Origin of the sequence: Undibacterium sp. Ji42W (assembly GCF_049340405.1) — a bacterium.
GTDB lineage: Bacteria > Pseudomonadota > Gammaproteobacteria > Burkholderiales > Burkholderiaceae_D > Undibacterium.
In genome coordinates this window covers 115344-346029 of the sequence record NZ_JBMPOV010000004.1, presented here as the reverse complement: position 1 = coordinate 346029, position 230686 = coordinate 115344, and the positions used below count along the sequence as shown (strand labels likewise).

General features: G+C 48.9%; 213 protein-coding genes (1 of these 213 running past the window's edge). 134 read left to right on the top strand and 79 right to left on the bottom strand.

The genetic code is table 11. The annotated features are described in order from the left end of the window. Nucleotides 1-100: 100 nt before the first annotated feature. Complete coding sequence (locus ACO0LG_RS10910) at nucleotides 101-331, bottom strand: hypothetical protein (protein WP_423026185.1); 231 nt, start codon at nucleotides 329-331, stop codon at nucleotides 101-103. 53 nt (nucleotides 332-384) lie between these two features. Between ACO0LG_RS10910 and ACO0LG_RS10905 the strand changes: the two genes are divergently transcribed. Continuing rightward, entirely contained in the window at nucleotides 385-567 is a 183-nt protein-coding gene (locus ACO0LG_RS10905) for a hypothetical protein (protein ID WP_423026183.1), read from the top strand. Nucleotides 568-659: 92 nt separating this feature from the next. On the opposite strand, the gene ACO0LG_RS10900 is transcribed toward ACO0LG_RS10905, so the two are convergent. The 3 genes from ACO0LG_RS10900 to ACO0LG_RS10890 form a co-directional block, all read right to left on the bottom strand. After that, nucleotides 660-1019 (bottom strand): DUF2243 domain-containing protein, encoded by a 360-nt coding sequence (locus ACO0LG_RS10900; protein ID WP_423026181.1) that lies wholly within the window; start codon nucleotides 1017-1019, stop codon nucleotides 660-662. A 72-nt stretch (nucleotides 1020-1091) separates the two neighbouring features. Next, nucleotides 1092-1217: a hypothetical protein gene (locus tag ACO0LG_RS10895; protein ID WP_423026179.1), complete on the bottom strand. Its 126-nt coding sequence runs from the start codon at nucleotides 1215-1217 to the stop codon at nucleotides 1092-1094. Nucleotides 1218-1336: 119 nt separating this feature from the next. Continuing rightward, on the bottom strand, nucleotides 1337-1699 hold the full coding sequence (locus tag ACO0LG_RS10890) for a hypothetical protein (RefSeq protein ID WP_422980361.1): 363 nt from the start codon (nucleotides 1697-1699) through the stop codon (nucleotides 1337-1339). 683 nt (nucleotides 1700-2382) lie between these two features. Here ACO0LG_RS10890 and dksA point away from each other — a divergent pair. Both dksA and ACO0LG_RS10880 read left to right on the top strand, forming a co-directional pair. Next, nucleotides 2383-2850, top strand: a complete 468-nt coding sequence (dksA, locus tag ACO0LG_RS10885; RefSeq protein ID WP_423026572.1) for an RNA polymerase-binding protein DksA — start codon at nucleotides 2383-2385, stop codon at nucleotides 2848-2850. Between the two features lie 61 nt (nucleotides 2851-2911). Next, the gene (locus ACO0LG_RS10880; protein WP_422949696.1) at nucleotides 2912-3178 is read left to right on the top strand and encodes a GlsB/YeaQ/YmgE family stress response membrane protein; all 267 of its coding nucleotides are present in this window, start codon (nucleotides 2912-2914) and stop codon (nucleotides 3176-3178) included. A gap of 94 nt (nucleotides 3179-3272) precedes the next feature. On the opposite strand, the gene ACO0LG_RS10875 is transcribed toward ACO0LG_RS10880, so the two are convergent. Next, on the bottom strand, nucleotides 3273-4259 hold the full coding sequence (locus tag ACO0LG_RS10875; protein WP_423026176.1) for a lipase family protein: 987 nt from the start codon (nucleotides 4257-4259) through the stop codon (nucleotides 3273-3275). A gap of 349 nt (nucleotides 4260-4608) precedes the next feature. On the opposite strand from ACO0LG_RS10875, the gene ACO0LG_RS10870 reads away from it, so the two are divergent. Then, complete coding sequence (locus ACO0LG_RS10870) at nucleotides 4609-6342, top strand: patatin-like phospholipase family protein (protein ID WP_423026174.1); 1734 nt, start codon at nucleotides 4609-4611, stop codon at nucleotides 6340-6342. A gap of 89 nt (nucleotides 6343-6431) precedes the next feature. Here ACO0LG_RS10870 and ACO0LG_RS10865 read toward each other — a convergent pair whose 3' ends face one another. Together ACO0LG_RS10865 and ACO0LG_RS10860 are read right to left on the bottom strand one after the other, a co-directional pair. After that, on the bottom strand, nucleotides 6432-6665 hold the full coding sequence (locus ACO0LG_RS10865) for a hypothetical protein (RefSeq protein WP_232063347.1): 234 nt from the start codon (nucleotides 6663-6665) through the stop codon (nucleotides 6432-6434). 307 nt (nucleotides 6666-6972) lie between these two features. Continuing rightward, entirely contained in the window at nucleotides 6973-7266 is a 294-nt protein-coding gene (locus ACO0LG_RS10860; protein WP_423026172.1) for a hypothetical protein, read from the bottom strand. Nucleotides 7267-7487: 221 nt separating this feature from the next. Between ACO0LG_RS10860 and ACO0LG_RS10855 the strand changes: the two genes are divergently transcribed. After that, the gene (locus ACO0LG_RS10855) at nucleotides 7488-7793 is read left to right on the top strand and encodes a helix-turn-helix domain-containing protein (protein WP_423026170.1); all 306 of its coding nucleotides are present in this window, start codon (nucleotides 7488-7490) and stop codon (nucleotides 7791-7793) included. 218 nt (nucleotides 7794-8011) lie between these two features. On the opposite strand, the gene ACO0LG_RS10850 is transcribed toward ACO0LG_RS10855, so the two are convergent. After that, the gene (locus tag ACO0LG_RS10850; RefSeq protein WP_423026168.1) at nucleotides 8012-9067 is read right to left on the bottom strand and encodes an AraC family transcriptional regulator ligand-binding domain-containing protein; all 1056 of its coding nucleotides are present in this window, start codon (nucleotides 9065-9067) and stop codon (nucleotides 8012-8014) included. Nucleotides 9068-9179: 112 nt separating this feature from the next. Between ACO0LG_RS10850 and ACO0LG_RS10845 the strand changes: the two genes are divergently transcribed. From ACO0LG_RS10845 to ACO0LG_RS10800, 10 genes are all read left to right on the top strand, one after another. Continuing rightward, nucleotides 9180-10790: an FAD-binding oxidoreductase gene (locus ACO0LG_RS10845; protein WP_423026166.1), complete on the top strand. Its 1611-nt coding sequence runs from the start codon at nucleotides 9180-9182 to the stop codon at nucleotides 10788-10790. After that, the gene (locus ACO0LG_RS10840) at nucleotides 10787-12409 is read left to right on the top strand and encodes a glycerol-3-phosphate dehydrogenase/oxidase (protein WP_423026164.1); all 1623 of its coding nucleotides are present in this window, start codon (nucleotides 10787-10789) and stop codon (nucleotides 12407-12409) included. Before ACO0LG_RS10845 ends, ACO0LG_RS10840 begins: the two co-directional genes overlap by 4 nt. 11 nt (nucleotides 12410-12420) lie before the next feature. Further along, on the top strand, nucleotides 12421-13983 hold the full coding sequence (locus ACO0LG_RS10835) for an FGGY-family carbohydrate kinase (RefSeq protein WP_423026162.1): 1563 nt from the start codon (nucleotides 12421-12423) through the stop codon (nucleotides 13981-13983). 38 nt (nucleotides 13984-14021) lie between these two features. After that, complete coding sequence (locus tag ACO0LG_RS10830) at nucleotides 14022-14735, top strand: alpha/beta fold hydrolase (RefSeq protein WP_423026160.1); 714 nt, start codon at nucleotides 14022-14024, stop codon at nucleotides 14733-14735. A gap of 215 nt (nucleotides 14736-14950) precedes the next feature. After that, nucleotides 14951-16204: an urea ABC transporter substrate-binding protein gene (urtA, locus tag ACO0LG_RS10825; protein ID WP_423026158.1), complete on the top strand. Its 1254-nt coding sequence runs from the start codon at nucleotides 14951-14953 to the stop codon at nucleotides 16202-16204. An 88-nt stretch (nucleotides 16205-16292) separates the two neighbouring features. Then, nucleotides 16293-17891 carry an urea ABC transporter permease subunit UrtB gene (gene urtB, locus ACO0LG_RS10820; RefSeq protein WP_423026156.1) on the top strand — a complete coding sequence of 533 codons (1599 nt, stop codon included), beginning with the start codon at nucleotides 16293-16295 and terminating at the stop codon, nucleotides 17889-17891. Continuing rightward, a complete protein-coding gene (gene urtC / locus ACO0LG_RS10815; RefSeq protein WP_423026154.1) occupies nucleotides 17888-19003 on the top strand; it encodes an urea ABC transporter permease subunit UrtC in 1116 nt (371 codons plus the stop codon). The genes urtB and urtC overlap by 4 nt, the downstream gene beginning before the upstream one ends. 11 nt (nucleotides 19004-19014) lie before the next feature. Beyond that, on the top strand, nucleotides 19015-19857 hold the full coding sequence (urtD, locus tag ACO0LG_RS10810; protein ID WP_423026570.1) for an urea ABC transporter ATP-binding protein UrtD: 843 nt from the start codon (nucleotides 19015-19017) through the stop codon (nucleotides 19855-19857). A gap of 12 nt (nucleotides 19858-19869) precedes the next feature. Further along, on the top strand, nucleotides 19870-20568 hold the full coding sequence (urtE, locus tag ACO0LG_RS10805) for an urea ABC transporter ATP-binding subunit UrtE (RefSeq protein WP_423026152.1): 699 nt from the start codon (nucleotides 19870-19872) through the stop codon (nucleotides 20566-20568). A gap of 28 nt (nucleotides 20569-20596) precedes the next feature. Then, nucleotides 20597-21475, top strand: a complete 879-nt coding sequence (locus tag ACO0LG_RS10800; RefSeq protein ID WP_423026150.1) for an urease accessory protein UreD — start codon at nucleotides 20597-20599, stop codon at nucleotides 21473-21475. On the opposite strand, the gene ACO0LG_RS10795 is transcribed toward ACO0LG_RS10800, so the two are convergent. Beyond that, complete coding sequence (locus ACO0LG_RS10795) at nucleotides 21419-22483, bottom strand: SDR family NAD(P)-dependent oxidoreductase (protein ID WP_423026148.1); 1065 nt, start codon at nucleotides 22481-22483, stop codon at nucleotides 21419-21421. The two genes, ACO0LG_RS10800 and ACO0LG_RS10795, sit on opposite strands and share 57 nt — an antisense overlap. A 97-nt stretch (nucleotides 22484-22580) precedes the next feature. Here ACO0LG_RS10795 and ACO0LG_RS10790 point away from each other — a divergent pair, with 97 nt between their 5' ends. Beyond that, entirely contained in the window at nucleotides 22581-23477 is an 897-nt protein-coding gene (locus ACO0LG_RS10790; RefSeq protein ID WP_423026146.1) for a LysR family transcriptional regulator, read from the top strand. Nucleotides 23478-23482: 5 nt separating this feature from the next. On the opposite strand, the gene ACO0LG_RS10785 is transcribed toward ACO0LG_RS10790, so the two are convergent. The 5 genes from ACO0LG_RS10785 to ACO0LG_RS10765 form a co-directional block, all read right to left on the bottom strand. Then, on the bottom strand, nucleotides 23483-24427 hold the full coding sequence (locus ACO0LG_RS10785; protein ID WP_423026144.1) for a VTT domain-containing protein: 945 nt from the start codon (nucleotides 24425-24427) through the stop codon (nucleotides 23483-23485). Between the two features lie 169 nt (nucleotides 24428-24596). After that, a complete protein-coding gene (locus ACO0LG_RS10780; RefSeq protein ID WP_423026142.1) occupies nucleotides 24597-25670 on the bottom strand; it encodes a threonine ammonia-lyase in 1074 nt (357 codons plus the stop codon). Nucleotides 25671-26061: 391 nt separating this feature from the next. Continuing rightward, nucleotides 26062-27297 carry a hypothetical protein gene (locus tag ACO0LG_RS10775; protein WP_423026140.1) on the bottom strand — a complete coding sequence of 412 codons (1236 nt, stop codon included), beginning with the start codon at nucleotides 27295-27297 and terminating at the stop codon, nucleotides 26062-26064. A gap of 81 nt (nucleotides 27298-27378) precedes the next feature. Continuing rightward, the gene (locus ACO0LG_RS10770) at nucleotides 27379-27876 is read right to left on the bottom strand and encodes a hypothetical protein (RefSeq protein ID WP_423026138.1); all 498 of its coding nucleotides are present in this window, start codon (nucleotides 27874-27876) and stop codon (nucleotides 27379-27381) included. A gap of 8 nt (nucleotides 27877-27884) precedes the next feature. After that, nucleotides 27885-28499, bottom strand: a complete 615-nt coding sequence (locus ACO0LG_RS10765; protein ID WP_423026136.1) for an RNA polymerase sigma factor — start codon at nucleotides 28497-28499, stop codon at nucleotides 27885-27887. A gap of 398 nt (nucleotides 28500-28897) precedes the next feature. Here ACO0LG_RS10765 and ACO0LG_RS10760 point away from each other — a divergent pair, with 398 nt between their 5' ends. The 14 genes from ACO0LG_RS10760 (at nucleotide 28898) to ACO0LG_RS10695 (ending at nucleotide 40748) form a co-directional block, all read left to right on the top strand. Next, nucleotides 28898-29200, top strand: a complete 303-nt coding sequence (locus ACO0LG_RS10760; protein WP_423026134.1) for an urease subunit gamma — start codon at nucleotides 28898-28900, stop codon at nucleotides 29198-29200. Between the two features lie 9 nt (nucleotides 29201-29209). After that, entirely contained in the window at nucleotides 29210-29515 is a 306-nt protein-coding gene (locus tag ACO0LG_RS10755) for an urease subunit beta (RefSeq protein WP_423026132.1), read from the top strand. After that, nucleotides 29512-31209, top strand: a complete 1698-nt coding sequence (gene ureC, locus ACO0LG_RS10750; RefSeq protein WP_423026130.1) for an urease subunit alpha — start codon at nucleotides 29512-29514, stop codon at nucleotides 31207-31209. The genes ACO0LG_RS10755 and ureC overlap by 4 nt, the downstream gene beginning before the upstream one ends. A gap of 3 nt (nucleotides 31210-31212) precedes the next feature. Continuing rightward, complete coding sequence (gene ureE / locus ACO0LG_RS10745) at nucleotides 31213-31731, top strand: urease accessory protein UreE (protein WP_423026128.1); 519 nt, start codon at nucleotides 31213-31215, stop codon at nucleotides 31729-31731. A 2-nt stretch (nucleotides 31732-31733) separates the two neighbouring features. After that, the gene (locus ACO0LG_RS10740) at nucleotides 31734-32414 is read left to right on the top strand and encodes an urease accessory protein UreF (protein WP_423026126.1); all 681 of its coding nucleotides are present in this window, start codon (nucleotides 31734-31736) and stop codon (nucleotides 32412-32414) included. A gap of 23 nt (nucleotides 32415-32437) precedes the next feature. Further along, nucleotides 32438-33082 carry an urease accessory protein UreG gene (gene ureG, locus ACO0LG_RS10735; protein ID WP_423026124.1) on the top strand — a complete coding sequence of 215 codons (645 nt, stop codon included), beginning with the start codon at nucleotides 32438-32440 and terminating at the stop codon, nucleotides 33080-33082. 26 nt (nucleotides 33083-33108) lie between these two features. Further along, the gene (locus tag ACO0LG_RS10730) at nucleotides 33109-33711 is read left to right on the top strand and encodes a HupE/UreJ family protein (RefSeq protein ID WP_423026122.1); all 603 of its coding nucleotides are present in this window, start codon (nucleotides 33109-33111) and stop codon (nucleotides 33709-33711) included. A 324-nt stretch (nucleotides 33712-34035) separates the two neighbouring features. Beyond that, nucleotides 34036-34932 carry a dihydrodipicolinate synthase family protein gene (locus ACO0LG_RS10725; RefSeq protein ID WP_423026120.1) on the top strand — a complete coding sequence of 299 codons (897 nt, stop codon included), beginning with the start codon at nucleotides 34036-34038 and terminating at the stop codon, nucleotides 34930-34932. Nucleotides 34933-34972: 40 nt separating this feature from the next. Then, complete coding sequence (locus tag ACO0LG_RS10720; RefSeq protein ID WP_423026118.1) at nucleotides 34973-36100, top strand: NAD(P)/FAD-dependent oxidoreductase; 1128 nt, start codon at nucleotides 34973-34975, stop codon at nucleotides 36098-36100. After that, nucleotides 36093-36377, top strand: a complete 285-nt coding sequence (locus ACO0LG_RS10715; RefSeq protein WP_423026116.1) for a 2Fe-2S iron-sulfur cluster-binding protein — start codon at nucleotides 36093-36095, stop codon at nucleotides 36375-36377. The genes ACO0LG_RS10720 and ACO0LG_RS10715 overlap by 8 nt, the downstream gene beginning before the upstream one ends. A 2-nt stretch (nucleotides 36378-36379) precedes the next feature. Next, on the top strand, nucleotides 36380-37672 hold the full coding sequence (locus ACO0LG_RS10710; protein ID WP_423026114.1) for an FAD-dependent oxidoreductase: 1293 nt from the start codon (nucleotides 36380-36382) through the stop codon (nucleotides 37670-37672). 38 nt (nucleotides 37673-37710) lie between these two features. Continuing rightward, nucleotides 37711-39141, top strand: coding sequence for an aldehyde dehydrogenase family protein (locus ACO0LG_RS10705; protein ID WP_423026112.1), 1431 nt, complete (start codon nucleotides 37711-37713; stop codon nucleotides 39139-39141). Between the two features lie 226 nt (nucleotides 39142-39367). Then, entirely contained in the window at nucleotides 39368-39721 is a 354-nt protein-coding gene (locus ACO0LG_RS10700) for a hypothetical protein (protein WP_423026110.1), read from the top strand. 112 nt (nucleotides 39722-39833) lie between these two features. Further along, the gene (locus ACO0LG_RS10695) at nucleotides 39834-40748 is read left to right on the top strand and encodes a hypothetical protein (RefSeq protein WP_423026108.1); all 915 of its coding nucleotides are present in this window, start codon (nucleotides 39834-39836) and stop codon (nucleotides 40746-40748) included. 7 nt (nucleotides 40749-40755) lie between these two features. On the opposite strand, the gene ACO0LG_RS10690 is transcribed toward ACO0LG_RS10695, so the two are convergent. After that, nucleotides 40756-41418: a TetR/AcrR family transcriptional regulator gene (locus tag ACO0LG_RS10690; RefSeq protein ID WP_423026106.1), complete on the bottom strand. Its 663-nt coding sequence runs from the start codon at nucleotides 41416-41418 to the stop codon at nucleotides 40756-40758. Between the two features lie 142 nt (nucleotides 41419-41560). On the opposite strand from ACO0LG_RS10690, the gene ACO0LG_RS10685 reads away from it, so the two are divergent. Together ACO0LG_RS10685 and ACO0LG_RS10680 are read left to right on the top strand one after the other, a co-directional pair. Further along, nucleotides 41561-42703, top strand: a complete 1143-nt coding sequence (locus tag ACO0LG_RS10685) for an acyl-CoA dehydrogenase family protein (protein WP_423026104.1) — start codon at nucleotides 41561-41563, stop codon at nucleotides 42701-42703. Nucleotides 42704-42727: 24 nt separating this feature from the next. Then, nucleotides 42728-43879, top strand: coding sequence for a CaiB/BaiF CoA transferase family protein (locus ACO0LG_RS10680; protein ID WP_423026102.1), 1152 nt, complete (start codon nucleotides 42728-42730; stop codon nucleotides 43877-43879). Nucleotides 43880-43890: 11 nt separating this feature from the next. Here the strand turns inward: ACO0LG_RS10680 and ACO0LG_RS10675 are convergent, their stop codons facing one another. Next, nucleotides 43891-47781: an ATP-binding protein gene (locus tag ACO0LG_RS10675; RefSeq protein ID WP_423026100.1), complete on the bottom strand. Its 3891-nt coding sequence runs from the start codon at nucleotides 47779-47781 to the stop codon at nucleotides 43891-43893. Between the two features lie 286 nt (nucleotides 47782-48067). On the opposite strand from ACO0LG_RS10675, the gene ACO0LG_RS10670 reads away from it, so the two are divergent. The 5 genes from ACO0LG_RS10670 (at nucleotide 48068) to ACO0LG_RS10650 (ending at nucleotide 54324) form a co-directional block, all read left to right on the top strand. Further along, a complete protein-coding gene (locus ACO0LG_RS10670; RefSeq protein ID WP_423026098.1) occupies nucleotides 48068-51340 on the top strand; it encodes an amidohydrolase family protein in 3273 nt (1090 codons plus the stop codon). 250 nt (nucleotides 51341-51590) lie between these two features. Next, the gene (locus ACO0LG_RS10665) at nucleotides 51591-52784 is read left to right on the top strand and encodes an aromatic amino acid transaminase (protein ID WP_423026096.1); all 1194 of its coding nucleotides are present in this window, start codon (nucleotides 51591-51593) and stop codon (nucleotides 52782-52784) included. Between the two features lie 59 nt (nucleotides 52785-52843). After that, a complete protein-coding gene (locus ACO0LG_RS10660) occupies nucleotides 52844-53320 on the top strand; it encodes a hypothetical protein (RefSeq protein ID WP_423026094.1) in 477 nt (158 codons plus the stop codon). A 124-nt stretch (nucleotides 53321-53444) separates the two neighbouring features. Continuing rightward, complete coding sequence (locus ACO0LG_RS10655; RefSeq protein ID WP_423026092.1) at nucleotides 53445-53960, top strand: hypothetical protein; 516 nt, start codon at nucleotides 53445-53447, stop codon at nucleotides 53958-53960. A 16-nt stretch (nucleotides 53961-53976) separates the two neighbouring features. Continuing rightward, nucleotides 53977-54324, top strand: coding sequence for a hypothetical protein (locus ACO0LG_RS10650; RefSeq protein ID WP_423026091.1), 348 nt, complete (start codon nucleotides 53977-53979; stop codon nucleotides 54322-54324). 31 nt (nucleotides 54325-54355) lie between these two features. Here the strand turns inward: ACO0LG_RS10650 and ACO0LG_RS10645 are convergent, their stop codons facing one another. From ACO0LG_RS10645 to ACO0LG_RS10615, 7 genes are all read right to left on the bottom strand, one after another. Beyond that, nucleotides 54356-54907, bottom strand: coding sequence for a redoxin domain-containing protein (locus ACO0LG_RS10645; RefSeq protein WP_423026089.1), 552 nt, complete (start codon nucleotides 54905-54907; stop codon nucleotides 54356-54358). 74 nt (nucleotides 54908-54981) lie between these two features. Continuing rightward, nucleotides 54982-55533 (bottom strand): carboxymuconolactone decarboxylase family protein, encoded by a 552-nt coding sequence (locus ACO0LG_RS10640; RefSeq protein WP_423026087.1) that lies wholly within the window; start codon nucleotides 55531-55533, stop codon nucleotides 54982-54984. Nucleotides 55534-55563: 30 nt separating this feature from the next. Further along, nucleotides 55564-56334, bottom strand: coding sequence for a hypothetical protein (locus ACO0LG_RS10635; RefSeq protein WP_423026085.1), 771 nt, complete (start codon nucleotides 56332-56334; stop codon nucleotides 55564-55566). A 204-nt stretch (nucleotides 56335-56538) separates the two neighbouring features. Further along, nucleotides 56539-57198, bottom strand: coding sequence for a MarR family winged helix-turn-helix transcriptional regulator (locus ACO0LG_RS10630; protein ID WP_423026083.1), 660 nt, complete (start codon nucleotides 57196-57198; stop codon nucleotides 56539-56541). A gap of 142 nt (nucleotides 57199-57340) precedes the next feature. Then, nucleotides 57341-58186, bottom strand: coding sequence for a glutamate racemase (gene murI / locus ACO0LG_RS10625; protein WP_423026081.1), 846 nt, complete (start codon nucleotides 58184-58186; stop codon nucleotides 57341-57343). Nucleotides 58187-58219: 33 nt separating this feature from the next. After that, complete coding sequence (locus ACO0LG_RS10620; protein WP_423026079.1) at nucleotides 58220-59743, bottom strand: fumarate hydratase; 1524 nt, start codon at nucleotides 59741-59743, stop codon at nucleotides 58220-58222. A gap of 62 nt (nucleotides 59744-59805) precedes the next feature. After that, on the bottom strand, nucleotides 59806-60405 hold the full coding sequence (locus ACO0LG_RS10615; protein ID WP_423026077.1) for a TIGR00645 family protein: 600 nt from the start codon (nucleotides 60403-60405) through the stop codon (nucleotides 59806-59808). A gap of 301 nt (nucleotides 60406-60706) precedes the next feature. Between ACO0LG_RS10615 and acs the strand changes: the two genes are divergently transcribed. Next, complete coding sequence (gene acs, locus ACO0LG_RS10610; protein ID WP_423026075.1) at nucleotides 60707-62701, top strand: acetate--CoA ligase; 1995 nt, start codon at nucleotides 60707-60709, stop codon at nucleotides 62699-62701. An 88-nt stretch (nucleotides 62702-62789) separates the two neighbouring features. Here acs and ACO0LG_RS10605 read toward each other — a convergent pair whose 3' ends face one another. Then, nucleotides 62790-63653: an AAA family ATPase gene (locus ACO0LG_RS10605; protein ID WP_423026073.1), complete on the bottom strand. Its 864-nt coding sequence runs from the start codon at nucleotides 63651-63653 to the stop codon at nucleotides 62790-62792. A gap of 271 nt (nucleotides 63654-63924) precedes the next feature. Here ACO0LG_RS10605 and ACO0LG_RS10600 point away from each other — a divergent pair, with 271 nt between their 5' ends. The 3 genes from ACO0LG_RS10600 to ACO0LG_RS10590 all read left to right on the top strand — a co-directional run bounded on the left by ACO0LG_RS10600 (nucleotide 63925) and on the right by ACO0LG_RS10590 (nucleotide 65044). After that, nucleotides 63925-64248: a c-type cytochrome gene (locus ACO0LG_RS10600; RefSeq protein WP_423026071.1), complete on the top strand. Its 324-nt coding sequence runs from the start codon at nucleotides 63925-63927 to the stop codon at nucleotides 64246-64248. A 16-nt stretch (nucleotides 64249-64264) separates the two neighbouring features. Next, nucleotides 64265-64612, top strand: coding sequence for a c-type cytochrome (locus tag ACO0LG_RS10595; RefSeq protein ID WP_423026069.1), 348 nt, complete (start codon nucleotides 64265-64267; stop codon nucleotides 64610-64612). Between the two features lie 174 nt (nucleotides 64613-64786). Beyond that, on the top strand, nucleotides 64787-65044 hold the full coding sequence (locus tag ACO0LG_RS10590; protein ID WP_423026067.1) for a hypothetical protein: 258 nt from the start codon (nucleotides 64787-64789) through the stop codon (nucleotides 65042-65044). 303 nt (nucleotides 65045-65347) lie between these two features. Here ACO0LG_RS10590 and ACO0LG_RS10585 read toward each other — a convergent pair whose 3' ends face one another. Continuing rightward, entirely contained in the window at nucleotides 65348-66484 is a 1137-nt protein-coding gene (locus ACO0LG_RS10585; protein ID WP_423026065.1) for a JmjC domain-containing protein, read from the bottom strand. 78 nt (nucleotides 66485-66562) lie between these two features. Between ACO0LG_RS10585 and ACO0LG_RS10580 the strand changes: the two genes are divergently transcribed. Next, nucleotides 66563-67126, top strand: a complete 564-nt coding sequence (locus ACO0LG_RS10580) for an FKBP-type peptidyl-prolyl cis-trans isomerase (protein WP_423026063.1) — start codon at nucleotides 66563-66565, stop codon at nucleotides 67124-67126. A gap of 66 nt (nucleotides 67127-67192) precedes the next feature. On the opposite strand, the gene mutS is transcribed toward ACO0LG_RS10580, so the two are convergent. Further along, nucleotides 67193-69823, bottom strand: a complete 2631-nt coding sequence (gene mutS / locus ACO0LG_RS10575; RefSeq protein WP_423026061.1) for a DNA mismatch repair protein MutS — start codon at nucleotides 69821-69823, stop codon at nucleotides 67193-67195. A 267-nt stretch (nucleotides 69824-70090) separates the two neighbouring features. On the opposite strand from mutS, the gene ACO0LG_RS10570 reads away from it, so the two are divergent. Then, on the top strand, nucleotides 70091-70213 hold the full coding sequence (locus ACO0LG_RS10570; protein WP_423026059.1) for a hypothetical protein: 123 nt from the start codon (nucleotides 70091-70093) through the stop codon (nucleotides 70211-70213). Nucleotides 70214-70285: 72 nt separating this feature from the next. Here ACO0LG_RS10570 and ACO0LG_RS10565 read toward each other — a convergent pair whose 3' ends face one another. Beyond that, the gene (locus tag ACO0LG_RS10565; protein WP_423026057.1) at nucleotides 70286-71641 is read right to left on the bottom strand and encodes a DEAD/DEAH box helicase; all 1356 of its coding nucleotides are present in this window, start codon (nucleotides 71639-71641) and stop codon (nucleotides 70286-70288) included. An 89-nt stretch (nucleotides 71642-71730) separates the two neighbouring features. After that, entirely contained in the window at nucleotides 71731-72522 is a 792-nt protein-coding gene (locus ACO0LG_RS10560; RefSeq protein ID WP_423026568.1) for an inositol monophosphatase family protein, read from the bottom strand. Between the two features lie 225 nt (nucleotides 72523-72747). On the opposite strand from ACO0LG_RS10560, the gene ACO0LG_RS10555 reads away from it, so the two are divergent. The 3 genes from ACO0LG_RS10555 to ACO0LG_RS10545 all read left to right on the top strand — a co-directional run bounded on the left by ACO0LG_RS10555 (nucleotide 72748) and on the right by ACO0LG_RS10545 (nucleotide 76570). Continuing rightward, a complete protein-coding gene (locus tag ACO0LG_RS10555; protein WP_423026055.1) occupies nucleotides 72748-73506 on the top strand; it encodes an RNA methyltransferase in 759 nt (252 codons plus the stop codon). 519 nt (nucleotides 73507-74025) lie between these two features. After that, nucleotides 74026-75822 carry a type IV pilus assembly protein FimV gene (locus tag ACO0LG_RS10550; RefSeq protein ID WP_423026053.1) on the top strand — a complete coding sequence of 599 codons (1797 nt, stop codon included), beginning with the start codon at nucleotides 74026-74028 and terminating at the stop codon, nucleotides 75820-75822. A gap of 100 nt (nucleotides 75823-75922) precedes the next feature. Beyond that, nucleotides 75923-76570 carry a glutathione S-transferase gene (locus ACO0LG_RS10545; protein ID WP_423026051.1) on the top strand — a complete coding sequence of 216 codons (648 nt, stop codon included), beginning with the start codon at nucleotides 75923-75925 and terminating at the stop codon, nucleotides 76568-76570. 46 nt (nucleotides 76571-76616) lie between these two features. Here ACO0LG_RS10545 and ACO0LG_RS10540 read toward each other — a convergent pair whose 3' ends face one another. After that, on the bottom strand, nucleotides 76617-77417 hold the full coding sequence (locus ACO0LG_RS10540) for a PP2C family protein-serine/threonine phosphatase (protein ID WP_162041240.1): 801 nt from the start codon (nucleotides 77415-77417) through the stop codon (nucleotides 76617-76619). 84 nt (nucleotides 77418-77501) lie between these two features. Between ACO0LG_RS10540 and ACO0LG_RS10535 the strand changes: the two genes are divergently transcribed. Next, nucleotides 77502-77702, top strand: a complete 201-nt coding sequence (locus ACO0LG_RS10535) for a YdcH family protein (RefSeq protein WP_162041241.1) — start codon at nucleotides 77502-77504, stop codon at nucleotides 77700-77702. 44 nt (nucleotides 77703-77746) lie between these two features. Beyond that, on the top strand, nucleotides 77747-79738 hold the full coding sequence (locus ACO0LG_RS10530; RefSeq protein ID WP_423026566.1) for an ATP-dependent DNA helicase: 1992 nt from the start codon (nucleotides 77747-77749) through the stop codon (nucleotides 79736-79738). Between the two features lie 5 nt (nucleotides 79739-79743). Here the strand turns inward: ACO0LG_RS10530 and ACO0LG_RS10525 are convergent, their stop codons facing one another. Together ACO0LG_RS10525 and ACO0LG_RS10520 are read right to left on the bottom strand one after the other, a co-directional pair. After that, nucleotides 79744-81702 carry an ATP-binding protein gene (locus ACO0LG_RS10525; protein WP_423026048.1) on the bottom strand — a complete coding sequence of 653 codons (1959 nt, stop codon included), beginning with the start codon at nucleotides 81700-81702 and terminating at the stop codon, nucleotides 79744-79746. Nucleotides 81703-81765: 63 nt separating this feature from the next. Then, nucleotides 81766-82461: a response regulator gene (locus tag ACO0LG_RS10520; protein WP_423026046.1), complete on the bottom strand. Its 696-nt coding sequence runs from the start codon at nucleotides 82459-82461 to the stop codon at nucleotides 81766-81768. A gap of 230 nt (nucleotides 82462-82691) precedes the next feature. Here ACO0LG_RS10520 and ACO0LG_RS10515 point away from each other — a divergent pair, with 230 nt between their 5' ends. Continuing rightward, a complete protein-coding gene (locus ACO0LG_RS10515) occupies nucleotides 82692-84815 on the top strand; it encodes a hypothetical protein (RefSeq protein WP_423026044.1) in 2124 nt (707 codons plus the stop codon). Nucleotides 84816-84939: 124 nt separating this feature from the next. Here ACO0LG_RS10515 and ACO0LG_RS10510 read toward each other — a convergent pair whose 3' ends face one another. The 6 genes from ACO0LG_RS10510 to ACO0LG_RS10485 form a co-directional block, all read right to left on the bottom strand. Then, on the bottom strand, nucleotides 84940-86970 hold the full coding sequence (locus ACO0LG_RS10510; RefSeq protein ID WP_423026564.1) for a M13 family metallopeptidase: 2031 nt from the start codon (nucleotides 86968-86970) through the stop codon (nucleotides 84940-84942). A gap of 191 nt (nucleotides 86971-87161) precedes the next feature. After that, a complete protein-coding gene (locus tag ACO0LG_RS10505) occupies nucleotides 87162-88145 on the bottom strand; it encodes a peptide ABC transporter ATP-binding protein (protein WP_423026042.1) in 984 nt (327 codons plus the stop codon). Further along, nucleotides 88145-89161 carry an oligopeptide/dipeptide ABC transporter ATP-binding protein gene (locus ACO0LG_RS10500; protein WP_423026040.1) on the bottom strand — a complete coding sequence of 339 codons (1017 nt, stop codon included), beginning with the start codon at nucleotides 89159-89161 and terminating at the stop codon, nucleotides 88145-88147. The genes ACO0LG_RS10505 and ACO0LG_RS10500 overlap by 1 nt, the downstream gene beginning before the upstream one ends. 13 nt (nucleotides 89162-89174) lie before the next feature. Then, nucleotides 89175-90110, bottom strand: a complete 936-nt coding sequence (locus ACO0LG_RS10495) for an ABC transporter permease subunit (RefSeq protein ID WP_423026038.1) — start codon at nucleotides 90108-90110, stop codon at nucleotides 89175-89177. A 48-nt stretch (nucleotides 90111-90158) separates the two neighbouring features. Continuing rightward, nucleotides 90159-91163 (bottom strand): ABC transporter permease subunit, encoded by a 1005-nt coding sequence (locus ACO0LG_RS10490; RefSeq protein WP_423026036.1) that lies wholly within the window; start codon nucleotides 91161-91163, stop codon nucleotides 90159-90161. Nucleotides 91164-91286: 123 nt separating this feature from the next. After that, nucleotides 91287-92906, bottom strand: coding sequence for an ABC transporter substrate-binding protein (locus tag ACO0LG_RS10485; RefSeq protein WP_423026034.1), 1620 nt, complete (start codon nucleotides 92904-92906; stop codon nucleotides 91287-91289). A gap of 339 nt (nucleotides 92907-93245) precedes the next feature. Here ACO0LG_RS10485 and ACO0LG_RS10480 point away from each other — a divergent pair, with 339 nt between their 5' ends. Continuing rightward, on the top strand, nucleotides 93246-93953 hold the full coding sequence (locus ACO0LG_RS10480) for an alpha/beta family hydrolase (protein ID WP_423026032.1): 708 nt from the start codon (nucleotides 93246-93248) through the stop codon (nucleotides 93951-93953). A gap of 25 nt (nucleotides 93954-93978) precedes the next feature. On the opposite strand, the gene recJ is transcribed toward ACO0LG_RS10480, so the two are convergent. Both recJ and ACO0LG_RS10470 read right to left on the bottom strand, forming a co-directional pair. Beyond that, nucleotides 93979-95667 carry a single-stranded-DNA-specific exonuclease RecJ gene (gene recJ, locus ACO0LG_RS10475; protein WP_423026030.1) on the bottom strand — a complete coding sequence of 563 codons (1689 nt, stop codon included), beginning with the start codon at nucleotides 95665-95667 and terminating at the stop codon, nucleotides 93979-93981. Beyond that, a complete protein-coding gene (locus ACO0LG_RS10470) occupies nucleotides 95664-96644 on the bottom strand; it encodes a hypothetical protein (RefSeq protein ID WP_423026028.1) in 981 nt (326 codons plus the stop codon). The genes recJ and ACO0LG_RS10470 overlap by 4 nt, the downstream gene beginning before the upstream one ends. 71 nt (nucleotides 96645-96715) lie before the next feature. Here ACO0LG_RS10470 and ACO0LG_RS10465 point away from each other — a divergent pair, with 71 nt between their 5' ends. From ACO0LG_RS10465 to ACO0LG_RS10445, 5 genes are all read left to right on the top strand, one after another. Next, nucleotides 96716-97981, top strand: a complete 1266-nt coding sequence (locus ACO0LG_RS10465; protein ID WP_423026562.1) for a lipoprotein-releasing ABC transporter permease subunit — start codon at nucleotides 96716-96718, stop codon at nucleotides 97979-97981. Continuing rightward, complete coding sequence (gene lolD, locus ACO0LG_RS10460) at nucleotides 97974-98711, top strand: lipoprotein-releasing ABC transporter ATP-binding protein LolD (RefSeq protein ID WP_423026026.1); 738 nt, start codon at nucleotides 97974-97976, stop codon at nucleotides 98709-98711. The genes ACO0LG_RS10465 and lolD overlap by 8 nt, the downstream gene beginning before the upstream one ends. Before the next feature lie 7 nt (nucleotides 98712-98718). Then, nucleotides 98719-100134: a hypothetical protein gene (locus tag ACO0LG_RS10455; protein WP_423026024.1), complete on the top strand. Its 1416-nt coding sequence runs from the start codon at nucleotides 98719-98721 to the stop codon at nucleotides 100132-100134. Between the two features lie 2 nt (nucleotides 100135-100136). Continuing rightward, on the top strand, nucleotides 100137-100868 hold the full coding sequence (locus ACO0LG_RS10450) for a polysaccharide deacetylase family protein (protein ID WP_423026022.1): 732 nt from the start codon (nucleotides 100137-100139) through the stop codon (nucleotides 100866-100868). A gap of 90 nt (nucleotides 100869-100958) precedes the next feature. Beyond that, nucleotides 100959-102845 carry an MFS transporter gene (locus ACO0LG_RS10445; protein WP_423026020.1) on the top strand — a complete coding sequence of 629 codons (1887 nt, stop codon included), beginning with the start codon at nucleotides 100959-100961 and terminating at the stop codon, nucleotides 102843-102845. Nucleotides 102846-102973: 128 nt separating this feature from the next. Here the strand turns inward: ACO0LG_RS10445 and ACO0LG_RS10440 are convergent, their stop codons facing one another. From ACO0LG_RS10440 to bla, 11 genes are all read right to left on the bottom strand, one after another. Beyond that, nucleotides 102974-104689 (bottom strand): PhoH family protein, encoded by a 1716-nt coding sequence (locus ACO0LG_RS10440; RefSeq protein WP_423026018.1) that lies wholly within the window; start codon nucleotides 104687-104689, stop codon nucleotides 102974-102976. Nucleotides 104690-104805: 116 nt separating this feature from the next. Then, nucleotides 104806-105288, bottom strand: a complete 483-nt coding sequence (locus ACO0LG_RS10435; RefSeq protein ID WP_423026016.1) for a peroxiredoxin — start codon at nucleotides 105286-105288, stop codon at nucleotides 104806-104808. Nucleotides 105289-105324: 36 nt separating this feature from the next. Then, nucleotides 105325-106260, bottom strand: coding sequence for a polysaccharide deacetylase family protein (locus tag ACO0LG_RS10430; protein ID WP_423026014.1), 936 nt, complete (start codon nucleotides 106258-106260; stop codon nucleotides 105325-105327). Nucleotides 106261-106271: 11 nt separating this feature from the next. Beyond that, nucleotides 106272-107312: a bifunctional UDP-4-keto-pentose/UDP-xylose synthase gene (locus ACO0LG_RS10425; RefSeq protein WP_423026012.1), complete on the bottom strand. Its 1041-nt coding sequence runs from the start codon at nucleotides 107310-107312 to the stop codon at nucleotides 106272-106274. A gap of 58 nt (nucleotides 107313-107370) precedes the next feature. Further along, on the bottom strand, nucleotides 107371-108309 hold the full coding sequence (locus ACO0LG_RS10420) for a formyltransferase (RefSeq protein WP_423026010.1): 939 nt from the start codon (nucleotides 108307-108309) through the stop codon (nucleotides 107371-107373). A gap of 10 nt (nucleotides 108310-108319) precedes the next feature. Continuing rightward, on the bottom strand, nucleotides 108320-109285 hold the full coding sequence (locus ACO0LG_RS10415) for a glycosyltransferase (protein WP_423026008.1): 966 nt from the start codon (nucleotides 109283-109285) through the stop codon (nucleotides 108320-108322). A 19-nt stretch (nucleotides 109286-109304) separates the two neighbouring features. Then, the gene (locus ACO0LG_RS10410; protein ID WP_423026006.1) at nucleotides 109305-110432 is read right to left on the bottom strand and encodes a DegT/DnrJ/EryC1/StrS family aminotransferase; all 1128 of its coding nucleotides are present in this window, start codon (nucleotides 110430-110432) and stop codon (nucleotides 109305-109307) included. 64 nt (nucleotides 110433-110496) lie between these two features. Further along, nucleotides 110497-110868, bottom strand: a complete 372-nt coding sequence (locus ACO0LG_RS10405) for an EamA family transporter (protein WP_162041263.1) — start codon at nucleotides 110866-110868, stop codon at nucleotides 110497-110499. A 6-nt stretch (nucleotides 110869-110874) separates the two neighbouring features. Beyond that, entirely contained in the window at nucleotides 110875-112566 is a 1692-nt protein-coding gene (locus ACO0LG_RS10400; RefSeq protein ID WP_423026004.1) for a glycosyltransferase family 39 protein, read from the bottom strand. Further along, nucleotides 112563-112940: an Mth938-like domain-containing protein gene (locus ACO0LG_RS10395; RefSeq protein WP_423026002.1), complete on the bottom strand. Its 378-nt coding sequence runs from the start codon at nucleotides 112938-112940 to the stop codon at nucleotides 112563-112565. Before ACO0LG_RS10395 ends, ACO0LG_RS10400 begins: the two co-directional genes overlap by 4 nt. Nucleotides 112941-113025: 85 nt before the next feature. Further along, nucleotides 113026-113937, bottom strand: a complete 912-nt coding sequence (gene bla / locus ACO0LG_RS10390; RefSeq protein WP_423026000.1) for a class A beta-lactamase — start codon at nucleotides 113935-113937, stop codon at nucleotides 113026-113028. 365 nt (nucleotides 113938-114302) lie between these two features. Here bla and ACO0LG_RS10385 point away from each other — a divergent pair, with 365 nt between their 5' ends. From ACO0LG_RS10385 to ACO0LG_RS10375, 3 genes are all read left to right on the top strand, one after another. Beyond that, nucleotides 114303-115532, top strand: coding sequence for a pyridoxal phosphate-dependent aminotransferase (locus ACO0LG_RS10385; protein ID WP_423025998.1), 1230 nt, complete (start codon nucleotides 114303-114305; stop codon nucleotides 115530-115532). Between the two features lie 135 nt (nucleotides 115533-115667). Further along, nucleotides 115668-116978 carry a homoserine dehydrogenase gene (locus ACO0LG_RS10380; RefSeq protein WP_423004750.1) on the top strand — a complete coding sequence of 437 codons (1311 nt, stop codon included), beginning with the start codon at nucleotides 115668-115670 and terminating at the stop codon, nucleotides 116976-116978. A gap of 98 nt (nucleotides 116979-117076) precedes the next feature. Continuing rightward, complete coding sequence (locus ACO0LG_RS10375) at nucleotides 117077-118318, top strand: MFS transporter (RefSeq protein WP_423025995.1); 1242 nt, start codon at nucleotides 117077-117079, stop codon at nucleotides 118316-118318. Between the two features lie 36 nt (nucleotides 118319-118354). Here the strand turns inward: ACO0LG_RS10375 and ACO0LG_RS10370 are convergent, their stop codons facing one another. The 3 genes from ACO0LG_RS10370 to ACO0LG_RS10360 are packed head-to-tail and all read right to left on the bottom strand — an operon-like array spanning nucleotide 118355 to nucleotide 120449. Next, the gene (locus tag ACO0LG_RS10370; RefSeq protein ID WP_423025993.1) at nucleotides 118355-119101 is read right to left on the bottom strand and encodes an NRDE family protein; all 747 of its coding nucleotides are present in this window, start codon (nucleotides 119099-119101) and stop codon (nucleotides 118355-118357) included. After that, nucleotides 119092-119379, bottom strand: a complete 288-nt coding sequence (locus tag ACO0LG_RS10365; protein WP_423025991.1) for a DUF4936 family protein — start codon at nucleotides 119377-119379, stop codon at nucleotides 119092-119094. Before ACO0LG_RS10365 ends, ACO0LG_RS10370 begins: the two co-directional genes overlap by 10 nt. 29 nt (nucleotides 119380-119408) lie before the next feature. Next, complete coding sequence (locus tag ACO0LG_RS10360; RefSeq protein WP_423025989.1) at nucleotides 119409-120449, bottom strand: YgfZ/GcvT domain-containing protein; 1041 nt, start codon at nucleotides 120447-120449, stop codon at nucleotides 119409-119411. A gap of 140 nt (nucleotides 120450-120589) precedes the next feature. Between ACO0LG_RS10360 and mltG the strand changes: the two genes are divergently transcribed. From mltG to ACO0LG_RS10300, 12 genes are all read left to right on the top strand, one after another. After that, nucleotides 120590-121576, top strand: a complete 987-nt coding sequence (gene mltG / locus ACO0LG_RS10355; RefSeq protein ID WP_423025987.1) for an endolytic transglycosylase MltG — start codon at nucleotides 120590-120592, stop codon at nucleotides 121574-121576. Between the two features lie 34 nt (nucleotides 121577-121610). Next, nucleotides 121611-122258 (top strand): dTMP kinase, encoded by a 648-nt coding sequence (gene tmk, locus ACO0LG_RS10350; RefSeq protein ID WP_423025985.1) that lies wholly within the window; start codon nucleotides 121611-121613, stop codon nucleotides 122256-122258. Then, nucleotides 122255-123295 (top strand): DNA polymerase III subunit delta', encoded by a 1041-nt coding sequence (gene holB / locus ACO0LG_RS10345; protein ID WP_423025983.1) that lies wholly within the window; start codon nucleotides 122255-122257, stop codon nucleotides 123293-123295. Before tmk ends, holB begins: the two co-directional genes overlap by 4 nt. Nucleotides 123296-123319: 24 nt before the next feature. Further along, a complete protein-coding gene (locus ACO0LG_RS10340; RefSeq protein ID WP_162041274.1) occupies nucleotides 123320-123709 on the top strand; it encodes a PilZ domain-containing protein in 390 nt (129 codons plus the stop codon). 4 nt (nucleotides 123710-123713) lie between these two features. Continuing rightward, on the top strand, nucleotides 123714-124217 hold the full coding sequence (locus ACO0LG_RS10335) for a GNAT family N-acetyltransferase (protein ID WP_423025980.1): 504 nt from the start codon (nucleotides 123714-123716) through the stop codon (nucleotides 124215-124217). Nucleotides 124218-124307: 90 nt separating this feature from the next. Beyond that, nucleotides 124308-125213, top strand: coding sequence for a 23S rRNA (adenine(2030)-N(6))-methyltransferase RlmJ (locus tag ACO0LG_RS10330; protein ID WP_423025978.1), 906 nt, complete (start codon nucleotides 124308-124310; stop codon nucleotides 125211-125213). A 264-nt stretch (nucleotides 125214-125477) separates the two neighbouring features. Further along, nucleotides 125478-127130, top strand: coding sequence for a 3-(methylthio)propionyl-CoA ligase (locus tag ACO0LG_RS10325; protein WP_423025976.1), 1653 nt, complete (start codon nucleotides 125478-125480; stop codon nucleotides 127128-127130). Between the two features lie 103 nt (nucleotides 127131-127233). After that, complete coding sequence (locus ACO0LG_RS10320) at nucleotides 127234-128469, top strand: branched-chain amino acid ABC transporter substrate-binding protein (protein ID WP_423025974.1); 1236 nt, start codon at nucleotides 127234-127236, stop codon at nucleotides 128467-128469. Between the two features lie 94 nt (nucleotides 128470-128563). After that, nucleotides 128564-129511 (top strand): branched-chain amino acid ABC transporter permease, encoded by a 948-nt coding sequence (locus tag ACO0LG_RS10315; RefSeq protein ID WP_422949794.1) that lies wholly within the window; start codon nucleotides 128564-128566, stop codon nucleotides 129509-129511. 3 nt (nucleotides 129512-129514) lie between these two features. Beyond that, complete coding sequence (locus tag ACO0LG_RS10310; RefSeq protein ID WP_423025971.1) at nucleotides 129515-130801, top strand: branched-chain amino acid ABC transporter permease; 1287 nt, start codon at nucleotides 129515-129517, stop codon at nucleotides 130799-130801. Further along, entirely contained in the window at nucleotides 130798-131562 is a 765-nt protein-coding gene (locus ACO0LG_RS10305; RefSeq protein ID WP_423025969.1) for an ABC transporter ATP-binding protein, read from the top strand. The genes ACO0LG_RS10310 and ACO0LG_RS10305 overlap by 4 nt, the downstream gene beginning before the upstream one ends. Then, the gene (locus tag ACO0LG_RS10300) at nucleotides 131559-132269 is read left to right on the top strand and encodes an ABC transporter ATP-binding protein (protein WP_423025967.1); all 711 of its coding nucleotides are present in this window, start codon (nucleotides 131559-131561) and stop codon (nucleotides 132267-132269) included. The genes ACO0LG_RS10305 and ACO0LG_RS10300 overlap by 4 nt, the downstream gene beginning before the upstream one ends. A gap of 78 nt (nucleotides 132270-132347) precedes the next feature. On the opposite strand, the gene ACO0LG_RS10295 is transcribed toward ACO0LG_RS10300, so the two are convergent. Continuing rightward, nucleotides 132348-133823, bottom strand: coding sequence for a diguanylate cyclase (locus tag ACO0LG_RS10295; protein WP_423025965.1), 1476 nt, complete (start codon nucleotides 133821-133823; stop codon nucleotides 132348-132350). 328 nt (nucleotides 133824-134151) lie between these two features. On the opposite strand from ACO0LG_RS10295, the gene ACO0LG_RS10290 reads away from it, so the two are divergent. Next, entirely contained in the window at nucleotides 134152-136230 is a 2079-nt protein-coding gene (locus tag ACO0LG_RS10290; protein ID WP_423025963.1) for a 3-hydroxyacyl-CoA dehydrogenase NAD-binding domain-containing protein, read from the top strand. Nucleotides 136231-136470: 240 nt separating this feature from the next. Further along, nucleotides 136471-138072 (top strand): ABC-F family ATPase, encoded by a 1602-nt coding sequence (locus ACO0LG_RS10285; RefSeq protein ID WP_423025961.1) that lies wholly within the window; start codon nucleotides 136471-136473, stop codon nucleotides 138070-138072. A gap of 106 nt (nucleotides 138073-138178) precedes the next feature. Here the strand turns inward: ACO0LG_RS10285 and ACO0LG_RS10280 are convergent, their stop codons facing one another. The 4 genes from ACO0LG_RS10280 to ACO0LG_RS10265 form a co-directional block, all read right to left on the bottom strand. Next, nucleotides 138179-138733, bottom strand: a complete 555-nt coding sequence (locus ACO0LG_RS10280) for a hypothetical protein (RefSeq protein WP_423025959.1) — start codon at nucleotides 138731-138733, stop codon at nucleotides 138179-138181. 115 nt (nucleotides 138734-138848) lie between these two features. Next, nucleotides 138849-139112 carry a hypothetical protein gene (locus tag ACO0LG_RS10275; RefSeq protein WP_423025957.1) on the bottom strand — a complete coding sequence of 88 codons (264 nt, stop codon included), beginning with the start codon at nucleotides 139110-139112 and terminating at the stop codon, nucleotides 138849-138851. Between the two features lie 3 nt (nucleotides 139113-139115). Further along, nucleotides 139116-141005 (bottom strand): ferrous iron transporter B, encoded by a 1890-nt coding sequence (gene feoB, locus ACO0LG_RS10270; protein ID WP_423025955.1) that lies wholly within the window; start codon nucleotides 141003-141005, stop codon nucleotides 139116-139118. Beyond that, the gene (locus ACO0LG_RS10265) at nucleotides 141005-141316 is read right to left on the bottom strand and encodes a FeoA family protein (protein ID WP_423025953.1); all 312 of its coding nucleotides are present in this window, start codon (nucleotides 141314-141316) and stop codon (nucleotides 141005-141007) included. The genes feoB and ACO0LG_RS10265 overlap by 1 nt, the downstream gene beginning before the upstream one ends. A gap of 261 nt (nucleotides 141317-141577) precedes the next feature. Between ACO0LG_RS10265 and ACO0LG_RS10260 the strand changes: the two genes are divergently transcribed. Then, complete coding sequence (locus tag ACO0LG_RS10260; protein ID WP_423025951.1) at nucleotides 141578-142537, top strand: bifunctional helix-turn-helix transcriptional regulator/GNAT family N-acetyltransferase; 960 nt, start codon at nucleotides 141578-141580, stop codon at nucleotides 142535-142537. Nucleotides 142538-142596: 59 nt separating this feature from the next. Here the strand turns inward: ACO0LG_RS10260 and ACO0LG_RS10255 are convergent, their stop codons facing one another. Next, nucleotides 142597-143085 (bottom strand): DUF1579 domain-containing protein, encoded by a 489-nt coding sequence (locus ACO0LG_RS10255; RefSeq protein WP_423025949.1) that lies wholly within the window; start codon nucleotides 143083-143085, stop codon nucleotides 142597-142599. 100 nt (nucleotides 143086-143185) lie between these two features. On the opposite strand from ACO0LG_RS10255, the gene ACO0LG_RS10250 reads away from it, so the two are divergent. The 13 genes from ACO0LG_RS10250 to ACO0LG_RS10190 all read left to right on the top strand — a co-directional run bounded on the left by ACO0LG_RS10250 (nucleotide 143186) and on the right by ACO0LG_RS10190 (nucleotide 158879). Beyond that, the gene (locus ACO0LG_RS10250) at nucleotides 143186-144145 is read left to right on the top strand and encodes a helix-turn-helix transcriptional regulator (RefSeq protein WP_423025947.1); all 960 of its coding nucleotides are present in this window, start codon (nucleotides 143186-143188) and stop codon (nucleotides 144143-144145) included. A 158-nt stretch (nucleotides 144146-144303) separates the two neighbouring features. Beyond that, a complete protein-coding gene (locus tag ACO0LG_RS10245) occupies nucleotides 144304-144549 on the top strand; it encodes a hypothetical protein (protein WP_423025945.1) in 246 nt (81 codons plus the stop codon). A gap of 450 nt (nucleotides 144550-144999) precedes the next feature. After that, a complete protein-coding gene (locus ACO0LG_RS10240; RefSeq protein ID WP_423025943.1) occupies nucleotides 145000-145233 on the top strand; it encodes a hypothetical protein in 234 nt (77 codons plus the stop codon). Between the two features lie 170 nt (nucleotides 145234-145403). Further along, on the top strand, nucleotides 145404-145964 hold the full coding sequence (locus ACO0LG_RS10235; RefSeq protein WP_423025941.1) for an HNH endonuclease: 561 nt from the start codon (nucleotides 145404-145406) through the stop codon (nucleotides 145962-145964). Nucleotides 145965-146201: 237 nt separating this feature from the next. Further along, complete coding sequence (hmpA, locus tag ACO0LG_RS10230) at nucleotides 146202-147419, top strand: NO-inducible flavohemoprotein (RefSeq protein ID WP_423025939.1); 1218 nt, start codon at nucleotides 146202-146204, stop codon at nucleotides 147417-147419. A gap of 117 nt (nucleotides 147420-147536) precedes the next feature. After that, a complete protein-coding gene (locus tag ACO0LG_RS10225; RefSeq protein WP_423025937.1) occupies nucleotides 147537-148004 on the top strand; it encodes an RrF2 family transcriptional regulator in 468 nt (155 codons plus the stop codon). A gap of 252 nt (nucleotides 148005-148256) precedes the next feature. Next, nucleotides 148257-149888 (top strand): response regulator, encoded by a 1632-nt coding sequence (locus ACO0LG_RS10220; protein ID WP_423025935.1) that lies wholly within the window; start codon nucleotides 148257-148259, stop codon nucleotides 149886-149888. 66 nt (nucleotides 149889-149954) lie between these two features. Continuing rightward, complete coding sequence (locus tag ACO0LG_RS10215; RefSeq protein ID WP_423025933.1) at nucleotides 149955-150650, top strand: methyltransferase; 696 nt, start codon at nucleotides 149955-149957, stop codon at nucleotides 150648-150650. Beyond that, a complete protein-coding gene (locus ACO0LG_RS10210) occupies nucleotides 150650-151888 on the top strand; it encodes a sulfotransferase (RefSeq protein ID WP_423025931.1) in 1239 nt (412 codons plus the stop codon). Before ACO0LG_RS10215 ends, ACO0LG_RS10210 begins: the two co-directional genes overlap by 1 nt. Then, nucleotides 151885-152700 carry an arginase family protein gene (locus ACO0LG_RS10205; protein ID WP_423025929.1) on the top strand — a complete coding sequence of 272 codons (816 nt, stop codon included), beginning with the start codon at nucleotides 151885-151887 and terminating at the stop codon, nucleotides 152698-152700. The genes ACO0LG_RS10210 and ACO0LG_RS10205 overlap by 4 nt, the downstream gene beginning before the upstream one ends. Before the next feature lie 151 nt (nucleotides 152701-152851). After that, on the top strand, nucleotides 152852-153892 hold the full coding sequence (locus tag ACO0LG_RS10200; protein ID WP_423025927.1) for an ABC transporter substrate-binding protein: 1041 nt from the start codon (nucleotides 152852-152854) through the stop codon (nucleotides 153890-153892). A gap of 66 nt (nucleotides 153893-153958) precedes the next feature. After that, complete coding sequence (locus ACO0LG_RS10195; RefSeq protein ID WP_423026560.1) at nucleotides 153959-156424, top strand: response regulator; 2466 nt, start codon at nucleotides 153959-153961, stop codon at nucleotides 156422-156424. A gap of 292 nt (nucleotides 156425-156716) precedes the next feature. Beyond that, complete coding sequence (locus ACO0LG_RS10190; RefSeq protein WP_423025925.1) at nucleotides 156717-158879, top strand: S46 family peptidase; 2163 nt, start codon at nucleotides 156717-156719, stop codon at nucleotides 158877-158879. A 66-nt stretch (nucleotides 158880-158945) separates the two neighbouring features. On the opposite strand, the gene ACO0LG_RS10185 is transcribed toward ACO0LG_RS10190, so the two are convergent. From ACO0LG_RS10185 to ACO0LG_RS10175, 3 genes are all read right to left on the bottom strand, one after another. Further along, nucleotides 158946-159335, bottom strand: a complete 390-nt coding sequence (locus ACO0LG_RS10185) for a nuclear transport factor 2 family protein (RefSeq protein ID WP_423025923.1) — start codon at nucleotides 159333-159335, stop codon at nucleotides 158946-158948. A gap of 67 nt (nucleotides 159336-159402) precedes the next feature. After that, a complete protein-coding gene (locus ACO0LG_RS10180) occupies nucleotides 159403-161163 on the bottom strand; it encodes an AAA family ATPase (RefSeq protein ID WP_423025921.1) in 1761 nt (586 codons plus the stop codon). Nucleotides 161164-161570: 407 nt separating this feature from the next. Next, complete coding sequence (locus ACO0LG_RS10175) at nucleotides 161571-162773, bottom strand: hypothetical protein (RefSeq protein ID WP_423025919.1); 1203 nt, start codon at nucleotides 162771-162773, stop codon at nucleotides 161571-161573. Nucleotides 162774-163455: 682 nt separating this feature from the next. Between ACO0LG_RS10175 and gspK the strand changes: the two genes are divergently transcribed. The 10 genes from gspK to ACO0LG_RS10125 all read left to right on the top strand — a co-directional run bounded on the left by gspK (nucleotide 163456) and on the right by ACO0LG_RS10125 (nucleotide 177324). Next, nucleotides 163456-164505 (top strand): type II secretion system minor pseudopilin GspK, encoded by a 1050-nt coding sequence (gene gspK, locus ACO0LG_RS10170; RefSeq protein ID WP_423025917.1) that lies wholly within the window; start codon nucleotides 163456-163458, stop codon nucleotides 164503-164505. A 133-nt stretch (nucleotides 164506-164638) separates the two neighbouring features. After that, the gene (locus ACO0LG_RS10165) at nucleotides 164639-165487 is read left to right on the top strand and encodes a hypothetical protein (protein ID WP_423025915.1); all 849 of its coding nucleotides are present in this window, start codon (nucleotides 164639-164641) and stop codon (nucleotides 165485-165487) included. Between the two features lie 304 nt (nucleotides 165488-165791). Further along, nucleotides 165792-166778, top strand: a complete 987-nt coding sequence (locus ACO0LG_RS10160) for a LacI family DNA-binding transcriptional regulator (protein WP_423025913.1) — start codon at nucleotides 165792-165794, stop codon at nucleotides 166776-166778. Nucleotides 166779-166832: 54 nt separating this feature from the next. Further along, a complete protein-coding gene (locus ACO0LG_RS10155) occupies nucleotides 166833-169190 on the top strand; it encodes a GH92 family glycosyl hydrolase (RefSeq protein ID WP_423025911.1) in 2358 nt (785 codons plus the stop codon). A gap of 61 nt (nucleotides 169191-169251) precedes the next feature. Then, nucleotides 169252-171585, top strand: a complete 2334-nt coding sequence (locus ACO0LG_RS10150; RefSeq protein ID WP_423025909.1) for a GH92 family glycosyl hydrolase — start codon at nucleotides 169252-169254, stop codon at nucleotides 171583-171585. Between the two features lie 8 nt (nucleotides 171586-171593). Continuing rightward, on the top strand, nucleotides 171594-173027 hold the full coding sequence (locus ACO0LG_RS10145) for an MFS transporter (protein ID WP_423025907.1): 1434 nt from the start codon (nucleotides 171594-171596) through the stop codon (nucleotides 173025-173027). Nucleotides 173028-173048: 21 nt separating this feature from the next. Further along, entirely contained in the window at nucleotides 173049-174281 is a 1233-nt protein-coding gene (locus ACO0LG_RS10140) for an AGE family epimerase/isomerase (protein WP_423025905.1), read from the top strand. Next, nucleotides 174274-175191, top strand: a complete 918-nt coding sequence (locus tag ACO0LG_RS10135) for a carbohydrate kinase family protein (protein ID WP_423025903.1) — start codon at nucleotides 174274-174276, stop codon at nucleotides 175189-175191. Before ACO0LG_RS10140 ends, ACO0LG_RS10135 begins: the two co-directional genes overlap by 8 nt. Before the next feature lie 93 nt (nucleotides 175192-175284). Continuing rightward, the gene (locus tag ACO0LG_RS10130; protein ID WP_423025901.1) at nucleotides 175285-176568 is read left to right on the top strand and encodes a glycoside hydrolase family 47 protein; all 1284 of its coding nucleotides are present in this window, start codon (nucleotides 175285-175287) and stop codon (nucleotides 176566-176568) included. 264 nt (nucleotides 176569-176832) lie between these two features. Then, nucleotides 176833-177324, top strand: a complete 492-nt coding sequence (locus tag ACO0LG_RS10125) for a Fur family transcriptional regulator (RefSeq protein ID WP_423025899.1) — start codon at nucleotides 176833-176835, stop codon at nucleotides 177322-177324. Between the two features lie 248 nt (nucleotides 177325-177572). On the opposite strand, the gene ACO0LG_RS10120 is transcribed toward ACO0LG_RS10125, so the two are convergent. Both ACO0LG_RS10120 and ACO0LG_RS10115 read right to left on the bottom strand, forming a co-directional pair. After that, nucleotides 177573-177920 carry a hypothetical protein gene (locus ACO0LG_RS10120; protein WP_423025897.1) on the bottom strand — a complete coding sequence of 116 codons (348 nt, stop codon included), beginning with the start codon at nucleotides 177918-177920 and terminating at the stop codon, nucleotides 177573-177575. Between the two features lie 40 nt (nucleotides 177921-177960). Further along, on the bottom strand, nucleotides 177961-178941 hold the full coding sequence (locus ACO0LG_RS10115; protein ID WP_423025895.1) for a site-specific integrase: 981 nt from the start codon (nucleotides 178939-178941) through the stop codon (nucleotides 177961-177963). Nucleotides 178942-179146: 205 nt separating this feature from the next. Between ACO0LG_RS10115 and ACO0LG_RS10110 the strand changes: the two genes are divergently transcribed. Next, nucleotides 179147-180205 carry a DNA-binding protein gene (locus tag ACO0LG_RS10110; RefSeq protein WP_423025893.1) on the top strand — a complete coding sequence of 353 codons (1059 nt, stop codon included), beginning with the start codon at nucleotides 179147-179149 and terminating at the stop codon, nucleotides 180203-180205. A 600-nt stretch (nucleotides 180206-180805) separates the two neighbouring features. Continuing rightward, entirely contained in the window at nucleotides 180806-182773 is a 1968-nt protein-coding gene (locus ACO0LG_RS10105; RefSeq protein ID WP_423025891.1) for a PAS domain S-box protein, read from the top strand. Nucleotides 182774-183226: 453 nt separating this feature from the next. Here ACO0LG_RS10105 and ACO0LG_RS10100 read toward each other — a convergent pair whose 3' ends face one another. Beyond that, a complete protein-coding gene (locus tag ACO0LG_RS10100) occupies nucleotides 183227-183433 on the bottom strand; it encodes a hypothetical protein (protein WP_423025889.1) in 207 nt (68 codons plus the stop codon). A 487-nt stretch (nucleotides 183434-183920) separates the two neighbouring features. On the opposite strand from ACO0LG_RS10100, the gene ACO0LG_RS10095 reads away from it, so the two are divergent. From ACO0LG_RS10095 to ACO0LG_RS10085, 3 genes are all read left to right on the top strand, one after another. Beyond that, entirely contained in the window at nucleotides 183921-184334 is a 414-nt protein-coding gene (locus ACO0LG_RS10095; protein WP_423025887.1) for a BON domain-containing protein, read from the top strand. A gap of 126 nt (nucleotides 184335-184460) precedes the next feature. Next, the gene (locus tag ACO0LG_RS10090; protein WP_423025885.1) at nucleotides 184461-184979 is read left to right on the top strand and encodes a hypothetical protein; all 519 of its coding nucleotides are present in this window, start codon (nucleotides 184461-184463) and stop codon (nucleotides 184977-184979) included. A 109-nt stretch (nucleotides 184980-185088) separates the two neighbouring features. Beyond that, nucleotides 185089-187194, top strand: coding sequence for a catalase (locus tag ACO0LG_RS10085; RefSeq protein ID WP_423025883.1), 2106 nt, complete (start codon nucleotides 185089-185091; stop codon nucleotides 187192-187194). 91 nt (nucleotides 187195-187285) lie between these two features. Here the strand turns inward: ACO0LG_RS10085 and ACO0LG_RS10080 are convergent, their stop codons facing one another. Together ACO0LG_RS10080 and ACO0LG_RS10075 are read right to left on the bottom strand one after the other, a co-directional pair. Beyond that, entirely contained in the window at nucleotides 187286-188539 is a 1254-nt protein-coding gene (locus ACO0LG_RS10080) for an alpha/beta hydrolase family esterase (RefSeq protein WP_423025881.1), read from the bottom strand. A 50-nt stretch (nucleotides 188540-188589) separates the two neighbouring features. Then, nucleotides 188590-189003, bottom strand: coding sequence for a CopG family transcriptional regulator (locus ACO0LG_RS10075; RefSeq protein WP_423025879.1), 414 nt, complete (start codon nucleotides 189001-189003; stop codon nucleotides 188590-188592). Between the two features lie 323 nt (nucleotides 189004-189326). Between ACO0LG_RS10075 and ACO0LG_RS10070 the strand changes: the two genes are divergently transcribed. The 4 genes from ACO0LG_RS10070 (at nucleotide 189327) to ACO0LG_RS10055 (ending at nucleotide 194572) form a co-directional block, all read left to right on the top strand. Then, nucleotides 189327-189863: a hemerythrin domain-containing protein gene (locus ACO0LG_RS10070; protein WP_423025877.1), complete on the top strand. Its 537-nt coding sequence runs from the start codon at nucleotides 189327-189329 to the stop codon at nucleotides 189861-189863. A gap of 295 nt (nucleotides 189864-190158) precedes the next feature. Then, nucleotides 190159-191328 carry a mechanosensitive ion channel family protein gene (locus ACO0LG_RS10065; protein ID WP_423025875.1) on the top strand — a complete coding sequence of 390 codons (1170 nt, stop codon included), beginning with the start codon at nucleotides 190159-190161 and terminating at the stop codon, nucleotides 191326-191328. Nucleotides 191329-191593: 265 nt separating this feature from the next. Further along, on the top strand, nucleotides 191594-193963 hold the full coding sequence (locus ACO0LG_RS10060; protein WP_423025873.1) for an ATP-binding protein: 2370 nt from the start codon (nucleotides 191594-191596) through the stop codon (nucleotides 193961-193963). A gap of 192 nt (nucleotides 193964-194155) precedes the next feature. Next, nucleotides 194156-194572 carry a response regulator gene (locus ACO0LG_RS10055; RefSeq protein WP_423025871.1) on the top strand — a complete coding sequence of 139 codons (417 nt, stop codon included), beginning with the start codon at nucleotides 194156-194158 and terminating at the stop codon, nucleotides 194570-194572. A 577-nt stretch (nucleotides 194573-195149) separates the two neighbouring features. Here ACO0LG_RS10055 and ACO0LG_RS10050 read toward each other — a convergent pair. Next, entirely contained in the window at nucleotides 195150-196223 is a 1074-nt protein-coding gene (locus tag ACO0LG_RS10050) for a DNA topoisomerase IB (protein WP_423025869.1), read from the bottom strand. A 445-nt stretch (nucleotides 196224-196668) separates the two neighbouring features. Beyond that, nucleotides 196669-196875 carry a hypothetical protein gene (locus ACO0LG_RS10045; protein ID WP_423025867.1) on the bottom strand — a complete coding sequence of 69 codons (207 nt, stop codon included), beginning with the start codon at nucleotides 196873-196875 and terminating at the stop codon, nucleotides 196669-196671. 321 nt (nucleotides 196876-197196) lie between these two features. On the opposite strand from ACO0LG_RS10045, the gene ACO0LG_RS10040 reads away from it, so the two are divergent. The 3 genes from ACO0LG_RS10040 to ACO0LG_RS10030 all read left to right on the top strand — a co-directional run bounded on the left by ACO0LG_RS10040 (nucleotide 197197) and on the right by ACO0LG_RS10030 (nucleotide 199619). Then, nucleotides 197197-197529: a hypothetical protein gene (locus ACO0LG_RS10040; protein WP_423025865.1), complete on the top strand. Its 333-nt coding sequence runs from the start codon at nucleotides 197197-197199 to the stop codon at nucleotides 197527-197529. Between the two features lie 333 nt (nucleotides 197530-197862). After that, nucleotides 197863-198216, top strand: a complete 354-nt coding sequence (locus ACO0LG_RS10035) for a hypothetical protein (protein ID WP_423025863.1) — start codon at nucleotides 197863-197865, stop codon at nucleotides 198214-198216. Between the two features lie 914 nt (nucleotides 198217-199130). Then, on the top strand, nucleotides 199131-199619 hold the full coding sequence (locus ACO0LG_RS10030; RefSeq protein WP_423025861.1) for a hypothetical protein: 489 nt from the start codon (nucleotides 199131-199133) through the stop codon (nucleotides 199617-199619). Nucleotides 199620-199917: 298 nt separating this feature from the next. Here the strand turns inward: ACO0LG_RS10030 and ACO0LG_RS10025 are convergent, their stop codons facing one another. After that, nucleotides 199918-200217, bottom strand: coding sequence for a helix-turn-helix domain-containing protein (locus tag ACO0LG_RS10025; protein ID WP_423025859.1), 300 nt, complete (start codon nucleotides 200215-200217; stop codon nucleotides 199918-199920). Nucleotides 200218-200470: 253 nt separating this feature from the next. Between ACO0LG_RS10025 and ACO0LG_RS10020 the strand changes: the two genes are divergently transcribed. From ACO0LG_RS10020 to ACO0LG_RS09925, 20 genes are all read left to right on the top strand, one after another. Beyond that, nucleotides 200471-200680 (top strand): hypothetical protein, encoded by a 210-nt coding sequence (locus ACO0LG_RS10020; protein ID WP_423025857.1) that lies wholly within the window; start codon nucleotides 200471-200473, stop codon nucleotides 200678-200680. 378 nt (nucleotides 200681-201058) lie between these two features. After that, the gene (locus ACO0LG_RS10015; protein WP_423025855.1) at nucleotides 201059-201382 is read left to right on the top strand and encodes a hypothetical protein; all 324 of its coding nucleotides are present in this window, start codon (nucleotides 201059-201061) and stop codon (nucleotides 201380-201382) included. Beyond that, entirely contained in the window at nucleotides 201382-203025 is a 1644-nt protein-coding gene (locus tag ACO0LG_RS10010; protein ID WP_423025853.1) for a replication endonuclease, read from the top strand. The genes ACO0LG_RS10015 and ACO0LG_RS10010 overlap by 1 nt, the downstream gene beginning before the upstream one ends. Beyond that, a complete protein-coding gene (locus tag ACO0LG_RS10005; RefSeq protein ID WP_423025851.1) occupies nucleotides 203022-203597 on the top strand; it encodes a hypothetical protein in 576 nt (191 codons plus the stop codon). The genes ACO0LG_RS10010 and ACO0LG_RS10005 overlap by 4 nt, the downstream gene beginning before the upstream one ends. Before the next feature lie 133 nt (nucleotides 203598-203730). Further along, the gene (locus ACO0LG_RS10000; protein ID WP_423025849.1) at nucleotides 203731-204009 is read left to right on the top strand and encodes a hypothetical protein; all 279 of its coding nucleotides are present in this window, start codon (nucleotides 203731-203733) and stop codon (nucleotides 204007-204009) included. Nucleotides 204010-204103: 94 nt separating this feature from the next. Next, entirely contained in the window at nucleotides 204104-204424 is a 321-nt protein-coding gene (locus ACO0LG_RS09995; protein WP_423025847.1) for a hypothetical protein, read from the top strand. A gap of 9 nt (nucleotides 204425-204433) precedes the next feature. Beyond that, nucleotides 204434-204844 carry a hypothetical protein gene (locus ACO0LG_RS09990; RefSeq protein ID WP_423025846.1) on the top strand — a complete coding sequence of 137 codons (411 nt, stop codon included), beginning with the start codon at nucleotides 204434-204436 and terminating at the stop codon, nucleotides 204842-204844. Then, on the top strand, nucleotides 204831-205487 hold the full coding sequence (locus tag ACO0LG_RS09985) for a hypothetical protein (RefSeq protein ID WP_423025844.1): 657 nt from the start codon (nucleotides 204831-204833) through the stop codon (nucleotides 205485-205487). The genes ACO0LG_RS09990 and ACO0LG_RS09985 overlap by 14 nt, the downstream gene beginning before the upstream one ends. Before the next feature lie 462 nt (nucleotides 205488-205949). After that, a complete protein-coding gene (locus ACO0LG_RS09980) occupies nucleotides 205950-206804 on the top strand; it encodes a major capsid protein P2 (RefSeq protein WP_423025842.1) in 855 nt (284 codons plus the stop codon). A gap of 12 nt (nucleotides 206805-206816) precedes the next feature. Beyond that, nucleotides 206817-207104: a hypothetical protein gene (locus ACO0LG_RS09975; RefSeq protein ID WP_423025840.1), complete on the top strand. Its 288-nt coding sequence runs from the start codon at nucleotides 206817-206819 to the stop codon at nucleotides 207102-207104. Further along, on the top strand, nucleotides 207104-207382 hold the full coding sequence (locus ACO0LG_RS09970; protein ID WP_423025838.1) for a hypothetical protein: 279 nt from the start codon (nucleotides 207104-207106) through the stop codon (nucleotides 207380-207382). The genes ACO0LG_RS09975 and ACO0LG_RS09970 overlap by 1 nt, the downstream gene beginning before the upstream one ends. After that, on the top strand, nucleotides 207364-207738 hold the full coding sequence (locus ACO0LG_RS09965) for a hypothetical protein (protein WP_423025836.1): 375 nt from the start codon (nucleotides 207364-207366) through the stop codon (nucleotides 207736-207738). The genes ACO0LG_RS09970 and ACO0LG_RS09965 overlap by 19 nt, the downstream gene beginning before the upstream one ends. Continuing rightward, the gene (locus ACO0LG_RS09960; RefSeq protein WP_423025834.1) at nucleotides 207735-208502 is read left to right on the top strand and encodes a hypothetical protein; all 768 of its coding nucleotides are present in this window, start codon (nucleotides 207735-207737) and stop codon (nucleotides 208500-208502) included. The genes ACO0LG_RS09965 and ACO0LG_RS09960 overlap by 4 nt, the downstream gene beginning before the upstream one ends. Further along, a complete protein-coding gene (locus tag ACO0LG_RS09955) occupies nucleotides 208499-209191 on the top strand; it encodes a hypothetical protein (protein WP_423025832.1) in 693 nt (230 codons plus the stop codon). Before ACO0LG_RS09960 ends, ACO0LG_RS09955 begins: the two co-directional genes overlap by 4 nt. Further along, complete coding sequence (locus ACO0LG_RS09950) at nucleotides 209191-209796, top strand: lysozyme (RefSeq protein ID WP_423025830.1); 606 nt, start codon at nucleotides 209191-209193, stop codon at nucleotides 209794-209796. The genes ACO0LG_RS09955 and ACO0LG_RS09950 overlap by 1 nt, the downstream gene beginning before the upstream one ends. Further along, on the top strand, nucleotides 209793-210194 hold the full coding sequence (locus tag ACO0LG_RS09945) for a hypothetical protein (RefSeq protein ID WP_423025828.1): 402 nt from the start codon (nucleotides 209793-209795) through the stop codon (nucleotides 210192-210194). Before ACO0LG_RS09950 ends, ACO0LG_RS09945 begins: the two co-directional genes overlap by 4 nt. Further along, nucleotides 210194-210478 carry a hypothetical protein gene (locus tag ACO0LG_RS09940; protein ID WP_423025826.1) on the top strand — a complete coding sequence of 95 codons (285 nt, stop codon included), beginning with the start codon at nucleotides 210194-210196 and terminating at the stop codon, nucleotides 210476-210478. Before ACO0LG_RS09945 ends, ACO0LG_RS09940 begins: the two co-directional genes overlap by 1 nt. A 12-nt stretch (nucleotides 210479-210490) precedes the next feature. After that, nucleotides 210491-210664 carry a hypothetical protein gene (locus ACO0LG_RS09935; RefSeq protein WP_423025824.1) on the top strand — a complete coding sequence of 58 codons (174 nt, stop codon included), beginning with the start codon at nucleotides 210491-210493 and terminating at the stop codon, nucleotides 210662-210664. Further along, entirely contained in the window at nucleotides 210665-210799 is a 135-nt protein-coding gene (locus ACO0LG_RS09930; RefSeq protein ID WP_423025822.1) for a hypothetical protein, read from the top strand. A gap of 61 nt (nucleotides 210800-210860) precedes the next feature. Next, complete coding sequence (locus ACO0LG_RS09925; protein ID WP_423025820.1) at nucleotides 210861-211106, top strand: hypothetical protein; 246 nt, start codon at nucleotides 210861-210863, stop codon at nucleotides 211104-211106. Here the strand turns inward: ACO0LG_RS09925 and ACO0LG_RS09920 are convergent. Continuing rightward, complete coding sequence (locus tag ACO0LG_RS09920; RefSeq protein ID WP_423025818.1) at nucleotides 211099-211341, bottom strand: hypothetical protein; 243 nt, start codon at nucleotides 211339-211341, stop codon at nucleotides 211099-211101. The two genes, ACO0LG_RS09925 and ACO0LG_RS09920, sit on opposite strands and share 8 nt — an antisense overlap. Before the next feature lie 346 nt (nucleotides 211342-211687). On the opposite strand from ACO0LG_RS09920, the gene ACO0LG_RS09915 reads away from it, so the two are divergent. After that, nucleotides 211688-215737, top strand: a complete 4050-nt coding sequence (locus tag ACO0LG_RS09915) for a Pls/PosA family non-ribosomal peptide synthetase (RefSeq protein ID WP_423025816.1) — start codon at nucleotides 211688-211690, stop codon at nucleotides 215735-215737. 236 nt (nucleotides 215738-215973) lie between these two features. Then, entirely contained in the window at nucleotides 215974-217230 is a 1257-nt protein-coding gene (locus tag ACO0LG_RS09910) for an AI-2E family transporter (RefSeq protein ID WP_423025814.1), read from the top strand. Nucleotides 217231-217275: 45 nt separating this feature from the next. Here the strand turns inward: ACO0LG_RS09910 and ACO0LG_RS09905 are convergent, their stop codons facing one another. Continuing rightward, nucleotides 217276-217791, bottom strand: a complete 516-nt coding sequence (locus tag ACO0LG_RS09905; protein ID WP_423025812.1) for a winged helix-turn-helix transcriptional regulator — start codon at nucleotides 217789-217791, stop codon at nucleotides 217276-217278. A gap of 65 nt (nucleotides 217792-217856) precedes the next feature. Here ACO0LG_RS09905 and ACO0LG_RS09900 point away from each other — a divergent pair, with 65 nt between their 5' ends. Further along, nucleotides 217857-218345, top strand: a complete 489-nt coding sequence (locus ACO0LG_RS09900) for a nuclear transport factor 2 family protein (protein ID WP_423025810.1) — start codon at nucleotides 217857-217859, stop codon at nucleotides 218343-218345. A gap of 149 nt (nucleotides 218346-218494) precedes the next feature. Here ACO0LG_RS09900 and ACO0LG_RS09895 read toward each other — a convergent pair whose 3' ends face one another. After that, nucleotides 218495-218722, bottom strand: coding sequence for a hypothetical protein (locus ACO0LG_RS09895; RefSeq protein ID WP_423025808.1), 228 nt, complete (start codon nucleotides 218720-218722; stop codon nucleotides 218495-218497). 238 nt (nucleotides 218723-218960) lie between these two features. Here ACO0LG_RS09895 and imuA point away from each other — a divergent pair, with 238 nt between their 5' ends. The 3 genes from imuA to ACO0LG_RS09880 are packed head-to-tail and all read left to right on the top strand — an operon-like array spanning nucleotide 218961 to nucleotide 224328. After that, nucleotides 218961-219689: a translesion DNA synthesis-associated protein ImuA gene (gene imuA, locus ACO0LG_RS09890; protein WP_423025806.1), complete on the top strand. Its 729-nt coding sequence runs from the start codon at nucleotides 218961-218963 to the stop codon at nucleotides 219687-219689. Continuing rightward, entirely contained in the window at nucleotides 219634-221145 is a 1512-nt protein-coding gene (locus tag ACO0LG_RS09885; RefSeq protein ID WP_423025804.1) for a Y-family DNA polymerase, read from the top strand. Before imuA ends, ACO0LG_RS09885 begins: the two co-directional genes overlap by 56 nt. An 18-nt stretch (nucleotides 221146-221163) precedes the next feature. Then, nucleotides 221164-224328 carry an error-prone DNA polymerase gene (locus ACO0LG_RS09880; RefSeq protein WP_423025802.1) on the top strand — a complete coding sequence of 1055 codons (3165 nt, stop codon included), beginning with the start codon at nucleotides 221164-221166 and terminating at the stop codon, nucleotides 224326-224328. A gap of 38 nt (nucleotides 224329-224366) precedes the next feature. On the opposite strand, the gene ACO0LG_RS09875 is transcribed toward ACO0LG_RS09880, so the two are convergent. The 6 genes from ACO0LG_RS09875 to lpxA all read right to left on the bottom strand — a co-directional run. After that, on the bottom strand, nucleotides 224367-225668 hold the full coding sequence (locus ACO0LG_RS09875; RefSeq protein ID WP_423025800.1) for an AAA-associated domain-containing protein: 1302 nt from the start codon (nucleotides 225666-225668) through the stop codon (nucleotides 224367-224369). A gap of 42 nt (nucleotides 225669-225710) precedes the next feature. Then, nucleotides 225711-227444 carry an ABC transporter permease gene (locus ACO0LG_RS09870; protein ID WP_423025798.1) on the bottom strand — a complete coding sequence of 578 codons (1734 nt, stop codon included), beginning with the start codon at nucleotides 227442-227444 and terminating at the stop codon, nucleotides 225711-225713. Nucleotides 227445-227795: 351 nt separating this feature from the next. After that, entirely contained in the window at nucleotides 227796-228365 is a 570-nt protein-coding gene (locus tag ACO0LG_RS09865; protein WP_423025796.1) for an ankyrin repeat domain-containing protein, read from the bottom strand. 131 nt (nucleotides 228366-228496) lie between these two features. Continuing rightward, a complete protein-coding gene (locus tag ACO0LG_RS09860; protein WP_423025794.1) occupies nucleotides 228497-229276 on the bottom strand; it encodes a TatD family hydrolase in 780 nt (259 codons plus the stop codon). Between the two features lie 67 nt (nucleotides 229277-229343). Continuing rightward, the gene (gene lpxB, locus ACO0LG_RS09855) at nucleotides 229344-230504 is read right to left on the bottom strand and encodes a lipid-A-disaccharide synthase (RefSeq protein WP_423025792.1); all 1161 of its coding nucleotides are present in this window, start codon (nucleotides 230502-230504) and stop codon (nucleotides 229344-229346) included. Nucleotides 230505-230512: 8 nt separating this feature from the next. Next, nucleotides 230513-230686 carry the 3' end of an acyl-ACP--UDP-N-acetylglucosamine O-acyltransferase gene (gene lpxA / locus ACO0LG_RS09850; RefSeq protein ID WP_423025790.1) on the bottom strand. The gene runs 615 nt beyond the window's last position, so the window shows 174 of its 789 coding nt (coding positions 616-789); its start codon lies beyond the right edge, outside the window; its stop codon occupies nucleotides 230513-230515.

Below are 230686 nucleotides of genomic sequence, written 5' to 3'. Positions count from 1 at the left end.
CCTCCGCATTTTTTTGTCTCACCATGTGTCCGATCAAAATCTCCCGTTTCCAATCCATTGTCGATTTCCTAAAAAAATTTTGTCGGTTTATAGCTTATCATTATTGCTCTGACTCTTCTACTGGCCTTGCATCCTTTTCCTCCTGCCTTTTTCTTGTCTCCATCTCCAATTGTGTCGTAAATCCCTGCGCTGTGACGCTGTGCGTGGTTTTCACGATAATCCAATCTGTATTACCAATTGGCGCTTTTAAAGTCGGGATGATCACGCCCATTATGGGGATAATGTCTGGCCTGCCCAGGGCCAGATTAAAATTGTAGAGTGGCTTTACCACGTTCTATCCGGTTATTTTCTGCTTTTGCTGCTGCCGCTGCCTGGCTTGGATAAATGACGCAGGCGCTTGGGGTCGTCGTCTTCGCCTATCAGTTCGCTTTTCTCTTTCGCGTCGTTGGGGTCGCTGTACGCCTCGCGGCTGGCGTTGTGGTAGTGGGATTTGCCGCCATCGCGGCGCTCCAGGGTGATGGTGGGCAGTCTTCGCCTTTGCCAGTTGATTTAAAAATTGATGCCTGACTCATTAGTCTGGTCTTTGTGAACTATGGTTTTGCTTTGCAGGCTTTGGCTGACCTTGAGCGTTCAGTCATTTAAATAAACCGTCCAACTATTCAAGCAATTTGATTTTTCCGCGCTATATTCACGCCGAACAAATAAGTCATTTGTTTCATATCTTTTTGCTGGATCAGTCTTATCCCTATGGCCAGCATGATGATCCCGGTAACCAGGAAGCAGATGTCCCAATAAATTGAATGTGCGATAGCGACTGATCCTTCTGCATGGTGAGTGCTCAGTAGATAGTGGCCGATGACGCCTTCTATCATATTAAAAGCGCCCCAGCCAGTCAGCAGGCTTCCTTTCAATAATGGTGATGACGTTTGCAAGCTATATGTTCTGCTGGCCTGCCAAAACAGGATGAATGCAGTGATGAAGAAGACGTAGGTCAGGGTATATGCAAGGCTAGCTGTCATGCTGCCTGTGAAGTTGCTGACGGGGAGGTTTTTAATGGATGTGATGGGGTGCACATTGCTTGGTGTGTTGTGTCAGTAGAAGATGCGTGGGAGTATGACTGTGTCCACCAGGCCGCCAAGGCCTAAACCAAAGAATATGCCTGTTGCGGTAGGGAAGCTGCTTTCTTTATTGGTGAAAATATTCCTGGACGTAGTCATTTTTTTGCTTTTCTTAAAATTCAGATTGAGATATTGTCGGCAGAGTGAAGGGGACATGAAGGTGAGATTTTTTGCCCTTCCTTCACTTATTGCCGCGTTTTTATTTCCAAAGCTGCGCTTTAGAAATCTGACATGGATGATCTGGCCATATCATCAAAAATCATAGCGTCGGATAAACGCAGGTCGTCCTGATAGTCTTCGTCCATAAATACATACAGGTCGTCGTCATCAAATTCTTCTCTTGGTTTTTTCACTTCTTTGTTTGCCGCATTGCGAGTGAGGCTGGCTGTCAGTTTTGTGGAGCTCTCAAGAAAATCATGTTCTTCATCAGCAAATATGCCGTTTCTTTGGATGTCGTCATTGAACGATGACTGTGCCCTTTGCTTGGCAGCATCTTGAATGACAGCGTTGATGGTTGTATTCATGATGGACGCAAAGCGTTTGGAAGAGACTTGGTTGTTGCTGATGGAATTTGATGACATTACTTTCTCCTCAATAGATTCGACCCAAGGTCGCCAATTTGTCATGTTGATTTGACGCGGTGGTTTGAAATAACCAGTAGCGCCATCTTAAATAGATGCTTTATTGCTTTCAGTCAGTGGAGATGTAGGCGTTTTGTCAGACAACACGCAGTGCTGTGGGGCATCCATACTTACAAGGCGTATAACGCACGGTTTTTGACTTTGCCTGGCTGGCAAAAAATGTGTGTCCTTAGAGATCCATACTATTTAGTTCGCCTGATTCATTCGCGTACTGTACCGTGCGTCAGCGGGGTGGGGCAGCGTAAAAAACAGGATTTGGATCTGGTAACATTTAAGCATTTCCAAACTTGTGAGTGCTGACACGATTGCCAGCATGGACTGGTGTGGTCTGCACGTTGCGAGGCTATGCTTGTAGCACAGCAAGGTCGTCTTCATGATTGGCAGAACGGCTGTGCTATTCGATTTCTGAGTCAGCGTAGGAGCTGACTGACAAGTTTTGTGGCCTTGGTCTTGTAGATGTGGCGGGAATTGATTGGTATCTTGCCTTACATTTTAAATATTTCTGCAACAGCGAAGTAAAAACCCATGCAGTGGATCTGCTGGTTTCTTCTAAAGTTCTTTTGAGAAATATTTAAATGGACAATCGACCCATTACTTGATTCAGGAGTATCACGATGACAACCATGCAAACCAATACTGCATCTAAAAAAGCGGCAATCAAATCCAGTGCACTTGCTTCCAGGTCTAAGCTGACAGAAGAAAAAATTCTGCGCATGGGGGAGATGGAGTACATGAATGATGCGCAACTGGCGTTTTTTAAATCTCGCCTGGAGGAGATCGAATTGACCCTGGTTCAGAATGCCAATGAGACTACCATGCATCTGCAGGAAAACGACATCATTGCAGACCCTTTTGACCGTGCAACGATAGAAGAAGAGCATGCGCTGGAATTGCGTGCGCGTGACCGTGAAAGCAAGTTGCTCAAAAAGGTCAGGGCTGCCATCGCGCGTGTAGATGAAGGGGATTATGGCTGGTGTGAAGATTCTGGCGAGCCTATTGGTGTTGAGCGTTTGCTGGCTCGCCCTACGGCAACACTGTCGCTGGAGGCGCAGCAACGCCATGAGCAAAGGCAAAAATTATTTGGTCATTAATTTTTAATAATGACAATTTACCTGATAACAGGGCAGGATAACTAACTAACTCGGAGGGCATATGGAATTGATTTTTTGGATTTTTGTCGGTGGTATCGTCGGCTGGATTATTTTGACGACTTCGACGGGGGATCACCAGAATATTTATCTGAATGTGCTCGTTGGTATTGCGGGCGGTCTCATCATAGGCTGCCTGATGCCCTCATATTTAAATGTTGATACACCCTACAATAGTGGTTTTGATTTTCAGGCGCTGGGTAGTTTAATCGTTGGCGCACTGGCGATACTGAGTGTAGCCAGCCTTTTTATGCAGCGGAATTCGCGCTAAGGCCAGCAGCGCTTCTGAAGACTTTTCATCATAAAACAAGCCCTTGTTGATCAAGGGCTTGTTTGTTCTTGCTGCTCTGGCAGGCATCGTGCATTCACGAAGTTGTGCAACTGACCGGCGGTAATCCAAAGAAAGATAAATAATTGGCTTGCTCATGCTGTGCGGCCACCTGGTCAAACCATTGATCTATCAGAGCTTTGCTGGTATCGACAGAGTGCAGTGATTTTGAGGTGTTCAGCACGACACTGCCGCTGGCCTGATTGGTTTGGGTGTAATACGAGCCGTAACCAAGTTCGGAAGCGTCGATTGCATCGGCGATAAGGCCTATGCCTTCTTTGAGTGTGACGGTGATGTTGTGGTAAGTGGTTTCTATGCCACTAGCCTCTGGTGCTGGTGAATAAAGTAAGCCGGCAGAACGTAAATCGTCCGATGCCATGGGGGCGAGGTCTATTTCGTTATAGTAGCGCCATGAATTGGAGAAGCTTTTGTCGTAGGCATCTGCAAATGCCTGGTTGCCAGCAGTGGGAGCAGCAAAGGTGAATACGGGGAAAAGCTTGGGCGGGGTTATATTGTTTTGCTGGAATTGATACAACAGCCAGGGCGCAAAAACTGTCGTCAGGTTGCCGCCCAGGCTATGTCCAACCACGCCGATGGAAATGTCACTTCCGATGGCGTTTGCAGTAAGGTACTGGTAGATCGTTTGACCAGTCGCATCGACCAGCTGTGTCAGGTCATTGAGGCCATCTGACGAGCCCTGCGAGATCATGGGGTTGGCGTCGCTGCCTGGATATGTCCAGGCAGTTTGCTCAAATACATTTAAATCCTGATCGAACCAGTTGTCAAAAGCCTGCCAGCTAAAGTTGAGCAGCGAGCCACGTATACCCACCACATATTGCGAGCTGTCATTGTAGGCGACGAAGGCTATATTGCCGTTGATATCATTTTGCGCCACCCAGACTGCGCTCCAGCCATTACTCATGCTGTTTAACGTTGAGGCGGGATCAGGGCAATATGCTACAGCCGCCAGCGTCATTGCTAATCCTGGATTGGGGTCGGATGTATTGCCTATTGATGTGCTCATGCTGTTTTCCTCGTAGATGTGGGTTGGTATGCAGGAGGGGGCAGATTTGTCCAGGCCGGATCAATATGCGCATCGGGCAAATTAGTTTTAAATTCCGATTTGACAATGTAGCTTATTATGGTTAAAAAGACAAGTTCATTTTATAGATCTCGTGTCATATGTGCAGTGCAGCTTTAGTGATTTGCTGTATCTTGCTAGGAAGGCAGGGGTGGATTGCAGCGACTCTGTGAGATATTCTGGAACCTGTGCAATAATTAATAGTCTATCAAGTTTGCATTTGAATTTTCGTCGTCAATCTTTTTATATTGACCAGGGAATTCAAAGTTTCAAGGGAATCATGGAGTTTGAATTGTTGAATATTTCCCCGGTAAAAAATGCCATCATTGGCTCTTCCATCTGGGTGTCGATGCTTTTGTCAGGCTGTGCTTCTTTGCACCTCGATGAAAGAAATCCCCATATAAACGTCAAGGCTGCTATTGGTGACACCAGTGTTCCGCGGGCGCATTACGCGTCCAGGCTGGGATGTGCGACAAGTATTGCGGCTGAGAGTGATCCTTGCCCGCATCCTATGTTTGTGGGGGTAGCTATTTCCGGCGGTGGATTGCGGGCGGCAAATTTTGGTCTTGGGGTGATGTCGCAGTTACGTCATTTTGGTTTGTTTGATGAAGTTACGGCATTGTCATCGGTCTCTGGTGGCTCACTTGCAGCTGCTGCCGTTAGTCTGAAGCCATTGACCAGTGACGCGGATTTTGACGTGATGGCGTCCCAATTGCGCCGGGACTATTTGTCATCATGGGTATATCGTTCGGCCAATCCTATCAATTTTGTACCCACCCTGACATCCGGTAAGAATGCCACCCGTATCCTGGCAGATGTGTTTGACACGGGGATATACAAAGGTGCGGTCTATGGTGATTTAGGGGATCGCAAGCCGGGCAAGCCTTCGCTGTATATCAACAGCTCGCATGCACACCGGTTTGTCGGTGCAGATAGCTTGACGACCCGGGGGCTTAATTCTTCAGAAGCGAGTCTGCAGGGCTTTACTTTCACTGATGCGGCATTCAAGGAAATTGGTTCAGATTTAAGTCAATTGCGTTTGGCAGATGCAGTCGCTGCATCTGCTGCCTATCCTGGTTTGTTCGTACCTCTGGCATTAAAAAACTTTAATGCTGAGACTGATATTTATCATCAAGCCAGCCCCAAATTTTTGCATTTATATGATGCCGGCTCGTCTGATAATCTGGGTGTTGATGCCCTGGTCCGAGCTTATTCAGAAATTCTGGTGGGCACGCAGGATTTGTCTTGCTTGCTGATACTGGTAGATGCGCACGTCAATGACAGAGGGGACTTGAGTGGCTCATTGGCAGATACCAGGAGCAGCATGATAGATTATGTGATCAGCCCGTCTATCTATCGCGCATTTGATTCATTGCTGGAGCAACGCAGGGAATGGCAACTCGATATGTTGGGTGTGCCGTTGGCGTCTGACCAGTCATTCAGGTTCAATCCTAACGTCAATATCCCGTTAAAGAATTATGCATTTTCTGGAAAAGGAAATACTGTTGAGCGTGGGCGTCATTTTGCATTGAATGAATCCGCAGGCCGCTCTATCAATAATGCAAATTGTGCGGTTTGGCATATAGGTCTGGATCGTTTGCTGGAGTTGACAAAAAAGGGCAATCCGCGCAAGCGCAACGCATTTTTCCAGCAGGCTGCTGCCGATGAGTACAGGGATGATTCTTATCGGGATAACCAGCTCATCAGACTAGACCGCTTTGTCAATTCCATCCAAACAAATTACAAGCTTGCCTTGAACGGGCCAGGGCGTTGCGACGAGGTGCTGATACAAAATTCTCTTTTTGAAGCGGCAAGGGTGCTGATGACCACCGATACTGACTCCAGCACCAAGCTGGTGACATGGCTAAGAGAAAATCATCGCGAAAACCTGTCGCAGAACATCAGCGATGTGCTGGCATCAAAGACGATGCAGGACCAAAAGGAGGTAGTGCAGGTACCACGCTATTCAGTGCAAGAGCCAAATTCTTCACACCCGCTGGCGTCCTGGATCAATTGCATTAAGTAATTCGCTTTGCCAATAAAAAAGACCTGAGCTAGCTCAGGTCTTTGCATTTGCTGGTGTCATATTGATAGTGGCGTTGATATGTTTTTGTATCATGCCGCGATCTTGTGGTCGGCCCAGTGATAATCTATTGCCGCACTTGGCACACCGACAGAATTGGTATTTTCTGACGACATGCTGATGTGGCGTATATATTCTCCTGCGGCCTGTCTTTGTCTCAGATTGTCAGCAAATTTGAGGGCGGCAATCATGTCGCCGGTATCAAATTCCCTGCAGTGAGACATCTTAATTTGCTTGTGGATTTCTATCCAGAATACAGCAAACATGTTTACCTCCCTTCCTTAGAAATAAAAATAACGTCAAGCTGGTGGGGTTTCCCCTTTAAGCCCGGGCTTGTCCTTGCGATTCAGTAAGCGAGGAGAAGCTTGATTAAATGCATATTGTTACTAGCGGGCCTGTTATCAGTACCGGTGTTTCCGTGGCCTGACTGCTAACTACTGGCCACGACCGCTTGCGCGGGTTTTACTGCTGGGTCTGTGTTTTTTTTGATAAAAACAGCAGATGATTAAACAAAAAGCCCGGAGCTTTTCAGGGCATCCGGGCTTTTCAGCTTTAAGCAAGGAGGAGCGGGTTTTAATTTGCTCCTGCTACCTGAAGGGCTGGCCTTCGGATGCGGTGATACTGGTTAGGGTTAAACGTAAAATTAACTGGCTTGGACTGCTCGCTACGGGTAATCACATGCTTGGCGACTGTGCGAATAATGCTGTTGCTATCATCGCGTTTGGACGTTGTGCCAGACGCCGCCAGAGTTGTTAGTGCATCACGACCATTCAATCCCGCCACTGCCTTGGCCGACAATGCTGACAGCAAGCCTTGTGCGGTTAAGCACATGTCTTGTTGCATTTGTGGGAGCCAGGTAGATTTCACGTATCGTTCCTAAAGAAAAAATGTTTACAAGTCTTGCCAAATTCGATGAATTGATCTTGCCACAGCTTTTGGAAAAAATCCAGCATGGCGTGGAGAAAATTGAATGTTTCATGTTGTTTTTATGCGGTGACCGCAAAAATTGCTTATATCCTGTATCATCGCAGCCGTTGATTGAGGTTCAATCACGCTTATGACAAACCCAGTAACAATACTTTTTCCCCATGTCCGGACAAAAAATAAAAGCCGAGCTCAGAATCCGTGAGTTGATGGTTGAGCACAAGATTCGTTCGGTTTCTGCCTTGCACCGCCTGCTGATCGCAAGACGGGTGACCGTCTCGCATTCCCAATTATTACGTATCGTCGATAACAAGGCAGAGCACTGGAAGGTAGAGTTCATTGAAGCTTTTGCCGAACTATTTAATTGTTCGGTGCAAGACCTGTTCCGTTTTGAAAAACTCGCCGTCACGGAGGCTTCTGCTGATGCGCTTGCGCTGGATAAAGACGCGGGTGTCAGTGCTGGAGAATAAAATTGCAGGAGTTTGATGGAGCACAAAAAGTGTTTCATGCAGCCGTCATAATTTTGCGCTATAGTATATCTAGCTGCTGTACATACAACCGATATGTATGACGGTAGTGAGGTGCGCTTGGATTGCGTTCAAGCAGACAAGCCACCGTTCAGAATTCAAAAAAATGCGGTAGTCGTGGAAGCGACTACCGCATTTTTTATTTTCGATTTATTTTTAGCTTATTTCCGGCGCTGCTGCTTTTCTCTGTAGGCACCCGGGCTCACGCCAGTCCACTCCTTGAAGGCATGGTTGAAAGCACTTTGCTCCTGATAGCCTAGCAAGAAGGCGATATCAGCCAGGCTGAAACCTGTTTGCTGCAAATAATCGATGGCCATGCCTTTCCTGGTTTGATCCAGGATTTGCTGGAAGCTGATGCCTGCTTCACTTAATTTGCGCTGCAGCGTGCGCTGGCTTAGTAGTAGCTCTTGTGCGATCAAAGGCAATCTGGCCTGGTCTTGCGCCAATGTATTGCTGATAGCTGCTCTGACTTGGTCGACGATGCCACCATCTTGCTGGGCGTGCTGTTTTTGTTTGAGTAATTGTTCAGCATGATGTTGTAGTACCGGGTACATGCTAACATCGGCATTGGGTACTGGCCAGCTCAGCAAGGCTGTGGGGAAGCGGGCGCAATTGATGATGGCTTCAAAGTGCACCTCCTTGCCAAACAGGCGATGATGTTCGTTCAAATCCTCTGGAGCCGCATGCCTGAAGTAAACCGGTGCATCGGGCAGTGTAGTGCCAGCAAACCAGTTGCCAAACACGCGTATGCCTGCGAACACACTCTCTACCAGATGCCTGCTGGCTTGCGGATAGTGGCTATGCCACTGGTATTCGGACACCATATCATCAACTACCAGGGCCGACCGGCCAAGGTCATGCGCCAGGCCTTCATAGCGCATGGTTTGCTGGAAGGCTTGTTCAAAGTCACGGCAGCTCATGAGTATCATGCCATACACATTGTAGGTGCCAAGTTTGACTCTCTCTCCTACATGCAAGCCAAAGTGGGGGTCTTTGCTCAACGCTGCACCAGCATCAAGCAGGTGTATATAGTCCGTAGCAGCTATGCTTTCGTGCAGCCTGCTCAGGGCATCTTCAGCCATGCCAGCCATAGTCGCCAGCGTGCGCAAGTTCAAACCACGTTCATTCGCCAGTTCAAACAAAGGTTGCAGATAGGCGGCAGCAACCCGCCCAGTGCTGCGGTTAATCGCAACTGATCCTGCATGTGAATTTGGCATATTAAAACAAGAACCTTGTCATGAAAGCGCAATACCTGAAAGTGGCATTTGATTAAGCTACACGTCAATTGATGAGTATACCAAGCTCAGGCTAAATTCAGGGGTAGAAAAAATGCGGCGTTGGAATGGTTGGGGTGATGACAGTATTCATTATGCGATCAATGCAGATGCCTTGAGTTTTTTGCAGGCACGCATAGGTCAGGGCGCACCGCAGACAGATGCAGAACTGGATCAGGTTTGCCAGCAAGTTCCAGAGAGCCGTTTGCCAGCACATCCTCTGGTAGATGCAGAGGCACTGGGGCGTGTCAGGCATAGTCTGGGACAAAGCCTGCCAGACTGGCTCAAAATGCGCTTTGGCAAGATCAGCCATTTTCCTGACGGCGTGGCTTATCCTGAAAGTGCCGAGGATGTGCGCGGTTTGCTGGATTACGCCACATTGCACAATATTGCCTTGATACCTTATGGCGGTGGCACCAGCGTGGTCGGCCATCTGGCCGTCACTGAAAGTGCGCAGCCGGTCTTGTCTGTCGATATGTCACGCATGTCGCAATTGCTGAGTCTGGACAAGGAAGCCCAACTGGCGACCTTTGGGGCGGGAGTATTTGGCCCTGACCTGGAAGCGCAATTGCGTGCCCATGGCTATACGCTGGGGCATTTCCCACAATCTTTTGAATATTCTACGCTGGGTGGCTGGGTGGTTACCCGTTCATCTGGCCAGCAGTCATTACGCTATGGGCGTATAGAACAATTATTGGCCGGTGCCAAGGTAGAAACACCTGCCGGGCGGCTGGATATCCAGACCTTCCCAGCCTCCGCTGCCGGGCTGGACTTGCGGGAGATGCTGCTGGGTTCAGAAGGGCGCATGGGCATAGTAACTGAAGTGACCGTACGCATTACAGCTTTGCCGGCATGTGAAGAATTTCATGCCATATTCTTTCCTGATTGGGATGTGGCACAAACTGCCGTGAGAATTATTGCCCAGAGCAAGCCAGGTTTATCCATGTTGCGGCTCTCAAATGCCACTGAAACCCTGACCAGCCTGACATTGGCTGGCCACAAGAAGTTGATAGGTTTGCTGGAATCTTATCTGCGCCTGCGTGGCTGTGATGCAGGTAAATGCGTATTGCTCGTCGGCGCCAGTGGCGAGAAATCCCAGGTGCGCCATGCCATCAAATCTGCATTGAAGATTGCTCGCCAACACAAGGGCATACATATAGGTAAAACCATGGGTGAGAAATGGAAGCTGGGGCGTTTCAGAAATGTTTACTTGCGCAATAGTGCCTGGCAGCAGGGTTATGCGATAGATACCGTAGAAACTGCCTGTGATTGGCCCAAAGTAAAGACCATGATGTTGAGCATGGAGCAGGCGGGTCGCGATGCCATGGTAATAGAAAATGAACAAGTGCATGTTTATACACATTTGTCTCATTTGTATGGGCAGGGTGCGAGCGTGTATTCGACTTTTGTTTATCGCCTGACTGGCGATTACAAGCAAGACCATGCGCGCTGGCGCAGGCTCAAGTCTGCAGTCTCGGCCGCTATCTTCACCAATGGCGGCACCATAAGTCACCAGCACGGCGTCGGCAGTGACCATGCGTCTTATCTGGAAGCTGAAAAAGGTAGTCTGGGATTATCCGGCATGCGTCACTTGTTCAAACACTTCGACCCGCAGGGCATCATGAATCCGGGCAAGTTGTTGCCTGCAGAAGATGTAAAACAATGAGCTCGGTCAAATCACGGCCCCACTTATTCACGACGATAGCCGATCATGGGCAAGACTGGGACATCATTGTCATCGGTGGCGGAATTACTGGCGCAGGCATATTGCTGGAAGCTGCACGACGTGGCTTAAAGGTTTTATTGGTTGAGCAAAAAGATTTCGCATGGGGTACATCCAGCCGTTCATCCAAACTCGTGCATGGTGGCCTGCGTTATATCAAGGAAGGAAAAATCTCATTGACGCGGGATTCAGTACGTGAAAGGCAGCAATTGATACAGGCTGCGGCGGGCCTGGTAGAGTCGCAGAGTTTTGCATTTGCCGATTATCGCGGTCGCAAGCCCGGGCGCTGGATGTTTGCGATCGGCTTGGTCATCTATGACTTCCTGGCTGGTTTGCGTGGCAAGCATTATTTTTCGGCTCAAGATTTTCAAATGCTGGCACCGCATATTCCCGCTGCTGATTTGAAAGGCGGCTCCTGCTATATGGATGCCAAGACTGACGACGCTCGTTTGGTACTTCGGGTTTTGCAAGAGGCGCGTACTGCGGGCGCTACCGCGTTAAATTATCTTGCAGTAAAAAGTGTCTCGTATGAAAACGAGCAAGCCAATGGCGTAGTCTTGCAAGATGCAGTGAGCTTGCAGGAATACCAGGTCAAGGCCAAAGTCATCATCAATGCAACCGGAGCCTGGGCTGACGGTCTGCGTCAGCAGCAAGGGGCAAGTACAAGATTGCGTCCCCTGCGCGGCAGCCATTTGCTATTACCGGGCTGGCGCTTGCCAGTGGCGCAGGCAGTAAGCCTGATGCACCCCCGTGATGGCCGCCCTGTTTTTGTTTATCCCTGGGAAGGCGTCAGTCTGGTGGGGACGACAGATGTGGATCATAGCTCTGACATGCAACAAGAAACTGCCATCACTGCAGATGAAGTTGCTTATTTGATGGAAGCAATGGACTTCCAGTTCCCGCAATTACAACTTAAGCTCGATGACATCATCGCCAGCTATGCTGGTATACGGCCTGTAATTGATACTGGTAAGGCAGATCCCTCCAAGGAAGGACGTGATCATGCCATCTGGCTGGAAAAAGGTTTATTGACAGTCACAGGCGGCAAGTTGACGACTTTCAGGCTGATTGCAAAGGATGCGTTGAGGCATATTACGCATTTATTTCCTGGTTATCAATCTGATTTTAAAGCGATCAACTTGTTTACCAACCCATCAGATTTATCGAACGAAAAGCAATTGAGCCATACAAAAAAAACACGGTTGCAAGGCCATTATGGTGAATCCGCTGCTGAGATTGTACAGATCGCTCGAGACGGTGAACTGGATTACTTACCCGGCACGCTGACCATGTGGGTGGAATTACGCTGGGCCGCACGATATGAATCGGTAGTGCATCTGGAAGACTTGATGTTACGGAGAACCAGGCTAGGCTTATTGTTGCGCCAGGGTGGCCTGGCGTTGTTGCCACGCATTCGTTCCATCTGTCAGCCCGAACTGAAGTGGGATGACGAACGATGGGAAGATGAACAGTCTGCCTATCTGCAATTGTGGAGCAAGTATTATGCTTTGCCAGACAAGAGTAGTATTCCTGAATGGCGAAATCAGCTGCAGCCTAGATAAGATCAAAAATCATGTCCAAACAATATATCCTCTCCATAGACAACGGTACCCAAAGCGTCAGGGCTATTCTGTTTGATTTGCGTGGCAATATCGTTGCCAAATCCCAGGTGCATCTGGAAGCTTATTTTTCAGATCAACCTGGTTGGGCAGAACATCATCCTGAAGATTATTGGCAAGCCGTTTGCAGTGCATGTCAGCGTTTGTGGAATGAGCATGGAATTTCACCATCGACCGTACATGGTGTTGCAGTGACTACGCAGCGCGGCACCATGATTAATCTGGATACGCAAGGATTGCCTTTGCGCCCGGCAATTACCTGGCTGGATCAAAGGCGTACCGATATAGTCCCACCGGTTAATCCCTTGTGGATGACAGCCTTCAAGCTGGCAGGTGTTGCCAGCACCATTAATTTTTTTCGCGGTGAGGCAGAAACCAACTGGATCAAGGCACATCAACCGGATATCTGGGACAAGACGGATAAATACCTGATGTTGTCCGGCTATTTGAATTATCGCTTGTGCGGCAACTTCATCGATTCCATAGGTTCGCAAGTGGGTTATCTGCCTTTCGATTACAAGGGTTTGAAATGGGCAGGCAAGCTGGACTGGAAATGGCAGGCGCTGGCGGTAAAGGCAGAATCCTTACCTGAACTGGTGCCGCCGGGCACCGTGATGGGACATATCAATCAGGCGGCGGAAGCAGCGACTGGCATACTGGCTGGCACACCTTTGCTGGCTGCAGCGGCAGACAAGGCCTGCGAAGTGATCGGGGCTGGCTGTCAGCAACCTAATATCGGCTGTCTCAGTTACGGTACGACAGCCACCATCAATACCACCAGCAAAAAATATCTTGAAGTGACACCCTTCATACCGCCATATCCAGCGGCGATCCCCAATTCATATAGTACCGAGGTACAAATATTCCGTGGTTACTGGATGGTCAACTGGTTCAAGGAACAATTTGGTCATCATGAAAAACTCCAGGCGGCAGAGCAGGGTGTCTCGCCAGAGGCCTTGTTTGATGAACTGGTGAATGCCGTACCACCAGGCTCCATGGGGCTGATGCTGCAACCCTACTGGACGCCCGGTATCAAGGTGCCGGGTGCAGAAGCCAAAGGGGCCATCATCGGTTTTGGTGACGTGCACACGCGTGCACATATGTACCGCGCTATCCTGGAGGGCCTGGCTTATGCCTTGCGAGAAGGCAAGGAGCGCATAGAAAAGCGTAGCGGTGTAGCGATTACAGAATTGCGTATCTCAGGCGGCGGTTCGCAAAGTGACGCCGCCATGCAATTAACGGCCGATATCTTTGGCTTGCCTACTTCACGCCCGCATATCTACGAAACATCAGGCCTGGGTGCCGCAATTGATGCGGCAGTAGGCTTGGGCTTGCACCCCAGCTTTGATGTTGCCATCAAAGAGATGACACGTATAGGCAAAACCTTTGAGCCTATCGCTCATCATCACCAGATCTACAATGAGCTGTATCACCGCGTCTACCAAAAAATGTATGCCCGTCTCCAGCCCTTATATAAGGAGATACAGCAAATTACTGGATACCCAAAAATGCACTGATTCTGCATGGTGGTGTCTGCCCTGCTATGATTAGCAGCATGATGACTATCGTTCTTTTGCCTGGCATGGATGGCACGGACACTCTTTATGACCCTTTGCGCAAGGCCTCGGGTGGGTATTGTAAACTGATCGTTGCCAGTTATCCTGTTGATCAGGTGCTGGATTACGCAACTCTGGAAACAGTAGCGCGGTGTTACCTTCCTGTAGATGAAGACTACATCTTGCTGGGCGAATCCTTTTCTGGCCCCATCGCCATTTCCATTGCAGCCAGCCATCCTCCGGGCTTACTCGGTTTGATTCTTTGTGCCAGCTTTGCCTCTAATCCAAAACCCTGGCTTGCGCATTTCAGGCATGTCCTGCCTTACCTGCCATTGGCAGCGGCTCCAGCTGCAGCACTCAATTATTTTCTTTTGGGTAAATTCTCAACTCTGGAGCTACGTGAGTTATTGGTCAAGGCGCTGGCAACAGTTTTACCAAAGGTGCTGAAAGCGAGAATGCGTTGTGTGCTGTTGATCGATAACAGGCACAAGCTTGCCAGTATCAAAGTGCCTGTGCATTATCTGTATGCCAGGCAAGACAGGCTGGTCCCATTTTCTGCTTATACCGATATTTATGACTATCTGCCTGCGACACTACTGCATGAGTTTGATGCGCCGCATTTTTTATTACAGACGAAGGCTACAGAAGTAGCAGCCCTTATTGGAGACTTGTTGCCAACTTTGAAACGGCTAAATTTGCAGAACCAGGAATAAGGTCATTTGGTTTTAGTCTTTCTTTCTGCACAAATTAAGAGCAAGCATGCACTGGAATGTGGATTTTATTGCTGGCAGAATCTGCTGTCTGGTAATTTTCACCAAATTGGGTTTTATTCTGGTTTTGTTGCAATGCGGTAGTTGGCACGTTATCTGCTATTAGTGAATGGAAATTTGTTTTTTGTTCCATGACCTCATCACTATCAGGAGAAAACATGTCACGTCGTACTGTTTTGAAAGCAACTGCTGTCGCCGCAATGACCCTGGCCGCCTCCGGCTGGCTCACGCAGGCACAGGCTGCCGATACCATCAAGGTCGGCATTCTGCATTCCCTGTCTGGCACTATGGCAATCTCGGAGACATCTCTCAAAGATGTGGCCCTGATGACGATAGATGAAATCAATGCCAAGGGTGGTGTCATGGGTAAAAAGCTGGAAGCGGTGATTGTAGATCCTGCCTCCAACTGGCCGCTGTTTGCAGAAAAAGCTCGTCAGTTGGTGTCGCAAGACAAGGTATCTGTGGTGTTTGGTTGCTGGACATCGGTATCGCGCAAATCTGTACTGCCCGTTTTCAAGGAACTCAATAGCCTGCTGTTTTACCCAGTGCAGTATGAAGGTGAAGAGCTTGAGAAAAATGTTTTCTATACAGGTGCCGCACCTAACCAGCAAGCCATTCCTGCCACTGAATACCTGATGTCGAAAGAGGGCGGTGGTGCCAAGCGTTTTGTCTTGCTGGGTACTGACTATGTGTACCCACGTACCACCAACAAAATCCTGCGCGCATTCTTGCATAGCAAAGGTGTCAAGGAGACGGATATCGATGAGGTCTATACGCCATTCGGCCACTCTGATTACCAGACCATCGTTGCCAATATCAAGAAATTTGCAGCAGGTGGCAAGACTGCGGTTATCTCCACCATCAATGGTGACTCCAACGTTCCATTTTATAAGGAGCTTGGTAATGCTGGCCTGAAGGCTACGGATGTACCTGTCGTCGCATTTTCAGTCGGTGAAGAAGAATTGCGCGGTGTCGATACCAAGCCATTGGTGGGTCATCTGGCCGCCTGGAATTACTTCCAGTCTGTGAAAAATCCGGTGAATACCGAATTCATCAAGAAGTGGAAAGACTATGCTGCCGCCAAAAAACTGCCTAATGCAGCGACAGTTGTCACCAATGATCCTATGGAAGCAACTTATGTAGGCATGTATATGTGGAAACAGGCCGTTGAAAAAGCCAAGTCCACAGAGACGGACAAAGTCATCGCCGCCATGGGCGGGCAGACTTTCAAGGCACCCTCCGGTTTTGAATTGACGATGGATAAAACCAATCATCACCTGCACAAGCCAGTCATGATAGGCGAGATCAAGGCCGATGGTCAGTTCAGCGTCGTTTATAAAACCAAGACACCTATCCGTGCACAACCTTGGAGCCCTTACATCCCAGGTAATGAGGGCAAGCAGAAACTGTAATTTTAAGAAGTAACGCCAGTACTCAGGGTCCACATGATGATTGCCCTGAGTACTGTTCTGGATTTCCCCATCCCTGACCTGGTTGCTTATGATATTTCGTAAAGTATGCGCGAGCATAGTCATGTTCGTGTTCAGTCTGGCAGCGCACGCGGCTATCGATGGCAAGCTCTTGCAGGCACTGGCGGGTGAAGACCCTGATGCGCGCATTGTTGCGGTCAATTCCATCGCAGACTTGGGTAATGAAGAGGCGGTGGAAGTATTGACTGCACTGAAAAATGAAACTTTGTTTGCTAAGGACGTCGCAGTCTATTTGGTTGATGGTGAACAGGCAAAGGACCTCAGCACTGGAAAAATGCAAAAGCTGCCGGAGGATGCCGAGGCGATCACCATCAATAATCGCCTGCGTGCCGCGCTGGATAGCGCGCTGTCAGGCCTGAGATTATTTTCACCAGACAAAAATACCCGCCTCGTCGCCGCCACTGCGCTGGAAAAAGAAGCAACGCCAGAACAATTACCCTTGCTGAACAAAGCCTATCTGAAAGAAAACGATAGCGAAATCAAATCCCGTCTGCAAATGTTGATTGCCACTGCCAATTTGCAAGCTAGCGATCCAGTGGTGCGCAAGGCTGCCGTCAAGGCATTGCTGGACAGCCCCAACCCCAATTTAAAACCTGTGCTGCAAAAAATGCTGGCACAGAATCCCGATGGCAGTTACAACGAAGCCGATGCCAGCATACGCCTGGAGGCTGCCAATACCCTGAATGCTATCGATGGACGTCTGGCACGCATGGAATTTGTTGGCAACCTGTTTTATGGTGTCTCGCTGGGTAGCGTTCTGCTACTGGCTGCCCTGGGCCTGGCAATCACTTTTGGCCTGATGGGCATCATCAATATGGCCCATGGCGAATTGCTGATGATAGGTGCTTACACCACCTATGTCTGCCAGATGCTGTTCCGTAAATTCATGCCTGGCGCTGTCGATGCCTATTTATTGCTGGCTTTGCCTGCCGCCTTCCTGGTTTCTGCCGCGGTTGGTATTTTGCTGGAAAGAACGGTCATACGCTGGTTATATGGTCGCCCACTGGAGACCCTGTTATGCACCTGGGGGATCAGCCTGATCTTGATGCAGGCGGTGCGCTCTATCTTTGGTGCGCAAAATGTCGAGGTCGCTAATCCTTCCTGGATGTCTGGCGGTATCACGGTGCTGGGTTCGCTGGTGCTATCTTATAACCGCATCATCATTATCTTCTTTGCGCTGTTCGTGGTGCTGGCTGTCTGGCTGATCCTGAACAAGACACGCCTGGGCTTATTCGTGCGTGCCGTGACACAAAACCGGCGTATGGCTGATTGCGTAGGTGTGGCAACCGGCAAGATAGACATGCTGACTTTTGGCCTGGGTTCAGGCATTGCAGGTCTTGGTGGTGTGGCCTTGTCGCAGTTAGGTAATGTCGGCCCTGACCTGGGGCAAAACTATATCGTCGATTCTTTCATGGTCGTCGTACTGGGAGGAGTAGGGCAGTTGGCGGGCACCGTGATTGCAGCTTTTGGACTGGGTGAAGTGAATAAGTTCCTGGAGCCGGTGGCTGGCGCTGTCATGGCCAAGATCGTCATCCTGGTATTCATCATCATTTTCATACAACGCAGACCGCAAGGCTTGTTTGCGCTCAAAGGCAGGAGTGTGGAATGAGTGCGATTACGACTACAACGATTGCAACAGCAAAGGGTCTGTTTTCCACACCGGCATGGACAGGCATACTGGTGTGCGCAGTGATTGCAGTATTGCTGCCCATTCTTAATCTGAGCTTTCCTGCTGGCCATGTCTTGCATATTTCCAGCTACACGATTGCCCTGGTTGGCAAGTTCATGTGCTATGCCCTGGCTGCGCTGGCGCTTGACCTGGTCTGGGGTTATACCGGGATTCTATCCCTAGGGCATGGGGTATTCTTTGCACTGGGTGCTTATGCACATGGCATGTATCTGATGCGAGCGATTGGCCGTGATGGTGTCTATCAAAGCAATCTGCCTGACTTCATGGTTTTCCTGGACTGGAAAACCTATCCCTGGTATTGGGCGATGACAGACAGCTTCTGGTATTGCATGACGCTGGTGGTACTGGTGCCTGGGGTGCTGGCTTTTATCTTTGGTTTTTTTGCCTTTCGTTCCCGCATCAAGGGTGTGTATTTCTCCATCATCACCCAGGCCATGACGTTTGCCTTCATGCTGTTGTTTTTCCGTAATAACACGGGCTTTGGCGGCAATAATGGCTTTACTGATTTCAAGCGTATTCTGGGTTTTACCATCACCGCACCCGGCACCAAGGCAGCTTTGTACCTGATCACCTTGCTGTTTTTATTGTCCGCATTGTTCCTGTGCCGCTGGATAGTCACTTCCAAGTTGGGGCGCGTGCTGCAGGCTGTGCGTGATTCAGAATCACGGCTGATGTTCATCGGTTACAACCCCTTGTGGTTCAAGCTGTTTGTCTGGACCTTGTCCGCCATACTTTGCGGGATTGCCGGAGCCCTGTATGTGCCGCAGGTTGGCATCATCAACCCGTCGGAAATGTCGCCTGCCAATTCCATAGAAATGGTGATCTGGGCCGCAGTCGGCGGGCGCGGTACTTTGCTGGGGCCTATCATTGGTGCCTTTACCGTGAATGGTCTGAAGAGCTGGTTCACTGCGGCTTTCCCTGACCTGTGGCTGTATGCCTTGGGCTTGCTGTTCATCCTGGTAACCTTGTTCATGCAACAGGGTGTGCTGGGTCTGGTGAGTAAATTCAAAAAACAGCAGGAGTCCGCATGACTTCTTATATGATGAGTGGGGTTTTGCGGCCAGGACAGCAGTATGAGAGTGCTACCGGCGACCAGGGCGTATCTTATGGTCGCATCAAACCCGAAGGTGTGGATACCACCCATGGCGCTATCCTTTACCTGGAAGATATCGTAGTCTCATTTGATGGTTTTAAGGCCATCAATAATTTGAACCTGGATATCTCGGTGGGGGAGCTGCGTTGCATTATCGGCCCCAATGGAGCCGGTAAAACCACGATGATGGATGTGATCACCGGCAAGACCCGGCCCACATCTGGTACCGCGTTCTTTGGCCAGACAATGGACCTGACACGCATGAGCGAAGTGGATATCGCCCATGCTGGCATAGGTCGCAAGTTCCAGCGCCCAACGGTGTTTGAGCAGCACAGCGTATTCGAGAATCTTGAGCTGGCCATGAAAATGGACAAGCGCGTCAAGACCACCCTGTTTGCCCGCTTGAACAGCGAACAAAAAGACAAGATAGCCGCCATCCTGCAATTGATACGCCTGCATGGGCAAGAGAATAGACAGGCAGGCTTGTTATCGCACGGCCAAAAGCAGTGGCTGGAGATAGGCATGTTGCTGATGCAGGAACCACAACTGATTTTGCTCGATGAGCCTGTCGCTGGCATGTCAGATGCAGAGACTGCGCGCACTGCTGAATTACTCAATGAATTGCGTGGCAAGCATTCTATTATGGTAGTCGAGCATGATATGGGTTTCGTCACTGAAATTGCCCAGCAGGGAAAAGTCACGGTATTGCATGAGGGATCTGTACTTGCAGAAGGCACGATGGCGCAAGTGCAAGCCGATGAACGCGTGATTGAAGTCTATCTGGGACGCTAATGAAAGCCAAGCATGCTTGAAGTCAAACAACTACATCAGCATTACGGTTCCAGCCACACCTTGCGTGGCATTTCACTGTCACTGAAAAAAGGTGAATGCATGGCCTTGTTGGGCCGTAATGGCGTCGGCAAGACCAGTTTGCTGAAATGCCTGATGGGCGTTTTGCCCTTGACCGAAGGTACGGTCAGTTTTGATGGCCGCGACATCAATAAACTGTCCCCGCATGACAGAGCCAGGGCGGGGATAGCCTATGTGCCGCAAGGCCGGGAGATTTTTGCACGACTTACCGTCGAAGAAAACCTGCTTATGGGCATGGCCAGCCTGCCTGCACGCAAGGCAGGCAACATCAAGGATGAGGTATATCAGCTGTTCCCGGTATTGAAAGAAATGCTGCACAGGCGCGGAGGTGATTTGTCGGGTGGCCAGCAACAGCAACTCGCCATTGCCCGTGCCTTGCTGGCAGAACCCAAGCTTATCATCCTGGATGAACCTACAGAAGGCATACAGCCATCCATCATCAAGGACATAGGCCGTGTTATCCGCCTGTTGCGTGAACGGGGTGACATAGGTATTTTGCTATGCGAGCAGTATTTCGATTTCGCCCGTGAACTGGCTGATCATTTTGTCGTGCTGTCACGCGGTGAAGTGGTGGCCTATGGCGGCCAGGAATTGATGGATGGTGATGACGTCAAACGACATCTGGCGGTATAGTACAATCTTTACCTTTCGCTAGCTGAATATGGATGTCTGCAGTCCGGCACTACTTTCAAGTATCACAAAATCACACTGGCAAGCCAGCCTGCAACTGGGCTTTAGCAAGGATGGCGATGTTACGCGCTTGACAGAACGTAAGCACAATGGCCCCCTGCGTGTGCAAAAGCCTTTGTATCCTGAAAGGGATGCAGTCTGCCATGCCATCATCATCCATCCGCCGGGTGGGGTAGTCGGTGGCGACCAGTTAAAGGTCGATGTGAAGCTGGCTGCTGACACGCATGCGCTGGTAACCACACCAGGGGCAGCGAAATGGTATCGGAGTAATGGCTACATATCCGCACAACATATCAATCTGAAACTTGGTGCAGGTGCCAGGCTGGAATGGCTGCCGCAAGAAACCATTTTTTTTGACGATGCATGTGTAGACTTGCACCAAACCATACAGCTGGCAGCAGATGCCAGACTGATTGCTGCTGATATTTTCTGCTTTGGCCGTACCGCTTCTGGCGAAACATATAACAGCGGCAGGATCAAACAGCATTGCAGCATCTATCGTGAAGACAAGATGATCTGGCATGAGCAGGGCAGTTTGCAAGGTGGCAGCCCTGCCATGCAAAGTCCGCTGGGTTTGAATGGCAGATCAGTGTCGGCAATGGTACTGGCTTCTGGTGCCATGCTCTCTGGTGAACAATTGCAGGCTTTGCGCGAACAAACATCTGCTTTATTGTTTGAGCGTGAAGCGGACGCCCTGTGTGGCGTCACGCAAATGAAGTCTGTCATTGTTGCACGCTACCTGGGCAACTCCAGTGAAGTTGCCCGGCTTTGGATGCAACTTGTGTGGCAGCATTTACGCCCTGTCGTGATTGGGCGTGATGCTAAAATTCCGCGCATCTGGAATACTTGATTCGTAACCTGTATTACGCTTGATGCAGCCCAGGCCTGCCAGGCTGGAACGAACTGCCACATCCAACGGTGTGCGTGGTTCTTCACCCAAAAAGTCTACCAAAGCCTGGTTCGACATTTTGACTTCAGTGCGCCACAGGTAACGCATTTCCAGCATTTCCATCAAAGTTTGCTGGAAAGGTGACAGCAGAGTGAACACTGGCCATGGGAACCAGCTAGCCTTCAATGCAGGTTGGGCAGTGACGCGGCCAATTGAGGCAACCATTTGCTTGCCATCATGATCCCAATGGCCTTCCATATGGAAGCGGGCAAAATTACCAAGTTCGTTTTCACGCTCCATCAAGCGCACCATGGTTTCTGCCACGTCAGGCAAGTAAGCCCATTGATGGCCAATGCCAGCACTGCCAGGGTAGCGCACTACTCGCACTGGCTGGCCTGGTGTTACCAGCCCTTGTGAAAACCAGTTATTGGCTGCCTTGGGGCCAAAGAAATCACCTGCCCTGACGATGAGAGATTTAACGCCTTTGCTGACAGCCAGACGCAGACGGTGTTCCATCTCTACCCGGATTTTCCCCTTTTTTGTGATCGGGAACTGCGAAGCGTTTTCTGCAATGAGCGGGAAAGCATCGGGCCCAAAATTATAAACCGTGCCTGGTAGCAGTATGCGTGCACCACTGGCCTGGGCCGCTGCGATTGTGTTGTCTATCATAGGCAGTACCAGTTTTTCCCAGTTACGGTATCCAGGTGGGTTGACCGCGTGGACGATGACAGATTTTCCGGCTGCAGCCTGCACTACATCGTCTTGCGCCATGACATCACCTTTCATCCAGATATGCGCTGCTGTTTTATCTTTCACCTGATCAGGATTGCGATGCAGGGTAGTGACCTGCCAGCCGCGCTGCATCAGCAAGCGTGCCACTTCACCACCTATGCCACCAGTTGCACCTAATACCAGGGCTTGCTTATTGGCTTGTGCATTTACTTGATTGCTGGATGTTTGCTGATTCATTTCGTTACTCCTTAATGTTTGGTTGATGTAGCCATTGTGTATCGTTGCCAAGCTATATACAATTCTCTAAAACTGCATAGGTGATATACATTTCTGTATGGATGATAAGAATATCCACTGGGACTACTACCGCACTGCCCTGGCCGTGCTGGAAGAAGGCTCGCTATCTGGCGCTGCCCGTACCCTGGGCTTGACGCAGCCGACAGTAGGGCGGCATATCGAGGCACTGGAACAGGCCTTGGGGACGAGTCTGTTTGTACGTAATCAGTCCGGCCTGTCGCCCACCATTGCCGCGCTGGCCATGAAACCTTACGCAGAAACGTTGCGGGCAACCGAAAGCGCCTTGCTGCGCAGTGTGTCGGCAGAGGCGAACGAGGTAAGAGGCACGGTGCGCGTTACCGCATCAGAAGTCATGGGAGTCGAGATATTGCCAGGCATGCTGGCAGGCTTGCGGCAGGACCATCCAGAACTGAGCATAGAACTACAGATATCCAATCACACTCAAGATTTGCTCAAGCGTGATGCAGACATTGCCATACGTAATACCGAGCCCTTGCAGGATGCATTGATTGCGCGCCGTACAGGAATGATCAGCCTGGGCTTTTTTGCTCATGCCGATTATCTGACGCGCCACGGTATGCCCGCTGACATGGACGCCTTGAAAGACCATAGTCTTGTCGGTTTTGACCGGGAATTTCCCTATATCAGGGCTTTGCAAAAACGTTATCCGCAGATACAGCGCTCCGCCTTTGCCTTGCGTGCAGATAGTGATCTGGTGCAGTTTTCCGCCATACGTCAAGGCTATGGTATAGGCATTTGCCAGCTTGGCCTGGCCCGGCAGCACACTCATTTGCAACGTGTACTGGCAGACGAATTCCAAATCGATTTCCCAGTATGGGTAGTCATGCATGAAGACCTGCGGTCCAGTCAGCGTTACCGGACTACCTTTAATCATCTGGTCAAGGAACTGCAAGCCTTGTTGCAAAAGGCATGATTTGCTCAGGCTTTGACCAGCAAATGCGGGTGCTGGGCAGATAATTCCTGCCACGCATCAAAACCACCTGAAAATGGCCTGACATCCTTAAAGCCTAACTGCCTCAGGGTATGCGCAGCATGTACCGCGCCTGCATCACCAGGGCATGCGCATATGGTGATAATCATTTCATGATAAGGCCATTGTTTGGCAGCGCTGCCAACTTGCTTGACTTCGCTGACCATGGCGTGAGGTATAGTGCCGGTTTCTGCAATCAGCACCGGACTGCGCAAATCGATGATATGGGGCAGGGCGCTGGTTTTCATCGTCTCTGACATTTCGGTCGCACTGAAATGAGGGATGGACGCCAATTTTTCAAAGCGTTTCTTTTGCCAGAATTTCCAGGCCAGCCAGCTCAATACCAGGGCAATGAAAATTGCAGCAATACGTATGCCTTGCGCAGACAAAAATACCAGGCCAGCTTCAATTTGCGCCTGCAAGGCAAAGCCCGCCAGCAAAGCCAGCCCAGCCCACAAAGCGGCACCTGCTGCAGAAGCCAGCATGAAAGAAGTACGGGGCATACCCAAAGCACCGGCTACCGGTGGTGCCACGGTAGAAAAGCCGGGAATAAATTTACCCATCACCAGCGACCATACGCCCCAGCGCAGGAAACGTGCTTCTGTCTGGTTCACGCATGAGCCTGGATTAATCGACATCTTGCATAAAAACTTCAGCACGCTATAGCCAAATTTCTTGCCCGCCTGGTACCAAATCAGGTCAGCGATCAGTGAAGCTGCTACTGCTGCTGCCAACAAAACCAGCAATTGCCCTGATTGTGTGGCTTGGCTGGCATTGAACATCATGGTCGGTACCGCGGGCACCGGCAAGCCCAGTTGTTGCAGCAAGACGTTGACAAACACCATCAAACTATCATGTTGACGAAAAAAATCTGTCAGCCAGCCTTGTTGCATACTAGATCCGTTAGTAATCATGCGGTGAACAGGCATCTGGAACGGTGCAAATAAGAGCGCATACCCTTATGCCTGGGTGAACCCCTATTGTAGGGCATTGCGGGGTCTTGCATGTGATGCCTGTTGCAAACCAAGCAGCCATTGTCAAGCTAAATTCCAGAATTCCAGATCAGGCAGCCAAGCCATGTGCAGCAGATCCGGCTCTGGAAAGTAACTCTGCATATCTGGCAGGATCGACATTGGAGCCGCAGACAATCACAGCTACCCGTTTGCCAGCGAGTCTTTGACGCAAGGGGCCAAACAAGCCCGCTGTAGCAACCGCTGCGGCAGGTTCGGCCACCAGTTTGACGTCATGATATAAATCCGACATCGCTGTACAGATTTCATCATCACTGACCCTGACAATCTCATCCACGAAACGCTGGCATACTCTGAAACTATAATCCATTGCATAGGGCGCGCAGAGGCTGTCGGCTATGCTATCAACCTCCTTTAACTTCTCTGGCTGACCAGACTGGAAGCTTCGGTACATGGCATCTGCACCATAAGGCTCAACTCCATACACGGCACAACGTGGTGCCAGTTGTTTGACTGCAGAAGCAATGCCGCCACATAGACCGCCACCACCGATAGGCACGATCACTGCATCCAGTTGCACCACCTGCTGCATCAGTTCCAGCCCCACAGTTGCCGTGCCAAGTGCGGTCAGTGGCCCGTCATAAGGGTGGATCATGGTGCGCTGCTCTTCTTCAACGATGCGCTGTCCAAGTGCGAATGCCTTATGCATGTCCGCCTCCAGTATCACTTCTGCACCATCCTGCCGGCAAGCCTTGATACGGGTAGGACTGGCATGACGTGGTAGCACCACCTTGCAAGACACACCTGCCAGCTTGGCCGCATAGGCAACTGCCATTGCATGATTGCCAGCACTAACAGCAACCACGCCACGCTCACGCGCATCTGCACCCAGCGCAGATATGCAATTCAAAGCCCCGCGTAATTTGAACGTACCAGTTTTTTGGAATAACTCCAGTTTTAGCCAGACTTCAGTGTCAGGCTCCAGTTTGTCCAGGGCAGACCCGGTTTGCCAGCGCCAGACGGGGGTATGCAAAACCTGTTGCGACAACCTGGCAGCAGTCTTGCGAATATCTGTCAGCGAAGGATAAGGAAAACCTGCGCTCAATAAGGTGGATGACGAAGAGGCATGGGCGTGCACAGGCCTGTCTGTGGCGACATGGGACATAAAAACTCCAGAATAAAAATCAGCGAAAAAATGAGAGAGCGTGAGCGTAATAGTGATAGCAATCGCTCTCAAGACATCAGAATAGAATGAGCTGAAGGGCCGCCAGGCACCGGCATACACCGTAGCTTAACGACCCGGAATAATTCGAATAATGGAAATGTCGCAGATGGAAACAGCAGGCAGCGCAATCGCGTGCACGACAGCAGATGCGGCATCAATAGCGCATAAGTTCGTGTTCAGCAGGGGACGGGTGATTGCGTGCATGGAAAAACTATAACCAATCCCGGGCGCATTGGCAAGCAAACTTTAAAAAAGAGTGGCAGGGCAGGTCGGGAATCCTGTTCCTGTCCACTCACAAGCCCTGCAAAAACGGCCCGGCTGGCCAGAGGGATCAGGGTTTCTTTTCTTCGCGTTTTTCGATGACGATTTTTTGTGCGAGGTTGACGTTTCTGACGGTGTACCCTTCCGGAACAGTAAACAGATTTGCGGCCGGCTCTGCGCGTTTCAGGTTGGTCAGACGGTAGCTCCATTCACCGGTGCGTGGATCACTTTGCTTGATGAGAACGGTTAATTGCAAGTCGGAGGAGTACCAGGTTTCAGAGCTGACAGTAATCGGATTTTTATTGCCAATCTCTCCGGCAGGGATTTGATATGAGCGCATTTTTCCTTCTGCACGAACGCCATCGAATTCTTTCGTGCCCATATCTTTGGTGCTTGTTTTGTTACTCCAGCGAGTGTCCATGAACGCAGTCGGGAGCGGTGAGGTTTTTATGATGTTAATCAGATTGTCGGTTGCACTAATGTAAGCAGTATGAGGTCCTGGTACATAGCTGGCAGATTTTGCATTGATGACCTTGATTTCTTCTCGTGCTTCTTTGTTGCCTTCAGATTTATCATCAGTTTTCTTTTTCAATGTCTTGATAATGATTTCATCATCATTCGTTTGTAGATAAATCCGGCCTATATTTCCTTCCTGCTTCTCTTTTGTGGCGATGACTTTCCCGTCCGGTGTTTTGGCCAGCATCACTTTGGTGACGGTCTTTCTTTCAGGGATGACGATGTACCGTGAGTTCTCCACCGGATCAGTGATGAGAATTTGCGACAAGTTCCCTTTGCTGTCGCGGACTTCATAGCGAGTGCGGCCAGCGTTATCTCTATAAACCAAACTGGACGTTTTATTGCTGATCTGATTGCCGTCAGCCAGAGCTTGCGTTTTTTCGGTAATGATCTCTGCACTATATGCCGCATTTTTAATCGTGTTAGAGATTTGCATGTCCTGCATGCCTGAGAAAACGGCGTTCATGGCGTCGGTGGCATTTCTTGCTGCATTCATCGCATCTGCAATGGTTTTATTGACTGTGCCGGTCTCGGGCGAGTCAGCCAATGCAGTAAGTACTGGCATGGGGGGTATTGGTGGTATGGGTGTCATAGCAGGCATAGCAGGCATAGCAGGCATAGGTGGTAAAGGCGGCATGGGCGCAAGTGGAGCAGCTTGATGGATTTCAAGGTGCAGACGTGTTTGTTGTTCTTCTGGTGCAATTGGAACAGGATTGTCATTGATGGCATTTGCTTGTGCCACAGTCCATGAATAACTTAAAAAAACCAATATTGGAACTTTGATAGTCATGATGTTTCCTTCGTGTTCGTGGTTAAACGTGATTAAGAGAATCAATGCTGAAATTAAAAATTTTGCTTAAAAACAGATGCGTTAATTTTTGAGCAGGCGCATGGCCAAAGGTGAGCCTTCCGCATCCACCAGCATCTGTGCCCGCACCATCTCACCAGCAATTTCAGGGCTGATGGGCATGCCCAGACTGGCTAACCAGGCAGCCGGCACTTCAGTTTCCATCATGTGAGGCGTTCCTTCATCCAGACGTTCCAGCGGTACCAGAGCGACGAAGGGCGGCAGCTCTGTGTTTGAAACTGTAATGTTGTCCTGTGCCAGCTGATGCTGCGATGCTGGAAACATGACCGTCAGCATGACCAGGCCAAAGCTGCCGCTCAGCGTAAGCAGACCTGCCAGCCATGGGCGCAAACGCCTGGCGCGCACCTGTTTTTTGTCCTCGTCCTGTTGTTTGGCGAAGGCTAGTAATAAAGCCTGCTCTGTAGCCGTTGGCGTATTCAGTTCTTGCAAATCCTTGCGCAAGAGGCTGAACTGCTGATCCAGCAAGGCATCTGTATTGCTGGCGTCCTGTGGGGTATTCATAGGGTCTTTCATCTTTGTGTTCCGGTTTTTGCTTCTGCATCGGGCCGCCAGCCCAGTTTTTCGCTGTATTGAAGTATTGCTGCGCGTGCTCTGGAGAGACGCGAGCGCACGGTACCTATATCTATGTTACAAATCACGGCTATCTCTGCGTACGACAGTTCCTGCAATTCATACAAAATAATTACATCGCGATAATGGGGGCGTAGTACCGCAACTGCTCGCCGCACATGCTCGGTCATTTGCTGGTGAAAGATGACGTCTGTGGATTCTGCTGCTTCACTCATTAAGACTTCTTCTCCATCTTCTTCATCAAATTCTTTACCAAACGCAGGCAGTGGCTGGTGGCGGCGCTCTGTCTGGTCCTGTTTGAGTAATAAATTCCTGGCTACGCCAAACAAAAAATTCTGCAAACTGCCCAGGCCTGCGTCATAACGGTAAGACTTGCTCAGCAAACCCATGAAAACATCCTGCACTACGTCCGCTGCCAGCGCACTCTGGCCACATCGCATCAGGGAATAGCGATAGATAGGCCCCTGGTGGCGCTGGTACAGACGTTGAAATGCAGCAACATCGCCGTCGCGCATTTGTGTCAGCAAGCTGGAATCAGTCTCTTGGTTATCCACGTTTATTTGTTGGTTGTTTTAATGTATTACTCTCAGGGACATCAAAAGTTCCAATTATTTTTTCTCGCCAGCTGTTTTTGTTAGGACTTACGCAAAATCGTCCCGACAAGGCGTAGCGACGAAGACAGTACTTTAGTACGGCGAGGCCCTGTAACGCAGCTGGAGAGGTTTTGCGTAAGTTCTATTTATATGAATGCACTAATTTGGTGAGGATTTGCCTTTGTTTGGTGCGCATTTTTGCAATCCAGCCTATTTGGCCTTGGTGCAAAACTTGCTGTGTTGCTTTTTATAATGTTTTTAGAGGGATGGCCTGTCACCTATGTGGACTTGCTTGTTATTTTGCAAATGGCGATAAATAATAAGTTTGGTGATAGCACATACAATAAGCGAAAGAAGATATGGATCTGACACCCAGAGAAAAAGATAAGTTGCTGATATTTACCGCCGCCTTGTTGGCAGAGCGGCGCAAGGCGCGTGGCCTGAAGCTGAATTATCCAGAAGCAGTTGCCCTGATCACTGCCGCCATCATGGAAGGCGCGCGCGATGGCCTGACGGTGGCAGAACTGATGTCTGAGGGCACGCAAATTCTCAGTCGTGACGATGTCATGGAAGGCGTGCCAGAGATGATTCCTGATATCCAGGTCGAAGCGACATTCCCGGATGGCAGCAAACTGGTTACCGTTCATCACCCCATTCCTTAGGAGAAAACCATGATACCAGGCGAAACCCTGATAGAGGATGGGGACATAGAACTGAATGTAGGCCGTGTAGTCGTCAGTATTACTGTGGCCAACAGTGGCGACAGACCTATACAAGTAGGTTCCCATTTTCATTTTTATGAAACCAATCCTGCACTGCAATTTGAGCGCCAACTCGCTTATGGCATGCGCCTCAACATTGCTGCCGGTACGGCCATCCGTTTTGAGCCGGGGCAGCAACGCAGCGTAGAGATGGTGGCACTGGCGGGCGATAGAAAAGTCTATGGTTTCAGCGGTAAAGTGATGGGGGCGCTATGAAAATTTCACGTCATGCTTATGCTGAAATGTTCGGGCCAACCACGGGTGACCGCATCCGTCTGGCGGATACCAATCTATTCATAGAAATTGAAAAAGACTTTGCCATTTATGGCGAAGAGGTGAAATTTGGCGGTGGCAAGGTGATACGTGATGGCATGGGGCAGTCGCAAAGGCCACATGCCGAAGTCATGGATACCGTCATCACCAATGCCGTCATCATTGATCACTGGGGCATCGTCAAGGCAGATATAGGCCTAAAAAATGGCTTGATTGCCTGTATAGGCAAAGCGGGCAATCCCGATATACAGTCTGGCGTTGACATGGCCATTGGTGGCGCGACCGAGATCATTGCTGGTGAAGGCAAGATCGTGACCGCTGGTGGTATCGATTCACACATCCATTTTATTTGCCCGCAGCAGATTGAAGAAGCGTTGATGAGCGGCGTCACCACCATGCTGGGCGGCGGTACTGGCCCGGCAACTGGCACGGCAGCCACTACCTGTACGCCTGGCCCCTGGCATATGCATTCCATGTTGATGGCGGCAGATGCGTTTCCCATGAATCTGGGCTTTATGGGCAAGGGCAATGTCAGCCTGCCTTTACCGCTGGAAGAGCAGGTAAGGGCCGGTGCCATCGGCCTGAAGCTGCATGAAGACTGGGGTACGACACCACAAGCCATCGATAACTGCCTGACTGTTGCCGACCAGATGGACGTGCAGGTGGCTATTCATAGCGATACGCTCAACGAGGGCGGCTTTTTGGAACATACACTGGCGGCATTCAAGGACAGGACTATCCACACCTTCCATACCGAAGGTGCAGGTGGTGGTCATGCGCCGGATATTATTGCGGCGGTTGGTGAGGCGAATGTACTGCCATCCTCCACCAATCCTACCCGGCCCTATACCGTCAATACCCTGGATGAGCATCTCGACATGCTCATGGTCTGCCACCATCTTGATCCTGCAATTGCCGAAGACATTGCCTTTGCCGAATCACGCATACGACGCGAAACCATAGCGGCCGAAGATATTTTGCATGATATTGGTGCCATTTCCATGATGTCTTCCGATTCCCAGGCCATGGGCCGGGTGGGTGAAGTCATCATGCGCACCTGGCAAACGGCTGACAAAATGAAGCAGCAGCGCGGTTCGCTCGCGGAAGACAATGCGCGTCACGATAACTTTCGTGTCAAACGCTATATCGCCAAATATACGATCAATCCGGCGCTTACCCATGGTATTGCTCATGCAGTTGGTTCCTTGGAAGTAGGCAAGATTGCCGACATTGTCTTGTGGAAACCGGCATTTTTTGGGGTAAAAGCATCAATGATCATCAAGGGCGGCATGATCGCCGCTGCCCAGATGGGTGACCCGAACGCATCGATACCAACGCCACAGCCTGTGCATTACCGCATGATGTTTGGCGCCTTTGGCGGGGGCTTGAAAAAGTCATTCACCTTTGTCTCGCAGGCTGGGCTGGATGGGGGGCTGGCAGAACAACTGAAGCTGAACAAGACACTGATTGCTGTCAAGAACACGCGCCATATTCGCAAAAAGGACATGATACACAATGGTCTGACGCCAAAAATGGAAGTCGATTCAGAAACCTATGAAGTCCGTGCCAATGGTGAATTGCTGGTGTGCGAACCGGCAAAAATCCTGCCTATGGCCCAACGTTATTTTTTATTTTAAACAATGCTGACATTACAAACAAAAATCGAGACTGCCGACAGCATCGACGGGCAACTGGTCTTGCCGTATGAATTACGTGAAAAAAGCCGTTTGCGCGCCACGCTTGCCAGTGGTGAAGATGTGGCCGTGTTTACTATGCGCGGCACGGTCATGCGCCATGGCGACTTGATGCTGGGTAATGATGGACGTGTGATTGAAGTCGTTGCTGCAGTTGAACCCACGTATAAAGTGGAGTGTGATACCGCCTTTAATTTGTTGCGCTGTGCCTTTCACCTGGGCAACCGGCATACCCAGGCGCAGGTTGGTGATGGTTTCTTACGTATCCGTAAAGACCCAGTGCTAAAGGAAATGTTGCAAGGATTGGGCGCAGTCGTCACAGAAGAGCAGGCCAGCTTCGAGCCGGAATCAGGTGCTTATGGAGGTGGGCATCCTCATGGTGGCGATGATGGACACCCGCATAATCCACTGGCACCAATACCTTTGCGCCAGCGCATACATCGTCCTTCAGACAGCAAGGCTTGAGCATGCAGTCTGCGGCCTTACTCCATCTCCTGCAACTGGCCAGCCCGTCTTTGCCTATTGGTGCCTATAGCTATTCGCAAGGAATGGAAGCGGCGATAGAAAAAGGCCTGGTGCGCAACGAAGCCACAGCCAGGGAATGGATCATCAATTGCCTGCATGAAGTGGTGGCCCGTTTTGAGGCGCCAGTTTTGTGGCGCCTGTTGCAGGCTTTTGATAGTCGGGACTTGGCTGCAGTATCGCACTGGACAGGTTTGTTCATTGCCGCCAGGGATACTGCAGAGTTTAGGGCAGAGAGCATACAGATGGGTTATTCGCTGGGCAAACTGGTGAACGACCTGAAGATTGCTGACGATGAATTGCTAGCGATTTTGCTGGCGCAACAAGAGTTGCCTTTGCCCACGGCCATGGCCGCCGCCGCCGTTGCCTTGCAGGTCCCACCAGAATCGGTCTTGCTGGGCATGCTGTTTTCGTGGGCAGAGAATCAGGTGCTGGTGGGGGTGAAGTCCATTCCCTTGGGCCAGGTGTCTGGACAACGCTTACTCCTATCGTTGCGACCCGAACTGGAAAAAGCCGCAAGACTGGCACAAGAACTGGAAGATGATCAATTGTCTAACTGGGCCCCAGGCCTGTCTTTGCTGTCCATGCAGCATGAGGTGCAGTACAGCCGTTTGTACAGGTCATAAAAATTAAGAACAGGAAAAAATAAATGAATACCCAAAATTTAAGCTCTCCGGAATCAAATCCCTTACGAGTAGGCATAGGTGGTCCGGTCGGTTCCGGTAAAACAGCACTGTGCGAAATGCTATGCAAAAGCATGCGCGACCAGTATGAAATGGCAGTCATCACCAATGACATCTATACCAAGGAAGACATGGAAATCCTGCTGCGCGCCGATGCCTTGCCTGCAGAACGTTTGATGGGGGTGGAAACCGGTGGTTGTCCGCATACTGCCATACGTGAAGATGCCTCCATCAACCTGGAAGCGATTGCCCGCATGAGTGCGGATTTTCCTGATCTTGATTTAATCCTCGTTGAATCCGGTGGTGACAACCTGGCGGCCACCTTTAGCCCGGAATTGTCTGACCTGACCATCTACGTCATCGATGTGGCGGGTGGCGAAAAAATCCCGCGCAAGGGCGGACCTGGTATCACTCGCTCTGATCTGCTGATCATCAATAAAACCGACCTGGCACCACATGTAGGGGCCAATCTGGACATCATGGCACAAGACGCCAAGCGCATGCGTGGCGAACGGCCCTTTGTATTTACCAATCTGCGTACCGGTGACGGGCTGGAGGCAGTAGTAAGCTTCATTCGCAAACAAGGCATGCTGGACGACGTTAAAAACTAAACTTTAATCTGAAATCTGGAGATAATATGAAACTACATAATTCACGTTGGCTGTGTGTGGTCGTTGCCCTCGGCAATGCCATGATTTCATTGCCCGCTTTCGCGCACGACAGTGTGCTGCATTCCATGAATGCCTTGCAGGATGGTTTTCTCCATCCATTCACCGGGCTAGATCATTTGTTGGCCATGCTGGCAATAGGTATCTGGGCTGCGCAGCAAAAAGATGCGCGTGCCTGGCTGATAGCGACCAGCTTTCCCTTGATGATGCTTGCTGGTGGCGCGCTGGCTCTGGTTGGTGTCGTATTGCCTGGTGTGGAGCACGGTATCGCAGCCTCAGTACTGGTTCTCGGCTTGTTGATCAGTTTTGCAGTCAAACTGCCTGTTGGTACGGGAGTAGCTTTGGTATCCGTATTTGCCATGGCGCATGGCTATGCACATGGGCAGGAAATGCCAGCTAATGAATCTGCCGTGTTGTATGGTGCCGGTTTTGTGCTGGCGACGGCCCTGATTCATGCTGCGGGCTGGTTTGCCAGCAATGCGGCTCAAAAGATGCTGACCAGTGCATTGCCACGCTACGCAGGAGTGATGATCGCTTTGGCAGGTGCTTTTTTCTTTTCTCCCCTTGCTTGATACACATTATTAGTTAATTAAATTTCATCTGCCAGGCAAGGGAGTCTATTTCTCCTTGCTTGCCGCATCCTGCTGGTCCTTGCCTATCTTGCCGCACAGAAATAATCGACTGTGCCGATTTCGTCTTTCAACATGCATACAAACATCAAGACTGGGCCTCTTTGCGGGCTTACACTTAGTCATGTTCGAATCTGGCAGCGCGTGAAATAAGTTTGCAAATAGCTTATATTTACTGTGATCGATTTCTTCGCGATTTGTCAGCATCAGGTTCTTTGATTGATTTTCAAAAATTGACCGGTTTGATCCGGAGACAAGGCAAATATCATGTGGCAAGGCGTCATTCCCGCAGTTACAACAAAATTCAACCAGGACGATACGCTGGACTTCAAGGAAATGGAGCGTTGCTTCCGTTATTTGATGGATGCCGGTTGTGACGGTCTGATTGCTTGCGGTTCTCTGGGCGAAGGCCCTTTGTTATCGCATGCAGAGCGTATTGATGTGCTGAAATTGACAAAAGAAGTGACAGGAAACAAACCTGCCATCCTGACCGTCGCCGAAGCCGCGACGCGTGACGCCTGTGCCCTCGCAGAAAAAGCTGCCAAAGCTGGTGCCGATGGCTTGATGGTTGTGCCAAGTACGATCTATCACACCAATCACCGTGAAACCGTTGCAACTTTGCGCAGTATCGCCGCCGCCGGTGATTTGCCTGTCATGATTTATTCCAACCGCCTGGCTTACCGTGTCGATGTGACGACAGATATACTGGAAGAACTGGCTGATGACCCGCGTTTTGTGGCAGTAAAAGAATCTTCTGACGATATTCGCCGCACCACAGAAATCATCAATCGCCTGGGCAGCCGTTATGACTTGTTCACTGGCGTAGATAACCTGGCTTTTGAAGCTTTGACTGCTGGTGCAACTGGCTGGGTAGCCGGTCTGGTCGTGGCTTTCCCGCATGAGACTGTGGCTATTTACCGTCTCATCAAGGCCGGCCGTTATAACGAAGCGCTGGATATCTACCGCTGGTTCCGTCCTTTGCTGGACCTGGATGTCTCCACTTATCTGGTGCAAAACATCAAACTGGTAGAAACACTCGCTATCGATTCCAATGACCGGGTGCGTGCACCGCGTCTGCCGCTGGAAGGTGCTTTGCGTACCCGTGTGGAGCAAATAGTCAGTGCTTCTCTTGCGAATCGTCCAGTTTTGCCAACATTGAACTGATCGGTTTTTTAGTGAATATGATGGCGCGGGAAGCATACCTATGAAGACAACAGTGTGTGTCATTGGTGCTGGCATAGTCGGCACCACCTGTGCCTTGAAAATGCAGGAGGAAGGCTATCAGGTCAATTTGATTGATGCGGCTTCCCCCGGCTGTGGTGTGACTGCCGTTGGTATGGGGCATTTGGTCGCCTTGGATGAAACTGAGCAGGAACTGGACTTGTGTCTGCTGTCTTTGCGCCTGTGGAAAGATTTCTTCACTGAATTTCCAGGCGTAGGTGAAGTCAGTCAATGTGGCACCTTATGGGTAGCAGAGAATGAAGACCAGCTTTCGGAGGCACATCGTCGCGCGCAAGCAATGAATGCACGGTTATGGCGTGCCGAAGCGTTGACTGGTGAGCAGGTGCAAAAACTGGAGCCTGCTTTGCGCCCCGGCCTTGCTGGTGGTGTCAGGGTATTTGGCGACAGCGTGGTCTACCCGCCCAAGCTGGCGCATTTCATGGCTCAGCTTCTGGTGAAGCGCGGTGGTCATCTGATTCTGGGTAAGCGTGTTACGCAGCTAGCAGCAAACCAGTTGATTTTTGCTGATGGCAGCAAGCTGACTGCAGATATCATCATCGTCGCTGCCGGGCTGGAAGTAGCCAGGCTCTTGCCTGAAATGGCCGTGTTTGGCCGTAAAGGCCATTTGGCGATTACTGACCGCTACCCTGGTCGTCTTTCACATCAAATTGTCAGTATGGATTATGGACAGGCAGCACTTACTGCAGATGCACTGGCCGTGGCGGCCAATGTGCAGCCGCGCAGCAACGGGCAATGGTTGATTGGTTCTTGCAGACAGGATGGGCAAACCAACAACAGTCTGGACCCCAAAGTACTGGGTGCTGTCTTGCAGTCCGCCATGAAGCTGTTACCTTGCCTGGCCGACATGCAAATCATACGCGCCTGGGCAGGCATGCGTCCGGCATCGCCCGATGGTCACCCCATTATCGGGCCTCATCCTGAACTGCCAGGTGTCTGGCTGGCCGCCGGACATGAGGGACTGGGTGTGACGACTGCCATGGCCACAGCAAAAATGCTGGCAGATCAGATTGCCGGGCGGGCAAGGGAAATAGATCATCTCCATTATTTACCTGGACGTTTTTTCCCTTTGCGGGATCTGAAATATGCGTGAACAAGACCCGGGTACAGGAAAAATCGCAAAAATCTGGATTAATGGATCCTCCTTTGAGGCGACAACAGACATGAGTGTGGTGGCAGCTCTGATGCGATATGACAATATGCAGACACGTCAGTCGGTTTCTGGTCAGCCACGGTTTGCTGTTTGCGGCATGGGCATATGCCAGGAATGCCGGGTGCGTATCAATGGTCAGTCTCATAAACTGGCTTGCCAGGAATACTGTCGCTCAGGTATGGTGATCAATACCGAAACCGCTGGTCTGGGCGTCTGACAATGTTATCGGCGATGTTACCGTTTTCTACCGAAATTCTTATCATAGGTGCTGGCCCTGCGGGCCTGGCAGCCGCGCTGGCTGCCGCTGAGCTATCGTCCACTGTTACTGTGATTGACGAAAATCCCGCACCTGGCGGACAAATATGGCGCGGTGGTCCAAGAACATGGTGCGACCGTCGGGCGCACAAGCTTTGGCAAGCACTGGAAAATTGCCTGAATGTACGCATGGTGTATGGCGTGCGTATTGTCGCTACTGCTGCTGATAAGGAGTTTTTGCTTGAAACTTCAGATGGTACCCAAAAGATAAAGTGGAACAAGCTGATTATCTGCAGTGGTGCCCGTGAGTTGCTTTTGCCTTTCCCTGGCTGGACTTTGCCTGGCGTTACCGGTGCGGGTGGTTTGCAAGCCTTGATCAAAGGCGGCATGCCAGTGGAGGGCAAGCGTGTCGCCGTTGCTGGTAGTGGACCTTTGCTGCTGGCAGTGGCTGAAACGGTGATACGTTCTGGTGGTCAGGTAGTCAGTATCATCGAAACAAAAACAAGCCAACATTTGATACCGTTTTTCCTGGCCTTGCTCAAGTCGCATCGCGGCAAGCTGCTACAGTCATTGAAATTGTTTTGGCAACTCAAGCGCGTACGCTATCGACACGATGCAAGAGTGGTCAAGGCACATGGTGAGCAGCGCTTGCTTGGCATCAGCTTGCAACATGGTGACAAGAAAATTGACTTGAGCTGTGATTTGCTTGCCTGCGGCTTTGGTCTCTTACCCAATCTGGAAATCGGCACTTTGTTGGGATGCGAAATCAAGGATGGCAACATCCTTGTCGATGCTAATCAGGCCAGTACGCGTGCTGATGTCTGGGTGGCGGGCGAGGCTTGTGGCATAGGTGGTGTCGACAAGGCTTTGGCAGAAGGGCACATTGCCGGTTTGGCTGCCATTGGACTGGCCGCGGAGCCAGATGCTATTGCATGCCGTGCCCATGCAAGGCAGTTCGCTGACCTGCTCAAGCAGAGATTTGCAATCGATGACAGCCTGCGCAAGTTATGCAAATCAGACACACTGGTATGCCGGTGTGAAGATGTCAGCGCCCGGCAATTACGCGAATATAGTGACTGGCGTACAGCAAAGCTGATGACCAGGGCAGGTATGGGCGCATGCCAGGGGCGCATTTGTGGTGCTGCCTGCCAATTCATGTTTGGCTGGGATGCACCGGGCTTGAGACAACCGGTTTTCCCGACAAAAACATCCACTCTCGCAGCCCTTGGTGGTGCAGTGGGGGATGCAGAAAAATAAAACTGAATAATAAAACTGAATAATAAGGAAGAATAAAGATGAAACAACTGTATATCAACGGTAGCTGGCATGACGGCGCAAGCGTAACTGTGACTCATAGCCCCTCTGATTTGAGTGAGGTCGTGGGTGAATACGCCAGCGCAGGTATTGAGCAGGTAGAACTGGCGATTGCCGCTGCACGCGATGCGGCAGAAAGCTGGCGCAATTCTGGTGTGCAGCAAAGAGCAGATGCGCTTGACAAGATAGGGACAGAAATCAATGAGCGCAAAGCCGAACTCGGCAGCCTGCTGGCGCGTGAAGAAGGCAAGACCCTGCCAGAAGCGATAGGTGAAGTTGGCCGTGCAGCCGCCATCTTCAAATTCTTTGCCCAGGAAGCCTTGCGCATACGCGGCGACAAACTGGCGTCAGTGCGCCCGGGTGTTGATGTTGATGTGACCCGCGAACCAGTAGGCGTTGTCGGTATCATCGCTCCCTGGAATTTCCCTATCGCCATTCCTGCATGGAAAACTGCGCCAGCACTGGCCTATGGCAATACTGTTATTTTGAAGCCGGCAGAACTGGTGCCGGGTTGCTCCTGGGCCATGGCCGAGATCATCAGCCGCTCTGGTTTACCTGCAGGCGTTTTCAATCTTTTGTCCGGCCCTGGCCGTATTGTTGGCGAAGCACTGAGCAAGGATAGCAGAGTGGATGCGATCAGTTTTACCGGTTCCGTTGCTACTGGCAGCCGGGTCCTGGCAGCTTGTGCTGCACGCCGTGCCAAAGTGCAACTGGAAATGGGTGGTAAGAATCCGCTGGTGATATTGGCAGATGCTGATCTGGATGTGGCCGTCAATGCAGCAATCCAGGGGTCTTATTTTTCTACTGGTCAGCGTTGCACTGCATCTTCTCGTCTCATTGTTGAGGAAAAAATATACCCGGCATTCGTGGCCGCGATGACACATAAACTGAAGGGCTTGAAAGTTGGACATGCCTTGCAGGCGGGTATAGATATAGGCCCAGTGGTAGATAAGGCTCAACTGGACCAGGACTTGCGCTATATACAGATTGCCAAAGATGAAGGCGCCAGGCTGGCATTTGGTGGTGAACGCCTGTCGCGCGACACCGATGGCTATTTCCTGAACCCAGCCTTGTTCGTTGATTGCGACCCTGTCATGCAACATACGAAGGAAGAGATTTTTGGCCCGGTAGCGTCCGTCATCCCAGCTAAAAACTATGAGCATGCTCTGCAACTGGCAAATGATACCGAATTTGGCCTGACAGCAGGCATTTGCACGACCTCATTGAAATACGCGATTCACTTCAAGCGTCATGTCCGTGCGGGTATGGTCATGGTCAACCTGCCTACTGCTGGGGTTGATTACCATGTTCCATTTGGTGGCAGCAAGGCATCCAGCTATGGTGCCCGTGAACAGGGTAGTGCTGCTGTGGAATTCTTTACAACGATGAAGACCAGTTATACCGGTAGCTGATCTTTGTATTCGCTCTGTAATAGGCGAAAAAGCCGCTAATGGCTGCTTTTTTGCCTTTTGTCCAGTTTTTGCCCCATTCCTCCCTCTCTATCACTGTTCAAGCCGTGATTTGCGCATTCTGTCGCAAGCCCATGGAAGCTCCAGGTGTTCTTTTATAAGATGCTTACATCGAGTCACAGAACACAAGAAATCATCAAATTCACACTTGAGCTAAAGGGAGCCCATCATGATATCAAATATCACATCCAACAAACGCGTCGCCATCATCCTCTTGTCCATCCTGGTTTTTGCCATGATAGTTCTGTCATCCTTTCATGGCATGGATGTGCAGATTGATGGTGAGGACATCGATGGCGTAGGCGGCTTCTTCGGTATCGTGCTGGGCTGTGGGATTGCGATCGTGGCGGTGGTTTTTGCCCTCGGTCTGACTGGTATGGTACTGGCAGGTGTGGCAATGCTGTTATGCGTGATTTTCGCTATAGTACTGGGTTCGCTGGCACTGGCAATGCTGCCCTTGCTTTTCCCTGTATTGCTGGTGGTGGGTCTGGTTGCCTTGTTTTCGCGCCGTAAAACTGCTTGATTTGGGTTCTGGATATATGCATAGTTTGTGGAGGCAATAAATGGGCATGCTTGACATTGTTAATCCCGTCAAGCAAGGCAAATACAGGAAGTGTTTTACTTCCTTTTTGCTTTTGAGCTTACTCATCTCAGCCTGTGCAACAGACAACAGATTGACACCTGCACAAGTAGAATTGTCAGGCGATGGTGGTGAGGTGAATATATTGTGGAGTGCCATACAGCGCCCAGCGCCTTTGCCTCCAATGGATCATGCAGCCTTGCTATTGCCCGTGCATTTTGGTGGTAGCGAGGAAAGAATATTTTACATGCAGTTTGATCTTGGTCATCCCTCCACCGTCTTTTATTCCAATAAATGGAAAGCGATTGCCGAGAAATATCAGTTCGTGAATTCTGTTGACAAGTTTGCCGCCGTTAATTTTAAACTTGGCGATATGCAGGTGCTGGCTAAAAATATTTCCATCGTCCAGCGTGAAGGCGATGGAGTCGATTGGAATAAGGGCAGTGTAGAAGTAATCGGCACCATAGGCGCGGATTTGATTGATGGCAGAGTGGTGGTGCTAGACTTAAAGAAAGATATAGTCCAATTTGCCCGCGAACGTGAAGGCTTGCATTTGGCAAGCAGTAAATTCCAGCCCTTCAGTTTTTCTGGTCGCAGGATAGTCATGCCTGTTACTTTTGATGGCGAAGAAAAAACGGTGATGTATGACAGCGGCTCCAGCGCTTTGTCCTGGATTAGTAATGAAAAAACTTGCCAGCGACTGGCAAAGCAGGATGCCAAGCCGGTGGTTTATGCTATTCGCCTCTGGGATAAGATATTGACTGCGCATACGGTAGAAACGAACGCAGAGGCAATAGTGGCAGGCATCAGGCTACCTGTGAAAGAAATCAGTTATATCCAGGATATCGGCTTTTTGCAAGAGTTGGCAATCAGCAGTCTGGGTTCAGTGGGGTTGGTCGGGAATAAGTTTTTCCTGGGTAAAAAACTGATTATCGATACCCGCAAAATGGAAATAGCCCTGGAAGAATAAGTTCTATTCAGGTTTGGTCAAATTTGGTACGTAAGATGAACTGCAGCGCCTGCTCTGCCAGTTCATCTATGCTGATGCCTGAACCACGCCTATACCATTGCGCTGTCCAGTTCAGCGTGCCAAACATCAGCAGTTTGTCTATGCGCGTGGGCATGGCCCAATCCCCTGATGCATGTAGCTCTATAATGACTTTTTCCCACGCAGCTTCATACCTGTCCTTGAGGGCGATGATGCGGGCGCGTGACGGTTTGTCGAGTGCGCGCCATTCGTAAAGCAGCACAGCAATAAAATCATGCTCAGGAGCCAGCAAAGTATTCAGATGGACCTTGACCAGATGCTGAAACGCCAGTCGCGGCGGCAAATCAGCCACAGCCAGCTTTTCTATTTCTTCCAATGACTTTTGCATGCCTTGTTCCATCACGGCGACCAGGATGTCTTGCTTGGTCTTGAAGTGATAAAACCAGCTGCCTGACTGTATCCCCACCGCCGCAGCGATGTCGCGCACGGTAGTGTTGTCATAGCCCTTTTTCCGGAAAAGCTGTGCTGATTTCCTGATCAGATCCTGGCGTATGCTTTCTGATTCGTCCAGCACTGGGCGGCCGCGTTTTTTTGTGGTTTCTGCACCTGGCAATACTTGCTCTGTCGAGTCGGTGGTAATTTCTTTAGGCATTGCTATTGGGAATAGTCTTCTAAAAAATGTAGTGGGGGTGCTTTTCTGATCGCTCTTGATGGTAACCTTAAACAAAGCTGCCATCAATCAGGCTAGAAAAATCAGGTACAAAACCCTGAAACAATAATACAGGAGACACAGTATGCAAATCAAACCACGCTGGATGACACCCGAACTGGAAACTTTTCGCGATGCAGTACGCCGTTTTGTCGCTGCGGAAGTGACCCCGCACCAGGAGCATTGGAAAAAACAGCAACATGTAGACCGCGATGTCTGGGATAAGGGCGGTGCCATGGGCATCTTGCTGGCTGACATACCTGAAGAATATGGCGGCTCTGGCGGCAGCTTTGCCCATCAATCCATCGTTTTTGAAGAACTGACTTATGCGGGTGATATGGCCTTTGGTATCCATGTACATGCCATCGTTGCGCACTATATCTTGAATCAGGGGACAGAAGAGCAAAAACAAAAATACCTGCCCAAGCTGGCCTCTGGTGAAATGATCGCCGCCATCGCCATGTCTGAACCCGGTGCCGGGTCTGACCTGAAAGGCATACGCACAACCGCCAGACGTGACAGCAACAGTTATGTCATCAACGGTTCCAAGACGTTTATCTCAAATGGCTATATGGCTGATCTGGTGGTGGTCGTGACCAAGACTGATCCTGAAGCCGGTGCCAAGGGCGTGTCACTGATCATGGTGGAAACCAGAGACTGTCCAGGTTACCGGGTAGGGCGCATACTGGAAAAGATAGGGCAAAAGGGCCAGGATACTTGCGAGTTGTTCTTTGATGACGTACGTGTGCCGCTGGACAGAGTACTCGGTGGCGTCGAAGGCAAAGGTTTTACCCAATTGATGACTGAGCTGCCTTATGAGAGAACGATACTAGGCGTGGCTGGCGTCGCTGCCATAGAGCGCGCACTGGATCTGACGATCAACCATACCCGTGAACGCAAGGCATTTGGTCAAGCGTTGATAGAGATGCAAAATACCCGCTTTGTATTGGCAGAGATCAAGACCGAGGCGACGATAGCCCGCACCTTCATAGACCGCTGTATAGTCGATATGATGGAAGGGCGCATGGATACCGAGCTCGCATCAATGGCCAAATACTGGATATCTGATTTGCAGTGCAAGGTCATAGACCAGTGTCTGCAATTATTTGGCGGTTATGGCTATATGCTGGAATATCCTATAGCGCAAATGTATGTCGATGCACGGGTACAGCGCATCTATGGCGGCGCCAATGAAATCATGAAAGAAATCATTTCACGTAATTTATAACTCAGAATAAAACAGGGATAGAACATGGCTGGACCTTTACAAGGTATTCGTGTCATAGAAATGGTAGGGCTGGGGCCTTGTCCTTTTGCCGCCATGATGCTCGCCGACATGGGGGCAGAAGTCATACGCATAGACCGCAAGCTGGCACCTGGTGCGAACAATCCTTTCCCCATGCTGGGTACAAAATATGATGTCATGGCAAGAGGGCGGCGTTCGCTCGCTCTGGACTTAAAACAGGCAGAAGCCAAAGCCGTCTTGCTGGACCTGGTGGCAAGTGCAGATATCTTGCTGGAAGGTTTCCGGCCAGGTGTCATGGAACGACTGGGCCTGGGGCCGGAAATCTGCCAGCAACGCAATCCACGTCTTGTATATGGACGGATTACAGGCTGGGGCCAGGATGGTCCATTGGCGCAGGCGGCAGGACATGACCTGAATTACATCGCACTCAGCGGCATGCTGCATGCCATGGGGCGGGCCGATACTCCACCAGCACCGCCCTTGAATCTGGTTGGCGATTTTGGTGGCGGTGCCATGATGCTGGCTTTTGGTGTGGTCTGCGCCGCCCTGGAAGCACGCAGCTCCAGCAAAGGGCAGGTGGTGGATGCGGCCATGGTCGATGGCTCGGCCTTGTTGGGGGCGATGATTTACGGCTTCCGTGCCTTCGGTGCATGGTCAGACCAGCGTGGTGCAAATATGCTGGACGGCGGCGCGCATTTTTATGACACTTACGCCTGCTTTGACGGTAAATTCATCTCCATAGGTGCGATAGAGCCGCAGTTTTATGCTTTGTTGCTGGAGCGGGCAGGTATCACTGACCCTGCATTCCATGCGCAAATGAATAGCCGGAAGTGGCCGGAATTGAAAGAAAAGTGCACCGCGCTGTTCAAGACCAAAACCCGCCAGCAATGGTGTGAATTAATGGAAGGAACAGATATTTGCTTTGCACCAGTACTGGATATGGCAGAAGCACCTGAGCATCCACACAATCAGGCCAGAGCCAACTTTACTGATATCGAAGGCATATTGCAGCCAGCACCTGCGCCACGATTTAGCAGGACAGCAGCAGAAATCAGCAGGCCGCCGGCAGCGCCAGGCCAGCATAGCGCAGAAATTTTGCATGACTGGGGGGTGAGTGAAGAGAGGATAGCCAGTTTAAAAGCAAGCCAGGTGATTTGATATTCTTCTCGTCACTCTATTAGCTTGGCGGCAGCCTCAAATTCAAACTGATGCATGTAGTGTCTGAGTTGTATCATGACATCCTGATTGAACTGGCTGGCAATGGCTGTTTCATTTTCTTCAAACAGGCTTTGTGCATCCGCGTCCGATGCTGCGAGCAGGATGCGCAGATTAGATACGATATTTTTTGCCTCGGCTTCATCGACGATGACTTCTTCATGCTGAGGCAAAATTCCTGGTAATACTATTTTTAATTCATCCAGCACGGCATTGAGCGACTGGGTAAGTGGCTTCAGGGTACTCAGGATAAATTCTCTGTCTTCCTCCTTGCTGAGTTTGTATTCCAGTTCTGCCGCTATTTTTTGCAGTTTAGTCGCACCTATACTGCCTGCCAGGCCTTTGAGCGTATGGCTGAGTCTTTCTGCATTACCGTACTCGCCAATTTGTATGAGCCTGTTTAAATCATGCAGAGTATCAGCCTGGCTTTGCTCAAACCTGTGCAGCATATTGATATAAAACTCGTGACGCCCGCCCATGTAATGGAGGCCCAGGCTGGTATCGAGTTCATTGAATTGCGGGAATCCCGCATCTTCATCATCAAACACAGTACTGGTGATCAGGCTGCCGGGTACCGGCAGTTCATGTTCGGTATCCATCCAGTGCGAGACTATTGTGAACAAGGCGTCAGGCTGTATGGGTTTGGTCAGATAATCCTGCATGCCTTCGCGCATGCAGCGCTCGCGAATGTCACCGACTGCATGCGCGGTCAGCGCGATGATGGGCGTATCATCCAGACGAGCATCTTGCCTGATTTTTGCGGCGGCTTCATGACCATCCATGATAGGCATTTGTAAATCCATGAATATCATGGCGTAATACCCAGGTTCATTTGCCATGATGAGGCGTACGGCCTCTTCACCATTGTCGGCAACATCGGCGGTAATGCCCACCATGCTTAGCAACTCGATGGCGATTTGTTGGTTGACGGGATTATCCTCCGCCAGCAAGACACGACGACCGGCATGGTTTTGTGCTGCAATATTGGCGCTATGGGTCACACCTGATTCTGCATGCGAGTCTGATTCACCATGCAGGCTAAAGTCTATCTCCAGCGGCAAGGTGAAGGCAAATGTCGATCCCTGATTCTCCTGACTGTAAACAGCAATCTGTCCACCCATTAATTCCACCAGACGACGTGAGATGGATAAGCCCAGCCCTGTTCCCCCGTATTTGCGGGTAGTCGAGCCATCCGCCTGGGTAAATGGCTGGAACAGGTTTTGTTGTTGCTCGGCAGACATGCCTATGCCTGTATCTCTTACTGAAAATGTCAGATCAGTTGTTTCAGAAGGGGTGGGCAATCTTTTGACACTGACTTCAATTTCGCCGCCGCTGGGAGTGAATTTGACAGCATTATTGACCAGATTGGTCAGTATCTGGCCCAGCCTCAGCGGGTCGCCGCGTAAACGTGAAGGCACTTCTTCAGCAATTCTCACAATATAGGCGATCTGTTTTTCTATGGCTTTCTGGCTGGTCAGGGTCGATACGCTATCGAGCACATCCTTGATTGAAAATGGAATTTTTTCCACATCCAGCATGCCAGCTTCTATCTTTGAAAAATCCAGTATGTCATTGATGATACCCAGCAGCGATTCGCCTGCATGATGAATTTTGCTGACATAGTCATATTGTTTGGGTGTCAGCCTGGTTTGCAGGGCAAGATGCGCCAGGCCGATGACTGCATTCATCGGCGTGCGGATTTCATGACTCATATTGGCCAGGAATTCACTTTTCAATTTGGTGGCATCTTCAGCTTTTTTGCGTGCCTGCCTTTCTGTGATGCTTGCGTCTTCGAGTTGTTGTTGGGTCTGACGCAACTCGCGATAGGCATTGGCATTATCCAGCGCAATCGCACCGTAAGAGCAAAGGCTACGAAAGATCAGGCATTCTCTTTCACCATAGGCATATTCACGCGGCGTTTGTATGCTCATCACACCCAGTATGCGTTCGCCTATGCTCAGCGGTGCAAATAGCAGACTCAATGTTCCCAGTGTATTTGGTACAACGGGAAAATCGTTGTCTGGTAGCAGTTCAAGCTTGACTTCCCGTCTTTCACGCACACAGCGCGCACTCGACGCACGCGTATCTATCAATGCGACTTCATGGTAAGGATGAGGCATATTTTCTTCTATGCCAAATGCCTGTGTCAGCGTCTGCCCATCTGCTGAGAGCATGTAGATGATAAAGGTTGTCGCGTCCAGCAAATCTTTCAGATGATAATGTATGGCTTCAAATACTGCTTCGGGATCAAGGTTGGATGTAATTTCCTGGCCTATTCTGCCCAATCGCTCTAGCGTGGTTCCCGCTTCCTGCAAGGTGGCAGCGCGACGGGCTTCAGAAACAGCAATCAATCTTTGTTGTTCTGCTTCTGCTCTGATCAATTCAGTTTCATGTCTGACCTGCGCCATGGCGGTACGGTTATTTGCCTGTTTTTTGCTTTCCCGCTGCTCTGCGGCAATGGCCAGTCGTGCATAAAGTAAAGCTTTGTTGCTGTCTCCTGCGTCAGCCCATGCATCGCTCAAGGCCATCAGTAATTCTGTGCTGGCTTGCCAGCCTTCTGTCAATTCACCTGCTCGCAATGATTCTTCAAGATAATGGATGATGGCATTTGGTGCATCCATTGTTTCTGGGCCGCTAATGACGTGGCGGGCATGTATTTCAGCAAGCGTCTGATTAAGAGTGACCCCCAGGGCCGTGAACTGGTGCTGGTCTATGAAGGATTTTGCCTCGGCGATGGTAGCTAATGCAGCATCTGCCTGGTTTGATGCTGACAATGCTCTGGCATAGCGTATCAAAGCTTGCGGCAAATCGTCCATGGATTGAGCAGCTCGGAATAGCAGGATTGCCTCGTTAAAACAGGCCAGGGCCCTGCTGGTTTCACCCTGAATGAGCAGACATTCTGCCAACTCAGCATGAACTATCGCCTTGTTGATTCCGCCAGGCGTTTTTGAGAAACTATTCAGCGCTTCTTCAAGTATTTTTTGACTACGTTCATACTGACCCAATTGCCTCAACAGACTACCCAAATGCGCCATGGCATTGCCTATCAATGCAGGCCATTCTGTTTTACGGGCACGCTCCACAGCCCAGTCGAAGACGCCAGCCGCACCTTCCAGATCGCCGACAGTCTGCATGGATTCACCAGAGTTACCAGCAGAAACGATGGCCAGCCTGACCATGCCAGTCTGTCGGGCAAGTTCGCTGGATTGCAAATAGTAAACCGAAGCCCTGGCTGGTTCACGACGGCCATGAATCACGCCATAGGCTGCTGCCATATGGGCGGCAACTGCAGGGTGATCGCGGTGCACATATTGTTCATCAAAATCCGCATAGCGACGCGAGGCTGCCAGCGGATCATAAAATGCCAGTTCATAGATGACCCAGGATTCAGCAATGGCCAACCTAAGCGTGTCATTGGCCTTGAAATACCAGGTCTTTGCTGCCGCGCATGAGCGGGCCTCTCTGCCAGCATCACCTTGTTCCAATGCGAGGCTGGCACTGGTCAGGCTGGCATCACCCAGCCCGACGGTATCGCCGAGTTCATTGAATTTGCTGATGGCTTGTGCCAGCAATTGTTCGGCAACGGTCAGGTCGCAAAACAATGCCGCGATTTCAGCTTCAATCAGGCAAAGCCGCGCATGAAATTGATTTTTGAGTTTTTCGGGGATATTTGCGTCTGCAAGATCGGCTTTGACTGCGATCACCAACTCGCTTGCGCTTTGACTATCCCTTTGCCGCAGATACCAGGCTAATGTCAGTTGACTAATCAATTTTTCCAAACCTTGCGCTGAAGCCAGCCCGTTGACTAGCTGGGTCACTTCCTCTTCAGTGGCAAATAGATTCATGGTCGCAGGCGATATAGAATTGATCAAATAATACCTTATGACAAGCTGCTTGACGGATTAAGAAGCACGCTTTGTTGCAAACTCGGCAGGAACTAAACAGAGACGGTGTTTAGCCAGTCGCAAAACAGGAACTTTTTAGCAGTCTATGTATCTCATTCACTTGCTTGATATTCTATTGATATATTATCGAAGTCGCATTGATATTGAAGAATGCGAAAGAATGCAGATAAATGCAAGCTAAGTCTGAAGTCTGGCAAATTAAATAATAAACTAAAGGGGAGAATTTATGCGTGTGTCAAAACTGCTGCCGCTGGCCTGGGCTGTCATGCTAAGCTTGCCTGCGCTGGCCGCTGAGCCAGCCGCCAAGCCAGATGCTGAGAAAAAGAAATGGGATGTCAATCATCCCCCCGGCGAAAGCAAGACAGTCAATATTGACACCCGCACTGGTACCTGGATGAGCGTGGACGTCAGCCCGGATGGCAAGCAACTGGTGTTTGATTTGCTCGGCGACTTATATACACTACCCATTGCCGGTGGTGATGCCAAGGCTTTGACACACTCTATCGCCTGGGAAATGCAGGCGCGCTTTTCGCCGGATGGCAAGCAGATTGCTTATATGTCTGATGCCGGTGGTGGTGACAATGTTTGGGTCATGAATGTCGATGGCAGCAATGCACATGCAGTCAGTAAAGAAGATTTTCGGCTTTTGAATAATCCCGTCTGGCATCCGAATGGTCAGTATATCGCCGCCCGCAAGCACTATACAGGCACCCGTTCCTTGGGTTCAGGTGAAATCTGGCTGTATCACCAGAATGGTGGCACAGGTGTGCAGTTGAATGAAAAGCCCAATTGGCAAAAAGACCTGGGTGAGCCGGCATTTTCACCTGATGGCCGCTATGTTTATTATTCGCAAGACACAACGCCAGGCACGTCCTTTGAATACAATAAAAATTCCAACGGGCAGATTTACCAGATTTTCCGCCGTGACCTGCAAGATGGCAAGGTCAAAGCTTTCGTCAGCGGTCCCGGCGGTGCAGTGCGCCCAGTACCTTCGCCGGATGGCAAATACCTGGCCTTTGTGCGCCGCATCCGCAATCAGTCTGCCTTGTTCCTGAAAAATTTGCAGACTGGTGAAGAAAGCGCAGCCTGGCCTGAACTGGAGCGTGACATGCAGGAAGCCTGGGCCATACAAGGTGTGTATCCAGCTTTTGCCTGGATGCCTGGCAGCAAAGAGATTGTGGTCTGGGCCAAGGGTAAGCTATGGCGTCTCGACCCATTCAGCCACAAGGCAGTGGATATCCCTTTCCATGTACAAGACACCAGGGAGGTGCGCAGCGCCTTGCGCTTTCCACAAGAAGTTGCTCCGGATCAGTTTGATGTACACCAGTTACGCTGGGTGAATGTCGCGCCGCAGGGGGATAAGGTCGTGTATTCAGCTCTGGGGCATATCTATCTCAAAGACCTGCCAAACGGCACGCCACGCCGCCTCACTACGCAAAGCACACATTTTGAATTCTTCCCCAGCTTTTCACGGGATGGCAAGACTGTGGTATTTAGTAGCTGGAATGATGAAAAGCTCGGCTCTGTCAGGACAGTAGAGCTGGCTAGCGGCAAGGAAACTATTGTGACCAAGGCACCTGGCAAATATTTGCAGGCGCGTTTTTCACCTGATGGCAAGCAAGTCGCCTATGTCAAAGCCAAGGGTGGCTACTTGACTACGCCCTGGCATGGTATGGAAACTGGCGTATTCCTGGCGAATGCAGATGGTAAATCCGATCCGCGTCTGTTGACGGAAGAGGGCGGCTCCCCACAATTTGGCAAGGACGGGCAAGCAGTGTACGTTACACGCACCCAGTACACAGGCGAAGTTGACTGGACTACGTCACTGGTACGCGTGCCTCTGGATGACAAGCCTGAGCAGCCAGTCGCAAAAAGTGAGTTTGCCGGTGAATTTGCGATTTCGCCGGACGGCGAGTGGCTGGCTTTTGGCGAACGCTATCACGCCTATGTGACGCCATTGCCGCTCGCTGGCAAGGCGGTCACCATAGGGCAGAAAATGGATGCGCTGCCTGTTAAGCAACTGGACGTGAATGCTGGTCAATACCTGCACTGGTCTGGCGACAGCAAGCGTATCAACTTCTCACTCGGCGATGAATTATTCAGCCGTGAATTGAAAGATGCTTTTGCTTTCGTGCCGGGCGCACCATCTGAATTGCCAAAACCGGTAGAACAGGGGCAAAAGATAGGTTTCCGTCAGGCTGCTGACAAACCGAGTGGCTACACAGTCATATCCGGCGCCAGAATCGTTACCATGAAAGGCGAGGAGGTCATCGAAGATGGCCGGATTGTCATCAAGGATAACCGCATCGTTAGTGTTGGTAAATCTGCTGACGTGGCCATACCTGCAGGTGCAACGCAGATTGATGCCAAAGGCAAAACCATCTTGCCGGGTCTGGTCGATGTGCACTGGCATGGCAGCATGGGTGAGAGCGGTATTATCCCGCAGCAAAGCTGGGTGAATTATGCTTCGCTGGCTTTTGGTGTGACGACTATCCATGATCCGTCGAACGACACTGGCGAAATCTTCACGCAAAGCGAATTGCAAAGAGCAGGGCAAGTGCTGGGGCCGCGTATTTACTCTACCGGCACGATACTGTACGGTGCCAAGGGCAATTTCGCCGCCATCGTGAATAATCTCGATGATGCCTTGACACATCTGAAGCGCCTCAAGGCAGCAGGTGCCATTTCAGTCAAGAGCTATAACCAGCCAAGGCGCGAGCAACGCCAGCAAATTCTGGAAGCGGCCCGCCAGACGCAAATGATGGTGGTGCCGGAAGGTGGTTCGCTGTTCCAGACCAATATGAGCATGGTAGTCGACGGCCATACTGGTGTTGAACATGCCTTGCCAGTTGAGAAAGTGTATGACGATGTCAAACAACTGTGGTCGCAGACGCAGGTAGGCTATACCCCGACGCTGGGAGTCGCCTACGGTGGTCTTGATGGCGAGCATTATTGGTATGCCCATACCGATGTCTGGAAACATCCTCTGCTGAGTAAATATGTACCGCGTTCAGTACTGGAACCACGTAGCGTCAGACGTGAGACTGCACCGGAAGAAGACTTCAATGTCATCAAGGTGGCGCAGACTGCAACCGCCTTGCAACGAGCCGGTGTTCCCGTCAATCTCGGTGCACATGGTCAGCGTGAAGGCCTGGCAGCACACTGGGAATTATGGACCCTGGTCAAAGGTGGCATGACACCGATGGAAGCGATACGCAGCGGCACCATCAACGGCGCACGTTATCTGGGCATGGATAAGGACATAGGCTCTCTGGAAGTCGGCAAACTGGCAGACTTGATGATTATTGATGGTGATGTCCTCAAAGACATACAGCAATCAGACAAACTCAGCCATGTCATGCTGAATGGGCGTTTGTATGAATCTGCTACCTTGAATGAAGTGGGTAAAACCAAAAAAGTGCGCAAGGCTTTCTTTTTTGAAGGCAAGAGCGGCGGTGAAATGCCAATAGAAGGCGATGAGCATGCGCACGGCCACTAATGCCTGAATAAGCGACTCAGTGTCATGAAGAATGCAGCTATTGAAAAATAGCTGCATTTTTTGCATCTTCTCACAGTCAAGATATACAGTTTCTTATAACGATTAAAGCGGCCTGTATCCTAAGTTGCTGGTGGCATGTGTCACAATAGCGGCTTGACGCATTAGTCTGGTGCATTTTATATTGCTTTAATGGTATTGAATTGCCGACTTTGCAGCCTTGATTCTATGTCCAACCATCTGGAGTTCTATCATGTTTCAGCACGTCGAAGCCTATCCTGGCGATCCTATCTTGTCTTTGAACGAGGCCTTTGGTAAAGACCCTCGCACCAACAAGATCAATTTGTCTATCGGTATTTATTTTGACGATGCTGGCAAGATTCCTATGCTGCCATCCGTGCGTGCAGCCGAACACAAGGTAGTGGCAGATGCTGGTGCCCGTCCTTATCTGCCTATGGAGGGCGCAGCAAATTTCCGCACAGCGGTGCAGGAGCTATTGTTTGGCGCAGACAGTGCGGCAGTTAAAGCTGGCCGTGTCGTGACTATCCAGGCGGTTGGTTCCAGCGGTGGCCTCAAGGTGGGCGGTGATTTCATCAAGCGTTATTTCCCAACATCGACCATGCTGGTCAGCGACCCTACCTGGGATAATCACAAGGCTGTCTTTGAAGGTTGTGGGCTGACTGTCAAAACCTATCCTTACTACGACGCAGCAACCGGTGGCTTGCGTTTTGATGCCATGATAGAAGCACTGAAGGTCGCGGAAAAGAAAAGCATCGTCCTGCTGCATGCCTGCTGCCACAACCCTACTGGTGTCGATTTGACCCAAGAACAGTGGCAACAACTGGTGCCGGTATTGAAAGAGCGTGAACTGATCGCCTTCCTCGATCTGGCTTACCAAGGCTATGGTGACGGTATCGTCGAAGATGCCTATGCAGTGCGCTTGCTGGCTGAGCAGGGCTTGAGCTTCTTCGTGGCAAACTCCTTCTCCAAGAGTATGAGCCTGTATGGCGAACGTTGCGGTGCCCTGAGCGTGGTTTGCCCAGATGCAGCGCAGGCAGTCAATGTCCTGGGTCAGATGAAGGCAACAATCCGCCGCAATTACTCCAACCCACCTCTGCATGGTGGCCAACTGGTAGCCCGCGTACTGAGCGACCCTGAACTGCGTCCTATGTGGGAAGCAGAAGTCGTTGCCATGCGTGACCGTATCCAGTTGATGCGCCGTAAATTGCATGACGTACTGAGTGCAAAATTGCCAGGTCGCGACTTTAGTTACTTCTTGACGCAACGTGGCATGTTCAGCTACACAGGTTTGACGGCTGAGCAGTGTGATCGCCTGAAAGAAGAGTTCGGTGTTTATCTGGTCCGTTCTGGCCGTATGTGTATTGCGGGTCTAAATACTGGTAACGTAGAAGCGACAGCGAATGCTATTGCGGCTGTTTTAGGCTGATTGTCATTGTCCCTGTCCGCACATCTTCCGGACAGGGACTTTCCTCGTTGTGGTTTTATATGAAAAATAGTTATCTGTTATCTTTGTTGGTATTTTTGACCGCAAATGCTTTTTCTGCCGAACTGGTTTATAAAACCTATGTAAATGGTCGATATGGTTTTTCGATAGATTATCCAGATTATCTTATCCCGCAAGGCGAAGCTGCAAACGGCGATGGTCAAGTGTTTTTATCAAAAGATGGCGAAGCTGAATTACGCGTTTATGCCAGAGCCTGCATCGATGACTGGGATACGACGCCCGCAGAATTTCTTAAGAAGGCAGAGGCAGAAAAAGTAAAAGAAGGCAGGGTCATTTCTTACCGTGCGAAAGGAAAAGGCTTTGCTGTCGTCTCTGGTACCAAAGGAAGGCAGATTTACTATGATAAATTACTGACGACTGGTAACTGGTGCACTTTCTTTCAATGGAATTACGCTGCCAGTAACAAAGAAAAATATGATGAAGCAACCAAGCTCATCGCAAACTCTTTCAAGCCTTGATTCTTCTATCTTAAAATAGAAGATCGCCAAAAAAAATATCAAAAAAGACAAGCCTGGCGATGTGACATTAAACTCCAAATGTTAGTATGGCATCTCTGTCATTCTCATTCCATGTGGAGTAATCATGAAGCCAGTAGTGCAATTATTGTGCTGGATGCGTTTATACCTGCTGGGGCTTTGCATTTCGCTCTCAGGCTGCGCAATCCAGTTGGCACCTGCTTATGACAAGACAGTGGTTGATGGATTGGTCGCAGTCAATACTGACACCATGATTTTGCTTGCCAACATGTCTAACGGAAGTGATAAAAGTAGTTTTTCCTCCCGCGTTGATAATTACAATTCCCTGATTGGCCGCCTGGATGCCCTAAGTTTGCAGGCTGGTGCCCGGCCTATGCCAAAAAACAAGGTGACCGATACCATCAATCAACTGCTTGATAAACGTGGTAGCCGTGCCATGTCAGGTGACGATAGTACGCCACCTAGTGCGTATGCCATCAAAAAAGTATCAGAAACTCTGAGCAAAATGCGTGATGTAGATCGTTTGCAAGGCGTGACTGCTTATGAGGCGCAGGCTTTCAAGGGGCAGGCCGTGATCTACCTGGATCAGGCAATTACGTATGAAAATTTCTTGCAACGTTAATTCCGGCGGAGTAAATATGGTACTTGATCTAGATCAACTCGTCACTGATATGCAGGCAGCAGCCTCTGGTGTTTTGCAAGCTGATGTAACAACCTTGCGCGGATTTACGCAACAACAGTTAAAAGCCATAGCACAACAGGCTGAGCTGGTCACTACCGGCATATTGACCAAGCAGATTACGCCTGAAACCCAGCAGTTTTTCCTGGATGGGCTGGAGGACATGGCCTTAAGCTTCGCCAAAACCTTGCGGGGTTTGCTGATGGTCACCACAGAAAAAGTTTGGAATGCAGTCGTAGGCGTACTGTGGTCTGCAATTTCCAAGGCGACCAATCTGGTGTTGCCTGTACCAGTCATGAATTCTTGACGGTTCTTAGCACATTCCGACGCCGATTTGTCTAAGGCAAACTGCACGAGTCTTCATTGCATCCCGCGGCCTGCTTGGGTTTGCCTTCATTCGCGCTGATAAGCTCTTCTGTAGCATCTGTCTCTGCCACCAACTGACCCAGCATGCTGCCCAGTTTAAGGTCGTCGATATGACCAAAGTGATGAAATCTGATGCGCCCCTGCCGGTCTATGAGCAAGATACTTGGTGTGCCGCGCAAGCCATATTTCTGCATGCTTAAAGGAATTCCACTGACTGGATCTGGCATGTCGATGGCAATCGGGAAACGCAAACGATATTCGTGGATAAAGGCTTTTAAGGCTTCTTTACCCATCGCATGATGATGCTCAAACACCGTGTGCAATCCTATCACCGCAAGTTCTTGCTGCGAAAATACATTCCTTACTGCGCTTGCCTGTGGCAAGCCATGTGTGACACAGGCAGGGCATAGCATTTGAAAACTATGCAGGAATACGACTTTGCCGCGTAAAGACTGTAAGCTGATAGTTGCATCAGTGTTGAGCCAATCTGAAGTAATGAGTTCAGGTGCGATGCTGTTGATCATGGATATCTCCATTTTCCTTTTATTTGAATTTATCTGAGCAGGGTGCGGAGTTATCCGCACCTTGAAAAAACGAATTAATTTTTGCTGGCTGCGTTCAGCTTGATTTTGGGAAAATCAACCGGTACATCCAGTGCCACATTGATATAGTTGGTGTACAGATTGAGAGCAACATGGGCCATGATTTCAACGATATGTTCATCGTCATAACCGTGTGACCGCAAGGCTTCCACATCATCTTTACTGATTTGGGCCCGCTGGCTGACTACCTTCAGCACAAATTTCAGTGCTGCATCAGTTTTTGCGTCATGCGAGTTGCCTGATTGGGCTGCTGCCATTTCTGCGCTACTGGCACCTGCTTTTTGTCCCAATACGGTATGTGCTGCCAGGCAGTATTCGCACTGATTCTGATTTGCTATGGCAACCGCAATTTGCTCTCCCAGTTTTGCCGGGATGACGCCATTGCCAAGGGCAGCAAAAGCAGACCACATGCTGTTGAGCGCCGCCTTAGAGTTGGCGACAGCGCGGAACATATTTGGCGTAGCACCAAAGGCAGTATTGATGTCATTCAAAATGGCATGACGTGTACCAGATGTTTCTTTGAGATTGATGAGTTGAACACGGGACATGGTGATTCCTTTTTGGTTTGTGGTTTCGACTTATTGATTGAATTTACCTGGCAGGCTGAGATTGCCTGAGGCGACTTTGAAAACATTGATCACGCAAAGTAATGGAGCATGGACGCTGGCATGGACGCGCAGGGCAGCAGTGACGCCATCAAAGCCGGCAGATTGAATGCTGGCTATATCATCAAAGGGAACACGCACTTCCAGCGTCTTGCCTTTGAAGGTGGGGTTCCAGCCCGGGCTGTCTATGAGTATGGGCAAGCCTGGCCAGGTTTTTGGCAGGCGGGGTTTGCTACCCTCGGGAATATCAACCACCTTCAGTGCATCTTTGCCGCAAGCCTGGTCGGGCTGCAAGACGACCCAGTGTGAGTGCCAGACATTGCCATCATTATTGGGATCGCCATCGCCGTTTTCATCAAAAAGCGGGGTGTCATCAAAGTCGGGGTGAGACGTAACAGCAAAAGCCAGTATGCCACTTTTAGGCTCGAAACCCACTACGGATGGATCCAGAGTCGTTGGCCAAACATAGGAGAAAACAGCGCTGCCCGCGAGCTTGCCTGATTTGGCGGGCCTGGTTTTGCCCGCCTTGCCGGAGACGGCAATATGAAAAATTGCGACATTGCCTTCAGTCGTAATCTTGGTGTGGAAAATATCAAAGTCAGGTTTGATCTTGCTGCTGGCTTCAGTTTGTATACCACCCTGATGTGCGTGATCATGCGCTGCTGCCCAGTGCATTGCATTTGTCACGGCCAGGCTGAGACCAAAACCAAGACTGAGGCAGAGTTTTTTGTATCTGTGTTCCATGTTTATCTTTCATATGTCATGTGACGGTTCTGTTTATTGCCACGCATTGCCAAGCTAATTTCTGATGCGTGTATTGTTTACATTCGACGCAAGAACCACAGCATCAAATATTATTAATAGGAGTCCTAATTAAATAAGTTAAAAAAATAGGCGAACTGCCTTGGCTAACTCATATTCAGCTATTCCATTCTTACTTATCCATTTTTATTTCATTTCTATTTTCTTCCAGTTATTGCGAATGATGTTGTTTGCTGTTTGTTGATGTTCAGGACAATCCAGGCGCAATTGCTCTTTGCGTAAAGGTGCATCCACCAGGGCACAATGATGGGGGGCGAACACATCGTCGTGTCTGTTCGGCATGAAGTGCGCACAAGTGACACAGGCGCGTATATCCGGAAAATGTTCGGCTTGCTGCAATTTGCCTATCAAGTTCAGCAGGCTGGTAAAAGTTTGTTCCTGTGCTGCAGGTGACAATTGCTCAATGGCTTCGCTGGCAAAACCGGTTGCACCAGCTATTTTTTTGACCAGCGCATGACCATCAGCAGTCAGTCTCAAGGCAATGGCGCGACCATCGTCTGGGGCACGGGCTTTTTCTACCAGACCTTTGGCAGTCAATGAACTCACAGAGTCGCTGGCACTGGCTGTGCTGACACCCAATTGCTCGGCTATCCATGAGAGCCTGACAGCATCTTTGCGAGCTGCCAGCATGTCTATGATATCGACTTGGGTGGGATTCAAACCTTCAGATGTGGCGAATTGCCAGGTGCCCGAGCGCAATACGCCGGCAATTCTGGCAATCGCATCCAGTATGCGTTCACTGGTTGCTGGCGTTTCGTCCCAAGGATGGCTGGCTGGCTTTTTCATGCACGCATTATGATGCAATAAAATGGATATGTAAAGGACTCCTAATTAAATTGTTTGTGCTTTTGATGTCGTGTGGATTTACCTGCTTCTATATATGGGATTTTATCGGTGTAGTCGAAGCCGGATGCATCTGGTGCTGAAATCAGGTGTTGAAGGTGAAAACACTTAATTTGTCTTCCGGTATGTTAATCCAATGGGTGCAAGCGTGTTTCAGATTTTCTGGATTGCCGTTGGTGTAAACATGAATGTGGGGAGTATCCCTGCTGGTATTTGTCAGATATCGCTCAGCTAGCAAACGCTGTATTTGGGATGCAACGGCTTTTCCAGTATCAATGAGTGTGATGGGGTCACCGTCGGGAATATACGCAGACGTGAGTTGCTGTATGAGCTTGGCGACAAAAGGATAATGGGTGCAACCCAGGACCAGCGTATCGACTTTTATATCAAGCAAAGGGCGCAGATATTTTTGCAGCAAAAGCCAGGTTTGATCTGCATTTGCTTCGGCTTTTTCTATTTGATCGACCAGGCCTATGCAGGCTTGCGGAATGAATTCCACGCCGGTCTCTGCACTTAACTTTGTGCTCAAGTGCTGATATTTTTCGCTTTGTATGGTGGACAGAGTTGCCAGTACGCCGACTTTCCTTGTCTTGCTAAGTATGCTTGCCGGTTTCAAGCCAGGCTCCATGCCAACAATGATGAGGTCTGGATAGTGCAGTCGCAAATGTTTGATTGCCGCGGCAGTGGCGGTATTGCAGGCAACTACCAGAGCCTTGATTTTCTTGCATTGCAAAAAATCTGTAACGGCGATACTGCGTTCCAGAATTTCTGCACTGGTCTTGTCACCATAAGGTGCGAAACCTGAGTCTGCCACATACAGCAATGCTTCATGTGGTAAGGTCTGGCGTATGTGCTGCAATACTGACAGGCCACCAAGGCCAGAATCAAATACCCCAATTGGAGCAGAGCGTGCAAATTCCTCTGATGCCATCGGGGGATTGACTCCTGTTTCTAACATTAATAATCAGGATGCGCTGACGGGAATGATACCTATCTTCGCCTGCCATTCTTTCGGGCCAGTGTTGTGTACAGACGTGCCGCTGGAATCAACCGCAACTGTGACTGGCATATCAACGACATCAAATTCATAAATCGCTTCCATGCCCAGGTCAGCAAAACCAACTACCGTAGCTGATTTGATGGCCTTGGAAACCAGATAAGCCGCACCACCTACTGCCATCAAGTATGCTGACTGGTGTTTGCGTATGGATTCAATGGCGATTGGGCCGCGTTCTGCTTTGCCTATCATCGAGATCAGGCCGGTTTTTTCCAGCATCATGTCAGTGAATTTATCCATGCGGGTGGCGGTAGTTGGGCCTGCTGGGCCAACTGCTTCATCACGTACAGGATCAACCGGGCCTACGTAATAAATAACACGGTTGGTGAAATCGACTGGCAATTGCTCACCCTTGGCCAGCATGTCCTGAATGCGCTTGTGGGCTGCATCACGACCTGTCAGCATTTTACCGTTCAGGAGCAAGGTCTGGCCTGGCTTCCAAGATGCGACTTCTTCCTTGGTCAGGGTGTTCAGATCGACGCGTTTGGATTTTTCTGTATCAGGTGCCCAACTGACATCTGGCCAGTCAGACAATTTTGGTGGTTCTATATAGCTGGGGCCAGAACCATCAAGCACAAAATGCGCATGGCGCGTTGCCGCACAGTTAGGGATCATGGCAACAGGCTTGGATGCTGCATGAGTAGGATACATATTGATCTTGACGTCGAGTACTGTCGTCAAACCGCCCAGACCTTGTGCGCCTATACCCAGTGCATTGATTTTGTCGCACAGTTCTATACGCAATTCTTCCGTCTTGTTTTGCGGGCCGCGTTGCTTGAGCTCATACATGTCGATGTCATCCATCAGGGATTCTTTCGCCATCAGCATGGCTTTTTCTGCAGTACCGCCTATACCTATGCCCAGCATGCCTGGCGGGCACCAGCCCGCACCCATGGTCGGTACGGTTTTCATTACCCAGTCAATCAAGGAATCAGAGGGATTCAACATGACGAATTTGGTCTTATTCTCGGAACCGCCACCTTTGGCTGCGACTTTGACATCGACTGTATCGCCAGGCACCAGCTCCATGTGCACTACGGCAGGAGTGTTGTCCTTGGTGTTTTTACGTTCGAAGTGGGGGTCTGCGACGATAGAGGCGCGCAGTTTATTGTCGGGGTCGTTATAACCGCGACGCACACCTTCATTGACTGCATCAATGATTGAACCACTGAAACCTTCAAAGCGCACGCTCATGCCGATTTTCAGGAATACATTGACGATACCTGTGTCCTGGCAAATTGGACGGCGACCCTCTGCACACATGCGCGAGTTGGTCAGGATTTGTGCAATAGCATCTTTTGCTGCTGGACTTTGCTCGGCTTCATAAGCGCGTGCCAGATGGGCGATATAGTCGGCTGGATGATAGTAACTGATGTATTGCAGCGCGGCGGCTACCGACTCGATCAGATCGTCTTGCTTGATGACTGTCATGATTTGGCTCTTGGCTAGGTAATAAAATTAAGTGATAAAAAATAAATGCGTTGTATAAATAATTAATGATTGTTGTTGGCTTGTGCAGTCCTCGTCATGATTTGATCGCAATGAGCTATAGCCAGGGCGGATAACAAGAAAACGAGATGAATGCAAGTCTGCGCAATGATAACGCCCGCACCATAGTTGCCCGCATTGATGAAGGTCTTGAGCAAATGTATCGATGAGATGCCGATGATCGCCATGGCCAGTTTGACCTTCAGTACCGAGGCATTGACGTGTGACAGCCATTCTGGCTGATCGGGGTGGCCATCGAGCCCCAAGCGAGAGACAAAAGTTTCGTAACCACCAATGATGACCATGATGAGCAGGTTGGAAATCATCACCACGTCTATCAGGCCCAGTACAACCAGCATGATGGTGGTTTCAGTCAGTTTTGTCGGCCTGACATCACCGGTGGAAACCGCATCAATAATATGCTTCAGCGCTGCCTCATTACCCATTGCAGCACCTATCAAATCCACCAGTTCTACCCAGAAGTGAAATACGTAAACGCATTGCGCAAGTATTAATCCGAGATAAAGTGGCAGTTGCAGCCAGCGGCTAAAAAAAATCAGGCTGGCAAGGGGGGATAGTTTGGCTGAAGAAACTGGTGTAGTCATGTCGGCAATCGTTGGTGGAAAGGGCAGTGGTCAATGCAAGCCCGTATTTTACATGCGCAGAGCCTGCTCGTGTAGCGAGGTAGCTGCGGCTATTCCAATATCAGGTATGTAGTGGAGATGTAATGGTATCTTTGTGGTATCATTTTTCAAAAGTGTAAGCGTAAGGCTTGAGTAAGTCTCCAAGTTTATGGTTTGCCCTGTGTTTAAAGGTGATAATTACTGCCACAATCTGGTGCAATGCCAGCTTGGGGTGAAGCTGTACAGAAGATTTTAATCTAACGATAACAAGCTGGAGATAACAATGTCTGACCTCAACGCCGCGCAAGCTGAAGCTAAAACAGAATCCCGCGTTTTTTACCCCCCCGCTGCATTTGTTGCCAATGCGGCTATCCCAAGCATGGAAGCGTATAACGTACTATGCAAAGAAGCTGAGCAAGATTACGAAGGTTTCTGGGCGCGCCTGGCACGCGAAAATCTGCATTGGCACAAAGACTTCAGCACAGTGCTGGATGAATCCACGGCGCCTATGTACAAATGGTTTGAAGACGGTTTGCTAAACGTGTCTTATAACTGCCTTGACGTGAACCTGCAAAAGGGTAATGGCGATAAAGTAGCGCTGATTTTTGAGGCAGATGGTGGTGATGTCACCAAGGTGACGTATAAGGATTTGCATGAAAAAGTCTGCCAGTTTGCCAATGGCCTGAAGTCTCTGGGTATCAGTAAGGGTGACCGCGTTGTGATCTACATGCCCATGTCCGTTGAAGGCGTGGTTGCCATGCAGGCCTGTGCACGGATAGGTGCGACGCATTCTGTGGTGTTTGGTGGTTTCTCCGCCAAGTCCTTGCAAGAGCGCATTGTGGATGTGGGTGCTGTTGCGGTTATCACTGCCGATGAACAAGTCCGTGGTGGCAAGCATTTGCCCTTGAAAGCGATAGTGGATGAGGCGTTGGCATTAGGTGATTGCGAAAAAGTAAAAAGTGTCGTCATCTATCAACGCACGGGCGGCAATATCAATGTCGCCGCCGGGCGTGATGTATGGATGCACGAATTGGTAGCAACACAGTCCGCAGTATGCGAGCCTGAATGGGTCAGTGCAGAGCATCCTTTGTTCATACTTTATACATCTGGCTCTACAGGCAAACCAAAAGGTGTACAGCATTCGTCCGGTGGTTATTTGTTGTGGGCTATCTTGACGATGAAATGGACGTTTGATATCAAACCGTCCGATGTGTTCTGGTGTACTGCTGATATAGGCTGGGTCACTGGCCACACCTATATTACTTATGGCCCGCTGGCAGCCGGCGCAACTGAAATCGTGTTTGAAGGCGTACCTACATTCCCGAATGCCGGGCGCTTCTGGAGCATGATAGAGAAACATAAAGCCACTATCTTCTATACTGCGCCTACAGCGATACGTTCGCTGATCAAGGCCGCAGATGGTGACGCCAATATCCACCCCAATAAATTTGATTTGTCATCCCTGCGCTTGCTGGGCTCTGTCGGTGAGCCTATCAATCCTGAGGCGTGGATGTGGTATTACAATAATATTGGCCGCACCAATTGTCCAATTGTTGATACCTTCTGGCAGACAGAAACAGGTGGACACATGATGTCGCCCCTGCCAGGCGCAACGCCTATGGTGCCGGGTTCATGTACCTTGCCTTTGCCAGGCATCATGTCTGCTATTGTTGATGAAACAGGTCATGATTTGCCGAATGGACAGGGCGGCATCCTGGTTGTTAAGCGTCCATGGCCTTCCATGATACGTACCATTTGGGGTGATCCTGAGCGCTTCAAGAAAAGCTATTTCCCGGAAGAGTTCGGCGGTAAAGTTTATCTGGCTGGTGATGGTGCGATACGCAATAAAGATACTGGTTACTTCACCATCACTGGTCGTATCGATGATGTATTGAATGTATCTGGTCACCGCATGGGTACGATGGAAATCGAATCTGCTTTGGTGGCAAATCCTCTGGTGGCGGAAGCCGCCGTGGTGGGCAAACCTGATGACACCACAGGCGAGGCTATTTGTGCCTTTGTTGTATTGAAGCGCTCACGTCCAACCGGCGATGAAGCTAAAAAAATCGCAACAGAGTTACGCAATTGGGTAGCGAAAGAAATTGGCCCTATCGCAAAGCCCAAGGAAATCCGCTTTGGCGATAATTTGCCAAAGACGCGCTCTGGCAAGATCATGCGCCGCTTGCTGCGTGTATTGGCCAAGGGTGAGGAAATTACTCAGGATATCTCAACGCTGGAAAATCCTGCTATTCTGGAACAATTGAAGCAAGCACAATAGGCAGGCGCAATAAGTAAATGCATTATTTGATCAGTAGTAAATAAAATGGCGCTGCAATTTGCAGCGCCATTTTTGTTACGATATCTGATTAGCGATTAGTGCGCGACATGTACACGAGGCGTTCAAATAAATGCACATCCTGCTCATTTTTAAGCAAGGCACCATGCAAAGGAGGAACGATAGCCTTATTGTCTTTGCTGCGCATGGCTTCTAAAGGAATATCTTCTGCCAGCAAAAGTTTCAGCCAGTCTATGAATTCTGAGGTGGAAGGTTTTTTCTTAAGGCCCGCAACGTCACGGATTTCATAAAAGGTTTGCAATGCCTGTGCCAGTAAATCGGACTTCAGTTTTGGGAAGTGCACGTCAACGATCTTTTGCATCGTTTCCTTGTCGGGGAATTTGATGTAATGGAAGAAGCAGCGGCGCAAGAAGGCATCAGGCAACTCTTTTTCATTGTTAGACGTAATGATAACCAGCGGGCGATGTATGGCGCGTACCATCTCACGGGTTTCATAGACATAAAATTCCATGCGGTCCAACTCGCGCAACAAGTCATTCGGAAATTCTATGTCGGCTTTATCGATTTCATCGATGAGCAAAACCACAGGCTCGTCTGCGGTAAAGGCCTGCCATAGCACGCCTTTGATAATGTAGTTATGGATATCCTTGACGCGTTCGTCGCCGAGCTGAGAATCACGTAGGCGCGAGACGGCATCGTATTCATACAAACCCTGCTGCGCCTTGGTCGTGGATTTGATATGCCACTGCATCAGAGGCATATTAAGGGCGGCAGCGACTTCTTCTGCCAGCATGGTTTTACCTGTGCCTGGCTCGCCCTTGATCAATAGCGGGCGTTGCAGACTCAGAGCGGCATTGACGGCCAGTTTCAAATCATCGGTGGCGACATAATTGTCGGCACCGTCAAAGCGTAAAGTAGTTGGAGCTTGTGACATGGATATAAACTCGACGTGTTGGGTTGCTTGAGAGTGTAAAGAGTATAAGCGAGAATTTGCCCTCTTGTGAACGGCTGTTCTTTTTTCTGTGCAGTCAACGCAGAAAGGCAATAATTTTTTTGCCAGGAGTTGCGTAAGTGCAGCTTTTTTGTCCTTTAGAGAAGGGCTAGCCCGAGGTTTTTTGCGCAAATCTGATTGTAATCAGCTAAAATGCTGAGTTATATCAAAACACTGAATTTATTGATCTGCCTGCTAATTAATAATCGCTAATATGAAAAAATTGTTTGCACTCCTCGCTATGGCGAGCCTCGCTCAAGCTGCTACTGCGGCAGATCCGGTTGGCAATCCTAAAGATGCTGCTGATAAAAAAATCGCGATGTGTATTGGTTGCCATGGCATTCCTGGCTACAAAGCAAGTTTCCCTGAGGTGTATCAGGTGCCTATGATAGGTGGGCAATCTGCCAAATATATAGAAAACGCCTTGAAGGCTTATCAAAAAGGCGACCGCAAGCATCCATCCATGCGCGGCATAGCCGGTAGCCTGACTGATCAGGATATTGCAGACTTGGCAGCATATTACTCTCAACAAAAATAAGAATAAGGATAAGATCATGAAGAAAACTTTGTTGATGGCAACCCTGTTGTCCAGCTTGTCTTTCGCAGCTTATGCAGGTGGTGATATTGAGGCCGGCAAGGAAGCAGCAAAAAAATTCAATTGCGCGTCTTGCCATGGTGAAAATTATTCCAAGCCCATAGACCCTAGCTATCCAAAGCTGGCAGGTCAACATGCCGATTATCTTGCTCAGGCCTTGCATTCATATCAGCGCGGTGGCGATGTTCAAAATGGTCGTTCTAATCCGACGATGGCGGCACAGGCCAAGGCGCTGTCAAACAAGGATATACAGAATATCGCAGCGTATTTGCATAGCTTGCCAACTGAGTTGGTATTAAAAAAATAAGTTCTCTTTTGGATAGTTTTCAAAAAAGCCACGAATATTCGTGGCTTTTTTACACCTCTTGCATTCATGCGAATTGCTGTCTGGTCTTGAATTGCGCCGCACTTTTTTAAGAGGTGAAAAAAAACCGGCTGAAAGCCGGTTTTTCTTAAGTAATTAAAAATTACTTGGAAGCAGATGCGGAAGCTGCTGCTGGAGCGGAAGCTGCTGCAGATGCTGCAGGAGCTGCGCCAGATGCTGCTGCTGCGTCAGATGCTGCTGCTGGAGCAGGAGCTGCTGCTGGGGCTTCTACTGGAGCAGATGCTGGTGCAGGAGCTGTTGCAGATGCTGCTGGAGCGGATGCTTCAGGAGCTTTTTTCTCGCCGCAAGCAGCCAGAGTCAATGCCAACAGGGAAACGAGCAAGAGTGATTTTTTCATGTTTGTACTTTCAATAAATAGATCAAAAAAGAAGATCAAAACTTTGCGATGAATAATTACCGGTAATTATCGCTCTATAGGTTAATTCGCGAGCTTCTCGCCAAAACGACATTCGGCCCCTACGAAAGTTTCCTAACCCGGAATTATAATGATTTTTCCATTAATGGAATAGGTATAGATGCATTTTTGCACTCAAATCAATCATTATTTCTAGACAAGAGGCTATTTTAAGTAGGAAATTTCAGGTTTTCCATGAAAATAAACTACTTTTAGGAAGAAAATTTTCTTTCATATTCCAAAATAATGACGCATTGCAGCAATCATTCGCGTAGATTTAGCCAGCCATCCTCATACCAAAGGCAAAAAGTTTCTATCGCATCTGCGGAAATATTCGCCAGATCAGCGCCATCAAGCTCTCTTTGATTTGCTAATTTGTTCAGACAAATCTTATCTTCCTTGCCAACCGCAAACGATTCTCCGTTGATGAAAACATGTTTTCCTTTATATAACATCAGCGATTTGCGTGAGAGCTTCAGACCATTTTTCTGGGCTGACTGATGGAAACGTTTAGGTGCCAGCGGTTTTTCTGGTCCGCTGAAGAAAACACTGGGTTTGGGTTCGGTCAGGTGTTCACCTAGAAAAATGAGTACGTCATCATCGGTAAATTGAATCTTGGCAATCTCATCAGCAACCTGCTCCAGCATGTCATTGCTGATTTCTGCCGGTTTGGTGCTGACTTTTAGGCCAGGGTCTGCATATCTTCCTGGCAAGTCTATCGAGTCAGACATGAAGTGCAGGAAGGATTCACCCAGTTCCTGGTAAGACGGTGCACGGAAACCTATGGAGTAAGTCATGCAGTCGCCTATGGCGATGCCATCGTGTGCATATTTGGGTGGCAGATACAGCATGTCGCCTGGTTCCAGCACGAATTCTTGCTCTGCCTTGAAGTTGCGCAAAATCTTGAGTGGCATGCCATCAATCAGCGTCAAGTCTTTTTGTGCTCCTATGCGCCATTTGCGCTGCCCATGCGCCTGCAGCAGGAATACGTCATAAGAATCGAAATGTGGGCCAACGCCGCCGCCATCAGCAGCAAAGCTGATCATCAGGTCATCAAGCCTGCTGTCAGGGATGAAGCGGAATTGCCTGAGCAGCGCATCTGCCTTGTCATCATGCAAATTAACGCCTTGTACCAGCAGCGTCCAGTCTTTCTTTTCTTTGACTGGCAGCGTGGTTTGCGGGCCAGCCTTCATTTCCCAGTGTTTGTTGAAAAAGCTGATGAGCCTGGATTCAACATCCTCACGGCCAGCCATGTCAAACAAATCCGCTTTAGGGATCAGTGGCTGGAAGTCAGGGATGGCCTGGCGTATCAGCAGGGGCTTCTTGTGCCAATACTCATTGAGAAATTCTTCTGCTGTAATGCCGCCCAGCAGGGGCAGGGGAATGGTAATTTTTTTCATGCCCGCATTATAGGCCGAGGCAAAGGACTCGACTAGACAGGTATAATCTCAGGGCAAATAAATTTTTAAGGAATTGCTATGAAGATAGGCAAAAATTCAGTTGTTACTGCAGTCTATACCTTGAAAGACGCACAAGACAATCTGATAGAAGAGGGTCAGGAGCCTATGGTTTACCTGCATGGCGGGTACGACAATGTGTTTCCCAAGATAGAAGAAGCTCTGGAAGGCAAGGAAAAGGGTTTCAGCACCATTATTCAGCTCAACCCTGAGGATGCTTTTGGTGACTATGATGCAGCCCTGGTGAAAGTGGAGCCGCGCGAGCGTTTCCCATCTCCGCTGGAAGTCGGTATGCAGTTTGAAGGCATGCCCGAAGAGGCTGGAGAGGCGGAAGACGATGACAATGCGCATATCTTTACGATCACTGATATTGCCGACGACAAAGTCGTGCTGGATGGCAACCATCCCCTGGCAGGCATCGCATTGCGCTTTAGCCTGACGGTGGAGGATGTGCGTGCTGCCTCTGATGAAGAAGTTGCTCATGGTCACGTACATGGCGCTCATGGTCATCAACATGACGAAGATGACGAGGACGAGGACGATGACGGTATGGGCGATGCATATCGCAGCCATCCTTTGCACTAAGTTGCAATAAAAAAAATGCCGCTGAAGAATTTCAGCGGCATTTTTTCTTTCAGGGTCTGCCCCTGATCAGGCTTTGTTTGCCAGATTCTTCAGTTCATACAAGGCAGCCAGTGCATCCCTCGGCGTCATGCTATCAGGGTCCATGGTATCAAGTGTATCCATCAGTTCAGTATTGACGGGCACTGATTCCGCAATTTCCACTTCATGCGCGCCAGCCGAAGCAGAGAATAAATCAAACTGTGGCGTCGATTGCAGTGACTGCGCTTCCAGATCAGCCAGATGTCTGCGGGCAGAGCGGATAACGGCTTGCGGTATGCCCGCCAGTTGCGCCACCTGCAAACCATAGCTTTGTGATGCAGGGCCGGCCTGTACTGCATGAAGGAAGACAATGTTTTCCTTATGTTCAACCGCCGATAAATGCACGTTTTCTGCAGATGAGTGCACTTCAGGTAATTGCGTGAGTTCAAAATAATGGGTGGCAAACAGAGTGTAGCTCTTGGATACCTGTATGAGATGCTTGGCAATTGCCCATGCAAGGGCAAGGCCGTCAAAGGTTGATGTGCCGCGACCCACTTCATCCATCAATACCAGCGAATGGTCAGTCGCACCATTCAAGATGGCAGCAGACTCTGTCATCTCGACCATGAAGGTAGAACGGCCGCCCGCAAGATCATCCGCCGCACCTATGCGCGTGAAGATGCGGTCTATTGGGCCTATTGTCACTTCAGTCGCCGGTACATAACTGCCTACATAAGCGAGCAGGGTAATCAGGGCAACTTGGCGCATGAAAGTCGATTTGCCACCCATGTTAGGGCCGGTGATCAGCAATAATTTACGCTCGGCAGAAAAATCGCAATCGTTGGCGATAAAACGTTCTATCTGGTTTTCGACCACCGGATGGCGACCCTGGACGATATGCAGGGTCGGCTCATCCACCAATTGTGGCGCACACCAGTTATTCTTGGTCGCATGTTCGGCCAGGCTGACCAAGGTGTCAAGTTGGGCAATTGCACCCGCCACTCTTTGTAGCAGGGGCACTTGCGGCAGCAAGTCTTGCAGCAGGCGTTCATACAACATTTTTTCACGCACCAATGCACGCTCCTGTGCTGATAAGGCCTTGTCTTCAAAGGCCTTCAATTCTGGCGTGATATAGCGCTCGGCATTTTTCAGGGTCTGGCGACGACGGTAATTGTCAGGGACTTTATCGCTTTGCCCATTCGTGACTTCAATATAAAAACCATGCACACGGTTGTACTCAACGCGCAGATTGGCAATGCCGGTGCGCTCTCGTTCAGATACTTCCAGATCTATCAGGAATTGTCCCGCATTCTCAGACAGTGCGCGTAATTCATCGAGCTCGACATCAAAGCCAGTGGCTATCACGCCACCGTCACGTACCATGGTCGCTGGTTGCAACATCAAGCCGCGTTCCAGTAAATCCAGGCACTCTGTCGGCGTATCGAGATCAGACAAGACCTTGGTCAGCAAGCTGGTTTGATTATCGGCGATGCACAGACTGACATAATTGCGCAGACCGGGCAGGTTTTGCATGCCATCACGCAACGCAGATAAATCACGCGGGCGCGCAGATTGCAGGGCGATACGCGTAGTGATGCGTTCTATGTCAGGAATGGCCTTTAAAGTGGTCGCCAGGCCATCGGTGGAGTCAGCCTGAATCAGCGCCTTGATAGCATCATGGCGCGCTCTGGCAACTGCCTGATCGCGCCTTGCATGATGCAGCCAGTGACGCAGCAGGCGTGAACCCATGGCTGTGCGACAATGATCAAGCAAAGAGAACAGGGTAGGGGATTCTTGCCCACGCAAAGTCTCAGTCAACTCAAGATTGCGGCGTGTCGCGGTGTCCAGGCCTATGAATTCATGTTCGCTTTCGACATTAAGCGTATTGACATGCTTCAGGCCACGGCCTTGCGTACTTTCGGCATAGCGCAGCAATGCGCCAGCTGCACCCAGGGCAGCATTCAGGTTTTCTACACCAAAGCCAGTCAATGAGGCAGTACCCAATTGATCTTGCAAGGCTTTTTGCCCTTGCTTGACATCAAAATGCCAGTCAGGCAGTTCAGAGAATTTACCTGGGAGCTGCTTGTAGTGCTCATCCAGTAAAAGCGTGCCAGCGGACAGCAATACTTCAGCGGGGCTGATGCGCTCCAGTTCTTGCTGTAAGCGTTGCGGCAGAGATTTTTCGTCGGTCGACACTTCCATCAACTTCAAAGCGCCACTGGCCAGTGACAACCAGGCCAGCCCTATGCTGACGGTTTTTCTTTGCTGCAGCATGCATAGCGACAGCAACGGGCGGTCAGATTTTTCTGGCAACAAATCAGTGTCGGTGAGCGTGCCTGGCGTAATCACGCGCATGACTTTGCGCTCAACCGGGCCCTTGCTGGTTGCCGGGTCACCTATCTGTTCGCAGATCGCCGCTGATTCACCTATCTTGACTAGCTTGGCAAGATAGGGCTCCAGGGAATGGAAGGGCACGCCCGCCATCTTGATTGGCTCGCCACCAGAACTGCCGCGCTGTGTCAGGGTGATACCGAGCAGGCGTGAGACTTTCTCGGCATCGCCAAAAAACAGTTCATAAAAATCGCCCATGCGATAGAACACCAGAGTTTCCGGATAGTCAGCTTTGATGCGCAAATATTGCTGCATCATCGGCGTATGTTGAGTTTCTTTTGCTGTCATAAGACTTTGATTTTATTCGTTTTGTTTTCTTGTTTTTTGCTTGCTGATCGCCGGAATTTATGGTCAGTCAGCTCAAATTTGGTGCGCACCATATCATAGACGATTGCCTTGGTCTACGGTTGTCGGGCTTTATTGTTGATATCAATAACTTGCAGACCGTACAATTGCCAGGTAAAAAGCAAAATCTGTCTGAGATATTGTTAAAATCAAAAAATCTGATTGTAGCAATATCTTCCTAAGTATCGAAAAGGCACTGGCGAATGACGAATGAATATCAGTATGGCGGTGTTTTTGACGATAGACCTGGATCGCCCACGTCGTGGTGTTATACAAGTAAACCAGATGAGCATGCTGAGTTTGCAGCAGTTGGTACATGCAACGAATAAATGAATCATCAGTATGTATAAAGCACAAAGGGCCTAAATGGCCCTTTGTGCTTTTAATACGATTTAATGTGGAATGTTAGCCGTTGCCACGACTACCAGACCTGCGTGGCGCCGATTGCTTCACGGCTGGCCTTGGGCCTGCTGGGCGGGGCTTGGCAGCCTGAGGTGCCGCAGCTTTACCTGGCGTACGTGCTTGTTGCCCACGGCCTGATGGCTGGCCTCGGCCACCACCACCACGGTGGTCAAAGCTGCGCAACTGTATAGGTTCAGCTTTGGCATGAGGGTCAGGAATGAAGCCATCGATGATTTCTTGTGGTATCTGACGCTTGATGAGTTTTTCTATATCAGCCAGCAATTTGAATTCATCAACGCAGACCAGGGAAAGTGCCTCACCAGTAGCGCCAGCGCGCCCAGTGCGGCCTATGCGATGCACGTAATCTTCTGGCACATTCGGCAAATCATAATTGACAACGTGAGGCAGTTGATCAATGTCGATACCACGGGCAGCGATGTCGGTCGCCACCAGCACGGTCAAGCTGGCATCCTTGAATTCTGCCAAAGCTTTTGTGCGTGCGGACTGGCTCTTGTTGCCGTGGATGGCCATGGCGGCAATGCCGTCTTTGCCCAATTGCTCTACCAGCTTGTTGGCACCGTGCTTGGTACGGGTAAACACCAGTACTTGTGACCATTGATGGGTCTTGATCAGGTGGGCCAGCAGTGGATGTTTTTTGTCACGGTCAACCGGATGCACTTTTTGTGCAATGATTTCGACAGTTGAATTGCGGCGTGCAACTTCGATCATCGCTGGGTTGTTCAGCAATCGATCAGCCAGCGTCTTGATTTCGTCGGAGAAAGTGGCGGAGAACAGCAAGTTCTGGCGCTTGGGAGGCAAGATCGCCAGCACTTTTTTGATGTCATGAATAAAGCCCATATCTAGCATGCGGTCGGCTTCATCCAATACCAGGATTTCGATATGGCGCAGATCTATCGTACCTTGCTGATGATGATCAAGCAAGCGACCAGGTGTTGCCACCAGAATATCGACCCCTTGCTTCAATAATTTGATTTGCGGATTGATGCCAACGCCACCAAAAATCACGCCAGAATTCAGAGGCACATATTTGCCGTAGGTATTGACGCTTTCTTCTACCTGAGCAGCCAGTTCGCGGGTTGGTGTCAGTACCAGGGCGCGGATGGGGCGTCTGCTGGTTTTGTCTCTTGGGGCATTGGCTGAGGTGGACAGACGCTGCAAGATAGGCAGGGTAAAGCCAGCTGTTTTGCCGGTGCCGGTTTGCGCACCAGCCAGCAAGTCACCACCTTTGATGACAGCAGGAATTGCTTGCTGTTGTATAGGCGTTGGAGAGGTATAGCCTTGTTCGCTGACTGCGCGGACAATGTTCTCGGATAAGCCGAGTTCGTTGAATGATGCCATGTGGTTTTACTGTGTTTCTTTATGACCGGACTGATTTTCATCCATCCGGAGAGAGGGGCGTCCCAATCAAATAATCGGGACGTGAGAATTTACTTTTTAGCGGAGAACGGTTGTAATGCATTGACCATCTGGGCAAATACTTTAGGTGTGCCTGCCAATACATCACCTTTATGCAGATAGTCGGAGTCGCCGGAGAAGTTGCCGACGATGCCGCCAGCCTCTGTAATGACGAGTGAGCCGGCCGCGATGTCCCAAGGTGCCAGGCCTTTTTCAAAAAAGCCATCAAGACGGCCAGTGGCTACGTAAGCCAGATCAAGCGCGGCAGAACCTGGTCTTCTCAGTCCCTGGCATTTCGTGGTCATGACTTTGAACATGGCCAGGTATTCATCCAGACCAGACAAGTCGCGGGATGGGAAGCCCGTGCCGATCAATGCGTCAGCCAGTTTGTCGCAACGGGTAACACGGATACGCTTGTCGTTCAGGAAGGCACCAGCGCCTTTACTGGCCGTGAACATTTCATTGCGGGTAGGATCGTAAATGACAGCCTGTGTAATCACTCCGCGTTGTTGCAGGGCGATGGAGACGCAATATTGCGGGAAGCCGTGAATGAAGTTAGTCGTGCCATCCAGTGGATCAATGATCCAGACATTATCATTTTCGTCATGCAAATTAGCGGAGGCACCCGATTCTTCAGCCAGAACGGCATGATCAGGATAGGCAGAAGTCAATACTTCGATGATGGCAGCTTCGGCAGCATGATCGACTTCAGTCACGAAATCATTGAATTGTTTCTCTGTGACCTGGACACGGTCAAGATCAAAAGATGCGCGATTGATAATCGTCGCGCCACGACGAGCGGCTTTAACTGCCGTATTCAGCATTGGGTGCATAAGGTTTCCGATAAAATGGCAGCATGCAAACGACTATCCTTCAAAAAAGAGTAAGGATGTCACTACGATGCTAGACAAAAATGATAAAGAGCGTACGTAATTCTTGTCCAACTGCCACCCGTCTGGTTAATAATATGTACAAACAATGCGTACAAGCGATACGTATAACCAAGACGCCAACCGAATAAAAATTAACGCGTGATACCGCTATTTTAAATGAACTTGCCCAAAACCGACACATCTCTTTTTCAGCGCCTGCGTTTCGTCCTGGTTGAAACCAGTCATCCCGGCAATATAGGTTCAGCCGCCAGGGCCATTAAAACCATGGGTTTTAGTGAGTTAGTGTTGGTAAAGCCGCGCTTTGCTGACGCCCTGCAAAACCCGGAAGCGATCGCCCTTGCCAGCGGTGCGCAAGATATACTCGACACTGCCCGCATCGTGGATCATATCGATGAAGCCTTGGAAGGATGTGAATATGTGGCAGCCGTCAGTGCCAGATTGCGTGAATTTTCACCGCCCATTCTCACACCCAGAGTATTTGCTGAAACAATGGTGCAAAGCCAGCATGCAAAAATTGGACTGATTTTTGGCAATGAACGATTTGGCCTGCCTAACGAGATTGTCATGAATTGCCATTCCCTGATTAATATTCCTGCCAATCCTGCTTATTCTTCATTGAATCTGGCGCAAGCGATACAACTGTTGTCTTATGAGTGCCGGATGGCCGCTGATACTGGCATGCCAGTTGCCGGGAATGTCGGCTTTCATGGGCAATTGGCAACTGTGACTGAAATAGATGGAATGTATACGCATCTTGAACAAGCACTTGTAGCGATACAGTTTTTGAATCCAGAGAAGCCCAAGAAACTGATGCCTCGCCTGAAGCGCATGCTGTCGCGCACGCAATTAGAGGTTGAGGAGGTGAATATCTTGCGTGGGATTGCGAATAAAATATTGGAAGTTAGTAAAAAATAGACGGTACCTGAAAAATAATAGAATTTCTGCTTTAATAAGACATCAGCAAAGCATAAATAAGGCATAAATGATTTGAACTTTGTGTCTTTTTAGCAAATTGTCATTAAATGACTATATACTGCATTTGCTATTGTTTTATTACGTAGTTTTCTTTCAAATGTATCGAAAATACATTAAGAGTTTGATGTATGGTGAGGGAAACAGTAGTAGATATTGTTGTTGCAATTGATAAATATGTTGAAATCAACAAACATTGTTACCTTTGTTTGCGTTTTACATTTGGTAACGACTTCAAGGATTGTTATAAAGCCAGTAAGATTGCAGTTAATATACATTCAGGAATAACAATTGATTTTCTGAAGTAATTACTTTCATTCTGAGGTCATTATTATTTTTGTTCCATTTCGCCGATCGACGCTACACCTGTTTTGCCTTGGTGCCCTTGCATCGGGAGCAACAGGTGATGCGTATGCGCTGGGGTTTAGTAATCTGACTGTGCAGTCAGCACTGGGGCAGCAATTGCGAGCCCAATTAGAGTTGACGGGAAATGATGCGGCAGAAATCGATCAGTCATGCTTTAAGGCTAAAGTTGAGAGTCCAGATGGTTACGCCATCGCCCCAGTGAATGTCACTTTAGTGCAAAAGGGGGGAGCACGTTTCCTGACTCTGGTCACCAGAAGCACCATAGCCGAGCCCGCAGTCAAGATATTGGTGAACATGGGTTGCGAAATTCAATTGCATAGAGAATTTCTGATCCTGCTTGACCCGCCTTTATCTGCGCCGACTTTGACAGCACCAACTGTTAGCTCTGCCAGAGGGACAGTAAGTCCTGTACCAGCTTTAATTGGTAAAGATATCGCTGGCAAAGATATTGCCACAGGAGATCAAACTCCTCAGGTAAAAAACAGGCCACGCATCAGGAAAGACAAGCCCGTCAGTGAGTTGACAGAAATTGTTGCTACACCGGGTAATGCACCTGCAACAAAAAAAAAGCCAGCCAAATCGACTGACAAACCAATCAATAAACCCCGGGACACGCTGAAACTGTCGGATGATTTGCCAGTGCTGGAACAAACGCAAGGTTTGCGTCTCAGTGATAGCTTGTCTATTGGTACACCTCATTCCAATATTGAAGAGTTGCGCGCAGCGCAGGCTCAGCTTGCTGCAATGTTGCGGGATGAAAAACCAGGGCAGCTTGCTGCTGACAAGTTCAAGAATGAACAACAAAAAATTCTGAGCCTGCAACAAGAAGCACAACAACTCAAGCGTCAGAGCCAGCTGGATAAGGCGGCGCTCGAAGAGGCTCACGAAACCAGTTTTTCACGCAACTGGGTGATGGGCCTGAGTGTATTCATCGCTGCAGGCATCGCCATCATTGCTTTGCTCCTGCTCTACGTCAGTCGCATGCGTAAGAGATTACATGAGAGCTGGTGGCAGCAAAAAGAACCTGCTTCTGAGTCTGAAGCCAAAAAGAATATAGAAGAAATCGTCGATAGCATACAGGCTTCTTATGGGCCTACAACGACCAGTTCACTGTACCAGGTTCATGATGATGACGAGCCTGGCTCCAGTCGCCCAGTGACAAAACCATCCAGAAAAGTTGCGGCAGATACCAGTCTGGGCAAGCTCGACACACCCTCAATATTCAGTAAAGCTTATGTCCCCACACTGGAGGACAGTAATAGCAGTACCTTTAATTTCTTTTCCACAAAAGGCCAGTCGGTCAAGGTGGAAGAAATTTCTGACGTGACTCAGGAAGCTGAATTCTGGATTTCTGTTAACGACCCGCAAAGGGCGATTGAAATTCTTGAACCCCTGGCCGACGTCGATCATCCCGAGTCGCCCGTGCCCTGGCTATACCTGATCGATTTATATCGGGTCACTGCCAACAAAGAAAAATATGACATATTAAGAGACAGGTTCATTGTGTTTTTTAATGCAAATGTACCTGAATTTGAAGTAGATCCGGCGACCCTGCCTAGCAGGCACCTTGATGACTTTGAGCATTTGATGAATCGCATCTGCACTATGTGGAGCTCAAATGATATTTTACCGTTTCTCGAAAGTCTTCTTGTCGATGACAGGGATGGCAAGCGCATGGGTTTTGAATTGCCGGTTTACCGCGATATCCTGTTACTGATTTCGGTTGCGAATGAGCTTGAAAAGTCGAATTCTTTTGGCGCACCGGAAAGAAATCGTGCCTGGGCAAATGTACCTGATTTGCCATCGGATGAACTTGCCGGTCACGAAAAGCAAGCGGTACCAGAGTCGAATGTCATCAATTTTGAGATGATCGATTTTCCGAAAGAAAAATAACACGGACTAATTCGGGTAAGCCCGAGAATGCAGCAGGCCAGTTTCTAGTGGCCTGACTGCAAATTTTTGTTGTACAAATAAAAATAAAGAATGGAGATATATGATCAAGCTTTGCGGTTTTGCAGTCAGTAATTATTACAATAAAGTCAAATTGGCGCTTTTGGAGAAAGCTATTCCCTTTGAGGAGCAATTAGTCTGGACTGGAAAAGCACCTGAATTATTGCAGCATTCACCTTTAGGAAAAATTCCCTATTTAGAAACTGAGCACGGCTCGCTGTGTGAATCTCAAGTGATTGTTGAATACCTGGAAAGTCGCTTCCCTGATCATCCTCTGATGCCTGCAGACCCGTTCGCAGCCGCTAAATTACGCGAATTGATTACCTTTATTGAGCTGCACATGGAGTTGCCTGCGCGCGAGCTTTATGCCGAAGCTTTTTTCGGAGGCAAGGTCACTGACGAGCTCAAGGCAAAAGTAGAAAAGCAACTGAGCCGCAACATCCCTGCATTTGCAAAGCTGGCAAAGTTTGACCCTTTTGTTGGTGGTAAAGAATTCACACTGGCGGATTGTGCTGCCGTTGTGCATTTTCCTCTGATATCCATGGCGACCAAGATTATTTATGGCAGGGATTTTCTGGCTGAGTTGCCTACGCGGGAATATGTAAAATTCATTGCAGAGCGGCCACACATGCAAAAGGTCAATGCAGATCGCAAAGCAAATCAGGAATTGATGGCAAACAAGGGTAAATGAATTTGATGGCGCTACACAGCTAATTTATAGCGCCATCAGAGCAAATTTACACTGCCCTGCGCATTTTTTGCACAGTATATGTTTTGGCCTGTGCGGGCGGCTCTACCAGTTTGACTATCGCAAAGGTACAATTATCACCACGACCGCTTGCTCTGTCCCTGGCTTTTCTGATCAAGAACTCAGAGGCTTGGCGGGGACTGTTGGCAGCAACTGCTGCCGACAGTTCATGGTCTTCAAAATAATGCCAGAGGCCATCCGAACAAAGCAAAAAGCTGTCATGGGCCTTCAACGGAGTATGTTCACCAAAGGTAATATAAGGTGCAGCCGTGCTTGAACCGAGTACATTCACCAGGATATTCGATAATCTGTGAGTCTTGGCTTCTTCAGCGGTAATCTTGCCTTCATCGACCAATTTTTCTACATAAGAGTGATCTTTGGTTTTTTCGGCATAATTCGGGCCGTCAAATCGGTAAAGACGTGAATCTCCTACATAGGCCCAGATAGCTTCTTGCTGCGGGGTAATTACTAGCGCGACTACCGTACTATGTGGTTCTTTTTCTGATGAAACACCAGACAATTTAATGACGGTGTGAGCTTCGTTGACGATATTTTCTAAAAGACTGCGGACATCATTCCCTGGGTAAAATTCATCAAATAATTGTTTTGCCGTGCGCACGACTTGCTCAGCGGCAAGTGCGCCGCCGCTTTTGCCGCCCATGCCATCGGCGACCACGGCCATGACATAGCCCGGTGCATGTGGTGCCGCAAAAAGTGCAGTGCGGTCTTGTTGTTCCTGCCTGTCGCCGATATGTTGTCCGGTTCCAGCTTCGATCTTATATTGGCTCATACGTCTTGGTAGATTAAACTAACGGGATAAACCCAAAAATGGTCTTTCCTTAATTAAACTTTATTTTACTGCAACCAGAAGACTATGAGCCACCCTGAACAAATACAACAACGCATTATCGAGCTCGAGGTTGAACATAGAGACCTGGATGTGGTAATCGAGACCCTGATTAAAGATCCCTCTCATGATGAATTACAGTTGCGGCGCCTAAAAAAACGCAAATTGCAACTGAAAGATCATATTACATTACTAAGAATGCAATTGACACCTGATGTCCCAGCATGATTATCCACTTTTCCTTAGCTTTATAGTTAGTTTCTGATTGCCTCATTTTGACTGAACCACTTGCCACACCGAATGCAAACGGCATTCACGATACAGAAGTAGAACATATTTTTGGCTTGACCGGACCATTAAGTGCGTCCATCAATGGTTATCGCCCGCGCCAGGCGCAGACAGAGATGGCAAAAGCTATCGCCGATGCAATTGCAGGACAGAAAACCTTGTTGGCAGAAGCGGGCACTGGAACAGGAAAGACTTATGCATACCTGACCCCGGCATTATTGTGGGGCGGTAAGGTTATTGTCTCTACGGGGACAAAAAACCTGCAGGATCAGCTATTTTTGCGCGATATTCCCACGATACGCAAAGTCTTGAAGGCGCCTGTATCGATTGCCTTGCTAAAGGGCAGGGCAAACTATCTATGTCATTACCATCTTGAGAGAACCATACAAAATGGCCGCCTGAGCTCGCGTGAAGATGTTGGTTATCTGCGTGACATAAGCCGTTTCATTAAAACCACAATGACGGGGGACAAGGCTGAACTGGCACGCGTACCAGAAAATGCCTCGGTCTGGAGTCTGGTTACCTCGACCAAAGATACCTGCATGGGATCAGAGTGCCAGTATTATCAGGACTGTTTCGTGATGAAGGCGCGCAAAGAGGCGCAGCAGGCAGATGTGGTCGTGGTGAACCATCATCTGTTCTTTGCTGATGTGGCCTTGAAAGATACCGGTATCGCAGAGTTATTACCGTCTGCAAATACAGTCATCTTCGATGAGGCACATCAATTACCGGAAACTGCCACGCTGTTTTTTGGCGATACCGTCTCAACCTCGCAAGTGCTGGAACTTTGCCGCGATGTACAGGCAGAAGGTTTGTCGCATGCAAGGGATGGGGCGGAGTGGTCCAAGCTGGTTGCCCCTGTTGAGCGGGCTGCACGCGATTTACGTCTGGCCTTCCCGCAAGATATCGTACGCTATTCCATAGACCAGATTGCGCCATCCAGCCCTTTCTTTGAAGCCCTGGAAACCTTGAAATCCAGTATGGATGCCATGATTGCCGTATTGGAAAAACAGGCCGAGCGTGCGGAGACCCTGGAGCAGTGCCGGGCGCGTGCGATCACTCTGGCTGAGCAATATGAAAAATGGAATGCCGCAGATGACGGTAAATCCGGTGACTATGTATTGTGGGTAGAAGCGTTCTCTACTTCCTTGCAATTGCACCGCACCCCTTTGTCAATTGCCCCAATTTTTAACAAGCAGCGTGAAGGCGTGCCGCGTACATGGATTTTTACTTCTGCTACCATGGCCGTCAAAAATGACTTTAGTCATTATGTGTCGCAAATGGGTTTGTGGGATCAGCCGGCGCGCACCTGGCCCAGTCCCTTCAATTATCAGGAGCAGGGGTATTTGTATGTGCCTAACGGCATGCCGCAGCCAAATTCCTTTGGCTACATGGATGCGGTCATTGATGCCGCATTGCCGGTCATAGAAGCAGCTGGTGGCAAGACCTTCCTGTTATGTACGACCCTGAAAGCCGTGAAACACAGTGCAGAACGTTTGCGCGAGGAATTCCAGAAACGTGGTTTGGACTTTCCTTTGTTCGTGCATGGCGATGCTGGCAGGACTGAATTACTCGACCGTTTCAGGGCAGCGGGCAATGGTGTTCTTATCGGCAGTCAAAGTTTTTGGGAAGGCGTAGATGTACGTGGCGATGCCTTGTCCCTGGTGATTATCGATAAGCTGCCTTTCGCGCCACCTGATGACCCGGTATTGTCTGCACGCATAGCCGCGATGGAGAAAAAAGGTCTCAATGGTTTTGTTCATCACCAATTGCCGGAAGCGATTATCAATTTGAAGCAGGGTGCCGGTCGTCTGATCCGTGATGAGGGCGACAAAGGAGTTTTGATGATCTGCGACCCAAGACTTATTTCAAAGCCCTATGGCAAGCGTATCTGGCAAAGCCTGCCGAGTTTTGCACGCACGAGGGAGCTGGCAGATGTGCAGGCGTTTTTCAAAAAAATAAAAACACCACCTTAAACTGCTTAAGTCAGTATCCGTTGCAATGGTAACCAGAGAGTGAAGCGCGTGCCGGCTGGATTTGAATCCCAGCTGACCGTGCCATCCAACGCCCTGGCGCGCCGCTGTTGATTGTGCAAGCCGCGACCAGCAACGGTATCAAGCGCTTTGGCAACATCAAAGCCCCGCCCATTGTCTGTGACCGTAACTTCCACACCATCTACTGCACCTCCGTTTGCCACTGCAGTGGTTAGCCTGACTTCGCTGGCGTATGAATGACGCAGTATATTTGCGATGCTTTCCTGGACAATGCGCAGTATATGCAAGGCACTCGATGGATCCAGCCAGGTCAGAGTAGGTAACTCCTGGACTTCCCATTGCAGTACGATGCCCGTGCCCTCCAGACGCGGCTCCAGGCGAAAGCGCAGTGTAGCCAGCAGTAACAGCAAGTCTGCAGCGACTGGTTCCAATGAATCTATCGTTAACTTGAGATCATCCAGGCAATCTTTCAGGATTTGCGAGACCTTGCTATTGCTGATGTCGTGCCGGTCTACAGACCGTATCGCGCTGATCAGTGATGATCCTAGTCCATCATGCATATCCTGCATCAGGCGCTGGCGCTCGTCACTGATTTGCTGCTGCAATTCAATCTCGCGCAACCGCTGATAACTTAATTCCAGCTCGGCTTCACGTACCTGCAAGCGTTGCGCCAGACTGGCATTCAATAATTCCACCTGTACGATCGCATTGAGATAGCGTCGGTACATCACAATACCGAAGATGGTGCAGGCGACGGCATTGGCGTATGAGCCCAGATACAAAGCTTCGGGGCTGATGAAATTATTTTGCAATAACCAGTCAGTAACGCCAAATAAAGTGCATATCCCTACACCGATAGCGACTAATTGCCCATCCCGCGATCGGCGCCAAACGTTCACTCCCCCAATTAATGCTACTGCTGCGCCCATCATTGCCGCAATCACATAGATCAGAGGAGTGACTTTTGGCGTATTAGGCAGCACGGCAAGCACTGGGAGCGTCAATACCGCGATCAATGCCGTCAAACCAGTCAGGATACGGCTAAGCCAGATCAGTGGGTTGCCATGGAGCAGGCGCAAATACAAATGTACGGTAATGACCAGCCAGAACAGGGAATTGACCGTGAGCCAGGCAAACCAGTTGTTTGCAATGGGAAAACTCACGTAAAAATGCAAGCCACGTAAAAAGGATGCCGCGGCGAGGCTGAAAAAAAGCAGGTAAGCGATATCATGTCTGCGCCGTAACCATACAAAAAGCGCGAATATGCCCACCGCCAGAAATGCTGCACTGAGCATGGCAGGCAATTCTTGTTGCAGCCATTGACGCACATTGTAGCGGCCACGCAATGATTCAACACTTCCTATCCACACAGAAGACATTGCAATCTGCGTTTTTGCCGAATGCGCAAGTCGTATAAGTATTTCTTTTGGGGGCGGGGCCTCGCTATTTTTGCCCAGAATTATCCATAGGGGAGTGCGGGTACTATTCCATAATGGGCCTTGCTGCTGCGCGCTGTGTATCAAATGGCCATCTGCATAGACCGCGATGCTGCCATCGGTTTTGATACGGCTGGCATACAGTGCCAACGGAACAGCTTGCTCATGCAAACCAGCAAGCGAAAGCCTGAGCCAGGTAATGGAGGTGGCCGCATTACTGCCTGTGCCTGATTTAGCCTGGCGCAACAAGGCAACGGGAAGTGCTAACGGTAATGCCACTGTTTGCCAGTGGGCTGGCAGACTGTTGCTGTTGACTATGGATGGTGGGGGAGTCTTGCCAGTTTCATTTGCGAACTGCCATTGGGCTTCTGTCAGATGCAGGCTTGATGCAGGCGGCTGCGCAGCATCTGCTGCCACATGCCAGATTACCGCGCCAGTCAACAGAATCAACAGAGTCAGGAAAATGGCCAGCAGTATCTTCGCCGGAAAATAGCGGTTACTTTCCATCATAAAGAGACAAAGGCAGGGTGTACCGAACAGACTTGGGAGTGGCAAGATATAGATGCATATACTTCAGTCAAGTGACAAACCAAGTGCTCTTGCTTCATAGATAGCTTCCGTCCTGGATTTGACCTTGAGTTTGCTATATATCCTCCGTACAAAGGCACGTATCGTAAAAGGGGATAGTTGCATTAGTTTGGCAATTTCATTGGCCGTAAAACCCTTGGTGATGAAATCGAGTACTTCTTTTTCGCGCGCTGATAATAATTGCGATGAGTCAGGCACTCGCTCTTGCGTGCCGGAGTTTTCATTGCTGTTATGTCTGAAATGGGCCAGGACCTGCCTTGCGATGATAGGGCTGATAGGGCTGCCACCATTTGCAAGGCTGCGTATCTCAACCGCCATTTTTGTTGGCGAACTATCTTTCAGCAGATAGCCTGCAGCGCCTGCCTCAATTGAGCGCATGACATGTGTTTCATCACCAAAATTGGTGCTGACCATGATGTTGCAACTCGGCCAGCATGTGCTCGCTGCCTTGATGATGTCGATACCAGAGCCATCCGGCAGGCCTAAATCAACCAACAGTACATCTGCAGGTGGACCCTCCAGCATGACAAGACCGGCCAGGCGTGTGTCGGCAATACCAACCAGGCGCATGTCTTCTGCTTCCTGTACCGCCTGCCTCAGGGCGTTACAAAAATCGTGATCGTCTTCGACGATTGCGACATGAATGGGGCCTGTTTCTGGATTAATACTTGTTGGTTGCATATATGACATTGTACGACGTAATCACAATGTGCATCTGTAGCACATTTGTTCTACATACAAGAGTTGTTTGCATAAATACACTGAAAGCAGTTTTAAAACTGAGTTCAGGATTCAATCCGGATCACTGAATATCAGATTCATGTGGAAAACAAATGCCACGCGGCGAAGGACTCACAGTCAGGTCATTCAGGTATTGAAGGCTGGCTTTTTATTTTGAAAGAGGAAAAGAAATGACTACCCCCAACTTTACAGTGCTTGTGCATGTGGAAGATAAAGGTGATTTAAGTTTTGGGCCGGATCAATTTGCTGGCGACACCGGCAAGATTAAAGCCTTGGAAGGCTTTCAAATAACTTTCCCGCCTGCCAGCGGTCTGGGGCTGCGCTACATGGCGCATGTCAGCAAAAATGGTGATACTGGCTGGGTGAACGATGGTGAATTTGTCGGCAATCGTGGAAAGCGATTGCCCGTTGAAGGTTTTGCGATTGAAGTAAACGGTGACAAACTGGCGAAATACGATATTTTTTATATGGCGTATTTTCGGGATGGCGCAGAGACCGCCTGGTTTTCCAATGGAGCGTTTTGTGGAAGCCGTGGGCAATCCAGGGCTATAGACGGCATCATTGTCAGACTTGCTCTCAGGGCACCCAATTATGTATCCATCATCTCCAAGGCCAAGTCGGTTTCTGGAAAACCTTTGCTCATAACGCTTAATCCAGTTCGCAACGAGCTAGAAGTCTCTGTCCGTACCGATGACGATTTACAAACCTGGGAAAAACGCATGGTGAAAGCCGGGCAAGGCTATGCCTTGATCAATAAGGCAAAACCAAATTTATGCATAGCTCGTGGACAGGGTATGTCAACCGAGCTCAAGGACGTGAGCCAGATTGACAAGAACGACGCTTGCGTCTGGCGAGATGACAATGTTGCTGGTCTCTACAATGCCATTAATTCCTGGACAAACTGGGAATTGAAATTAAACATCAGCGGTAATTATCCGTATCGGGATCAGGGCAATACTTTACTGGCTTATCCATGGGCAGCTGGTGCGGACAATGAGCTATGGCGCACAGCAATGCGTACTTACAATGTTGTCGCAGGCAGCGACGAGATTGCATTGAACAGGGTTTCAGAAGCGATTTATCATGGTTGTTATCCGCAAGTGTTCAAAGAGTCCATAGACGTAGGCGACAAAGGCATCACGACCGTGGGTTTTGATATTGCTACCGTACCGGTTTTCAGCCTTCAGCCATCACAACTCTACCAACAGCAGCTGGAAAATCAGCAAGATCTGCCAGAAGAGAGAAAAGCCTGGTTGACTGCTGCAAACTCGGCGAGTTTTTCACTGCGGGTGGATGAGATCAGACTCAATGTCGGAGGGGGTATTGCCGCTGAAGTACACGCTACGCTGGATGCTTCTGCCCTTATTCACACTAATCCAGAGCATGGCCTGACGATACATTTGAATGCTGGCGTATTGCATTTGCCTGGCCAGCAGATGGATGAGCATCTGCAAAAATTGCTGGAAGCATCCTTGAATCAGGTCTTCCTGCCTCTCTTGTTGAACCACCTGAATAAAAATATTCTGGACCATATAGCGATTCCTGCTCTTGAGTTGAATGGCATTCCATTTGCCAATCCCGTTATTTCTTCTCAGCCACCATACATACTGGCGTCAACCAGCATACTTCCGGATTCGGTCAATCCACCATTTCCACAAGCATGGCCGCGCGGACGCCTGTTTTGTGGCGTAGACGCGAATGCTTTGGACGCCGCCGCTGCCAGTGTGTTGAAAGATTTTTCGATTGACGATAAATGGAGGACGCGCATCAACTTTGGCATACTTGGGTCTTTTGATATCTCTGCAAGATATGAGTTGAAATTCAAGAATCCGAATTTCACAGTGACAGCACGCTCTGGCAATACCTATAAACTCAAAATAGATATTTCAGGATATGCAGATTTTGCCATAGGCGTTGTTAATCCAGGTGCAGGTGGCGATGGGTTTGCACAGGTGACAGCGTCGGTTGATATCACGTCTGACAACAAGGTGAGGCTGATCTTCCAGTCACTGGACGCTATCGTCGTAAACTGGCATTTCAACGGCTTGCCTGGCTGGATGGATATTATGATCAGTGGCATCTTGAATGCCTTTGATCCCGTTGTGATGGCTGCCGTAAGATTGGGGCTGGGTGGCAAGACATTTGATCTGTACACCATCCCTGAGATCAACGCGACAATAGCGGGGAAAAAATTTGAAATTACCCTGGAAAATCTGGGTCTGAGCTCTACCGAAGACCCGACGAAAAAAGCACTCTTGCTTGCCGAGGGTGGCATCAAAGTCAGGATCAAATAGCCGGAAATAGTTGCGAAATCGCAGGCAATCAGTCAGTCAGACTGATCAAGTCTGAATGCAAAAAGCCAGCACTGTTTTCAGTGCTGGCTTTTTAACTTAATGCAGACTTAAAGAACGGCAGCCATTACCAGATACTGACACGCTCAGCAGGTGCCAGGAACATCTTGTCACCTTCCTTGAGTTTGTAGGCATCATAGAAACCCTGCATGTTGCGCAGGCTGCCATTTGCGCGGATTTCTCCTGGTGAGTGTGGATCTGTCTTCAAGCGTGCAATCATGGTTGCTTCACGCATTTTCCCACGCCATACCTGAGCAAAACCCATGAAGAAACGCTGATCGCCAGTCAGGCCACCAATGACTGGTGCTGGTTTGCCACCCAGTGACAGCTTGTAGGCTTTGTAGGCAATTGCCAGACCAGAATTGTCTGCAATATTTTCACCCAAAGTCAATTCGCCGTTGACGTTGTAACCGGGGATAGGACTGAAGGCACCATATTGCTTGACCAGGACGGCAGTTTTGGCCGCGAACTTGTCATGATCTTCTTTCGTCCACCAGTCGCGCAAATTACCCTGACCATCATATTGTGCGCCCTGATCATCAAAACCATGACTGATTTCATGACCAATGACGGCACCTATGCCGCCATAGTTGACTGCGTCGTCAGCTTTAGCGTTGAAGAATGGCGGTTGCAGTATGGCTGCCGGAAAAACGATCTCATTGAGCTCAGGATTGTAATAAGCGTTGACGGTTTGTGGTGTCATACCCCATTCGTCACGATCGACAGGTTTGCCAAGCTTGTTCAGTTCAAATTGCGCGGCATACAGGCGGGCATTGCGCAAGTTGCCGACAGCATCACCTTTGGTAATGTTCAAGCCAGAGTAATCGCGCCATTTGTTTGGATAGCCAATCTTGGGCGTGAAGGTGGCCAGCTTTGCCTGTGCTTCTTTCTTGGTTTCCGGGCTCATCCAGTCCAGCGTGTCTATACTTTGTTTATAGGCCAGCAGTAAATTGCTGACCAATTGCTCCATTCTTGCTTTGCTTTCAGCTGGGAAGTGCCTGGCTACATAAAGTTTCCCCAAGCTTTCGCCGAGTGCAGAATCCGCCAGTCGCACGCCACGTTTCCAGCGCGCTTCCTGTTTAGGAACACCAGCCAGGACGGTGGAATTAAAGGCAAAACTTTCATCACTGAATTTTGCTGGCAACTGTCCTGCAGCAGAGCGCAGGATATGCCATTTGAAATAGACCTTGAGATTGTCCAGTGAGGTATCTTGTAAAATCTTGCTCAGGCCAGTCAGGTAGCTAGGTTGGCTGACGATGATGTAATCGACCTTGCCTTTGACGCCCATTTCTGCAAGATAAGCATTCCAGTCATAGCCTGGTGTCAAGGCATCGAGCTTGCTGATTTCAATTTTATTGTAAGCCTTGACTGGATCGCGCAGTTCAACCTTAGTCCATTGTATTTTTGCGAGTTCTGTTTCAAGCGCGAGTACATCTGCCGCATGTTTTACTGCCTCTTTGTCACCAGCCAGCGTCAGCATTTTTGCTATATGTTTCTGATACTTGGCGCGGAACTCTTTTAATTTCGCATCGTCATTGTTAAGGTAGTAGTCGCGGTCAGGCAAACCCAAACCAGCCTGGGTTACGTCAAATACGTATTTGGTGGAATCCTTGTTGTCCTGATGAACCTGGAAATCGTAGGGTGCACCTATGCTGGCGCGGTTTAGCCATGCCATCAGACCAGAAATCTGTTTTTTGTCCGTCATGCCATCTACTTTGGCAAATTCAGCTTGCAAAGGTTTCAGGCCCAGAGATTCAATGTGTGCCGTATCCATGTAACTGGCATACATATCCGCAATTTTTTGCGCGTCTGTTCCAGTCTCATTTTTTGTTTTGGACAAACTTTCGATGAGAGCGTGCAAATGCGGAATGGTTGCTTCGCGCAAGTCCATGAAGGCACCCGCAGAAGATTTGTCGGAAGGGATTTTGGTATTTTTTAACCAGCGGCCATTCGCATGGCGAAAAAAATCATCCTGGGCACGCACTGTGGCATCGTTATGCATGGATTCGATACCTGACAACAGAACTGGTGTCGCCGATGCCGCTTTTGCTGGTTCTGCGGCAATTGCGAGCTGACTGCCAACTGTGCCGGCGATCATCAGCGCGATAGCGCTAAGTACTTGTGCTTTCACTTTTGGGTCTCCTGAGAGTGAAGGTAGGAATAACAATAAGACAGCCTTTTAGGCTATCTTTGGTAATTATTGCAAAAATAAATAAATCGTTTGCAACAATTGCTCGTCTGCTTAAGACTGCAAGAGTTTAACGAAGTTCGCGAGTTTTAGTAAAAGTTTCAGGTAATTTCTTCCACTCTGTGGCAGGCGACCAAGGTGTTGTCAAACGGACGCAGTGCAGGTATTTCTTTACGACATCTTTCATTGGCGTGTGGGCAGCGATTATTGAAGGCGCATCCGGGTGGTGGCGCCAGCGGTGAGGGCAATTCACCATCCAGCATCATCTTCTGCTGGCGTTGCGCGGGGTCAATGTGAGGTGTCGATGCAAGCAATGCCCGGGTATAAGGGTGCAGAGGGCGTTTGAATATGCTTTGCTTGTCGCCATGCTCAACGGTTTTCCCAAGATACATGACCAGCACATCGTCAGCTATATGCTCAACCACTGACAGATTGTGGGAGATGAACAGATAGGCAACACCGTTTTGTTGTTGCAAATCCATTAATAAATTCAGGACCTGTGCCTGTATCGACACGTCAAGGGCAGAGACTGGCTCATCGGCGACGATGACTTCAGGATCTAGCATGAGCGCCCGGGCAATAGCAATGCGCTGCCTTTGCCCACCTGAGAACATATGGGGATAACGCCCATAATGTTCGGGCCGCAAGCCTACTTTTGTCATCATCGCGCGCGCTTTTTCTTCACGTTCCTGCGCTGACAGGCGAGTGTTGATGATCAAGGGTTCTTCCAGCATGGCCCCGACTTTTTTACGCGGGTTCAGGCTGGCATAAGGATTCTGGAATACCATCTGCACCAATGGGCGCACTTGCTTGAGTGTGAGCTTGTCAGCATGGGCAATATTTTTTCCGCCCATCCACAATTCGCCGCTACTCGGCGTTTCTATCATGGTGATCTGGCGGGCGAGGGTAGATTTGCCGCAACCTGATTCACCGACTACGGCCAGGGTTTTGCCAGCAGTCAGTTGGAAAGAGACGCCGTCGAGTGCTTTTGCCAGCGCTTTGGGTTTCAGAAAGCCTTGTGACACAGCGTAATGCTTGGCCAGTTTTTTTGCTTCGAGCAATACGGGAGTAGTAGTATTTTGCATCATGCTGCCTGATCAATTTGTGGTGCGTGCCATCCATTACCCGGCGCACCTTGCGCATCCAGGGGGAAATGGCAACGCACCTGGGCATTTGCCTGTCCTTGTAATTGTGGTCTGTCAGCTTGGCAGCGCGCTGTCGCATAACTGCAGCGCGGTGAGAGAAGGCAGCCTGTTGGTCTGTCATACAAACCTGGTACTACGCCCGGTATGGTTTGCAGGCGTGCTTTGCCAATATTATGTTCGGGCAGGGCTGCCAGCAATGCCTGGGTGTAAGGATGTTTGGGGGTATCGAATATTTCTGGTACCGTGCCAGTTTCCAGTACCTGGCCTGCATACATGACCACAACGCGTTTGGCAGTCTGCGCAACGACGGCCAGATCATGGGTGATCAGCATCAGGGCCATGCCACGTTCACGCTGCAATTGCAGTAATAATTCCAGCATTTGCGCTTGTACAGTAACGTCCAGCGCAGTAGTAGGTTCATCTGCGATCAACAGGCGCGGGTTACAGGCAATGGCAATAGCCACCATCACGCGCTGGCTCATGCCACCTGAGAGTTGGTGTGGATAGGCGTTCATGCGCCTTTCCGGGTCTGGAATATCAACCTGCTTCAATAAAGCCAGTGCCTTGGCGCGCAAGTCTTTTTCTTTGCCACCCTGATGCAGGCGCAGGGTTTCCATCAACTGGAAGGCCACGGTGTAGCAAGGGTTCAGGCTGGTCATGGGGTCCTGGAAGATCATGGCAATATCCTTGCCCAGCAATTGCCGTCTTTCCTTGTCCTTCATTTTCAGCAGATCGCGGCCATCAAATTCCATTTGATCGGCACGCACACGTCCAGGAAAATCGATCAGGCCCATCAAGGCCAGCGAGGTGACACTCTTGCCTGAGCCTGATTCTCCGACGATGCCAACCACTTCACCTTGTTCTATGAGCAGATCAAGACCATCAACTGCCTTGAATGGCTGAGCCTCCGAGCCAAATTCAACGCGTAAATTTTTAATATCCAATAATGGTTTCATGTTGAATCTTTGTTCAGCGTTTTAACTTGGGGTCGAGTGCATCGCGCAAGCCATCACCCATGAGGTTAAAGGCCAATACGGAAATCAGAATCGCCATACCAGGGAAGGTAACTACCCACCAGGCGCTTTGTATAAATTCCATGGCGCTAGCCAGCATGGAGCCCCATTCTGGTGTTGGCGGCTGTGCACCAAGGCCCAGGAAACCCAACGCAGCGGCATCCAGTATCGCCGTAGAAAATCCCAGTGTAGCCTGAACGATAATGGGCGCTGCGCAGTTAGGCAGTACGCAATTAAACATCAAACGCAAATTACCGGCACCGGCAATGCGGGAGGCGTTGACGTAATCCTTGTTCAGTTCACCACTGACTGCTGCCCGCGTCAACCTGGCATACGAAGGCATGAGAACAATCGCAATGGCATACATGGCATTCATCAGGCCAGGGCCGAGTATTGCGACGACTGCGATTGCCAAGAGCAGGCTCGGCAGGGCTTGCAGGATATCCATGAAGCGCACGATGATCGTTTCCAGCATACGTGCAAAGCGCCCAGTCCAGCTACGGGAAAAACCTGCGATCAAGCCCAGGGTCACACCCACGCCCATCGACAGGGTGACAGAGACCAGGCCTATAAACAGCGACAGGCGTGAGCCATGAATGAGACGGGACAAAATGTCGCGGCCTACTGGATCAGTGCCAAGTATGAATTGACTGCTGCCCGTTGCTGTCCATGCGGGTGGTACCAACGTGGATTCACGAAACTGTTCTATGGCAGAATGCGGCGCTATCCACTCCGCAAACAAGGCGCACAAACTCAGTATGCCAACCAGCACCAGGCCGATGACGGCACCGCGGTTTTGCTTGAAGTAATGCCAGAACTCCATCAAGGGATGCGGTGGTGACAAGTTTGCAGTAACAGCTACGGCATTTGCAGGTAAGTTGGTATTGCTCATAATTCTGCGATCAAATCTTTTAAACGAGGATTGAAATTACGCATTGTATTAGTGGCGTATGCGCGGATTGATCACGCCATACAGCACATCCACCATCAGGTTGACAGTGATGACGATGGTGGCGATCAGTAATATCCCGCCTTGCACTGTCGGGTAATCGCGCCTTTGTATCGCTTCAATCAACCACTTGCCAATGCCTGGCCAGGAGAAGATAGTTTCAGTCAGGATAGCACCAGCCAGTAGCGTACCGACTTGCATGCCGATGACGGTGACGACAGGTATCAGGGCATTGCGCAAGGCATGTACCCAGACTACCCGCATCCAAGACATGCCTTTGGCACGCGCAGTACGCACATAATCTTCCTTTAACACTTCGAGCATCGCAGAGCGGGTCATGCGGGCAATGACGGCCAGTGGAATAGTGCCTAGTGCAATTGTGGGCAAGATTAGATGCATGACGGCTGATTTGAAAGCACCTTCTTCACCTGACAGCAGGCTATCAACAAGCATCAATCCAGTCACATGCGGCAGATCAAACAAGATGTCGATACGGCCAGACACTGGCGTCCAGCCTAAAGTCACGGAAAACATCAGAATGAGCAAGAGTGCCCACCAGAAGATAGGCATGGAATAGCCTGTCAGGGACGCGCCCATGACAGAATAATCAAGAAAAGTATTACGCTTTAAAGCGGCCAATATGCCTGCGGGCAAGCCAAGCACAACGGCAAAAATAATCGCGCATAGCGATAATTCCAGCGTTGCCGGAAACAGAGTGAAAAATTCTTTGCTGACCAGTTCTTGCGTGATGATCGAACGACCCAAGTCGCCTTGCAGGACTTTGCCCAGATAAGAAAAATACTGCTGGTACAAAGGCTGATCAAGCCCATACAGGTGCATGAGACTGGCATATCGTTCAGCATCCATGCCGCGCTCGCCTGTCATGGCTTCGACAACGTTGCCGGGTATCAGGTGTATCAAAGAAAAAACCAACAGCGTGATGCCAAGGAAAGTAGGGATGACCACACCCAGGCGTCGGAGAATAAAACCCAGCATCGAAAAACCTTTTTAAGACAAACCTGCAAACAGCATCATAAAAACTGAAAAAGCAACAAGCAGATACAACGATGGCACCAAATTGCAAATGTTGAGCAAAATTGGTGCCATGTTAAGCAGTACTTATTTATCCAAGTCTACTTTTTTGAAGTAATGATGGGCGGTGGAATCCATTTTGAAGCCAATCACATTTTTGCGTACGGGAGTGAAACGCAAAGAGTGTGCCAGCAAGAGTAAAGGTGCTTCTTCGCGCACTATTTCCTGGGCTTTTTCGTAAAGTTTGGCCCTTTCGCTTTGTTTTGGTGTCAATTTTGCTTTCTGGATCAAATCCTCATAATCCTTATTGCACCATCTTGGAATATTGCCGCCGCCTTTGACAGCTTCGCATCCCAGAATTGGTTCAAAGAAATTATCCGGGTCGCCATTGTCGCCAGACCAGCCAAACATCATGGCATGCTGTTCGCCCGTTTTGCTGCGTTTTTTATACTCTGTCCATTCGTAAGTGGTCAGCTTGGTTTTAACACCAACCTTTGCCCAGTCTGCCTGTATCAATTCGGCCATGCGCTTGCCATCTGGATTGTAGGGGCGGGACACTGGCAAATACCAGAGCTCAACTTCCAGGCCATTTGCATAACCTGCTTTTGCCAGCAATTCCTTGGCCTGCGCGATGTCGTAAGGATATTCCTTGATCTTGTCGTTATACGACCACATGGTAGGGGGGATGACATTTTTGGCGATTTGTCCCGTACCTGCATAGACTGATTTCAGTATTGACGCACGATCTACTGCCAGATTCAAAGCCTGGCGCACGAGCTTGTTATCAAATGGTTTTTTCTCAACATTGAAGCCGACATAACCAATATTCAAACCCTGTTGTGATAGCAATTTGATATTTGGATCGCTTTTCATCAATTCGACATCTGCAGGTTTTGGCAGAGCCATGACATGGCATTCCCCGGCCTTGAGTTTGGCATAACGAACCGATGCATCCGGGGTGATTGCGTAAATCAGATTATCGATTTTCGGGCGACCATCCCAATAGCCATCATGTGCCTTGTAGCGGATGATGGCGTCTTTTTGGTAAGAGACAAACTGGAAGGCACCTGTGCCTATGATTTCTTTATCGATTAGTTCTGGCGTTCCTGCCGCCTTCATTTTCTGTGCATATTCAGCAGAGTGAACAGACATGAAATCCATCGTCAGCGTGGCGAGGAAAGGTGCTTCCTGACGCTTGAGTTTGAAACGCACGGTCAGGTCATCGACTTTTTCAAGCTTATCAACGATCTTGTTAATCCCCAGATCCTGGAAGTAGGCATAGGTTTGACCTGGCGTGTTCTTATGGAAAGGGTGATTTTCATCTGCCATGCGATAGAAGCTGAAAAGTATATCGTCGGCATTCAGGTCGCGGCTGGGTTTGAATTTGGCATTGCTGTGGAACTTGACACCCTTGCGCAGCTTAAAGGTATAGGTCAGGCCATCTGCAGAAATATCCCAGGACTCTGCCAGTGCAGGCGTGATATTGGTGGTGCCGGTTTCCATTTCTACCAGGCGGTTATACATGGGCACTGAGCCTGCATCTGCAGTCGTGCCGGTGGTAAAGAATTGCGGATTGAATCCTTCTGGACTACCTTCTGAGCAAAATACTAAAGTCTTTGCGGCCATCGCCGCGCCAGCATGCAAACCTGCAAAAGCGCCAATGACAACCAAAGCGCCAGTCTTCAACAACCAATTACCTTTTTTCATCCAGACTCTCCACAGTAAATACATACCAGTAAAAACGACAAATTGATTGTGCCATAGGTGACCGCACAGATTTTTGTATTGTGCAGCAATTCGATAAGATTTGTATTATTTTGTTACAAGCCCGAAGAAAATTTTGAAAATAAAACTGACAAACCAGATTGCCGTCATTGTGTACATTCTCTTGCGAAGAAGATTTTCCGTATGTTGCAAATATGATGCATGGTCAGGAATAAATTCTTGATCCTTTTTGTGCCATAAGCCTAAATACAGCTTGTGCCGTTATATTGCATATGAGTTCAAGGTATAAGCAATCTACAAAAACAATTCATTCATCGCTTTATGCATACTGTTCTGGAAGAAAATAAAAAACTGGATGACAATTTTGCGGAACTACACGCCGAATTTCCAGCCGGGCCTGGACCATTTCCAGCACTGATATTGGCACCAGGTCTGCGCTACGATATGCACAGACCAATCATTGCACAAGTTGCCAGCCACTTACTATCGCAAGGTTTTGCTGTCTTTCGCTTTAACTGGACTTTTTATACTGCAAATGCTGCGCATGGGCAGCCATCAGCCGGTTTGACTTTGGAGTTGCAAGACTTGAAGTCAGTAGTGAATGTAGTGAAAAATGATGAGCGTGTGCAGCAACAAAGTATCTCGGTTGCGGGTAAATCTTTTGGTTCCATTGTCGTCTGGCGTGTTTTTCGGCAAGATACTGAGCTGAAAAGCTGCATTTTGCTGACACCATTGTGTGCACCAGACACGTCTGGAGAGGATGAGCTCAGTCTGGTAAAAGAAAATTACCCGGATGCGATGCTTGAGAACAGGCGCATCCTTATGCTTGCCGGGAATGCCGATCCCCATTGTGAACTGGCTACTTTGCATCAGTTTGCCGCAGACACGCTGGCGAAATTCAATATTCTTGTGCTCGACGGTAATCACAGCCTGGAAATACCTGATGAAGACGCGTCAGTGGCAGCCAGCAAATTTGATCGTAATTTGCATTTGCTTGCCACCCACATCCAGGATTTTTTACTTGAGTAAAGATGAGTGTTGTATAGAGATAGCCTCAATCTATATGTTCAACCAATAATTGTACTCTGGTGACGCCATTGTATTCATTGGCATCGAGTCTGAAGGCAACGTGGATATTTTCAGGAAGAGTGTCAGTATGGCCGAACCAGATGGCATCATAGCGCAGCTTATTTTTCTCTAGCACCAGCTTTAAATGGCGCTCTTTTAATATCCTCTGCGATATCAGTTTAAAGTCATCACAAAATATAGGGGGCGGGAAGCCTTGACCCCATACTTGTGTTTCCAGCAGGCGGATAAAGTCTGTCGTGTAATACGCTTCTTCCAATGGGCCATCTGTTTCCACGACACGCTCAAGCTGGTGTATCTGCAACCAACTTTTTCCTACGGATTCAAAAGCCTGCTGAAATGCAGGAAAGTCTTCCGTCCGCAAAGTCAGCCCTGCGGCCATCGCATGACCACCAAATTTTTGTATCAGGCTAGGCGCGTGTTTGGACACCAGATCAAGCGCATCGCGCAAATGAAAGCCAGGTATGGAACGGCCCGAACCCTTGATCAATCCCTCTCCGCCGGGTGCAAAGGTAATGGTGGGGCGATAAAACTTGTCTTTCAGGCGTGAGGCGACGATACCAATGACGCCCTGATGCCAGCTTTCATCAAAAACGGTAATCGTATTGCTGTCTTGTGGCTGGAAATCGTCCAGGTGAAGCAATGCCACATCCTGCATTTCGCGTTCTATGTCTTTGCGGTCAGCGTTGATGCTATTCAATTCCTGGGCAATTTGCCATGCACGTCCTTCATCATCCGTGGTCAGGCATTCTATGCCCAACGCCATATCAGCGAGACGTCCGGCTGCATTCAGCCTGGGGCCAAGTGCAAATCCAAGGTCAAAAGGGCTGGCATTACGCGGTTCACGGCCAGCTACGCGAAAGAGTGCGGCTATGCCTGCGCACATGCGCCCAGCGCGCATACGCTTTAGACCTTGTGCTACCAAAATACGGTTGTTGGCATCCAGTTTTACTACATCGGCAACCGTACCTAGTGCCACCAGATCCAGCAACGTATCCAGCTTGGGTTGATTTTGCTGGTCAAATACGCCGCGTTGACGCATTTCTGCCCGCAAAGCCAGCAGTACGTAGAACATGACTCCAACTCCAGCCAGGTTCTTGCTAGGGAAACCGCATTCAGGCTGGTTAGGATTAACGATGACGGCGGCATCCGGCAAATGATCGCCCGGTAAATGGTGATCGGTGACGACTACGGCAATACCACGGGCGTTGGCTGCTGCCACGCCGTCAACACTGGCAATGCCATTGTCGACAGTGACAATGACGTCTGGAGATTTTTCTTTTTGCGTCAGTGCGACGATTTCCGGTGTCAGGCCATAGCCGTATTCAAAACGATTCGGGACGATGTAATCAACATGTGCCCCCAGCATACGCAAGCCGCGCAGACCGACGGCACAAGCGGTGGCACCATCACAATCATAATCAGCTACGATAACCAGTTTTTTGTTTTGTGCAATCGCATCTGCCAAAAATTTTGCAGCCAGGTCTATATGCAAGAGCCCTGCAGGTGGCAGCATGGCATTCAATTCGGTGCTGAGTTCTTTCTCTCCCGTTGCACCACGCGAGGCATACAGGCGAGCAAGCACAGGGTGCAGACCACTTTGGCGCAGCATTTCAGATTCACGGAAAGGGCAGGGGCGTACAGTAATGCGTGTCATGAAATCGAAAACAAGTGATGTAATGAGGGTTTGATCCAGAATTTGCGTAGGGACCAGGGCGTCAGGTCAAAACTGGCTATTCTGTGGGCATCGCTGAAATTTAGTTTTAAAACGGTGATTTGTTTATTCTGCAAACCTGCCAGCAAAGGAGAAAACCAGTTTTTTTCCAATTCATGCATATTATCCAGCCATAGCGCCCAGTCGTTATTGATTGCAGCTTCACATAGACTGCCGAGCAAAACAGGTATTTGTTGATTCGCTGCTTGTGACTGAGAAAGATGTTGTGTGTAGTCACTCGCCATACCAAGTTGCTTCAGGTCTGGATTCAGACTCTGCGCGCCTCCTGATATCCAGACTGAATTGATGACTTTGGCACCGCGCATCTCGCGCCGGGTATTGATATCATGGGTAAACCATTGCATTTGTATTTCATTTTGCAGCTTACGCCATGGCCGTTCAAATTCGCCTTTTGGCATCCATATGTCAATGTTGTGTCCGCATGCAGCGTCTACCGTGGCGGTTTGCAGGTCTGCCCATTCATCAGCGCGCAAGAACCAGGTGTGCGCGTTGCCGAACAAGAGTTGCAGGCCCATTTCTTCGCAACTCGCTTTCGCCTGTTCAAACAAGACGCGAGATTCTGCTTCACTGATATTTAGTTGACGCTGATCTGTCAGTACTAGATGATCACGGGCAATATGGATGTGCACTGGCTGCAAGATGAACCAATGACCGGACTCAGGTGTCAGACCATGCATTTGCATACGATTCCAGGCAATTGGCGGGCTATTGGCTTTTTCTTTTGGGGGAAACCCGCTGGCAAGCCAGTATTCATAACTCAGTGCGCGTGAAAAATCATCAGCAGACCGTACCTGCGCTTTGCCTGCGCAGGCGACTAACTGGGCCAAAGCAGGGGTATGCAATTCTTTTAACAGATCTTTGACAAGGCTTGCTGGCGGTATCCCGAATGGGATTATCAATTCTAAATAGCTCATAGTGCTGTATTGTAGGGCAAACGTATGGCAAACTGCTGGCTGCCTTCACAACAAGTATAAATGCAGTGAAAAATCTCTCTTTTGAATGGCTGGTCGGCTTGCGTTATACGCGTGCTGGCCGGCGTAGTGGCCGTAATGGTTTTATTTCTTTTATCTCGCTCATCTCCATGGCGGGTATAGGGCTAGGTGTGGCAGCCATGATTGTTGTCATTTCAGTCATGAATGGTTTCCAGAAAGAAGTACGGGACCGTATGTTGTCCGTGCTGGCACATGTCGAAGTCTTTGATGCCAGCGGAGCTTTGCCTGACTGGCGAGCGACGGCGCTTGAAGTACAAAAAAACCCTGCAGTCACCGGGACTGCTCCCTATGTTGATGGACAGGCCATGATCATCCGCGAAGATGTCATGCGTGGTGTTATCCTTCGCGGCATTTTGCCGGAAGAAGAACCCAAGGTCTCCGATGTAGCCAGCAAGATCAAGTATGGCAAATGGGCTGATCTCAAGCCGGGCGAGTTCAATATCGTGCTGGGTTCTGCACTAGCGAGCAGCTTGCGGGTACGCATAGGTGAAAAAATTACGCTGGCCGCACCAGAAGGGCAAATGACGCCTGCTGGCGTGGTGCCGCGGCTGAAAGCGTTCACTGTGGTTGGCATATTTGAAGCTGGTCACTATGAATATGATTCTGGCATGGCGTTTATGCATATAGAAGATGCGCAAAAATTCTTCCGTCTGAATTCTCCCTCTGGCCTGCGTTTGCGTATCAAGGAAATGCTGAAGGCACCTCAAGTGGCACAAGAATTGTCGCGTACCTTGTCGGGGGACTTGCTGATTCGTGACTGGTCGCAACAGAATAAAGTATATTTTGCTGCGGTAAAAGCAGAAAAAACCATGATGTTCATCATCCTTACCCTGATCATCGCGGTGGCTGCCTTTAACCTGGTTTCCACCCTGGTCATGACGGTGACTGACAAGCAGGCTGATATTGCCATCTTGCGCACCTTGGGCGCTGCGCCTTCATCTATCATGAAAATCTTCGTGATACAAGGAACCATCGTCGGTTGTCTTGGCACGCTATCGGGTGTGGGCATGGGTTTATTGATCTCTTTGAACATTGATGTGATCGTGCCTTTCATAGAGCGTTTGCTGGGTATACAGTTGTTGTCCAAAGAGGTGTATGTCATCAGCAAGTTGCCATCTGACGTGCAATTGTTCGATGTAATGACTATTGGCGGCGTTGCTTTAGTCCTGGCCATGTTGGCTACCATTTATCCTAGTTGGCGTGCTTCGCGCGTGAAGCCTGCGGAGGCATTGCGTTATGAGTAATCAAGTATTGAGTAAAGAACAGAATAAAGAAGAGAGCAAGTCCGGCAATAAGCAAGAAGCGGTTTTATCTTGCAGCGATCTGGGTAAAACATTTTCGCAGGGCCTGGACTCTGTCAATGTGCTGAAAGAAATCAACTTGAGTGTTTTCAGGGGGGAGCGAGTTGCCATCATAGGTGCTTCTGGCTGCGGCAAGTCCACGTTGCTGCATTTGCTGGGTGGTTTGGATACGCCGAGTAAAGGTACTGTGACACTGCAAGGCAAGGATTTTGCCAGCTTGAGTGAAACTGTCCGTGGTACTTTACGTAATCATGCCCTTGGTTTTGTTTATCAGTTCCATCATTTATTGCCTGAATTTTCGGCACTGGATAACGTCGCCATGCCACTTATTATCCGTCGTATGGCGCGGACTGAAGCGCAAAAAATAGCACAAGCCATTTTGGAAAAAGTCGGTCTCGGGCATAGACTCAAGCATGTGCCCGGTGAATTATCGGGTGGTGAACGCCAGCGCGTAGCACTGGCGCGCGCACTTGTTACCCAGCCAGCTTGTGTACTGGCAGATGAGCCTACTGGTAATCTGGACGGCAGCACAGCCCAGCAGGTATTTGCGCTGATGCTGGAATTGTCGCGTACTTTGGGTACTGCTTTTGTTATCGTGACTCATGATGCAGAATTGGCCGGGCGCTGTGACCGTGTTTTTCGTTTAACTGATCGTGGACTGCAACAACAATAGAAATGGCATGCAAAAACCCGGCAAAGTGAATTTCAGGAAACGCCATAGCGCGCTTTCCATGGCTCATTTTTCTACCCTACCAGGTGGCTGGGCCATGCTTAGCCTGTTCTCTGTCTTTGCCTCATCTGCATCACCCGTATTGGCAGCGGATACGGTAGAGCTGGTACTGCAACTGGAAACCTCGCTGACTAGTGACAGTAATCCCTTCCGCTTTTACGAGCAGACAGCCAAAGCGGCGCAACCTGATCAAGCAGACCAAGGTGATCAGTCAGGCCAGCCTGGCATTGCAGATGGCAAGCAATTCCGCAACCGCGATAGCGTAACCGGCACCGACGTGCGGGCGGGTGCCATTATTCCCATTTTATCTGACCGCACCCGCCTGATATTGACGGGTTCGCTCGGTAACCGCCATTATAAAAACTATAAAGAACTCGATCATCACCTGACCGCCGCCGATGCCACTCTTCAATGGGCAGCAGGTCAAATTGTCAATGGGCAAATTACTGCCGGAAAAGAAGACCGATTATTCCAGTACATTAACGGCAGCCTGACAGATAAAGATATCTCACACCAAAAGCGTGCTGCCGCCAATGTCAACTTTAAACTGACCGATGAATGGTCTTTCAACCTCAGCCTTGACAGGGCTGGTCTGAATTACGATTTGCCGTTGAATCAGCTATATAACTTTGACGAGCGAGGCAGACAATTGAGTGGGCGTTATTATTCCCCAACAGGGTCAAGCGTTGAAATTGGGACGCGTTTATCAGAAACAAATTTCCCTGACAGGAATGAGCAGGATATTGCCGACCTGGACAAGGCATATAAAGAATCTGAAGTTTTTCTCGATACCGAGTGGCGTTACAGTAGCAAGTCTGTCACGAGCGCGCATCTGGGTGTTATCAGGCGCCAGTATGACGTACTGACTGAGCGAAACACCAATTTGTCGAATATTCTTTTGCGTGGCACTTATCATTACTCGCCTAAAGTGCGGCTTGATTTGCAATTGTGGGATCGGCCATTTACCATTGTTGACCGCACTGTCGTTTATGTGCTGAGCAAGGCATTGCGCTTTGACGCGCAATGGAAGTATTCTGACAAATCACAGATGAATTTCTCCACGCTTTTTCAAAACAGCGATAATGTGTTAGTGCCTCGTCTGGCGACACTGGCTGATGGCACCTCGCGCAAGGAGAAATTGATACGCGTCGGTTTGGGGGGGGCTTATGAGTTTGAGCGGGGCTTCCGCTTGGTGTTTGATAGTTTTTATGAAAAAGTCCAGCGTGAATCTGATGGTGTTAATCTGAAGCAGGCCGTGATCAAACTGGGCCTGGAATATACCTATGAAAATTTACCTGGGAGTAATTTACGCATGGGCTTGAAACGTTACCAGCATTCCTTGAGCGCCTCGGATAGTTTGCGCTGATTATGGGGCTTGCACAAAAATTCAGCCGCTTTGCGGCACGCCATACAGCACATCGCTGGTTGCCACTAAATAAAGGCAGGGGAGTCGTCAGTTTCAGTTTTGATGACGTGCCAGCCAGTGCCTGTCATCAGGGTGCCATGCTGCTGGAGTTGTATCAGGCACGCGGTACTTTCTATATATGTGGCAGCCTGACTGATGGTGTCGAGCAAAATCAGCCTTGTCATAGCGTAGAGGACTTACAGCGTTTGCTACAAAATGAGCATGAAATTGGTTGCCACACCTACTCCCACACCAATTGCGCCAATGCTTCTCCTGATTTTTTAGTGGCGGACTGGGAACGCAATCAAGCTTTTTTCAAGCAGAACAATATCGTTAATCACGGTTTTGCTTTTCCTTTTGGTGCCTATGATCTGGGTAGCAAGCTGGCCGCAACCAAACGCTTCTCATATAACCGCATTACCGGCGGCGGCACCCAGACTGGCCGTGCCGACTTGTCTGCATTGCGTGCGCAAGCCCTATACTCTGCGAACAATAATCAGGATGAGATTGGTGCCTTGATCAAGCACACTGCCTCAGTAGGTGGCTGGCTGATTTTATATAGCCATGAAGTTAGTGAAACACCAGGCCCATGGGGCACAACGCCCGCTTTGTTGGAAGGCGCCTTGCAGACGGCGACACAGGAAAGCTGCCAGATATTGCCAGTGCACAAAGCAATTGATTTTTTTCTTTCCTGACGGTGTACATGGTTTTTACTCAATTCAGACTTGGGTAAGTTACAATTCTTGCGGTTTTAATCTTAATTTTTCAGGTAGCAGACAACATCCATGAGCCAACATAGCCAGTTTACCCTGCTGTCACAGCGCCGTTTTGCCCCTTTCTTCTGGACGCAATTCCTCGGTGCATTCAATGACAATGTGTTCAAGACAGCCTTGCTGACGATACTGACCTATGACGCATTGTCCTGGACAGACATGAATGTTGGCCTGCTCAATAACTTGATCCCTGGCTTATTCATTTTACCCTTCGTACTGTTTTCAGCGACTTCAGGCCAATTGGCTGACAAGTTTGAAAAAGGCCGTATGGCCCGCAATGTCAAACTGCTCGAAATTGGCATCATGCTGGTTGCTGCAGTTGGCTGGCAAACACATAATCTGTGGCTCCTGATTGCGGCTGTTTGCGGCATGGGTATACATTCCACTTTGTTTGGCCCGGTCAAGTATGCCTACTTGCCTCAACATTTGAAGACAGATGAACTGGTCGGTGGCAATGGTTTGATAGAAATGGGTACCTTTGTCGGCATTTTGCTTGGCGAAATTCTGGGTGCCATGCTGGTCGTACACAAACCATGGGGTACTGAGTTGGTAGCAGGTGGCGCTATAGTTGTTGCCATCATGGGTTATCTGACTGCCCTGCGTATCCCAGATTCGCCAGCGCCTGCGCCTGAATTGAAAATTAATTGGAATCCAGCGACTGAAACTGTCAGGAATATCAGCTTCAGCAAACAAAACCGACCGGTGTTTTTATCTCTGCTGGGTAATTCATGGTTCTGGTTTTATGGCGCTATCGTTCTCGCACAATTCCCTTTATATGCGAAAAATTATTTGCATGGCGATCACAGCGTATTCGTGCTTTTGCTGACGATTTTCTCTTTTGGTATAGGAGCAGGTTCCTTGCTGTGCGAAAAACTGTCTGGTCATAAGGTGGAGATTGGTCTGGTCCCATTTGGTGCCATTGGCTTGTCGGTATTTGGTTTTGACTTGTATCTATCCAGCCTCAGCTATACCAATGTGGTAACTGTCGGCGCGATGGAGTTCATCAAGCAAACTGGTAGTTTGCATATCCTGTTCGACATCACAATGATAGGCATCTTCGGCGGTTTGTACATCGTGCCATTATTTGCCTTGATACAGACACGTTGCGACCCGAAACATCTGTCACGCACAATCGCTGGCATGAATATCCTGAACGCCTTGTTCATGGTGGTTGCCTCATTATCTGCAGTGGCCATGCTGGAAAAAGGCTTCACGATACCGCAAATTTTCATGGCAACCGCCATCCTGAATGCTATCGTAGCGATCTACATATTCAGCCTGGTGCCAGAATTTTTGATGCGCTTTATTGCCTGGATATTGATACATACGATATACAAGGTCAAGACCATCAATACTCAGCGCCTGCCTGATGAGGGGGCAGGCATCCTGGTCTGTAACCATGTCAGCTACATGGATGCCATCGTCATCATGGCATCAAGCCCAAGACCGGTGCGGTTTGTCATGGATCACAGGATATTTAAAATACCTTTCCTGTCCTGGGTATTCCGTACTGCCAAGGCCATTCCTATCGCGCCGGCCAAAGAAGATCCTTGGTTGATGGAGAAATCTTTTATCGATGTAGCCCAGGCTCTGCATGAAGGTGATCTGGTATGTATTTTCCCTGAAGGAAAATTGACGGCCACAGGTGAGTTGAATGAATTCAAAGGCGGGATCATGAAGATACTAGAGCGTAGCCCTGTTCCGGTTTATCCCCTGGCTTTGCGGGGGCTATGGGGCAGTGTATTTTCGCGGGATAAAAGCAATTCCTTTGGACGCGCATTCCGTCAGGGTCCATTTTCAAAACTGGAACTGGTCGTGGGTGAGGTCATGCAGCCGCAGGATGTGACTCCTCAAGGGCTGCAGGAAAAGGTCAGCGAGTTGCGTGGAGAATGGAAGTGAAATTCAGATGTCAGCTTAGTTTTCAGGCTGAATCCTGGCTGAATCAAGCAGATCTAAGATAAAAAATGGCGCATTCAATATTGAATGCGCCATTTTTATTTGCTGCGTTTTTTACTACGTGAGTTCGCTTACAAAATCTCGCTCGCGTGATCTGCCAGACGTGAACGTTCACCACGCGCCAGTGTGACATGGCCGCTGTGTGCCCATCCTTTGAACCTATCTACAACATAAGTTAAACCGCTGGAACCTTCAGTCAGGTAAGGCGTATCGATCTGGGCGATATTACCCAGGCAAATGATCTTGGTGCCGGGGCCTGCGCGCGTTACCAAAGTCTTGACCTGTTTTGGGGTCAGGTTCTGTGCTTCGTCGATGATCAGGAATTTGTTGACGAAAGTACGGCCACGCATGAAGTTCAGGGACTTGATCTTGATTTTCGAACGTATCAAATCCTGCGTAGCGGCACGGCCCCAGTCACCGGCATCGTTGTCTGACTTGTTAAGTACTTCCAGGTTGTCGTCAAATGCCCCCATCCATGGCGACATTTTTTCTTCCTCTGTACCTGGCAGGAAGCCTATGTCTTCACCAACTGGCACAGTAACGCGCGTGACGATGATTTCATTATAGGTTTTGGTTTCCAACACTTGTGCCAGGCCAGCAGCCAGGGCCAGCAAGGTCTTGCCGGTACCAGCCTGACCCAGAAGGGTAACGAAATCGCATTCCGGATCCATTAAAAGATTCAGCGCAAAGTTTTGCTCGCGATTGCGTGAGGTGATGCCCCAGACGCTATGCTTGATGTGGCCATAATCACGCAAGGTCTGCAACACCGCAGTCTTGCCATTGATTTGTCTGACCTGGCCATAGAAAGACGCTTCGCCATTCTTTGGTTCGAGATAGACAAACTGATTCACCAGCAGGGAAGGGATGACCGGGCCGGTAATGCGGTAGAAAGTCGTGCTCAGACCATTGCGGTTTTCTTGCCAGGTTTCTATACCTTTTCCGTGCTTGTTCCAGAAGTCGTCAGGCAATTGCACGATGCCTGAATACAGCAGATCAGAGTCTTCCAGCACATGGTCATTGAAATAGTCTTCTGCTGGCAAGCCCATGGCGCGCGCCTTGATGCGCATATTGATGTCTTTCGACACCAGTACCACAGGGCGGCCAGGCATTTCTGTTTCCAGCGCGCGTACTACACCGAGTATCTGATTATCCGCCTTGCCTTTAGGCAGGCCTACTGGCAAGTCTGCGCTTTGCAGCTTGGTCTGGAAGTACAGATGACCCTTGGCATCCTTGTTGCCCAGTTTGGACAACAGTATACCTTTTTCTATATCGTGATGATCGATATCGCCTACTAGCGCGTCCAGCGAACGCGATACTTGGCGCGCATTGCGGGCGACTTCGGACATGCCTTTCTTATGATCGTCCAGTTCTTCCAGGGTGATCATAGGTAGGTAGACATCATGTTCTTCAAAACGGAACAACGATGACGGGTCATGCATCAGGACATTGGTATCAAGCACAAACAATTTAGTTGTACCAGATTTGTCGGCGGCACGGCTGGTGCCAGACTTGACGCGGCTGTCATGGGTCTTGGCCTTGCTTGCTGCGACAACTGGCGAGGCTTTGGCGACGACAACTGGCGCTGCTTTTTCTGCAATGGGCTTACTGACGACTGCCGGGACAGGTGCGGCTTTCTTTCTTTGTGGTACGGGTGCTACATCAATAGCTTTGATTTTCTCTGGCGTTGCGGATTTTATTGTTTTGGCTGGTTTGCCTTTTTCTGCCTTCGGATAATCCTTGGGTGAAAGCAGTGCTGCTGGCTTGGTCGGCATTTTTGGCAATGGCATGAAAACCTCAATCAAAAAGTGAGAGCTGAAAAGTTAAAAGCCGCTAAGGACATACCAACATCGCTGCTGGCACTGTCTTTTGCGGCTTTTATCAAGAGTAATTCTGGAGAGTTCAATTAAGTTTGGGCGCTCACAAATTCGAGTACTTCGTCTACGTGTCCTGCTACTTTAACTCCTCGCCATTCTTTCACTAATTTACCATTGCCGTCAATCACAAATGTGCTGCGTTCTATGCCACGCACTTGTTTGCCATACATGTTCTTCATTTTCATGACATTGAACAACAGGCATAAGCTTTCGTCAGGGTCAGAAATCAGTTCGAAAGGCAGGTCTAATTTATTTTTAAAGCCATCATGAGAGCGCAGGCTGTCACGGCTGACACCAAAAACTACGGAATTCGCTTGCTGAAATTGTGGATGCAAGTCACGGAAAGCAATGCTTTCGGTCGTACAGCCAGGGGTGTTGTCTTTTGGGTAAAAATAAATAATGATATTTTTACCCATATACTCGCTTAATTGAAACGCTTTACCACCAGTCATGACGGCGGAAAATTCTGGTACCTGGCAATTTAGTGCAGAAGGGGTCTCAGCCACTTTCATCTCCTTGGTTAGGGGTGGAGAAATGTTGCTGACTGACTAGATCAGGGCGACCAGTTCTCCGGAACGACCTGGCAAGCTCGCCCATGACAATGGACGTGTCGGTAAGTCACTGTTCTTGATGGACGCATAGTAGTCCGCCATTGATATACAACGATAACCTTGCTTGTGCCAGCCTGTCAGCAATTCCTCGAATATGGGGGCGAGTTTTTGTCCTTCAAGCTCTGCATGTAAGGTAAATACATGATCTTTTGGATTTGCTGTCAGTTTCAGTATATTGGCAGCGATATTTGACTCGCTAATGACATTGCCAGCGATGTCGCGTCCCAGCAACTCGTCGAGAGTCGGCAGGGTAGTTGGCATCTGTATACAAGACATGATATTGCTGCCGACTTGCAGACGGTAGGGGCCAGCGTCTGCATTGGCAAGGCTGCCATCGTCATTGAGCATGGCGCGGCCATCAGAGGCGTATTGCATGCCGAACTGGTCAAGCTGGGCAAAAGCGTGACCATTCATTTGCCAGCCAGCCGCACCATGGGTTTTTGGCGTGGTACCAAAAATTTGCTGGAAACGCTGGTGAGCCTGTTGCATTTGTTTGCGCGTCCAGTCAAGGTCACGTCCCCGCACATTGTCTTGCCAGACTACATGGTCCCAGGTGTGGATGCCACACTCAAAACCGGCATCACGCACTGCCTGCATTTCGGTAGTGCAGCTACCTATATCAGGTGCAGGCAAGAGCACGCCATACATGAGGGTCTTGAAACCATAATGTTCGAGGACCGATGTACGCGATACTTTTTGGAAAAAACCAGGGCGAAAAGCCCTGCGCAAGGCCCATCCTGTGTGGTCCTTACCCAAAGAAAACAGGAAAGTGGCGCCTGCATTATGCTTCTTGAGAAGGCGCACCAGGTTAGGTACGCCTTCTTTAGTGCCGCGATAGGTATCGACGTCGATCTTGAGAACGATGGTAGGCATGTAGTCCAGTATTAGTCCATCAAGGCACGGGCTTCGGCTACCTGGCTGCGGTAGGCATCGAAAATATTGCGCATGGTGTCTGGCATGGTCGTCACTGGCTTCCAGCCGAGTTCTTCGCAGGTGTTGGTGATTTTTGGAACGCGGTTTTGCACGTCCTGATAGCCTTTGCCGTAGTAGGCTGCAGATGTGGTTTCTGTCAGTTCTACTTTTTTGGCTGTTTCAGCATACTCAGGATATTCAGCAGCCAGATCCAGCATCATGTGAGCCAGTTCGCGGATGGAGAAATTATTGGTCGGGTTACCGATGTTATAGATCTTGCCGCTGGCGATGCCGTTTTTGTTATCGATGATACGCATCAAGGCATCGATACCGTCGTCGATATAGGTGAATGCACGTTTTTGCGCGCCGCCATCAACCAGGGAAATATTTTCACCGCGGACGATATGACCAAAGAATTGCGTCACGACGCGTGAGCTGCCTTCTTTAGGCGTGTGGATATTATCCAGGCCAGCACCGATCCAGTTGAATGGACGGAACAAGGTGAAGTTCAGGCCTTCCATGCCATAACCCCAGATCACGCGGTCCATCAATTGCTTGGCGCAAGAATAAATCCAGCGTGGTTTATTGATCGGGCCACAGATCAGTTCGGATTCTTCAGGATCAAATTCTTCATCATGGCACATACCATAAACTTCAGAAGTGGACGGGAATACCAAGTGCTTGCCATATTTTGCTGCGGAGCGGACGATAGGCAGGTTGGCTTCAAAGTCCAGCTCGAAGACGCGCAAAGGCTGTTTGACATAAGTCGACGGTGTGGCGATCGCAACCAGAGGCAGGATGACATCGCACTTTTTGACATGGTATTCAACCCATTCTTTATTGATGGTGATGTCGCCTTCAAAGAAATGCATGCGTGGGTGATTGATCATGTCGCCCAAACGCTCGGTCTGCATGTCCATGCCATACACTTCCCAGTCTGTGGTTTCCAGAATGCGCTTGGACAAATGGTGACCGATAAAACCGTTCACGCCGAGTATGAGGACTTTTTTCATAATGAATTCTTTTTAAAGTAAATGTTGATTGCCAGTTCAGATGCACAAAACAAAAGGCTTAGGCCACATGCTTCAGTAGGGCTGCCAATTCCTGCGCGCCCACGATTTTGCCATCCATTAACAATTCAATAATATGCAGTGCCCGGCCATCGCCGCACACGCCAAGGACGGTATTATCTACTACATGTAAGCCTGTCGGCAAATTTGCCGTATCAGTTCTGGATAAACGTGCTTTTCCGATAATAAAACGATGCCCAGCCTGATCAGTAAATGCACCAGGGTAGGGCGGAGCTACCGCCCTATGCAGGTTATATACCTGTTGTGCCGTTTGTTGCCAGTTGATACGTCCGTCTTCCGGTTTGCGGCCACCGAAGTAACTGCCGGCAGATAAATCGTTAGGCAAACGCCTGGCTGTACCAGCGATCAAATCTGGTAGCGCAGCCCACAGGCATTGCTCTGCTGCCACAGTCAATTTACCAAATACTTCATAGGCCGTGTCGTCGGGTAGAATGGGCGCTGATACTTGAGCAAGAATGTCTCCTGCATCAGGCTTCAAGGCCATTTCATGCAGGGTGGCACCAGTTTCAGTTTCACCATGCAAGACCGCCCAGTTGACTGGCACGCGGCCACGGTATTTGGGTAGCAAAGAGCCATGCAGGTTGTAAGCACCGCGCCTGGCCAGTGCTAATACATCCAGTGGCAGCATTTGACGGTAATAAAAACTGAAAATGAAATCTGGCGCTATGGCCACTACCTGTTCTTTGAGTTCAGCTGATTTTGGATTATCAGGTGTGATGCAGGGTATGCCTTGCTCACGACAAAGATCGGCCACTGATTCAAACCAGATGGTTTCTGCCGGGTTGTCAGTGTGACTGACGACCAGTTTGACATCTATACCGCGTGCCAGCAAAGTCTTGATGCAACGTACACCTACGCTGTGATAGGCAAAAACCACTGCTTTTACCACTGCTTTTACAGGGGATGCTGATGGTGTCATCTCTGCTTTCTTAATAAACTTCAGGCAAATCTGCGCTGGATTGCTCAAGTATGGTTTGCACCACGTAACGTGGGCGACCGCGTACCTGTTGGTAAATCCGGCCTACGTACTCACCCAGTAAACCTATACCGAACAAAATGACGCCCATCAGGAAGAAGGCAATCGCAAACAGGGTGAACAGGCCCTCCGCTTCTGCACCTAGTACAAAGCGGCGTATCAGCAACAGTAAAACCAGGCCACCAGACAAGACTGACAGCACCATACCCAGCATGGAGAACCATTGCAAAGGCATGATGGAAAAACCCGTCATCAAATCGAAATTCAGGCGTATCAGGCTGTACAGTGAATATTTTGATTCGCCTGCTGAGCGTTCTTCATGTTCAACCGTAATTTCGGTAGGTTTGCGCGCAAATGTATATGCCAGGGCAGGGACAAAGGTATTCACTTCGCTGCACTGATTAATGAGGTTAATTACATTACGACCATAGGCGCGCAGCATATTGCCCTGATCAGTGATCTTGATGCGCGTGATTTTCTCGCGGAAGCGGTTCATCGCTTTGGATGCATAAGTACGCCATGCAGAATCCTGACGCTTGCGACGTATGGAGCCCACGTAATCATAGCCTTCACGCATTTTATCGACGAGGGCACCGATTTCTTCTGGCGGATTTTGCAAATCCGCATCCAGGGTGACGACGATCTCACCGCGCGTGGCTTCAAAGCCTGCCAGAATCGCCATGTGCTGGCCATAATTGCCGTTGAACAGTACGACACGGGTGACGTCAGGGCGCAGGCGATACTGGTCGGCCAGCAACGCAGGCGTGTTATCGCGGCTGCCATCGTTGACAAAGACTACTTCATAACTGACGCCGCGCACCGCAAGCGTATCAAGCGCCGGGTACAGGCGTTCAAACAGCTTGGCCAGGCCAGCTTCTTCGTTATATACAGGTATGACAACAGAGAGTTCGGGTTTCATTGGTATTGTTCTGCCGATTTCAGAGAAGGCAGGATTTTACCGCAGACACGACTCTTTCGACATCTTCTGTACTCATAGATGGAAATAATGGCAAAGTAACAATTTGTTTGCCTATGCGTTCTGCAATCGGGAACATGCCATCAGTAAAGCCGCGCTCGCGGTACATACTGAACAGATGGATGGCGCGATAGTGATAACCCAGGCCAATTTGCTGATCCAGCATTTGCTGCATGAAGCTTGCGCGATTGACGCTTTCTGGCAAAACCAGATGGAACATATGCCAGTTGCTGTTTTCAAAATCGGCAACGGGCAACTCTGCACCTGTTTTTTGTTCAAAGTCATTGCCAAAGCTGGTGAAGTAATGCTTTGCCAGTGCCGCACGTTTGGCATTGAACTCTGCCAGATGTTTCATTTGCCCCAGGCCTATGGCAGCGGCAATATCGGTCATATTGTATTTACCACCCAGTACATCCACATCTATACCATCCAGCCCACTGCGCGTTACGCCTTGCAGCCTGTATTTTTCGGCCAGGCGTACTTCTTCTGCATTGTTCAACACCAGACAACCACCTTCGCCTGTCATGATATTTTTGTTAACCTGAAAGCTGAATGAGGCAAAGTCGCCGAAAGAGCCTATGCGCTTGCCTTTCCAGCTGGAACCTATGGCTTGCGCCGCATCTTCTATAACGCGCAAATTATATTTTTCGGCGATGGAATATAGCTTATCCATATCGCAAGGCAGGCCGCACATGTGCACAGGAATAATGGCCTTGGTACGCGGCGTGATCGCTGCTTCAACCTTGTCAAGATCAATATTATGTGTTTTGGGATCAATGTCAGCAAACACAGGTGTTGCGCCAGTTTCTATGATGACATTGGCGGTCGCCACCCATGAATTTGGTGTGGTGATGACTTCGTCGCCTGCACCTATGCCAGCAATGCGCAGCGCAATTTCCATGGTGCAGGTGCCAGAATTGAAAGTGCGCACAGGACGTCCACCAAAATACTCAGACAATTGCGCTTCCAGCGCCTGCACCTTCGGGCCACTGGTCAGCCAGCCAGAACGCAAGACTTCTGTGACGGCAGCGATGGTTTCTTCATCGATAGTCGGTTTGGTGAAGGGCAGGAATTTGGATGTGTCACTCATGGTGAATCTTTCAATAAAACGAAGCTATTCTTATGGAATATGAGGTGAGTGCCAATGAAGCAATTCAGCTTTTTACCAGCAAGGCTACGCCAATGATGATAACGCCGATTGCCAGCATCCTTTGCATGGACATGACTTCACCCAGGAAATACCATGCGCCGATGGCATTAACAATATAGCCCAAGGACAGCAAGGGGTAGGCAATACTGACATCAACCCGCGATAAACCTATGATCCAGACGACGACAGAAATGACATAGCAGGTCAGGCCGCCGATGATGGGTAACTGTGTCGCCAGTTGCAAGCCTGTAGAAAACCAGTTCTCTGCAGTCAGATGTATGGCACCAACTGCATTCGTGCCTTTCTTCAGCAAAAGCTGGGCGACAGCATTGAGCATGATGCCGGTGAAGATAAAGCCAAAGGTATTGATATTCATAATGATTTATTTGTTTTTATTGACCAGATTGGCGACGATGACCCGGCGAGGGTCCTTGGCAATTACGCGCATGGGGAAATCAGTTTTTGCCAAATCGTCATAAATATCATTGCGCAAGATGGCAACGGCAGCTTCGCCCTTGCCTTGATGCGCCTGCCATTTTTTGATGAAATCTTCACGCTTTGGTATCCATAATTCTGGTTGTTGCTCCAGGCCAAACTGCATTTCATCCGGGAATTCAACCAGTGTCGTAGTGCGCTCAAGATAAAATGGCAGGGCCTGTTCATAGCGGCCAACTGCATAGAAAGGGGTTGTTGGTGAGATCAATTCTGCCTTGATTGAGGGTATATATTCGCTGCCCGCAATATATTTTCCCCAGGGATTATGTCCCAGAAAACCTATCTGGCCTACCAGATATCCGCTGGCAGCAAGGCAAATAATCGCCCAGTCTTTTCCCGTCGTGCCTTTACGTGCCAGCAGCCATGTGAGTGCCCCGCCGATGATCGCCAATACGGCTACGCAAATTATCCAGGGCTTGTATGCAATCGCCAAGGCTTGGTCAAATGCGTCTGCTTCATGCAATTTACCCAGATAAATTGTGAGGACGGCCGCGATAGCTATGCCAAATACAATGAACAGGATGCCCGCTATTTTCACTGGGCGATTATCTGATTTCTCCAGATGGCAAGCGATAAGAAGGGCGAGCGCAGGGAATATAGGCAGAATATAACCTGGCAATTTTGAGCCTGAAATACTAAAAAAGAAAAACAGGAAAGCGGCCCAAATGAGCAACATTTTTTTGGGTTGAAAACCCGGTGTTTTATCTGCGACTCCAGACCATAAGCCTTGAAGCAAAACGCCTATCCAGGGCACGATACCGACGATCAACAAAGGAATGAAGTAATGCCACGGGCCACCGCGCTTGTGTACAGTACTGGTAAAGCGCTGAATATGTTCGTGGATAAAGAAAAAGTGCGGGTGCTCAGGATTTTTGATCGTTATCAAAATAAACCAAGGCGCTGTGATTGCAAAAAACAGGAGTAAACCCTTGCCCATATGCAGGCGTTTCCATAAGCCCCAGTCACGCGTCACCAGGGTATACATAACCAATACACCCCCCGGCAATACAAACCCGATCAAGCCTTTCGACATCGTCGCCAGCGCCATGCCCGCCCAGCAAACCAGCATGGCATTGCGTTCAGTTTTGCTGTTAATGCCTGCCATTTGCGCAACCAGCAAGCCACACAAGCCCAGCGTCATCATGCCAGACAAACCCATGTCCAGAGAGTTGACGTGCCCCATGCCAGCCCACCAGAAACTTGAACCCAGCACCAGGGCGGCAACGATACCAACGCGGCGGCTGAATATCTTGTTGCCGGTATAAGCCACAGCGGCAACCCCCAGCAAACCATTCAAGCCAGTCCATAAGCGAGCCTGCCAGTCTCCCAGACCGAAAATGGCAAAGGTCAGGGCATTCATCCAGTTTTGCAGGGGGGGCTTTTCAAAATACTTAATACCGTTCAGGCGTAGTGTGATCCAGTCACCTGAGGCCAGCATTTCACGCGCCATTTCTGCATAACGGCCTTCATCAGTCGGCACCAGTGTCCTGGCACTCAGCATATAAAACCAGATCAGCAAAAAAGCGATAGTCAGCGCCCATAATGTACGCGGTGAATCGTAAGGAGAGCTCTGGTTCATGCCGTTTCCATAATCAGGGCCAGCGCAACCTTACGGCCCTCAGCCATGAGAATATTGTAGGTGCGGCAGGCAGCCTGATTGTCCATGCATTCGACCCCTATACGTTTGGCAGCCAGCGCAGCGGTTAGTTTGGGATGAACAAAGCGCTGTTTATTCCCTGTGCCTAAAATGACAACGTCGGGAATAGTAGCCTCAATTTGTGCAAAATCTTCAGCGTTCAATTGCTCGAAACTAGTGGCCGACCATTGCTGAGGCTTAGTCTCTGGCAATACGATCAGGCTGTAAGTGTAAGTAATTGCATTAATTTCTACACTGTCTTTTTCATAAGCAGTGATGGTCTGGTATTGCTGCGTAGGAGTAGAGTGCAACTTCATCGATATAGCTCAAGGGTTAAGACTGTAAAGAGCCGCATTGTAACGTTTTTTATCCACTGTCATGGGGCGTTCACTTGCTGCGGGCCTATTTTTTTGACCAGGCGTCCCAGCCAACCCTGGTAATTTTGGCGATAGTTAAATCACGGGATGCATGAGGCGCCTTGCTATCCGTCAAAAATACGGCCACTGCCATATGGTGGCCATTAGGTAAAGTCACAATTCCCACATCATTGTGTGCAGCAGTCAGGCTGCCGTGCGTGGGTGAGTTACCGGCTTTGTGGATCACTGGTGCGCCAGCAGGCAGCAAAGCCTTGATACGGGCTGCGTTGGGGTTGGGTGTGGAGTCAGCGCTGGAAATTGGGCCAGTTTCAGCACCTGTCATCCATTTCACCAGCAAATCGTGACTTTTAGGACTCAGAGTTTTATCTTGCTGCAAAGCTTGCAGCAATTTGATCATGGCTTTGGGTGTGGCCGTATTGCGGTATTGCATATTCCAGGATTTAGCCATGTCCTTTTCCGTGTCCAGGATTTTTATATCCTGGATATCGAGTTGCGCCAGATATTGCATGACGGCAGGTGGCCCACCGAGCAAGCGCATCAGGGCATCACTGGCTGTTCCATCATTATCAGCAATCGCGTGATGCATCAATTCCTTAACGGTAATTTTGAAATTGCCGTCCGGGTGTTCATCACGCAGAGAGCTGGGCAGGTCCGTAGGGAGCAAATCTTCTTTGCTAATAGTGACTTTTTGATCCAGCTTGAGCTTGTTTTTATCGACTGCGGCCAATGCCGCCATGACGACAGGCAGCTTGCTGACACCTTGCATCGGGGCAGCCGTATCAGGCAATATCCACAAGCTTTGGCCCGTCTCCAGCACCAGCAAGCTGGCACCCAACCTGCCACCGCTGTCCATAGCAATGGATTCGATCACGTTTTGTGCAAATGCCGCATTCACGGTGGCCATGCTGAACAATAGGGACAAGAGCAGTTTTTTCATGATGGTTTCTACTGGATTAAATACCTACCCTATATATGTGCTTGGGGCTGATAGTCAATATTCATTCAATATTCAATATTCAAACCCGCACCATATGTTTTTGTTCTCGACGACATGTACGTCCAAGCGCATTAGGTTGCAAAACCATCATTTACGATACATCCTGCGACTCTATTGGTGCAAATCCGGCAAGGAGTTCAGCTTTTGCCAAGTTCTGATTGATAAAATTCGGCGCATTGTGCAGAATGGAACGTTTGGCAGTGCAGCATTTCTGTATTGCAGCTTAACATGCGCTTTCACCTCATTTCGGCCTGGCTTGGAAATGGGGATGGGCCAACTCATGAATATTACCAAGGATTGTTGCGGTGCGCCCCATACAAAAATCACAAAAATTAGCAGACGTTTGTTATGACATTCGTGGCCCCGTCATGGAAAAAGCCAAGCAGATGGAGGATGAGGGTCACAAGATCATCAAGCTGAATATCGGCAATCTGGCGGTTTTCAATTTTGATCCGCCCGATGAAATCGTACAGGATATGATACGTAACATGCAAAATGCAGCCGGTTATACCGACTCCAAAGGCATGTTTGCGCCGCGCAAAGCGATCATGCATTACACCCAGGAAAAACATATCCGTGGTGTGACCATAGAAGATATCTATATCGGTAATGGCGCTTCAGAACTGATCGTCATGGGCATGAATGCGCTGCTCAATAGTGGTGATGAGGTATTGGTGCCCGCGCCTGATTACCCTTTGTGGACCGCTGCTGTCAGTCTTTCTGGTGGTAGGCCTGTGCATTATGTCTGCGATGAAAGCGCCGACTGGATGCCGGATATCGACGATATCAAGAGCAAGATCACGCCCAACACCAAGGCCATCGTCGTCATTAATCCCAATAATCCTACCGGTGCCTTATATCCGGTCGAGGTTTTGCAGCAGATAGTTGACGTGGCACGTCAACATCAGCTCATCGTTTTTGCGGATGAAATTTACGATAAGACTTTGTATGATGGCGAGGAACATACATCCATCGCTTCGCTAGCCGACGATGTCTTGTTTCTTACACTGAACGGGCTGTCCAAGAATTACCGTTCTTGCGGCTACCGCGCTGGCTGGATGGTGGTGTCGGGCGAAAAACGTCATGCCAAGGATTATATTGAAGGCCTGAATATGTTAGCCTCCATGCGTTTATGTGCAAATGCACCTGGGCAGTTTGCTATTCAGACTGCGCTTGGTGGTTATCAGAGCATCAATGATCTGGTTGGACCTGGCGGTCGCTTGCTCAAGCAACGCGATCTGGCGCATAAGCTGTTGACGGCAATTCCTGGCGTGACCTGTGTCAAACCCAAGGCGGCGCTGTATATGTTTCCAAAACTGGACCCCGTGATGTATCCCATCAAGGATGACCAGGAGTTTATCCACGAACTGCTGACCGAGCAGCGCGTGTTGCTGGTACAGGGAACGGGATTTAACTGGATCAATCCCGACCATTTCCGTGTGGTGTTCTTGCCCAATACGGATGATTTGACAGATGCTTTCGGACGTATTGCCAGTTTTCTGGAAACATACCGAAAGCGTCACGGCACCAATTAGCAGTGCTTGCGCAAAACCGCCCCAGCGGCGTTATGACTCCTAGTCGTACAATTTGTACTGCCCTCGTCGTCATGTCTTGCTGGGACAATGTTGCGAAAGTCCTGAAATTTTCATTTTTTACTGTTTAGAAAACTTATGAAACCCATTAAAGTAGGCCTGTTAGGCATAGGCACCGTCGGCTCCGGCACTTTCAACGTTTTGAAGCGCAATCAATTAGAGATTACGCGTCGCGCAGGCCGCTCGATTGAGATTGCCATGGTGGCAGACCTGAACGTCGAGCGGGCGCGTGAGTTGACCAATGGTGAATGTGAAGTCGTGAATGATGCCAATCTGGTGGTGACTAACCCGGATATTGATATCGTCATCGAATTGATAGGTGGTTATGGTATCGCCAAAGACCTGGTCATGAAAGCCATCGCTAACGGCAAGCACGTTGTGACAGCCAATAAGGCCTTGTTGGCGACGCACGGCAATGAAATATTCAAGGCCGCAGAAGAAAAAGGCGTGATGGTCGCATTTGAAGCCGCAGTTGCTGGCGGCATCCCCATCATCAAGGCTTTGCGCGAGGGCTTGACGGCCAATCGCATACAGTGGATTGCTGGCATCATCAATGGCACAACTAATTTCATCTTGTCTGAAATGCGTGACAAGGGCCTTGACTTTGCAACAGTACTGAAGCAGGCGCAAGAATTGGGCTATGCAGAAGCCGACCCTACCTTCGATATTGAAGGTGTGGACGCTGCACATAAAGCCACCATCATGGCCGCAATCGCTTATGGCATCCCCATGCAGTTTGATAAAGCCCATGTGGAAGGCATCACCAACTTGCAAGCCAGCGACATTCGCTATGCAGAAGAATTGGGTTACCGCATCAAACTGCTGGGTATCAGCAAGCGTACAGAAGCTGGCATAGAACTACGGGTGCATCCAACCCTGATCCCGGAAAAACGTCTGATCGCTAATGTGGAAGGCGCCATGAATGCGGTGCTCGTACATGGCGATGCAGTCGGAGCAACGCTGTATTATGGCAAGGGTGCTGGTTCCGAGCCTACCGCTTCTGCAGTGATTGCCGACCTGGTAGATATCACGCGTCTGGCAACCGCTGATCCTGAGCATCGCGTGCCTTACCTGGCTTTCCAGTCTGATTCCCTGAGTGATTTGCCAGTCTTGCCTATGGCAGAAATCGTCACCAGCTATTATCTGCGCATGCATGTGGCAGACAAACCTGGTGTCCTGGCCGATGTCACACGTATATTGGCAGATTTGACTATTTCTATCGACGCCATGTTGCAAAAAGAGCCGGCAGAAGGTGAAACGCAGACAGATATCATCATCCTGACGCATCAGACCAAGGAAAAAAATATCGTTGCAGCCATAGAAAAAATCGAAAAACTTGATTCAGTGTTTGGCGCCGTGACAAAGTTACGCCTGGAAGAATTGAGCTGAATCATCAGGATTCAAACGAAAAAGCGTGGTCATGAAATAATGATCACGCTTTTTTCTTAGTGTAAACTGGATAAATTAAATAGGATAATCAGGACAAGATGCCACGCCTCTCCCTATCGCAATTGCTATCCTATGCCATGTTTGGCTTCCCGCTGGCAATGGTGGCTTTGCCCATCTATGTCTACGTGCCCCAATTTTATGCTGACCGCCTTGGCATGTCTTTATCTGCGATAGGTACGGCATTATTATTGACCCGCTTCATGGATGCATTTATCGATCCTTTTATTGGAGCAGTGATAGACCGCAGGCCGCAAAGCCGTACTTACGCGCCGTATATCGCTCTGGCATTGCCATTACTGATTGTCGGTTTCATTGCCCTGTTTCATCCTCCCCGTTTATCAGGCGACTCTGCCTTTGTCTGGTTCTTTGTGACACTGGTGGTCGTGTATGCAGGATTCAGCCTGGCCAGTATTGCTTACCAGAGTTGGGGAGCAGCCCTGACACAAGAGCCAGGGCAAAGAGTAAGACTGACCAGTGTACGTGAGGCATGTGGCTTGTCTGGTGTGATCGCGACAGCCATCATCATCCAGTTTGGTAATGTCACGATTTTGTCAGGTATGCTGAGTTTCAGTTTGCTGATAACGTCATGGTTTTTGATACGCCATACGCCTCGAAAGTCGGGCTTGAAAGAAGCGGATCATGTCCCGCTGTCTTTGCGTCACCTGTTTGGTAACCGCAGTTTCCGAGCCTTGTTTCTGGTATTTGTTGTCAATGGCATAGCCGCCGCCATACCGGCAACCTTGTTTCTGTTTTTCACTAAAGACCGTTTGCAACTGGCGCATTTGTCTGGTGTATTGTTGTTGATGTATTTTCTGGCCGCTGCTTTATCCATGCCTTTATGGACTCGTCTGGCGCGAAGAAAAGGGGAAGTCAAAGCATGGTTGTTAGCAATGCTGTTGTCTGTACTCAGTTTCGTTGGCGTGCTTGCATTGGGCATCGGCGATGCCTGGGCCTTTTCCGTGATTTGCATTTTTTCAGGCATGAGTTTAGGTGCAGACCTTGCTTTGCCACCAGCCTTGCTTGCAGGCGTCATTCATGCTGCGGGGCATAGCGAAAAAAACGAAGCAAGTTATTTTGGCGTCTGGAATTGGGCCAGCAAGATGAACCTGGCCCTGGCAGCAGGCCTGGCATTGCCAGCGCTGGAGTATTTGGGCTATGTGCCGGGCGTAGCCAGCGAGAGTGGTTTGCAGGCCTTGACACTGGCTTACGCCGCTTTACCTTGCATATTAAAATTGCTGGCTGCCGCTTTACTGTGGAAAGCCAGGCTGGAAAAAGTATAAATGTGCGTGGTGTCCGGGCTGACAACGCTAACTAATTCAACGCAACAGTTTTTCATTGAATTCTGCTGGATAGTCTTTATGGACTTTAACTACCGTAGAAACCCGGGTGCCATAATTCGGCGAGACTATGCAAGGCGATGACAGCAGCCTTTCCATTTCAAATGAAACGCCAGTGTCAGGCAAGCGGCAATCGGGGGCCGGTGTGGTGTTAGCCAGTACTTCAAAATAAGCATCCACTGGCGCACGCTGACATATCATGCTGGCAAATTCTGCCTTGGTCCTGACAACTTTTGGCCAGGGCGTATCCAGCGATGCATTTGAGATTCCATAAATGCCCGGAGGCAGGGGCTGACCATTGCGTACATCATCCTCATTCCGGTTTGAAAACCAGATCAGGTCTTTTTTGTCGCCGATCAGTAAATTAAAGCCGTTATAGTCAGTAACAGTGTCACGAATGCTGGCAATGTATTCTTGTGCACTCAAGTCGCACTTGAGGTAATTGGCAACCAGCTCCCCGCGAGACGGCGCATCTTCACGTTTTTCAGACGGCGCGCGGATATTGGTAATGGCGGCAAATTTGCTGGTCAGGCTGTCCGGACCATCCAGCGTAGTCATGCCCAGCCAGGTGCCACCCGATTGCAGGTCGCGCCCGGCGTATATGTTGGGGCTGTCTTGCCACCATTCAGCGGCAGCCGCAGGCCGATCATAAAATTCATCGCGGTTACCTGCAAACACAATAGGTGTGCAGGGTATCAGTTTCCAGGCAAAGACGATCAGGCACATAAGTTGACATCCACAAAATATTCCATATGTCGCTCACCAGACTGCAATTGCTTCAATCCGGTTTGCGCGTAAGCCAGCTCAATCTGCTGCTCAAAATCAGACGTGACCTGATGATAAATCTCCATCCAGGTATGCATGCCATCCTGTTCAGCCGGGCGTCTCTGCAAGCCTGGACTTTGCTGGTCATTCTGGCGCATCAGGTTTTGCAACAACTCTTCTTGTTGCAGCACTTCAGCTTCTTTGTCAGCGCTGGCTTTAAAATAGATGTAGCAATTCATATGCCTGCTTTTGATTCTTTATTGCGCGATTATTGTGTAATATCTGTTATTGCATACGGCAGAGGCAGTAGTTCTATTGCAGCACCAGTTGCCGAGCCTAGTGTAAGTTGACCACTTTCCTGGTCAGCCAGCTTCATTTCTATCAACACCAGTGAACTGTCTTCCTGATGTTGTTCTGCGTTAACGATCATGCCGCAAGGTTGGCTGACATCGTCGCTATGAAATACTTCGGTTCCTGCTACTACCTCTTTCGCGTGCACCAGCGCTATTGCCATGCGGCGCTTGAGTTTGCCCAGATATTGGCTGCGTGCCACTATTTCCTGTCCTGGGTAACAACCTTTTTTAAAATTCACGCCACCGATGAGTTCAAAATTGATCATCTGCGGAACAAACTTCTCTTGCGTGCTGGCGATGACGATGGCGATGCCGGCCTGAATTTCAGTCACCCGCCAGGCGCTGGTGTTCACTGCCCTTAATTGGGTGGTTAATGTTGGCCATACCTGCTGCGCAATCTGTACGGGTGCTATCCATTCATAACGCGGGGCATTGTTGGCATCCGCTACGCGCAGCAAGCTGCCATGCTCATTACTCACTTTTTGGTCAATCTTGGCTGGCATCTCAGAGAACCATTCTTGCAGTGCTGCTGCGGCAGTTGTTCCGCCAAGCCCAAGAACGACGTATTCTGCATTGATATCGTGCAATTTGGCTTTCGCCCGCAAAACAAACATTTGCAAGCGTTTTTGTACTGTAGCTTGTATTGATTTTGATAACTGCAAGATAATATCCTGGCCATCTTTCCAATACACAAAGCTGGCCAGCATGCGTCCTTTGGGGGTGCAATAAGCGGCACGGCGCAGCTCAGTGCCACTCAGATGTTCCACATCATTGCTTAATTGACTATGCAAAAATGATGCAGTGTCTTCACCTGCTACCCTGATCAGGCCAAGATCGGTCAAAGGGGCAATAAATCCTGTTTGCAGGGCATCTGACTGCCAATGTGGGGCAAAACCGGTCGTATTCAGGTTTTCCAGCGTTCCACCCTGGCTGGATAAAAAGTCTTCCCACGTCATATTGTTATACCCACTCTTCTTTGCTGATTCGCTTATTGTCTGCGCTGGCTTTACAATAACGCCTGCACCTGTTCAGGCGAATTATAGTAGCGTCTGCAAAATCTCGTCAGAACTCCCTCAATTTTGATTAAGCTGCCTACATGGGTTTCATAAAAAAACTATTTGTATTATTGATCCTGCTTGCGCTGGCCGCATGTGGCGGCTTCTATTACTGGATGCAGCAAGCCATTTTTGTAGAGGGTGGGGCCAAAGAATTCACCATCAAGCCGGGCAGTAGTGTTCGATCATCTGCCCGTCAGGTCTACGAGGCTGGTGTACCAATCCAACCCATGATGTTTGAAGCGCTGGCGCGCGTGATGGCTAAAGAGAATCGCCTGAAAGCTGGTTCTTTTGAGATAGAGGCTGGCAAAACGCCAGTTGAGCTACTGAACAAGATCGTCAATGGTGATTTTTCCATGGCCAGCCTGGCAGTCATAGAAGGGTGGACATTCCAGCAAATGCGCAAGCTGGTAGATGCGCATCCCGCCATAAAGCATGAAACCCTGGGCATGAGTGAAGCTGAGCTGATGCGCAAGATCACACCTGATTTCCAGCAAGCTGAAGGCTTGTTCTTCCCGGACACCTATCGTTTCGCCAAGGGGAGCACAGACGTGCAACTGTACCAGCAGGCGCATAGCCAATTATTGAAGAAGTTGGATGAAGCCTGGAAAAAACGTGCAGATAACTTGCCTTACAAAAACCGCTATGAAGCATTGATCATGGCATCCATTATAGAAAAAGAGACGGGGCAAAAATCTGAACGTCCTATGATAGCCTCGGTTTTTGTGAATCGCCTGCGTACAGGCATGTTGCTGCAAACTGACCCCACTGTTATTTATGGCATGGGTGAGCGCTATCAGGGCAAGATATATAAGCGTGACTTGTTGACTGATACGCCCTACAACACCTATACCAGAGTCGGCTTGCCACCGACACCAATTGCCCTGCCGGGCATGGAGTCCGTTTCTGCAGCTTTGGCTCCTGCCCATAGTGACGCTTTATACTTCGTGGCGCGCGGAGATGGGACCAGTCAGTTTTCCGATAATCTGAATGACCATAATCGCGCGGTGAACAAGTATCAGCGTTAATAAATGAACGCAAATTAGAAAACAGAATTGAAGAATGAAGCACACAGGAAAATTTATAAGCTTTGAAGGCATAGATGGTGCGGGTAAGTCCACCCACATCGCCTATGTGGCAGAACGTTTGCAAAACCAGCTGCAAGCTGAAGATGTAAAAGTGATTTGCAGCCGTGAACCTGGCGGCACACCATTGGGTGAGACCTTGCGCGAATTGCTATTAAAACAAAAGATGCATCTCGAGACAGAAGCCTTGCTGATGTTTGCCGTCAGGCGCGAGCACATTGCCCAGGTCATAGAGCCAGCATTGGCTAGGGGCGACTGGGTTATCTCCGACCGCTTTACTGATGCCAGCTTTGCATATCAAGGTGGTGGCAGGAATTTATCACTGGATAAACTTAACGCCCTTGAGCAATGGGTGCACCCGAATTTACAGCCAGACCTGACTCTCTTATTTGATGTGCCCCTGGAAGTGGCGCGTGCTCGTCTTGATGCAACACGCGACTTGGACAAGTTTGAACAGGAAAAGGCAGATTTTTTTGCTGCCACCCGCAATGAATATCTGCGGCGTGCCAAAGAGTTTCCTCAACGTTTCAGGATTATCGACTCCACACAAAGCATAGAGGCGATACGTTTGCAACTTGATGCATTGATTGATGATCTCCTGAGCTCTGCTCAGCAATCCATATGACGCAGCATCCTTTATATAGTTGGCAAGAGGACTCCTGGCAGCAAATACAGGCGTTGGGGCAGCGCTTGCCTCATGCCTTTTTATTGCACGGGCCGCAAGGCATAGGTAAAACTGTATTTGCTGAACATCTGGCGCAATCCCTGTTGTGTGAAAGCCCGGGGCAGGGCGGACACGCCTGCCAGCAATGTGGTTCCTGCGGCTGGTTTGCGCAATATAGCCATCCCGACTATCGCCGCGTCAGGCCAGAACTGCTGGACGAAGAAGATGCGCCCGCTGGTGACGAGGCTGAAGCTCCTGCCAAAATCAGCAAGGCCAGCAAAGCACCTTCCAAGGAAATCGTCATCAACCAAATCCGGGCACTGTCGGATTTCATGAATATTTCTACCCACCGTAACGGCAGGCGCGTCATCGTCTTGTATCCTGCCGAAGCGTTGAATGTGCCAGCTGCAAATGCACTGTTGAAATCGCTGGAAGAGCCAAATGCCAATACAGTATTCATCCTGGTATCGAACAGCATAGACAGATTATTGCCTACCATTTTGTCTCGTTGTCACAAGTTTGGCCTGGGCTTGCCGGATGCAGGCATTGCGCTGGAGTGGTTGCACAAGCAAGGCATCAAGGATGCGGATGTCTGGCTGGCTCAGCAGGGTGGAGCGCCTCTGGCTGCATTTGATATGGCGCATTCAGACTTGCGTGCTGATCTGGATGAATTTATACGTTTTTTGAGTAAGCCAGGCACAGAATTGAGCCTCAAAACTGCTGACAAGATGCAAAAGATGGAAATGCCTGTCGTCGTCGGCTGGCTACAACGTTGGCTCTACGATATATTTTCCTATAAACAAAGCGGTAGAATCCGGTATCATCCTCGCTATGAGAAGGAGTTGAAAGCATTGTCCATGCAGGTTGATCCGCCAGATTTGCAGCAATTCATCAAGAATTGCAATGAAAGACAGGCGATTGCCAGTCACCCTTTATCGGCCAAATTATTTTTGGAAGATATGTTGCTTGAATATTCAGCCCTATTCGGCACTATTTGATTAAAGAATTGCGAAAGCCAGAACATGTCAGATTTACCAGCAGATCCCGGTGCTCCGCTTAATATGCCGTCGCCGAATCGTCCTTCGGTGTTGTCGCTGGCGATTAAAGAAAAAGCAGCCCTGTTTGCAGCCTATATGCCATTTTTAAAGAATGGCGGCATTTTCGTGCCTACCAATAAGACTTACCGTTTGGGCGAAGAGATTTACCTGATTTTGACTTTATTGGATGACCCTAATAAATATCCGATTGCTGGCAAGGTTGCCTGGATTACACCGGCAGGTGCGGGCAATAACAAGTCCCAAGGCATAGGCGTGCATTTTCCTGAGGATGAGAGCGGTAATCGTATACGCTTGCGGGTGGAGGAATTGTTGGGCGCGGCAGTGCGTTCGTCCCGGGCCACTCATACTATATAAGACGATGGCAGCAGAATTTACACATAGGCTGGCGCAATTCGAAGATTTACCGCAAATTGTCGCAATTTATAATTCCACGGTTGCCTCACGTGTAGTTACTGCCGATACAGAGCCAATTGCGGTAGAATCGCGCCATGCGTGGTTCCATGAACATCATCCTGAATCGCGACCGCTATGGGTCTGCGAGCAGAATGGTCAAATCATAGGCTGGTTATCGTTCTCGAATTTTTACGGCAGGCCTGCTTATTCTGGCACTGCTGAATTATCCATCTACTTGCATGAGGCTGCGCGTGGCCAGGGTTTGGGGCGTTATTTTCTGACGCAGGCCATCGCTCATGCACCTGAAATCAAGGTTCATACATTGCTGGGCTTCATTTTTGGTCATAATGTACCGAGTTTGAAGTTATTTGCTGCATTTGACTTTGCGACCTTTGCAAATATGCCACGGGTGGCGACGCTCGACGGTATAGAGCGCGATTTGATCATCCTAGGCAAACGGGTAGGCTAAATAGTTATAAGCTAGCTTCCTCTTGCCTGCTACCATTTTCGGGCGACTTGCCAGCGGCAGGTCGCCTATTCATTTTTGAAAGATTTTATTATGCTGAGCTACCGCCACGGCTTTCATGCCGGTAATCATGCCGATGTCCTGAAGCACTTTGTCCTGATTCAATTGCTGGAATATCTGGGTCAAAAAGACACTGCATATACGTATATAGACACACATGCAGGTGCTGGTTTGTATGCGCTTGACAGTGGCTACGCGAGCAAAAACGCAGAATTTGAGACCGGTATTGCGCCTTTGTGGGACAGAAAAGATATTCCTGCATCTTTTGCGGCCTATATGGATTTGATCAAAGGTCTCAATCCTAGTGGCAAAATGCGCTACTACCCAGGCTCGCCGTATTGCGCCAATATCGTCATGCGTGAGCAAGACCGCCTCCGTTTGTTTGAATTGCACCCCAGCGAAATCAAGATACTCGCTGAAAACTTTCGCAAGCTTGATAATCATGCGGCAGAGCAGGGTAAACGCCAGACCGTCAGGGGCAAGCGCGTCATCATCTCTGCTGGCGATGGCTTTGAAAGCCTGAAGGCCTTGCTACCTCCGCCGTCACGCCGTGGCATGGTATTGATAGACCCACCATATGAAGTCAAAGATGACTACAGGCGCGTCAAGGTATGCCTGGAAGATGGTATAAAGCGTTTCCCTACCGGTACCTTTGCAGTCTGGTATCCGGTGCTGCAACGCCAGGAATCACGCTCTTTGCCAGAAAAACTCAAGCGCCTCCAGGCAAACAGTTGGCTGAACGTTACGCTGTCCATTAGCGGCCCATCACCGGATGGGTTTGGCTTGCACAGCAGTGGCATGTTCATCCTTAATCCACCCTGGACTCTGCTGGCGACTTTGAAAGAAGTGATGCCCTACCTCGTCAAGGTACTTGGTAAAGATGCAGGTGCTGGTTTCGTACTTGAATCTGGGGAGGCAGGAGCTAGCACCAAACGTTAAGAAGTTGGTCGCCAGAGATAAAAGACTCTCTTTTCGACACAAATTAAATTTGTTGATTGCTGCGATGCGGAAGAGCTACTCTTCCGCATTTTTGTTTATGGGAAAGGTAAAACATAGAAGACGAACAGAGACTACTTTGTGCATTGCAAAAAAAATACTGATTGACGGATTAGTACGGTCGTACAAAAATCGACGAAGAATAAAATTCAGCAATTTGCTTAATTGCCAAAGTAATCGATAACGCTGCACATTTCAGGAGAACAAATGTCGTCTTATGTGAAGAGTCCCGTGATGGGGCAAATGATGAGCAAGCCCATGCTTATCTCCAGCCTCATTGAACATGCCGACCGTTATTTTGGAAAGAATGAAATTGTTTCCCGCCGTGTGGAAGGGGATATCCATCGCTATAACTATAGCGAATGCCATAAGCGCTCTAAGCAACTGGCGAACGCTTTCGCCAAACTCGGTGTGCAACTTGGCGACCGTATTGCCACATTGGCCTGGAATGGCTATCGTCATCTGGAAGCCTATTATGCAGTGTCTGGTTCAGGCGCTGTTTTGCATACGATTAATCCGAGATTACATCCAGAACAGATTGCCTATATTGCCAATCACGCAGAGGATCAATATCTGCTGTTTGACATCACCTTCCTGCCCATAGTCCAGGCAATTGTTGCGCATTGCCCAGGAATCAAAGGTTATATCATGATGTGCGACCGGGACAAATTGCCAACAGATGGCAAAATCCCCAACCTGATGGCTTATGAAGATTTGATCGAAGCCAATAGTGATGATTTCAATTGGCCGGTTTTTGATGAAAACTCCGCTTCCAGTCTTTGCTACACCTCCGGCACGACAGGCAACCCTAAAGGTGCGCTGTATTCTCATCGTTCCACGATCTTGCATTCTTATGGATCTTCCTTGCCGGATGGTTTGAATGTATCGGCGCGTGATTCGGTTTTGCCAGTCGTCCCGATGTTCCATGTAAATGCCTGGGGCCTACCTTATTCTGCTCCTTTGAATGGTGCCAAACTGGTTTTCCCCGGACCACATCTGGATGGCAAATCTCTGTACGAATTATTTGAACAGGAAAAAGTCACTTTCTCAGCCGGTGTTCCTACTGTATGGCTGGGCTTGTTGACTTACGTGGCGCAACATAATCTGACATTCTCGACATTCAAACGCACCGTGATTGGTGGCTCTGCCTGCCCGCCTGCCATGATGAAAACCTTGCGTAACACCTACGGCGTAGAAGTGGTACATGCCTGGGGCATGACGGAAATGTCGCCACTGGGTACTGCTGGCACCTTGATGGCCAAACATACTGATTTGGCAGAAGAAGAGAAGCAAGCCATACTCCAGAAACAAGGTCATGTCTTGTATGGTGTCGATATGAAAATTGTTGATGATGCTGGCACCGAATTGCCCTGGGATGGTAAAACCTATGGCAATTTGCTGGTCAAGGGGCCGTGGATCATCAGCAGTTATTATAAAAACGAAGGCGGCGATGTTCTGGAAGATGGCTGGTTCCCAACTGGTGACGTGGCGACTATCGATGCTGATGGCTACATGCAGATTACTGACCGTAGCAAGGATGTGGTCAAATCCGGCGGTGAATGGATAGGCACGATAGATCTGGAAAATGTAGCGGTCTCCCATCCTGCTATCTTGCAAGCAGCATGTATCGGTGTGTTCCATCCAAAGTGGGATGAGCGTCCCTTGCTGCTGGCCGTCAAGAAACCAGGTGCAGAAGTTACCAAGGAAGAATTGTTGCAATTTTTTGACGGTAAAGTTGCGAAATGGTGGTTGCCTGATGATGTCGTCTTTATAGAAAGCCTGCCATTGGGGGCAACCGGAAAAATCTTGAAAAATAAACTGAGGGAGCAATTCAAGGAACACAAATTACCAACTGCATGAGAAGCGCAGAGCCTGGTCTGAATATAAATAGGCCAGGTTCTGGAAGTAGCGATAAAACGAAAAAAATCTAGATTCCAAACATGAGAATACCGGAGAGAGACAAATGAAATTTCCTTTACGTGCCAGCCTTGCTGCAGTCGCTTTAACCTTCGCCGTACCTGTAGTGATGGCCGATACCATCAAGATCGCCTACATCGATCCACTGTCAGGCGCTTTTGCACCAGTTGGGCAAAACATCCTTAATTCCTATCAGTACATCGCAGATAAGGCCAATGCCGAGAAATGGGCTGGCGAACACAAATTCGAAGTAGTTGGCTTTGACAATAAAGGCAGCCCGCAAGAGTCGCTGAATGTGTTGAAAACGGTCATTGACAAAGGCTTTCGTTACATCACACAAGGCAATGGCTCGGCTGTAGGGATGGCTTTGCAGGATGCCGTAAATAAACACAATGAGCGCAATCCGGGCAAGGAAATTATTTACCTTAACCATGCTGCTGTTGATCCTGATATGACCAACAGCAAGTGCAGTTTCTGGCATTTCCGCTTTGATTCGAACTCAGACATGAAAATGGAAGCCTTGACGACTTTCATGGCTGCGGACAAGAATATCAAGAAAGTCTACATCATCGGTCAAAACTATTCATTTGGCCAACAAGTTACCCGTGCGGCAAAAGAGTATCTGGCACGCAAACGCCCTGACATACAAATTGTTGGTGATGATCTGCACCCGATTGGTCAGGTCAAAGATTTCTCCCCTTATGTCGCCAAGATCAAGGCGGCTGGTGCAGACACTGTGATCACTGGTAACTGGGGGGCTGATCTGGCTTTGCTGATTAAGTCTGCCAAAGATGCCGATTTGAAAGCCAATTTCTATACTTATTATGCATCGACCACTGGCGTGCCAACTGCCATGGGCGCTGCTGGTATAGACCGTGTCAAGTATGTAGGTTACTGGAATACCAATAACGAAACTTTCTCCGGTAAAGATATTGTTGAAGGATTCAAAGCCAAGTACAAAGACGATTATTATTCCATGGCGACTTATTCTGTATTGGCTGCGATGGGGCAGGCTGTCAAGCAAGCCAAATCTATCGAGCCAATTAAAGTCGCATTTGCGCTGGAAGGGTTGAACTTCAAGAGTTTGAACGGTGACGATAGTATGCGTAAAGTGGATCATCAGATTCAACAGCCACTGTACATCGCAACCTGGGTCAAAACCAATGGCAAAGATGTTAAATTTGATCAGGAAAATACCGGCATGGGTTGGAAAACCAATCAGAAGATAGACGCGTTCGTCGCATCGCAGCCATCTTCTTGCCAGATGAAACGACCAGGCTAATCCTTTAAAAAAAGAGAGTCGCTTGATACGCACTCTCTTTTTTTACCTATAAATAGTACGATCGTTCAAGAATTTTCTGAAAAGGATCTTTGCTGTGGAATTCACACTGATCACTTTGCTGAACGGAGTCAGTTACGGATTGCTGTTGTTCATGCTTTCATCCGGACTGACGCTGATTTTCAGCATGATGGGCGTACTCAATTTCGCCCACGCCAGTTTTTATATGTTGGGTGCTTATTTCGCCTATACCATTAGCGTCAAGATCGGCTTTTGGCCTGCTTTGTTTTTAGCACCACTGCTGGTCGGTTTATTGGGGGCCATGGTAGAACGTTATGGCCTGCGCTCAGTACATAAGTATGGGCATATACCAGAGCTATTATTTACCTTCGGCCTTTCTTACGTGATTGTCGAGCTGGTGCAGTTGATCTGGGGCCGGTCAACCGTCCCTTATCCTATCCCTGCATCTTTGGATGGCCCTTTGTTTACGCTGTACACAACGACTTTTCCTATCTATCGTGGTTTCATGATGCTGGTTGCCCTTGTGATGCTGGCTTCGATTTACCTCTTGCTGACACGTACCCGCATCGGTTTGGTGATACAGGCTGCACTCACTCATCCTGATACTGTGGAGGCACTGGGACACAATGTTCCCCGCGTCTTCATGCTGGTATTTGGCGGAGGTTGCGCGTTGGCCGGGCTTGCTGGCGTTGTCGGCGGCAATGCCTTTGTCACCGAGCCAGGCATGGCATCTACCTTGGGCAGTATTATTTTCGTCGTCGTCGTGGTTGGGGGCATGGGGTCGCTGGCGGGTGCTTTTGTGGCATCGTTGCTGATAGGTGTATTGCAGACTTTTGCGGTCGCTCTGGACTACTCCTTCGTGTCTGTGTTTGCCAAACTGGGCATGATTATTAGCGCCACAGCACCTGGTTATGCCTTGCTGAGCCTGACAATTGCGCAGGTAGCACCTATCTTGCCTTATCTCTTATTGGTACTCATCCTGATTTTCAGGCCCAGAGGTTTACTCGGCACACGTGAAGGATAAAAGATGAGCAAACCTTTAGTATTCAAACCTATCAATCTGGCGCGCTGGATTATCTGGGGCAGCTTTGCTTTCCTGCTCATCCTTGCACCAATGATTTTTAGCACTGGCGGATCATTGTCCTTGCTTTCACAAATCGGCACATTGATGATCTTTGGCCTTTCCTACAATATGTTACTGGGGCAGGGTGGCATGCTGTCATTCGGGCATGCGGTTTATTCTGGTTTGGGCGCTTTCTTCGCCATTCATGCGATGAACCTGATGACAGCAGGAAGCCTGATTTTTCCAGTCACACTCATCCCTTTGATCGGCGGTTTCGCCGGCATGTTCTTTGGGATCTTGTTTGGTTATGTCACGACAAAAAAATCAGGCACGACCTTCTCCATGATTACTCTGGGTATGGTGGAACTGGTGTTTGCCTGTTCGCTGATGTTCCCGAGTTTCTTTGGAGGTGAGGGTGGCATTTCCACCAACCGCATCATAGGTTCGTCTTTTTTGGGCATCACATATGGGCCTCAAATTCAGGTGTATTACCTGATCGCTTTCTGGCTATTTATCAGCACCATAGGCATGTATGCATTTACGCAAACCCCATTAGGGCGCATTGTGAATGCAGTGCGGGATAATCCTGAACGGGTTGAGTTCATCGGCTATGACACTCAATGGGTACGTTACCTGACACTGATTTTGTCTGCTTTCTTTGCAGGTATTGCCGGTGGTTTATCAGCTATTAACTTTGAAATTGTGACGGCAGAAAATGTCAGTGCCATCCGTTCCGGTGCAGTGCTATTGTTCACCTTCATTGGCGGCGTAGGTTTCTTCTTTGGTCCTTTGATAGGAGCTATCCTGGGTGTATTCCTGACTGTAATGCTGTCGGACCTGACCAAGGCATGGCAACTGTATCTGGGTGTTATCTTTATCCTCATTGTTATGTACGCACCAGGTGGTATGGCGAGCATCATCATGATGAATTTGCGTGTGGCGAAATTTGGTATGTTCAAACGTGTGTGGCCAAGTATGTGGAAACTGGTACTGTCGGCAGCCGTGACAGCAGCCGGCGTCATATTGGCAGTAGAAATGCTGTATCAACGCACCCTGGAAGCGACCCAAAGCGCAGTCATACAAATGTTTGGTATTTCGATAGATACGGCCAGCAGCAGTTGGTGGGCGATGACAGTAGTTGTTATAGCCATCGGCATTTTTGCTTGCATCAAACTCAAAGGTGGTTTTGCTGAACACTGGGGCCAAGTCAACACTGAAATTGAAGAACAAATGCGGAGGGCGCAAGCATGACAGGCTTTTCGCTTGAATTAAAAGAGGTACGAAAGTCCTTTGGTAGTGCAGAAATCATCAAGGGTGCCAATTTGCAGGTGCCAAAAGGCGAACGTTTTGCCATTATTGGCCCTAATGGTGCTGGCAAATCCACGCTGTTTAATTTAATTTCTGGCCGCTTCCCTGTTACTTCCGGAGATATCCTGCTCAATGGTGAGAGCATTACTCACTTGAAGCCATATGAAATCAACCGTCGCGGCTTGTCGCGCAGTTTTCAGATAACAAATATATTTCATCGCCTCTCTGTGTATGAAAACCTGCGCTGCGCGGTCTTGTGGTCGCTGGGATATAAATATTCGTTCTGGCACAGATTGAATGGCTTGAAGGATGCACATGAAAGGGCAGAAGCAGTGCTGGAGCAAATTGGCCTCAAACGCAGGCGCAATGTCACGGCTGGTTTGCTAACTTATGCGGAACAGCGCGCGCTGGAAATTGGCATCACCATCGCTGGCGGCGCTGACGTGATTTTGCTCGATGAACCTACAGCGGGCATGAGCCGTTCTGAGTCTGATGCTGCGGTTGAATTGATACGCAAGGTCACAGTCGGCAAATCCCTGTTGATGGTAGAGCACGACATGAGCGTGGTCTTCGGCTTGGCCGATAAGATTGCAGTGGTTGTCTATGGCGAGGTCATTGCCTGCGACACACCCGCCAATATCCGCAATAACCAAAAAGTCAAAGACGCCTATCTGGGTGGTCATGCGCCGGTGGAGGTTGAATGAGCTTACTGACGATTAAAAATCTCAATGCTTTCTATGGCAAGAGCCATGTCTTGCATGGTGTCGATATGCAGGTCAATGCTGGTGAAATTGTCAGCCTGTTGGGGCGCAACGGTGTCGGGCGTTCAACCACGGTCAAGGCGACCATGGGGCAGGTGAATGCGACAGGCTCTGTCCTGTTCAAGGGGGAAGAAATCATCGGTTTGAAAGCCTTTCAGATTGCCCATAAGGGTCTAGGCTATGTACCTGAAAACCGCGATATTTTCCCGACCTTGACTGTGGAGCAAAATTTGATGCTGGGCGAAAAATCTGGCCGCCCCAAGGACAAAAAACCACGCTGGAGCATAGAAGATATGTACCAGATGTTCCCGCGTCTGCGTGAGCGCAGGAATACCCAGGCGGGTGTGATGTCAGGCGGCGAGCAACAAATGCTGACCCTATGCCGCACCCTGATGGGTGACCCCGATCTGATCATGATTGATGAGCCTACAGAAGGCCTGGCACCAAAGATTGTTGAACTGGTCGCGGAATATCTGAAAGAGTTGAAAAACCGCGGTGTATCGGTTTTGCTGGTGGAGCAAAAACTTGCCATCGCTTTGGAGATTTCACAGCGCGTATATGTCATGGGACATGGCAGCATCGTATTTGAAGGCACGCCAGCAGATTTGCGTGCCAATGAAAATATCCGTAAGGAATGGTTGGAAGTTTAGGGCCTTCTGTAGCTGCAGGTAGTAAGAGGCATATCAGGTTTGCTATGCGTGGTCAGGTTCAAATAATAATCATCCAGATTATTCCATAACCTGATCACTTTCTTGTTTTATATCAGTAAAATCATCAATTTCAACCCGATTCCGCCCGTTTTCTTTTGCACGGTAAAGTGCCTTGTCGGCGACTAATAATAGCGCTTCAATATCAGGCACGGCCTGATGCACAAAGCTGGCGCCTATACTGACAGTCACTGGTATTTGCTGAGAGTCGCTAACGTCAATAGGGGTATTGGCTAGCTTGTTGCGTACGCGTTGCGCAATCATTTCTGCTTCCTTACGCCCGCAATCGGGCAATATTGCAGCGAATTCTTCACCACCGATACGGCCCAACATGTCAATATCGCGCAAGCCTGCACTGGCTATACGTGCAAAAGCGACCAATACGCGGTCACCACCGGCATGTCCGTAGGTATCATTCACGTCCTTAAATTTATCAATATCCAGCATCAATATTGCGACTGGCCTTTTTTGATCAACAAGCCTGCCCAGTGCACTGGAAGCGCGTTCATTAAATGCTCGTCGGTTTAACAGGCCAGTCAGTTGATCATGCTCAGCAATGTACTTGAGTTGGCGCAAGAGTTCTTCACGCGCGGCCATGACGCATGCAACGGTAAGCGGTGCCAGCGCCAGCAGACTCACCCCTATACGTATTGAGAGCAGCATGGGACGCGAATTCATGTTGACGATAGAGATGGGCAAATAACCAAGTGACATAGAAATCAACACCCAGCCGCTGTACAGTAAGGTCAGTACGCTGGTGATGAAAATGTCGTAGCTTAATGCGCACCACAGCAAGGCAGGGATAGGGAATACGGGAGCGCCGGGCCCGCCTATGATGATGCCCAGGGAAAAAGACATCAGGAGAGCGCTTATGGGCAATATTTTACCAATACGGATATGGTCCGTTTTGAAAGCGCGGCGGCGGTTTAATCTAAACCCTGACAAGTCTGGCAAACTCAGCATGACAGGTAAAACTGCCATCAAATTGACCAGTTCATTCACGAACCAGAATGCCCAGCCTTTCAGTGGGTTGGCATTGGATAATATCGGGTCGGTCATATTGCCAAGCACGCCAGCAAATGCTGCGACGCATGACGCTACCAGTGCAAGGTAAAGCACAGAAAGTGGGTGTTTCAAACGACGGTGTTCTTCATCCAGCCAGGCGAAAAGCAGAACACCTGTGATGACGCAAGCAAGATTGCCCCCAGTCAGCAACAAACTGGTAGATAAATTCTTGACTGTCATTAAGTCGGTTGCGCTATTGGTCAGTGAATAGGCAACAACATAAGCCATTATTGCGCCGAACCACCCACCGGGATTATTTAACGTGCGAAAGCGTACAAATAACCCAATCAGCAGTGCGTTGGCTGGCCATAATGCCGCCAGATGCCCCATGGGACGGCTGACTATTCCCGGCATGCATGCAGCAAACACGATGGCACCCGTAATAGCTGCAGCCTTGATTTGCTCAGTCCAGCTTGGTATGGGATGCATCATCAGCTCAAGAACTCCGGTTCTCCATCAGCTTTGCAATGAATAAAATTCGTCCTACTCAATCATGTTGGACTCGGGGTTTTAAATCCAGATTTTCCAATATTCTGGCGCTCGATAGACTAAAGTACTGTAGCAGATAGTAAGACACAGAGGCAGCTTGAGATGTACTTCACAAAGTCTGAATTCTTTTTATGGCACTTGTATTGGAATTAAAATAAAATAATACGCTCGTACTATTTTGCGGTATAGTAAGCAAAAATAAGCTTACACCAGATTTTTTAAAAGCACTGAACTGGCAAATCCAAGCAGTATTTCACCTATAGGAAGAGACATGAGCGCCGAATATCAAGTGAATGGCAATATCGCCGTAATTACCCTCAACAATCCACCCGTGAATGGCCTTGGTCATGCCACCCGCACAGCGGCGGTGAATGGCATGAAACAAGCCTTGAACGATGATGCGGTCAAAGCCATCGTCATTACAGGTGCTGGTAAAGCATTCTCCGGCGGTGCGGATATCAAAGAATTCAATTCCCCCAAAGCATCTGCAGAACCTAGCCTGCATACGCTCATCAATGTAGTTGAGGGATCTGACAAGCCTGTCATCGCTGCTATTCACACAGTGTGCATGGGTGGTGGCCTGGAGTTGGCACTGGGTTGTAATTATCGCGTCGCATCCAAAGGGGCGCAAATTGCCTTGCCTGAAGTTAAATTGGGCATCTTGCCAGGTGCTGGCGGCACACAACGGCTGCCGCGCGTGCTAGGTCTGGAAATGGCTTTGAATATGATCGTTTCCGGCACAGCGATACCATCAGAAAAACTGGCTAAGACAGCGATCTTCAATGAAGTGGTGGAAGGTGATGTACTGGAAGCGGCACTCGCATTTGCGGCCAAGGTTGTTGATGTTCGCCCCTTGCCAAGAGTACGCGATATCAAGATCGATTATCCGAACTATGAGGCCTATTTACAATTCTCACGCAACACAGTGCGCGCCATGGCAGGCCCTTTCCCTGCACCTTTGAAATGCATAGAAGCTGTGGCGGCTGCGGTCACCAAGAAATTTGATGATGGCATCAAATTTGAGCGTGAATTGTTCGTTGATCTGGTGCAAACCACAGAATCCAAAGCACTGCGTCACGCCTTCTTTGGTGAGCGTGCGGCCAGCAAATTGCCGGATGTACCAGAAGATACGCCAACACGCCCTATCAAATCGGTTGCCGTTATCGGTGCTGGTACCATGGGCGGCGGCATTGCCATGAACTTTGCCAATGCTGGCATCCCAGTGCAAATTCTGGAAATGAAGCAAGATGCACTGGATAAAGGCCTGGCAACGATACGCAAGAATTATGAAAACACGCTTAAAAAAGGCAAGCTGACGCAAGAGAAATTTGACCAGCGTGTGGGTCTGATCACAGGCACTCTGTCGTATGAAGAGATTGCTCAGGCGGATATCGTCATTGAAGCCGTGTTTGAAGACATGGGCGTCAAGGAACAGGTCTTCAAAAAACTCGACGAAGTCATGAAGAAGGGCGCAATTTTAGCGTCGAATACATCAACACTTGACGTCGACAAGATTGCTGACTTCACTAAACGTCCTGAAGATGTTATCGGCACACATTTCTTTAGTCCGGCAAACGTCATGAAATTGCTGGAAATCGTACGTGGCAAAAAAACAGCCAAAGATGTGTTGGCAACTGTGTTGGGCCTATCCAAAAAAATCAAGAAAACTGGTGTTGTCTCAGGCGTTTGTGACGGCTTTATCGGCAATCGCATGATAGAACAATATAGTCGTCAGGCAGGTTTCTTGCTGGAAGAAGGCTGCACACCTGAGCAGGTGGATAAAGCGGTGGAGAAAATGGGCTTTGCGATGGGGCCGTTCCGTATGGGTGATCTGGCGGGTAATGACATCGGCTGGTATATCCGCAAGCGCCGTTACGTAGAAAAACCACAGATCACGTATTCCAAAACAGCAGATTTACTCTGCGAATTGGGTCGTTTTGGTCAAAAAACGGGCGCGGGCTGGTATGACTATAAGCCAGGCGACCGCAAAGCTTATCCTTCAAGCATTGTGAATGACATGATCATCCAGCACTCTGCTGACCTGGGTATTACGCGTCGCAAGATTTCTGATCAGGAAATCGTCGAGCGTCTGATATTTGCGCTGGTCAATGAGGCAGCCTATATCCTGGAAGAAGGTATAGCGACGCGTGCGTCTGATATCGATATGGTGTATCTGACTGGCTATGGATTCCCACTACATACTGGTGGCCCTATGTTCTATGCAGATACCGTGGGCTTGCCGAATGTGGTCATGGCCATGGAGAAATATGCCAAAGGCCGCCATGGCGATGCCTGGAAACCAGCTCCGTTGTTAGCAAAACTGGCTGCAGAAGGAAAAACTTTCAATTAAATAAACTTAATTGGAATGAAATGAGTGGCTTGCCTGAAAAAATTACTCTTTAGGCAAGCCATTTGTTATTGGTAAAGAGGTAATCTCGCCAGAAAAAAATGACCAGTCAGGGCGTATCTCCTTCCTAAATCCCATAATTTCTCTATCAATCATGGGCTTGTCTGCGAGTCGCCAAAAACACAATGCACCACAATGCTATAATGTGCGGTTAATCCCCATATTTATTGCAAAAGGTTTTCTGTGCTTTCTACCGCTAATATCACCATGCAGTTCGGCCCCAAGCCGCTGTTTGAAAATATCTCTGTCAAATTTGGCGAAGGTAACCGTTATGGCCTGATCGGTGCCAATGGCTGCGGCAAATCAACCTTCATGAAGATCCTTGGCGGTGACCTTGAGCAATCTTCAGGCACGGTCATGCTGGATCAAAATGAGCGCCTGGGTAAATTGCGTCAGGATCAGTTTGCGTTTGAAGAAATGCGTGTGCTGGAAGTAGTCATGATGGGCCATACCGAGATGTGGGCCGCGATGGCGGAACGGGATGCGATCTATGCCAATCCTGAAGCGACTGATGACGACTACATGAAGGCCGCAGACTTAGAAGCCAAGTTCGCTGAATATGATGGTTACACTGCTGAGGCACGGGCTGGTGAATTATTGCTGGGCGTAGGCATACCGATTGATCAGCACCAAGGAGTCATGAGCGCTGTTGCCCCAGGCTGGAAACTGCGCGTCTTGCTTGCGCAGGCCTTGTTCTCCAACCCAGACATTTTGCTGCTTGATGAGCCGACGAATAACCTGGACATCAATACCATCCGCTGGCTGGAAGATATTCTGAACGAGCGCAATTCCACCATGATCATCATTTCCCATGATCGCCATTTCCTGAATCAGGTATGTACGCACATGGCAGACATGGATTACGGTACCCTGAAAGTGTATCCGGGTAATTACGATGACTATATGCTGGCGTCGTCACAGGCACGTGCGCAGCAAATGGCCAACAATGCCAAGGCAAAGGAAAAGGTCGCTGAACTGCAAGACTTTGTCCGTCGCTTCTCTGCCAATAAATCCAAGGCACGTCAGGCAACTTCACGCGCCAAGCAGATTGATAAAATCAAGATTGAAGATTTCAAACCATCCAGCCGTCAAAATCCTTTCGTGCGTTTCGATGGCGAAAAGAAATTGCATAGACTTGCCGTGGAAGTGCAATCTCTGAGCAAAGCTTACGACAAGCCATTGTTCAAGAATGTCGATCTGATGGTGGAGGCGGGTGAAAGAATCGCGATTATCGGCGCTAACGGTATCGGTAAAACCACGCTGTTGCGTTGTATAGGCGGCGATGACATCACTGGGATGCATGCTGATTATGGTGTCGTTAAATGGGCAGAAAATGCCAATGTTGGCTATATGCCGCAAGATCCTACCGAAGAATTTGCGTCCGATAAAAACCTGACCGACTGGATAGGTCAGTGGACACAAGAGGGTGATGACGATCAGGCCGTGCGTTCTATCCTGGGTCGCTTGCTGTTCGGTGGTGATGACGTCAAAAAATCAGTCAAGGTTTTATCAGGTGGTGAAAAAGGTCGCATGATGTATGGCAAGCTGATGCTGGGTCGCCATAATGTCCTGTTGATGGATGAGCCAACCAACCATATGGATATGGAATCTATCGAATCACTGAATATTGCGCTGGAAAAATATGCGGGCACCCTGATTTTCGTGTCGCATGACCGTGAATTCGTGTCTTCGTTGGCGACGCGAGTATTGGAAATCAAGGAAAATAAAATCATCGACTTCCAGGGAACGTATGAAGAATACCTGAGTAGCCAGGGCATTGAATAAACGGATAGTAAAGATAGTGAATAAATCAAAAGCCAGGCGAACCTGGCTTTTTTTCGTGCGTAAGTTTTGGGACTATCTAAATTTTACTTAACCAGGCTTTACTCCATCAAGCTTTACCTAGGAGTAAATCAAGTCTGTCGCTCAGACTACGTGCCATTTCTGGCCCCTTGGCTTTTTGAACTGCCTCCACATATGTCTGTCGCAGAGCACGAAAATCATCTATATTTGATGCACGCTCTACCTTGAGTTGCAGTCCATAACCACGCAAACCTATGGCACTCTTGATAGTCTCATTGTAGAAGTTGTACAGAGCCTGGAAACGCTCGGCATCCGTCATTTCTGGAGCTGCAAGCACTGTTAAATTGCCTGCAATGTTAGCAGTGGCCGCTGTTGATTCAATTTCTGGTGGCGCTGAGGATTCTGTCGAGAAAGGGAGGGGGTCGGTTTGAACGGCAATTTCAATAATGAATTCCTGTTCCAGAAGCTCTTGCAGATTTTGTTTTGTCAAACCCAAAGCTGCGACTTTTTTCATGATGTCAGCCGCAGTTTGCTTGCCATCTATCATGACCAGTAAAGTACGCAATCTGGATGCCAGCTGATACTTTCTGGTCGTGATTTCTTCGCGGCCTTTTTCGGTCTTGTCGTAGATGCTTGCGTTCATATCCAGCTACGGCCTTTGCTTGTCTCGATATAGTAGAAATTGTTTCCACTTTATTCGAGAATACATCAATTCAGCCGGCCTGCCAATGAAATGCAGGTAAATGCAGTTCTCATCTTTAATTAGATGGCTTGCGGACGAACTTAACAGTTTTTAATTCGGAAAAGCTAGTGCATGTGTCGTTTGATGACGATGAACAATTGCTGCAACCAGAACCACAACCTGCAGTTTGCTTGACCATCTTTGCAAACACAGGCGCAAGTGCTGGAACACGGCTGACACTGAATGCCCGTATTTTTTCCTTGGTCGCCGTTGGCATCCATTTCAATAACAGATACACAGATGCCAGTGTCAACATTAGAACTGCGATCAGGTTTTGCATGTCTTATCTCCCCAGGAAAAAACTGGAAATATGATAGGTCAGGAAAGATGCGCAATAGGCCAGGCCAAATAAATAAGCAGCCATGATGACTGGGTATCTCAAGGTGTTGGTCTCACGTTTGACGACACTCAGGGTCGCGACACATTGCGGCGCGAAAACATACCATGCCAGCAGGGACAGGGCAGTAGGTATGCTCCATGAATGGGCAATCAGGGGCTCCAGTGAGCGACTCAGTTCCTCTCCGGATTGTGATAGTGCGTATACTGTACCCAGAGCTGCCACAGCAACTTCGCGTGCTGCCAAACCGGGTACCAACGCAATACATATTTGCCAGTTAAAACCTATGGGCGCAAATATCACTTCCAGCGCACGACCCAGGTAACCGGCAATGCTGTAATAAATCGGTGGCTGCGTTGCATTTTCTGGCGCGCCAGGAAAACTGCTGAGGAACCACAGCAAAATCATGAGAGACAGAATAATAGTGCCAACACGGGTAGTGAAAATTTTGATTCTTTCCCACAAACCCAGCAGCAGGTTGCGCAAATTTGGCCAGCGGTAATCCGGCAATTCCAGCATCAAAGCCTGTTGATGCACTTCGCTACCCCATTTCTTTTTGAAGAAGTAGGCCACGAGCATGGCCGAGACTATGCCTCCCAGATACAAAACAAACAACACCAGGCCCTGCAAATTCAGTATGCCCAATACAGTTTGATCAGGAATAAAGGCAGCAATGATTAGTGCGTATACTGGTAAGCGCGCTGAACAAGTCATCAAGGGGGCAATCATGATCGTCACCAGACGGTCACGCGGGTTTTGTATTGTCCTGGTTGCCATGATGCCAGGGATTGCGCAGGCGAAACTCGACAGTAGCGGGATAAAGGCACGACCAGACAGGCCGACTTTACCCATGACCCTGTCGAGCAAAAATGCAGCTCGTGGCAAATAACCGGAGTCTTCCATGATCAGGATGAAGAAGAACAGGATAACAATCTGCGGCAAAAACACCAGCACGCTGCCAGCACCGCCTATCACACCCTTCACCAGCAAGCCTTGCAGTACTCCGGGCGGCAGTGCTGATTCAACAGAAGTACCAGCCGCATCGATGGTTGACTTGATCAAGTCCATTGGTGCCTGTGCCCAGGCGAATACCGCCTGGAATACGAGGAACATCAGGGTAGCAAAAATGATGGGGCCGATAGCTGGATGTAAAATCCAGCTATCGAGGCGATAACTCAAAGTGCCAGCTCGTTCGCTGGCCGCGTCAACATCTTGCGTGACGCAGGCTTCCAGCACCGCATTGGCTTGTTGTTGCAAGCTTTCAGGGCTTTGCGCGGAAAGAGCATGTGGTGTGACGTTGGCATTTGGTTGGAGTGTTTGCGCCAACGTTTCCAGTTCAGTCAAGAGTGCATCTATCCCTTTGGGATCGACCGCAATGGTCTCAACAACAGGAATATTCAGCTTACGGCTTAAAGCAGCAATGTCAATGTGGATATGGCGCTTCTTAGCGATATCCATCATGTTGACAGCGAGTATCAGCGGCTGGCCTAGCGCCAACAATTCAAATACTACACGCAAGCCGCGTTTCAAATTGGTGGCATCCACCACGCATACCACGGCATCTGGCATGGTTTCATCAGTGCGAACACCAGTGACTACTTCCTGAGTGATTTTTTCGTCAGGAGTAATGGCATGCAGGCTGTAGGTACCTGGCAAATCCAGTACCTGCCATTGGCGCCCTGCATCCGAGCGGAATTTACCTTCTTTCCGTTCTATCGTCACGCCTGCATAATTGGCTACTTTTTGTCGCGCACCTGTCAATCGATTGAAGAGTGCAGTTTTTCCGCAGTTAGGGTTACCGACAAGAGCGATGAGCGGAGAAAACAATTCGTTCACTATGTTCCTACTTTTCCTGAGTGAGTAACGCCGGGGATGACACCAATCAATGCTGCTTCAAAATTTCGCAATGCAAAGGTAGATTGACCTATCCTGACTGCCAGTGGTTCGCCGCCAAAATAGCCTTTGTGTAATATCTTGACCGATTCGCCTTTGACAAAGCCTAGTTCTTTCAGGCGGCGGGTAATATTGAACAGGCTTTCATCCTTCACATCGCCTTGTTCCTGCACGTCTTCAACGACACCGGTATCACCGACTTTCATCAGATTCAGTGTGGTAGAAATTGCTTGCTGTAATGGCAAACTGCTCATGGCGAAATTCCTGTGGCGAAGAAAAGCGTAACTCTAAATGATAATGAGAATATATATCAATACCGATTATGATTCAACCGCTATACAGGCCCGGAATGACGGACTTTGCGATTGATCAGAGCTTTAATGAAATTATTTTTCCTTTAGTAACAAATTTATATTTTTATTAATTTTTTATGATTGCGTGACCTGAAATAAATTCTTGCATAAAAACTGGATTCCAGAATATAGTTGTGTTATGCAACTATATGTGGATGAATCATGAACACTGAAATTCCTTCCCCTTCTATCCAAGACATCCGTGATGCTTCTCGCAGGCTGGTACGTGAACTTGGATTCATGAAGCCAACTCTGGCGGGTACAAGTCACTCTGCATCTGCAGTGCATGCCTTAATTGAGATTGGTGAACATGGCGTTCTCAGTGCGACGGAACTTTGCAGTGTGCTATGTCTGGAAAAATCAAGTGTTAGCCGTATGGTGCGCAAGCTTGTAGAAAGTGGTGAACTGGTAGAAACCAGTAGCCAAAAAGATGCGAGAGGAAAAGAACTCGCGCTGACATCAAAAGGCAGGCGGACTTTGGACAGCATCAACCAGTTTGCTCATCGGCAAGTCAGCAATGCATTAAAAAATATCCCTCTGTCAGCTCATGAAAAAGTGAGAGATGGCCTGTTTACATACACAAAAGCACTGGAGGCCGGTCGTGAGGGTGTATCGTCTTCTATCATTTCAGAGGTAAATATTCAATGTGGCTATCACCCCGGTGTGCTTGGCCGTGCGGTAGAAATGCATGCGCGCTACTACGCACGTACTTCAGGATTCGGGCATTTCTTTGAGGCCAAAGTTGCCAGCGGCATAGCCGGGTTTGTCGGACGTCTGGATAGATCATGCAATCAGTTATGGTTTGCAGTCAGTGACGGCAAAGTTGTCGCTACCATCGCGATTGATGGTGAAGACCTTGGTGACAATATTGCCCACCTGCGCTGGTTTATCGTCGATGACGAATTACGTGGCAGCGGGATAGGCAGGCGTTTACTGAGCGAAGCAGTTTCCTTTTGCGATCAGCGGCAATTCAGTGAAATACAACTATGGACATTTAAAGGCCTGGATGCTGCACGCCGCTTATATGAGCAAGCTGGCTTTATCATGCTTGAAGAGCGCCCCGGCCAGCAATGGGGTGAGGAGGTCATAGAACAGCGATTTGCCCGCCCCATTACTAGGTAAGGTCGATCACCGGAAACCAGCATTAACCAGTAGCAGTGCAGCGGTGACATCTTGCGCTCTTATTCTGTCCTGTAAAAATCCATGACCCAATTAGTTTCCCATTGAGTACCGCCATCCACTGAAAATGCCTGCTCCCAACGAGGTTGATCTGGCGCTGGCACGCTCCATAAAAAGCGCACTCGTATTGCCTGGCCAGCGAAGGTGTCATCTGCATAAAATTGTCCATTGCCATTTTCAAAACACCCCTGCATGGGCACATCCAGCTGAGTCGGATAACGGCCATCCAGCCACCAAATGGACCAGATGCCTTTTTCTGCATCGAATGAACGTAAGGTAGCTGCACGGTATGCGCCACCTGGCATATCAAGTAAGTTGTCATCGATATTGCCAGCGCCACCAAGAATTTTACTAACGGCGGTATTGCCATCAAATTCCAGCCAGTCCTGGCAGTTGGCAAGCCGCTCTTTAAGGTGACGGTGTTTGACCTTCCAGTTACCAATAAAAAAATCAAAGTCGGCGACGCCTGCGGTATTTGTTCTGGTATGCATGATTTCTCCTCAGTTAAACATGCTTCGGCAGAAGCAATAAGCGAAAGAATAGAGACTATATAGGGCATAATTCATCCTATTAATTGCATAAACTTGGCACATGTCTCAAAGTTATCATCCCACCACCCGCGTCCTTGCATTGCTGGAGCTCTTGCAAAATCAAGGGCAGATCAGTGGTGCTGACCTGGCACAGAAATTGAACATTGATCGGCGCAGCCTGCGTCGCTATATCGTCACCTTGGAAGAAATGGGCATACCCATCATGACTGCGCGCGGTCGCCATGGTGGCTATTCCATCATGCCCGGTTTTAAATTGCCGCCCATGATGTTTAATGAAGAGGAGGGCTTTGCCATCTCCATTGCCCTGTCTGTCGCACGCCAGATGAAACTGCTTGACGGTGCATCATCGATAGAAAGTGCACAGGCAAAATTGCAAAGAATTCTGCCAGACAAACTTAGGCGAAGATTGAAGGCAGCAGATATAGCGATAGAACTCAATCTGCAACCCGCCGCAGTGCCGGCTGATAAAGAGATCTTGGCCATGCTAAGCCATGCCGTTGCGCACAAACAAGCGATGCACTTGCGATACCGCGGTGCGAATGATGTTGAAAGCGAAAGGATGGTCGATGGCTATGGTCTGGCCTTTCACGCAGCATGTTGGTATTTAGTTGGTTTTTGCCATTTACGACGAGATATACGTAGTTTCAGGCTGGACAGAGTGATACATGCAGATCTACAGGCCAGAAATTTTGATGTTCCTGCCAATTTCAGTGTCATCACATATCTGCGTAGCGCTGTGGCGGCTATTCCCCGCGCCTACAGTGTCGAAGTCTTGTTGAAAACTGATATGCAAAGGGCGCGCGGACATCTGTCAGACTCGATTGCTGTGTTGGAGCAAACTACGGAGGGCGTAATGTTGTATAACCAGTCTGAAGATTTGACTTGGTTTGCAAGACAATTGGCCGCTTTGCCCTTTGATTTTGAAATTCGTAAGCCCGCGCAATTGCACACTGAGCTTAAAGAGGTGGCAAACCGCTTATTACAGAATTGCCTGCCCTAATATAAGATAATCGATAAGATAATCGATAAGATAAACGTCACAAAGCATATAATTTCTTCTTTAAATGAAGAAATTATTCTTTTAAGGCTTGTGAATTAGAAAGAACTATGACAAGATGGCATGGTCAATAATGAAAAAGCCTCGAAATTAGCAAGCATATGAATACGCAAAGCACTTATCAATCACTGATTCAGGCAAGTTCTAGCCTCGCCACGCGGGCAGGCAGACTATTGGGCAAGTGGATGGAGATAAGCGAAGCTGACGTTCTTGCTGCAGGAACGATTTTTGCGATGGCACCGGTGCCAGCATGCGGCACAGTCAAGGACTTTGGCGGCCAGGATGGCGGCAATGAGTTCGCATTTTGCAGGACTATGATGATGGACATTCGGGGTGCAAACCCTTGAAATCAAGAAAGCAGATATAAATCTGCTACTTGATGAGAGCTGAAAAGCCCGGATGCCTGCAAAGCTCCGGGCTTTTTGCCTTTTTGGTTTCTAAAATTCATGCTTTGACAGATGAGCATTGGAAAAACAGTAGTAAAACCCGCCGTTTGGCGGTCGTGCCGGAAAACGCCGGATAACACGGGATTCTTTAACAATTCGGGAAGATGTATTGATAGCCCTTCCGCTACGTGTTTCTACATGTCGCGGGCAGGGGGCATGCTGTGAATATCGAATGATATTCGCAGCATGTTAAAAGTGACTTGAGATCAGGTCATTTTTAACATGCTGGCACTTCATTTTGTGATGAGACCTATACTTTCCACTGCGGATAACACTGCAAAAAAGAAAATTTCAGTGGTGGATTAAGGCATGTATTTTGTCATCCTATAAAAACAAGAAAAATAGAAAATTATGTTTATGATTTATTGGTCCATCTGTACTGATGGAAAAGAACAGGCATCCTCGAAAGAGTTTGCCAATGATTGCATGGTCGATGCCTTGCGATTCACTGAGTTTTTGCGCGCAGAGCAGCGGCAGGGCGCAGCGATTCGTCATATAACGATGTCGTGTGAAAATCCTGATTCAGTTGGTCATGCAGGTGTTGCTGACGCGGTGCCAGAATACTCGTGGAAAAAACGCCGTTAGATGCATTTGAAAGGCGATTAGACTGAAATTTGATCATCATGTCTTACAGCATCAGCAAATCGTGGCTACAATGAAAGAACAAGTCGTCGTGATGGCGACGGCATGTGCGGCGAGCACCTATCAATCCGTCTTCCCAAATTGGAAAAACATCCCATACAAACAGGTGATGTATGCAACAAATATTGGTTTTGGATATAGCTGGGGTACCTTATGACTGGATAAGTCAGAACGATGCTGCGACTCAGTACGCCGCAAAAAAAGTAGCGTGGGATATTGGTGATCAGATTATCATGCTGCGTGGTGGCTACAACAAGGATGGTGAACAATCAAAAATCTTCATCAAGCCTATTATCTCTATACGTAATAGTGAACGCATGTCCAGGAACAGCCGTCATCAGATTCCCTTGGGAGATGGTAACCGTCTGCTATATGCGCGTGACAGACACATCTGTGCTTATTGTGGCGAGACCTTTCCTTACCAGGAATTGTCACGCGATCATATTTTGCCGAGTTCGCGTGGTGGAAAAGATGTCTGGGAAAATTGTGTAACCGCCTGCAAGGACTGCAATCACGCAAAAGGCAATAAGTTTGTACACGACTTCAAGCCTTTGATTTATGTGCCGTATGCACCTTGCCGTTTCGAGCACTTCATTTTAAGTGGAAGGAATGTGATTGCAGATCAACTGGAATATCTTTCAGCAAAACTACCCAGACATAGTCGTTTATTATAGTGAACTAGAGAGTAAGGGTATGAGTGCTGCAATGTTTGCAGAGTCATACCCTTTTTGCTAGTATATTTATCATAGTGAATGGATCTTCAATTCCATTTTCTTTTAAAATGTATTTACAATACATGTTATATGCCTTATGATGCTGGATATTGTATTGAATGTACCAGTCCGTTTGAAGTTGTTCACTACTTGGTGTGACTTTAAACATGTATTTTTTATATATCTATAAGATGGAATATGTTAGACACTCATACAAGAAATTTAGTAAAAGCCACAGTGCCGGTATTGAAAGAATATGGTGTCAGCTTGACGCGCCATTTTTATGCGCGCATGTTCTCTCATAACCCGGAATTAAAGCCCGTCTTCAATCAGGGCAATCAGCAATCTGGCAGCCAGCAACAGGCTCTGGCAATGGCGGTTTTGGCTTATGCAGAACACATCGACAATCCCGCGGTCCTGATGCCGACTTTAACTCTGGTAGCGAACAAACATGTCAGTGTAGGTATCAGGGCAGAGCATTATCCTGTCGTCGGCATGCATTTATTGGCATCAATCAAGGAAGTATTGGGAGATGCTGCCAGTGAAGAATTATTGGTGGCCTGGGCAGCAGCGTATGGGCAACTGGCAGATATATTGATTGCTCAAGAAAACGCTATCTATGCAAAAGCTGCAATAACTCCGGGTGGGTGGACAGGATGGCGTAGTTTCATCATCAGCAAAAAAATAGTGGAAAGTGAAGAAATAAGCTCGTTCTATTTGCAAGCTGTGGACGGTGGCTCTGTGCCTGATTACAAGCCGGGTCAATACATCTCAATCAAAGTATTTGTGCCTGAATTAGGAATGATGCAGCCGCGTCAGTACAGTCTTTCATGTGCGCCAGGCCAGGCATATTTGCGTATCTCTGTCAAACGTGAGGCGGAAATGGCAGGAAAACCTGCTGGTCTGGTTTCCAATGTATTGCATAGAGATTGTCACGAAGGCAGCTTGATTGATGTGGCACCACCAATGGGAGATTTTGTTTTGCATGAAGACCGGGATACGCCGGTGGTACTGATCAGTGCTGGCGTAGGCGTGACCCCAAAACTTGCCATGCTGGAGCATTTGCTAAAACAAAACAGCAAACGGGAAATTCGTTTCGTACATGCTTGCCGACATGGTGGCGTGCACGCATTCAAGCAACAAGTGCGTGACTTGAATGAGCAATATACACAAGTCAAATCACTGACATATTACGAAGTGCCACGCGCGGAAGATCAGCAATCGGTCGATTATGATCAGGAAGGGCGGTTGGATCTGAACACTGTGGCAAGCGGCTTTATTTTGCCTGAAGCTGACTATTATGTGTGTGGACCGCGCTCGTTCATGCAAGTGCAAATCGCCAGCTTGAAGAGTCTGGGTATTGCATCCACACGCATACATAAAGAAGCTTTTGGCAGCGGTGGATTTGCACACTGACATGTCATTGCAATGCCAGGGTTAGTATGGATTAAAGCCGATGACATTGCTTTGCTGCAGTTCTGTATTAATTGTATTAACATGGCCGGGCCATAAGGCAACATCAGAAAATCATTTATGCAATTAACCCATTTCACCGACCTGGGACTACGTGTGCTCATGTATCTGAGCCACAAAGACAGACAAGAGCCAGTGACAATCAGCGAGATTGCCACTAAATTTTCAATCTCCCGCAACCATCTGGTCAAGGTGGTGCATTTTCTCGCACAAAAAAACTGGATCATCACGACCAGGGGCAAGGGTGGCGGGATGGCTCTGGCGCAAGACGTAAAAAATTATCGGCTGGGCAGCATTATCCGTGAACTGGAAGGCGGAAATGCCTTAATAGACTGTGCCATCCCGCCTTGCGCACTACGCGGCAATTGCCAGCTTAAATCTTTACTTGATGAGGCGTTGTTGGTGTTTTACACAACGCTTGACCAATACACACTACAAGATGCTGTCGGCGGCCATACGCAGGAAGCCATCATTATGTTGCATCGATCTGGCTTCATCGATAGTGCAAAATTCACGCAACTTTCTTAAATGCCCTGGTAACTGACCCACTATTTCAAAGGGCGATACATCATCTCTTTCGTCATTGAATCTCGCATTGTTTATTCCTCATTATTGTTTTTTAAAAAATGCTAATATGCTTACAAGGCCATGTAATAAGACCGCTTGGCAAAGTAGGCATGGTGTTTTTGCAAGAAAAATAATCTCTTGGCAAAACATGCCTGGTGCCAGGTCTGCGATAGTGCGATAGATATGAGCATTTAGCTAATGCCAGGAGTTCAGATGACAGTGTCCCAGATGCAAGCCCGCATTTTGATCGTCGATGATGAAACCGCACATATGCAGGCATTGTGTGATTTGTTGCGCGACCATAACTATGAAACTACAGGTTTTGCAAATGGAATCGAAGCACTTGCACATCTTCGCAACCATACATTTGATTTATTGCTGACAGATTTGATGATGCCTGATCTTGATGGCATTGCCATGGTTGAGTCCGCCCGCAAGATCGATACTGACCTCGCATGCATAGTCATGACAGGCGAGGGCAGCATCTCATCAGCAGTCAAGGCGATGAAGGTAGGCGCACTTGACTACATTATCAAGCCATTCAAAATATCAGCCATTTTGCCCGTGTTGGTGCGTGCCATGGAGACGCGTCAGTTACGTATGGCAAATGCCAGACTGGAACAGCAACTACGCGAACATACTGCCGAACTGGTAATGCTGAATCAAGACCTCGAGCAGGCCAGGATGCATGCAGAAATTGCAAATCGTGCAAAATCGACTTTTTTGTCGAACATGAGCCATGAATTGCGTACTCCTTTGAATGCCATCCTTGGTTTTGCCCAGATTCTGGCGTCTGATAGTCTGCAAACCAGTCTCGAAGAGAAAAAAGAATTCGCCAAACATATAGAAGAAGCAGGCAGCCACTTATTGGCCTTGATTAATGAAATTCTTGATCTGGCAAAAGTAGAGTCCGGCGCAATGAAATTATCTGTAGAAGTCATCACTCTTGATGAGGTATTCGCAGAGTGTAAGACAATGATAGAACCGCTGGCCCAGAAGCGTGGAATTAATGTCGGTTTTGCAGAAAACACTTGCCTGCATGTGAATGCAGACCGGATTAGACTCAAGCAGGTATTGATTAATCTATTGTCGAATGCCATCAAATATAACCGGCAAAGTGGCTCTGTCAGTGTTGCTGCATTTCTGGAAGATGATCTTCATGTCTGTATTCAAGTAACAGATACTGGTGTAGGGCTCAGTGCGGTTCAATTGGAAACCATTTTTCAGCCATTTAACCGTCTTGGGCGAGAAGTATTCAATGAAGAAGGAACAGGCATCGGACTGTCATTAGTCAAGCATCTTGTTGAAGCAATGGACGGCAGCATAGGCATCAATAGCCAGGTAGGTGCAGGCAGTACATTTTGGGTCAGATTCCCCGGTTCTGTTGCCGATAGCCATTACCGGAAGCCAGACATCAAAACCATGGTTGATGAAACTGTGCAAAGCGAGAGATCGAGTGCACAGAAATGCCTGTTGTATGTGGAAGACAATCCTACCAACTTGAGACTGGTCGCTGAATTGATACGCTTGCGCTCTGACCTGGTTTTGTTGACGGCTACTGATGGCTTGCTGGGTATAGAGCAGGCACGTTCATATTTGCCAGACGTCATTTTGATGGATATTAATTTACCAGGTATAGACGGTATAGAAACCATGCGGTTTTTGCAGAGTGACCCAAGGACTACGCACATTCCGGTCATTGCTGTGACGGCAAATGCAATGCCTGCAGATCTCGAAAGCGGGAAAACGGCCGGTTTCTTTTCGTACATTACTAAACCTATCAATATTGAGGAATTTGCATTGGCTGTGGATAAGGCCCTGGAGTTTGCGGCAAATAAAAACTGACTTGAGGCATCAGTGTCCTTACGCTGATGAACACTTTTTTAGTGTTTTATATATGAAAGGATGGATATGGAGCAGACATCAGAAAATAGCCTCGCACACATAGACCGGTGGCAAAAGAACAGACAAAAGGCATTCAAGACCATCCCGCCCGAAGGCAAAGTAGTGAAATACCTGGGAAAAGAATTTCTGGTTTTTCCGGAAACCTTTTGGCCATTCACGGACAGCCAGCCGCTGGTGCAGAGTTTGAAGATCAAGCCAGGTGAAAGCGTACTGGATGTAGGCACGGGCTCAGGGGTGATTGCTATTTTTGCCTGTTACGGTGGTGCAAGCAAAGTGACGGCGGTCGATATTAATCCTGCAGCGATCAAGAGTGCCAAACACAACGCGAAACTGCATGGTTTTGACAAACTGATGAAAGTCAAAAAATCCAACCTCTTTCAGGCGCTGGAGGGGGAGCAGTTTGACGTTATTACCGCTAACTTGCCATTTCGCAACAAGCCCGCACATGATGTCGTCGCCAGTTCGCAATGGGATACTGATTTCAAGACGAATACACAATTTTTTGCGGAAGTTGGCAAGTACCTCAAGCCGGAAGGCCGCATTTATTTTTCTCAATCCAATTTTGGTGCCATTGATAAGATCAGGGAATTGGCAAAAGCTGCCGGTTTGACCGTCAGAACACTGGCGAGTGCAGCTGCCGACAAGGCAGAGACAAAAAAATTCTATGCCTTTGTGATGAGGCGTGCAAAGCAGCCGGGTTAATGATGGACGTCATAGACGTTGTCAATAATTTGCGTGAGGTAGCGCATACAGATCTGGCAACGCGTGTCAAGAATGTTGCGGTTATCCTGACGTCGCCCAGATCAGGTTCCAGCCTGCTTAAAAGCGTGCTCTCATCGCATCCCGGGATTGCCTCACTTGATGGTGAAATGGAGCCATTTCTTGCGCTGACGAGAAATGGGCTCGCCTTCAATGCAGATAGCGATGCCCTCAAGTCCATCGACAATCAAGACACCCTGCTGGACAATATTTTTGATGACATGACTTTGCCCGTAGAGGGCGAGTCTGACTATACATTTCTGAAAAACAGATGGCGAAAACGTCTCCTGATGCAATTTCCAGCCTTATTCTCTGAAGAGCGGGCCTATCTTCAACTCATACATGATCTCGATGCGGTTTTTCGTCTGGCAATAGAAAAGAGGATACAGGGCGAAGCCATGCTGCAAGATTTGGTGCTGTCGCGTGTTTTTAAAAGTGAGACCTGGAGACAGGATTACTACGACGGAAAAAAAAATCCTGCTGCAAGTCATTGGTTTAATGAGCCGTTCAAACTCGAAGAACCGCCATTTGTCATTCCCCGCCAACATCGGCGACAGTTGGAATCTGCTGATGTTGAGCATAAAATTTTGCTATTCAAGACACCTCCTGATGTTTACAGGATAGGCATGTATGAGCAGCTGTTTCCAAATGCCAGTATCAAGTATCTGCATCTGACCAGAGGCTATGCGCAGTCAGTGAACGGCTTGATGGATGGCTGGTTGTCGCCAGTTGCTTTTTTTTCACGCGATCTGGAGCGCCTGGGGCTTGAACTATCGATCAAAGGCTACTCCGATACTGTCAGTTTTGGCAAACGCTGGTGGAAATTCGATTTACCACCTAATTGGCAAGAATACATGACTGCCAGTCTGGAAGAGGTTTGTCTAAATCAATGGTTGTCTGCGCATCAGGCCATTGTTTCAAGTCAGGTCACCTCTCTTTCTGTTTCATTTGAAGAATTTTTATCCAGCCCCGCCGCAATCATGCAGAAAATCACTTCTTACCTGGGCTTGCCAGATATGCAGAGCTTACCTGTTTTCCCAGTGACGATGGCGACCGAGGCACCCAAAATCCGGCGCTGGCATAAGCGTGAAGCCAGTTTGCTGCGCATGGGAGAACGAAAGGATGTACAGATGATGATGGATACCTTGGCTTATTCCATGAATCCTGAAACCTGGCTATGAATAAACACTTACTCATTCCATTTTTGACCGGGCAAAGAAGGGATGGCCTTGGCCGTGTCAATGATGTCAGTGCGCATCCCTGGGAAATAGTAAATATTCCTGAGTTCAAAGAAACTGCTATTGCTGATGCGAATGAAAAATTGCGCAGGATGGGACATATTTATGCAAATCTTGCCAATCGGGTCCAGCAAATCACTGAGCACGGCGACCGTGTAGTCTGCATTGCTGGCGACTGTTTTTCTACTATAGCTGTAGTGGCGGGGCTGCAAAAAGCGGGCAGGCAACCTGACCGTATATTGTGGCTGGATGCACACGGCGATTTTCACACATGGGGAACTACGCAGACCCAATATCTGGGGGGTATGCCCTTGTCCATTCTGGTCGGGCGGCGTGACAGGCGCAAAAATGAGCGGGATGCCATTGGTTCTTTTTTACAAGAAGTTGGTATTGAGGCTTATCCGGAGGAGCAAATCATTCTGTCTGATGCCCGGGACGTGGATCCTGGAGAAAAAGAATCCTTGGAGAGTTCAAAGATACGGACTTGCAAAATTGATGAAATCAGCAAGCATCTGTCGCTGGATGAAAACATTTATTTGCATTTTGATACGGATGTGATTGATGACAGACCCGAAATGCCTGCACTTAAATACCATGTCCGGCAAGGGCCATCACATGCACAGATATCGGCACTTTTTTCTGTATTGAGACAATTTAAAATTGTTGCGGTGTCTGTTTCTGCTTGGCATGAAGAGCAAGACCTGGATAATAAAACCGCTATTGCTTGCTTAAATTTACTTGAAGAACTAGAATAAAAAACAATGTTTCATTGTTGCATGATGTGATGTCAACGGCAATGCAAAACACATGCTTGTACCACTCTTGAATGTTCGGCGCGGCTCTCACGCTTATCTTAGATATGGTTGCACGAGTTGGTAAAATGAATGTGGAAAAGAGGGAAGCGGCATGGCAGGCACAAAGCTCGGGCAATTTTCTTACAAGTCAATGTTTATCTGGCTTGCCTGCCTGCTTTTTGCAGCGCTCTTGTTGAGTCTGATTTATGTTTGGCTCATCCGCTTGCCGGCGCCCAGAGTGCCGCTGGAACAAGTCATCATTGCAACCAATACTGAGTATGTAGGTACCTGTTCGATCACCGCTGCCCGAGAAAAAGGTTACTTCGCCAAAGAAGGAATTGTTGTTCTCATACAATCACATTCCAGTGGTAAAGCTGCCATGGAAGCCGTAGTTCAAGGACAGGCGCATCTTGGAACTGTGGCCGATATTCCCGTTATGTTTGCCGGACTCGACCAAAGGCCGGTTGCAGCAATAGCCACCATTTTTAAAACTGACAAGGACCATGGCATAGTCGGACGCCGTGACCGAGGCATACTCCAGCCGGCTGATCTCAAAGGCAAGCGTGTCGGTGTCACACTCAGTACTTCAAGTCATTTCACACTCAGCGCTTTTTTGAACCGCCAGAAACTGTCAGTTAAAGATGTGACCATGATTAATTACAAGCCCGAAGAGTTTGCTGACGCGATAGAGCGCGGTGAAGTCGATGCAGTGGCCACATGGGAGCCATTCCTGAATACCATGATGACCCGGCTTGGTGATAATGGGGTGATTTTTTATGGCAAAGATGTATATGAAAGCCTGTACAACGTAGTTGGCATGCGCAGTTATATTTCTGCTGAGCCCGAAACCATTAATAAGGTATTGCGGGCACTTGATCAGGGAAGCAATTACTGTAATGAGATGCCTGACGCTGCCCGCATATTGCATGAGGCAGGCAAAAAGACCGATACCAAAGAGCAAAGAACGGCGTGGACTACCTATCGTTTTGAAATTGGTCTTGACCAGGGTTTATTGCTGGCGTTGGAAGATCAGGCCAGGTGGGCAATCAAGAACAAGTTGACCAATAAAACCGAAGTACCAAATTACCTTGATTATATTTATCTGGACGGCATGGAAAAAGTCAAGCCATCGGCAGTAACCATCATTCATTGAGATTCCAAAGTGAAAATTTCAACCCGGCTGAAATTTGCGGAATTAATATCTTTAGCCATTGTGGCAATGATTGTTGTCATCCTGTTGTCCACCACTTTACAGATGAAGCGTGAAATCGCCAAAAATGAAGCAGCTGGCGAGTTATTGCAGGCAGTGACTTCTTTGCGTTATCTCACACTGGAATATGCCTTGCGTCATGATGAGCGTACCAGGGCACAATGGCAGTTACGCAGCACCTCTCTGGCAAAGCGCTTGGCTGGCCCGGAAGAATTTACAGAGCCAGCGGATAAAGAGGCAATAGCCGAATTGAGAGATGGCAATGAAAATATAGCGCAACTCTTTGCTTTATTGGTAGGCAATCATCGAGAGTTGATGAAGGAAAAAGACAAGGCCGAGATACTAGAGGAGCTAGAGTCCCGGTTATTGGGGCAGATTACCAATAAAACCCAGGCCATGATTTCTGATGCCTTGAGTTTGTCTGAACAAAGCCGTATCGGCGCATTGAACGCCCAGCAGCGTGCATTTAATGCAGTGATCCTGTTTGGCGGCATAGTCGTATTGGTCGTGACTGTCACTATCTATATTACGCTGCGCAGTGTCAGCCGGCCTCTGGAAAAACTGCGTGAAGGCACTGCCATTGTTGGCGCGGGCAACCTTGATTTTTCCCTGCGGTTTGATAGCCAGGACGAAATAGGAGATTTGGCCCGTGCATTTGATGGCATGACAGAAAAACTGAAGCTGACCACCGTCTCACGAGACGCGCTGGTGAATATCAATGAAGCGCTGCAGGCAGAAATTATAGAGCGTCAGCAAATTGAGAAAAAAGCGCAGGCACAACTTGCCCGATTGAATTTGTTGCATCAAATTACCCGTTCGATAGGGGAGCGCCAGGATTTACGCAGCATTTTTCAAGTCGTCATTCGCAGCCTTGAAGATCATCTTCCTGTCGATTTCAGTTGCGTCTGCCTGTATGATCAAAGTAAAAACCAGTTGCAGGTTACCAGCGTTGGCTTGCACAGCGAGTCATTGGCACAAAAATTGTCCATGACCAAAAATACTCTCGTATCGATTGATGAAAATGGCCTGTCCCGTTGTGTGAAGGGGCAACTGGTCTATGAAGCGGATATCCGTAACGTCGATTTTCCTTTCCCGCAAAGACTGGCCGCAGGTGGACTCAGTGCCCTGGTGATGGCGCCACTAAGAGCAGAAAGCACCGTATTTGGCGTGCTGGTTGTTGCCAAGCGTGAAGCCCATAGTTTTAATAGTGGTGAGTGCGAATTTTTAAGGCAGTTGAGTGAGCATGTGGCCTTGGCTGCCAATCAGGCACAACTTTATACTGCATTACAACAAGCTTATGATGACCTGCGCCAGACGCAGCAATCCATTATGCAGCAAGAACGTTTGCGTGCTCTTGGGCAGATGGCTAGCGGCATAGCCCATGACATCAATAATGCTATCTCCCCGGTTGCTCTTTACACTGAATCCTTGCTGGAAACAGAAAAAAACCTGAGTGTAAAAGGTAGAAATTATCTGGAGGTCATTTCGCGGGCAATCGACGATGTTGCTGCAACTGTTGCCAGGATGAGGGAGTTTTATCGTCAACGGGCGCCACAATTATCATTGTCACCTGTCAATGTGAACAGCCTGGTGCAACAAGTCCTGGACCTGACCCGTGCCAGATGGAGTGACATGCCACAACAACGCGGCATTGTCATCAATGTGCATACCGAGCTTGCACCAGATTTGCCGGATATCATGGGCGTGCATGGCGAAATACGGGAAGCGCTGACCAATCTGATTTTCAATGCTGTTGATGCGATGCCTGAAGGTGGGATACTCACTCTGCGTACCAGTATCGTGCAGGACTTGCTGGAATCAACCAAAGAAGTCATCTTGAAGCAGGTTCACATTGAAGTCAGTGATTCAGGTGTAGGCATGTCTGACGATACTAGACGTCGTTGCCTGGAGCCATTCTTTACCACCAAGGGTGAACGTGGAACCGGGCTAGGCTTGGCGATGGTGTACGGCATGATAGAAAGACACAGTGCCCATATTGACATACTGACGGAAGTTGGCATAGGCACCACCATGCGCATGAGTTTTCTGGTGCCTACGACTATCAGCCCGGTTGCCAGAACGCCTGCGCCGGAAGCAGTGCCCACGCATAGGCGCATACTGGTGGTTGATGATGACCCGATGGTATTAAAATCATTGCGTGACATACTGGAAATTGACGGTCACAGCGTGCTCGCGGCTGATGGTGGTCAGGCCGGGATAAATGCATTTACTGATGCCCACGAAAGAGGAGACACTTTCGCCGTTGTCATCACGGATCTTGGCATGCCATATATCGATGGCCGTAAACTGGCCAGCTCAATCAAGCAAGTATCACCCATGACCCCCATCATCATGTTGACAGGTTGGGGGCAGCGCCTGGTAGAAGATGGCGAATCCCCGTCGCATGTGGATTGCGTACTCAGCAAACCACCCAAACTGTCGGAGTTACGCGAGGCATTGAGGAAGATACTTTGATTTTTCTGCTGCCTTAAGTCAACCCCAAGCTCACCCAAACCAGACTGGCTCATCATCTGTTTTTCCACTGTCACATGCACGCAAAAATTGACAAATACATAAATTGTAATTTTGCAGCATCGGACATCAGCTTCTGAACTGCTAACTGGCAAATTCCACGCAATTCACCAAAGTTCGCACAAAATAGTGAACTTTCCCCGTGTTTTTCAGACTAAACTGTCGCGCCCTGGACTTGCTCCAAGGTACCAAGAGGGAATCACTCATAATTTTCACATCTTTTTATAACAATATGATGAAAAAAACACTCACCACACTGGCGGTCATGAGCCTATGCCAGATAGCTAGCGCAGATGAAGGCATGTGGATGCCTCAGCAGTTGCCACAGGTTGCCAACCAACTCAAAGCGGCTGGCTTGAAATTAAACCCTGCGAATTTAACCAAGTTGACAGAGTTCCCCATGGGCGCCATCGTCAGCCTGGGTGGTTGCTCGGCATCTTTCGTTTCTCCGCAAGGTTTGGTGGCAACCAACCATCACTGCGTCTATAACAGTGTTGCCCACAATTCAAAACCAGAGCGCAACTTGCTGGCAAATGGATTCCTGGCGAATAATCTGGAAGAAGAATTGCCTGCCTCTCCTGGCTCTCGTATTTTCGTGACGAAAGAAGTCAACAATGTCAGTAACAAGATCATCGACAAAAATACTGCCAAATTGAATGGCAAAGCGCGTGTCGATGCCATCGAAAAGAATTCCAAAGTCATCATCGCCGAATGCGAAAAAGACGCAGGCCATCGCTGCAATGTCTACCCTTACTACGGTGGCCTTGAGTATTACCTCATCAAGCAATTGGAAATTAAAGACGTACGCTTGGTTCACGCGCCACCTGAAGGTGTAGGCAAATTTGGCGGCGATACTGATAACTGGATGTGGCCACGTCACACTGGTGACTATGGTTTTTACCGTGCCTATGTCAGTAAAGACGGCAAATCTGCCGACTACAGCAAAGACAATGTACCTTACGTACCAAAACATTTCCTGAAACTGGCCAAAGACAATCTCAAGGAAGGCGACTTCATCATGGTGCTGGGTTACCCAGGCCGCACGAACCGTCATCGCCTGCCATCAGAAGTCGCTTATACATTTGACTGGGACTATCCTACATTCGTGAAGAGTAAAGGAGACATGCTGGCTATCATCGCCAAAGAAACCAGCAATAATCCGGATGCCAAACTGAAATACGCTGCAGAGGTCGCAAGCATCCACAACTACTACAAAAACCGTCAGGGTATGCTCGACAGCTACGCTGGCAGCGATATTCTGGCACGCAAAACCAAAGAACATGAAGAGCTGAAAGCCTGGATCAACAGCAATCCAGCACGCGCCAAAGAATTTGCCGGCGATATAGATCAAGTTGAAAAATTGATCGCAGAGCGCGATGCACTGGGGAAGCGCAATTTTTATCTGGGCAGTTCTTCTCCACGATTCCTCTCTACAGCGCGTACTTTGTACCGCTTGTCGAATGAATCAACAAAGGCGGATGCGGAACGCAAAGCAGGCTTCCAGGTACGCGACCTGCCTCGCTTCAAAGCTTCAGTAGATGCGGTCGAACGCAACTATGATGAAAAAGTCGATAAGGCTCTGGTGTTGTACAACCTGAGTAAATACGCCGCACAAGCCAAGGCTGACCGCAATGCCAATTTCGATGCCGCATTGGGCATCAAGGATGGCATGTCTGAAGCTGATTTGAAATCCCTGCTTGATACCTTGTATGCTGGAAGCAAGTTGGGTGACAAGACATCACGCAGCGCGTGGTTGACTGCAAAACCAGAAGACTTCAAAGCCAGCAATGACAGCTTTGTCAAAGCAGCCGTGGCGATGTATGAAGGCGGCTTGAAACGTGAAGCTGAGGATGAAGAATTGATGGGTAAAATCCAGCAAGCCTACGGCAATTACATGAAAGCGAAAATTGCCTACATGAAGAGCAAAGGGCAGGCAGTATATCCAGATGCAAACAGCACCTTGCGCGTTACCTTCGGCAAAGTGACTGGACGTGATCACGGTACTGCTGACGGCCTGGCATGGAGCGCCTTTACGACAGTCAATGGTATCCCGCCAAAAGCAACCGGCACTGGCGAATTCAATGCGCCAGCTGCGCAATTGGCTGCGATCAAGGCCAAAGATTTCGGCAAATATGTTGATCCGCAACTGAAGACAGTTCCGGTGAACTATCTGGCGACTTTGGATATCACGGGCGGTAATTCTGGGTCCGCTGCCCTTAATGCCAAAGGTGAATTCATCGGACTGGCATTTGACGGCACCCTGGATTCCATTATTTCCGACTGGGACTATAACAAGGCCAACTCCCGTTCCATACAGGTTGATCTGCGTTATATGTTATGGCAGATGAAGCATGTGGATAAGGCTGATCGTCTGTTGAAGGAAATGGGCGCAGAGTAATCAAGCAACTGCCTCAAAGTAAAAAGCCCTGCAAGTCACATTGCAGGGCTTTTTCTCATCTGAGCATTAAAGCTCGTATTTATTGCCTGCAGTGGAACGGATAGGATGCGTGTCATAGATCAAATCCAGATATTTGATTTTGTTGCTATCCGCATCAAACGTAAACAAGTCCATGACCTTAAAGCTAATTAAAGTTCCGTCACGAACTGTCCAGTCATATTGGAAATAGGCAGTCGCATGATGTTTCTTTGTTGTGCTGACAAAGATGTCGATAGGGGTAATGACATTGCGGCTTGAAGCTTCTGCCAGCCTGTCAAAGAAAGGGCTGACTGCCATTTCACCAAGAAACGGCGAAAGCACTTTCCCATCTTCTGCAAACAAGTTTTTGATGGTGTCATAGTCGGCATCACCAAGCGCCTTCATATAGGTTTGTAAAACAGAAATGTACTCTGACATTGATACTCTCCTTTGGAACGATATTTCACAAATGTGCGGCAGTAATTCGGACCGTCGCCAAGTCTCGTCAGACCGTATCTACGATCTTCATTGATGATAGTTCCTGTCTAAGCAAAAGCATCAACTCGCTTTGTTCAAACTGTTTTATCAGTAAAGGAACAGCAAATACAAACTCAGACTCATCGCGCTTGAGTACATATGCCAATTGCAGGCGGGACAGAGCATGACGCATGGTTTCTGGCTCTACAGTCAGACCATTGTAAGCAAACAGGGCAGCAAGTGCAGATAAACTCGTTTTGCCCTTGAGTGCCGTGTGGTAGACAACGATGCGGTCAAGGCGACAAGAGGCTTCATCGTTGCTTAATTTACCCCAGCCAGCCAATGCATCCTGCACAGCTTGCGAAGATAGCGCATGCGTGACATGGCGGACTTCTATGGCACGCTCTCCTGGCTGCAAAGCTTCCAGGCATTCCTGACAAAGAATGGCGAGCAAATTAGCGCGCTGACCACTGGCTTCCACCAGTTGATCTACTAACTGGTTGCTGGAAAACCCGAAGCGCAAGCGTGATAAAGGTACCGTGACCAATTCTTTGCAGGCATCTTGCTCCAATCCACCTATCGTCAATACCTCACCAAAATTGCGCAGTGGGGACTGATAATCAAGCACGGCAGTTGCATATAAATCCCAAAACCCCGCCAGCATGAACCAGCAACGGCCTTCATCACTCAAAGAGCGCAGGGCAGATAATTGCGGGTAATTATTGATAGACTCATCGCGGAAAAAGAGATCCGCTTCGTCGATCAACAAAAACAATCGCTTGCCTGCGAAATTGGCTTCAAGATGAGAAATAATATCTTCGATAGGCGTTGTTGCATCAAGGCCAAACTGAAGTGCCATGCGAGGAGCCAGACGATGATCGCGCAGAGAAATATAATGACAGACAATATGCGGATGTCCCTGCAGGCTACGCTGGACCGCTTTCAAGAGGCTGCTTTTGCCAAGCTGGCGACCGCCGACAACCAGATAATTAGTTGGATCACGACCGATGATGCGGGAAAGCAACTTTTCCCGCCCAAAAAATGCACTCGCACTGGTAACTGCCCCCCTGGTCTGGTAGGGCGATATGCGCGTTACACGTAATTGCTCAGCAAGAAGGCGCAACAAGACATCAGCAGGTTGCCTGGTAAGCATGTATTCAGTTTGACTCGCGCCGTCGAGCATGACAAACATATTGGCTTTATCTTCGCAGTACGCTTGCAGCGCAATGTGTTCAGTTTCACTTTCGGATCTGGCAAGTATCAGCATCACGTCGGAACCAATTTGCGTGGCTATCAATGCACCTATCAGCGCCTCATCGCTGACATCAACATAGGGGATAAATACCAGGCATCTATCCAGCGACACGGGCAGATTGCTGGCAAATTGCCACTCAAAAACCTGGCCAGGAAGTGACCATCCTGTACTGGCTTTGCTTTGTACTGACAGACGTGTAGCCAGGTATTCTTGCTGCTTATTCGCACCTTCGTTAACATAAGCAATAGCGCGCTGCCAGGCAACAGTGGAGATGCCTGCCGCTTGCAACGTCGCCTGTCTTCTGCCGGTAATGCCCAATAAACGATCGAGTTTGGGCAAGATGCGGTAGGGTGTGCGTCGCAGGCGATCAGGGCGCAATTGTGATGGCCCCAGTAAAGGGTGTCTTACAACAGCAAAAATACCAGCGGCTATGAAAATTAATGCGCAGACCAGGGGCAAGGTCTTTAGCCTGCTCAGAGTTACTGTCTCAGAAGTAGCACCTTCGCAATTCATTGGCATGAATTTGGCCGGCATGGGTGGGGTGCCGGCGCGACATTGCCATGAGTGGTTTGATGGAATGAACTCAAGTATCAATTGCGTCCCCGACAGGGAGCCTAACTGAGCATATTTTATAAAATTGATTTGCAATATATTTGGACGGGGCGAAGTCACAGCGAGATATGGCGTTATCGTCTGCGGTTCGAATTTTTTAATATCAGAAGGCCATTCATCGTTAATGTTACGCATCTCAGACAAAGCGAGGCGCCACTGATTTATATCACCCCAGATAGGGCCAACATTTTCAGCAGCAAGCACACCATCCCTTGTAAAGGGATTCAGCTTTGGTGCGAGAAGCGCAGTTCCAAGCAGTAATGTCAGCGTAATGATGAAAATGGTACGCAGCATTTTCTTTGGCAACTGCAACAAAAGATTTTCATGCATCATTCAAGCACCATCAAGCCAGCTTCACGGATAATGTCGCAACGCCAGCAAAGCCGGGCCTGATCACCTTGTCCACGGACGTGTATCAGGTTTCCCCAAAAAAGGCGACGCAAATCCTCATCCTGAAGATAGGGGCGAGCCCGCCCCAGATCATCGGTCTCCAGCAAGCTGCGCAGACGCAGCAGAGAAGCTGGATTTTGTGTTAGCGGCAAAAAGGTTTGCCACAAGCGGGCACTGTGAGTTAAAAAACTGCGTAGTGCTGCCGCATCGTTTTCTATCGAAGCCTGATGATCAACCAGCCATTGCATACCTTCTTCAAAGAGCGCCGGATGGCCGCCACACATGGATGCCAGTGCAGTCAGCCTGGAAGATGCGATGACATGGTCTGGCCAGCGTTGCTTGACGAGGTTATACAAATCTTCTGTGTCCGCATCTGGCCAATGGCTGACCTGAGCGATATGCAGTAACGAGAGATCGCCGCTACGGTATTTCAAGTCGGCCAGTGCCTCACCACCGCACAACAAAAGGTGCAGGCGACCACCATGCATTTCACTCAGGCTGCGCAAGATGCCTGCCAACGCTTCACGCAAGACTGGAGTGCCTTGTTCAAACCGGCTGACCAGGCAAAATACGCGTTCACCTGCTTGCAGTCTGTGTTCCAATGCCGCTTCAAATTCATAATCTGAACTGACATCCTCAAATCCACATTGGCGTCCTATCGCCGCAAAATATTCACTGCTGTCTGCACTGATGCTGTAAGGAGGCTGTATATGAAGTGTCGCTTTTTCACCGTATTGTACGCGTGCACGGGCCAGTAATTTTTCACGGAACGGAGGTTGTCCCCAGTGCGCTTGCGACAGTAACAGAGTGATAGGGTAGGGCGTAGATTGTGCCAATCGTACAAATAATTGATCCATGAATTCCGCAAACGGTGTTTCATTGATTTCTTCATTTTGTAATGGGAATTCAGGTGCAAGACCCGCAGCAGCAAAAAAAAGATTGGTTTCAGTTTCTGTCAGCCTGAGATAACGCGCACACGCATGCAAGCTGTCGCGCGACCTGGCACTGGGGAGCGAGGTCCCATTTCTCCAGTTATTGACTGACTCCCGGCTTAGTCCAATTTCTGCGGCAACTCCAGCCGCACTGGCACGTATCCTGCGCATGTATTGCGATAGCAGATGAGAGAAGGTGTCTGAAAACATGAATAGCCTGTCTTAATCAGCCAAATAAGGCTATTGATTTTGGGGCGCAAATATAAAATAGGCGCCAGTTTGCGAGGGCCATTTTATCAGCGTGCGGCTGGGGGGTAGATATTGATGCTGTCAGCCAGGGGCCGCATCAACTTGACATACTGTCAGCCGGGCATTCAGTTTTTTCGGAATGGTCTGGGATTGTAGATCGCAGCTTCGGCTTTATCTTGCGGTGTCTGCCCATGTTTTCTAGTTGCCTGCATCAACAGTATCAATAACATACACATGTTTAATGTCAGGCTGAGGACTAAAATTTCGTCTTTATAGATTTGCAAATAGAGCAATCAGGTGGTCAGTGATGTTGATGAGTTCATTCATAGGAAAGCGGTAATTTTATTTTTTGATGCAATATGGCTATAGTACTTCGATAGGGTGTTTGATTATTAATGCGTGCCCGTCAGATTTCTATTCGTCGCCTGCCTGCCAGGTTTGTGACAATGAATGATATTGCATATTTAGTATTATAAATGCCATTCAGATCAAATTAACAGACTCAAAATTAGTTGAATTGACACCGCGTAATGCTTTCCCAAGCACTGCTACTTAACTGATAATTTAGCAATAATTGAAAAGAAGTTGACACTTTCAAAAGGTAGCGCTACCATTTGCCTCATAATTGGTAGCGCTACCATTGATGGGCGACTACCTGACAATAAATGAACTCATGAGACCTGGGATTGGAATGCAAACTATGTGTGCGCACAAAGAAATCGCAGCCCATACATGTGCGACCATTCAGATCAGGTATGGTCTGCATCAGCAAGGAGTTGCCGTCGTTCTTGCACTATTGCTGTCGGCGTTTGCAGTTACCTTGGTCAGCGGGATGTTCTGGCCACAACATATCCAGCTCAGGTCGATTGAAAATCAACACGAACAACAACGGATGCGTTCGCTGCAAAGAGATGTGCTGGACAAGACCCGCCAGATATTAAGGCTGGATGCAATGGAAAATGATGGCATCACCAGCCTGGATGGAACGTGGGCTAAATCTGATGCTGCCATCAAGTTGGATGACTTATTACAGCAGGCAGAATCTAGCATTGCCGCACTGACTATCCGGGTCGTAGATGCTCAATCACGCTACAACCTTGTGAATCTGGCCACTGGCGGCAAGATCAATGAGGGCCAGGTGAGCAATTACCGACGCTTGCTTCAGGCATTGAAAATAGATAGCACTTTGGCAGAATTGACAGCAACTACTATCGCAAGCACTCAAATGACAGGAACAGCAGGTGAAAATATATTCGCCTTCGTTCACATTGATGATCTCGTCACCATCCGAGGATATACCGCTGAGATACTGGCCAGACTCAGGGAGTTTGTCGTGCTGTTACCCGAACCTACTGCCTTGAATGTCAATACAGCCTCGGTAGTGCTGCTATTCGCCGTTACCGGATCACGGCAAAACACCACGATGCTGGCACAAGCGCGGCAGCAGCAAACAATACGCAAGCGCGCCGAAATAACGCAACAATCACCACAATCAGACGAAGCATTGCTGATCAAGGACACGTTCCTCGATGTAAAAAGTGACTATTTCCTCGTGCAACAGCAGATCAGGCTGGGCCGCATGAGTTTGTCTTCAGAAGCCCTTATCAGGCGTAAGACGGGAGGGCGTTTTCCTGACACTCAGGGGCGAGACGAGGTTTTACCTACCGCTGTCATCTGGCTGCGCACGAGCTGAGGCGAATTGATGCCAACACTTACGGCCAGCCAGCTTTGCTCTGGTGCCAGCGGCGTACGCGGACCGCCGTCGACATTTGCCATGGAATACCCCATGCATCGAATTCAATCAACATTAAAAAATGGAGACAACAATGATTAAGGCAAGAAACTTGAATCCAGCAAAATTTAAACTGGTTATCGCTGGATTGCTGCTGGGACTTACCTTCTGCCATCTGGCGCAGGCAGCATCCGCCTCGGCTAACCCTGCCGACGCAAGCAACAAGCACATTTATGTAGATCAGCATGATCTTTCTACAAATCTTTGGGGTATCAGCGGTGCAGGCACGAACTGGTCTGAAACCATCTTCACCAATTCAACCAGTAGCATGGACGGGGCAGGTTATAAATGGACGGGATTTGGCGGTGATGCAAGTACTGTCAAGTCTTACCCCAGCATACGCCGGGGGGCCAGCAATAGCCAGAATAATCCGGCCGCGTCTGGCTTGCCCTATCAATTCGGCGACAATACAAAAAACGTCGATGTGTTATGGAGCTTTACGACTGCTGGCTACGATGGAACTGGCAATATTATTGGCACCTACAATCATGCCATCGATGTCTTCTTCCATTCATCCAACATCTGGAATACGAGCTACCTCAAAGGAGAAATCATGGTCATACCCGACTCCTCCGCTAACTCGCAGACCGCAGGCTGGGGTACCAAAGACGCCGCCAGTTTTGTGCTCGACGGCGAAACCTGGGATGTTTGGCAAGCGACCATGACTTCCAATGGCAATAGCTGGCCCGTCATGCAGTTCAGGAAACGCGTTAACGCACGCTACTTCAATAAAAACCTGAAATATTTTTTTGCTGAAGCAGTACGAAGGAGGGCCGATATCTTCAAGAGTACCTACTATGTGATGATGGTGGAGGCAGGAACTGAAGTGAAATCTGGTTCAGGGCATTTCTATAATAAAAATTATCAGGTGAGCGTGTACTGACAAAGCGCTGATAAAACATATCACCAGGCGTGAGGTTTCCCTAAAACCTCACCCTAAGTGCTTCATAACATATTTTGTTTACATGGCTCGAAGCGCTGCAACTACAGGACTCCACAGCCCTTGGTAACAACAAGCGTTGTTGAAAGCCATCATTTTTGTTTAGTAAACTAACTAAACTAAAAGTCGCAATCAGACATTGATTGACCGATTTTTCAAGACAAAGCTACCATCAGATACCGTTTCTACCGCAATTTCTTAAATTTGTTTAGCAGATCATGATGACTTTGTTTTTTCCTTTACTCGCATGGGCATAACCATACGTGATTTGGCCGAAGCCACTGGTTTTTCAGTGGGCACGATTTCCCGCGCGCTCAAAAACCAGACTGGTTTGACAGAAACCACGCGTACATTGGTTTTTAATGCTGCGCAAGAAATGGGTTACGACCTGTCAAAGTTAAAGCATGGGCGCATACGCCGCATCGCTTTTCTCTTGCATAGACAGCACAATAATTTGTCGAGCAGTCCATTTTATTCCATTGTTTTGCATGGAGCAGAAGCAGCCTGCAGACGAGCCGGCATTGCTTTGTCATTTGTCGCCGTTGGCCCAGCTGAGCCAGTGATGGAGCAAATCAGGGTACATCAGCCGGATGCTATCGTATGTGCGGGATTTTTCGAAACAGAATTATTGCAGGCGATACGCACTTCAGGAAAACCTATGGTACTGATTGATATGCACTTGCCAGGTTATACCTCGATTAATCCGAATCACCGCCTGGGCGGCTATCTGGCCACGCAGCATTTGATCAACACCGGGCGCAAACGGATAGCCATGCTAAGCGGCCCGCATGCGCACTACAGCATACAAGAGCGTGTTCATGGTTTTCGCAAGGCCTTGTTTGATGCAAAAATACTCGCCAATCCAGAATATGAAATTGCGATTCCACATCAGGTCGAGGAAGAAAAATTGGTCAGGCAGGCAGTAACGGATTTACTGTCCATGTCTGAGCCACCGGATGCTCTATTTTGCTACAACGACAATACGGCTCTGACTGCGATGACTACATGCCTCGATAAGGGATTGAAGGTGCCTGAAGACATCGCCATTGTTGGCTTTGACGATATACGGGCAGCAGCGAAAGCGCATCCACCTTTAAGTAGTATTGCCGTTGACAAGGAAGGACTAGGTGCAGAAGGCGTGGCGACTTTACTACGCAACGTACAACAAGAAAGCCTGGAGACAATACTTGCCGTGCAATTGATTGTGCGGGACAGTAGTGTAGAAGTCGCTTAAAGATTGAACATCGTCAGTCGAAGTCATCAACGCTATATCATTTCTGGAAAAACCATGCGTCGCTCTACCATTTTGTTTACTTCGATTACACTACTTTGTGTGCCTCAACTTTATGCAAAGGCAGCTACCGATCTTGTAGCAGAGGTCAATCCGTTGATAGGAACCACCAACCTGGGCAATACTTTTCCGGGAGCAGTCATGCCTTTTGGCATGTTCAGCTTCAGTCCTGAAACCAGCAAAGGCGAAAAAAATAAAGCAGCGGCTCCGGGTGGATATTTGTACGAGGCCAGGAAAATACGTGGCTTTAGCCTGACGCATTTGTCAGGCACCGGTTGTCGTGGTGCAAGTGGTGACATACCTTTTATGCCTGTCACGACAGAGCTCATCACTTCACCTTCGCTCGATAGCAAAGACGAGCAATATGCCAGCCGCTATTCCCATTTAAACGAAACAGTGCAAGCTGGTTATTACAAAGTGCGCATGGAAAATGGTGTGCAGGCTGAGCTGAGCGCCAGCCTGCGTGCAGGTATTGCGCGTTTTATCTACCCGTCACAGGGCAAGGCCGCCATTTTGATACGCAATTCTGATTCACAGTTAGGCAGTTTTGCGGCCAATTTAAAAATAGATGCAGAGAATAATACAGTCAGTGGTTCAGTCAGCAGCGGCAATTTTTGTGGATACCTGCACCCGGTAACGCGCAGGCCTTATTACACGATTCATTTCATAGCCCGTTTTAGCCAGAAATTTGCGGTAACCGCAACCTGGCAAAATGAGAAAATCATTCCCAATGGTCTAGCTGCAGAAGGTGCTACGGAGCTCGATGACAAAGGCTTCCCGCAACTTAACAAGGGCTCAGGTGCGTGGATAGATTTTGGAAAAGCCAGAAATGTTGAAGTGCGGATTGGTATTTCCTATGTCAGCGTTGCAAACGCTACAGAAAATCTAAATGCAGAAATATCTGCCGAAAAAACTCTGGAAGCAGTCGTAAAAGAAAGTCGCCAGGCATGGAATCAGCAACTGGCTAAAATTGATGTGACGGGTGGCGACAAAGACCAGCGCACGATTTTCTACACTGCCTTGTATCACTCCTTACTGCATCCTAATCTTTTTAGTGACATCAATGGTGAGTATGCAGGTTTTGATCAAAAGACACATAAGATAAAGGCTCCCCAATTGGCGCAATATGCCAATTTTTCAGGCTGGGATATTTACAGATCACAAGTGCAATTAATTGCTTTGATCGAACCAAAAATCGCCAGTGATATTGCGCAGTCTTTATTGAACCAGGCCCAGCAAAACAATGGCGTTTGGGATAGATGGACGCATAATAACGGTGCCACTGGCGTCATGAACGGTGATCCTGCTGCCGCTTCCGTCGCTAGCATGTACGCATTTGGGGCGCGTGATTTTGACGTGCCCGCAGCTTTTGCCTCGCTCACCAAAGCTGCACGCATCCCAACCACACTGGATTTATCCAAAGAGGGTTGCCCTGTTATGTGTGTAGGGCAAAGACCAGGCCTGGATCAATGGATAAAATATGGCTACATGCCGCAATCAGCGCCAGGCTGGGGCATGGTGTCAGATGCACTGGAATATGCCAGCGCCGACTTTGCCCTGGCGTCGTTCGCGGGAAAATTAGGGGATCAGACTGCCAAGAAAGAATTCCTGGCGCGTGCTCAAAACTGGAAAAATCACTTCAATCCCGCCACTGGCTATCTGCAAGAACGCAAACAGGATGGCCAGTTCGTCGCTGCGTTTGATGCTGCTTCCGACGAGGGCATGGTTGAGGGCAGTGGCGCACAGTATCTTTGGATGGTGCCATTCAATCCTGAAGGCTTGATCAAGACCTTGGGTGGCGTCGAAAAATCAACGCAAAGGTTGGATAAATTTTTCAAGAACGAACAAGGTGCATGGACACTGACTGTGTCTGGCCCACATCATTCGGAAATGGATAATGAACCCTCCATCGGCGCTGCCTGGTTATATTCTTATGCCGCACAACCCTGGAAAACCCAGGAGGTGGTGCGTGAAGTGTTGCAGCAGCTTTGGCACAATCGCCCGGATGGTATACCTGGCAACGATGATCTGGGTCAGATGTCAGCCTGGTATGTATGGGCAGCCATGGGCTTGTATCCACAATATCCAGGTCGCGCAGATTTGCTGGTTGCCAGCCCCACTTTCAAGAAGATCGTGGTTCAACGGTCACAAGGACCACTGAGCATCACAGCAGATCAAACAGGTTCGCAATTTAAATACGTGCAAAGTCTGACTTTAAACGGTAAAGCGTTGACGAAATCCTGGCTTGATGAAACTGCTTTGGAAGGCAAGCTGAACCTGGATTTTAAACTGGGCAAGCAAGCCAATAAAAAATGGGCTGTCAAGCCGGATGAGTTGCCGCCGTCATTTGAATAAATTTACTTCAGACAGTTACTGTCCTTCGTGGCTTTAAAAAATACAATTAAAGGTACATATGATGTTTCGTCTTTGCGGGCTCATTTTCCTGGGAGCATTCATCGCTGGCAGCGTCAATGCTGCACCAGCGCAAGCCAGTAGCTCACGTCCGGTTGATGCGGTCAATGTATTCATAGGCACTGGCGGCGATGGTCACACTTTTCCTGGCGCGACACGTCCTTTTGGCATGGTGCAATTAAGTCCGGATACACAGGTGAGACATTTCCGCCAAAGTTATCCTTGGGCGGCTGGCTATCGTTATGAAGATGATTCCATACTCGGCTTCTCGCATACGCATTTTTCTGGCACCGGACACTCTGATCTGGGTGACGTGTTATTAATGCCCTATAGCGGTGAAACCAAATTAGAGCCAGGTTATCCAGAACGTCCTTTCAGCGGCTATCGTTCACGTTTTAGTCACAAGGAAGAGCGTGCTGGGCCTGGCTATTATTCAGTCAAATTGCTGGATCATGAGATTGATGTTGAATTAACTGCGAGTGACAGGGTAGGCATGCACCGCTATCGTTTCGCCAAAGGTGAAGCAGCCAAATTGATCGTCGATTTGCGCAGCAGTATTTACGATTACAAAACAAAAAACCTTTGGTCCAGCATGCGCGTACGCAAGGACGGCATCATTACCGGCATGCGTGAAACCCGTGGCTGGGCGGCAGGCCGCCAGGTGTATTTTGCCATGCAATTTTCACGGCCATTATTGACGCGTGAAATCCATAACCGTGAAGATGCAGTCGAATACCGTGGTTTTGGCGGGCCGGGCAGTGGCCCCCAGGATAAAGCCAAAGTCGAAGGCAAGGCACTGGTTGCTGCGTTGGATTTTGGTGTGCCCGACGACCAGACCTTGATGGTCAAAGTGGCGATTTCGGCTGTCAGTGAGGATGGGGCGATTGCAAATCTGTCTGAAATTCAGGACTGGGATTTTGCTGCGCAACGCGCCAAATCGAAACAGGCTTGGGACGATGCCTTGTCAGCAGTCAGCATTGAAGCAAAACCCGAGATGCGCACCAAGGCTTACACCGCCTTATACCACAGCATGATGGGGCCCAGTTTATTTATGGATGTGGATGGTCGCTATCGTGGACCGGATAATCAGGTGCATCAGGCTGATGGCTTTCGTTTTTATTCCACCTTTTCTTTATGGGACACTTACCGTGCTCTGCATCCTTTATTAACCTTGATACAGCCAGCACAGCGCAATGCCGATTTTGTGCGGTCGCTGCTGGCATCGCAGCAGTATAGCCCCGAAGGGATATTGCCGGTGTGGCAATTCCACGGTCTGGAAACCTGGTGCATGATAGGTTATCACGCAGTGCCAGTCATAGTCGATGCCTACATGAAGGGTATCCCTGGTTTTGATGCAGATCGCGCTCTGAATGCAATGGTGGCCAGCGCTGAATATGGTCCGTATGGCGGTTTGAAGCATTATATGAAAATGGGCTATGTACCGACCGATTTGGAACCAGAAGCGGCATCCAAAACCGTAGAATATGCATTTGATGACTGGACAATTGCACGTATGGCCGAGAAGATGGGAAAGGCTGATATCGCAAAAAAATATTATGCTCGTGCCCAGAATTTCCGCAATGTGTTTGACACCAAGACTGGTTTTATTCGCGCGCGCAAATCGGATGGTGAATTCCGCGTGCCTTTTGATCCCACAGTGTCCAATTTTGGCAGTGATTATACCGAAGGTAGTGCATGGCAATATTCATGGTATATGCCGCATGATAATGCTGGCTTGATCAGCATGCTGGGAGGTGACGCTGCCACCATCTCAAAAATCGACCAGGTATTTGATGCAAAAGTTGATCCCAAAGTCTATGCGCACATGGAAGATATTTCTGGTCTGATCGGGCATTACGCTCATGGCAATGAGCCTTCGCATCATGTCGCTTATTTATATAATTATTTCGGCGCACCATGGAAAACCCAGCAACGCTTGCAGCAAATCATGCAAAGCCAGTATCAGGCCAAACCTGATGGTCTGTCGGGCAACGATGATCTGGGCCAGATGTCTGCCTGGTTTGTTTTCACGAGTCTTGGCTTTTACCCGGTTGCTCCCGGTAGTAATGAATATATACTTGGTCGTCCATTTCTTGATAAAACGACCCTGCAATTACCGAATGGCAAACAGTTCACCATACGCGCCCAGAATCTGAGTGATGCTCACCCGTATGTGGCAAGCGTCAGTTTGAATGGAAAAGTGCTGGATCAAAACTATCTGCGTCATGAACAAATCATGGCAGGTGGCGAGCTAGTGTTTGTCATGCAAGCTGAGCCAAACAAGAAGTGGGGTAATTCTAAGGATGTACGTCCCTATACACAAACGCCATATCAATGAGGCCGATGATGAATAAGTCAGCACACACGAATTGGGGGCAGTTTATACCGCTGGTAACGGTATTCTTCTTCTGGGGTTTTGTTGCGGCCAGCAATGATATTTTGATTCCGGTGTTCAAGGCGGCGTTTCATTTGTCGCAAACGCAGAGCCAGTTTGTATCGCTTGCGTTTTACGTTGCCTACACTGTTGGTTCCTTGCTTTACCTGCTGGTTTCGGCAATCCTCAAACAGGACCTGATACAGAAAATAGGCTACAAAAATGGATTGGCATTAGGGCTTTGTATATCTGCGCTTGGTACGTTGTTGTTTTATCCAGCAGCTAATTCAAGCTCGTTTGCATTAATGTTGTCAGGCTTGTTTATCGTGGGCCTGGGTTTTTCATTGCAGCAAACGGCAGCCAATCCATTAGCGATTACCTTGGGCTCGCGTGAAACCGGCTCGCAACGCCTGACGTTGGCTGGCGGGATCAATAATTTCGGTACCACCATAGGCCCACTAATAGTGAGCTTTGCGATATTTGGTACACCAGCGTCGAACAATACTATTGCCAGCATCGAAAGCGTCAAGATACCTTATCTGGTTTTGGGGCTGGTATTTTTCCTGGTCGCTGTTTTTCTCAAATTTTCATCTCTGCCTGACCGCCCAGCGCTGGAAGATGAGGCGCCGGACAACCAAGCACATGGCCCTAGCTCTGCATTGCAGTTCCCACAATTGATATTAGGCATGCTTGCGATCTTTGTTTATGTTGGTGTCGAGGTATCTACTGCCAGTAATTTACCTGCCTATATGGAATTGACGCAGGGTTATTTGACCAAGGATATTGCACCATTCATTTCGCTGTATTGGGGCAGTTTGATGATAGGGCGCTGGACAGGCGCGGTTGAGGCTTTTCAGTTGAGTAACGGTGCAGCCAAGCTGGCGAAATTCCTTGCCCCGTATCTGGCTTTCAGTGTGTTTCTTGCTGTGAATGCGATAGCACAACATGAGTTAAGCCGTTTTTATGTGTATGGTGCTGTTGTCCTGGTGTTGATTCTTGCTGACCTTGCCAGCAAGGGAAATCCCGCAAACATGTTGGGCATTTTTTCTATATTGGGTATTTCTGCGTTGATACTCGGTATGTGCAGCAGAGGCATGGTAAGTATCTATGCCTTCACCAGCATAGGTTTGTTTTGCAGCACTTTGTGGCCATGCATTTTCTCTTTGGCCATCAGTGGCCTAGGCAAGCACACAGGGCAGGGCAGCAATTTCCTGATCATGATGATCATGGGTGGCGGTGTTGTGAGCTGGTTCCAGGGTTTTGTTGCCGATAAAGTCGGTATACAAATGAGTTATATCGTTGGCGTAGCCTGCTTTTCGTATCTGGCTTTTTATTCCTGGAAGGTAAAGGCCATTTTGGCAAGACAAGGAATAGATTTACAGAGAAAAACAAGCGCCGCGCATTAATTACCCCAGCAACTACAGATCATGACAACGACTTTCCCAGACTTTCGTGCTGCCAGCACCATGACTGAGCACATAGCGCATACCATGCGTTTTTATCATCCACGCTGCATTGATATCAGCGGGGGCTTCTATCATTATTTTAAAGATGACGGCCAGGTTTATGATGCGACTACGCGTCATTTAGTCAGCAGCACCCGTTTTATCTTTGACTATGCGATGGCCTATCGGCAGTTTTCTGATCCGCTCTATCTGACCATGGTAAAGCATGGTGTCACATTCTTGCGCGAGGTACACCGTGATACCATCCATGGGGGCTATGCTTGGCAACTGAGCTGGGAAAACGGTAAGAAGCGCATCATCGACGACAATAATCATTGTTACGGCCTCGCCTTTGTTTTGCTCTCCTATTCCCATGCAGTGATGGCAGGTTTGGATGAGGCACGCGCTTATATCGATGAAACGGTAGCGCTTATGGAAGAAAAATTCTGGTTGCCAGAGTTTGAACTGTATGCGGACCAGGCCAGCGCGGACTGGACACACCTGGACAATTATCGCGGCCAGAATGCCAATATGCATAGCTGCGAAGCGATGCTGGCAGCCTACCAGGCGACTGGTGAACTCAAGCACCTGCACCGTGCCGAAGTGATAGCCAAATCCATCGCCCAGCGGCAAGCCTCTCAAGCCGGCGGTATGATATGGGAACATTACGATAATGCCTGGCAGATAGACTGGAAATACAATTTTGAGGACAAGGCAAATCTATTCCGTCCCTGGGGGTTTCAACCAGGGCATTTTACTGAATGGTCCAAACTTTTAGTACTGCTGGATGCAGAGACTACAAACTTGCAAGGCGATTCAACATGGATTTTACCAACAGCCGAACGCCTGTTTGACATAGCACTGGATCTCGCCTGGGATCAGGAGCGTGGTGGCATCTGCTATGGCTTTGCTCCCGACCACAATATTTGCGATGGCGATAAATACTTTTGGGTGCAGGCTGAATCAATCGCCGCCGCAGCATGCCTGGCACAGCGTACAGGTAAAAAAAAATACTGGGACTGGTACGACAAAATCTGGCAATACAGCTGGACGCATTTTGTTGATCACAAGTACGGTGCCTGGTATCGCATATTGGATCAAAGCAATCATAAGATCAGCGATGAAAAAAGCCCGGCAGGAAAGACTGATTACCACACCATGGGCGCATGTTATGAAGTATTGAATGTATTAAAACTGGATAAGCAAGATGCCTGACTTTCCTCAATTCATCTGTGCTGGTGAAGCCTTGACCGACATGTTGCGCACTGGCCCGGATGCCTGGAAAAGCCTGGTCGGTGGTTCGACCTGGAATGTCGCCCGTGATCTGGCAAAACTAGGCTTGCGCACAGGTTTTGCCGGAGCTATCAGTGAAGATGTGTTTGGTGATGCACTGTATGCAGCCAATGAACAGGCCGGCCTGGATATGCGCCTGCTGCAACGTTTCCACAAATCGCCCCTGCTTGCGATTGTCGCCGAAATTGCACCGCCTAAGTACTTTTTCATCGGCGAAGACAGTGCCGATCTATATTTTTCACCTGATGATTTACCGGATGGATGGAATCGCGATTTGCAATGGGTGCATTTTGGCGGTATCAGCCTGGCGCGCGAGCCACTGGCAACAACATTGATTTCATTGGCAAGGCAATGCAAAAAGGATGGGGTAAAGATTAGTTACGACCCCAATTTTCGTCATCTTATGGACGACAGATACGACGCTACTTTGCGCACGATGACGCAATTGGCTGACGTAATAAAAATATCTGACGATGATTTACGTGGGCTTTTTCGCCATGAAAATGCCGAACTGGCCTTGGCACAATTGCGTGAATTCAATCCTGAAGCGATCTATTTGTATACGCGCGGTGCAGCTGGTGCCTCTTTGCATCTTGGTGATCAGACCTGGCAAGCATTGTCACCTCAGATCAATGTTATCGACACGATAGGGGCTGGCGACGCCAGTATCGCAGGCTTGCTATATAGCCTGCACAAGACACCAGAAAAAAACTGGCAAGAACACCTGGATTTTTCTGTCGCCAGTGGTGCTGCTGCGTGCTTGGCTGCTGGGGCGCAAGCGCCTGGTCTTGCGCAAGTGTCCGCCTTGTACGAAAAAATAAAGAAGAATTAATCCGGAGAATTTTCTATGTTGAAGACCCTACACATACTTTGTACATTACTCTTTTTTACGCTTGGCAGCACGTTGGTCCATGCAGAAAACAGCATGAGTGAAGCGCAATCGCAGCGCATGGCCAACAAGGTAAAACATGAAACCCAACATGCCTGGCAAGCATATAAGCAATTTGCCTGGGGTCATGACGCAGTAAAACCATTGAGCCGCACGCCACATGACTGGTATGGCACTTCGCTGTTAATGACACCGGTGGATGCCTTGGATACTTTCCTGATCATGGGCTTGAAAAAAGAAGCAAAAGAAGCGCAAGACCTGATCGTCTCCAAGCTCAATTTTGACCAGGATATCTATGTTCAGAATTTTGAAATCACGATTCGCCTGCTGGGTGGCCTGCTATCCGCTTACCAAATAACAAAAGACCAGCGTCTGCTGAATCTCGCTGAAGATCTGGGACAGCGATTATTGCCGGTATTTGAAACACCTACAGGCTTGCCCTATACCCATGTGAATCTCAAGACCGGACAAGTGCGTGGCAATGTCAGCAACCCCGCAGAGACAGGTACGCTGCTACTGGAGTTTGGCATGCTGAGCAAACTTAGCAACAAGCCTATCTATTTCCAAAAAGCGAAGAAGGCATTGGTAGCAACCTATGAGCGCCGCTCATCCATCGGCCTGGTTGGAGCGCGCATCAATGTAGAAACAGGGGAATGGGCTGACCAGAATTCTCACATCGGTGGCGGCATTGACTCTTACTACGAGTATATCTATAAATGCTGGCGCTTGTTTCGCGATGCTGATTGCAAAGCCATGTGGGATACCAGTATAGACAGCGTTAACCGCTATCTTGGGGACGAAGTCGATAGTGGATACTGGTATGGGCGTGCAAATATGCAAAGCGGAGCGCGCACTGCAAGCCGTTATGGCGCACTTGATGCGTTCATGCCCGCGCTGTTGGTGTTGAGTGGCGACGTAGAACGCGCCAGGCGATTGCAGGATTCTGGCTTGAAAATGTGGCGACTGCATGGCATAGAGCCAGAGGCGCTCGATTATAAGACCATGACCGTTACTTCTGCCAGTTATCATTTGCGGCCAGAAATTATTGAGTCAGCTTATTACCTGTATCGCACTACTGGTGACGCAAAATACCGCCTCATGGGTAAGGAGTTTTTTCAAGACTTCGTGAAATATTGCCGCAGCGAGTCTGGTTATGCAGCCTTGAAAGATGTGCGTAGCAAAGAAAAAGACGATTCCATGGAAAGCTTCTTGTTTGCCGAAACCTTCAAATATTATTACCTTTTGTTTGCGCCAAAATCTACGTTGGATTTCGATAAAGTCACTTTCAATACTGAGGCACATCCATTGCAGGTAAAGTAATTTTTGTTCCTCTGTGAAATAAAAATATAAACTCTCAATAAGTTCAATCTCATTAACTTGGATTTCAGTTCAATTCTTATTCTTTTCACTCAATTCTGATTATCTAAAGCTGCAGTCGAGAGAGAAGTAAATTTACATTAAAATATAAAAATACAAACATGTTACTTGCAAATATTAATGAGAATCATTATTATTTGTTTATTGCGTTTGTTTACTCCATGCTCATCAAGCATGCTTAAGTGCGCACCCTAAAGACATGTTTAAATGGTCAAAATAGAAAAGAAAATGAGACTCAACTCGATGAATTCGAGAGAAATACCGGATCTTGCCGAGCATTTGCGGCGCGCAGGATTGCGGCCAACTGTTGGCCGCGTAGGAATGTTGGCGGCAATTATTCAAATTGGCGAAGGTTACCATTATCCAGAAGATATTTTGAGGGAACTGTTAAGGCAGGGTAGGTTAGGTAGTATCACAACGATTTATCGGGTACTCGCTGATTTGACGTCGATCAATTTTTTGCAGCGCTCTTTTGATGTGGAAGGTAAAGCGAAATACCGATTAGCTGATGCAAGTATCGCCGCCGAAGAGATATGCCTGGTCTGTGAGCGGTCAGGACGCAGTATTACTGTCCATGAAAGTGAACTCAGAAAAAAATTAGATCAGCTTGCGCATCAGCACGGCATGGAAACATCATCGTCACCCTTACTGATACGAGTGAACACAGTAACAAAAATTGAAAATTCCGAGCGTAATTAAGGGTATGCCAAGTCATGTCAGCAACGGTTATATTAGTTCTACCGCTGATACTTGCGTCATCACGCCAACGAATTTGAGTGCGTCCGGCGTAATATCCTTCCTCAATTTCATAAGGTCAGGAATAGTCTTATATCTGAAAACAGGGTATCCCGCGCTGCATCCTCTTTTTCTCGTCCATTGTGGCTAGAATCGTCATAGTCGACAATAGCAATTGCACCAAATGCCTTAGTACAGATAACGAAATCTGCCTATTTCCCGCAGTATCTGTTCCTGACAGTCTGATCATTCGTCTCAAGGCAGGCACTGAATGACACCTGTGCCAGCACCACATGCTCAGGAAAAGCTGTTACCAACTGCCATACATAGGCTGCTCCCGCATGGAGAGCACCGGCCTTTTTTCTTGTTGATATTCCGACAGCGCGCATTGATGCAAAAACTTCTGCCGTTCTGTACTTGTCTGGATATTTTCTTTGTTGAAGTATTTGCCAGTAAGTAACGGCCATCGCCACAAATAGCAGCCCGATGATCATGATCATTACCGCGTTGAAAAGTGACAAGGGTAGTGCTTCCAGGATTTGTTTGCTTGTGCCCAGCATAATGCGAATTAAATATTTGGCAATATTTAATTATAAACAATTAGCTTGCTGTGAGACGTGATTTTGATCCTGATACATTGTCGTGCAGTGATAGGCTTGATTCAATTCTATGTTGCGAGAATGGATCAACCGCATCTATATAGCGCATCGCGCTTTGTACGCTTTTCCAGCCCACGTACTCCATCAGCGTTTTTAAATCCCAGCCACTGCTGCTCGCCCAATTCGCAAATCCACGCCTGAGCGAGTGTGCCGAGTAATCATCTGCATTAATTACGCCTGCATCTTTGAAGATGGTGCGGAGCAGGGGGATCAGGCTATCCATATGCAGGCCATCATCCCCAATATGTCCCCAGCGATTGACCGACCTGAATACTGGTCCGGACATAAGACCCGTCAATTCCTTCCATGCGGTATAAGCGGCAACTGGGCAGAGCTGCTTTAGCGCTGGTGCTTTAAAAGTGCTTCCTTTATTTTGACGGTCACTTTTTGTATGCGGCAAGAACAAACTCATGCCTTGGCCTGGAACGATTTCTATGTATTCAATCCGCAGCCGTGTCAGTTCATCACCACGAAAACCTCTCCAAAAACCAAGCAGCAATAAAGCACGATTCCTGGTGTGCCTTAATTCTGCAGAACGGTCTCCTGATACGTTCGCAGCGGCGATTGAATTCTTCAACCAACGATCAACCAAAGAAAGTTGCTCAAGCTGGAATGGCTTGGCTTGTTTTTCCTGAGCAGGATGCTCTCGTTGTATGCCGCGAAGTATTTTTTTGATGAGCGGTGCTTTGGTTGGATCAGTGAAGCCCTGGTCTATATGCCACTGCGCTAATGCAGCAAGCCGCTGACGCAGCGTATTCATCGCCAGCGTTTCTGCATGATCAGCCAGGTATTGAGCAATGTTCTCGCTGGTTGCGGGCAAAAATCCACCCCATTCGATTTCGTAATGCCTGACAGCTGCCTGATAAGCGACGCGGGTATTGTCACGAGTGCCAGCATGTAAGTAATGATCGATTTTGTTCATGGGCTATTGATGCCGTTTTTGCCATTGTCCGTTGAGACTGGATATGCATGGATTATTGGAACAATTTTATCGGATTTTCATCTTAACACCGGATAATATTAATTTATCCGGCACTATATTAATTATTTAAATCCTTGAATTAATATTATATTTAGTATGTAATTACATGGTACGTAATATATTATGATATTTTAAAAGATAAGTCATGGCCAGAACAGGTTTATATAAATCCGAAGTTGAAAAAGCGCGCAATACCTTGATAGCGCAGGGTCGCCACCCTTCAGTTGATGCTGTAAGAGTCGTTCTGGGCAACACTGGCTCCAAGACAACCATTCACAAATACCTCAAAGAGCTGGAAGAAGAGGGAGGCAGTAGTTCCGACAATAAAGCCTCCATTAGCGAAGCCTTGCAAAACCTGGTGGTCCAAATAGCAGATAGATTAGAGGCTGACGCAAAAAAGCGTATTGCTGATATAGAGTCGCAATACAGTGAAAAAGAATGTTTACACGTAGCAGAAATCGAAGAACTCACAGCCAAAAATGCACAGACAAAAGAAAAACTCGACCTGACTATTGCTGCCATCAAACAAGAGCTAGCGTCGCATGAGCAAACAAAAGAAGCTTTGCAAACAGAGTCCATGGCTCACCATACTCTGGCCCAGCAAGTCTTTGACCTGCGAGAGCGTCTGGCTGAAAATGAGGTTCACCGGCAGTCACTGGAAGAAAAACATCAACATGCCCGTGATGCGCTTGAACACTATCGCGCATCAGTGAAAGAGCAACGTGATCAGGATATCCGGCGCCATGAGCAGCAAGTGCAGCAATTGCAGGCAGAACAGCGTCAGTTGCAACAAGGCTTGATTAATAAACAGAATGAAATAACACGGCTCAACCAGGATAGTGCCCGCTGGGTGGCAGAAATAGCGCAAGCACAAAAAACCATCTATGAAGAGCAAACCAGTTACCGCAAATTAAATGGCCAGGTAGAAGCATTACGTGCGATCGAGCAGCGTGCTAAATTGCTTGATTCTCAACTGACTGAAAAGAACGTTTTGATTGACGAATTAAAATCCAGTTTGGTCGCAATATCTTCCCAAGAGAGGGAGAATGCACATCAGCACCAACAGCAACTGCGTCAGACAGAATTGGAACTGACTCGCGCCAGGGCTAAAGTCGATGTGCAGGAGATGATGATGGCCGAGCTAAAAAACTTGTTGCTAGAGAGAATCATTCCGGAGAAGAAAGAGCCTCAGGCAGACAAGTAAAGAAAATGCTGCCGACCTCCCAAGAATTACGCTGATAAACTTAAGGAAACGCTGATTAAGTCCGGTTCACTGTTCGTAAGTCATTGATTTTTTTGATAATTAATTTTGCGGTTTTAGACTTAATCAGAGTTCCTCTCTTTACAGAGAAGATATACAAGGCGATTTCAGGCAATAGTGCCATGCGCAGCAACATTACAATTATTTGAGGCTGGCAAGTTCTTTACCTGCGTCTATGATCAGATTGTCAAGCGTAGGGATCTCTTGCTACATTGCCCAGCAAAATCCGCAAAACGCTACCCAACGCTATTTGAGCTCTGCAGTTTTCAGATTCAACGAATCACAGAGAAAAAAACAGTGGCATATCAGTGACATCAATAGAACACATCATCTTTTTCAGTAAGCCACCGTACAATTAAGACCGTTTCTCATGTTTATGCTTGTATTAACGATACAATATAAAATTAGGCGAATGAAAATGGCAGAATCCGGAATTGCCAATTTGACGCATCGTTGAAGCACCAAATTCTATGATTTACTAGTTGTAAGCAGATAAGCTTGATGCGCGCTAGCTAACAAAGTTTGTCACCGTGGAAATAGCCGATGTCCAGCCGAAATTTACTCGAAGATAAAAAACTCATAGATCTCCAACGCTTCCAGTTGCTGATTGATGCAATTACTGACTACGCGATCTACATGCTGGACATTGATGGTCGAGTAGTAAGTTGGAACGCAGGCGCGCAAAAATTCAAGGGCTATAACTCCGAAGAAATCATTGGTCAGCATTTTTCCCGGTTTCATACAGCAGTCGACCAGGCTGCCGGTCTTCCCAGTCGCTCACTTCAGATTGCAGAGACTGAGGGGCGTTACGAGACTGAGGGTTGGCGCGTGCGCAAAGATGGGTCTTATTTCTGGGCAAGCGTGATCATAGACGCTATCCGGGAAAATGGTCGATTGCTTGGCTTTGCAAAAATTACCCGTGACATCACTGACCGCAGGACAGCGGAAGAAGCGCTGCGTCAAAGTGAGCAGCAATTTAGCCTACTAGTACAAGGCGTGACTGATTATGCCATCTACATGCTGGACAAAGACGGCTATATCAGTAACTGGAATGCTGGTGCCCAACATATCAAGCGATATCGACAGGAAGAGGTTATCGGCACACATTTTTCCCGTTTCTATACACAAGAAGATCAGCATAGCGGGGTACCACAGCGCGCGCTATTGACCGCCAGGACCGAAGGTCGTTTTGAACAGGAAGGCTGGCGCGTGAGAAAGGATGGAAGTAAATTCCGGGCTCATGTCGTGATTGACCCTATTTACAATGCCTTCAATGAATTTGTCGGTTATGCCAAAGTTACCAGGGATATTACTGAAAAGTATGAAACTGCCATCGCGCTGAAAAAAACCGAGCAAGCATTGCAGCAGGCGCAGAAAATGGAAACGATCGGTAAATTGACTGGCGGCATAGCCCATGATTTCAATAACCTGCTGCAAATCATTTCAGGCAATCTTCAACTATTGTCTGCTGAGATTGCAGGTAACCAGCATGCAGAAAGACGAGTTACCAATGCATTGGCGGGTGTACGGCGCGGTGCCAAGTTGGCCAGTTATTTATTGTCTTTTGGACGACGGCAGGCGCTTGATCCCAAGGTCGTCAATATTGGTCGTTTTGTGCTTGATATGGAAGATATGTTGCAACGCAGCCTGGGTGAAACTATCGAAGTCGAAACAATTCTGGCTGATGATCTGTGGAATACCTTTGTCGATGTTGCGCAAGTCGAAAATGCTTTGCTTAACCTTGCTGTCAATGCGCGCGATGCCATGGACTCCGTCGGCAAGCTCACCATAGAAATTAATAACGTTGTCCTGGATGAAAATTATGCACGCACTCACGTAGAAGTCAGCGCTGGTGAATATGTGATGCTGGCAGTGTCCGATGTTGGTTCAGGTATGGCACCAGAAGTCGTGGCCCAGGCGTTTGAGCCCTTTTTCTCGACTAAAGCTGAGGGCAAAGGAACAGGACTGGGATTATCCATGGTGTATGGCTTTGTCAAGCAGTCAGGGGGACATATCAATATTTATAGTGAACTTGGTTACGGAACTACCGTCAAAGTCTACCTTCCACGCTCGACAGAACAGGAAAGCCGTTTTGCGATGCAAACGACTGAGCAAATTGTTGGCGGGACTGAAACTATTCTGGTCGCAGAAGATGATGATCAAGTTAGAGCTACTGCAATCGAGATATTGACTGGCTTGGGGTATGCCGTATTACATGCAGCAGATGCAGAGAGTGCACTGGCTATTATTGAAAACGGTGCCAAAGTTGATTTGTTGTTTACAGATGTCGTCATGCCCGGACCATTGCGCAGTCCTGAACTGGCACGCAAAGCACGCGAGCTTTTGCCAGATATGGCTGTTTTATTTACGTCAGGCTATACGCAGAACGCTATCGTGCACGGTGGGCGGCTTGATGCGGGTGTGGAGTTGTTGAATAAACCATACAGCCGGGAAGCACTGGCACTCAGGATCAGAACTGTGATCGCAAATAGCGTCAATAAGCATCAATAATTCCCTTCAGCAGATGGCGTAAAACAAGCTAAGGGTCTAGAAACCTCTTGGAAGTTATATTTTCCTGCTAGGAAACATGGCTTGTTATAGCGAGATCAATTCTACGCAAAAACTGCTCTTTTGCCGCACTTATTTCTATGTATGACATCGACGGCAACCTGTTGATCAATTGATTAACTTCATCTTTAAAGTCAGCGCCGCTGACGTGCTTGTATTGGAGAGATTTTCGGTGACTTTTTTTGTCATGATTATTCCTGTCTATCAATACCAACCTGGTAACTGACAGTCCGCTCAAGCCACAGGCGATCAACCAAAACAAGTGCTGTAGACTCATACATGTGCCTATCTTTCTACGCACTTGTTTATTGTGCCGCCTTAAGTGGCTAGTGCTGGATGCATGACGGCAATAGTCAGGCTGATAGCCATTCCCAGATTTTCAATTATGTTCAGCTTTTAGCTGGAAAAATACATGGTTCGCAAATTCCTGCGATGTTCTTCCAGTTTTTTCATATGGATATGCTGTGTTGTAGAAGTCAAGTTTTTCGATTTCTTGTTACTACCCATATCTGACACCGTCACAACTGAAGTGACCAACTGCTCATTCAGTGCAGAAATGTTTTGATTTTTAGTTGAAAAATTGAAACCGAAAAAATTTCTCATGATGACTCCTCTGAAAGATGGGGGGCTAAGTAATATTGCGTCAAATGATAGTAAAGAACGAGAACCAGAGGTACCGCAGCAACGACAATATTGCGAAAGAGATGTCATCATAAATAGAATCGCGCCTGCAAAGAACAGGACAACAGCGACCCGTTTTGTAGGAGTCATCCTACTGCCCCCCTCATATGCAATTTGCGCAGCAGATTATGCATATTCCATATGTTTTTCCTGCATAAAAAATATTTTGATACCTCTCTAATTAATTTCAGCTCTGTATTGAAGTTGATAGAAATATGCTGCATTTCTGCTATGAAATACATTGTCGCTTCTCTATTTTGAATTTGTAAAAATAGTAATTTATTTATTAGTTATTTTCCTAACTTTTGGTATCTGACCATCTCTTCATGTTGGTTACCGCACAGATGCAATGGATGAATTTTCTTAATCTATCGCTACTTGTCCGCTTGGACTTAAACAGGAGAAATGAATGGGACGAATACTCAATACAATTGGCGTTACTTCATTGCTGGCTCTGGCTGGTTTGCCAGGCACTGGATTTGCAGCTGACCCTGTACCAGTTGTTACACAAGGTAAAGCCGCATCAAATGTGGATAACACAGAGATCAATAATCGCGACAAAAATGCCGCGAATAAAACGCCGGAAGATCAGTTCAATACACAAGAAGATCGCCAGGTGCTCGCAGCCGTCAGGCGCTCAGTCGTTGCAGACAAATCACTCTCAGTCCTGGCACACAACGTCAAGATTATGGTGAACGCAGGCGCGGTTACTTTACGCGGACCAGTCAAGACAGCAGACGAAAAAGTGAGAGTTGAAAAAATTGCCCAGGCTGTTAAGGGCGTCACTTCCATCAATAATTCGCTGGATGTGAAAACCAATTAAGCGGAAAAACAGACAAGCGAGTAGTGATGTTAGCAAGTCTGTCAGTTATCTATATCAGCACAAAAAAGTAGGAAACAAAGCAGGAAACTAATTACATACGCAATTTACACCACCTAAGGAGTTCATATGACAACCGCAATTTACTGTATCGCAACAAACCGCGTCCAAGCTGAAAACATCGTCGATAATCTGAAACTTGCAGGATTTCCAAGTGGCGATATCTCTGTCCTTTTCCCTGATCAGACTGGTACCCGGGATTTTGCGCATGAGCAAAATACCAAATTGCCTGAAGGCGCTGCCACAGGTGGCGTTGCTGGTATGGGCGTAGGTGCCATACTGGGCTGGTTGACAGGCATTGGTACGCTGGCGATCCCAGGCGTTGGTCCTTTCATTGCTGCCGGCCCTATCATGGCTGCATTAAGCGGTGCTGCGCTGGTTGGTGCTGCAGGCGGCATTATTGGTGCCCTGGTCGGCTTGGGTATTCCTGAATATGAGGCAAAACTGTATGACGGTAAAATCCGCGGCGGTAACATTTTGATCTCGGTGCATACTGATAATTCTGATCAAGCCTCCAGTGCGAAAGAAATTTACAAAAAAGCCGGCGCAGAAGATATCAACTCGACATCCGAGGCCAGCGTGTCTTAACTTTTTGTCATAGCAAGACAATATGGCAATGTAAAAAATGGGCTGCTCATTTGTATGGAGCAGCCCGTTTTTTATTTTTATTCAAATTATTTTTTGTAGATCGCCTACCATGCCTAAAACCAAGACAGCCGCAGCCAAAGCAGAAATAAAAGAAACAAAAAACCTGACTTCCACCTCCATCGGTAATGGAGGGGAACTGCATCAAATTGCAGGAAAAACACATCCGCAATTGACGACAAATCAGGGTGTCGTCATTGCAGATGATCAAAATTCTTTGAAAGCCAGCGTCAAAGGTCCGACCTTGCTGGAAGACTTTATCCTCAGGGAAAAAATTACCCATTTTGATCATGAGCGCATTCCTGAGCGTATTGTTCATGCCCGCGGGACGGCTGCACATGGCTATTTTGAGCTGACACATTCGTTAGAAAAATATACTACCGCTAAAATCCTGACCGAGGTGGGGCATCAAACTCCGGTGTTTACCCGCATTTCCACAGTTGCTGGTGGTTCTGGTTCTGTGGACACGCCAAGAGATGTACGCGGTTTCGCCGTCAAGTTCTATACATCAGAAGGCAATTGGGATCTGGTGGGTAATAATGTACCTGTGTTCTTTATCCAGGATGCCATTAAATTCCCAGATCTTATTCATGCCGTGAAAATGGAACCTGACCGTGGCTTCCCTCAGGCTGCGACGGCACATGACACATTCTGGGATTTTATTTCCCTCACGCCAGAAGCCATGCACATGGTGATGTGGATCATGTCCGATCGTACACTGCCAAGATCTTTACGCATGATAGAAGGTTTTGGTGTACATACTTTTCGCTTGATTAACAAGAGCGGCGAATCGACTTTTGTAAAATTCCACTGGCGCCCAAAAGCCGGCTTGCAATCCACGGTTTGGGATGAAACAGTTAAAATTGCAGGTGCCGATCCTGACTTTCATAGACGTGATTTTTTTGAAGCTATCACTGCCGGTGATTTCCCCGAGTGGGAATTGGCAGTACAGTTATTTACGCAGGAAGAAGCAGATCAATTCCCGTTTGATCATCTTGACGCGACCAAACTCATCCCGGAAGAACTGGTGCCCTTGACAGTAATAGGGCGCATGGTGCTCGACAGATGGCCAGATAACTTCTTTGCCGAGACTGAGCAAGTGGCATTTTGCCCATCGCATATAGTTCCCGGCATCGATTTTTCGAATGATCCCTTATTGCACGGGCGTTTATTTTCTTATCTGGACACGCAATTGTCCAGGCTGGGTTCTGCTAATTTCCATCAGATTCCCGTCAATGCACCAAAGTGCCCATTCGCCAATCACCAGCGTGATGGACATATGCAAATGGGGCGCCCCACTGGCAGGGTAGCCTATGAGCCAAATTCACTGGCAAAGGATGCGCCACGCGAGCAACCTGCAACAGGTTTTACAAGCATGGCAGAACCTGTGGCTGGTGATAAAGGCCGTATCCGCCCTGAAAGCTTCGCCGATCATTACAGTCAGGCACGTCAATTTTATGCCAGTCAGAATGCAATTGAACAAGCGCATATAGTTTCAGCACTGGTCTTTGAATTATCAAAAGTCGAGCACCCGCATATACCTGCAGCCATGGTGGGCCATATGCGGCATATCAATGAAGACCTCGCGCAGCGCGTTGCTGCCGGACTGGGCCTAAGAGATTTGCCAGCCGCGCCGGCTACTCAGGTAGAGATACAAGACTTGCCTGCGTCCCCAGCTTTGGGGTTGATAGACAAAATGAAGGATACTCTGGCGGGTCGTGTAGTTGGTATCCTCATCGCTGACGGTTCAGATGCCAGGATTCTGGACAAAGTCAAAGCGGCTGTTGAAGCGGCAGAGGGCAAGTACAAACTGGTTGCTCCGCGCATCAATGGCATACTTTTATCAGATGGCAAAGAAGCCAAGGTGGATGGCCAACTGGCAGGCAGCCCTTCAGTCATCTTTGATGCTGTCGCTATTATTTTGTCTGATGCGTCGGCAAAAAAACTGGAACGGGATATGGCAGCGAAAGGCTTTGTCAGTGACGCCTTCAGTCACTTGAAAGCAATAGCCTATGATGCGGGCGGCGAAGTGTTGTTGACTGCGGCAGGTATTGATAAAGATGATGCTGTCATATCGACAGATCAATTGAAAAACTTCATCGCTGCCGCAAAAACACGCTTATGGGCTCGTGAAAAATTTGTGCGGACACCGCTATAAGCGGCCTTGACGGCAAAGGCACTTGTGAACAAGAAAAAGCCTGATGCATAGTGACAGCATCAGGCTTTTTTTTATTTTCATTTTTATCGGATTACGCTTGATTCTGATTTACTTGCGACAAAAAGAAACGCAGCATTTCCCGGCTGGCATCTGGCCCTGCTGCATCGGTGAAACTACCTTGACTGTTACCGCCAGACCAGGTGTGGCCAGCGCCATGGATGACCCATTGTTCGGCAGGGGCAGTCTTTGCGCCAGCTTGTTGTGAAGAAGCATTTTCAGCGTAGCGCGTGCGCGTATAACGCCGGCCAAGTTTGCCGCTGCCGTCTTCTTTTTGGGCTTTCAATGCGCTTGACTGCTTGCTTCCCAGGTATCGCGCCATGATGCGGTCAGCATTCTTGCTATGGACAGTATGATCCTGATCGCCATGAAAGACGATGATAGGCACGGCGTTTCCTGTAACCGGCTTTTTAATCTGATTTGCTGCGCCACGCATCGCCGCCATTGCTGATGGCAAATCACTGGCTGCGCCAAATGGCAGGCCTGAATGGATGCCAACTGCGGCATAGAGCTCAGGATAGGCATCTGCCATGATGGCTGCCATCGCACCACCCGCTGACATACCAGCGATAAATACGCTGTCTGCATCGACATGATAGTTGGCCATGATGTCACGGGTGATGCCAGCGATCAGCGAGGGTTCGCCCTGGTCGCGCTGTTGATCCATCGCCTTGAACCAGTTCCAGCATTTCGATGAGTTGGCTCCCTGATCCTGAGCAGGATAAACGACCAGACATTGCTGTTGTTCTGCAATCAGGTTCATGCCTGTGCCGGTCGCAAAATCATCTGGCCCTTGCGTGCAACCATGCAGCATAACGATCAGAGGTAAGGCTTTTCCTTTATCGCCATTGTAGCCGGAAGGGATATACAGTTTATAGCTACGTTTGCCGTGTGGATTGACGTAACTGCCGCTGACAAAACGGCCAGCATCTGCCTTGCCATTTTTCTGAGTTTGCGACACATCAGCATCAATGATGTCTGCCATGTATCTTGCATTAGCTGATGGCGGGACTGGCCTTTTTTCAGGAGCCGGGTTGATATCATGTAAAGACGATTCCTGAGATGCATCACCTTGTCGCCCAGGCGCAGGGTTGGTATGACTGTCTGTCTTTTCCATGCCTGGCAAGTGCTCATTCAGAGTGCGTTGTATTAGTTCTGTGACGGCGGTTAATTTTTGCAGTTGCTCTGGATTCATGCTGTTCTGAGCAGGTAGAGCAAATGCCTGTGCGTCGCGCCAGGACAGGGTGGCCTTGCGCATACGGGCCAGTAAATTTTGATTGAAATTCATGTAGTGCTTTCAGTGTGCATATGAAATAGCTTAAGAAATAGAGGTAATACTTAATTGATGCGGTCTGCAAGGGCTGCCTTCACTGCGGTGCTGGCCTGGAATGCTCCCAGCACAGAGATGGAGGCGATGCTTGCAACTGCGAGTTCAGGGCTGACATCCGCCGCAATACTGGCTAAGCCCAGCACCTGTATCTGCAAACGCTCGCCAGCATCCCGCACGGCTTCAAGATCAGCACGCGTGTAATGCTGCAAGCCTAGTACCAGACTCCTGCGCGTGACGGTCTGACGTATGACTTCAGCATGTGTCAGCAGTTGGTTGCGTATTGCAGTACGTATCAGATCGGTACGATTGGAATAAAAGCCTTCCTGCACCAGCAGATCGACCTGACCCAGATCAACCAGACCGAGATTAATCGTAATTTTTTCTGTATCGCTGGCCTTAGGCCGTATATCGGTGACACTCATGGCATGCCTTTTTATACTTTCTTTAGATTTTAATCATTAATAACATCCATATGGATGGTATTTGGATGCTAATTGGAGTATATCAATGGATTTTATAAAGTAAAGCTTTAATTGCAGCGACAAGAATCCCTGCTTTTTGTCCTACATAGCTTGGGGGCTGAGGCTTACTCGCATTTTCAGGCGCAGGTTTTAAGATGGAATCTCCCTGTTCGCTTCTGTGTAACTGATTTTTTTTACTGAGTTTGCAACAGGTATTACATCAGACTATTTTTTGATTAATTAGCTTAAAACCTACGTCCATCAACGACATTGAAGGAAACATCATGCCTACTGCGACTCCTGCGGCAAAAGCCAAATCTGTAAAAATCCCTGCCGTCGTTCTCCCTAAGAAAACCAAAGGCGCTAAAGCGCAAGATGCAGTCAGCCTGCTCAAGCAAGATCATAAAAACGTCAAGGCATTGTTCAGCAAGTTTGAAAGCCTGGGTGACGCAGCATTGGTGAGCAAGAAAAAAATTGCTCACCAAATTTGCCTGGAGCTCACCAAGCATACAATTGCTGAAGAAGAAATTTTTTATACAGCTGTACGCGAAGCGACGACGAATACCGACGATATGCTGGATGAAGCTACTGTCGAACATGCTGCCGCCAAGGATTTGATTGCCCAGATATTGAGTATGGAACCAGGTGACGATCTCTATGATGCCAAGGTCAAGGTATTGTCAGAACAAATTGAGCATCATGTGAAAGAAGAGGAGACAGAGATGTTTCCAAAGGCAAAAAAAGCAAAACTTGATCTGGTTGCTTTGGGGGAGGCCATACAAGAACGCAAGGACGAGATCACTCTGCCATCCCTGCAGTGACGACCCATGTTCTGGGCGCGGGGCTGTAAAAATCTTTCAGCCTCGCGTTGCAGAGCAGCGCTGCAGCGTGTTGAGGATAAACGAGGATAAACAGCGCACATCATCAGACGCAAACTTGTCAGACTATAGACAGCGATATTCCTAGACTTCTGGCTTCACTCCAGCTGTCTGTGCCAGTACCAATATGGCTTCACCAGGTCAGATCAAGATTAAAGCCTGGCAGCCAATTCAATTTCCAGCCTGAGCGTATAAGGGCGGCACTTTAGGTGCAAATAAAAAAAATTTCAGGATCATTATGGATTTTCAAGTAGCCATTCATACGCATTTTCTCGACATTCCACTGATTAGCTGGATTACTGCTTGCGGCGTTGCCGTTTTTGCCTATTTTTTCATGCATGCCTTGATCGGTTTTTTTAAACGCAGGCTGCTTGCAAATCATGAGCCTAGTAATGAACAAATTGAACAACATGCTCAAAACAATGCGCATGTTGCCAGATTAGTGCCGCAAATCCTGGGTAGTACAAGCAATATTACACTGCTGATTACCTCGGTATTGATAGGTGTGGCCGTTCTTGATTTACCTGCGCGCTGGAGTGACCGTGTCAATCATTTGTGGTTCCTGGCATTTGGCTTACAACTTGCATTGTGGATCAATAAAACCATCAAGGTATTGAGCAAGCGTTACTTCACATCCGTCGCGGCTGATGGTGCGCCCGTCAACCGTGTTTCGCATACCGTCATTGTATGGGCCTTGCAATTTGTTTTATGGGTGGTTTTTTTGCTGGCCATGTTGTCAAATGTGGGTATCAATGTATCTGCATTTATTGCCAGTTTGGGTATAGGTGGTATTGCCATCGCGCTGGCGGTACAAAATGTACTGGGTGATTTGTTTGCCTCTCTGGCGATTGCGGTCGACAAACCCTTTGAAGTTGGCGATGCGATCAACATCAACGGCATTTCTGGCACGGTCGAGCATGTAGGTTTGAAAACCACACGCTTGCGCGCAGACAGCGGAGAACAGATTGTCATTGCCAATGCCGATTTACTGAAAAATACCATACGCAATTTCAAGCGCATGAAAGACCGGCGCGTGCAATTAGTGATCAAGGTCGCATCTGATACGCCACCTGATGTACTGGAGCTGATTCCACCGATGTTGCGCAAGATAGTCAAAGAACAGTCAGAAGTGCGTTTTGACCGCGCTCATCTAAAATTATTTGACCGCAATTCCATCGAGTTCGAGGTAATTTATTATGTGCTCAGGCCAGAATATGGTTTGTATATGGATACACAGCAAGCGGTCAATTTAAAGATTATGCGGGAGCTGCTCGCCAGGCATATTTCCTTCTCTGATCCGGTACAAAAAATCAGATACCTGAATGTGGCAGGCATTGAAAAAGTGGAAACCAGTGACACACGCGAGCCTCAACAGGCCAGCCAGATGAAATTGTCGCGGCAGCTTTGAGTGGGTAGGATGATGAGCAACCGAGCGCTTCCTGTGCGCGCCTCAATATTTCTGCACTTGCTTTCTCTGCAAGTTTGTTACAGCAAATTTTGTTGGTTTTATATCCATCTTCCATGCTAGTTGCCAATACAGCAAAATCACGTTAACCTTGGCACACAATACATGTTAAACGCGTACAGCTAATTACTCATGTCCCGCAGATGTACAGGTTGTCCGGTGAGGATAGCGCTACAATATTGCTGCCTACCAATTTCCAGGACCGAGTATGTCCCCGACACAGAATGACAATGCAGATGCTTCTGGCGTGCCTTCGAACCATCAGACACAATGGGCGTTCATTGGCAGTGGGACGCTTATGCGCGATGCTGTCAGGGCATTTGACTGGTCGACGACAGAGCTAGGCCCTATCAGTAACTGGCCTGCAGCCTTAAAAGCGACAGTGGCAATTGTCATGAATTCCGTGCACCCCATGTTTTTATGGTGGGGGCCAAAACTGATCCAGATATATAATGACGCCTATGTACCCAGTTTCGGTACCGGAAAACATCCGGCTGCGCTGGGGCAGGAGGGGCGAGAATGCTGGCAAGAGATATGGCCCGTTATCTGGCCACAGATATCCCATGTCATGAATGGTGGCGAGGCGCATTGGTATGAAGACAATCTGGTTCCTATCTGGCGAAATTCGCGCTTGGAAGATGTGTACTGGACTTACACCTATACTCCCGTCTATGGCGATGATGACCGCATTGCCGGCACTCTGGTTGTATGTACTGAGACCACATCGCGTATTCTGGCTGAACGCAGGCAACGTACCTTATCGTCCCTGACGGAGCGCTTGACGTTTTGCAAAACCCGGGAAGAAATATTTGAGACAGTCAGTGCTGTCGCTGCCGAGAATGTGGCCGATATTTTAGCTGTAGCCGTCAATCATGAAGATGCAGCTAGTCTGAATAAAGACACCCATTTTAGTGTTCATGCGCTTGAGCTCCATTTTCATCATGATTGCTCACTGACCTTTGAATTGTCGCAACGCTTGCCGTTTGATGCAGCTTATAGCAAATTCCTGCACGAGTTTACAGCTGTCGTTTGCCGTGCGCTCACGCACATGGAAAGCCTGCTGGCCCGCGATTTTGCTGCTGCTGAAAGAGACCGCCTGCTTCTCGATGCACCAGTAGGGACAGCAATCATGCTGGGTGATGACTTGGTTTTTCAACTGGCCAATCCTATTTATTGCAAAATTATTGGCCGCCCGGAAGTGATGGTGGTGGGCCGTAGTTTTGATGAGATTTTCCCAGAATTAATTGATTCTGAAGTGCGCACAAAATTCAAGCAGGTATTCAGGGAGGGCAGCCCTTTCGTGTCTGAAGAAACCAAAGTGCATATCAGCTTGCACGGCGGAGAGCCTGAAGACCGCTATTATATTTACAACCTGGCACCTATACGCCGTGTCGATGGACAAGTGCATGGTTTGATGGTGATTGCGATTGATATCACATCACAAGTGCTGGCACGTACCGAGATTGAACGCTTGAATGACGACCTGAACCTGACTTCGCGCGCAAAGGATGAGTTTTTAGCCATGTTGGGACATGAATTGCGAAATCCTCTGGCGCCCATAGTGACGGCGCTTGAGTTGATGAAAATGCGCAATCCAACAGTCAGCAAGGAGCAGGCGGTGATACAGCGCCAGGTCGATCACCTGGTGCGCCTGGTAGACGACCTCATGGATGTATCGAGGATCACCAGCGGCAAGGTACAGCTCCGGATAGTTGCGACCAATTTACGGGAAGTGATGAACAAGGCGCTGGAAATGGCCAGCCATTTATTGGAGAAAAAAAAGCATCACCTGACCCTGGATGTTGCACCAATCACCTGGGTAGGCGATCCTGCACGGCTGGCGCAGGTGGTCGCTAATCTGCTGACAAATGCTGCAAAATATACGCCTGATGGTGGTGAAATTTCATTGGTGACGTATCACGAGGATGATGAGGTCAAGATACGGGTCAGCGACAATGGCGTAGGTATTTCTGCCAGCTTGATGCCAAATATTTTTGACCTTTTCGTACAAGGGGGGCGAAGCGTAGACAGATCAGATGGCGGTCTGGGTATAGGATTGGCGCTCGTGACCAATCTGGTACAGTTGCATCACGGCAGCGTCCATGCAGAGAGTGCGGGCGAGGGCTTGGGTAGTAGCTTTACCATTAGCTTGCCCCATAAACTGACTGTGGCGGAGGCAGAAAAACAAGCTAATCAGAATGGCGCACCTACTGTTGAAAAAGCCAGGATACTGATCGTGGATGATAATCGCGATGCTGCCGACTCACTGTTTGAATTACTCTCTGCGCTGGGTCATGAGGTCAACGCAGTCTATGACCCGGTGCAGGCTTTGAATGAAGTGCAGCGCCTGATGCCTGAGCTTGCCATTCTCGATATAGGATTGCCAGGTATGGATGGGTATGAACTCGCAAAAGCCATACGTGAATTGCCCGGCGGCGACACGATACGCTTGATTGCGCTGACCGGCTATGGGCAACAACATGATAAGGAACGCAGTCACAATGCAGGTTTTAACGCTCATATGATCAAACCGTTAGAACTTGATGATTTACAAAAACTGATTGCGGGGCATGATTGACGTTGTACAGTAGTCCTGCATGTGCAATAAACGATAATACGAGATTGTTATATCGAGTTGTTTATCTGCGCGTAGGAATTGTCTTACATTATTTTGGGATTGCGCTGCTAGGTTCTGCTTATGTTTGCGCATACGATGGCAATCAAGTATTGCTAATAAATTTACAAAGAGCTTGCTCAATAAATAATAATGATGAATTCCATTTCTGATACCGGCCAAGAAACGTCCTCCGCTAACGATAGCAGCAGTCAGGCTAATACAGGTTTACATATTTTGGTTGTGGAAGATAACCAGGATTTGCTGGAGATGTTATGTGAAATGCTAGACTTGATCGGTCATCACCCCACGCCTGCAGCGAGTGGAGAAAAAGCCTTGGAGTTATTGCAGGAAAGACGCTTTGATGTGCTGCTGACAGACATCAACCTACCCAAAATGTCTGGTATCGCTTTGGGCAAGCAAGCTGTACTTGATGCGCCTGATATGCATATCGTGTTTTCATCCGGTCATGGTGCCCACATACAGACTTATGTCAATTTCCCGTGTCAGGTATTGACCAAGCCTTTTGAATTGAGCCAGATTCAGAAAATACTGGATGAGTTTTCTGCCTGAAGTCTAATGACGCGCTCCCTAATGGTGCCTGGAAGTTTCTCTGAAAAACTTGCTTAGACTGGCGCGAGGTTTTTAAAGCTGATAAGGCTTGGCACATTTTTCAAATTTTTCAAAGACGTGTTGAGCTTAACCTCCAATGCTGAATACGAAGCAGTGTTCAAACTGGGTTCAAAGCGGTTTTGAATACGCAGTTTCGCCAGCGTCAGTACATTCAGACTAAGTCCTTGATGGGCCTATTGAAAGGGGCAGGGCAGCGCATTTCCAGGGTTCACCAGTGTGAGGAGATGGACCTATTTGACCTGAATTTTATTTTTCATGATGAGCACCACTTCGTGAGAGACAAGATGGAAGCAGCGCTAATGATGGCACTCATCGCGTTACGAAGCTCATGACCAAGCACGTCCAGATTTTGGCGTGGATTTGCGTCTGTTTGCTGCCAGCCTTACGCCATTTGGTATGCTGGACGTGGAATTAGCTAGTTCCCAAGGTATGCGGACGAATATGGCCAGGCATTATGGTACAAATATGACTTGCATCCGCGCAACCTTTAGCTTCTTAGTGCGCCATGGCCGTCGATTTATTGCTGCCATTTTTCCAATAGCTTGAGCAATATCGCCTCATCTTTTTCCAAACCGGCTTGACCTTTTTTTGCCAAACGGCTACACGCCTGCCACTCTTTTGCCAGTATTCCTTCCATGTATGAAATTGCGACTTGAGGATGGATATAGCACTTGCGGCAAACTGCCTGGGTATTACCCAGTTTCTTAGCGACCCGGCGGATTGCCTCAACCAGGTTTTTACACGCGATGGCTTTGGTATCTGCTTCTCCAATTTCCATCAGGGCTTGCACGGCAAATGTTGTTCCTGCCCAGGTCCTGAAGTCTTTAGCGGTGAAATCGCCATTGGCAGCGTTGCGTATGTAGTCGTTGACCTCGGTGGAATTGATGGCATGTGGTTGGCCCTCTTCATCCAAGTATTGAAAGAGCGTCTGGCCGGGCAGGTCCAGCATGGATTTGATGATGCGGCATAATTTTGGTGCCTTCAAACTGATGGTATGCTGAACACCACTTTTGCCACGAAAATCAAATTGAAGTTGCGTACCAAGCAGATGTACATGCTTGCCTTTCAACGTAGTGATACCGTATGACTCATTGGTGCGGGCATATTCATCATTGCCTATGCGCATACTGGTATTTTCTATCAATGCCACCACAGTGGCGATCACTTTTTCGCGTGGCAATCCCTTCATGGCCAGCGCCTTTCTTACTTTTTCACGGATCAAGGGCAATGCAGATGCAAATTGCAGCATATTGCCGTATTTGGCTTCATCCCTGATGCTGCGCCAGTTTTTATGGTAACGATATTGCTTGCGTTGCCGGGCATCCCGCGCAGTCGCTTGTATGTGACCGTCATCCTGCGCACAAATCCAGACATCCGTCCACGCCGGAGGAATGACCAAAGACTTTATCCTGGATAGTGTCAAATCATCCTTCAAAGGCTTGCCTTGGGGCGTGAGATATTTGAAAACAGTTTTTCCTCGCCTACTAATAGCGTATCTGCGTATGCCCGGAGCCTGATCGCTGACATAAGACAGGCCTGCTTTCCTGGCTGCGAATTGCACATCACTTTTTATCAAGGAAACTGTCTGCATACTCTTTAATACCGAGTTTGCAGCAGTTAATCTTTTTGCTTGTGTCATGGATGCCATGTCTCAACTTGATTTTGTTTTTAGATTGAGTGTCAGAATAGAGCAGGGCTAAGCAGTGATCTATCAGCGTTTTTGATATCACAAAGTAGGAGAGTGGCTAATCGAAATGGATTGCAAGCAGTAAATAATTTTACTGCTTCGAAAAAATGGGAAAATTAATGGGAATGTGAATAATTTTGCAAGAGATGCTTCAGCAAAATCTAACAGGTTTGGAGTGTTGAAATATCTCAATGCAAGCTGGTTGGGCATACATCAATTTCAAATTTCCAAACCTGTTCTTTCCTTATACGCTGTTGATTTGCGATTACTTTAGCTTACCGGATAATTTCCCCGATGACTTGCGCAAAAAAAACAGTTGCTGCTATTCAATTTGAATAGCTATAAGGAGTTAACGATTTTTGGAATCCGGAGCGGATTTGGAATCGTTACGTTGTTGATTGCCAGTATTGTTGCCGCTGACAGATTTTGAACCCTGACCGGAACCCTGGGCATCATTTTTGTGACTTTGCTGACCGGCTTTCACATGTTGCTCGTGAGTGCCGCCTTGAGACTTACCAGATTTTTGAGGTTGGTTGTTGTTTGCTTGTGTAGGCATACTTAACTCCTTAAAGTTTTCCGCAGAGTGCCGCGGCCGCATGTTCCACTGATCATTTGCAATCAGTAAGTTCATGGTAAAGAAGATACGCTTTCGAGGGAGTAGGACCAGCGTAGGAGAACACCCACTATCCATGTCAGAAGGCGTAAGCATAAATTTGCTTTTTTTCTGTTGATGTGCCGAAAGGTGGACCGCTTCCACCGATTTTTTAATGGCGCCGTTCCTTGCATTTGTTGAACGCTGGCGTTTTCGCTGGCCGCTCCAGCACTTGACCTCGCCCTCGAGACAAAAGACGGTATCGCTTACAAAAGTAAGAAGCTCATGCAGAAAAATGTTGAACTGCAGCCAGAGCTAGAACAATATTTTGGAATATTCACGAATAATCTAGTGCACAAACACTTGGCTCCTGGAATACTTTCCCGCTTAAAAGAGAAGGGCACTGAATTAGGTGAGCATAATGGAAAGCTACATTCTTTGTTGAGTTTGGATTATGGCTTTCCCGAGATATTGGTGCATCTTGGAACTGTCGTCGCTGTAATGAAACAACATACTGATTATGAAAAATATGACAAATTCGAGAAGGCCTTAGACCAAATCGCGCCTATATATCCTGAACTTCCTGGCCTATTTGATGATCCTAAAGATTGGGAATAGGTGGCACAATGAATCTTGATTTTTATGTTTTACCTGACAGCCTATCTTGCCGTTCAATTTATTGAGCGGTAATTTTCTTTGACGCGTACAAGCGGCCTCGCTGGGGAACCCGTTACGGTTTCGAATACAGGGATGCAGAGGCAGTAGCCTGCCGACTATCTGGATTTTTAGCTGTCAAGCCGTGAAGTAATGCAGCGAGGAATTGATCGCCAAGAAGCTTTCCTCGCTATAATGCAAGGCAGCAATATAAGCGAACTACCTCGCCAAGTTAGGCACAATTTTTCACCTATTTGAAGTTAACGCTCTTTGATAACGTGCACGACGGCTCGATTCATGAATAAAAATATCAAGTTTTCTATTGCAGTAACAGTCTTTAGCATCGCTGAGTTTGCTCAAGCCAGTAATATGTCAGGAGCTTTTACTGCTGCATTCGGAATTCCGGTAATGGTTGTGGCCTTATTCATTTACGGCATTTTAGCAGCCGCTGGAAAGCTTTATGACTGGCTCGTTATTGCTGCCATGGGGCTCTTTATTCCATTGGCGTTATTCGGTGTATTAATCAGCATAGATGCTTGGTCCATCATGGGTGGACCATACTTTAAGATAGCCTGGGGCTACTACTTTCTCTGCATATTGGTCCTTCTCTGCATCTGGAAAATTCTCAAAAATCAAAATGAAGACAGCTAATATTAAAAAAGAATTTACTGCCATTATCTTATTTTTCTGTCTTGCAGTTTTGCAAAATCAGGCAACATAGAACCTAGGCGCTCTGACTTAAGGTTTCTTATTAACTGTCTAAATTATGAAGCTGATAATGGAGATAGCAAAGCAGCTATTATTTATACTTTGAAAGCGTGCTGGAGTCTAGGAAATTTCGATAAAAGGCTAAATGCAGAGGAGATACAAAGAGAGCAGGCCAATGCTGATGAATTTAGAAATATATTAAAAAGCCTTAAGAGAGCCGTTCCAGAAGCTCCTACTCAGCGTGATTAGACCTGCTTGATTACTAACAGCTACGCAGCCCTGTAAGCTGTCGTTTTTATTGGCATCAGCCCAGATTTTTATTTTTGGTACTACAAGGTACCAGGATAAAAAAATTGCAGCTCACTAGATGGCGCATGAATCCGGGAGATGCCGCGGCTCACTTCGCAGGCTACAAGTTCGAACAATGCTAACCCGACAAAAACACCTTTGTCACTGGCAGCATTTTCTCTTGCGGGAATTTTCACCAAGACATACCAGCGGCCACGCAGTGGCAAAATATCCAGCCTCACTAACGCTAAGGAAAACCCCGTTACGGTGACCAAGACGTGGACGCAGAGGCAGCAGCGTGCCTGCTATCTGAATTTTTAGCGGGCAAACCGCGTAGTAATGCAGGGAGCATTGATCGCCAAAAGCGTCCCATAACGCAACCAAGCCAGTTGCTTAAATTCTTGTATAATCTGCAATTTACTTGACAGTCGTCATGATGGCAATTACCGCCCCAAAATCCAATGCTGTCGAAGTAGCGCGCCGTTTGAACATCCCGACCACGGGTCGGCAGACATCGGTCAGAAGTCGTCATTTCCCCTTGTGTAAAGACCTCAACCTTAAGAAGCATAATGAAGCGCGGCAATGGATTCACTAGCATGCACAATATATATAGATATTTAGTTCTCGCCTTGTTGGGTGCAACGATGTTATCCGCCTGCGATGTCCATGTCAAAGCTGGGTATTTTGACAAAGACAAGGCCCAAGCATTGGCCAGTGTCGATAAACTTCGCACACTGTATGAAAAACAGGATTACGCGCGGCTTTATGATATGGGCTCTACAGCGATGAAGGCATCAGTGCAAAAGGAACAATTCGCTACAACAGTCCAGACCTCGCTTGCCAAATATGGAAAATACAAGTCGTCCGTTCTCATCGGGTCTTCCTGTTTTCCTAACGAAGTCAGGTTGGTCTACAACACTGAGTACGAGAACATGAAAGTGATGGAATTAATGGTCTGGTCCTTGTCGAATAGCGATGCCGGGTTGGTGATGTATCAGATTTCTCCGGGGCAAAGTGAATTCCAGAAACAGTCCCAAGTCGGTTGCCCTACACCTTGACGATAGGGGGAGTACTCTTATGCATTTCTGATCGGCGGCTCAGGACAAGTGCTTCGAAGAAGTGGACGCAGAGGCAGCAGCGAGCCGACTATCTGTATTTTAGCGGGCAAGCCGTGAAGTAATGCATGGGGCATTGATCGCCAACACGCGCCTCCATAATATAGAATGTCCGTATTGCGGCCACTAATTTTCCGGCAAATTTTTGAGATTGACTTCGGCATTCATTTTACATAATATAAAGTCTTGTACAATGCACGCTAAAATTTAGCGTATTACTGCGAACGTCGCTTAAAAAATCCTAAGCGAGAGTCCTTTTAGCGGGCAGTAATAGCGTTAGAAAACCCTTTGCAATTTCATTCCAAAAGCCCGCCAGTTCTGGCGTATGGGCTCTTTCTCGGTGCATATCCAGCAAGACCAGTCCAGCATGGATGCCCAGCGCTTGCGCAACCTTCACAGCGGTTTCATCGCTCAAAGTACTCTTGCCGGACATGGCTGCGCCTATGGCCTGCTTTGTGACACCCAGGCGTTTTGCGAGAGCGTAGTCACTCTCTACGCCTAGGTGCTTCTTAGCTGCATTCAGATATTCGATGGTTTTCATTTTCCCCTCCTAGGGATACGTATGCCTAGGGGTAGACATAGGTGTCTTCCCCCTGTAGGCGAATAATAGACAATTATCATGTGTCGTACAACAGACAATTGTCCAATGTCCGACAATTAACGATTGACTAGACAATCAGCGATGGTCTATATTTCGCATCTGGGGCGGGAATCAATCCACCCTCCTAGGTACGCAAAGACTGCCCGCCCCCCATTAGGCGACCTAAGAGGAAAAAACCTAGGACGGTTCAGTCATGGCAAACAAACAACAGGGAATCGTTACCCTTGAATTAACGACAGAACAAGCATCGCTGCTGAAAGTCGTCATGCGCTCCGCGCTGATCGCCAATGCAGACGAATATTTCTTTGCTGAGCAGGCCAAAGACGCCACGACGCTGGCGGCACTGACTCAACGCGGTGGCCGTCTGGCTGCAATCAATACCCGTCTCAACGCTCACGCATAGGTGCGGCCATGACAACGTACAGGTATAGCGTAACGTTTTACAGTGGGTCTTTCGTTGTGTATTCGACGGCTGTAGATGCTCGTAATGCGGCGCACGCAATGATGGTTGCTACAAGGGGTGTTATAGCGGACGTTGATCATGATTTTGTGATGGCAAACGTTACATCCTTCGCAGTGAATCCAGTACATGAAGGGGTTCGTTTGTGAGTGCCCCTGTAACAGTAACAGCAAAAGGCGGTCGTTCCGTCCATTTGAAGCGGCCAGGTGAGGCGGCGGCAATTTGCGGAAAGATTGCTTTGCGTGGGCGTCATCCTTGCTGGTGGCAGGTGTCCGGCGAAGTGACGTGCAAAAAATGCCTGAAGCTGCAAGGTGAGAGCAAATGAAAACCACTGCCGACGAACAGGACGCAATTTCCCACGCAAATGCAAATGCCGCTATCGATGCGGCTTTTGCATTGCTTAAAACTGACCGGGAGGCGGTAAGAGCCGCCCACTGGAACCGCCTAAGCATTGCCGTTCGCCGTATCGCGGTCATGTCGGCAAACCTGCCTAAAGAACGCGCTGACGATACCCTGAACAAGTTCACGGCATTGGAACGCGGCAAAATAAATGTGGCGATGCGTCGACTCATGAATGAAATGGAAGTGATCAGCAAATGCATGCAAGGCGGTTCGTTGCCGGGTGTGTGTGAGGTGCATCACTGATGCAACAAACCTACGTCAACGGGTTCCCGCGCCGGATGGGTGTCATCCTGTCGCGGGATACCGACTGGCATCCAAAAAAATCATTCGTCATACATAGCGTCCAGGCTGAGCGCGACCGCTTGCCCATTGACGCAACAGAAGACCAGATGTACTGCGCGGCTGACATGGCCGTGAAAGAGGTCTATTCCTACATTGACATTCACAAGGTGAAAGAATATGTGCTTATTGCTATCGGGGTTCTCTGCCGACGCCATGGGATACCAGTGCCTCTGGGGGCGACTGAGGAAGAGCGCCTTAAGCGTGCGCTTGATCGCAACTGGTGGGTACGATCAATACGCAAAGAGCATGCGCGACGGTTTGAGCACGTCGCTATCCAGCTTGGTTTTACTTCCTACAAAGCAGGCATATACCTGTCCAATGAATCCGCAGCACGCCAGCGCAAACGTAACGCAGACAATGCGGCGCTACTGGCAAAGGTTGAGCTGGAAAACGAAGAGGGCCACCGCTATACACTGGCCGAACTTTCCGAACTCGGTGTAAGCAACAAGGCCATCAGGCGCGGCGAACTCATGACCCGGATACGCGGCTTTGAAGAGATCGCGCAAGACCTGAAGCACTCCGGCATGTTCTGGACGATTACAGCCCCTTCAAAGTACCACGCCATCTTAAGCAAGTCCGGCGACCTGAACCCGAAATACTGCGGGGCTACGCCTAGGCAGGCACAAGCCTACCTATGCAAGATATGGTCACGTATACGTAGCGCATTGCATAAGCGCGGGATACAGCCCTACGGCTTCCGCATCGCTGAACCACATCACGACGGTTGCCCGCACTGGCACATGCTGCTGTTTGTCGCGCCGGAACATGCCGTCATGATGGAAACCATCATCCGCAAGTACGCGCTGAAAGAAGATGGCCAGGAACACGGCGCAAAAGAAAACCGCGTGAAGCTGGTCAACATTGACGCAGGCAAGGGTACTGCTGCGGGCTACATAGCCAAATACGTTGCAAAGAATATCGATGGCGCTCATGTGGGCGACCATAAAACAAGTGACGGCTGGACTGTCACGACCGACTTGCTAGGCAATGAAGAAATCACACCAAGCCAGCGGGTTACATACTGGAGTCAGTTACATGGAATTCGACAGTTTCAGCAAATTGGCGGCGCTCCTGTTGGTGTGTGGCGTGAGTTGCGTCGTGTGGAATTTGATTCGATTTCTCGCGCTCCTGATTCATTACGGCGCGCTTGGCGATCAGTACAGCGAGTGGGAGACGCGCTTGCGAATTTCGCAGACTTTTGGCGGGCAGGAAAGTCAAGATGTGGCAAGGGATTCGATATACGAATTGCAACAAGAGATGTCGAGGTGTCGGGAAAGTATGCGACGTACATACATGACAGGCCGTGCGGTGTGTATTGCGCTTCTAATCCTGCTGCTGTGTACGAGTCTCGGCGTTTTCAGTGGAAAAGAGTGGATGGTAAAGCGGGGCATGGTGTTGCTCTTGACCTTCCTTGGACTGGTGTAAATAACTGTACCAAGAAACCTGCAATTCCTCCGTGGGTGTCGATCAAATACGACCCAAAAAATAAAAATTTTTCGTCCGAAGTGGACGAATTTATTAAGAACTGGAAGCTACGCCAATGATTGCAGCCCTGTTCGTCAGACCTGACTCCATCTACAAGGCCATGCCAGGTACAGATTGCTACGATATTGAGCGCGATGCCCGCAAATACGACGGCGTTGCGCCGGTTATCGCGCATCCACCATGCCGCGCATGGGGGCAACTGGCGCACATGGCAAAGCCACGCGATGACGAAAAGGACTTGGCCCTGTTCGCTGTCTGGAAAATCAGGGAAGTGGGCGGGGTGCTTGAGCATCCGGCCAAGTCAAAACTGTGGGCAGCTGCAGGACTGCCACAGCCAGGTGAAAGGGATGCATGGGGCGGCTTTTCCATCATCGTCAACCAGCATTGGTGGGGGCATAGGGCAGAAAAGAAAACGATTTTGTACATAGTCGGGATAGAGCCAGGTGATTTGCCTGAAATCCCGTTTGTGATGGGTGAGGCTCCCTGTGTGGTTGCCAGCTCTGGCCGGCGCAAGAACGGTACGCGGCAAAAGCGCCGGCCAGAGATAACAAAACGGGAACGGGAGGCGACGCCGGAAGCCTTCGCCCATTGGCTTTATGAGATAGCGACCAAATGCAAGAGAAGACACTGATCAGTCAAGAGCTGGAACAGGATGCAATAAAAATTGTCAAGCAATATCGCATGATGATGCCTACCCCCATAAGGGGTTTTTTAATCAAGCTTTCCGGCCTACTCGGTTGGGATGCTCTCTTTCAGGAGTTGAAATGAGTCAAAAGCAAAATGCACTGCTGGCAGTGTCCGCACTGTTCAGCAAAATCTACGATAACTACGGGCGCATCAATTACGACGACGCAGAATTCAGGGCGCTGAAGCAGGAAGTTGAGGCGGCAGTAGCTGCCCCGGACGCCTCCGCGCCTCTGCCACCGGTAGAGGTCGAAAAGCTGGTCTACGTGAACGACCCGGTGGTGAATGAAAAACTGGATGCCATCGAAGAACATCTCGGCGTCATCCTGCATCTATTGCCGGAACCGGCGCAAGCGTAAAAAGTTCGGGCTCTCTTTTCGCGTCCAGGTCCACAAGACCAAAAGCGCAACCACAAAGCCACGCCTTACCGGGCGTGGTGAATGAGGAACCAGTATGGCAAGCGATATCTTGGGGCGAACAAGTTGCCCCCTCAATTGTGGGCACGATGCTGCCCACGTCAAAATCAAGAACGACAAGGCCACAGGCCAGGCGTATCCATACGTCCATTGCCGTGGCTGCGGGTGCCAGCTTCACACAAAGAACGACGAACAGGCAAGGCATCTGCTCAAGATCACCCGGAAAGAAAAATTAGACCTGCCAGCGCCGGAAATCGCGCAGCCAGTCAACGAACAGCCCGCGCAGCCTGTATCCGTACCGGAACCCATAAAAACCGCTCAAAAGCCCGTTTTTGAGTTCTTAGGATTGCCTTTCTAGGGGAAGACCATGACCGAACAAGAAATTAATGCGATGTTGGCGGCTGGCGAAAATATCGACGCTGGCGCGGCCATCGCCATGGAAGAAGCGCAGCAATTGCCAGGTGTTATGCCTCCAGACCCTGACGCGGCAGCGATGGAATGGCTGATCGTGCCTACCGGTCTTGCATGGGCAATTACCACGGCATTCCCTGAGACGGCGCATTACTACACAGATGAAGCCAAGATGAATCTGGCGCGGGCAATTGTGCCTGTAGCGGATAAATACGGCTGGTCTGGTGTGTCCAGTCCTGAAATTATGCTTGGTATGGCGGCTATCGGATTTGCTATGCCTGCTGTGCTGGCCTACAAAGAGCGCAAGGAATTGCGGGAGGCTGAGCAAAGCAAGCCGATAGGGCAGGGCGCTGATGGCAACGGATAACGACGCGAAAATATGGGCTGTCATGGGGCAGTCCGGCACCGGTAAAGGGCTGTGGATAAAGCGCGAACTACGAAGGCTCAAACCTAAGCGAATAATCATCCTTGATCCCCAGGACGAATACGGCGAATTTGCCAGCCCGTTCACAAGCATGGCCGACATGACGCGCATGGTAGTCAAAGCGCCGGGCGGCGGGTTCCGTGTCCGCTACGTCTTCCCGAAAGACTGCCCGCAAGAGCATTTCGATAAGGTGTTTAGTCACGTCTGCCAACTGGCATACATGGCGGGAAACTGCACCCTGCTGGTGGAAGAGTTGAGCAATTTCACCAAGCCGTCATGGGCTCCACCTATGTGGCGGCGCATGTGCAACAGCGGACGCCATGAGGGTGTGCATGTCATCGGTTGCAGCCAGTACCCGGCCCAGGTGGACAAGGCATTTTTATCCAATGCCACGCTGGTGCATTGCGGCTGGCTGGGTGAGGAACCACACCGGAAAGCCATAGCGCAACGCATGAACATATCCCCGGACGTCATCAATGATTTGCCTGACCTGCATTACATCGAGTGGGAGCGCAAGGGAAGAAGCCTGAAAAGTGGCGTCATAACCACGACAGGACGCATAAAAGAGACCCCGTTTTCTGCCTAGGCGTATGCGTATCCGTAGGCATCGCACCATCACTATTTTTCACGTCTGAAACTCGTTAACTTGGCTACATGAACAAGTTTTTACCGAGCCTACAAAAAGTCAGTCAGGACACGATTAGTTATGCAATCGGTCTTGTGATTGTCGCCATCATCGTGGCGTCAAGTCCCCGGCTAAAAGCGCTCATAAAAAATTACGACAACAGCCAAACGTGAGGAAAACAAATGGCAGCTTATCTGAAAAACGCGGCTTTTATTTTGCTGGTATTCGCCATCGCAAAGAAGCTCAACAACACAATGACAATCCCGGTTGTCAGTGACTTTTTGCCGAAATAAGGGGCTGACATGCCACATTTAAAAGAAGCTCTGAAGACCGCCGCAATTGTGCTGGCCGTCATCTACGTGGGTAATCAAGTGTCGATTACTCGCAATCTCATTCAACGCGCTTTGACAGGAAACTAAGGCCATGTTTAACAAACCAATGCAACAAGTCGTAGGCGTGGCTGCTGGCTCCATCGCTACTTTGCGCGTCCCGGCTGAAGCCTTCACGCTGGTAGGCCTCAAGCTGAATCTGAATTTTCTTAAGACACTGATTGACCGTGTCCGCATCAAGGTAGGTTCCCGCGTGATCTGGGACTTGACCTATGCGCAATTCAATGCCGTCAACAACTACAAAAACGAAGCAGACAACACGAAAGTGCTGTACCTGAATTTTGTAGAACGTGACCAAGCGATTTTCCCGGTCAAGGAGGTGGGCGGTTTCGATCTGATGGCCCTGCTGCCATTGGGTGAGGTCTACTTCGAGTTCTACATCAATGCGGCTGCGGTGTCTCCGACAATCGACGCTATCGGCTATTTTGAAGGCGCGCAGGGTAATCCAGCGGTACTCAAATTCGTGCCATTCAGCTTCAGCACAAACTCTGCGGGCAAATTCACTTTGCCGCTGAACATGCGCGGCGCTGTCATGAAACGTATCTGGCTGTTTTACTCCGGTACAGCCTGGACAGGCGCGACTAACGGTAACGTCAGTCGCTTGGAAATCAAGAAAAACGGTCTGGTCTTCTTTGACCAAACTGACTTGGGTAATCGCTTTGACCAGGCGAATTTCAAGAAAGTACCGCAAGCTGGCTTATACGTCGCTGATTTCATCATCGACAATAACCACGACGCGCATATCACCACAATGCGCCGTCTGAGCAACGGCAACGCGGCAGGCTCACTGATCTATGACACGTTTGAATTCAATGCGTACATAGCGGATGCAGGCGGCGCAACAGTAACAGCTATCGCGGAAGTTCTCGACGCTGCTACAAACCTGTAAAAAGGGGACAGCATGTCATACGAAAGTAACGCGCTGTTCGGCGAAAACGACGGATACAGCGCAATCCCGGCGAACATGCTTAATGCGGGCGCTGATGGTGCGGTCGATTGGGGTTATGTCGTGTCGCAAGGCATCAAGGGCGCTGCCCAAAATGCCATAGGCGCGATGGTCAACGGCGCATATGCTGACGGCCAGCTTCAGCAAAACCGCACTGTCAAGGTGACGGCAGATAAAAACACCATGAATCTGCTGATCATTGGCGGCATTCTGCTTGTTGTGCTGGCTGGGAGTAAAAAGTAATGGCGCTCCCTTTCACCATACCGAGCATTTCGGCGGGTGGGGGTGGGCCAAGCGATGCGAAAAGCTCGGCGGCTATCCCTGTCAGCATGAACATGCCATGGATATCAATCCATAACGTGCAAAGTCATACGCAGGGCAGCAGCCAAAGCGCAGACGGAACCAGTAATCCCAGCAATGCCGGGGGCGCTGGTGACATGGGCGCACTTGCTGGCAGTGTTGGCGGTATCCCGATTTTGTACATTGCAATAGCTGCGGGCGCATGGTTGTTGTTGCGCTGAGTAACCCGGATGAGGTGCGCGACATTCTCGCGCCTCTGAAGGGCAAAAAGCCAAACCCAGGCGCACGGCATGACGTTGAAAAGCTCATGCAAAAAGGCACCTGCTGGAAGATGGAAGAGGGCGGGCAAATTGTCGGTGCTTTTGTCGCAGAAGTGGAAGGGCAAACTCTCTGGATAACAGCGGCAGCGGGCAGGGCGTCGTTTAACCTGTGCGACTTCTTGGCCGGACATATGGACAAGGTAAGCCGGGGGCATGTGACAGAAATCATGTTTCGCACTGCAAGACCGGGACTGGTAAAGCAGGCCAAAAAGCACGGATACGAAATTGCTGAATACTGGATGAAAAAGAAAATATGAATTTCCGCTACGAACTCTACAAAGCCCGGTATGGCAGTCGGTACAACATTGGCGGCAGCTCCAACAGCGACGCCAGCAACACGACTACTACCAGCAGCAACACAACAAATACTGACAACAGTATGACCATGGGCGACCATGGAACGGGCATCAATGGCAGTAATAACGTCGTTGATAACAGTGCTGTGAACAATACCAGCATGACCGATACGTCAGACCGTAGTACGAACATGTTTGACATGTCTAATCGGTCTACCAACATGACCGACGCGTCAGACCGCAGTACAAAATTTACGGACAATAGCAATAGGTCTACCAATTTCGCTGACAACAGAATCAGCACACAGGATTCGCGCTCGACAAATACTAGTAGCACATCCATGACGGACTACAGTAACCGCTCTACGCAGGTGACTGACTTCGGATTCTTGGGTAAGGCGCTCGACTCCGTGACGGCCATGTCTTCCGGCGCGATATCGAACAATGGTGCGGTGATCGGCAAGGCGTTTGACAACCTGAACCAGACCACGGCTGACAACATGAATGTCATGAAGACCGCCTTTGATTTTGCAGCCAGGTCAAGCGCCAACAGTTTGACCAGTGCAGCGGATGTGATGGGCTTCACCCAGCAAACCATTGATAAGGTAGGCAGCCAGGTTGCAGCAAGCAAGGCAGACCCAAACCAGAAACTGATCATCGCGGCTGTTGTGGCTGCGGGATTGGTGGCAGTGATGGCCGTCTCTAAAGGAAAATTGCCGATATGAAAACCTATGATTTTGCGCTCAGTGCGGCAATGAACAGAACCATGTTGCAGGTCGCCGGGTTCGCGTTTTACTACGTGAACGGGACCAGCACAGGCAATTCAACGATCACCATCAAACCGGAACGCGGCGAAGATTTCGACCTGAAGCCCGGTCAATGGATGCGCTTGCCGTCAAACGTGTCTACGTGGTACATCGCCAGCAAAGATGGCGTCAGCACGATTGCAGGCCAGTTTGTCATCGGTGACGGCGTCTTTGGTGACTCAAACATTTTCAGCACGACAGTAATAGCCCCAGGTCAATCGGTGGGCATTACCGGACTTGTCCGCGACATCTACAGGCCTGAAGCGATAACGACAAGCTATGCAGACACGTCGCCACAGACAGCAAACACAAACCTGCAAATTGTGGCAGCAGCAACCAATGTGAACGGCGTCATTGTCCACAACGCGCAATTGATATGGACTGGTAGCGGCAGACAATCGTTTATCGCCAAAGCAACAGCACCGACAGCCATCTTTGACGGCACGGTCATTCTGTCGCAGGACACGGTAGGAGCGGCAGGTAACTACGGCGGTCGTGATGTGATGCTACAGAATTCAATACTGGTACCAGCAGGGCAAGCGATCTGGTATCGGACAGTAGGCGACCCTAGCGGGTTCTTTCGAATGCTTCAGTACACGGTGCTGTAATGCGGCTGGTGCTTGGCGCGGCCATCTTCGGCGCGGCCTACATCATCCTCACGACAATGGAACAGGCAGCGCAAGAGGTGGCAGCAGCAACAGGCGAAGACTACGGGCTAACCGACGTACTAGCCGACAAGATGGACGAAGTAACCGGATATATAGGCTCACAGGAATTAAGCGACATGCAACCCAGCGACCAGATTAAACGAGACATTAAAGGCAGTGAAGGCCTGAAGCTTCAGCCCTACAAGCTGAACGACGGCGGCTACACGGTCGGCTATGGTCATTGGTCTGCATCGCCATTGTCAGCGATCACCCAGGTGCAAGCGGAAGCCATGTTTGACGACGACTTAGAAAACCGTGCGGCCAAATGGGTACGCCTCTATGTGACCGTGCCAGTGAATCAGGCTCAGTTTGATGCGCTGGTGCATATCGCCTACAACATGAGCCCGCGCAGCTTCAAGAAATTTGCGGATGCAGTCAACGCAGGGCAGGGCATACGGGATATTGCGGCTGAGTCTATCGGCTGGGTAGCAACAGAATACAAAAACGGCATCCGTAACAGACGGAACCGGGAGATTAACCTATTTGAGAACGGGGTATATGCATGACCACCATGAAAAACAATGACGCGCTGTTAGGCATCGTCCTGATAGCGGGCGCAATCTGGTACAGCCGGGGCGCTCAGGCGCGTGGCACTGGCAGTCTGTTTAAGGCGAATGCGCCGCTCGGCACTGGCTCCATGCCAGCAAGCGCGGGTACAGGCGTATCACAGGCCTTGGGCGGTGCGCTCGGCAGCTTTATCTCCGGCATGTTCGGCGGTGGCTCTGCCAAGACTGCGACTGGTGCGCCTATCCTTGGTGGCAGCGAATACGCCTACCTGACAAGCGCCAACTACCTGAATAACCAGACCGTGCAAGAAATTGCATGGGACCAGGCCAGCCCGGATGTGATTGTCCCGGCAAACCTGTCCACCACAGGCCTTGAACAGGATTGGACGGTAGGTTAATGAAACTCAGTTTCGACAACTATGCAACGCTGATCAAGGTCGGCGCGGTGGTGGTCGTCGGCGTCTACGTCTACAGGCGCGGCCTGTTTGGTGTGGTAGGCGATGCGGTGAACTCGGTAGTCAGTGCCGGGGTGGAAATCGCAAAACCGATTGTGTACGGCGCTACAAAAAATAGCGCTCTCAACGTGGTGGAAACTACGGGCAGTTTGCAGAAAGATTTAGGCATCACGCAACAACAAGCAGAAATCCTTGATGCCCTTGCCATTGGTGGCATGGGCGCATAACGAAAGGCAATCATGAAACGATTAACAGAAGCATCCACCTGGGCAGGTTTGGGCATCATGGCGCAAGTCTTGGCGAATATAGTGCCAGGTCAATACGGTCTCTACCTGCATGGCATCAGCGCAGTAGCGGCAGCGCTGGCAGGCGTCATCCCGGAAAAAGCAGCAGCAGAAAAAGCGGCGGCATAAATGACACTGGCCGATATCCTCCAGTTGAGCAACGTGCTGGTGATTCCGGCCTTTGGTTACATCATCATTCTTGAGCGTCGCATTACCAAAATGCAGACACAGATAGAAGTTTTACTTGACAGGCTGAACAAATGACAAAGCGAAAAACACCACCACGTAAATCTAACGGCCAGTTCCGCAAGCGCAAGCGCAAATAATGGACTTGCTGAAACTCGCCGTCGTGGGCGGCATAGGCTGGTATGTGTACACCCGGTATCTGGTAAAGAAATCCATCGGTACGGGTGTCATTGCTACGCCTAAGACCATCGCTGTAGGTGAGCCCACAGGCTACGCTGTAGACACGCCACCCAGCATTGACCCGGAACCCATGTACAGGCCTGTACAGGTGCCGCAAATGGATTACGCGCCTTGGTATGACAAGGCAAAGAACATCATCATGTAATCAGGTCTAAGGCTAGGCGCGCATGCCATGGCCTGTAGACATCCTCTACAGTCTCGTCAAACGTACCGCGCAGCTTGGCGGCTTGCACCTTGCCCACGACGTTATACGTGCGCAGGTAATTCCTGTATGAGCGCTCAGGCGTCAACCATCGCGGGCTCACTGCGGACACCCATAAAAACAGGTCGTTTTCAGTCACAACGACTTCGCCAAATAGGTCGGTAGCATCTTGATACATATGGATTTTGAATTCTGTTGGCCAGTAGCATAGAATGCAGGCCGGAAGGGAAGATTGATTTTTTAAAAAGACCGGGATAATGCTTGGTATTCTTAATTTAGCGCGCATTTGACATAATATAAATTATGCGAAATTAAGAATGGCATTACAATATGACTTCGTCACGAATCAAAGCTTTAGAATGAACAATTGAAACAAAATAATTCGTTACGCATATTTCCCAAGAATGGATTTATCAAAATGGTAAACTAGTACTTTAGTTGTGATTTCTCAACATGAGAAAGTATTTGGCTTTTGATGCCAAAATTTAGCCTATATTAAGTGACCTTTCTCTTTTAGATTTTTTATGCAATCGTTTAGCAGCACAAATACAATAACAAACCCAGAAATTTTGTACGGTGAAGAAAGGTGCGATTTTTTACGAGAGGAAGTGCTGGCTGATTTGCTGGAGGCAAGCGCGGTAGCTTTTCCTGATAAGATCGCATTAATCTCTGGTGAATTATCTGTCAGCTACCGGCAATTGAATGCTGATGCAGATCGTGTCGCCTCTGTTTTGATCGCTGCAGGTGTGCGGCCCGGGCATATTATTGGCTTGTGGCTGCCGCGTGGCATACATTTGTTGATCATGCAGGCGGCCATTGCCAAAACTGGTGCTGCCTGGCTGCCGTTTGACGCAGATACTCCCATAGACAGGATTGCTGTCTGCCTTAATGATGCCAATGCCTTTGGAGTCTTGAGCTGTCCGGCTTTTGAAGTGCAGTTGACTGAGCTGGACTGTCGAAAATGGCTGGCTGAAGATGCACTAGCCGATGTTGGGCAAACCATCTTAAAGCGTGAAGCCATCAAAGGCAGCGACCCAGCTTATGTGATTTATACCTCGGGATCGACAGGCAAGCCCAAGGGTATATTGGTGAACCAGGCCAGCATTTGCCACTTTTTGCGCAGTGAAAACCACATACTGGGCATACGTCATGATGACCGTGTGTATCAGGGATTTTCATTGGCATTTGATATGTCATTTGAAGAAATCTGGATCAGTTACCTGGTTGGCGCGACCTTATGGCTCGCACCAAAAGAAATTACAGCTGATCCAGATGCCCTGCCGCTGGCTTTGAATGAAAACCACATCAGTGTCTTACACGCTGTCCCCACCCTGCTCGCTTTATTCAGCCATGACGTTGATAGCCTGCGCCTGATCAATCTGGGCGGCGAGATGTGTCCTGAGGTGCTGGTCAAGCGCTGGTCGCGTCCAGGACGGCAGATGTTTAACACTTATGGGCCGACCGAAGCAAGTGTGTCGGCCAGCCTGGCACAGTTACACGCCGATCAAGCTGTGAACATAGGCAGACCTTTGCCTAATTATTCCTTGCTTGTTATTGCAACGGATGTTGAAAATGGTCTGCGTCTGCTACCGTTTGGTGAAATCGGCGAACTTTGTATTTCTGGCCCTGGTGTGGCGATAGGTTATCTTGGCCGACCTGATCTTACTTCTGAAAAATTTCTGGCCAATCCCTGGAGCAGACATTCACATGACACCAGGTTGTACCGTACTGGTGACCTTGCTTGTTTTAACCCTGATGGTAGCGTGCAGTGTCTTGGGCGTGCCGATGACCAGGTGAAAATCCGCGGCTTCAGGGTTGAGTTGGGTGAAATTGAATCAGTATTAGCCAAACAAGTTGGGGTGGGCGCAGTGGCAGTTGTCTTGCGTAAGGATGAAGACATTGACCAGATCGTGGCTTTCATCATCAATGATCAACTCCCTGCCGATACTGATGCAAACGTGTTTGCACAGCATGCTGTTGTCTTGCGCACCGAGTTAAGCCGGGTCTTGCCTATTTACATGGTGCCTGCCCGCTTTGAATATCTGGCTGAAATGCCCAGACTGACATCTGGCAAAATTGACCGCAATACGCTTAAAAAACTGACGCTGGCAAAACAGGCCGCGAACAACGCATCAGATCTCCCTGAGAACGAGACTGAGGCGGTGTTGTTTGACGCTTTGGCCAGCCTGTTCCCTGGGCAGGCTATACAACGCGGGTCAGATTTTTTTATTGATCTTGGTGGTCACTCCCTGATGGCAGCAAAACTGGTGTCGATCTTGCGCAAGCATCCGCGTTTTGCCTATTTCAGAATTAGCGACATCTATACGCATCGCGTGATCGCCAGGATGCTGCAAGTCCTGGAATCCACAGGACAAACCCAAGATGCTTCGGTAGCGTCAAGCAATCAACAATGGGCCACTGCGCCAGAATGGAAGCGCTGGCTTTGTGGCATCGGGCAAGCGGCAGCCATACCTTGGTTGGTGGCCATGCGCATGGTGCAATGGCTGGCGCCATTTTTTGCTTATCACTTTTTCACTGGTGACCCTGAGGACTCCATTGCCAGGGCGGTGTTCTTGTCTGTTGGCGTTTTCCTGTTGTTGACACTAACTGAATTTGCCGTTGCCATTATAGGTAAATGGCTGATTGCCGGACGCTTGAAACCTGGTCGCTACCCTCTTTGGGGATGGACTTATTACCGTTGGTGGCTAGCAGACAGGCTAGTGGAGGCTGCGCCTACATATATGCTGAGCGGCTCTTCTTTATACACTTGGTGGTTACGTGCGTTGGGAGCGAAGATAGGCTCTGACGTGGTGATCGGTTCGATGACTTTGCGTGCGCCTGATTTGCTACGCATCGGTGACCGTTGCAGTATAGGTAGTGCGAGTAATTTTGAAAATGCACGCGTACAACACGGCGAATTAATCTTGGGGACCATCACCCTGGAGGATGATGCTTACGCTGGTTCATATGCGGTATTGGAAGGCAATGTACACATAGAAGCTGGTGGCCATCTTGATGGGCAATCTGCTCTGAGCGCAGGACAACGCATACCAAAATCCAGGATTTGGAAAGGCTCACCTGCCAGAGATGCCGGCGCATTTGATGCCTCGATTTATCCGCCAAGACCGCATGCTTCACGCTTACGCCTGGCAGGTGAAGCTGTATTTTTCGTGTTTGGTTCGCTATTAATCAGTGCCCTGTTTTTCATGCCGGTATTCCCCAGTTTTGTGACGATAGACTGGTTTGATAACTCTGAGCTCTTCCCCGGTTTGCAAAGCAATTCGGTGATTTTCCAGTTAGCGAAATATTTTCTGCTGGCGTTCCCGGCAACGGCAGTGCTGATTGTATGTACTGCGCTTTTATCTGCTGGCATACGCTGGAGCATTTTACCAACCTTGAAGGAAGGGCAATATCCTGTACATGGCAATACTTATTGCGGCAAATGGCTGGTCAATCAGATTCAGGAATCGAGCCTGAATGTGTTACATGGTGTGTATGCAACAGTATATGCCCCGTTCTGGTATCGCTTGCTGGGTGCAAAAGTCGGGCGTGGTGCAGAGATTTCAACGGCTTTAGGTGTCGTTCCGGATATGTTGACTTTAGGTGATGATACTTTCATTGCCGATGCCGTATTGCTGGGTGACGAGCAAATTGATTGCGGTTGGATGAGCATGCACCCTACCGTCATTTCTCGTCGCAGCTTTGTCGGTAATGGGGCTTACATCCCGGACGGTACGATTTTGCCTGAGAATGTATTGATAGGTGTACATACCAGTGCGCCGGATAATGAACAAATGCATGAGGGCGATACCTGGCTGGGTTCACCGGCTATCCATTTGCCAGCCCGCGAAGAAACCAGGGGGTTCCCTGAAAATCTCACTTTCCGCCCTTCCCTTATCCGACGTCTGGGACGAGGCCTGATAGAAGCTTTCCGCATCATTGCCCCGCATGCGATGGTGATCGCCGTTGGCTATACCATCGTTCTGGATTTGATGCCTTTGGCTGGTGATGATCGCTGGAGCGAGGTTTTATATTATCTGGTTGTTGCCGGCTTATTATATGGCGTAGGAAGTTTTGCTTTTGTGCTGGCTTTGAAATGGCTTTTGATTTTCCGCTACAAGAAAAGCAGTGTGCCCATGTGGACACCTTTTGTCTGGATATCAGAAGGCATCACCAATCTGTATGAAGGTATTGCAGTACCAAACTTCATGCGTTATCTGCGTGGTACGCCCTGGCTGCCTTTGGTGTTCAATTTGCTGGGTTGCAAAATAGGGCGCGGCGTGTACATGGACACTACCGACATTACCGAGTTTGACTGCGTCAGCATCGGTGACTATAGCGAAATCAATGCCCTGACCTGTCCGCAAACACATTTATTTGAAGACAGGGTCATGAAAATTGACCATGTCAGTATTGGTGAACGTGTCTACATGGGCCCGCGCAGTTCGGTGTTGTACAGCGCTGTGGTAGCAGATGGTGCCAGCCTTGGTGCAATGACACTGGTGATGAAGGGAGAATATATTCCGGCCAATTCCAGCTGGCACGGCTGTCCTGCTGCCATGACGGGAGGTTGATTGATGCATGTCAAACTGGTTTGCTCATTTCAAAATGGCAAGCCAGACTTGCGCTAATGTGTAGAATCTCCTGCGCTTATCAAGCTATGTGCCACCATTATCATCTTGCTTATAGTGCTGTCGATTTACACCGGATGCGGGATAGCGCACAGATGCTGTCAGGAAATGCAGTCATGATATGTGACGTTAAGCAAGTTGACCGAACTTGCGCGAGATGACCAAGAGCAAAAGCGCTAATGAGACAATACCCAGAAAATTTTGCACAAAAACCGACGTCTTCTCAACCGAAGAAAACGATCCGTATAGAGTTGGCGCGATCTACTATTGTAGCGATTGTTGGTGTGGTGCTGGGCTTTGCACTGCTCTCTCAGTTGGTACCTGTCATTTTGGTACTGATCACTGCGTTGATGCTGGTTGGCACCCTTAATCCGGCGGTTGACTGGCTTGAGCGCCGCAATATTCGCCGCTTTGGTGGCATAGCAATCGTGTTCACTGTCTTGATGATGGTCTTGGTCGGCTTGGCCATTTTCACGGTGCCGCCATTTATTGCCCAAGTCGCCAGCCTTGTGCAGCAAGAACCCGAATTGCGCGGCCGCCTGATTAAATTTCTCGCTGAGTATCCATTCACAACATCTTTGGCAGATGGCTTGCGACATATCCAATACGCTGCGCTATTTAAATCTTATAGCAGTGAAGCCATGGCTTTCTCCAGGGGCTTATTTGAAATCATTGCGTATGGTGCGGGGTCATTCTTTCTCGCCTTGTACATTATGATAGACCGCGACCGCTTGCGCGGCGCATTGTTTGCGGTGATACCTCGTGCGCATCACATTAAACTGGCGCGCATCATGCTCAATCTTGAAACCATCGTTGGTGGTTACGTACGTGGTCAGGTTCTCACTTGCGCCATGATGACGGTTTTTCTGTTTATTCTACTTACCGCCTGTGGCGTACCAAACGCAATAGCGATTGCTGCTTTTGGCGGTATCGTGGATGTGCTTCCCTTTGTCGGTATTTTCCTCACCATGGTCCCGGCAGTACTCGCAGCTTTAGCCGTCAGTGGCGTTGCCGCAACAGTGGTAGGTGTTTTGTTGCTGTGCTATGAAGAGTTTGAAAGCCGGGTATTGATCCCTGTCGTTTATGGACGTGCACTACGGTTGCCTTCTTCAATAGTGTTGTTTGCTTTGATCGCTGGTGGCACTTTATATGGTATTGGAGGTGCTTTGTTGGCATTGCCAGTCGCGGCGACGCTGCTTATGTTGATCGATGAACTGAAGGTTGAATTGCCTGGCGAAAGCTTGCAGCCCAAGGACCTGGCTGTGCAAAGGGATGATATCGTCGGTGAGGCAGAATACTTGCGCCGCACAGACGGCATGCCTGCTGAAGCAGCAGCAGGCATTGCCCTTGAGATATCTGGAGACAGAAAACACAACGAAGGAGATAGAACGGCGAAAGATTCTATCCCGTCTGAAAATGCGGTTCAGACTACCTGAGCTAACAAGACCGATCAGCAATGGGTTGACACAGTGCTATTTTTGTCAACTTTGCTGATCCTGTTTTGGTCGTCCCAAGACTTGTCCCAGTAAGGCTGTTCCTGGCGCTTCCCTGCCACCGGGCCCAGCTTCAAATCGTATATCCTTAAGTTGCAGTTCTTCTTTGCAATTAGCGCAAGCCGGTACGGTAGTGGTAATGTGGCCACAATGTTGATGGCGTACTAGTAAGGGTTGCTGCCCTTCTGCTGTTCGCCATTTATCTCCCCAAGCAGTCAATGCCAGTAATACTGGATATAAATCCCGCCCTTGCTGCGTCAGGCTATAACGCCAGACACGTTTATCCTGCGCGTCGGTCTGCCGTTCCACTATGCCCTGCTCCATCATTTTTTTCAGTCGGGCTGTCAGGATATTCGAGGCAACGCCAAGATTGCGCTGGAGATCGTCAAAACGCTCGAATCCCAGAAACAGATCGCGCAAAATCAGTAGCGTCCACCACTCGCCAATGACTTCCAGTGTACGGGCAATCGAGCAGGAAAAATCAGAAAAAGAACTGCGCTCCATAATTTAGCTTGCTTGATGCAAGTTAACTGTTTACATTGCTTGCATTATGCCAGTGAAAGTCAGCCATGTATGCTTATATCGTCGAGAACAAACTCCGCAAAACCTTTGCTGCTATCAACGCAGGCGATGTCAGTCTGATGCTGGATAGCCTGGCTAATGATTTTGTCTATCGCTTTGAAGGAGATTCGCCGATTTCTGGCTTGCGTAATTCACGCGCGTCTATGGCTTTATGGTGGGAGCGCTTATACCGTTTGTTCCCTGGCTTGCAATTTGAGGTAAAAGAAGTAGCTGTCATCGGGCCGCCGTGGGATACCCGTATCCATGCAGTGCTGGACTTTATCGTTCCGCACCAGCCGGATGGGCCCTACAAGAATGTGGTAATGCAATTCATGCGAATGCGTTGGGGCAAAATCACCTACGTCCATACACTGGAAGATACCCAGCGCTGCAGCCGCTACCTGGCGTGGAGTGCAGCAGGGGAATGTGACGAAGCATTGGCAGCCCCCATTACTGATCAGTCCTGGCCTGGATCCGGGCCATTCTTGCGGGCTTAGATTGGAATATTCAGATCTTATTCTGATCTATATCAGCTAAACATTTATCCTGATGGGAGCAAACTGCTGCAAACACTCCCGCAATATCTGGGGCGTGTTTGCAGTAGAAATTTGTTCACTCCATTGACAGATAAATTGATAGCCTGAACTTACCAATTTGCTTTGGACAAAGTAACCAGCCACTTGCGCAGTACCAGCATTTCCAGATGTCCGGCTTGTATGCCTGTGCTGCAATCGAGTACAGGATTGACATAGTAAGAACGCTGACGGAAGTCGCGGCAGACAAAAATTTCGCGACGCCCCAGGCGCATCACAAAAGAGCTAGGTGCGAATTGCAGGCTGAAGCGTGTATCAAAAGACTGTTCGAGGTTTGCCATAATTTCAATCTCCATATCGGTTGGTATGTGATAGAGGAACAGTCATCAAAACAGCCATGCGTTCATCCATGGACGAACTTTAACACAAACTACTGTATGCGCAATCAGTATTTTAAAACTGTGGTTTTCTCACCTCTCTGTAATTTCTTGCTCCAGTCACATAACACGGGCACATAAAATAAACTTTGAAGTCTGCCGTCATATTACATATACTGTATATTTAATCAGTATATGTAATATGGCCCACGTTTCCTCACTTCCTCCTGAACGCATACACTCCGCACTGTGGCGTGCATCGCAACTGGCGCGTGGTCAGGGTGGTTATTTGCCCAGTGGTTATGCTGAGCTCAATAATGAACTGCCGGGCCATGGCTGGCCACAGGGGCAATTAACCGAGATTTTGCTAGCGCAGATTGGCACTGCCGAGCTCAGCTTGCTCAAGCCCGCCTTAAGCCAGCTTGATGGGCGTCCCATTGTGTTATTGACGCCTCCTTATATACCGCAAGCATTGGCTTTTGCATGTACAGGTTTGCAATCATCGCAGTTGATATGGATACGCTGCCAGAAGCATATTGATGCTTTGTGGGCGGCTGAACAGGTGTTGCGCAATAGCAGTTGTGGCGCGCTGTTGTTCTGGACATCCAGCATCCGTAGTGAAGCTTTGCGGCGTTTGCATCTGGCCGCGCAAAGCTCGGAGACTTTATTCTTTTTGATGCGTGACATGCGGGCAGCACAGCAAGCCTCTCCTGCCCCTTTGCGATTAAGTGTGCAAACCAGCCAATATGGTCTGGAACTGGGCATACTCAAACGCCGTGGCAGCCAGCGCGATGCGCCGCTGGCACTACATGTGCCCAATCATCCTTATTTGTATGCCTATGCTCATCCAGGCAAAGAAAAACTTGCGACAAACTATGGCAACTTGCCCACCACTGTGGATAGCCGTTCACCTGCCTTTACTCCAGCTTGAGGTGTTTGTCACTCCCTTGTTTGCTCAGCAAGAGACACAAGTCAGTGTGATACTCCATCAAGGTCGGGTAACGTCCATGTCTGAATCTGCCGATCAGGCTGGCATACGCTTGAATATGCGTGCGGGTGGTGTGCAAATGCTGTCTGCCGATGCTGAGTACTATCAGCGTGATCACAATAAAGAAAAACTGGCACTGCAGGCAGTGGCAACTGCATTGCTGCAATACTCGCCACAAGTCTGTCTGGCAGAAGATGATTGCATACTGGTTGATATCAGTGCCAGTCTGAGTTTGTTTGGGGGTGTACGCGCTTTGCGTAAACGCATGCTGGAAAGCATGCGCATTCTGGGTTATACGGCAACGACTGGCATTGCTCCCGTTGCCAGGGCTGCCTGGTTATTGGCCAAGCAGGCATCGCGCAAATTACCTAGAGGACAGCATGTCTTTAAACTGCAAAGATTGAGTCAGCGCCTGGACAGGCTACCGGTCAAATTACTCACTTCAGCTCAGCCTTTGGCTGAGTTATTGCAGGGCATCGCCTGTTATAGCCTCAGAGATTTACGTCAATTACCACGCCCTGGCTTGCAGAGGCGTTGCGGCAAAGCTTTACTCATGGAGCTGGATCAAGCTTATGGTGCGCAGGCCGAAGTACACGAATGGTATCTGGCGGCGCCAGAATTCAAAGTCAAAATTGAACTGCCAGACCGTATAGAGCTTGCAGAATCACTTCTCATTTTTGCCCGCAGCCTGCTGGCCCAGTTGCTGGGATGGCTGGCTGCGCAGCAACTGGCGGTTACGCATATTCACATGGAATTATTGCATGAACGTGGCCGCCAAGCGATCCCACCAACCATGTTTGACCTGCAACTGGCACAAGCATGCTGGCAAGAATCGCACCTGCTCAGTTTATTCAAAGAAAAACTCAGCCAGCTCAAACTGCATAGTGCCGTCATTGGTATGCTGCTGGAAGTAAAGCAGACCATGGTGCGTGAAGCACAAAGCTATACTTTGTTCCCCGAGCCGGGTGGACAAGCAAATGAACATAAGCGCTTGCTTGAACTTCTGGTCGCCCGTCTGGGCGAAGAGAATGTCTTGCAGCCAGCACCACAGGCAGACCATAGAGCCGACATTGCCAATCACTGGATTTCTGTCATCAAGAAATCTCCGCCACCCTGCCCGCCCCTCTCTTTGGCAGCTTATGCCTTGCGCCCCAACTGGTTATTGCCCCAACCACTGGCGCTGGATATCCACGAACATCGCCCTTATTACGGATCAGAACTCAAACTTGTTTCTCCGGCTGAGCGTATAGAAGCAGGATGGTGGCATGAGCAAATACAAACTCGGGATTACTACATCGCTGTCGATAAGCGCCATGTGCGCTACTGGATTTATCGAGAGCGAGCCAATGACCCCGACAGTGAAGAACCTGTCTGGTTCTTGCACGGCATTTTTGGATAGTATTTGGGATATATCAATATGAGTGCCTTTCTGCCCGAGTATGCCGAATTATTTTGCATGAGCAATTTCAGCTTCCTGCATGGAGCATCACATTCAGAAGAGTTGGTGGCGCGCGCCATTAAACTGGATTATCGCGCCCTGGCCATTACCGATGAATGCTCCCTGGCTGGCGTGGCAAGAGCATATACGGCAGCAAAAAATACCGGCTTGCATCTCATCATCGGTGCCCACTTCAAACTGGAAGATGCAGAAGCACCTGAAAATAATGTGCATCTGATTGCCCTTGCACAAAACCGCGAGGGCTATGGCAATTTATCTGAAATGATTACTCTTGGCAGATGCCGGGCGACCAAGGGTAGTTACTTATTGACGCCCAAGGATTTCGTCACGCCACCGTCGGGTTTGGAGCATTTGTCTGGCTTGCCGGATTGCCTGCTGATAATGGTACCAGCTTACCCCGCAGAAAGTAATGCGCTACTGAAACAGGCCAAATGGTTGAAGCAACACTTCCCTGGCCGCGCCTGGATAGGGTTGAATTTACTGATGCAAATTGCAGATGAATATCAAAAGCAGCAAGTTGATACGGTAGCTGAGACTGTGCAATTACCCGTCGTTGCCATTGGCCAGGTCACCATGCATGTCAGATCCCGCAAGCCCTTGCAGGACACGATGACTGCCATACGCCTGTGCCAGCCCATCACTGAATGTGGTTACACCCTGGCGATGAATGCAGAGCAGCATCTACGTTCCCGCTTGCGGCTGGCGACGATTTATCCGCCGCATACTCTGGTCGAGACAGTGAAAATCGCGGAGCTGTGCAGCTTTTCATTGAATGAATTACGCTATGAGTACCCGCACGAACTGGTGCCGAAAGGATATACGCCTGCCAGTTATTTAAAGCTTCAGGTCTATAAAGGTGCTGATCTGCGCTATCCACAAGGTTTGCCCTCATCAGTAAAAAATAAAATAGAACATGAGCTGCACCTAATTAATGATCTGGCTTATGAACCTTATTTTTTGACGGTGTTTGATATCGTCAATTTTGCCAGGAAAAAGGAAATACTCTGCCAGGGACGGGGCTCGGCAGCCAATTCTGTCGTCTGCTATTGCCTGCATATCACCGAAGTTAATCCAGAAACACATACTCTGCTGTTTGAACGCTTCCTGTCCAAGGAAAGAGGTGAGCCCCCTGACATCGATGTCGATTTTGAACATCAGCGCCGCGAGCAAGTCATGCAGTATATCTACGATAAATACGGGCGTGACCGTGCTGCTATAGCTGCTGCTGTACACACTTACCACCCGCGCGGCGCCTTGCGTGATGTGGGAAAAGCCCTAGGCGTAGACCTGGCGATCGTCGATGCCGTGGCGAAATCGCATCGCTGGTTTGATAGCAAGCAAGAGTTATTCAAGCGATTCACAGAATGCGGTCTGGACATCAATTCTCCTATCGCCCAGCAATGGGCATTGTTAACAGGCAAATTGCTGCGCTTTCCGCGCCATTTATCGCAACACAGCGGTGGCTTTGTCATCGCACGCGGCAAATTATCCAGGCTGGTGCCTATAGAAAATGCAGCGATGGAAAAGCGCAATGTGATCCAATGGGATAAGGATGATCTTGAATCCCTTGGCTTGCTCAAAGTTGATGTGCTGGCCCTTGGCATGCTGTCGGCATTACGGCGGGCTTTTGATCTGATGGCTAGCTTGCCAGGCAAACCTAAGTGCATGCAGGATGTGCCACGCGAAGATCCGCTGACCTATGACATGATTTGCAAGGCAGATACCATTGGTGTGTTCCAGATAGAATCCCGGGCGCAGATGAGCATGCTGCCACGCTTGAGACCAAGAGAGTTCTATGATCTGGTGATACAAATTGCCATTGTACGGCCCGGCCCTATACAAGGCGGTATGGTGCACCCCTATTTGCAAAGACGTCAGGGCAAGCAGCCTGTAGAAATGCACAAAAATCCGGGTATGCGGGCAGCGCTGCAACGCACACTGGGGATACCTATCTTTCAGGAGCAGGTCATGCAAATCGCCATGCATGCGGCAGACTTTACGGCAGGAGAAGCAGATGGCTTGCGCCGCGCAATGGCGGCCTGGAAACGGAAAGGCGGCCTGGAAGGCTATGAAACCAGGATAGTAGAGACCATGGTCAAGAATGGTTATGAGCGTGATTTTGCTCAAGGGATCTACGAACAAATGAAGGGTTTTGGTGATTATGGCTTTCCTGAAAGTCATTCAGCCAGTTTTGCCATCCTCGCGTATTTCAGTAGCTGGATCAAGCGCCATGAGCCTGCAGTGTTTTTATGCTCGCTGTTGAATTCTCAGCCATTAGGGTTTTATTCGCCTTCGCAATTGATACAGGATGCGCGTCGCCATGATGTGCAAGTCAGTGCTATCGATGTGACCTGTAGCGATTGGGACTCTTCACTTGAGACAGAGATGCAGTTCAATAGTTTTACCGAGACCTTGCAGCCCATCGTACGCATGGGTTTCTCTCTGTTATATGGCATGTCCGAGGATGCTGCCTCGCGTATCATGCAGGCACGCCAGCAACAGGCTTTTGTTGATGTGCATGATCTGGCAAAGCGCGCTCAACTGAGCCAGCATGATTTGCATGTACTGGCTGCTGGCAATGCCTTGTCAGCTTTGGCTGGACATAGAAGACAGGCACTGTGGCAGGCAGTAGGCGCAATGCCGGATAAGGATTTATTGCGCGTCACCAATATACAAGAGCAAGTACCTCAACTGAAAGCACCTTCAGAAGCACAAGAAATTTATAGCGACTATCATGCAACCGGATTCAGCCTACAGCGCCATCCTCTTGCTTTGCTACGACCACAATTGCTGGCCAAGCGCTTCTTGCCAGCAGAAATGCTGAATACTTTTCAACAAGGGCAATTTGCGCGCGGTTGTGGCCTGGTCACGGTAAGGCAAAGACCACAAACGGCCAACGGCGTCATCTTCATCACCATAGAGGATGAAACCGGCCCGGTGAATGTGATTATCTGGCCAAATGTACTGGAAAAACAGCGTAGTGAAGTCTTGAGTGCGCCACTGCTGGGTGTATATGGTATCTGGCAATGCGAAGCCGAAGTCAGGCATCTGGTTGCCAAACGCTTAGTGGATATGTCACATCTTCTGGGGCAACTGGAAGTGGGCAGCAGGAACTTTTGCTAAGTTCCCCCTGCCCTGCTCTATATAGAAATATGCAGCAATTACGCCTGATTACCATCAGGCAAAGTCAGGCGACCAGTATGATAATCATATTCATACACTTCACCATAACGTCCCCACTCGATGGCGACTTCAAGTACCCGTTTTGCTTCGTCAGATTTCAAAAATTCCTCCAACAAATCTATCAGCGGTTGTTCAGACAGACTACCACTGGTTTCCGTTTCCAGATTACGTCGTATATGTGCCGCCAACGGCACATGCGTTAGCAATTGTTGGCCAAACAATTCCTGCTTTTGCGCCTGCTCTACTTCTACATATTTTTTACCGAGCGGCGTCAGCATGATGTCGCCTTTTTCCAGCACGGCAAAACCTAACAAACTCAAAGCTTCATAGGTCGGGAATAATTCTTCATCCGACAATTCAGCTTCTTCTGCCAGTTGTGGTAAGTCGGCACGGCCATTGAATGGTGCCTCTGCCAGCAAATCAAGAATGCCTTCGATGCGGCTGACATCCGTCTCAGGCAAGCGATAGCCAAGGTGACGTGCATTTGGCGTATCAGCGGCAGCCTCATGGGTGGCACGCATGGTCATTAAGCCATATACTTCATCAATCAAGGCACGTACTTCCAGCGTATCCACATCACGCGGCCTGGGCAGGTCGATCTTGATTTCGCATCTGACCGAGCCTGGGTCACTGGATAAAATAATGATGCGATCTGCCATCATGACGGCTTCTTCAATATTGTGTGAAACGATCAAGATGCCTTTAGTGGATATGCGGTCTTCTTCCCACAACTCCAGCATGTCATTACGCAGGGTTTCACCTGTTAGCACATCCAGGGCAGAAAAAGCCTCATCCATCAGCAATACATCAGGATTGGTGACCAGTGCCCTGGCTATACCCACACGCTGCTTCATACCGCCAGAAAGTTCACGCGGCAAGGCACCGCCAAAACCTGCCAGGCCGATCAATTCAAGGACGGCATCGGCTCTTTGTTCGCGCTCTGCCGCTGGGACACCCTGGGCCTCTAAACCCAGTTCCACATTCTGCTGCACAGTCAGCCAGGGGAATAAAGCAAATGACTGGAACACCATGGCTATGCCTGCCACTGGCCCACCAATTGCCTTGTCGCGATAGGCTACTTTGCCTGCATCTGCCGGTATCAAACCAGCCATGATGCGTAATAAGGTGGATTTGCCGGAACCGGATTTGCCCAGCAAAGCGACGATTTCGCCATCTTTGAGTTGAAAGTCAACCTTGTCCAGTATCAGGCGCGACTTGCCATCTGCTGCTTTGAAGGATTTGGCGACCTGATTCAGGTCGAGTAATAAATTTTGAGTCATCTTGAATTCCTTGATGAATAATTCAGGCGTCAGCGCGACTGTTCAACGCAGATGGTCTTCGGCCAGCAAATACAATTTGCGCCAGAAAAAGCGGTTCAGCAGCATGACGAATACGCACATGACACCTATACCCAAAGCGATACGATGAAAGTCGCCCGTCTCCGTCATTTGCTTGATATAACTACCCAGGCCATCGGCTACCAACGTGGTTTTACCCCAGGTGACATATTCAGCCACGATACTGGCATTCCATGAGCCGCCACTGGCTGTGATTGCGCCTGTGATATAGCTAGGAAAAACAGCCGGCAAGTACACGCGCTTCCACTTCAGCCATCCTTTCAGACCCAAATTATCAGCAGCCAAACGTAATTCATTGGGGATGGTGGCAGCACCAGCCACGACATTGAACAGGATGTACCACTGCGTACCAAACACCATCAAGGGGCTAAGCCAGATATTTGGCGTCAGTTTAAACGTCACCATGGCAAACACTACCAGGGGGAACATCAGATTGACGGGAAAAGCCGCCAAAAACTGCGCCATCGCCTGCACTTTTTGCGAATACTGTGGGCGCAAACCTATCCAGACTGCCACTGGCACCCAAAACAAGGAAGCCAGGGCGATCAACAACATAACGCGCACCAGGGTAATCAATCCCAGACCCAGCACATGTGCCACTTCGGCCCAACCCACCACACTGTGTATAAAAATGAATAGGCTGTACATGGCAGAAATTGAAGCCAACAACAAAGCTGCATCCAAAACTTTGGGCCACGCTGGATGAGTAAAACGCTGATTCACTTGCACGCTGGTGCCATCACTCTGCACACTAAACCATGACAAACCACGCCCAAGAAAAAGCCAGAACCTGGCTATCCAGGCGCGAAATAAACGGCTGCTGCGCATCCAGTCCAGCAACCATGATTGCTGCGCAGTGTCGCCTTGGGTTTCTTCAAAGCGGAACTTGTCAGCCCAGGCCAACAAGGGACGGAAAAACAACTGGTCATACAGCAAAATACCGATCAGCATGGCGGCAATCGCCCAGGTGATGGCCATGCCGTCCCTGGCTTCAATCGCCACGGCGATATAGGATCCTATGCCAGGCAATTTAATGTCTTGTCCTGCGACAGAAATAGCTTCAGCCGCCACCAGGAAAAACCAGCCGCCAGACATGGACATCATCATATTCCAGAGCAGGCCTGGCATGGCGAACGGCAATTCCAGGCGCCAGAAACGCTGCCAGCCAGACAATCTGAATATCTGCGCTGCCTCTTTTAATTCGGGCGGCACATTGCGTATGGATTGATACAGGCTGAATGCCATATTCCAGGCCTGGGAAGTGAAAATCGCAAAAATGGCTGCGCACTCAACACCCAGCAAATTACCGGGGAACAAGGCAATAAAAGGGGCAATCGCAATCGCTTGAAAACCAAGAATAGGTACAGATTGTAAGATATCCAGCGCCGGTATCATGACTTTTTCAGCCGCCGCATATTTGGCCGCGACAGCCGCAAAAATCAAACTGAAAATCAGGGAAAAAGCCAACGCCGTGAACATGCGTAAGATGGTGCGCAATAAATAATAAGGCAGATAAGAGGGATCAAGACTGATTTGCAAAGCCTCGCCCACGGCGAAAGGACGGCTCATCTGCATGGCGGCAAATGCAAAAATACCCAACAAAGCCAGTACTAAAGGGAGCAAAGCCCAATCCCAGCGATTTGGGCCTTTATCCCCGGTAACAACATCACGCCCTTGTTGACGGAACAATTCAAACATGAATGCTCCTTTGTTCAATCAAAGCGATAGCAAAAAAACGGCCCATAGCATACCTCCTGTCACAAACATCAAGTCTGGACAAAGATGAACTGCGCGGCTGCGCACATGCATGCTGACTATAGCCAGCGCCACGCAAAATTTAAAACAGGGGTAAAAGTAGAGGGCAGCATGACTGCTGCAAAAGACTACTACCCGCCAAATGGCAAGGTAGCAAGAGAAAATCTGTGCTTACATTGCCAAGTTGAGTGAAGATCGACAACTATAACTGTCCACAAACGTGCTCCGAAAATGAGATGCGCGAACTTTAACATAGACTTTGTTTTGCAAGCAAGATGTTGCAACGCAAAAAGCTTATTTTTTTGTAGCTTGCATGCGCTCTTTCAGAACAGCAGCAATTTCTCTTTGTTCAACTTCAATCGCAAAATCAAGGGCGGTTAAGCCCAGATCATTCTTGAGAAATGGATCCGCGCCCTCTTCCAGCAAAAGATTGACGATAAGATGCTTGCCAGAGCGGGCAGCCATCATCAACGGGGTGGTTTTGTTAGGGGATTCAGCGTCTATGTAGGCCGATTTTTCCAGTAACAATGCAACAATATCCTTATTGCCGCCAGCAGCAGCATAATGCAAGGCACACCAGCCAACTTGATTGATCTCGGCATCATGCTCAATCACAGCTTTAACAAAGGGGAAATTTCCAAGGTAGCTCGCCAACATCAAAATAGTGTCGCCATTACTGGCTCTGGCTTCGAGTTTGATATCTTTGCGATCAAGCAAGAATTGGAAAACTTTTTTTGAATCTTCGCGCAAAGCGATCATCAACAGAGTTTCGCCGCGAATTGCTTCGGTGATATTCACACTCACACCACGTTGCAATAGTTCATTCACCTTATCAACCTGATCAAAGCGTACAGCAAAAATCAAATCTTCCTGCTCATTCGCAAAAGCACAGGCACAGGCACAAGATAACCACAGTAACAAACAAGCCAGGCAACGCAAATGAAATTTTCTTGATGAGAACAATGCAGATGACAAGGCTGTTTGCATATCAGGCCTTAATGGGCAAATTGAAACAGTTGGAAGAAATTTTTCGTCGTAGTCTCTTGCACTTCTTTGACAGAAATACCTTTCAAATCTGCCAGAAATTCACCCACATGCCGTACAAAACCAGGTTCGTTCATTTTGCCACGATGCGGAGCGGGTGCCAGATAAGGTGAATCAGTTTCTATCAAAATGCGGTCCAACGGCAAAGCTTTTGCTACTGCCTGCAAATCTTTGGCACTCTTGAAAGTCAGAATGCCGGAGAAGGAAATATAAAACCCAAGGTCCACTGCTGCTTGCGCAACTTCCAGCGACTCGGTAAAGCAATGCATCACACCTGCTACCCCACCCTGCCCTGTGCCTGCTCCCTCTTCTTTCATGATGCGTATGGTATCTTCAGCCGCTGCACGGGTATGGATGATAAGTGGCTTGCGGCAAATGCGGGAGGCGCGAATATGCTGTCTGAAACGCTCACGCTGCCATTCAAGATCACCCTTCAATCTGAAATAATCGAGACCGGTTTCACCGATGGCAATGATTTTGTCGTGATCAGACAGCTTAACCAATTGCTCTGCTGTTGGCTCTTCTGTTTCTTCGTAATCAGGATGTACGCCAACGGAGGCATAGATATGGGGATACTGTTCAGCCAATGCCAGCACTTGTGGAAAATCAGGCAAGTCAACCGAGACGCATAGTGCGTGCGTCACACCATTCTCCTGCATCTTGCCCAATATCTCCGGCAAACGTTCAGCCAACTCAGGGAAATTGATATGACAATGGGAATCAACGTACATGCTTGCTACTCTTAAAGAAATTTGATGCAATGATTGATCGGTCAGCAAATACCTGATGCAAACAAGCTCAGGATGCTGAGATCAATTGTAATACGGCTTGCGCCGAGACGTTGGCAGTGTCGCGCAAGAGGGAATGATGCATATCGATGAAGCGCTGTTTCAAGCGTTCCTGCAAGGCTTCGTCACTTAGCTGCTGCCACAAGGCATCTGCCATCGCATCCGGCCTGGCGGCTGACTGTAAAAATTCTGGCACCAGGAATTCATGTGCGAGGATATTCGGCAAGCCTATCCAAGGCTGGTAACCCATGTGCCGCAAAATTTGCCATGAGGCTTCCATCATTTTGTAGGCAATCACCATGGGCTTTTTGAACAAGGCCACTTCCAGCGATGCCGTACCAGAGGCAACGAGTACCGCATCTGCCGCTGCAATGGCAGTATGAGAGCGTCCATCAATCAGCAACACTGGCACGTTATCGAGCTTGGCATCAACCACCAGCTTGATGTAATAACTGCGCTGCTTTTCACCTGCCATAGGCACGACAATTTGCAAATGCGGGTCACGCTGGCATAGTATCTTGGCCGTCTGGATAAAGGCTTCAGTATTGTATTTGATCTCGGACATGCGGCTGCCTGGCAAGATCGTGACCACTCTGGCATTTTTATCCAGGCCCAGCTCATCCCTGGCAGCAGCCATGTCGGTTTCCATGGGAATGACTTGTGCCAGCGGATGGCCCACATAAGTCACTGGTATGCCAGCATTGCGGTAAATCTCTTCTTCAAAGGGAAACACCACCAGCATATGGGAAACTGCTTCAGCTATCTTTTTGATGCGCCCACCACGCCATGCCCAGATCGATGGGCTGATGTAATGTATGGTAGGAATGCCAGCACGCTTTAACTGGATTTCCAGATCCAGGTTAAAATCTGGTGCATCAACGCCGATGAAGACATCCGGTTTTTCCAGCAATAACTGTTCGCGCAATTGCTTGCGTATGCCGCTGATCTCGCGGTAATGTGCCAGTACTTCAAACAACCCGCGCACGGACAGTTTATCCATGGGCCAGTCGTTGATAAAGCCTTGCTCCGCCATGCGCGCGCCGCCTATGCCGTGCATATGCGCATCAGGCAAGGCCGGACGCAAACCTGACAAGAGCCGGTTAGCCAGCATGTCGCCGGAAGTCTCTCCGGCAACCATCGCAATGATGGGACGATTAGCTTGATTCGTCACAATAAAGCTTAACGCACTATGCCGCGTGTCGCAGCATTCAGGAAATGGCGCATGGACTGTACATGAAGCGCCACATCGGTTTCAAGCTGAGCGATCTGCTCATCTATCGCTGCCTTGGCTTCTTCCAGAGTCAGTCCAGATTTATAAATCAGTTTATAAGACTGACGTATGGCTGCAATTTG

Excerpts from the sequence above, each read along its gene's own strand:
- ACO0LG_RS09910 (WP_423025814.1), top strand. The coding sequence starts at position 215,974 with ATGAGACAATACCCAGAAAATTTTGCACAAAAACCGACGTCTTCTCAA.
- ACO0LG_RS10595 (WP_423026069.1), top strand. The coding sequence starts at position 64,265 with ATGAAGAAAACTTTGTTGATGGCAACCCTGTTGTCCAGCTTGTCTTTC.
- tmk (WP_423025985.1), top strand. The coding sequence starts at position 121,611 with ATGAAGCACACAGGAAAATTTATAAGCTTTGAAGGCATAGATGGTGCG.
- ACO0LG_RS10115 (WP_423025895.1), bottom strand. The coding sequence starts at position 178,941 with ATGAACAAAATCGATCATTACTTACATGCTGGCACTCGTGACAATACC.
- ACO0LG_RS09860 (WP_423025794.1), bottom strand. The coding sequence starts at position 229,276 with ATGTACGTTGATTCCCATTGTCATATCAATTTCCCTGAGTTGGCTGAA.
- ACO0LG_RS10580 (WP_423026063.1), top strand. The coding sequence starts at position 66,563 with ATGAAGATAGGCAAAAATTCAGTTGTTACTGCAGTCTATACCTTGAAA.
- ACO0LG_RS10195 (WP_423026560.1), top strand. The coding sequence starts at position 153,959 with ATGATTGTTGTCATCCTGTTGTCCACCACTTTACAGATGAAGCGTGAA.
- ACO0LG_RS10650 (WP_423026091.1), top strand. The coding sequence starts at position 53,977 with ATGGTACTTGATCTAGATCAACTCGTCACTGATATGCAGGCAGCAGCC.
- ACO0LG_RS10780 (WP_423026142.1), bottom strand. The coding sequence starts at position 25,670 with ATGTCCCATGTCGCCACAGACAGGCCTGTGCACGCCCATGCCTCTTCG.
- ACO0LG_RS09900 (WP_423025810.1), top strand. The coding sequence starts at position 217,857 with ATGTATGCTTATATCGTCGAGAACAAACTCCGCAAAACCTTTGCTGCT.
- ACO0LG_RS10905 (WP_423026183.1), top strand. The coding sequence starts at position 385 with ATGACGCAGGCGCTTGGGGTCGTCGTCTTCGCCTATCAGTTCGCTTTT.
- ACO0LG_RS10395 (WP_423026002.1), bottom strand. The coding sequence starts at position 112,940 with ATGAAGTTGCACTCTACTCCTACGCAGCAATACCAGACCATCACTGCT.
- ACO0LG_RS10365 (WP_423025991.1), bottom strand. The coding sequence starts at position 119,379 with ATGAATTGCTACATCTATTTTAAAGCCAGCGCTGACAAAGAAGCTGAA.
- urtA (WP_423026158.1), top strand. The coding sequence starts at position 14,951 with ATGTCACGTCGTACTGTTTTGAAAGCAACTGCTGTCGCCGCAATGACC.
- ACO0LG_RS10540 (WP_162041240.1), bottom strand. The coding sequence starts at position 77,417 with ATGAGCCAATATAAGATCGAAGCTGGAACCGGACAACATATCGGCGAC.
- ACO0LG_RS10455 (WP_423026024.1), top strand. The coding sequence starts at position 98,719 with ATGCAAAAACCCGGCAAAGTGAATTTCAGGAAACGCCATAGCGCGCTT.
- ACO0LG_RS10840 (WP_423026164.1), top strand. The coding sequence starts at position 10,787 with ATGAGCTCGGTCAAATCACGGCCCCACTTATTCACGACGATAGCCGAT.
- ACO0LG_RS10180 (WP_423025921.1), bottom strand. The coding sequence starts at position 161,163 with ATGCCGGCCAAATTCATGCCAATGAATTGCGAAGGTGCTACTTCTGAG.
- ACO0LG_RS10895 (WP_423026179.1), bottom strand. The coding sequence starts at position 1,217 with ATGACTACGTCCAGGAATATTTTCACCAATAAAGAAAGCAGCTTCCCT.
- ACO0LG_RS10665 (WP_423026096.1), top strand. The coding sequence starts at position 51,591 with ATGTTTCAGCACGTCGAAGCCTATCCTGGCGATCCTATCTTGTCTTTG.
- ACO0LG_RS10490 (WP_423026036.1), bottom strand. The coding sequence starts at position 91,163 with ATGCTGGGTTTTATTCTCCGACGCCTGGGTGTGGTCATCCCTACTTTC.
- ACO0LG_RS10685 (WP_423026104.1), top strand. The coding sequence starts at position 41,561 with ATGCAAATCAAACCACGCTGGATGACACCCGAACTGGAAACTTTTCGC.
- ACO0LG_RS10155 (WP_423025911.1), top strand. The coding sequence starts at position 166,833 with ATGCGTCGCTCTACCATTTTGTTTACTTCGATTACACTACTTTGTGTG.
- ACO0LG_RS10615 (WP_423026077.1), bottom strand. The coding sequence starts at position 60,405 with ATGACTACACCAGTTTCTTCAGCCAAACTATCCCCCCTTGCCAGCCTG.
- ACO0LG_RS10760 (WP_423026134.1), top strand. The coding sequence starts at position 28,898 with ATGGATCTGACACCCAGAGAAAAAGATAAGTTGCTGATATTTACCGCC.
- ACO0LG_RS10065 (WP_423025875.1), top strand. The coding sequence starts at position 190,159 with ATGGATTTTCAAGTAGCCATTCATACGCATTTTCTCGACATTCCACTG.
- ACO0LG_RS10150 (WP_423025909.1), top strand. The coding sequence starts at position 169,252 with ATGTTTCGTCTTTGCGGGCTCATTTTCCTGGGAGCATTCATCGCTGGC.
- bla (WP_423026000.1), bottom strand. The coding sequence starts at position 113,937 with ATGAAAAAACTGCTCTTGTCCCTATTGTTCAGCATGGCCACCGTGAAT.
- ACO0LG_RS10245 (WP_423025945.1), top strand. The coding sequence starts at position 144,304 with ATGAATACGCAAAGCACTTATCAATCACTGATTCAGGCAAGTTCTAGC.
- urtB (WP_423026156.1), top strand. The coding sequence starts at position 16,293 with ATGATATTTCGTAAAGTATGCGCGAGCATAGTCATGTTCGTGTTCAGT.
- ACO0LG_RS10770 (WP_423026138.1), bottom strand. The coding sequence starts at position 27,876 with ATGAATACCCCACAGGACGCCAGCAATACAGATGCCTTGCTGGATCAG.
- ACO0LG_RS09995 (WP_423025847.1), top strand. The coding sequence starts at position 204,104 with ATGGCAAGCGATATCTTGGGGCGAACAAGTTGCCCCCTCAATTGTGGG.
- ACO0LG_RS10015 (WP_423025855.1), top strand. The coding sequence starts at position 201,059 with ATGAAAACCACTGCCGACGAACAGGACGCAATTTCCCACGCAAATGCA.
- ACO0LG_RS09880 (WP_423025802.1), top strand. The coding sequence starts at position 221,164 with ATGAGTGCCTTTCTGCCCGAGTATGCCGAATTATTTTGCATGAGCAAT.
- holB (WP_423025983.1), top strand. The coding sequence starts at position 122,255 with ATGACGCAGCATCCTTTATATAGTTGGCAAGAGGACTCCTGGCAGCAA.
- ACO0LG_RS10305 (WP_423025969.1), top strand. The coding sequence starts at position 130,798 with ATGACAGGCTTTTCGCTTGAATTAAAAGAGGTACGAAAGTCCTTTGGT.
- ACO0LG_RS10135 (WP_423025903.1), top strand. The coding sequence starts at position 174,274 with ATGCCTGACTTTCCTCAATTCATCTGTGCTGGTGAAGCCTTGACCGAC.
- ACO0LG_RS10265 (WP_423025953.1), bottom strand. The coding sequence starts at position 141,316 with ATGAGCAGTTTGCCATTACAGCAAGCAATTTCTACCACACTGAATCTG.
- ACO0LG_RS10900 (WP_423026181.1), bottom strand. The coding sequence starts at position 1,019 with ATGACAGCTAGCCTTGCATATACCCTGACCTACGTCTTCTTCATCACT.
- ACO0LG_RS10535 (WP_162041241.1), top strand. The coding sequence starts at position 77,502 with ATGAGCCACCCTGAACAAATACAACAACGCATTATCGAGCTCGAGGTT.
- ACO0LG_RS10110 (WP_423025893.1), top strand. The coding sequence starts at position 179,147 with ATGGCCAGAACAGGTTTATATAAATCCGAAGTTGAAAAAGCGCGCAAT.
- acs (WP_423026075.1), top strand. The coding sequence starts at position 60,707 with ATGTCTGACCTCAACGCCGCGCAAGCTGAAGCTAAAACAGAATCCCGC.
- ACO0LG_RS10165 (WP_423025915.1), top strand. The coding sequence starts at position 164,639 with ATGATTAAGGCAAGAAACTTGAATCCAGCAAAATTTAAACTGGTTATC.
- ACO0LG_RS10700 (WP_423026110.1), top strand. The coding sequence starts at position 39,368 with ATGATATCAAATATCACATCCAACAAACGCGTCGCCATCATCCTCTTG.
- ACO0LG_RS10260 (WP_423025951.1), top strand. The coding sequence starts at position 141,578 with ATGAACACTGAAATTCCTTCCCCTTCTATCCAAGACATCCGTGATGCT.
- ACO0LG_RS10680 (WP_423026102.1), top strand. The coding sequence starts at position 42,728 with ATGGCTGGACCTTTACAAGGTATTCGTGTCATAGAAATGGTAGGGCTG.
- ACO0LG_RS10255 (WP_423025949.1), bottom strand. The coding sequence starts at position 143,085 with ATGCATACCAGAACAAATACCGCAGGCGTCGCCGACTTTGATTTTTTT.
- ACO0LG_RS09955 (WP_423025832.1), top strand. The coding sequence starts at position 208,499 with ATGAAAACCTATGATTTTGCGCTCAGTGCGGCAATGAACAGAACCATG.
- ACO0LG_RS10185 (WP_423025923.1), bottom strand. The coding sequence starts at position 159,335 with ATGTCAGAGTACATTTCTGTTTTACAAACCTATATGAAGGCGCTTGGT.
- ACO0LG_RS10005 (WP_423025851.1), top strand. The coding sequence starts at position 203,022 with ATGATTGCAGCCCTGTTCGTCAGACCTGACTCCATCTACAAGGCCATG.
- ACO0LG_RS10445 (WP_423026020.1), top strand. The coding sequence starts at position 100,959 with ATGAGCCAACATAGCCAGTTTACCCTGCTGTCACAGCGCCGTTTTGCC.
- ACO0LG_RS10320 (WP_423025974.1), top strand. The coding sequence starts at position 127,234 with ATGAAATTTCCTTTACGTGCCAGCCTTGCTGCAGTCGCTTTAACCTTC.
- ureE (WP_423026128.1), top strand. The coding sequence starts at position 31,213 with ATGCTGACATTACAAACAAAAATCGAGACTGCCGACAGCATCGACGGG.
- ureG (WP_423026124.1), top strand. The coding sequence starts at position 32,438 with ATGAATACCCAAAATTTAAGCTCTCCGGAATCAAATCCCTTACGAGTA.
- ACO0LG_RS10555 (WP_423026055.1), top strand. The coding sequence starts at position 72,748 with ATGAACTTGCCCAAAACCGACACATCTCTTTTTCAGCGCCTGCGTTTC.
- ACO0LG_RS10405 (WP_162041263.1), bottom strand. The coding sequence starts at position 110,868 with ATGAATATCAATACCTTTGGCTTTATCTTCACCGGCATCATGCTCAAT.
- ACO0LG_RS09920 (WP_423025818.1), bottom strand. The coding sequence starts at position 211,341 with ATGTATCAAGATGCTACCGACCTATTTGGCGAAGTCGTTGTGACTGAA.
- ACO0LG_RS10140 (WP_423025905.1), top strand. The coding sequence starts at position 173,049 with ATGACAACGACTTTCCCAGACTTTCGTGCTGCCAGCACCATGACTGAG.
- ACO0LG_RS10210 (WP_423025931.1), top strand. The coding sequence starts at position 150,650 with ATGATGGACGTCATAGACGTTGTCAATAATTTGCGTGAGGTAGCGCAT.
- ACO0LG_RS10280 (WP_423025959.1), bottom strand. The coding sequence starts at position 138,733 with ATGAACGCAAGCATCTACGACAAGACCGAAAAAGGCCGCGAAGAAATC.
- ACO0LG_RS10605 (WP_423026073.1), bottom strand. The coding sequence starts at position 63,653 with ATGTCACAAGCTCCAACTACTTTACGCTTTGACGGTGCCGACAATTAT.
- ACO0LG_RS10850 (WP_423026168.1), bottom strand. The coding sequence starts at position 9,067 with ATGCCAAATTCACATGCAGGATCAGTTGCGATTAACCGCAGCACTGGG.
- ACO0LG_RS09970 (WP_423025838.1), top strand. The coding sequence starts at position 207,104 with ATGGCGCTCCCTTTCACCATACCGAGCATTTCGGCGGGTGGGGGTGGG.
- mutS (WP_423026061.1), bottom strand. The coding sequence starts at position 69,823 with ATGACAGCAAAAGAAACTCAACATACGCCGATGATGCAGCAATATTTG.
- ACO0LG_RS10560 (WP_423026568.1), bottom strand. The coding sequence starts at position 72,522 with ATGCTGAATACGGCAGTTAAAGCCGCTCGTCGTGGCGCGACGATTATC.
- ACO0LG_RS09885 (WP_423025804.1), top strand. The coding sequence starts at position 219,634 with ATGGCAACTTGCCCACCACTGTGGATAGCCGTTCACCTGCCTTTACTC.
- ACO0LG_RS10830 (WP_423026160.1), top strand. The coding sequence starts at position 14,022 with ATGATGACTATCGTTCTTTTGCCTGGCATGGATGGCACGGACACTCTT.
- ACO0LG_RS10865 (WP_232063347.1), bottom strand. The coding sequence starts at position 6,665 with ATGTTTGCTGTATTCTGGATAGAAATCCACAAGCAAATTAAGATGTCT.
- ACO0LG_RS10190 (WP_423025925.1), top strand. The coding sequence starts at position 156,717 with ATGAAAAAAACACTCACCACACTGGCGGTCATGAGCCTATGCCAGATA.
- ACO0LG_RS10145 (WP_423025907.1), top strand. The coding sequence starts at position 171,594 with ATGAATAAGTCAGCACACACGAATTGGGGGCAGTTTATACCGCTGGTA.
- lolD (WP_423026026.1), top strand. The coding sequence starts at position 97,974 with ATGAGTAATCAAGTATTGAGTAAAGAACAGAATAAAGAAGAGAGCAAG.
- ACO0LG_RS10080 (WP_423025881.1), bottom strand. The coding sequence starts at position 188,539 with ATGAATTTCAATCAAAATTTACTGGCCCGTATGCGCAAGGCCACCCTG.
- ACO0LG_RS10050 (WP_423025869.1), bottom strand. The coding sequence starts at position 196,223 with ATGCAGACAGTTTCCTTGATAAAAAGTGATGTGCAATTCGCAGCCAGG.
- ACO0LG_RS10565 (WP_423026057.1), bottom strand. The coding sequence starts at position 71,641 with ATGGCATCATTCAACGAACTCGGCTTATCCGAGAACATTGTCCGCGCA.
- ACO0LG_RS10620 (WP_423026079.1), bottom strand. The coding sequence starts at position 59,743 with ATGACAGTCATCAAGCAAGACGATCTGATCGAGTCGGTAGCCGCCGCG.
- ACO0LG_RS10045 (WP_423025867.1), bottom strand. The coding sequence starts at position 196,875 with ATGCCTACACAAGCAAACAACAACCAACCTCAAAAATCTGGTAAGTCT.
- ACO0LG_RS10160 (WP_423025913.1), top strand. The coding sequence starts at position 165,792 with ATGGGCATAACCATACGTGATTTGGCCGAAGCCACTGGTTTTTCAGTG.
- ACO0LG_RS09985 (WP_423025844.1), top strand. The coding sequence starts at position 204,831 with ATGGCAACGGATAACGACGCGAAAATATGGGCTGTCATGGGGCAGTCC.
- ACO0LG_RS10675 (WP_423026100.1), bottom strand. The coding sequence starts at position 47,781 with ATGAATCTATTTGCCACTGAAGAGGAAGTGACCCAGCTAGTCAACGGG.
- ACO0LG_RS10330 (WP_423025978.1), top strand. The coding sequence starts at position 124,308 with ATGCTGAGCTACCGCCACGGCTTTCATGCCGGTAATCATGCCGATGTC.
- ureC (WP_423026130.1), top strand. The coding sequence starts at position 29,512 with ATGAAAATTTCACGTCATGCTTATGCTGAAATGTTCGGGCCAACCACG.
- ACO0LG_RS10890 (WP_422980361.1), bottom strand. The coding sequence starts at position 1,699 with ATGTCATCAAATTCCATCAGCAACAACCAAGTCTCTTCCAAACGCTTT.
- ACO0LG_RS10880 (WP_422949696.1), top strand. The coding sequence starts at position 2,912 with ATGGAATTGATTTTTTGGATTTTTGTCGGTGGTATCGTCGGCTGGATT.
- recJ (WP_423026030.1), bottom strand. The coding sequence starts at position 95,667 with ATGACACGCATTACTGTACGCCCCTGCCCTTTCCGTGAATCTGAAATG.
- ACO0LG_RS09930 (WP_423025822.1), top strand. The coding sequence starts at position 210,665 with ATGACACTGGCCGATATCCTCCAGTTGAGCAACGTGCTGGTGATTCCG.
- ACO0LG_RS09950 (WP_423025830.1), top strand. The coding sequence starts at position 209,191 with ATGCGGCTGGTGCTTGGCGCGGCCATCTTCGGCGCGGCCTACATCATC.
- ACO0LG_RS10070 (WP_423025877.1), top strand. The coding sequence starts at position 189,327 with ATGCCTACTGCGACTCCTGCGGCAAAAGCCAAATCTGTAAAAATCCCT.
- ACO0LG_RS10300 (WP_423025967.1), top strand. The coding sequence starts at position 131,559 with ATGAGCTTACTGACGATTAAAAATCTCAATGCTTTCTATGGCAAGAGC.
- ACO0LG_RS10425 (WP_423026012.1), bottom strand. The coding sequence starts at position 107,312 with ATGAAAAAAGTCCTCATACTCGGCGTGAACGGTTTTATCGGTCACCAT.
- ACO0LG_RS09915 (WP_423025816.1), top strand. The coding sequence starts at position 211,688 with ATGCAATCGTTTAGCAGCACAAATACAATAACAAACCCAGAAATTTTG.
- ACO0LG_RS10020 (WP_423025857.1), top strand. The coding sequence starts at position 200,471 with ATGGCAAACAAACAACAGGGAATCGTTACCCTTGAATTAACGACAGAA.
- ACO0LG_RS10235 (WP_423025941.1), top strand. The coding sequence starts at position 145,404 with ATGCAACAAATATTGGTTTTGGATATAGCTGGGGTACCTTATGACTGG.
- ACO0LG_RS10855 (WP_423026170.1), top strand. The coding sequence starts at position 7,488 with ATGTCCGGACAAAAAATAAAAGCCGAGCTCAGAATCCGTGAGTTGATG.
- ACO0LG_RS10175 (WP_423025919.1), bottom strand. The coding sequence starts at position 162,773 with ATGTTTTCAGACACCTTCTCTCATCTGCTATCGCAATACATGCGCAGG.
- ACO0LG_RS10295 (WP_423025965.1), bottom strand. The coding sequence starts at position 133,823 with ATGATGCATCCCATACCAAGCTGGACTGAGCAAATCAAGGCTGCAGCT.
- ACO0LG_RS10100 (WP_423025889.1), bottom strand. The coding sequence starts at position 183,433 with ATGAGAAATTTTTTCGGTTTCAATTTTTCAACTAAAAATCAAAACATT.
- ACO0LG_RS10690 (WP_423026106.1), bottom strand. The coding sequence starts at position 41,418 with ATGCCTAAAGAAATTACCACCGACTCGACAGAGCAAGTATTGCCAGGT.
- ACO0LG_RS10430 (WP_423026014.1), bottom strand. The coding sequence starts at position 106,260 with ATGCCTACCATCGTTCTCAAGATCGACGTCGATACCTATCGCGGCACT.
- murI (WP_423026081.1), bottom strand. The coding sequence starts at position 58,186 with ATGGCATCAGAGGAATTTGCACGCTCTGCTCCAATTGGGGTATTTGAT.
- imuA (WP_423025806.1), top strand. The coding sequence starts at position 218,961 with ATGGCCCACGTTTCCTCACTTCCTCCTGAACGCATACACTCCGCACTG.
- ACO0LG_RS10670 (WP_423026098.1), top strand. The coding sequence starts at position 48,068 with ATGCGTGTGTCAAAACTGCTGCCGCTGGCCTGGGCTGTCATGCTAAGC.
- ACO0LG_RS10790 (WP_423026146.1), top strand. The coding sequence starts at position 22,581 with ATGGATGATAAGAATATCCACTGGGACTACTACCGCACTGCCCTGGCC.
- ACO0LG_RS10480 (WP_423026032.1), top strand. The coding sequence starts at position 93,246 with ATGCATACTGTTCTGGAAGAAAATAAAAAACTGGATGACAATTTTGCG.
- ACO0LG_RS10060 (WP_423025873.1), top strand. The coding sequence starts at position 191,594 with ATGTCCCCGACACAGAATGACAATGCAGATGCTTCTGGCGTGCCTTCG.
- dksA (WP_423026572.1), top strand. The coding sequence starts at position 2,383 with ATGCAAACCAATACTGCATCTAAAAAAGCGGCAATCAAATCCAGTGCA.
- ACO0LG_RS10835 (WP_423026162.1), top strand. The coding sequence starts at position 12,421 with ATGTCCAAACAATATATCCTCTCCATAGACAACGGTACCCAAAGCGTC.
- ACO0LG_RS10755 (WP_423026132.1), top strand. The coding sequence starts at position 29,210 with ATGATACCAGGCGAAACCCTGATAGAGGATGGGGACATAGAACTGAAT.
- ACO0LG_RS10715 (WP_423026116.1), top strand. The coding sequence starts at position 36,093 with ATGCGTGAACAAGACCCGGGTACAGGAAAAATCGCAAAAATCTGGATT.
- ACO0LG_RS09960 (WP_423025834.1), top strand. The coding sequence starts at position 207,735 with ATGAATTTCCGCTACGAACTCTACAAAGCCCGGTATGGCAGTCGGTAC.
- ACO0LG_RS10435 (WP_423026016.1), bottom strand. The coding sequence starts at position 105,288 with ATGAAAGTGGCTGAGACCCCTTCTGCACTAAATTGCCAGGTACCAGAA.
- ACO0LG_RS10520 (WP_423026046.1), bottom strand. The coding sequence starts at position 82,461 with ATGCAACCAACAAGTATTAATCCAGAAACAGGCCCCATTCATGTCGCA.
- urtE (WP_423026152.1), top strand. The coding sequence starts at position 19,870 with ATGCTTGAAGTCAAACAACTACATCAGCATTACGGTTCCAGCCACACC.
- ACO0LG_RS09875 (WP_423025800.1), bottom strand. The coding sequence starts at position 225,668 with ATGACTCAAAATTTATTACTCGACCTGAATCAGGTCGCCAAATCCTTC.
- mltG (WP_423025987.1), top strand. The coding sequence starts at position 120,590 with ATGGGTTTCATAAAAAAACTATTTGTATTATTGATCCTGCTTGCGCTG.
- urtC (WP_423026154.1), top strand. The coding sequence starts at position 17,888 with ATGAGTGCGATTACGACTACAACGATTGCAACAGCAAAGGGTCTGTTT.
- ACO0LG_RS10105 (WP_423025891.1), top strand. The coding sequence starts at position 180,806 with ATGTCCAGCCGAAATTTACTCGAAGATAAAAAACTCATAGATCTCCAA.
- ACO0LG_RS10055 (WP_423025871.1), top strand. The coding sequence starts at position 194,156 with ATGAATTCCATTTCTGATACCGGCCAAGAAACGTCCTCCGCTAACGAT.
- ACO0LG_RS10040 (WP_423025865.1), top strand. The coding sequence starts at position 197,197 with ATGCAGAAAAATGTTGAACTGCAGCCAGAGCTAGAACAATATTTTGGA.
- ACO0LG_RS10505 (WP_423026042.1), bottom strand. The coding sequence starts at position 88,145 with ATGCAAAATACTACTACTCCCGTATTGCTCGAAGCAAAAAAACTGGCC.
- ACO0LG_RS10515 (WP_423026044.1), top strand. The coding sequence starts at position 82,692 with ATGACTACCCCCAACTTTACAGTGCTTGTGCATGTGGAAGATAAAGGT.
- ACO0LG_RS09975 (WP_423025840.1), top strand. The coding sequence starts at position 206,817 with ATGTCATACGAAAGTAACGCGCTGTTCGGCGAAAACGACGGATACAGC.
- ACO0LG_RS10635 (WP_423026085.1), bottom strand. The coding sequence starts at position 56,334 with ATGGAACACAGATACAAAAAACTCTGCCTCAGTCTTGGTTTTGGTCTC.
- ACO0LG_RS10705 (WP_423026112.1), top strand. The coding sequence starts at position 37,711 with ATGAAACAACTGTATATCAACGGTAGCTGGCATGACGGCGCAAGCGTA.
- urtD (WP_423026570.1), top strand. The coding sequence starts at position 19,015 with ATGAGTGGGGTTTTGCGGCCAGGACAGCAGTATGAGAGTGCTACCGGC.
- ACO0LG_RS10640 (WP_423026087.1), bottom strand. The coding sequence starts at position 55,533 with ATGTCCCGTGTTCAACTCATCAATCTCAAAGAAACATCTGGTACACGT.
- ACO0LG_RS10340 (WP_162041274.1), top strand. The coding sequence starts at position 123,320 with ATGTCAGATTTACCAGCAGATCCCGGTGCTCCGCTTAATATGCCGTCG.
- ACO0LG_RS10085 (WP_423025883.1), top strand. The coding sequence starts at position 185,089 with ATGCCTAAAACCAAGACAGCCGCAGCCAAAGCAGAAATAAAAGAAACA.
- ACO0LG_RS10375 (WP_423025995.1), top strand. The coding sequence starts at position 117,077 with ATGCCACGCCTCTCCCTATCGCAATTGCTATCCTATGCCATGTTTGGC.
- ACO0LG_RS10000 (WP_423025849.1), top strand. The coding sequence starts at position 203,731 with ATGAGTCAAAAGCAAAATGCACTGCTGGCAGTGTCCGCACTGTTCAGC.
- ACO0LG_RS10035 (WP_423025863.1), top strand. The coding sequence starts at position 197,863 with ATGAATAAAAATATCAAGTTTTCTATTGCAGTAACAGTCTTTAGCATC.
- ACO0LG_RS10010 (WP_423025853.1), top strand. The coding sequence starts at position 201,382 with ATGCAACAAACCTACGTCAACGGGTTCCCGCGCCGGATGGGTGTCATC.
- ACO0LG_RS10495 (WP_423026038.1), bottom strand. The coding sequence starts at position 90,110 with ATGAGCAATACCAACTTACCTGCAAATGCCGTAGCTGTTACTGCAAAC.
- ACO0LG_RS10545 (WP_423026051.1), top strand. The coding sequence starts at position 75,923 with ATGATCAAGCTTTGCGGTTTTGCAGTCAGTAATTATTACAATAAAGTC.
- ACO0LG_RS10440 (WP_423026018.1), bottom strand. The coding sequence starts at position 104,689 with ATGCCATTGCCAAAAATGCCGACCAAGCCAGCAGCACTGCTTTCACCC.
- ACO0LG_RS10310 (WP_423025971.1), top strand. The coding sequence starts at position 129,515 with ATGAGCAAACCTTTAGTATTCAAACCTATCAATCTGGCGCGCTGGATT.
- ACO0LG_RS10710 (WP_423026114.1), top strand. The coding sequence starts at position 36,380 with ATGTTATCGGCGATGTTACCGTTTTCTACCGAAATTCTTATCATAGGT.
- ACO0LG_RS09905 (WP_423025812.1), bottom strand. The coding sequence starts at position 217,791 with ATGGAGCGCAGTTCTTTTTCTGATTTTTCCTGCTCGATTGCCCGTACA.
- ACO0LG_RS10090 (WP_423025885.1), top strand. The coding sequence starts at position 184,461 with ATGACAACCGCAATTTACTGTATCGCAACAAACCGCGTCCAAGCTGAA.
- ACO0LG_RS10585 (WP_423026065.1), bottom strand. The coding sequence starts at position 66,484 with ATGAAAAAAATTACCATTCCCCTGCCCCTGCTGGGCGGCATTACAGCA.
- ACO0LG_RS09945 (WP_423025828.1), top strand. The coding sequence starts at position 209,793 with ATGACCACCATGAAAAACAATGACGCGCTGTTAGGCATCGTCCTGATA.
- ACO0LG_RS10200 (WP_423025927.1), top strand. The coding sequence starts at position 152,852 with ATGGCAGGCACAAAGCTCGGGCAATTTTCTTACAAGTCAATGTTTATC.
- ACO0LG_RS10875 (WP_423026176.1), bottom strand. The coding sequence starts at position 4,259 with ATGAGCACATCAATAGGCAATACATCCGACCCCAATCCAGGATTAGCA.
- ACO0LG_RS09980 (WP_423025842.1), top strand. The coding sequence starts at position 205,950 with ATGTTTAACAAACCAATGCAACAAGTCGTAGGCGTGGCTGCTGGCTCC.
- ACO0LG_RS09895 (WP_423025808.1), bottom strand. The coding sequence starts at position 218,722 with ATGGCAAACCTCGAACAGTCTTTTGATACACGCTTCAGCCTGCAATTC.
- ACO0LG_RS10225 (WP_423025937.1), top strand. The coding sequence starts at position 147,537 with ATGCAATTAACCCATTTCACCGACCTGGGACTACGTGTGCTCATGTAT.
- ACO0LG_RS10335 (WP_423025980.1), top strand. The coding sequence starts at position 123,714 with ATGGCAGCAGAATTTACACATAGGCTGGCGCAATTCGAAGATTTACCG.
- ACO0LG_RS10720 (WP_423026118.1), top strand. The coding sequence starts at position 34,973 with ATGAAGACAACAGTGTGTGTCATTGGTGCTGGCATAGTCGGCACCACC.
- ACO0LG_RS10590 (WP_423026067.1), top strand. The coding sequence starts at position 64,787 with ATGCGGAAGCTGCTGCTGGAGCGGAAGCTGCTGCAGATGCTGCAGGAG.
- ACO0LG_RS10325 (WP_423025976.1), top strand. The coding sequence starts at position 125,478 with ATGTCGTCTTATGTGAAGAGTCCCGTGATGGGGCAAATGATGAGCAAG.
- ACO0LG_RS10660 (WP_423026094.1), top strand. The coding sequence starts at position 52,844 with ATGAAAAATAGTTATCTGTTATCTTTGTTGGTATTTTTGACCGCAAAT.
- ACO0LG_RS10600 (WP_423026071.1), top strand. The coding sequence starts at position 63,925 with ATGAAAAAATTGTTTGCACTCCTCGCTATGGCGAGCCTCGCTCAAGCT.
- ACO0LG_RS10125 (WP_423025899.1), top strand. The coding sequence starts at position 176,833 with ATGGTCAAAATAGAAAAGAAAATGAGACTCAACTCGATGAATTCGAGA.
- ACO0LG_RS10130 (WP_423025901.1), top strand. The coding sequence starts at position 175,285 with ATGAGTGAAGCGCAATCGCAGCGCATGGCCAACAAGGTAAAACATGAA.
- ACO0LG_RS10220 (WP_423025935.1), top strand. The coding sequence starts at position 148,257 with ATGACAGTGTCCCAGATGCAAGCCCGCATTTTGATCGTCGATGATGAA.
- ACO0LG_RS09925 (WP_423025820.1), top strand. The coding sequence starts at position 210,861 with ATGGACTTGCTGAAACTCGCCGTCGTGGGCGGCATAGGCTGGTATGTG.
- ACO0LG_RS09990 (WP_423025846.1), top strand. The coding sequence starts at position 204,434 with ATGACCGAACAAGAAATTAATGCGATGTTGGCGGCTGGCGAAAATATC.
- ACO0LG_RS10450 (WP_423026022.1), top strand. The coding sequence starts at position 100,137 with ATGGGGCTTGCACAAAAATTCAGCCGCTTTGCGGCACGCCATACAGCA.
- ACO0LG_RS10360 (WP_423025989.1), bottom strand. The coding sequence starts at position 120,449 with ATGACGTGGGAAGACTTTTTATCCAGCCAGGGTGGAACGCTGGAAAAC.
- ACO0LG_RS10410 (WP_423026006.1), bottom strand. The coding sequence starts at position 110,432 with ATGAGTGACACATCCAAATTCCTGCCCTTCACCAAACCGACTATCGAT.
- ACO0LG_RS10645 (WP_423026089.1), bottom strand. The coding sequence starts at position 54,907 with ATGATCAACAGCATCGCACCTGAACTCATTACTTCAGATTGGCTCAAC.
- ACO0LG_RS10420 (WP_423026010.1), bottom strand. The coding sequence starts at position 108,309 with ATGACACCATCAGCATCCCCTGTAAAAGCAGTGGTAAAAGCAGTGGTT.
- ACO0LG_RS10775 (WP_423026140.1), bottom strand. The coding sequence starts at position 27,297 with ATGACTATCAAAGTTCCAATATTGGTTTTTTTAAGTTATTCATGGACT.
- ACO0LG_RS10380 (WP_423004750.1), top strand. The coding sequence starts at position 115,668 with ATGAAACCCATTAAAGTAGGCCTGTTAGGCATAGGCACCGTCGGCTCC.
- ACO0LG_RS09870 (WP_423025798.1), bottom strand. The coding sequence starts at position 227,444 with ATGTTTGAATTGTTCCGTCAACAAGGGCGTGATGTTGTTACCGGGGAT.
- ACO0LG_RS10725 (WP_423026120.1), top strand. The coding sequence starts at position 34,036 with ATGTGGCAAGGCGTCATTCCCGCAGTTACAACAAAATTCAACCAGGAC.
- ACO0LG_RS10290 (WP_423025963.1), top strand. The coding sequence starts at position 134,152 with ATGAGCGCCGAATATCAAGTGAATGGCAATATCGCCGTAATTACCCTC.
- ACO0LG_RS10370 (WP_423025993.1), bottom strand. The coding sequence starts at position 119,101 with ATGTGCCTGATCGTCTTTGCCTGGAAACTGATACCCTGCACACCTATT.
- ACO0LG_RS10025 (WP_423025859.1), bottom strand. The coding sequence starts at position 200,217 with ATGAAAACCATCGAATATCTGAATGCAGCTAAGAAGCACCTAGGCGTA.
- gspK (WP_423025917.1), top strand. The coding sequence starts at position 163,456 with ATGGGCGACTACCTGACAATAAATGAACTCATGAGACCTGGGATTGGA.
- ACO0LG_RS10120 (WP_423025897.1), bottom strand. The coding sequence starts at position 177,920 with ATGCTGGGCACAAGCAAACAAATCCTGGAAGCACTACCCTTGTCACTT.
- ACO0LG_RS10655 (WP_423026092.1), top strand. The coding sequence starts at position 53,445 with ATGAAGCCAGTAGTGCAATTATTGTGCTGGATGCGTTTATACCTGCTG.
- hmpA (WP_423025939.1), top strand. The coding sequence starts at position 146,202 with ATGTTAGACACTCATACAAGAAATTTAGTAAAAGCCACAGTGCCGGTA.
- ACO0LG_RS10510 (WP_423026564.1), bottom strand. The coding sequence starts at position 86,970 with ATGATCGCCGGCACAGTTGGCAGTCAGCTCGCAATTGCCGCAGAACCA.
- ACO0LG_RS09965 (WP_423025836.1), top strand. The coding sequence starts at position 207,364 with ATGGTTGTTGTTGCGCTGAGTAACCCGGATGAGGTGCGCGACATTCTC.
- ACO0LG_RS10400 (WP_423026004.1), bottom strand. The coding sequence starts at position 112,566 with ATGAACCAGAGCTCTCCTTACGATTCACCGCGTACATTATGGGCGCTG.
- ACO0LG_RS10525 (WP_423026048.1), bottom strand. The coding sequence starts at position 81,702 with ATGATGGAAAGTAACCGCTATTTTCCGGCGAAGATACTGCTGGCCATT.
- ACO0LG_RS10485 (WP_423026034.1), bottom strand. The coding sequence starts at position 92,906 with ATGAAAAAAGGTAATTGGTTGTTGAAGACTGGCGCTTTGGTTGTCATT.
- ACO0LG_RS10845 (WP_423026166.1), top strand. The coding sequence starts at position 9,180 with ATGCGGCGTTGGAATGGTTGGGGTGATGACAGTATTCATTATGCGATC.
- ACO0LG_RS10275 (WP_423025957.1), bottom strand. The coding sequence starts at position 139,112 with ATGCAAAACCTGATCGCAGTTCTAATGTTGACACTGGCATCTGTGTAT.
- ACO0LG_RS09935 (WP_423025824.1), top strand. The coding sequence starts at position 210,491 with ATGAAACGATTAACAGAAGCATCCACCTGGGCAGGTTTGGGCATCATG.
- ACO0LG_RS10415 (WP_423026008.1), bottom strand. The coding sequence starts at position 109,285 with ATGAAACCCGAACTCTCTGTTGTCATACCTGTATATAACGAAGAAGCT.
- ACO0LG_RS10800 (WP_423026150.1), top strand. The coding sequence starts at position 20,597 with ATGGATGTCTGCAGTCCGGCACTACTTTCAAGTATCACAAAATCACAC.
- ACO0LG_RS10785 (WP_423026144.1), bottom strand. The coding sequence starts at position 24,427 with ATGCAACAAGGCTGGCTGACAGATTTTTTTCGTCAACATGATAGTTTG.
- ACO0LG_RS10030 (WP_423025861.1), top strand. The coding sequence starts at position 199,131 with ATGAAGCGCGGCAATGGATTCACTAGCATGCACAATATATATAGATAT.
- ACO0LG_RS10205 (WP_423025929.1), top strand. The coding sequence starts at position 151,885 with ATGAATAAACACTTACTCATTCCATTTTTGACCGGGCAAAGAAGGGAT.
- ACO0LG_RS10570 (WP_423026059.1), top strand. The coding sequence starts at position 70,091 with ATGAATATCAGTATGGCGGTGTTTTTGACGATAGACCTGGATCGCCCA.
- ACO0LG_RS10730 (WP_423026122.1), top strand. The coding sequence starts at position 33,109 with ATGAAACTACATAATTCACGTTGGCTGTGTGTGGTCGTTGCCCTCGGC.
- ACO0LG_RS10795 (WP_423026148.1), bottom strand. The coding sequence starts at position 22,483 with ATGAATCAGCAAACATCCAGCAATCAAGTAAATGCACAAGCCAATAAG.
- ACO0LG_RS09940 (WP_423025826.1), top strand. The coding sequence starts at position 210,194 with ATGAAACTCAGTTTCGACAACTATGCAACGCTGATCAAGGTCGGCGCG.
- ACO0LG_RS10075 (WP_423025879.1), bottom strand. The coding sequence starts at position 189,003 with ATGAGTGTCACCGATATACGGCCTAAGGCCAGCGATACAGAAAAAATT.
- ACO0LG_RS10250 (WP_423025947.1), top strand. The coding sequence starts at position 143,186 with ATGTCTCAAAGTTATCATCCCACCACCCGCGTCCTTGCATTGCTGGAG.
- ACO0LG_RS10630 (WP_423026083.1), bottom strand. The coding sequence starts at position 57,198 with ATGAAAAAGCCAGCCAGCCATCCTTGGGACGAAACGCCAGCAACCAGT.
- ACO0LG_RS10500 (WP_423026040.1), bottom strand. The coding sequence starts at position 89,161 with ATGAAACCATTATTGGATATTAAAAATTTACGCGTTGAATTTGGCTCG.
- ACO0LG_RS10215 (WP_423025933.1), top strand. The coding sequence starts at position 149,955 with ATGGAGCAGACATCAGAAAATAGCCTCGCACACATAGACCGGTGGCAA.
- ACO0LG_RS10240 (WP_423025943.1), top strand. The coding sequence starts at position 145,000 with ATGTTTATGATTTATTGGTCCATCTGTACTGATGGAAAAGAACAGGCA.
- ACO0LG_RS10740 (WP_423026126.1), top strand. The coding sequence starts at position 31,734 with ATGCAGTCTGCGGCCTTACTCCATCTCCTGCAACTGGCCAGCCCGTCT.
- ACO0LG_RS10095 (WP_423025887.1), top strand. The coding sequence starts at position 183,921 with ATGGGACGAATACTCAATACAATTGGCGTTACTTCATTGCTGGCTCTG.